The 227704-nt window shown below is 61.5% G+C and carries 209 protein-coding genes, 9 tRNA genes and 3 pseudogenes (1 of these 221 cut by a window edge); 144 read left to right on the top strand and 77 right to left on the bottom strand.

The features are described from left to right. The coding region (locus AYK65_RS06880; RefSeq protein WP_081158084.1) for an S-(hydroxymethyl)glutathione dehydrogenase/class III alcohol dehydrogenase at positions 1–1079 on the bottom strand (1079 nt) is incomplete at its 3' end. A 96-nt stretch (positions 1080–1175) separates the two neighbouring features. Continuing rightward, complete coding sequence (locus tag AYK65_RS06885; protein WP_026613838.1) at positions 1176–1571, bottom strand: helix-turn-helix domain-containing protein; 396 nt, start codon at positions 1569–1571, stop codon at positions 1176–1178. 305 nt (positions 1572–1876) lie between these two features. Between AYK65_RS06885 and AYK65_RS06890 the strand changes: the two genes are divergently transcribed. Continuing rightward, the gene (locus AYK65_RS06890) at positions 1877–2761 is read left to right on the top strand and encodes a DMT family transporter (RefSeq protein WP_046118535.1); all 885 of its coding nucleotides are present in this window, start codon (positions 1877–1879) and stop codon (positions 2759–2761) included. Positions 2762–2867: 106 nt separating this feature from the next. Here AYK65_RS06890 and lipB read toward each other — a convergent pair whose 3' ends face one another. Further along, a complete protein-coding gene (lipB, locus tag AYK65_RS06895; protein ID WP_046118267.1) occupies positions 2868–3647 on the bottom strand; it encodes a lipoyl(octanoyl) transferase LipB in 780 nt (259 codons plus the stop codon). A gap of 158 nt (positions 3648–3805) precedes the next feature. On the opposite strand from lipB, the gene AYK65_RS06900 reads away from it, so the two are divergent. The 4 genes from AYK65_RS06900 (at position 3806) to AYK65_RS06915 (ending at position 9307) form a co-directional block, all read left to right on the top strand. Then, positions 3806–3890, top strand: a tRNA-Leu gene (locus tag AYK65_RS06900). Positions 3891–4455: 565 nt separating this feature from the next. Continuing rightward, complete coding sequence (locus tag AYK65_RS06905; protein ID WP_026613836.1) at positions 4456–6405, top strand: PrkA family serine protein kinase; 1950 nt, start codon at positions 4456–4458, stop codon at positions 6403–6405. A 25-nt stretch (positions 6406–6430) separates the two neighbouring features. Then, entirely contained in the window at positions 6431–7747 is a 1317-nt protein-coding gene (locus AYK65_RS06910; protein WP_026613835.1) for a YeaH/YhbH family protein, read from the top strand. A gap of 12 nt (positions 7748–7759) precedes the next feature. Then, complete coding sequence (locus tag AYK65_RS06915; RefSeq protein ID WP_026613834.1) at positions 7760–9307, top strand: SpoVR family protein; 1548 nt, start codon at positions 7760–7762, stop codon at positions 9305–9307. A gap of 157 nt (positions 9308–9464) precedes the next feature. Here AYK65_RS06915 and AYK65_RS06920 read toward each other — a convergent pair whose 3' ends face one another. The 3 genes from AYK65_RS06920 to AYK65_RS06930 form a co-directional block, all read right to left on the bottom strand. Next, positions 9465–9827, bottom strand: coding sequence for a hypothetical protein (locus tag AYK65_RS06920; protein ID WP_081158085.1), 363 nt, complete (start codon positions 9825–9827; stop codon positions 9465–9467). Positions 9828–9917: 90 nt separating this feature from the next. Continuing rightward, the gene (locus AYK65_RS06925; protein ID WP_026613832.1) at positions 9918–10175 is read right to left on the bottom strand and encodes a hypothetical protein; all 258 of its coding nucleotides are present in this window, start codon (positions 10173–10175) and stop codon (positions 9918–9920) included. A gap of 268 nt (positions 10176–10443) precedes the next feature. Further along, on the bottom strand, positions 10444–10932 hold the full coding sequence (locus tag AYK65_RS06930) for a peptide deformylase (protein ID WP_081158086.1): 489 nt from the start codon (positions 10930–10932) through the stop codon (positions 10444–10446). A 276-nt stretch (positions 10933–11208) separates the two neighbouring features. On the opposite strand from AYK65_RS06930, the gene mgtE reads away from it, so the two are divergent. Both mgtE and AYK65_RS06940 read left to right on the top strand, forming a co-directional pair. Continuing rightward, positions 11209–12630 carry a magnesium transporter gene (gene mgtE / locus AYK65_RS06935; RefSeq protein ID WP_026613830.1) on the top strand — a complete coding sequence of 474 codons (1422 nt, stop codon included), beginning with the start codon at positions 11209–11211 and terminating at the stop codon, positions 12628–12630. A gap of 67 nt (positions 12631–12697) precedes the next feature. Further along, positions 12698–13084 (top strand): MerR family transcriptional regulator, encoded by a 387-nt coding sequence (locus AYK65_RS06940; protein WP_026613829.1) that lies wholly within the window; start codon positions 12698–12700, stop codon positions 13082–13084. Between the two features lie 178 nt (positions 13085–13262). Here the strand turns inward: AYK65_RS06940 and AYK65_RS06945 are convergent, their stop codons facing one another. The 3 genes from AYK65_RS06945 to AYK65_RS06955 form a co-directional block, all read right to left on the bottom strand. Further along, positions 13263–13712 carry a methyltransferase family protein gene (locus AYK65_RS06945; protein ID WP_244559957.1) on the bottom strand — a complete coding sequence of 150 codons (450 nt, stop codon included), beginning with the start codon at positions 13710–13712 and terminating at the stop codon, positions 13263–13265. Between the two features lie 28 nt (positions 13713–13740). Next, positions 13741–14757: a heparan-alpha-glucosaminide N-acetyltransferase gene (locus AYK65_RS06950; RefSeq protein ID WP_081158087.1), complete on the bottom strand. Its 1017-nt coding sequence runs from the start codon at positions 14755–14757 to the stop codon at positions 13741–13743. 66 nt (positions 14758–14823) lie between these two features. Further along, on the bottom strand, positions 14824–15510 hold the full coding sequence (locus tag AYK65_RS06955; protein ID WP_026613826.1) for a DUF599 domain-containing protein: 687 nt from the start codon (positions 15508–15510) through the stop codon (positions 14824–14826). A 568-nt stretch (positions 15511–16078) separates the two neighbouring features. Here AYK65_RS06955 and AYK65_RS06960 point away from each other — a divergent pair. Further along, positions 16079–17479 (top strand): L-serine ammonia-lyase, encoded by a 1401-nt coding sequence (locus tag AYK65_RS06960; RefSeq protein WP_026623381.1) that lies wholly within the window; start codon positions 16079–16081, stop codon positions 17477–17479. A 78-nt stretch (positions 17480–17557) separates the two neighbouring features. Further along, positions 17558–17995, top strand: a complete 438-nt coding sequence (locus tag AYK65_RS06965) for a DUF1489 family protein (protein WP_026613824.1) — start codon at positions 17558–17560, stop codon at positions 17993–17995. Positions 17996–18093: 98 nt separating this feature from the next. Here the strand turns inward: AYK65_RS06965 and AYK65_RS06970 are convergent, their stop codons facing one another. The 6 genes from AYK65_RS06970 to AYK65_RS06995 all read right to left on the bottom strand — a co-directional run bounded on the left by AYK65_RS06970 (position 18094) and on the right by AYK65_RS06995 (position 23693). Continuing rightward, positions 18094–18360, bottom strand: coding sequence for a hypothetical protein (locus tag AYK65_RS06970; RefSeq protein WP_026613823.1), 267 nt, complete (start codon positions 18358–18360; stop codon positions 18094–18096). A 77-nt stretch (positions 18361–18437) separates the two neighbouring features. After that, positions 18438–19943: an SPOR domain-containing protein gene (locus AYK65_RS06975; RefSeq protein ID WP_026613822.1), complete on the bottom strand. Its 1506-nt coding sequence runs from the start codon at positions 19941–19943 to the stop codon at positions 18438–18440. Between the two features lie 181 nt (positions 19944–20124). Then, positions 20125–20853: a hypothetical protein gene (locus AYK65_RS06980; protein WP_046118263.1), complete on the bottom strand. Its 729-nt coding sequence runs from the start codon at positions 20851–20853 to the stop codon at positions 20125–20127. A 300-nt stretch (positions 20854–21153) separates the two neighbouring features. After that, positions 21154–21762 carry a transglutaminase-like cysteine peptidase gene (locus tag AYK65_RS06985; protein ID WP_046118262.1) on the bottom strand — a complete coding sequence of 203 codons (609 nt, stop codon included), beginning with the start codon at positions 21760–21762 and terminating at the stop codon, positions 21154–21156. A 518-nt stretch (positions 21763–22280) separates the two neighbouring features. Next, entirely contained in the window at positions 22281–22889 is a 609-nt protein-coding gene (locus tag AYK65_RS06990; RefSeq protein ID WP_026613819.1) for a PilZ domain-containing protein, read from the bottom strand. Between the two features lie 195 nt (positions 22890–23084). Continuing rightward, positions 23085–23693, bottom strand: coding sequence for a PAS domain-containing protein (locus AYK65_RS06995; protein ID WP_081158166.1), 609 nt, complete (start codon positions 23691–23693; stop codon positions 23085–23087). Between the two features lie 445 nt (positions 23694–24138). Between AYK65_RS06995 and AYK65_RS07000 the strand changes: the two genes are divergently transcribed. After that, positions 24139–24870, top strand: a complete 732-nt coding sequence (locus tag AYK65_RS07000; protein ID WP_081158088.1) for a rhomboid family intramembrane serine protease — start codon at positions 24139–24141, stop codon at positions 24868–24870. Between the two features lie 108 nt (positions 24871–24978). On the opposite strand, the gene AYK65_RS07005 is transcribed toward AYK65_RS07000, so the two are convergent. From AYK65_RS07005 to AYK65_RS32885, 4 genes are all read right to left on the bottom strand, one after another. Next, positions 24979–27207, bottom strand: coding sequence for a xanthine dehydrogenase family protein molybdopterin-binding subunit (locus tag AYK65_RS07005; RefSeq protein WP_081158089.1), 2229 nt, complete (start codon positions 27205–27207; stop codon positions 24979–24981). Continuing rightward, positions 27204–28181 carry an FAD binding domain-containing protein gene (locus tag AYK65_RS07010; RefSeq protein ID WP_046118260.1) on the bottom strand — a complete coding sequence of 326 codons (978 nt, stop codon included), beginning with the start codon at positions 28179–28181 and terminating at the stop codon, positions 27204–27206. Before AYK65_RS07010 ends, AYK65_RS07005 begins: the two co-directional genes overlap by 4 nt. 3 nt (positions 28182–28184) lie before the next feature. Then, a complete protein-coding gene (locus tag AYK65_RS07015; protein ID WP_026613815.1) occupies positions 28185–28793 on the bottom strand; it encodes a (2Fe-2S)-binding protein in 609 nt (202 codons plus the stop codon). Positions 28794–28986: 193 nt separating this feature from the next. Continuing rightward, positions 28987–29556 (bottom strand): helix-turn-helix domain-containing protein, encoded by a 570-nt coding sequence (locus tag AYK65_RS32885; protein WP_244559955.1) that lies wholly within the window; start codon positions 29554–29556, stop codon positions 28987–28989. An 885-nt stretch (positions 29557–30441) separates the two neighbouring features. On the opposite strand from AYK65_RS32885, the gene AYK65_RS07025 reads away from it, so the two are divergent. Further along, complete coding sequence (locus tag AYK65_RS07025; protein WP_026613813.1) at positions 30442–30870, top strand: CBS domain-containing protein; 429 nt, start codon at positions 30442–30444, stop codon at positions 30868–30870. 162 nt (positions 30871–31032) lie between these two features. Here the strand turns inward: AYK65_RS07025 and AYK65_RS07030 are convergent, their stop codons facing one another. From AYK65_RS07030 to folE, 3 genes are all read right to left on the bottom strand, one after another. Then, complete coding sequence (locus tag AYK65_RS07030) at positions 31033–31998, bottom strand: patatin-like phospholipase family protein (protein ID WP_026613812.1); 966 nt, start codon at positions 31996–31998, stop codon at positions 31033–31035. Positions 31999–32412: 414 nt separating this feature from the next. Then, the gene (gene hisI / locus AYK65_RS07035; protein WP_081158090.1) at positions 32413–32865 is read right to left on the bottom strand and encodes a phosphoribosyl-AMP cyclohydrolase; all 453 of its coding nucleotides are present in this window, start codon (positions 32863–32865) and stop codon (positions 32413–32415) included. A 127-nt stretch (positions 32866–32992) separates the two neighbouring features. Beyond that, positions 32993–33610, bottom strand: a complete 618-nt coding sequence (gene folE / locus AYK65_RS07040; protein ID WP_026613810.1) for a GTP cyclohydrolase I FolE — start codon at positions 33608–33610, stop codon at positions 32993–32995. A 341-nt stretch (positions 33611–33951) separates the two neighbouring features. On the opposite strand from folE, the gene AYK65_RS07045 reads away from it, so the two are divergent. From AYK65_RS07045 to thrS, 5 genes and pseudogenes are all read left to right on the top strand, one after another. After that, positions 33952–34398, top strand: a complete 447-nt coding sequence (locus tag AYK65_RS07045; RefSeq protein WP_026613809.1) for an iron-sulfur cluster assembly scaffold protein — start codon at positions 33952–33954, stop codon at positions 34396–34398. 3 nt (positions 34399–34401) lie between these two features. Then, a complete protein-coding gene (gene yidD, locus AYK65_RS07050; RefSeq protein ID WP_026613808.1) occupies positions 34402–34788 on the top strand; it encodes a membrane protein insertion efficiency factor YidD in 387 nt (128 codons plus the stop codon). Between the two features lie 8 nt (positions 34789–34796). After that, complete coding sequence (locus tag AYK65_RS07055) at positions 34797–35204, top strand: DUF2267 domain-containing protein (RefSeq protein WP_034885125.1); 408 nt, start codon at positions 34797–34799, stop codon at positions 35202–35204. Positions 35205–35207: 3 nt separating this feature from the next. Further along, positions 35208–35746 (top strand): annotated as a pseudogene (locus tag AYK65_RS07060) (DUF1697 domain-containing protein). Positions 35747–35969: 223 nt separating this feature from the next. Further along, positions 35970–37949: a threonine--tRNA ligase gene (gene thrS, locus AYK65_RS07065; RefSeq protein WP_081158091.1), complete on the top strand. Its 1980-nt coding sequence runs from the start codon at positions 35970–35972 to the stop codon at positions 37947–37949. Positions 37950–38089: 140 nt separating this feature from the next. On the opposite strand, the gene AYK65_RS07070 is transcribed toward thrS, so the two are convergent. Then, on the bottom strand, positions 38090–39085 hold the full coding sequence (locus AYK65_RS07070; protein ID WP_026613804.1) for a hypothetical protein: 996 nt from the start codon (positions 39083–39085) through the stop codon (positions 38090–38092). Positions 39086–39185: 100 nt separating this feature from the next. Here AYK65_RS07070 and AYK65_RS07075 point away from each other — a divergent pair, with 100 nt between their 5' ends. Next, positions 39186–39770 (top strand): nitroreductase family protein, encoded by a 585-nt coding sequence (locus tag AYK65_RS07075; RefSeq protein ID WP_026613803.1) that lies wholly within the window; start codon positions 39186–39188, stop codon positions 39768–39770. Next, a complete protein-coding gene (locus AYK65_RS07080; RefSeq protein WP_046118257.1) occupies positions 39770–40372 on the top strand; it encodes a flavin reductase family protein in 603 nt (200 codons plus the stop codon). The genes AYK65_RS07075 and AYK65_RS07080 overlap by 1 nt, the downstream gene beginning before the upstream one ends. Here AYK65_RS07080 and AYK65_RS07085 read toward each other — a convergent pair. Further along, positions 40369–41085 (bottom strand): aldolase, encoded by a 717-nt coding sequence (locus AYK65_RS07085; RefSeq protein ID WP_081158092.1) that lies wholly within the window; start codon positions 41083–41085, stop codon positions 40369–40371. The genes AYK65_RS07080 and AYK65_RS07085 overlap by 4 nt on opposite strands. Positions 41086–41157: 72 nt before the next feature. On the opposite strand from AYK65_RS07085, the gene AYK65_RS07090 reads away from it, so the two are divergent. After that, positions 41158–42291 carry a DUF2336 domain-containing protein gene (locus tag AYK65_RS07090; RefSeq protein WP_081158093.1) on the top strand — a complete coding sequence of 378 codons (1134 nt, stop codon included), beginning with the start codon at positions 41158–41160 and terminating at the stop codon, positions 42289–42291. A 5-nt stretch (positions 42292–42296) separates the two neighbouring features. Here the strand turns inward: AYK65_RS07090 and AYK65_RS07095 are convergent, their stop codons facing one another. Next, entirely contained in the window at positions 42297–42731 is a 435-nt protein-coding gene (locus AYK65_RS07095) for a hypothetical protein (RefSeq protein WP_026613799.1), read from the bottom strand. 226 nt (positions 42732–42957) lie between these two features. On the opposite strand from AYK65_RS07095, the gene AYK65_RS07100 reads away from it, so the two are divergent. Continuing rightward, entirely contained in the window at positions 42958–43431 is a 474-nt protein-coding gene (locus tag AYK65_RS07100; RefSeq protein ID WP_046118255.1) for a GNAT family N-acetyltransferase, read from the top strand. Positions 43432–43623: 192 nt separating this feature from the next. Here AYK65_RS07100 and parE read toward each other — a convergent pair whose 3' ends face one another. Beyond that, entirely contained in the window at positions 43624–45687 is a 2064-nt protein-coding gene (parE, locus tag AYK65_RS07105) for a DNA topoisomerase IV subunit B (protein ID WP_081158094.1), read from the bottom strand. A 317-nt stretch (positions 45688–46004) separates the two neighbouring features. Between parE and AYK65_RS07110 the strand changes: the two genes are divergently transcribed. Together AYK65_RS07110 and AYK65_RS07115 are read left to right on the top strand one after the other, a co-directional pair. Continuing rightward, a complete protein-coding gene (locus AYK65_RS07110; RefSeq protein ID WP_081158095.1) occupies positions 46005–46925 on the top strand; it encodes an alpha/beta fold hydrolase in 921 nt (306 codons plus the stop codon). 13 nt (positions 46926–46938) lie between these two features. Next, positions 46939–48264 carry an FAD-binding oxidoreductase gene (locus AYK65_RS07115; protein WP_081158096.1) on the top strand — a complete coding sequence of 442 codons (1326 nt, stop codon included), beginning with the start codon at positions 46939–46941 and terminating at the stop codon, positions 48262–48264. A gap of 62 nt (positions 48265–48326) precedes the next feature. Here AYK65_RS07115 and AYK65_RS07120 read toward each other — a convergent pair whose 3' ends face one another. Beyond that, complete coding sequence (locus AYK65_RS07120) at positions 48327–48926, bottom strand: YceI family protein (protein WP_139793140.1); 600 nt, start codon at positions 48924–48926, stop codon at positions 48327–48329. Between the two features lie 2 nt (positions 48927–48928). Continuing rightward, positions 48929–49549, bottom strand: coding sequence for a cytochrome b (locus AYK65_RS07125; protein WP_026614324.1), 621 nt, complete (start codon positions 49547–49549; stop codon positions 48929–48931). 240 nt (positions 49550–49789) lie between these two features. Between AYK65_RS07125 and tpiA the strand changes: the two genes are divergently transcribed. The 19 genes from tpiA (at position 49790) to AYK65_RS07220 (ending at position 67199) form a co-directional block, all read left to right on the top strand. Then, on the top strand, positions 49790–50560 hold the full coding sequence (gene tpiA / locus AYK65_RS07130) for a triose-phosphate isomerase (RefSeq protein ID WP_081158097.1): 771 nt from the start codon (positions 49790–49792) through the stop codon (positions 50558–50560). A gap of 129 nt (positions 50561–50689) precedes the next feature. Next, a complete protein-coding gene (gene secG / locus AYK65_RS07135; RefSeq protein ID WP_081158098.1) occupies positions 50690–51169 on the top strand; it encodes a preprotein translocase subunit SecG in 480 nt (159 codons plus the stop codon). Positions 51170–51308: 139 nt separating this feature from the next. Next, positions 51309–52946, top strand: a complete 1638-nt coding sequence (locus AYK65_RS07140; protein WP_077068090.1) for a CTP synthase — start codon at positions 51309–51311, stop codon at positions 52944–52946. A gap of 155 nt (positions 52947–53101) precedes the next feature. Next, positions 53102–53992 carry a VOC family protein gene (locus AYK65_RS07145; protein WP_026614320.1) on the top strand — a complete coding sequence of 297 codons (891 nt, stop codon included), beginning with the start codon at positions 53102–53104 and terminating at the stop codon, positions 53990–53992. A gap of 2 nt (positions 53993–53994) precedes the next feature. Further along, positions 53995–54834: a 3-deoxy-8-phosphooctulonate synthase gene (gene kdsA / locus AYK65_RS07150; RefSeq protein ID WP_081158099.1), complete on the top strand. Its 840-nt coding sequence runs from the start codon at positions 53995–53997 to the stop codon at positions 54832–54834. A 140-nt stretch (positions 54835–54974) separates the two neighbouring features. Beyond that, positions 54975–56249: a phosphopyruvate hydratase gene (gene eno / locus AYK65_RS07155; RefSeq protein WP_026614318.1), complete on the top strand. Its 1275-nt coding sequence runs from the start codon at positions 54975–54977 to the stop codon at positions 56247–56249. A 284-nt stretch (positions 56250–56533) separates the two neighbouring features. Continuing rightward, positions 56534–56854, top strand: coding sequence for an FtsB family cell division protein (locus AYK65_RS07160; protein WP_026614317.1), 321 nt, complete (start codon positions 56534–56536; stop codon positions 56852–56854). Positions 56855–56991: 137 nt separating this feature from the next. Further along, positions 56992–58038, top strand: a complete 1047-nt coding sequence (pdhA, locus tag AYK65_RS07165) for a pyruvate dehydrogenase (acetyl-transferring) E1 component subunit alpha (RefSeq protein ID WP_026614316.1) — start codon at positions 56992–56994, stop codon at positions 58036–58038. A gap of 17 nt (positions 58039–58055) precedes the next feature. After that, positions 58056–59432 (top strand): pyruvate dehydrogenase complex E1 component subunit beta, encoded by a 1377-nt coding sequence (locus tag AYK65_RS07170; RefSeq protein WP_046118249.1) that lies wholly within the window; start codon positions 58056–58058, stop codon positions 59430–59432. A 13-nt stretch (positions 59433–59445) separates the two neighbouring features. Further along, positions 59446–59748: a hypothetical protein gene (locus AYK65_RS07175; protein ID WP_026614314.1), complete on the top strand. Its 303-nt coding sequence runs from the start codon at positions 59446–59448 to the stop codon at positions 59746–59748. After that, complete coding sequence (locus AYK65_RS07180) at positions 59748–61076, top strand: pyruvate dehydrogenase complex dihydrolipoamide acetyltransferase (RefSeq protein ID WP_026614313.1); 1329 nt, start codon at positions 59748–59750, stop codon at positions 61074–61076. Before AYK65_RS07175 ends, AYK65_RS07180 begins: the two co-directional genes overlap by 1 nt. Positions 61077–61090: 14 nt before the next feature. After that, positions 61091–61582, top strand: coding sequence for a hypothetical protein (locus AYK65_RS07185; protein ID WP_139793141.1), 492 nt, complete (start codon positions 61091–61093; stop codon positions 61580–61582). Continuing rightward, positions 61583–62224 carry an SGNH/GDSL hydrolase family protein gene (locus tag AYK65_RS07190; RefSeq protein ID WP_026614311.1) on the top strand — a complete coding sequence of 214 codons (642 nt, stop codon included), beginning with the start codon at positions 61583–61585 and terminating at the stop codon, positions 62222–62224. A 2-nt stretch (positions 62225–62226) separates the two neighbouring features. Further along, on the top strand, positions 62227–62808 hold the full coding sequence (locus tag AYK65_RS07195) for a GNAT family N-acetyltransferase (RefSeq protein WP_026614310.1): 582 nt from the start codon (positions 62227–62229) through the stop codon (positions 62806–62808). Between the two features lie 18 nt (positions 62809–62826). After that, positions 62827–64272, top strand: coding sequence for a dihydrolipoyl dehydrogenase (gene lpdA, locus AYK65_RS07200; protein ID WP_081158101.1), 1446 nt, complete (start codon positions 62827–62829; stop codon positions 64270–64272). Between the two features lie 75 nt (positions 64273–64347). Further along, complete coding sequence (locus AYK65_RS07205) at positions 64348–64599, top strand: GlsB/YeaQ/YmgE family stress response membrane protein (protein ID WP_026614308.1); 252 nt, start codon at positions 64348–64350, stop codon at positions 64597–64599. A 134-nt stretch (positions 64600–64733) separates the two neighbouring features. Then, positions 64734–65702 (top strand): lipoyl synthase, encoded by a 969-nt coding sequence (gene lipA, locus AYK65_RS07210; protein WP_026614307.1) that lies wholly within the window; start codon positions 64734–64736, stop codon positions 65700–65702. A gap of 102 nt (positions 65703–65804) precedes the next feature. Beyond that, entirely contained in the window at positions 65805–66599 is a 795-nt protein-coding gene (locus AYK65_RS07215) for a class I SAM-dependent methyltransferase (protein ID WP_026614306.1), read from the top strand. Between the two features lie 144 nt (positions 66600–66743). Then, positions 66744–67199 carry a type II toxin-antitoxin system RatA family toxin gene (locus AYK65_RS07220; RefSeq protein WP_026614305.1) on the top strand — a complete coding sequence of 152 codons (456 nt, stop codon included), beginning with the start codon at positions 66744–66746 and terminating at the stop codon, positions 67197–67199. Here the strand turns inward: AYK65_RS07220 and AYK65_RS07225 are convergent. Next, positions 67181–67684 carry a CinA family protein gene (locus AYK65_RS07225; protein WP_081158102.1) on the bottom strand — a complete coding sequence of 168 codons (504 nt, stop codon included), beginning with the start codon at positions 67682–67684 and terminating at the stop codon, positions 67181–67183. The genes AYK65_RS07220 and AYK65_RS07225 overlap by 19 nt on opposite strands. Continuing rightward, on the bottom strand, positions 67684–68898 hold the full coding sequence (locus tag AYK65_RS07230; protein WP_046118531.1) for a bifunctional 2-C-methyl-D-erythritol 4-phosphate cytidylyltransferase/2-C-methyl-D-erythritol 2,4-cyclodiphosphate synthase: 1215 nt from the start codon (positions 68896–68898) through the stop codon (positions 67684–67686). The genes AYK65_RS07225 and AYK65_RS07230 overlap by 1 nt, the downstream gene beginning before the upstream one ends. A gap of 226 nt (positions 68899–69124) precedes the next feature. Between AYK65_RS07230 and dusB the strand changes: the two genes are divergently transcribed. The 9 genes from dusB to hflX all read left to right on the top strand — a co-directional run bounded on the left by dusB (position 69125) and on the right by hflX (position 80658). Beyond that, on the top strand, positions 69125–70153 hold the full coding sequence (gene dusB / locus AYK65_RS07235) for a tRNA dihydrouridine synthase DusB (protein ID WP_081158103.1): 1029 nt from the start codon (positions 69125–69127) through the stop codon (positions 70151–70153). Further along, positions 70150–71298, top strand: coding sequence for a two-component system sensor histidine kinase NtrB (locus AYK65_RS07240; RefSeq protein WP_046118244.1), 1149 nt, complete (start codon positions 70150–70152; stop codon positions 71296–71298). The genes dusB and AYK65_RS07240 overlap by 4 nt, the downstream gene beginning before the upstream one ends. Then, the gene (gene ntrC / locus AYK65_RS07245) at positions 71295–72749 is read left to right on the top strand and encodes a nitrogen regulation protein NR(I) (RefSeq protein ID WP_026614300.1); all 1455 of its coding nucleotides are present in this window, start codon (positions 71295–71297) and stop codon (positions 72747–72749) included. Before AYK65_RS07240 ends, ntrC begins: the two co-directional genes overlap by 4 nt. A 198-nt stretch (positions 72750–72947) precedes the next feature. Then, complete coding sequence (gene ntrY / locus AYK65_RS07250) at positions 72948–75221, top strand: two-component system sensor histidine kinase NtrY (protein ID WP_046118242.1); 2274 nt, start codon at positions 72948–72950, stop codon at positions 75219–75221. Next, on the top strand, positions 75211–76575 hold the full coding sequence (gene ntrX / locus AYK65_RS07255; protein ID WP_026614298.1) for a two-component system response regulator NtrX: 1365 nt from the start codon (positions 75211–75213) through the stop codon (positions 76573–76575). Before ntrY ends, ntrX begins: the two co-directional genes overlap by 11 nt. A 79-nt stretch (positions 76576–76654) precedes the next feature. Beyond that, positions 76655–78031, top strand: coding sequence for a Trk system potassium transporter TrkA (gene trkA / locus AYK65_RS07260; protein ID WP_026614297.1), 1377 nt, complete (start codon positions 76655–76657; stop codon positions 78029–78031). 7 nt (positions 78032–78038) lie between these two features. Beyond that, on the top strand, positions 78039–78902 hold the full coding sequence (locus tag AYK65_RS07265; RefSeq protein ID WP_026614296.1) for a D-amino-acid transaminase: 864 nt from the start codon (positions 78039–78041) through the stop codon (positions 78900–78902). A gap of 109 nt (positions 78903–79011) precedes the next feature. Beyond that, entirely contained in the window at positions 79012–79254 is a 243-nt protein-coding gene (gene hfq / locus AYK65_RS07270; protein ID WP_003535434.1) for an RNA chaperone Hfq, read from the top strand. Positions 79255–79260: 6 nt separating this feature from the next. Then, positions 79261–80658: a GTPase HflX gene (gene hflX, locus AYK65_RS07275; protein ID WP_081158104.1), complete on the top strand. Its 1398-nt coding sequence runs from the start codon at positions 79261–79263 to the stop codon at positions 80656–80658. A gap of 21 nt (positions 80659–80679) precedes the next feature. Here hflX and mazG read toward each other — a convergent pair whose 3' ends face one another. Further along, positions 80680–81513 carry a nucleoside triphosphate pyrophosphohydrolase gene (mazG, locus tag AYK65_RS07280; protein WP_081158105.1) on the bottom strand — a complete coding sequence of 278 codons (834 nt, stop codon included), beginning with the start codon at positions 81511–81513 and terminating at the stop codon, positions 80680–80682. 3 nt (positions 81514–81516) lie between these two features. Continuing rightward, positions 81517–82104 (bottom strand): deaminase, encoded by a 588-nt coding sequence (locus AYK65_RS07285; protein ID WP_081158106.1) that lies wholly within the window; start codon positions 82102–82104, stop codon positions 81517–81519. A 224-nt stretch (positions 82105–82328) separates the two neighbouring features. On the opposite strand from AYK65_RS07285, the gene cysG reads away from it, so the two are divergent. The 5 genes from cysG (at position 82329) to AYK65_RS07310 (ending at position 87267) form a co-directional block, all read left to right on the top strand. Then, positions 82329–83774: a siroheme synthase CysG gene (gene cysG / locus AYK65_RS07290; RefSeq protein ID WP_081158107.1), complete on the top strand. Its 1446-nt coding sequence runs from the start codon at positions 82329–82331 to the stop codon at positions 83772–83774. Positions 83775–83784: 10 nt separating this feature from the next. Beyond that, positions 83785–84102, top strand: a complete 318-nt coding sequence (locus tag AYK65_RS07295) for a DUF2849 domain-containing protein (RefSeq protein WP_026614292.1) — start codon at positions 83785–83787, stop codon at positions 84100–84102. A 14-nt stretch (positions 84103–84116) separates the two neighbouring features. Beyond that, on the top strand, positions 84117–85790 hold the full coding sequence (locus tag AYK65_RS07300) for a nitrite/sulfite reductase (protein ID WP_081158108.1): 1674 nt from the start codon (positions 84117–84119) through the stop codon (positions 85788–85790). An 18-nt stretch (positions 85791–85808) separates the two neighbouring features. Continuing rightward, a complete protein-coding gene (locus AYK65_RS07305) occupies positions 85809–86309 on the top strand; it encodes a DUF934 domain-containing protein (protein WP_026614290.1) in 501 nt (166 codons plus the stop codon). 145 nt (positions 86310–86454) lie between these two features. Continuing rightward, positions 86455–87267 carry a ferredoxin--NADP reductase gene (locus tag AYK65_RS07310; RefSeq protein ID WP_026614289.1) on the top strand — a complete coding sequence of 271 codons (813 nt, stop codon included), beginning with the start codon at positions 86455–86457 and terminating at the stop codon, positions 87265–87267. 127 nt (positions 87268–87394) lie between these two features. Here AYK65_RS07310 and AYK65_RS07315 read toward each other — a convergent pair whose 3' ends face one another. From AYK65_RS07315 to AYK65_RS07335, 5 genes are all read right to left on the bottom strand, one after another. Then, positions 87395–88012, bottom strand: coding sequence for a GntR family transcriptional regulator (locus AYK65_RS07315; protein WP_026614288.1), 618 nt, complete (start codon positions 88010–88012; stop codon positions 87395–87397). Positions 88013–88197: 185 nt separating this feature from the next. Continuing rightward, complete coding sequence (locus tag AYK65_RS07320) at positions 88198–88974, bottom strand: amino acid ABC transporter ATP-binding protein (RefSeq protein ID WP_026614287.1); 777 nt, start codon at positions 88972–88974, stop codon at positions 88198–88200. Between the two features lie 16 nt (positions 88975–88990). Next, positions 88991–90145, bottom strand: a complete 1155-nt coding sequence (locus tag AYK65_RS07325) for an amino acid ABC transporter permease (protein ID WP_026614286.1) — start codon at positions 90143–90145, stop codon at positions 88991–88993. A 4-nt stretch (positions 90146–90149) separates the two neighbouring features. Further along, entirely contained in the window at positions 90150–91343 is a 1194-nt protein-coding gene (locus AYK65_RS07330) for an amino acid ABC transporter permease (RefSeq protein ID WP_026614285.1), read from the bottom strand. Positions 91344–91431: 88 nt separating this feature from the next. Beyond that, entirely contained in the window at positions 91432–92457 is a 1026-nt protein-coding gene (locus AYK65_RS07335; RefSeq protein WP_026614284.1) for an amino acid ABC transporter substrate-binding protein, read from the bottom strand. A gap of 334 nt (positions 92458–92791) precedes the next feature. Here AYK65_RS07335 and AYK65_RS07340 point away from each other — a divergent pair, with 334 nt between their 5' ends. Next, positions 92792–93979 carry a cystathionine beta-lyase gene (locus AYK65_RS07340; protein WP_026614283.1) on the top strand — a complete coding sequence of 396 codons (1188 nt, stop codon included), beginning with the start codon at positions 92792–92794 and terminating at the stop codon, positions 93977–93979. 50 nt (positions 93980–94029) lie between these two features. Here AYK65_RS07340 and AYK65_RS07345 read toward each other — a convergent pair whose 3' ends face one another. Further along, the gene (locus AYK65_RS07345) at positions 94030–95202 is read right to left on the bottom strand and encodes an FAD-dependent oxidoreductase (protein ID WP_081158109.1); all 1173 of its coding nucleotides are present in this window, start codon (positions 95200–95202) and stop codon (positions 94030–94032) included. A 27-nt stretch (positions 95203–95229) separates the two neighbouring features. Then, positions 95230–95475 (bottom strand): zinc-finger domain-containing protein, encoded by a 246-nt coding sequence (locus tag AYK65_RS07350; protein ID WP_081158110.1) that lies wholly within the window; start codon positions 95473–95475, stop codon positions 95230–95232. Between the two features lie 179 nt (positions 95476–95654). Here AYK65_RS07350 and AYK65_RS07355 point away from each other — a divergent pair, with 179 nt between their 5' ends. The 8 genes from AYK65_RS07355 (at position 95655) to AYK65_RS07395 (ending at position 102745) form a co-directional block, all read left to right on the top strand. Further along, a complete protein-coding gene (locus AYK65_RS07355; RefSeq protein ID WP_026614280.1) occupies positions 95655–96434 on the top strand; it encodes an alpha/beta fold hydrolase in 780 nt (259 codons plus the stop codon). Positions 96435–96649: 215 nt separating this feature from the next. Then, entirely contained in the window at positions 96650–97477 is an 828-nt protein-coding gene (cysE, locus tag AYK65_RS07360; RefSeq protein ID WP_026614279.1) for a serine O-acetyltransferase, read from the top strand. A 189-nt stretch (positions 97478–97666) separates the two neighbouring features. Beyond that, on the top strand, positions 97667–97870 hold the full coding sequence (locus AYK65_RS07365; protein ID WP_026614278.1) for a DUF3126 family protein: 204 nt from the start codon (positions 97667–97669) through the stop codon (positions 97868–97870). A gap of 210 nt (positions 97871–98080) precedes the next feature. After that, on the top strand, positions 98081–98434 hold the full coding sequence (locus AYK65_RS07370; protein WP_026614277.1) for a phasin family protein: 354 nt from the start codon (positions 98081–98083) through the stop codon (positions 98432–98434). Positions 98435–98707: 273 nt separating this feature from the next. Beyond that, positions 98708–99061, top strand: a complete 354-nt coding sequence (gene clpS, locus AYK65_RS07380; RefSeq protein WP_026614275.1) for an ATP-dependent Clp protease adapter ClpS — start codon at positions 98708–98710, stop codon at positions 99059–99061. Between the two features lie 9 nt (positions 99062–99070). After that, the gene (gene clpA / locus AYK65_RS07385) at positions 99071–101581 is read left to right on the top strand and encodes an ATP-dependent Clp protease ATP-binding subunit ClpA (protein ID WP_026614274.1); all 2511 of its coding nucleotides are present in this window, start codon (positions 99071–99073) and stop codon (positions 101579–101581) included. 85 nt (positions 101582–101666) lie between these two features. After that, entirely contained in the window at positions 101667–102404 is a 738-nt protein-coding gene (locus AYK65_RS07390; RefSeq protein WP_373414006.1) for an AzlC family ABC transporter permease, read from the top strand. Continuing rightward, positions 102374–102745: an AzlD domain-containing protein gene (locus AYK65_RS07395; RefSeq protein WP_081158111.1), complete on the top strand. Its 372-nt coding sequence runs from the start codon at positions 102374–102376 to the stop codon at positions 102743–102745. The genes AYK65_RS07390 and AYK65_RS07395 overlap by 31 nt, the downstream gene beginning before the upstream one ends. A 153-nt stretch (positions 102746–102898) precedes the next feature. On the opposite strand, the gene AYK65_RS07400 is transcribed toward AYK65_RS07395, so the two are convergent. The 4 genes from AYK65_RS07400 to AYK65_RS07415 all read right to left on the bottom strand — a co-directional run bounded on the left by AYK65_RS07400 (position 102899) and on the right by AYK65_RS07415 (position 105782). Then, positions 102899–103318, bottom strand: a complete 420-nt coding sequence (locus AYK65_RS07400) for an HIT family protein (protein WP_026614271.1) — start codon at positions 103316–103318, stop codon at positions 102899–102901. A gap of 75 nt (positions 103319–103393) precedes the next feature. Continuing rightward, the gene (locus AYK65_RS07405; protein WP_026614270.1) at positions 103394–104572 is read right to left on the bottom strand and encodes a GNAT family N-acetyltransferase; all 1179 of its coding nucleotides are present in this window, start codon (positions 104570–104572) and stop codon (positions 103394–103396) included. A gap of 4 nt (positions 104573–104576) precedes the next feature. Next, complete coding sequence (locus AYK65_RS07410) at positions 104577–105302, bottom strand: glycerophosphodiester phosphodiesterase (protein WP_026614269.1); 726 nt, start codon at positions 105300–105302, stop codon at positions 104577–104579. A 12-nt stretch (positions 105303–105314) separates the two neighbouring features. Next, positions 105315–105782 (bottom strand): RidA family protein, encoded by a 468-nt coding sequence (locus AYK65_RS07415; RefSeq protein WP_081158112.1) that lies wholly within the window; start codon positions 105780–105782, stop codon positions 105315–105317. Between the two features lie 142 nt (positions 105783–105924). Between AYK65_RS07415 and AYK65_RS07420 the strand changes: the two genes are divergently transcribed. From AYK65_RS07420 to lpxB, 14 genes are all read left to right on the top strand, one after another. Beyond that, positions 105925–106740, top strand: a complete 816-nt coding sequence (locus AYK65_RS07420) for a cell envelope integrity EipB family protein (protein WP_081158113.1) — start codon at positions 105925–105927, stop codon at positions 106738–106740. A gap of 228 nt (positions 106741–106968) precedes the next feature. Further along, positions 106969–107736 carry a 30S ribosomal protein S2 gene (rpsB, locus tag AYK65_RS07425; protein ID WP_026614266.1) on the top strand — a complete coding sequence of 256 codons (768 nt, stop codon included), beginning with the start codon at positions 106969–106971 and terminating at the stop codon, positions 107734–107736. A gap of 249 nt (positions 107737–107985) precedes the next feature. After that, positions 107986–108909, top strand: a complete 924-nt coding sequence (gene tsf, locus AYK65_RS07430) for a translation elongation factor Ts (RefSeq protein WP_081158114.1) — start codon at positions 107986–107988, stop codon at positions 108907–108909. 190 nt (positions 108910–109099) lie between these two features. Continuing rightward, positions 109100–109822: a UMP kinase gene (gene pyrH / locus AYK65_RS07435; protein WP_026614264.1), complete on the top strand. Its 723-nt coding sequence runs from the start codon at positions 109100–109102 to the stop codon at positions 109820–109822. Positions 109823–109876: 54 nt separating this feature from the next. Further along, on the top strand, positions 109877–110437 hold the full coding sequence (gene frr, locus AYK65_RS07440; RefSeq protein ID WP_026614263.1) for a ribosome recycling factor: 561 nt from the start codon (positions 109877–109879) through the stop codon (positions 110435–110437). 36 nt (positions 110438–110473) lie between these two features. Next, positions 110474–111217: an isoprenyl transferase gene (locus AYK65_RS07445; RefSeq protein WP_026614262.1), complete on the top strand. Its 744-nt coding sequence runs from the start codon at positions 110474–110476 to the stop codon at positions 111215–111217. Then, on the top strand, positions 111217–112050 hold the full coding sequence (locus AYK65_RS07450; RefSeq protein ID WP_026614261.1) for a phosphatidate cytidylyltransferase: 834 nt from the start codon (positions 111217–111219) through the stop codon (positions 112048–112050). Before AYK65_RS07445 ends, AYK65_RS07450 begins: the two co-directional genes overlap by 1 nt. A 233-nt stretch (positions 112051–112283) precedes the next feature. After that, positions 112284–113408 carry an RIP metalloprotease RseP gene (gene rseP / locus AYK65_RS07455; protein WP_046118530.1) on the top strand — a complete coding sequence of 375 codons (1125 nt, stop codon included), beginning with the start codon at positions 112284–112286 and terminating at the stop codon, positions 113406–113408. Positions 113409–113660: 252 nt separating this feature from the next. Continuing rightward, entirely contained in the window at positions 113661–115994 is a 2334-nt protein-coding gene (gene bamA / locus AYK65_RS07460; protein ID WP_046118236.1) for an outer membrane protein assembly factor BamA, read from the top strand. Between the two features lie 43 nt (positions 115995–116037). Next, a complete protein-coding gene (lpxD, locus tag AYK65_RS07465) occupies positions 116038–117102 on the top strand; it encodes a UDP-3-O-(3-hydroxymyristoyl)glucosamine N-acyltransferase (protein WP_026614258.1) in 1065 nt (354 codons plus the stop codon). Then, positions 117095–117559 carry a 3-hydroxyacyl-ACP dehydratase FabZ gene (fabZ, locus tag AYK65_RS07470; RefSeq protein ID WP_026614257.1) on the top strand — a complete coding sequence of 155 codons (465 nt, stop codon included), beginning with the start codon at positions 117095–117097 and terminating at the stop codon, positions 117557–117559. The genes lpxD and fabZ overlap by 8 nt, the downstream gene beginning before the upstream one ends. Further along, the gene (gene lpxA, locus AYK65_RS07475) at positions 117556–118374 is read left to right on the top strand and encodes an acyl-ACP--UDP-N-acetylglucosamine O-acyltransferase (protein WP_167549667.1); all 819 of its coding nucleotides are present in this window, start codon (positions 117556–117558) and stop codon (positions 118372–118374) included. The genes fabZ and lpxA overlap by 4 nt, the downstream gene beginning before the upstream one ends. A 5-nt stretch (positions 118375–118379) precedes the next feature. Continuing rightward, positions 118380–119261 (top strand): LpxI family protein, encoded by an 882-nt coding sequence (locus AYK65_RS07480; protein ID WP_026614255.1) that lies wholly within the window; start codon positions 118380–118382, stop codon positions 119259–119261. Further along, positions 119258–120439 carry a lipid-A-disaccharide synthase gene (gene lpxB / locus AYK65_RS07485; protein WP_046118234.1) on the top strand — a complete coding sequence of 394 codons (1182 nt, stop codon included), beginning with the start codon at positions 119258–119260 and terminating at the stop codon, positions 120437–120439. The genes AYK65_RS07480 and lpxB overlap by 4 nt, the downstream gene beginning before the upstream one ends. 24 nt (positions 120440–120463) lie before the next feature. On the opposite strand, the gene gltA is transcribed toward lpxB, so the two are convergent. Further along, the gene (gltA, locus tag AYK65_RS07490) at positions 120464–121753 is read right to left on the bottom strand and encodes a citrate synthase (RefSeq protein WP_026614253.1); all 1290 of its coding nucleotides are present in this window, start codon (positions 121751–121753) and stop codon (positions 120464–120466) included. Positions 121754–122065: 312 nt separating this feature from the next. Between gltA and AYK65_RS07495 the strand changes: the two genes are divergently transcribed. The 9 genes from AYK65_RS07495 to exoR all read left to right on the top strand — a co-directional run bounded on the left by AYK65_RS07495 (position 122066) and on the right by exoR (position 135800). Beyond that, a complete protein-coding gene (locus AYK65_RS07495) occupies positions 122066–124504 on the top strand; it encodes a ComEC/Rec2 family competence protein (RefSeq protein WP_081158115.1) in 2439 nt (812 codons plus the stop codon). A gap of 223 nt (positions 124505–124727) precedes the next feature. Continuing rightward, complete coding sequence (gene exbB / locus AYK65_RS07500) at positions 124728–125720, top strand: tonB-system energizer ExbB (RefSeq protein WP_026614251.1); 993 nt, start codon at positions 124728–124730, stop codon at positions 125718–125720. Positions 125721–125726: 6 nt separating this feature from the next. Further along, positions 125727–126152: a TonB system transport protein ExbD gene (gene exbD / locus AYK65_RS07505; protein ID WP_081158116.1), complete on the top strand. Its 426-nt coding sequence runs from the start codon at positions 125727–125729 to the stop codon at positions 126150–126152. Positions 126153–126390: 238 nt separating this feature from the next. Beyond that, positions 126391–127050, top strand: a complete 660-nt coding sequence (locus tag AYK65_RS07510; protein WP_026614249.1) for a protein-L-isoaspartate O-methyltransferase family protein — start codon at positions 126391–126393, stop codon at positions 127048–127050. Positions 127051–127331: 281 nt separating this feature from the next. Continuing rightward, entirely contained in the window at positions 127332–128696 is a 1365-nt protein-coding gene (tolC, locus tag AYK65_RS07515) for an outer membrane channel protein TolC (protein ID WP_026614248.1), read from the top strand. A 224-nt stretch (positions 128697–128920) separates the two neighbouring features. After that, positions 128921–129727: a PopZ family protein gene (locus tag AYK65_RS07520; protein WP_046118230.1), complete on the top strand. Its 807-nt coding sequence runs from the start codon at positions 128921–128923 to the stop codon at positions 129725–129727. 266 nt (positions 129728–129993) lie between these two features. Continuing rightward, entirely contained in the window at positions 129994–132834 is a 2841-nt protein-coding gene (locus tag AYK65_RS07525) for a valine--tRNA ligase (RefSeq protein WP_081158117.1), read from the top strand. A gap of 440 nt (positions 132835–133274) precedes the next feature. Beyond that, positions 133275–134543, top strand: a complete 1269-nt coding sequence (locus tag AYK65_RS07530) for an OmpP1/FadL family transporter (protein WP_046118228.1) — start codon at positions 133275–133277, stop codon at positions 134541–134543. Between the two features lie 450 nt (positions 134544–134993). Then, positions 134994–135800 (top strand): two-component system ChvIG regulator ExoR, encoded by an 807-nt coding sequence (gene exoR / locus AYK65_RS07535; protein WP_046118227.1) that lies wholly within the window; start codon positions 134994–134996, stop codon positions 135798–135800. Between the two features lie 43 nt (positions 135801–135843). Here the strand turns inward: exoR and xth are convergent, their stop codons facing one another. Continuing rightward, positions 135844–136635, bottom strand: a complete 792-nt coding sequence (gene xth / locus AYK65_RS07540) for an exodeoxyribonuclease III (RefSeq protein ID WP_026614243.1) — start codon at positions 136633–136635, stop codon at positions 135844–135846. A 207-nt stretch (positions 136636–136842) separates the two neighbouring features. Here xth and AYK65_RS07545 point away from each other — a divergent pair, with 207 nt between their 5' ends. Continuing rightward, a complete protein-coding gene (locus AYK65_RS07545) occupies positions 136843–138306 on the top strand; it encodes a phospholipase D-like domain-containing protein (protein WP_046118226.1) in 1464 nt (487 codons plus the stop codon). Positions 138307–138455: 149 nt separating this feature from the next. Here the strand turns inward: AYK65_RS07545 and erpA are convergent, their stop codons facing one another. Then, positions 138456–138785 carry an iron-sulfur cluster insertion protein ErpA gene (erpA, locus tag AYK65_RS07550; protein ID WP_026614241.1) on the bottom strand — a complete coding sequence of 110 codons (330 nt, stop codon included), beginning with the start codon at positions 138783–138785 and terminating at the stop codon, positions 138456–138458. Positions 138786–138999: 214 nt separating this feature from the next. Between erpA and AYK65_RS07555 the strand changes: the two genes are divergently transcribed. The 15 genes from AYK65_RS07555 to AYK65_RS07625 all read left to right on the top strand — a co-directional run bounded on the left by AYK65_RS07555 (position 139000) and on the right by AYK65_RS07625 (position 156302). Continuing rightward, on the top strand, positions 139000–140217 hold the full coding sequence (locus AYK65_RS07555) for a deoxyguanosinetriphosphate triphosphohydrolase (RefSeq protein ID WP_026614240.1): 1218 nt from the start codon (positions 139000–139002) through the stop codon (positions 140215–140217). Between the two features lie 96 nt (positions 140218–140313). Beyond that, on the top strand, positions 140314–142074 hold the full coding sequence (argS, locus tag AYK65_RS07560; protein WP_046118225.1) for an arginine--tRNA ligase: 1761 nt from the start codon (positions 140314–140316) through the stop codon (positions 142072–142074). 63 nt (positions 142075–142137) lie between these two features. After that, positions 142138–145035 carry an SPOR domain-containing protein gene (locus AYK65_RS07565; protein ID WP_081158118.1) on the top strand — a complete coding sequence of 966 codons (2898 nt, stop codon included), beginning with the start codon at positions 142138–142140 and terminating at the stop codon, positions 145033–145035. A 139-nt stretch (positions 145036–145174) separates the two neighbouring features. Then, a complete protein-coding gene (gene nagZ, locus AYK65_RS07570) occupies positions 145175–146191 on the top strand; it encodes a beta-N-acetylhexosaminidase (protein WP_081158119.1) in 1017 nt (338 codons plus the stop codon). Between the two features lie 65 nt (positions 146192–146256). Further along, positions 146257–147123, top strand: coding sequence for a segregation and condensation protein A (locus AYK65_RS07575; protein ID WP_026614236.1), 867 nt, complete (start codon positions 146257–146259; stop codon positions 147121–147123). After that, entirely contained in the window at positions 147116–147853 is a 738-nt protein-coding gene (gene scpB / locus AYK65_RS07580; RefSeq protein WP_026614235.1) for an SMC-Scp complex subunit ScpB, read from the top strand. Before AYK65_RS07575 ends, scpB begins: the two co-directional genes overlap by 8 nt. 74 nt (positions 147854–147927) lie before the next feature. Then, complete coding sequence (locus tag AYK65_RS07585) at positions 147928–149037, top strand: ABC transporter ATP-binding protein (protein WP_026614234.1); 1110 nt, start codon at positions 147928–147930, stop codon at positions 149035–149037. Between the two features lie 91 nt (positions 149038–149128). Next, positions 149129–149335, top strand: coding sequence for a twin-arginine translocase TatA/TatE family subunit (locus tag AYK65_RS07590; protein WP_026614233.1), 207 nt, complete (start codon positions 149129–149131; stop codon positions 149333–149335). A gap of 71 nt (positions 149336–149406) precedes the next feature. Continuing rightward, the gene (gene tatB, locus AYK65_RS07595) at positions 149407–150063 is read left to right on the top strand and encodes a Sec-independent protein translocase protein TatB (protein WP_046118223.1); all 657 of its coding nucleotides are present in this window, start codon (positions 149407–149409) and stop codon (positions 150061–150063) included. Continuing rightward, on the top strand, positions 150060–150902 hold the full coding sequence (gene tatC, locus AYK65_RS07600) for a twin-arginine translocase subunit TatC (RefSeq protein WP_026614231.1): 843 nt from the start codon (positions 150060–150062) through the stop codon (positions 150900–150902). The genes tatB and tatC overlap by 4 nt, the downstream gene beginning before the upstream one ends. Before the next feature lie 147 nt (positions 150903–151049). Then, entirely contained in the window at positions 151050–152333 is a 1284-nt protein-coding gene (serS, locus tag AYK65_RS07605; protein ID WP_081158120.1) for a serine--tRNA ligase, read from the top strand. A 25-nt stretch (positions 152334–152358) separates the two neighbouring features. Beyond that, positions 152359–153129, top strand: a complete 771-nt coding sequence (surE, locus tag AYK65_RS07610) for a 5'/3'-nucleotidase SurE (protein WP_026614229.1) — start codon at positions 152359–152361, stop codon at positions 153127–153129. Beyond that, positions 153126–153779, top strand: a complete 654-nt coding sequence (locus AYK65_RS07615; protein ID WP_046118221.1) for a protein-L-isoaspartate(D-aspartate) O-methyltransferase — start codon at positions 153126–153128, stop codon at positions 153777–153779. Before surE ends, AYK65_RS07615 begins: the two co-directional genes overlap by 4 nt. A 155-nt stretch (positions 153780–153934) precedes the next feature. Next, positions 153935–154585: a hypothetical protein gene (locus AYK65_RS07620; protein WP_046118220.1), complete on the top strand. Its 651-nt coding sequence runs from the start codon at positions 153935–153937 to the stop codon at positions 154583–154585. 163 nt (positions 154586–154748) lie between these two features. Further along, positions 154749–156302, top strand: a complete 1554-nt coding sequence (locus AYK65_RS07625; RefSeq protein WP_081158121.1) for a peptidoglycan DD-metalloendopeptidase family protein — start codon at positions 154749–154751, stop codon at positions 156300–156302. Positions 156303–156356: 54 nt separating this feature from the next. On the opposite strand, the gene AYK65_RS07630 is transcribed toward AYK65_RS07625, so the two are convergent. Next, a complete protein-coding gene (locus AYK65_RS07630) occupies positions 156357–157226 on the bottom strand; it encodes an ATP-binding protein (RefSeq protein WP_026614225.1) in 870 nt (289 codons plus the stop codon). Positions 157227–157558: 332 nt separating this feature from the next. Between AYK65_RS07630 and yajC the strand changes: the two genes are divergently transcribed. From yajC to AYK65_RS07655, 5 genes are all read left to right on the top strand, one after another. Further along, the gene (gene yajC, locus AYK65_RS07635) at positions 157559–157891 is read left to right on the top strand and encodes a preprotein translocase subunit YajC (protein WP_026614224.1); all 333 of its coding nucleotides are present in this window, start codon (positions 157559–157561) and stop codon (positions 157889–157891) included. Between the two features lie 52 nt (positions 157892–157943). Beyond that, positions 157944–160520, top strand: a complete 2577-nt coding sequence (gene secDF, locus AYK65_RS07640; protein ID WP_081158122.1) for a protein translocase subunit SecDF — start codon at positions 157944–157946, stop codon at positions 160518–160520. 2 nt (positions 160521–160522) lie between these two features. Next, a complete protein-coding gene (locus AYK65_RS07645; RefSeq protein WP_046118217.1) occupies positions 160523–160909 on the top strand; it encodes an Mth938-like domain-containing protein in 387 nt (128 codons plus the stop codon). 14 nt (positions 160910–160923) lie between these two features. Further along, the gene (locus tag AYK65_RS07650) at positions 160924–161766 is read left to right on the top strand and encodes a phytoene/squalene synthase family protein (RefSeq protein WP_081158167.1); all 843 of its coding nucleotides are present in this window, start codon (positions 160924–160926) and stop codon (positions 161764–161766) included. A 114-nt stretch (positions 161767–161880) separates the two neighbouring features. Continuing rightward, positions 161881–162348, top strand: a complete 468-nt coding sequence (locus AYK65_RS07655) for a hypothetical protein (protein ID WP_026614220.1) — start codon at positions 161881–161883, stop codon at positions 162346–162348. 41 nt (positions 162349–162389) lie between these two features. Here the strand turns inward: AYK65_RS07655 and trmFO are convergent, their stop codons facing one another. From trmFO to AYK65_RS07670, 3 genes are all read right to left on the bottom strand, one after another. After that, positions 162390–163805: a methylenetetrahydrofolate--tRNA-(uracil(54)-C(5))-methyltransferase (FADH(2)-oxidizing) TrmFO gene (trmFO, locus tag AYK65_RS07660; protein WP_046118527.1), complete on the bottom strand. Its 1416-nt coding sequence runs from the start codon at positions 163803–163805 to the stop codon at positions 162390–162392. Between the two features lie 98 nt (positions 163806–163903). Beyond that, the gene (locus AYK65_RS33815) at positions 163904–164047 is read right to left on the bottom strand and encodes a DUF1127 domain-containing protein (RefSeq protein WP_003529520.1); all 144 of its coding nucleotides are present in this window, start codon (positions 164045–164047) and stop codon (positions 163904–163906) included. Between the two features lie 443 nt (positions 164048–164490). Further along, complete coding sequence (locus AYK65_RS07670) at positions 164491–164634, bottom strand: DUF1127 domain-containing protein (protein ID WP_065285014.1); 144 nt, start codon at positions 164632–164634, stop codon at positions 164491–164493. Positions 164635–165400: 766 nt separating this feature from the next. Here AYK65_RS07670 and AYK65_RS07675 point away from each other — a divergent pair. Beyond that, positions 165401–165485 (top strand) — tRNA-Leu (locus AYK65_RS07675). Positions 165486–165659: 174 nt separating this feature from the next. Next, positions 165660–167135, top strand: a complete 1476-nt coding sequence (gene tig / locus AYK65_RS07680) for a trigger factor (RefSeq protein ID WP_046118216.1) — start codon at positions 165660–165662, stop codon at positions 167133–167135. Between the two features lie 74 nt (positions 167136–167209). On the opposite strand, the gene AYK65_RS07685 is transcribed toward tig, so the two are convergent. Both AYK65_RS07685 and sthA read right to left on the bottom strand, forming a co-directional pair. Continuing rightward, complete coding sequence (locus tag AYK65_RS07685; protein ID WP_081158168.1) at positions 167210–168013, bottom strand: endonuclease/exonuclease/phosphatase family protein; 804 nt, start codon at positions 168011–168013, stop codon at positions 167210–167212. A gap of 66 nt (positions 168014–168079) precedes the next feature. After that, positions 168080–169486, bottom strand: coding sequence for a Si-specific NAD(P)(+) transhydrogenase (gene sthA / locus AYK65_RS07690; protein ID WP_081158123.1), 1407 nt, complete (start codon positions 169484–169486; stop codon positions 168080–168082). Positions 169487–169690: 204 nt separating this feature from the next. Between sthA and AYK65_RS07695 the strand changes: the two genes are divergently transcribed. Next, a complete protein-coding gene (locus AYK65_RS07695) occupies positions 169691–170743 on the top strand; it encodes a magnesium and cobalt transport protein CorA (protein WP_081158124.1) in 1053 nt (350 codons plus the stop codon). Positions 170744–170758: 15 nt separating this feature from the next. Here the strand turns inward: AYK65_RS07695 and radC are convergent. The 4 genes and pseudogenes from radC to phaC all read right to left on the bottom strand — a co-directional run bounded on the left by radC (position 170759) and on the right by phaC (position 174994). Next, positions 170759–171549, bottom strand: a pseudogene (radC, locus tag AYK65_RS07700) (RadC family protein). After that, positions 171546–172385, bottom strand: coding sequence for a type I methionyl aminopeptidase (map, locus tag AYK65_RS07705; RefSeq protein ID WP_026614205.1), 840 nt, complete (start codon positions 172383–172385; stop codon positions 171546–171548). The pseudogene radC and the gene map overlap by 4 nt, the downstream one beginning before the upstream one ends. A 29-nt stretch (positions 172386–172414) precedes the next feature. Beyond that, positions 172415–173134, bottom strand: coding sequence for a DNA/RNA nuclease SfsA (gene sfsA / locus AYK65_RS07710; RefSeq protein WP_046118158.1), 720 nt, complete (start codon positions 173132–173134; stop codon positions 172415–172417). A 15-nt stretch (positions 173135–173149) separates the two neighbouring features. Next, the gene (gene phaC, locus AYK65_RS07715) at positions 173150–174994 is read right to left on the bottom strand and encodes a poly(3-hydroxyalkanoate) polymerase subunit PhaC (protein ID WP_081158125.1); all 1845 of its coding nucleotides are present in this window, start codon (positions 174992–174994) and stop codon (positions 173150–173152) included. Positions 174995–175104: 110 nt separating this feature from the next. Between phaC and AYK65_RS07720 the strand changes: the two genes are divergently transcribed. The 4 genes from AYK65_RS07720 (at position 175105) to recJ (ending at position 180082) form a co-directional block, all read left to right on the top strand. Continuing rightward, positions 175105–175410, top strand: coding sequence for a hypothetical protein (locus tag AYK65_RS07720; protein ID WP_026614202.1), 306 nt, complete (start codon positions 175105–175107; stop codon positions 175408–175410). Positions 175411–175535: 125 nt separating this feature from the next. Beyond that, positions 175536–176753 (top strand): LL-diaminopimelate aminotransferase, encoded by a 1218-nt coding sequence (locus AYK65_RS07725; protein WP_081158126.1) that lies wholly within the window; start codon positions 175536–175538, stop codon positions 176751–176753. Between the two features lie 71 nt (positions 176754–176824). Next, entirely contained in the window at positions 176825–178147 is a 1323-nt protein-coding gene (locus AYK65_RS07730; RefSeq protein ID WP_081158127.1) for a homoserine dehydrogenase, read from the top strand. A 132-nt stretch (positions 178148–178279) separates the two neighbouring features. Next, positions 178280–180082, top strand: coding sequence for a single-stranded-DNA-specific exonuclease RecJ (gene recJ, locus AYK65_RS07735; RefSeq protein ID WP_081158128.1), 1803 nt, complete (start codon positions 178280–178282; stop codon positions 180080–180082). A 76-nt stretch (positions 180083–180158) separates the two neighbouring features. On the opposite strand, the gene AYK65_RS07740 is transcribed toward recJ, so the two are convergent. Continuing rightward, positions 180159–180234, bottom strand: a tRNA-Glu gene (locus tag AYK65_RS07740). Between the two features lie 1893 nt (positions 180235–182127). Here AYK65_RS07740 and AYK65_RS07760 point away from each other — a divergent pair. After that, a complete protein-coding gene (locus tag AYK65_RS07760; RefSeq protein ID WP_139793145.1) occupies positions 182128–182496 on the top strand; it encodes a hypothetical protein in 369 nt (122 codons plus the stop codon). Between the two features lie 355 nt (positions 182497–182851). Here AYK65_RS07760 and AYK65_RS07765 read toward each other — a convergent pair. The 5 genes from AYK65_RS07765 to AYK65_RS07785 form a co-directional block, all read right to left on the bottom strand. Then, positions 182852–182926, bottom strand: a tRNA-Glu gene (locus AYK65_RS07765). 59 nt (positions 182927–182985) lie between these two features. Beyond that, a tRNA-Glu gene (locus AYK65_RS07770) sits at positions 182986–183061 on the bottom strand. Positions 183062–183234: 173 nt separating this feature from the next. Then, positions 183235–183310 (bottom strand) — tRNA-Glu (locus tag AYK65_RS07775). Positions 183311–183455: 145 nt separating this feature from the next. Then, positions 183456–184811: a YcbK family protein gene (locus AYK65_RS07780; protein ID WP_081158132.1), complete on the bottom strand. Its 1356-nt coding sequence runs from the start codon at positions 184809–184811 to the stop codon at positions 183456–183458. 402 nt (positions 184812–185213) lie between these two features. Further along, on the bottom strand, positions 185214–185654 hold the full coding sequence (locus AYK65_RS07785; protein ID WP_081158133.1) for a VOC family protein: 441 nt from the start codon (positions 185652–185654) through the stop codon (positions 185214–185216). 194 nt (positions 185655–185848) lie between these two features. Here AYK65_RS07785 and AYK65_RS07790 point away from each other — a divergent pair, with 194 nt between their 5' ends. From AYK65_RS07790 to AYK65_RS07810, 5 genes are all read left to right on the top strand, one after another. Beyond that, on the top strand, positions 185849–186427 hold the full coding sequence (locus tag AYK65_RS07790) for a cold-shock protein (RefSeq protein WP_081158134.1): 579 nt from the start codon (positions 185849–185851) through the stop codon (positions 186425–186427). Beyond that, a complete protein-coding gene (locus AYK65_RS07795; RefSeq protein ID WP_081158135.1) occupies positions 186427–186918 on the top strand; it encodes a DUF192 domain-containing protein in 492 nt (163 codons plus the stop codon). The genes AYK65_RS07790 and AYK65_RS07795 overlap by 1 nt, the downstream gene beginning before the upstream one ends. 78 nt (positions 186919–186996) lie before the next feature. Beyond that, a tRNA-Pro gene (locus tag AYK65_RS07800) sits at positions 186997–187073 on the top strand. A 321-nt stretch (positions 187074–187394) separates the two neighbouring features. Further along, on the top strand, positions 187395–187700 hold the full coding sequence (locus tag AYK65_RS07805) for an ETC complex I subunit (protein WP_026614193.1): 306 nt from the start codon (positions 187395–187397) through the stop codon (positions 187698–187700). A 36-nt stretch (positions 187701–187736) separates the two neighbouring features. Then, positions 187737–187813: transfer RNA gene (locus tag AYK65_RS07810), tRNA-Arg, on the top strand. Positions 187814–188560: 747 nt separating this feature from the next. Here AYK65_RS07810 and AYK65_RS07815 read toward each other — a convergent pair. Beyond that, a complete protein-coding gene (locus AYK65_RS07815; RefSeq protein WP_081158136.1) occupies positions 188561–188824 on the bottom strand; it encodes a hypothetical protein in 264 nt (87 codons plus the stop codon). Positions 188825–188977: 153 nt separating this feature from the next. Next, a complete protein-coding gene (locus tag AYK65_RS07820; protein ID WP_026614191.1) occupies positions 188978–189622 on the bottom strand; it encodes an outer membrane protein in 645 nt (214 codons plus the stop codon). A 269-nt stretch (positions 189623–189891) separates the two neighbouring features. On the opposite strand from AYK65_RS07820, the pseudogene AYK65_RS07825 reads away from it, so the two are divergent. Next, a pseudogene (locus tag AYK65_RS07825) lies at positions 189892–190881 on the top strand (GlxA family transcriptional regulator); the annotation flags it as partial. Positions 190882–190916: 35 nt separating this feature from the next. On the opposite strand, the gene AYK65_RS33605 reads toward AYK65_RS07825, so the two are convergent. Both AYK65_RS33605 and AYK65_RS07835 read right to left on the bottom strand, forming a co-directional pair. Continuing rightward, positions 190917–191231 (bottom strand): hypothetical protein, encoded by a 315-nt coding sequence (locus tag AYK65_RS33605; RefSeq protein ID WP_026614189.1) that lies wholly within the window; start codon positions 191229–191231, stop codon positions 190917–190919. A 229-nt stretch (positions 191232–191460) separates the two neighbouring features. Further along, the gene (locus tag AYK65_RS07835; RefSeq protein ID WP_026614188.1) at positions 191461–191868 is read right to left on the bottom strand and encodes a DUF1236 domain-containing protein; all 408 of its coding nucleotides are present in this window, start codon (positions 191866–191868) and stop codon (positions 191461–191463) included. A 316-nt stretch (positions 191869–192184) separates the two neighbouring features. Here AYK65_RS07835 and AYK65_RS07840 point away from each other — a divergent pair, with 316 nt between their 5' ends. From AYK65_RS07840 to AYK65_RS07855, 3 genes are all read left to right on the top strand, one after another. Next, entirely contained in the window at positions 192185–192685 is a 501-nt protein-coding gene (locus AYK65_RS07840) for a metallophosphoesterase family protein (protein WP_026614187.1), read from the top strand. 123 nt (positions 192686–192808) lie between these two features. Further along, positions 192809–193108: a hypothetical protein gene (locus AYK65_RS07845; protein ID WP_026614186.1), complete on the top strand. Its 300-nt coding sequence runs from the start codon at positions 192809–192811 to the stop codon at positions 193106–193108. 232 nt (positions 193109–193340) lie between these two features. Beyond that, positions 193341–194453: a protein-glutamine glutaminase family protein gene (locus tag AYK65_RS07855; RefSeq protein ID WP_081158138.1), complete on the top strand. Its 1113-nt coding sequence runs from the start codon at positions 193341–193343 to the stop codon at positions 194451–194453. Positions 194454–194498: 45 nt separating this feature from the next. On the opposite strand, the gene AYK65_RS07860 is transcribed toward AYK65_RS07855, so the two are convergent. Beyond that, a complete protein-coding gene (locus AYK65_RS07860; protein WP_244559956.1) occupies positions 194499–195572 on the bottom strand; it encodes a sterol desaturase family protein in 1074 nt (357 codons plus the stop codon). A gap of 68 nt (positions 195573–195640) precedes the next feature. Here AYK65_RS07860 and AYK65_RS07865 point away from each other — a divergent pair, with 68 nt between their 5' ends. After that, a complete protein-coding gene (locus AYK65_RS07865) occupies positions 195641–196033 on the top strand; it encodes a VOC family protein (protein ID WP_081158139.1) in 393 nt (130 codons plus the stop codon). A gap of 299 nt (positions 196034–196332) precedes the next feature. Next, on the top strand, positions 196333–196560 hold the full coding sequence (locus tag AYK65_RS07870) for a hypothetical protein (protein ID WP_081158140.1): 228 nt from the start codon (positions 196333–196335) through the stop codon (positions 196558–196560). Positions 196561–196743: 183 nt separating this feature from the next. Here the strand turns inward: AYK65_RS07870 and AYK65_RS07875 are convergent, their stop codons facing one another. The 3 genes from AYK65_RS07875 to AYK65_RS07885 all read right to left on the bottom strand — a co-directional run bounded on the left by AYK65_RS07875 (position 196744) and on the right by AYK65_RS07885 (position 197822). Further along, a complete protein-coding gene (locus AYK65_RS07875; protein WP_081158141.1) occupies positions 196744–197091 on the bottom strand; it encodes a YciI family protein in 348 nt (115 codons plus the stop codon). 25 nt (positions 197092–197116) lie between these two features. Beyond that, the gene (locus AYK65_RS33820; RefSeq protein WP_081158142.1) at positions 197117–197296 is read right to left on the bottom strand and encodes a YjiS-like domain-containing protein; all 180 of its coding nucleotides are present in this window, start codon (positions 197294–197296) and stop codon (positions 197117–197119) included. Between the two features lie 450 nt (positions 197297–197746). Continuing rightward, positions 197747–197822: transfer RNA gene (locus AYK65_RS07885), tRNA-Lys, on the bottom strand. A 261-nt stretch (positions 197823–198083) separates the two neighbouring features. Between AYK65_RS07885 and AYK65_RS07890 the strand changes: the two genes are divergently transcribed. Both AYK65_RS07890 and AYK65_RS07895 read left to right on the top strand, forming a co-directional pair. Further along, positions 198084–198827, top strand: a complete 744-nt coding sequence (locus AYK65_RS07890) for a cytochrome c biogenesis CcdA family protein (RefSeq protein ID WP_026614182.1) — start codon at positions 198084–198086, stop codon at positions 198825–198827. Between the two features lie 42 nt (positions 198828–198869). After that, complete coding sequence (locus tag AYK65_RS07895; RefSeq protein ID WP_081158143.1) at positions 198870–199832, top strand: AEC family transporter; 963 nt, start codon at positions 198870–198872, stop codon at positions 199830–199832. Here the strand turns inward: AYK65_RS07895 and AYK65_RS07900 are convergent. Continuing rightward, the gene (locus AYK65_RS07900; protein WP_081158144.1) at positions 199800–201011 is read right to left on the bottom strand and encodes a UbiH/UbiF family hydroxylase; all 1212 of its coding nucleotides are present in this window, start codon (positions 201009–201011) and stop codon (positions 199800–199802) included. The two genes, AYK65_RS07895 and AYK65_RS07900, sit on opposite strands and share 33 nt — an antisense overlap. A 274-nt stretch (positions 201012–201285) precedes the next feature. On the opposite strand from AYK65_RS07900, the gene pcsA reads away from it, so the two are divergent. From pcsA to AYK65_RS07940, 8 genes are all read left to right on the top strand, one after another. Beyond that, positions 201286–202011 carry a phosphatidylcholine synthase gene (gene pcsA / locus AYK65_RS07905; protein WP_081158145.1) on the top strand — a complete coding sequence of 242 codons (726 nt, stop codon included), beginning with the start codon at positions 201286–201288 and terminating at the stop codon, positions 202009–202011. A gap of 67 nt (positions 202012–202078) precedes the next feature. Further along, positions 202079–203056, top strand: a complete 978-nt coding sequence (locus tag AYK65_RS07910) for a quinone oxidoreductase family protein (protein WP_081158146.1) — start codon at positions 202079–202081, stop codon at positions 203054–203056. A gap of 47 nt (positions 203057–203103) precedes the next feature. Next, entirely contained in the window at positions 203104–204678 is a 1575-nt protein-coding gene (locus tag AYK65_RS07915) for an ABC transporter ATP-binding protein (protein WP_081158169.1), read from the top strand. Continuing rightward, complete coding sequence (locus AYK65_RS07920) at positions 204668–205762, top strand: ABC transporter permease (RefSeq protein ID WP_046120985.1); 1095 nt, start codon at positions 204668–204670, stop codon at positions 205760–205762. Before AYK65_RS07915 ends, AYK65_RS07920 begins: the two co-directional genes overlap by 11 nt. Further along, positions 205762–206682 carry an ABC transporter permease gene (locus tag AYK65_RS07925; RefSeq protein WP_026614175.1) on the top strand — a complete coding sequence of 307 codons (921 nt, stop codon included), beginning with the start codon at positions 205762–205764 and terminating at the stop codon, positions 206680–206682. Before AYK65_RS07920 ends, AYK65_RS07925 begins: the two co-directional genes overlap by 1 nt. A gap of 46 nt (positions 206683–206728) precedes the next feature. Beyond that, positions 206729–207799, top strand: coding sequence for a BMP family ABC transporter substrate-binding protein (locus AYK65_RS07930; protein ID WP_046120984.1), 1071 nt, complete (start codon positions 206729–206731; stop codon positions 207797–207799). A 368-nt stretch (positions 207800–208167) separates the two neighbouring features. Next, entirely contained in the window at positions 208168–208920 is a 753-nt protein-coding gene (locus tag AYK65_RS07935; RefSeq protein WP_026614174.1) for a FadR/GntR family transcriptional regulator, read from the top strand. A 140-nt stretch (positions 208921–209060) separates the two neighbouring features. Beyond that, entirely contained in the window at positions 209061–210353 is a 1293-nt protein-coding gene (locus tag AYK65_RS07940) for a hemolysin family protein (protein WP_081158147.1), read from the top strand. Between the two features lie 187 nt (positions 210354–210540). Here AYK65_RS07940 and AYK65_RS07945 read toward each other — a convergent pair whose 3' ends face one another. From AYK65_RS07945 to AYK65_RS07965, 5 genes are read right to left on the bottom strand one after another with little or no spacing between them, the layout of a single operon-like run. Further along, entirely contained in the window at positions 210541–211761 is a 1221-nt protein-coding gene (locus tag AYK65_RS07945; RefSeq protein WP_081158148.1) for a molybdopterin molybdotransferase MoeA, read from the bottom strand. Next, on the bottom strand, positions 211761–212255 hold the full coding sequence (gene moaC / locus AYK65_RS07950; protein WP_026614171.1) for a cyclic pyranopterin monophosphate synthase MoaC: 495 nt from the start codon (positions 212253–212255) through the stop codon (positions 211761–211763). The genes AYK65_RS07945 and moaC overlap by 1 nt, the downstream gene beginning before the upstream one ends. Then, positions 212255–213070, bottom strand: coding sequence for an indole-3-glycerol phosphate synthase TrpC (trpC, locus tag AYK65_RS07955; protein WP_081158149.1), 816 nt, complete (start codon positions 213068–213070; stop codon positions 212255–212257). The genes moaC and trpC overlap by 1 nt, the downstream gene beginning before the upstream one ends. Before the next feature lie 9 nt (positions 213071–213079). After that, positions 213080–214093: an anthranilate phosphoribosyltransferase gene (gene trpD, locus AYK65_RS07960; RefSeq protein WP_046120982.1), complete on the bottom strand. Its 1014-nt coding sequence runs from the start codon at positions 214091–214093 to the stop codon at positions 213080–213082. Positions 214094–214112: 19 nt separating this feature from the next. After that, on the bottom strand, positions 214113–216005 hold the full coding sequence (locus AYK65_RS07965; protein WP_081158150.1) for a peptidylprolyl isomerase: 1893 nt from the start codon (positions 216003–216005) through the stop codon (positions 214113–214115). Positions 216006–216372: 367 nt separating this feature from the next. Between AYK65_RS07965 and AYK65_RS07970 the strand changes: the two genes are divergently transcribed. The 5 genes from AYK65_RS07970 (at position 216373) to AYK65_RS07990 (ending at position 222832) form a co-directional block, all read left to right on the top strand. Then, positions 216373–218019: a Na/Pi cotransporter family protein gene (locus AYK65_RS07970; RefSeq protein ID WP_081158151.1), complete on the top strand. Its 1647-nt coding sequence runs from the start codon at positions 216373–216375 to the stop codon at positions 218017–218019. Between the two features lie 267 nt (positions 218020–218286). After that, positions 218287–219657 carry a bifunctional UDP-N-acetylglucosamine diphosphorylase/glucosamine-1-phosphate N-acetyltransferase GlmU gene (gene glmU, locus AYK65_RS07975; protein WP_026614166.1) on the top strand — a complete coding sequence of 457 codons (1371 nt, stop codon included), beginning with the start codon at positions 218287–218289 and terminating at the stop codon, positions 219655–219657. Between the two features lie 146 nt (positions 219658–219803). After that, entirely contained in the window at positions 219804–221630 is a 1827-nt protein-coding gene (glmS, locus tag AYK65_RS07980; protein WP_046120978.1) for a glutamine--fructose-6-phosphate transaminase (isomerizing), read from the top strand. Then, positions 221627–222124, top strand: a complete 498-nt coding sequence (locus AYK65_RS07985) for a GNAT family N-acetyltransferase (protein ID WP_081158152.1) — start codon at positions 221627–221629, stop codon at positions 222122–222124. The genes glmS and AYK65_RS07985 overlap by 4 nt, the downstream gene beginning before the upstream one ends. Positions 222125–222142: 18 nt before the next feature. After that, the gene (locus AYK65_RS07990; RefSeq protein WP_026614163.1) at positions 222143–222832 is read left to right on the top strand and encodes a DUF502 domain-containing protein; all 690 of its coding nucleotides are present in this window, start codon (positions 222143–222145) and stop codon (positions 222830–222832) included. A gap of 11 nt (positions 222833–222843) precedes the next feature. Here the strand turns inward: AYK65_RS07990 and recG are convergent, their stop codons facing one another. Then, complete coding sequence (gene recG / locus AYK65_RS07995) at positions 222844–224949, bottom strand: ATP-dependent DNA helicase RecG (RefSeq protein WP_081158153.1); 2106 nt, start codon at positions 224947–224949, stop codon at positions 222844–222846. A 118-nt stretch (positions 224950–225067) separates the two neighbouring features. Between recG and AYK65_RS08000 the strand changes: the two genes are divergently transcribed. Next, the gene (locus tag AYK65_RS08000; protein WP_026614161.1) at positions 225068–225373 is read left to right on the top strand and encodes an FAD assembly factor SdhE; all 306 of its coding nucleotides are present in this window, start codon (positions 225068–225070) and stop codon (positions 225371–225373) included. A gap of 2 nt (positions 225374–225375) precedes the next feature. Continuing rightward, positions 225376–227704, top strand: partial view of a transcription-repair coupling factor gene (mfd, locus tag AYK65_RS08005; protein WP_081158154.1) — the 5' portion only. Its footprint extends 1187 nt past the window's final position; only the first 2329 of its 3516 coding nucleotides appear in the window; the start codon lies at positions 225376–225378; its stop codon lies off the right edge, out of view.

The raw sequence follows: 227704 nt of genomic DNA on the forward strand, positions 1-227704 counted from the left end.
AAGCCTTTGTTGATCTCCTCGAGCGCCAAGGTGTGGGTGATCATCGGATCGATCGCGATCTTGCCCTGCATGTACCAGTCGACGATCTTCGGCACGTCGGTGCGGCCGCGGGCGCCGCCGAAGGCGGTGCCCATCCAGCTGCGGCCGGTGACGAGCTGGAACGGCCGCGTCGATATCTCCTGGCCGGCGCCGGCAACGCCGATGATCACCGACTTGCCCCAGCCGCGATGCGAGGCCTCGAGCGCCTGGCGCATCACCTTGACATTGCCGGTGCAGTCGAAGGTGTAGTCGGCGCCGCCGATCTGGTCGGCGCCGCGCTTGGTCAGGTTGACGAGATAGGGCACGATGTCGTCGCCGACCTCGGTCGGGTTGACGAAGTGGGTCATGCCGAACCTTTCGCCCCAGGGCTTCTTGTCGTTGTTGATGTCGACGCCGATGATCATGTCGGCGCCGGCGAGCCGTAGCCCCTGGATGACGTTCAAACCGATGCCGCCGAGACCGAAGACGATCGCCGTCGAGCCCATCTCGACTCGTGCGGTGTTGATGACGGCGCCGATGCCGGTGGTGACGCCGCAGCCGATGTAGCAGATCTTGTCGAAGGGGGCGTCGGGATTGACCTTGGCGACGGCGATCTCCGGCAGCACGGTGAAGTTGGCAAAGGTCGAGCAGCCCATATAGTGATGGATCTTGTCGCCGTTAATCGAGAAGCGCGAGGTGCCGTCCGGCATCAGCCCCTGGCCTTGGGTGGCGCGGATGGCGGTGCAGAGATTGGTCTTGCGGCTGAGGCACGAGGGGCAGGCGCGGCATTCCGGCGTATAGAGCGGAATGACGTGGTCGCCCTTCTTGACGCTGGTGACGCCGGGGCCGACATCGACGACGATGCCGGCGCCCTCATGGCCGAGGATTGCCGGAAACAGCCCCTCCGGATCGGCGCCCGACAGGGTGAAGTCGTCGGTGTGGCAGATGCCGGTCGCCTTGACCTCGACCAGCACCTCGCCGGCCTTCGGCCCCTCGAGCTGTACCGTCATGATTTCCAGCGGCTTGCCGGCCTGAACGGCCACGGCGGCGCGTACGTCCATTTCCCTTCTCCCTCGAAAATTGCAAGATGTTTGGCGGTGGCAATGGCAATCGTCAATACAACGGCACGCGGCGCCCGTAAGCAGGAAATGCGCAATCTAGCGAAAATTCCGGTCGAGCCGGTCGAGTTCCGCCTCGAGTGCGGCGATCGCTTCTCCGGTTTGCCGATGCAGCTTCTTGACGAGCGCGAGCTGCTCGTGAAGGTCATTGCTCGACGTAGCGGGATCGCCATCCGGGGAGCGGCCGATGCCGGCGATCAGCCAGGCCGGCGTCACGCCGAGGACGGCAGCGAGCATGAAGAGCCGGTTGGTGCGGGGCTCGGCGCGATCGCGCTCCCAGGCGGAAATGGTCTCGGTGCGAACGCCCAGCCTGTCCGCGAGCTCCTTCGTCGAAAGCTTTGCCGCGTCCCGCGCCCGCCAGATGCGGCCGCCCAGCGTATCGCCATCTCCTGTTTGGCGCAGGCGCGCGATCACGGTTTCGGTGGATAAGCGCATGGCTTTCTCCCTTTACCTGACATCTTCGCGGGCCCCGAGCGCTGCCGGAAAGCACCCGCCGCCGAGGCGCGAAGGTGAGCTGAGCTTATAGGTATTCCTGCGCGGGCGGAGCACTCCGAAGCGTCAAAAACACGGCCAAATGCGGCTCGGTGCCGTCCGATCCAAGAGCAACTTTGAGCGGTGGGCGGCGCTTGAAACCGCGATGAAACACGATAGGGTCGAACCTGAACGCTTTGCGAGGACATCGGAAAAATCTGCCCGTGAACGGATATACACAAACGGCCGCCGCGCCGCCCAATGCGGTTATGCAGGGCGTGGCCATCATGCTCTTCGCCATGCTCATCCTCCCGGGCATGGATGCCATTGCGAAATACATGGCGGTCTACGAAGGCATGTCGCCCGGCCAGGTGACCTTCTATCGCTTCTTCTTCCAACTCGTGTCGACCGTTCCGCTGCTGCTCACCGCTGGCGGCCTGCAGGCCGTCTACCCGAAGCGGCTTTGGCCCAATCTGCTTCGCGGCGTGCTGCTCGCCGGAGCTGCCCTGTTCTTCTTCATCTCCGTGAAATACATGCCGCTCGCCGACGTGTTCGCGATCTACTTCGTCGAGCCCTTCATCCTGACATGCATGTCGGCGCTCATTCTGCGCGAAAGGGTCGGCTGGCGCCGATGGACCGCGATCGCGATCGGTTTCGCCGGCGCCATGATCGTCATTCAGCCGAGCTTCGCCCTTTTCGGATGGACGTCGCTCCTGCCGGTCGCCTGCGCTTTTCTCTTCGCCTGCTATCTCTTTCTCAATCGAGCGGTCGGAAGCGCTGATTCGCCGCTCGCCATGCAGACGGTCGCCGGCGTCGGCGGTACGCTGTTCATGGCTGCAGTGATCGCCGCGGGCGACAGCATGGGAGCGGTAGATTTCGAGCCGGCGCTACCGCAGTCGACATTGGGCTGGACGCTTGTCATCGCACTCGGCGCGATCTCCGGCTATGGCCATTTGCTGGTCGTCAAGGCCTTCCGCCTGGCGCCGCTGTCGCTCTTGGCGCCGTTCCATTATTTCGAGATCGTGTCGGCGACGGTGCTCGGTTATCTGGTTTTCGAGGATTTCCCGTCGCCTTCCAAATGGCTCGGCATTGCCGTCATCGTCGGCTCCGGATTGTTCATCATCTGGCGCGAGCGGCAGTTGCAGAAACGGTAAGGTAAGTCCTGAGCGCCGCCGCGCAGGCTCAGACTTCATCCGCCCTACTGCATGTTTCCTTATATCCGAGCCGATTTGAGGAAAAAACATGCAGCAATTCAAAGTGCTACAGCGACCTTTGTGCGTCTGGAAAGACGCACGGCGCTGTAGTGGGGCCGAAGACCGATTCGAACGCCTGCCGTAGCCGGATATCGACGTCTGCCATCATCACCGGAAGGCCGAGGTCGACAAGGCTGGTGACGCCGTAGCCGCGGATGCCGCAGGGTACGATGCCGCCGAAATGATCGAGATCCGGATCGACGTTCAGCGCGAAGCCATGGAAGCTCACCCATTTGCGTAAGCGGATGCCGATGGCGGCGATCTTGTCTTCGGCCATCGAGCCATCCACAAGGGGCGGCTTTTCCGGGCGGCGTACCCAGACACCGACGCGGTCCTCGCGGCGCTCGCCCTTGACGTTCATCGAATCGAGCGTCGCAATTATCACGTCTTCGAGAGCGGCGACGAAGCCGCGAACGTCCTGCTGCCGGCGTTTCAGATCAAGCATGACGTAGACGACCCGCTGTCCCGGACCATGATAGGTGTATTCGCCGCCCCGACCGGTCGCGAAGACCGGGAAGCGGTCCGGGGTGACGAGGTCGGTGGCATTGGCGCTCGTGCCCGCGGTATAAAGGGGAGGGTGCTCGACCAACCAGACCAGCTCGTCCGCGGCGCCGGCGGCGATAGCCGCGGCTTCCCGCTCCATCGTTTCGACGGCCTGGGGATAGTCTACGAGGGAAGGAGCGATGCGCCAACGCACCGGGGGCGAACCCGGCGGGGCAAACATGTCGCGGCTGAGATCTTCACGCTGCATGGGAGCCTGCATTGTTGATTTTTCTGGCCTGTACATGGGGCTGACTGCGCCAAGAGTCCAGGGTTTCCAGCGCTTTGCGGAGGTGACACCGAAATAGTTTCATTTCACGTCAAATTTCTGTCGTGATGGCCTTGTGCACCCCAAATGCTTTTGCTACATGCAGCCCCGCCGACGCAATCGGCACCTACCACGATGCGGTCGTGGCGGAATTGGTAGACGCGCAGCGTTGAGGTCGCTGTGGGGCAACCCGTGGAAGTTCGAGTCTTCTCGACCGCACCATTCAGAGAACGAATAGCCCCGTAACCGGCTGGTTCTACGGGGTTTTTGTTTTTCCTCTTGCCATCGAGCTCTCTCTGAGCTGAAATACGAGCCAAGCCCTATCCCGCCGAGGGGCTGTCGCCGGACTCTGATGCCTGGGTCGCGGCCGCGTTTTCCGCATCGTCCCATTTCGGCTTCCCTTCCGAGGGTCGCGGGGGCGCGTATTCACGAACCCACCGACGTACACGATATTGTTGATGGCTAAATTCGCGGAATCGTAAAAAAAAAGTCGGCGAAACAGCGGGGATTAGTTATGATTCCCTTGTCATGACGGATTCGCGAGAAGCGTCGTCATGATGGGGTGACAGAGCGACGTGTCTTGCGGAGTGCGCCTGAAAAACGTCTTTGAGGCGCCCATCGATCGGTCCCGAATTGATGTGCGGATGTCGTCGTGAGCTGCTGCTTCGGCATCCGTTTCAGTGCCCGGTTATAAAGGAACTTTGAAGGCAGGAAACCGTTCACCTGAAGCAATCGCCGATTGGCAGCGATCCCGGTTCAACCAAGCGGCTTGCCGCGGGAGAGCACGATGCAAAGGAGTGAATCTGACGTCTTCGACCTATTCTCGGAGATCTATACGAGTGCAGCGCAAGAGGAGATAAGCCTACAGGAATATCTCCTTGCATGTCGCGATGACAAAAGCATGTACGCCACCGCTCAGGAACGAATGGTGGACGCCATCGGAGAACCGGTTCTCATCGATACCAGCGCGGACGAGCGTCTTGGCCGGATCTTCGCAAACCGAACCATTAAAATCTATCCTGCCTTTTCCGACTTCTTCGGTATGGAAGATACGATCGAGCGGATCGTCGGTTACTTCCGCTATGCTGCCCAGGGCCTCGAAGAACGCAAGCAGATTCTCTACCTGCTGGGCCCCGTAGGTGGCGGCAAGTCGTCGCTCGCCGAGCGACTGAAGAAATTGATGGAGCAGCGGCCGATCTATACGCTCATGGTCGACGGCAAGGTCAGCCCCATCTTCGAATCTCCCCTTGGCCTCTTCCATCCCGAGCGCATGGCCGATCTTCTCGAAGACAAATACGGCATCGCCCGGCGGAGGCTGACGGGCCTGATCTCGCCCTGGGCCGCAAAGCGGCTTGATGAGGTCGGCGGCGACATATCGAAATTCAGCGTCGTCAAGCTGATGCCGTCCCGTCTGCGCCAAATCGGCATTGCCAAGACCGAGCCGGGTGACGAGAACAACCAGGATGTCTCCTCGCTGGTCGGCAAGGTGGATATCCGCCAGCTCGAAAACTACAGCCAGGCCGATCCGGATGCCTATTCCTACAGCGGCGGCTTGAACCGCACGTCACAGGGTCTGCTCGAGTTCGTCGAGATGTTCAAGGCGCCGATCAAGGTCCTGCACCCGCTCCTGACGGCGACCCAGGAAGGCAGCTACAACGGAACGGAAAACTTTGGTGCTTTCCCCTACCAGGGCACCATTCTTGCACACTCCAACGAATCGGAATGGCTGCAGTTCAAGAACAACCGCAACAACGAGGCGTTTCTCGACCGCATTCTGGTGGTCAAGGTTCCCTATTGCCTGCGGGTGACGGAAGAGAAGCAGATTTACGAAAAGCTTCTGCGTGAAAGTGAACTGCTCAACAATCCTTGCGCCCCGGAGGTGCTGGAAATCCTGAGCCGCTTCACCGTCTCGACCCGTCTCGTTCCGCATGAGAACTCGTCGCTTTACACGAAGATGCGTGTCTATGACGGCGAGAACCTCAAGGACGTCGACCCGAAGGCACGCTCGGTCCAGGAATATCGTGATGCCGCAGGCGTCGACGAGGGCATGACCGGCGTCAGCACCCGCTTCGCCTTCAAGGTCCTGTCCGAGACGTTCAACTACGACACCAAGGAGGTTGCAGCCGACCCGGTACACCTCATGTATATTCTGGAGCAGGCCATCAAGCGCGAGCAGTTCCCGAAGGAGACCGAAGCGGGCTATCTCGACTTCATCAAATCGGAACTCGCCACCCGCTATGCGGAATTCATCGGTCATGAGATCCAGAAAGCCTATCTGGAATCCTACAGCGAATATGGCCAGAACCTATTCGACCGCTACATCGCCTATGCGGATGCCTGGCTCGAGGACCAGGATTTCAAGGATCCGGATACGGGTCAGATCCTCAACCGCAAGATTCTCGACAGCGAACTGTCGCAGATCGAGAAACCGGCCGGGATCGCCAATCCAAAGGATTTCCGCAACGAGGTCGTCAAGTTCACCTTGCGCGCCCGCGCCAAGAATCATGGGCGCAATCCGTCCTGGACGAGCTACGAAAAGCTTCGGGAAGTGATCGAGAAGCGCATGTTCGGCCAGGTCGAGGACCTGCTGCCGGTCATCAGTTTCGGCTCAAAGAAGGACAGCGCCACCGAGAAACAGCACGCCGAGTTCGTCCAGCGCATGAAGGAGCGTGGATACACCGAACGGCAGGTGCGCCGTCTCGTCGACTGGTACATGCGCGTGAACAAGGCGGGTTAACGGTCCGAAAGGCAGGGGGCAGCCAATGCCGAATTTCATCGACCGCCGCCTTAACCCGAAGGACAAGAGTCTCGGCAACAGGCAGCGCTTCCTGAAGCGGGCGCGGGAGGAGCTGAAGCGAGCCATTAAAGAGAGGGTAAAATCGGGCAAGATAACGGACGTCGATGCAGAGCAGAATGTCTCCATGCCCGCCCGCGGCGTCAACGAACCATCATTCCAGCCCGACAACAACACCGGTGAAAGGCGGCATGTGCTGCCGGGCAATCGCGAATTTGCGGCCGGCGACCGTATCCCCAAGAAAGCCTCGGGCGGCGGTGCTGCAAGCGCCGGCGCCGGAACCGGCCAGAGTGAGGACGACTTCCAGTTCGTTCTCTCTCGCGAGGAGGTGCTCGATCTTTTCTTCGAGGATCTTGAACTTCCAGACATGGTGAAGCTCAACTTGAAGGAGTCCGTCGCGTTCAAGCGGCGCCGTGCCGGCTTTTCCGCAAGCGGCTCGCCCACGAACATCAATGTCGGGCGCACCATGCGCAACAGCTACGGCCGCCGTATCGCATTGCATCGGCCGGCGCGTCGGGAAGTGGAAGCGCTCGCAGACGAGATCGCCAAGCTGGAGAAGGAGGCCAACGGTACCGCGAAGCACAGGAAGCGCATCGAAGAATTGCGCCAGACGTTGGAAAAGCTCGAACGCCGCCGCCGGCGCATTCCCTATGTCGATCCGGTGGACATTCGCTTCAATCGCTTCGAACCGCAGCCGCTACCGAATGCAAGCGCCGTAATGTTCTGCCTGATGGACGTTTCCGCTTCGATGGGCGAGCGGGAGAAGGACCTCGCCAAACGTTTCTTCGTATTGCTGCACCTTTTTCTCAAGCGGCGCTACGAGCGGATCGACATCGTCTTCATCCGGCACACGGACGAGGCGGGCGAGGTCGACGAGAATACCTTCTTCTACAGCAAGCAGAGCGGCGGCACGGTCGTTTCCACCGCGCTCGAGGAGATGCTTCGCGTCATCCAGGAGCGCTATCCGGCCCACGAATGGAACATCTACGCGGCTCAGGCCTCCGACGGGGAGAACATTTCCGGCGACTCCGAGCGCTGCGCCTCGCTCCTTCATGACGAGTTGATGCGGCTTTGCCAGTATTATGCCTATGTCGAGATCATCGACGAGCGCGAAACGGAGATCTTCGGCACGACCGATAACGGGACTTCGCTCTGGCGGGCCTATCGCACCGTCGATGGCGAATGGCCGAATTTCCAGATGACCCGGATCGCAAAGCCGGCGGACATCTATCCGGTTTTCCGAAAACTCTTCGGCAAGCAGCCGAGTGTGCAATTGCGCAAGTGAAAGGCGAACCGGATGACGAAGGGCGCGGCCTCCAACCTCTTGTTTCAGAGTTCCGATTGGAACTTCGAGACGCTGGCGCGCACCTACGACGCCATCGAGACGATCGCGCTCGACGAGCTCGGACTGGACGTATACCCCAACCAGCTCGAGATCATCTCCTCCGAACAAATGCTCGACGCCTATTCCTCGGTCGGCATGCCGCTGATGTACCAGCATTGGTCCTTCGGCAAGCGCTTCGTTTTCGAGGACCATCTCTACCGCAAGGGCCGGCGCGGTCTCGCCTATGAGCTGGTGATCAACTCCAATCCTTGCATCACCTATCTGATGGAGGAAAACACCATGGCCATGCAGGCCCTGGTCACCGCGCATGCGGCCTTCGGCCATAATCATTTCTTCAAGAACAACTACCTGTTCCAGCAGTGGACCGATGCCAGCGCGATCCTGAGCTATCTGGAGTTCGCCAAGAAATACATCATCAAGTGTGAGGAGCGCTACGGCACCTCGGCCGTCGAGGAGATCCTCGATTCCGCTCACGCGCTCATGGACCAGGGCGTCTTTCGATACAGGCGGCCTCCGCGGCTATCCTCCGAGAAGGAACGCGAGCGGATGCGCGAAAGGCTCGAATACGAGGAGCAAACCTACAGCGACCTGTGGAGGACGCTTCCCCCGACGACCGCAGGCGTCGATCCGAGTGAGGTCGAGCGCGACGTGTCGGAGCGAAAAAAGGCGTTGAACCTGCCCGAGGAGAACCTTCTCTATTTCCTGGAGAAGACGAGTCTGATCCTCGAGCCTTGGCAGCGGGAGATCCTGCGTATCGTCCGGGTGGTTGCCCAATATTTCTACCCGCAGCGGCAGACGAAGGTGATGAACGAGGGATGCGCCACCTTCGTCCACTACACCATCATGAACAGGCTCTTCGACCAGGGAAAGATCAACGAAGGCGCCATGCTGGAGATGCTCCAGAGCCACACCAACGTCGTCTTCCAGCCCGCCTTCGACGATCCCCGTTTCCCGGGCCTCAATCCTTACGCGCTGGGATTCGCCATGATGCAGGATATCGAGCGCATCTGCGTCGATCCGACGGCGGAGGATCGCGACTGGTTCCCCGAAATTGCCGGCAGCGGCAAATGGCGCGATACGCTGCTTGACGCCTGGGCGAACCATCGCGACGAGTCTTTCATCCTGCAGTATCTAAGTCCGGCGCTGATCCGCAAATTCCGGCTGTTCCTGCTGACGGACGAGGCGGACGAGAATTACTGCGAGGTCGCCTCGATCCACAACGAGCGCGGCTACGAGGCCATACGTGCAGCTCTTGCCCGCAGCTACGATATCGGCGCCAACCAGCCCGACATCCAGGTCATGGATGTCGACCTTTTGGGCGACCGTCACCTGCGGCTGCAGCACAACGTCAAGAACGGCGTATTCCTTGAGGAAAACAGCCGCGACGCCACCCTCCGCCATGTTCGCCATCTCTGGGGCTACGAGGTGAGCCTCGTCGGCATCGATATGGAAAGCGGCGACACGCTCTATGAATGCTCAACGGAAGAGCTTTCCGACTAGGCTGAATAACTGCGTGTCGCCCGACCATCTACGGCGCTTGGGGCAACCGCATGCGCAAAAACAAAAAAGCGCGTCGCATGAATTCGATTGAACGCGACGCGCTTTAGCTAGTTTAGCGCGTGGCCGGCCGCACGCTCTTGCGCATAACGCGGCGCGATCACTTCTCCTTACCGTTCGGCGAAACCTGTTGCGACGGTCCGCCGGTTCCGGTTTGCGCGGTCGGATCGCGGTCGACAGGCGCCTGTACAGGCGGCGTGGACTGCTCTTGATTAATGCTGCCCGTCTGCTCTGTCGAGGGTTGCACCTGTTCCGTCTCCGCCGTCGGGTCGATATCAGTGCTCTCGCCCCAGATTTCGACCGCGCCCCAAACAGCGAACGCTAGCAGGAGTCCGCCGAGCAGCACGGCTAGCACGCCCGTTCCGTGACGGCCTTGCTTTGCCTCCTCGGCAGAAAACTCTTCCCGTTCCGCGTCGTGTGTCGCAGATGCCGGATCGCCACGTTCATCGAGATATTTGGCCATTGCATCGTCTCCCGTGAAGTCTCATTGGAGAACGAGAACGGCATCGCAATGTTCCGGGATCGGGTGACTGGAGGCTCGATCGTTTCGCGATCAATTGCCCATGCTATCTACGAAGCTGCGGCGGATGAGCTTGTAGGTATGGTCGGGCTGAACCTCGTAGGTCTCGTAGACAATTCTGCCTTCATGCCGGAATCGATTTGGTATCTTCGTGCCCGGAGCGGCGATTGTTTTGCGCGAGGGGCCCGTCTCGCCGTAGGTGAGGCTGCCGGGAAGTGGTTCGAGATCGGGGGTGGCGGTGCATCCCGCCAGAGCGACGGCGCAGAGGAGAGTAAGGCCCAAATATTTCATCGTATGTCCTTCAATTGAGTCGCTCGAGATGCTTTTATCATGTTCGGCAAGGCGTCCGCCTCACGCTGACCTGCTCGCCATCGGGCGTGCTGGGCCCGGGGCGAGGCGAACCTATTCGATGGTGAACACTGACGCAACCATTGCGCGTCTCACCTGCAGCGTCGTAAGTTTTCTCAGACGCACCAAGGCCGCGGTAGCACTTTGAACCGCTGCATGTTTTCGTCGTAAAATCGGTTGCGATTAAGGAAGCATGCAGTGGCACCGGGCGTTACGACTTTTTGAAGCGTTTCTCGGCGCGTTCGCGCTTCAGCCTCGACAGCCGCCGTGTCCAGAAGATGCCGTCGAGCTGGTCGAGCTCGTGCTGCAGGCAGACCGCCATCAGCCCGTCGGCCTCTTCTTCTGCCGGCTCGCCCGAAAGCGTCTGGCAACGCACGCGCACGCTCGCCGGCCGCTCCACCTCTTCGGAGATGCCGGGCATCGATACGCTACCCTCGCTATGGCGTGCGGTTTCGCTCGACCGCCAGACGATTTCCGGATTGATGAAGGTGCGCGGCCCGGTCTTCTGGTCTAGCTCGATCACCGTTACCCGTCGCAGCACGCCAATATGCGGGGCAGTGATGCCGATCCCCGGAGCTGCCCGCATCGTATCGAGGAGATCCTCGGCGAGCTGGCGAAGATCCTCTTCGAAGCGACTGACTGTTTCTGCGGCAATGCCGAGCAACGGATCGGGAAACCGGATGATCGGTCGGATAGCCATACGACGTCCTCTGCGTGCGTAGTCGTTCACTGCCCCTGCGGGGTGCCGGCGAGCCATACTCGTTTCACTTTTTTCATATGCATTTGCAACAGCTTGGATAAAACCGCCGCCGACCTCATGTCGATGCCGCCTCGGCTGTGGACCTGGGCGGAGCTTTGCGCTAGCAGGGCACAGGACCGTTTCCGGCGCAGGTTCGGGCGGTCAAACCGGCATGTCAAAGCGCTTCCGATCCTGGAGTAACGGGGCGGGCGGCGGTGTTCTTTAAGGGGCGCGTCCATGAGCAATACCGGCGACGATGACCGCGGTTCCGATGAAATCGCCGTCTACGACGGTTCGGACATTTATGCCGACGACGGCTCCGTGCGTTCCGATTTCCTGATGCATGTCGGTGCCGCGATCGCGGATCGCGACACGATCTATCTGCGCCAGCACGTCGCCGGCCTTCATTCCTCAGAACTCGGCGACCTTCTCGAAGCGATCCAGCCGGAGCAGCGCCTGGCGCTGGTTTCCCTTCTCGGAAAGGAGTTCGATCTCGCGGCTCTGACCGAAGTCGACGAGGCCATTCGTCTTGATATCGTCGAGCATTTGCCGAATGAGCAGATCGCCGAGGCGATCGGCGAGATGGATTCCGACGACGCCGTCTACATTCTCGAGGACCTCGACCAGGAGGATCAGGAGGAGATCCTCGCCAAGCTGCCCTTTACCGAGCGCGTTCGCCTGCGCCGGTCGCTCGACTATCCGGAGAGCACGGCCGGACGGCGCATGCAGACCGAGTTTGTCGCCGTGCCGCCATTCTGGACTGTCGGCCAGACGATCGACTACATGCGCGAGGACGAGGATCTTCCCGACAGCTTCACCCAGATTTTCGTGATCGACCCAACCTTCAGGCTGCTCGGCGCGGTCGATCTCGATCGTGTGCTACGCACCAAACGTTCCGTCAAGATCGACGCAATCATGCGCGATACCAGCCACGCGATCCCGGCCGAGATGGACCAGGAAGAAGCCGCGCAGCTCTTCGAGCAATACGATCTCCTGTCCGCTGCCGTCGTCGACGAGAACGGCCGGCTGGTCGGCGTGCTGACGATCGACGACGTGGTCGACGTGATCCAGGAAGAGGCCGAGGAGGACCTTCTGCGCTTGAGCGGCGTCGGTGACGAGGAACTGTCGGACTCGGTTGCCGAGGCCTCGCGCTCTCGCGTGCCCTGGCTTTTCGTCAACTCGATGACGGCTTGCATCTCCGCCTCCGTCATTGGACTCTTCGACGCCACGATCCAGCAGATCGTCGCGCTTGCGATCCTGATGCCGATCGTCGCGGGCATGGGCGGCAATGCTGGCTCGCAGACCATGACGGTTACGGTGCGGGCGCTTGCCACCCGCGGCCTCGATATTCACAACGCGCCGAGGATCATCCGGCGCGAGGCGGGCGTCGGCCTTCTGAACGGCATGATCTTCGGCACGTTCATTGGTCTTGTCGCAGGTCTGTGGTTCCAGGACCCCAATATCGGCGGTATCATCGCCGCCGCCATGCTGATCAACATGATGGCGGCCGCTCTTGCCGGAATTCTGATTCCGCTGCTTTTGGAAAAATCGGGCGCCGACCCGGCCGTCTCCTCCGCCGTATTCGTTACGGCCGTGACCGACGTAACCGGATTCTTCAGCTTTCTCGGTATCGCGACGTGGTGGTTCCACGTCACCTGACGCGCCTGTTTGACTTTTACGTCAAAGTCAATAATAGTAGCGCCGCGTGAGTTGATGGAATGGCGGCGTGAATAAGTACTATAGCATTACGGAGCTGACCCGGGAATTCGGCATCTCGACCCGGACGCTGCGCTTTTACGAGGATGAGGGGCTCATCCATCCGGAGCGTCGCGGTCGCACGCGTCTGTTTCGACCGGCCGACCGGCGCCTGATCAAGGAAATCCTGCGCGGCCGGCGCATCGGCTTCACGATTGCCGAAATCCGCGAGATCATCCAGGTTTACAAGGATCCTCCCGGGGAGATCGGTCAATTGCAACTTCTGATGAAGCGCGTCGAGGAGAAGCGCGAGGACTTGCGGCAGAAGCGTAAGGACATCGAGGATACGCTCGCCGAGCTCGACCATGTCGAGGAGGCATGCCTCACGCGGCTGGCAGAGATTGGCGTCGGGACATAGCAAGCCCCGGTTCGCCTTGCATCCATTTGTTTCAAGAGGCGGCCGCGAGCCGCCTTTTTTTACTGTATGATCTCCTTAAATCGAAATCGATTTAAGGACAAATTATTGCAGCAATTCACAGTGCTACAGCGACCGTTACGCGTCTGATTGGACGCGCGGCACTGTAGTGTCGGCGTTTTTAGATCCACCGGGCGGTATGGCGGCAATAACGCTCGAACTCGAAACCGAAGCGTGACAACAGGTGCCGCTCTTCCTTGCGAATGGCAAACAGGGTCGTCAATGCAACGGCGCCGATCGCCGCTATAAAAAACCATGGGTTCACGGTCACCAGGCCGAGGCCGATCATCAGCAGCGTATAGCCGAGATAGATCGGGTTGCGGGTGAAGCGAAACGGCCCGCAGGTGACGAGACATGTGGCACACCGGTGCGGCAGGACCGCGGTGCGGCGGTCGAGCAGGCTCTTGACGGCCCATAGGTCCAGGGAAATCGCCAGAACGATGAGGGCGGCCCCGATCAGCCAGGGGAACCAGCCATGCCCCTTAGCGACAGGGATCGGAACAAGCCGGGCCAAAGCCAGCGCAATGAGAACCGCTGCGCCATAGATGAAAGGCGGCCACGGAAAATTCAGCGGCTTGGCACGCTAGGCATTCATGTCCCTAGTCCCCTGATTGCGCATCCATTGTGCACTGACTGGCGATTCGGGCAATGCGCCCATCCGTGTTCACGTCGATCTTGCCCGTATTCAAATCGTCGAACAGGTTCTGCTCCTTCAGCCTGTCGAGGGTACAACCGCAAAAGCGACCGCAGGAGATGCCAGAATTTGCGCTGTTGCAGGCTCGCTCGCAATTCATCCGATAGGCCTGCGCCGGGTCGGGGACGGGGGCGGGAGAAATAAGCGAGAAAAGATAAACGAGCCCGATGAGCAGCGGCTGGTGGGCGAGGTATATCACCAGACTGTGGCGTCCACCGAAGGCGAGCGGCGTCAGCCACAAGTTTCTCGTGCTGCCTCGGGTTTGGTCGGTCCCGAGCCTTGCCACGAAAAACGGATGAAACAGCTTTGCCACGCCCAGACCGGCAAGAAACGGTGCTAGCCAGGGCAGGAGCGGCACGTAGTCGTTCGAGCGCGGGACGGTTTCGGATAGCCCGACCCACCAGAGCGCCGGCGTGTCGAAGATCGGCGAGCGCAAATAGAAGGGAGCGGCGAAGGCGGCCGCGGCGGCAAGAAAGGAAACGGCGGCGGGGAGCCTGAGGAACAGGAGACCGACAAGACTTGCCGCGGCGATGGCGTGGAGAATGCCGAAAAAGATGAAGGAATCGGGGAAGGCGAACCACGTCGCGATGCTGATCAAGGCCGCGGCGCCGGCGATCTTGCCGAAACGGAGGGCGAATGCGCGGGGGCGGAATTTAGGAAGCTGGCCGAGCACCAGGCTGTAGCCGGCCAGGAACAGGAAGCTGCCCGCGATCAGGCGCGCAAACAGCCGCCAGCCGCCCGTTCCCGCGGTGCCGGCCGCAACATAGCCGAACAATTCGAGATCCCAGACAAAATGGTAGATCGCCATCGCGACGAGCGCCGAGCCACGCAACGCGTCGAGGAGGGCGATGCGGCCGGGTCGGGTGACGCCCGACTGCGGCATCTGCGTCTCGTAGGTGGTCGTGGTGCTGTGGTCGGACATGGGCATTGCCGTTCTGTTGTTGGGGCGAGGCCACACGAATGTGGTAGGTCCGATCGCCGCGATCCATCAGGCATTTTCGATCAATGCGGTTCGCGCTTCCGAATAAAATTGCCGGCGCGTCAGGACGAAGATGACGAAGGCCGTAAGGACGACGAAGATGTAGGGGCTGATAAACCAGCCGAGATAACCGATCGACAGGAACATCGCCCTCAAGCCCGCATTGAAATGCTTGGCCGCCAGCGTATTCATGCGGATCGCGCGTTCCGCCGCCCGTTCGGCCGCCTGCCGATCACGGTTCATATCCGCCATCATCGGTATGCCACCCATCAGGATCGAACAATAGTTGAAGAGTCTATAGGACCAGCCGAACTTAAAGAAGGAGTAGCCGAAGAGGCAGGTGAGCCCACCGACCTTCAATTCGAATCCCGTCCGCCCACTTCGGAATATCTGCGGCAGATCGTTGAAGATCATCTGCACCTGATCGGTCGCGCCGAGCAACGCGAAGCATCCGCCAAGCGCGAAAATGGTCGTCGAGGCGAAAAAGGCGGTACCCGCCTGAAGTCCGGCGATGATCTGCGTGTCGATCATCTTCAGATCGCGATTGAGCGAGTTGCGGATCCACCGCGCCCTGTGCTCGTTCATCAGCCGGTTCAAACTGACGCGCTTGAAATTGCGTCGTCCGTCCGAAGCCCAGGTGAAGCCCGCCCACAGCAGAACGAAGATGGCCAGCGCTATGTAGTCTTCGAAAGTCATGGCGCGTGTTTTGGCACGGCCGTATGAAAATGCAAAGGTCGCCACGGGGACGCGCGGGCGGATTTCGACACGATTTCGCCACATTTCAATATTGCGCGTTAACCCATTCTTCGCTATGCACTGCCCCCATGCCTCAATGCTTGCCGAGCTTCGGCTATTCGGAGACATCATGGACAATACAGTAGAGAAGTCGTGCTGGGGCGTGACCTTTCGCGCCGTGGCGGGTTTCGCAGGCTTTCTCGTTCTCGCCTATCTTTTCGGCGGCTTCTGAAAAAATAAACCGACTGTCAGCGGCGAACCGGTCATGCGACCGCTTCGCCGCTTTCTTGTTTTTGTCTGTGACCGAAGGGCCACGGAGGCATTTCGCGTGCCGTCCATGTCGCACCGACAGAATCCAATGTCGGTCGGTCGCCTGACGCATCGGCATAGGATCGCTTAGGGTTCCATCCTATATAAGAGGCGACCGGCACCCGTTTTTGAAAGAGGAACGGCGTGGTTCGGTTCATAATCGACATGGCGTTCAGCCGCAGGGGCGGCGGCGCTCTGTCAGGCTCTGGGCAGGCAATTTATGTTTCTTTCCGTCTTCGACGTCTTCAAGATCGGTATCGGTCCATCGAGCTCGCACACTATGGGGCCGATGTCGGCCGCCAACAGGTTTCTCGATCTCATCCTGTCGGACGACTGGCCGCGGCCGTCCCATGCGGCCGTTAGCGCCATCCAGGTAAGCCTGCACGGGTCGCTGGCGCATACGGGTATCGGCCACGGCACGGGCAGGGCGGTGATTCTCGGCCTGATGGGCGAACGCCCTGACCTCGTCGACCCGGACCGGATGGATGCGATCATCGAGGAGGTGGAGCGCACGGGCCGCGTCACGCCTCCCGGCCATCCGGCCTATGCATTCCAGCCAAAAACCGATCTCATCTTTGACAAGAAGGTGCCACTGCCGGGCCACGCCAACGGCATGTCCTTTTCGGCCTTCGATCGCGACGGTCGGCTGCTTCTCAAGCGGATCTACTATTCGATCGGCGGCGGTTTCGTCGTAACCGATACGGAACTGGAGGCGATGCGGGCTCAGAAGAACAAGCCTGCCGGCGTCAAGGTGCCCTATCCCTTTGCGACGGCGCAGCAGATGCTCGACATGGCCGCCCGCTCGGGGCTGACGATTGCCCAGATGAAGCGGGCTAACGAGGAATGCGCCATGTCGAGGGAGGAGCTCGACGCGGGGCTCGATCGCATCTGGGCGGCGATGAATGCCTGCATCGACCGCGGTCTCAGCCAGGACGGGATCATGCCGGGCGGCCTGAAGGTCCGCCGGCGCGCCCGCGCGATCCATGACAAGCTGCAGGAGGAATGGCGCTCCAACAAGACCAATCCGTTGCTCGCGAACGATTGGCTGAGCGTCTACGCCATGGCCGTCAATGAAGAGAACGCCGCCGGCGGCAGGGTGGTTACATCGCCGACCAACGGCGCGGCGGGAGTCGTGCCGGCGACCATCCGCTACTATTTGCATTTCCACGACGATGCCGATCAGGAAGGTATTCGCGATTACCTGCTGACCGCCGCCGCCGTCGGCGGTATCATCAAACACAACGCCTCGATCTCGGGAGCGGAGGTCGGCTGTCAGGGTGAGGTCGGTTCGGCTTCGGCGATGGCAGCCGCAGGTCTCGCCGCCGTGATGGGCGGTACGCCCGAACAGATCGAGAATGCCGCGGAGATTGCGCTCGAGCATCATCTCGGCATGACCTGCGATCCGGTCGCGGGTCTGGTCCAGGTGCCCTGCATCGAACGCAATGCCCTTGGCGCCGTGAAGGCGGTCACGGCGGCGTCGCTCGCGCTCAAAGGCGACGGCAAGCATTTCGTCCCGCTCGATGCCTGCATCGAGACGATGCGGCAGACGGGCGTGGACATGAACGAGAAGTACAAGGAAACATCCACCGGCGGGCTCGCCGTCAACGTCGTCGAGTGCTGACACATGTCGTCCGGCGCTGTGGACGAAGCCGCGCAACCCGCTTGACCGCGACCGGCGGACGGGTGTTGAAGGTTCGCCATGGCTTTGCATCTCATAAAGCTCTGCGTCGGTGCCGAATCCGTCGAGGACTTGCGCGAATGGGTGTCGCGCAAGTCCTTAGCGGCGATTGCGGCCGGACAGCAGCCCCATTCCTTCCATACGACGCGGATGGTTCCGAAGCGCGCGGAAGAGCTTCTGGCGAGTGGGTCGCTCTACTGGGTGATCAAGGGATATGTGCAGGCGCGCCAGCCGCTGATCGGCATCGAGACCTTCACCGATGGCGAGGGCATCGGCCGCTGCAATCTCATCCTTGGGCCGGAAGTGGTGGAGACCGAACTGCAGCCACGCAGGGCCTTCCAGGGATGGCGGTACTTGGAGGACAAGGAAGCGCCGCGCGATCTCGCGTCGCTTTCCGGCGATGGCGGGGAGATGCCCCTCGAATTGCGGCGTGAACTCGCCGAACTCGGTCTCCTGTAGTCGCAGCCATATCGTCCGTCAGAGCTGCTCAGCCGCGTTCCGCTCAATGCTTGCACATGGCTGGTATGGCGCGTACCGCCTGAAACACGGCTCCGTGATCAGTGCAGTCTCATTCTCAACGGACGGCGACCAGGTGCCGTGACATGCAGGTGGATTTCCGCCCGGGGCTGGGTCGAACGCCAAGCGCGTGCGCCATGTGTGAGAAGCATGCCCACGAGGTCCCGCGTCTTTGCTTTCGACCGGTTGAGGCCGATATCGGCGATACGCATCGCCGCCTCGTGCAACGGATGCAGTCGGATGCGGGAGGGCTTCGCTTGCTTTCCCGGCATTGCGGTGATGCCGGGAACGTTCTCGTTCACTGCCATGACAGACCTCGTTACGCTATACAAATCCGAGGAGGACGGCCGGAGAAACGCACCCGCCCGTCAAAATGTCGTGCCGCTCACTGCTGGCTCGCCCAGCAGGAGAAGCCTTTCTTTTTCAGGACCTTGCATGCGTTGACCGCCTTGTCCTGATCGCCGAAGCCGCCGAAGCGCGCGCGGTAGACCTGGGCGCCGCCATTGCTGAAGGCGACCGTAAACGGCTTCGCGTTTCGCAGTGCTTTGCCACCCTTTTCCTGGGCATTGCCAAGCAGCGTCATTGCCTGTGCCTCGTTATCCGTCGCGCCGATCTGGATGACCCAGCCCTGGGGCTGCACGTTCGCTTCGGAGCGGGCTTCTGCCTTGGCGGGCGCTGTCTCGGCCGTGGCGACGGAGTTGGTGATCTGCGTGTCGACCTCGGCGGTCGGCGCCGGCTGCCCCGCAAGCTTGGCGCTCTGTGCATCGAGCGTGTTCGGTGCGACCTTGGCGGAAAGCACGGGATTGTCGGACGCGGGCTTGGTCGCCGCATAGGCCATTGCGATGCCGCCGGCATTGCCGCTGTCGTAGCGCACGCTCGGGACAGGGCCGGTATTCGGCAGGTCCATTGCTGCCGATGCGACCGCAACCGGCGCCTCGGCAGGCTGCGCCTCGGCTTCCGCGACCGCCGGCACGGGCTCTGCGGGAGCCTGAGCGATCAGGTTGCCGCCACCCCGGCGCGAGGCGGCCGGCATATACTTGGCAACCAGCTTGCGCATCTGGGCATCGCGGGCGCCGCCCGACGTGCCGCCCATGACGACCGCAACGATGCTGCGACCGTCGAGTTGAGCGGAGGTCACCAGGTTGAATCCGGAAGCGCGGGTATAGCCGGTCTTGATGCCATCGACACCGCGGACATTGCCGAGAAGGCGATTGTGGTTGCCGATGCTCTGCTTGCCGAAACGGAAGCTGCGCGTGGAGAAGTAATCGTAATATTGCGGGAAATGCTGCCGCAGGGCGATACCGAGGCGAGCCTGGTCACGGGCCGTCGTCCGCTGTTCGGTATTAGGCAGACCATGGGCGTTGCGATAGGTCGTGCGCGTCATGCCGAGCGCCCGAGCCTTGTTGGTCATCATCCGGGCGAACCGTTGTTCCGAACCGCCGAGCAATTCGCCGAGCGCCGTAGCGGCGTCGTTGGCCGAACGCGTGACCAGCGCGAGGACCGCCTGCTCCACGGTGATCGATTTGCCCGCTCGTACGCCGAGTTTCGACGGCGGCTCGGACGACGCCTTCTTCGAGAAGGGCACCTGCGTGGTCTTGCTGATACGCCCCGCCTCCAGTGCCTCGAAGGTCAGATACAGCGTCATCATCTTGGTCAGCGAGGCCGGATAGCGCAACTCGTCCGCATCCTCGCCGTAAAGCACCTTGCCCGTCTTCGCATCGACGACGATGCCCGCATATCTGGGATTGGCAAGGGCGGGCGCCGAAAGGGCGAGCGCGACGATGGCGCTCGCAAGGACAACCCGTCCTACAACTTTTGAAAAGACGCCAAGTGGGCGCTTCACGAGATCAGAAAAAACGGATTGAGACACTACGCTGCTCTTCATTCTCATGTCGGGGGTGCCGTCCGGACGCATTCTCCGGGAACGACCGTTCCCGAGACATTATCGGGATAGCGTTACCAATCGGTTTATGATGAATGATTGGTTTCTGGGGCTGGTCGATTTGTTCGGAAAAGGCACCGGCCGGCGATCTCCGCCGGCCTATTGCCTGCATCACGACTCTTGGACAAAATCACGGCACCGAGCGCTCGCGAATGAATGTTTCTACGGAATCATCGATTTCGCGCCATTGCGGCAGCAACTTGCTCGAGAATCTATAGAGAACCGTGAGGTCCTTACCTATGTGGACGTCACGTTGGCAGTCGGCACTGGTCGAGCTCGCGGGGCTTTCGGGCAGGAGGCAGCGCAAGACATAGGGCGGGCGCCCGTCTCTCTCGGCCGTGAAAAAGACCTCGCCCGCATAGCTGGACTTCGGCTTGGCATCGTATCTGGTGAGCCCCGCGGGACCGGCTTGCGGCCTGTCTTCCAGGACGTGACGGTAGACGGGGACAAACCGCCCGGACATGTCGCGCGACATCGTGCTCTGGGTGATCTGCAGGAAGATCAGGTTTTCCGGGCGGTTTAGATCGTTGAATATGAGCCGTGTCTCGTCGCTGTAGCCCTCAAGTGCGGGCCAGGTCAGGTAAAGGTCGAGGCGCTCGACGATGTTCGTGGCGCGCTGGCTTTCGAAGCGAATGACGTTGGCGGGAAGACGCAGATGATCCTGGCCGATCAAGATGTCGTAGGTCTGGCGGCTCGCGGTATGCCCGGCAAGGGCGAGGTATTCGCCGAGCCGGCGCCCGGAAAAAGAGAGCAAGATCGTCAGCGCAACGAGCAGCAAGGCGAGCGCGGCGATCTTGTATAGGGCGCGGGGCGAGAGCAGCGGTATGAGGTCCGGTTCCGGGCTAGATGGCGTGGTCATGAGTGCGCCGTCCGCTGCGCTGGCTGATTTGATATGGCGCCCTTGTCCGCTTGGAAGCCCTGCTCTGTGAGCGGAGGTCCGGCGGAAATTGCTTTCCTCGACGCTCGTTGAAGATGGTTAAATTTCGATGAAGCGAGGTCGCTCGAAGACTGTGCGGATCGTCAAAAAGAAAGGCCGGTTCCAGGGACAAGGGAACCGGCCGGGGCTTGGGTCTGGGACGGGGACAGGGGACTGACCTAAGCCCGTTTAGGATCGCGTCGGCAATTGCGGCTTTTTGCCGAGCAGTTGGTGACCGGGTCGTTACTTGCTGCTGACGCTGCCGACGGCAACGGCGCGGCCGTCCTGCAGCTTTACCCAGCGGCCGGCATTCTCAGAGGACTGCCGCTTCAGGTAAGTATATTCGGTGTCGGACCACAGCAGCACTTTGCTGCGCATGTTGTCGAGGATGAAGTCGCCGCGATCGGTGCGCACAGTTAGCACCGCGTGGCCGTCGCCATTCGGCTGCAGGACGACGGTGATCAGAAGATCGGCGGGGGAAAAGCCGCTTTCGATCAGTTTGCGGCGTTTCAAGAGCACATAATCCTCGCAGTCGCCGACGGTATCGGGATAGGACCACTCTTCCTCGACGCCATGGATTTCTATGTCGGTCATAGGCGTGACGGCCTGGTTTACCTCGTAATTGACTTCGAGGATCTTCTGCCAGCCATCGCGGGTCAGCACAGCGGGGCCGTGGTCGGGGCCAACGAACCGGCATTCGGATTGATAGCTCTTACAGAACTCATAGTGCCCAATCGGCGGATTGGTCGCGCCGCCGACCGTCATGTTCGCCGGCGATGCGACGGCGGGACCGGTCAGGATGCCGGTGATGAGGGCCGCGGCGGCGATCGCCTTGATGATAATTCTGCGCATGTCTGTCTCCCCGTTATGGTTCGACAATGGCACAGAGATTTTTACTTGCGGCGAAGATGCGAGGTAAAAACAAGTACAAATTCGAATAGCATAAGAATAAACTTCGATTTGTATTTGAATAAAATTTGATTCAAATTTTAGCGAATTCCGTGAGGCATGAGCACGATGCTGGTTCGTTTGGTGAAGGGCAGTTCAGATAACTTATTGAAATGAGCGCGCAAAATTTTTCAGTTAGCATCGCATGCATATGGGTGCGGCGGCCGCGGCATTGCGGCGGCGAGGAAATTCGCAACTCTTAATGGAGTAAAACGGCGCCGACCAGAGCGGGATATACCGTAACGCTCAGTTTACCAGAAAGTATTTCTGTTTGGTATGGGCGGACTAGCCAGTCGGCTTTGCAGACCGAGACGATTGCGCGGCGAGGCGAAGCACCCTTCACTGTTCAGGAGGAATCCCGCCTTAAGGAACGATGAGCTATTTTCGCGACGCAGAAGAGACGCGGTAAGCCGGCCGTGCGCTCAGAGGAATTCAGTCAGCGCTTCGCGTGACTGGACGCTAGAGAACTCGATGGCGACGCCTTCCTGGAAATGGCGCACGATCCTGCCCTTCATGTTGCCGAGCCTGACGGGGGTGCCGATGGCCGGTCGTATGTCGACGTCGATGGCGGCTCCCGAGAGCGAGAGGTCGATGATCCGGCAAGAATATTTCTCGCCGGTGTCGATCGTCAGTTCCGTCAATATCTTGCGCGGCGCAAGCCGGTCATGACGCCGGTCCTCCGGCAGGCCGAGCTCGTGCTTGTTGGCGATCCATGTAAGCTGAGCCGCGAGTTTCTCGCGTTTGCGTTCAGTCGCGTTGAGCTGGATCACGAACGCATCGTCCGCAAGCCGTGACACCGTGCCTTCGAGGCGCCCCACGTGATCGATATAGGCGATGACGCGCTCCCCGGCGCGTGGCCGCGCGGCCGAGGCAAAGAGCACGTCTCCCGGCGACATATCGAGAACGGTGCACTCATATTCGTCGCGATTGGCAAGCATCAGCCGTCCCGAGAGATTGACGGAAACGCGTTGGAAGGCGCTTTCCTGGTGCGGTTTCGGGCCGCCGTTTTGCGCATGCTGAGACGAGAACATGATCACTCTGCGATTGACGTATCTTGGCACGCGAAAGCATAAGTCGCGCCGGTTAATAGAAGGTTGGCCGCACAACCGGGGCGAAGCGCGTCTTAAAGCGCGTCGCATTCAATCGAATTCATGCAACGCCGCCTTAGGTCCTTGCTTTGTGCATGGCGCTGTCCAATACCGCTGCACACTTTTGGACGACATGCACTAGTCTCGTCTGCCGCCTGTAAGGATGCGCAATCTAGGCGGCTTGCGGGCTGCGCCTTCGCGATCGGTGACGGCTGTCACACCCGAAAGGGCGGAGGACCCGTCGGCTGCGTGTTCGTCGCGGTCGAGTTTCCGGATGCCGCAGGCGACGAGATGGGTAAGCGGTATCATGTGCAGCCATATCGGTCGGCCGAGCGGAGCCAGTGCGCCGAGCAGGCGGTCGCCTTTTCCGTCCGGCGAGGCGAGGGGGGTGAGCAGCAGCTCCAATTCCAACCGCTCCCCGCTCTCCGTCGTGCCGAGGGCGGAGAGAAGCGCCGGCGCGCGTTGTGTCATCACGTCATCGGCGATCCGGTCGGCCTCGCCCGCTTCCTCGGCGACCCAAAGGGCCGAAAATGACCGTTCGCGCAATTCCTGTCCGAAAAGGGCGCAAACGTTGGTGCCCGCAAGGCGAAAGCGGATGGCGCCGTCCGCCTGCCGTTGCAGAATGAAGAGGTCCGGCAGGAGGAAACGGATGTCCGCCGGCTGGATCTCGTCGCGACGCGGAAGGTCGCGATTGCCGCGAATTGCATTCCAATATTGAAACAGCTCGCTGGTGGTCCTGCTGCGCATCGTATCCATTCGTCCTCTGGGTGCGGAACGCTTGTCTGTCCCGAATTGGGACGGACGAGCGCCCTTCGAGCGATCTCGAAGAGGGAGGAGCGATTTTCGTGCCAAGCGGAAATTAAGGTTAATAACTGGTTTCGATTGCGTTTGATGTCCGGCGCTGCCATTCGGTCGGTATCACTTCACGAAGGCTTGCCTTCAGCACATCGACTGGAGCGCCGGTAGATTGGCGCGACGCGGCCGTTCAGTTTTCGCTGGACGGCCTTTTTTTGTTTGCTTATCCCTTGGCGCGCTGCCGCGGGCGGTTCGCTGTCGGGTCGGCCTACAGCGGCGAACGTCAGGTGCGAAGGTCGCTGTGACACTTTCGAAGTGCCACATGACTCCTGAAATCGGTTCCGATTTGAGAGTCATGCAGAGCGCGACTGCAGCGACCGGTGAGACGAGGGCAGCCATGGAACGGAATGAGGCGGCAACATCAGAGCAAGCGGACGCCGAGGATGCGGTCGGCCGCACTCGGGAACCCGCGTTCAACCTACCGCCGGCACTGACCGCTATTCTCTTCTTCCTCGTTGCGATCCATGCGCTCAGAACCTATGCGCTGTCGGCCGAGGTTGACCAGGAACTGATCCTCAATTTCGCCTTCCTGCCGGCACGCTACACGATACCGTTCAGCGAACAGGGGCTCGCCTGGCTCTGGACGCCGGTCACCTATTCCTTTCTCCACGGCAGTTGGGAACATCTCATCTTCAACATCTTCTGGATGGTCGCGTTCGGCGCCCCGGTCGTGCGGCGGATCGGCGTAGCACGCTTGGCATTGTTCTGGTGCCTGTCAGCGGCGGCCGCCGTCGGGCTGCACGTCCTATTCCATTGGGGCGAGATGATCGTGGTGGTTGGCGCCTCCGGCGTCGTTTCCGGCTTCATGGGCGCTGCGGCGCGTTTCGTGTTTTCCCCGAGCGGCCGTATCAGCCGCCAATTCGCCCACCTCAATCGACGACTTTCGTTCAGCGAAACACTCGCCAACCGCTCCGTGCTCGTCTTCACCGCAGTCTGGTTCCTCACCAATTTCCTGGTGGCGTTCGGCGTGTTCTCCATTGGAGGGGCGGGAAGCATAGCCTGGGAGGCGCACATCGGCGGCTTCCTGTTCGGCTTCTTCCTGTTCGGGATTTTCGACCCGCGGCGGTGAAGCGGGATAGAGAATTGTTAAAGGCGCTTGGAAGCGCCCGGCAGTCATCCCGAGCCGAGCTCCCCCTCCGCGGGGCGACGGCGGCGACGAAGCCCTTGGCCGCTCGGCCTATGCAGTCAGGACATCCTCGATGTGGATCGGCAGCGCTCGCACACGCCTGCCCGTCGCATGGAATACCGCGTTTGCGATCGCCGGGGCGGTTCCCACCAGTGCAATCTCGCCCAGCCCCTTCACACCGAGCGGATTCACATGCGGATCGACTTCGTCGACGAAGAACGCCTCGAGCTTCGGAATATCGAGGTTCACCGGCATGAGGTAGTCAGCCATATGGGCGTTGACTGGCCTGCCGTCGCGCGGATCGAGGACGGTGCGCTCCATCAACGCCATGCCGATGCCTCCAATCATGCCGCCAGTGCATTGGCTTCTGGCAAGCAGCGGATTGACCACGCGCCCTATGCCGTAGGCTCCCACGATGCGACGCACCCGGATCGTTCCGACGTCGGGGTCGATGGCGACTTCGGCGAAAACCGCCCCGAAGGAATGCATCGAGTAGCGTTCCGCCACTTCCGAAGCGCGCTCCGCAGATCTCTCGGCCTCGACCGGCACGCCGGTCCTGGCGACGATGTCCTGATAGGACAAACCCGTCGCGGCCTCTCCGCGGCGGCGCAAACGGCCCTCGCTCCACTCAAGATCGTTCACCGACGCTCCAAAGACCGGCAGGTTAGCGTCGGCCACCGCTCGGCGGGCGGCTTGCGCCTGCGCCTCGACACAGGCAGCCCGAATTGCCGATCCCACCGACGCCATCGTCCAGGAACCGCCATGCGACGGTGTCTGCGGATAATCCGACCTGCCGAGCCTGAACCGGACCTGCTCCGGTGGCAATCCGAGGAATTCCGCCGCGACTTGAGTCATGGACGTATAGGTTCCCGGCCCCATGTCGCTTGCGGCCGCCTCGACCTCGGCTATGCCGTCTGCCAGGAGCCGTACTCTGGCGCTCGCAGGTGCATGGAATGCCGGATAGGTGGCGGTCGCTGCTCCCATCCCGATCAGAAGACGTCCGTCGCGCATTGAGCGTGGTTCGGGAGTTCTCCGCGCCCAGCCGAAGCGTTCGGAACCGAGCTCGTAACATTGCATCAGCGAGCGACTGGAGAACGGCTTGTTTTCGGCTTCGTCCATCTGTGGTTCGTTCCGGCGCCGCAGCTCGATCGGATCGATCCCGAGCTTGTAGGACAGCTCATCCATCGCGCTCTCGAGCGCAAATATGCCGCTTGCCTCACCCGGGCCACGCATGTGATTGGGCGTGCCGGTGTCGAGTTGCGTCAGGCGATACTGGGTGCGCACGTTGGGGCAAGAATATAGGTAGTCGGTGACGTTGGTCAGCGCCTCCATGAATTGCTCATAGCGGCTCGTCTCTCCCATGCCTTCGTGGATTATTCCGGTCAGTCTCCCTTCCGGCGTAGCGCCAAGCGCAACCCTCTGACGCGTGCGCGGCCGGTGGCCGGTGGTGAAGAACATCTGCTTGCGGGTGAGCACGAGTTTCACGGGTCGGCCGACATGGCGTGCTGCAAGCGCCGCCAGCGTGACATGCGGCCAAGTCCTGAGGCTTGTCCCGAAGGCGCCGCCGATAAACGGGCAGATGACCTCCACATTCTCGGCGGGCAGGCCAAATATCGCTGCGATCTCGGCTTGCTCGTTCACGAGATATTGGCTCTTGCTCCAGAGGGTCAGCCGGTCACCGTTCCAGGCCGCGACGGTTGCGTGCGGCTCCATCGGATTATGGTTTTCTCGGGCCATATCATAGGTCTCGTCGACCCTGACGGCCGCCCGCGCGACGGCGGTGTCGGCGTCGCCGCGTGATCGGTCGGCCAATGCTCTCGTGCGGTTGGCCGCCTCGGGAACAATTTTCTCCGCCCTCTGATCTGTCGGATCGACAAGCGGCTGCCGGCTCTCATAGGTGATGCGCAATGCAGCGGCAGCGCGCTCGGCATGGTCGAGGGTGTCGGCGACAACGAGGGCAACGGGCTGGCCGTAGAAGCGTACATTGTCGTCCTGCAGGACATGCAGACGCTCGCCCACTGCCGGGTCTATGCCGGCCTTATGCGGTAGATAGGGAAGCTTCTGCGCATTCCGGTGCGTCAGCACGGCGACAACACCGGGCGCCCGCTCGACCTCAGCGGCGGCGACGTCTGTCACTCGGCCAAGTCCGACGGTAGCGCTGACGATTACGGCGTAGAGCTGGCCCGGTTGGTTGAAATCGGCGGCGTAGCGAGCCGCCCCCGTGACTTTGGCGCGACCATCGACGCGGGTCATCGGCCTTCCGATCAAGCTCACGCTCATGCGACTTCTCCCGCCATTTCAAGCGCGCGGACGATTGTCCGCGGCAAGAGTTCGACCTTGAATTGATTGTGGTGCAGCGGCCGGGCTCCTTGCGTGGCGAGCTGCGCAGCTTCCTCGAATGCCTGCCGCTCTGGTCTTTTTCCCGCCAGCGCGGCCTCGCAATTGCGCAAGCGCCAAGGCCGTGTGCCGACCCCGCCTACCGCGAGGCGAGCCTGACGGATTACGCCGCCCTCGATCGAAAGGGCAACGGCAGCCGAAACCAGCGCGAATTCGTAGGAGGCGCGATCACGAACCTTCAGATAACGCGCACGGTGACTGTGAGGCCCGCCGGCTACGCGTATTTCCATGATGAGCTCGCCCGGTAGTAACGTGTGTTCGAGATGTGGCGTGTCGCCCGGCAGCCGGAAGAGTTCTTCGACCGGGAAGCTGCGCTCGCCCTTCGAGCCCCGGACCCGCATCGTTGCGTAGAGTGCCACCAGCGCGACCGCGACGTCGGAAGGGTGCGTTGCGACGCAGTGATCGCTCGTGCCAAGGATAGCGTGGCCGGCATTCAACCCTTCGATCGCGGCACAGCCGGAACCCGGTGTACGCTTGTTGCAGCCCGCATCGAGCATGCGGAAATAAGGACATCGCACCCGCTGCAGCAGGTTTCCGCCCATCGAGGCCATATTCCGCAATTGCGGCGACGCGCCCTCGATCAGGCTTTCCGCGATCAGTGGTTGCAGGCGCTGGACATTTGGGTCGGCGGCGACCTCCGCCATGCGCGCGAGCGCGCCGATGACCAGATCCTCTCCTTCCACACGGATGCCGCCCAAAGGAAGCTTGTTGATGTCGACGAGCCGTTCCGGTCCTTCGACCTCCTCGCGCATCAGGTCGACGAGCGTGGTGCCGCCGGCGATGTAGCGGGCGCCAGAAGCGGCCGCCGCGATTGCGTCTTCGGTGCTTTGGGGCTTCTCCAAAACGAAGGGGAACATGGCTCAGGTCCTCCCGGCCGCGTCTGCGACGGCTGCGACGATGCCTGGATAGGCGCCGCAGCGACAGATGTTGCCGCTCATCCAGAACTGGATCTCTTCCGGCGAGCCTGCGTGGCCTTCGGCAATGCAGCCCAGTCCGGACATGATCTGGCCGGGCGTGCAGAATCCGCACTGCAAGCCCTCGTGCTCAACGAACGCTTCCTGGAGAGGATGGAGCACGCCGTCCTTTTCCAGCCCCTCGATGGTTTCGATCTGAGCCCCGTCGTGCATGGATGCCAATGTCAAACAAGAGACGATACGTCTGCCATCGACAAGTACCGTGCATGCGCCACAGGCACCCTGGTTGCAGCCTTTCTTCGTGCCGGTGAGATTGAGCGTCTCGCGCAGGACGTCCAGGATCGATTGGCGCGGATCGACGCTCAGCGTCTGAGCGCGACCGTTCACGGTCATCGTCAATGTCACGGTGTTCGTGTCGAGGGCAGGGGCGCTCGTTGCGGTCGCAGACAGCGGCGGCAAGGCAGCCAGAGCCACTGCCCCGGCCGTTGCCTGAAGTGTCTCCCGGCGCGACATGATGGGACCTGGTGGATGCGATTCTGACGGGTTCTCGGTCATGAGGAACATCCTCTTTAGGCTCGCGGCGATCGCCCGAAGATTACGAGGTATGCCGCTGCGTGACTGTCGCGATCTTTCGGAATTGCTTGGATGTTGCGGGGAGCGATAGCGACGACGCAGGTCCGCCAGCAGTCGGCGAACTTGCGTCGCATCAAGGCGCTGCTAATGGGAATATGCTGAAAGAGAGTGAATTTCAGAGACGGCGGCGGAACTCGCTCGGTGTGAGGCCCACCACCTTGCGGAAGCTCGCGGAGAAAGCGGATTGCGCCTCGTATCCGACGATCAGCGCGATATCGACGATGCGCAGCGTTCGGTCTTTGAGGAGCGTCTTGGCATGCGCGATGCGCTGGCGCGTCAGCCATCCATAAGGCGTATGACCGGTAGCCATGCGGAAAGCCGTGCAGAAATGGAAGCGACTTAAATTGACGAGATCCGCGAGCTCCTGGAGCCTGATATCCTCTGCAACATTCTCACGTATGTAGGTGGTGACACGCTTGACCTGCCAGGCCGACAGGCCGCGCCGCGGTCCGGGCGAGATCGGAATAGAAGTTGCGGCATGAGCTCTGAGGAGTTGGAGGCACAAAAGATCGAGCAGTTGCTCTATATACAAATGCGACATCACGTCCCCGCTGCTGATCTCGTCATTAATCATGGTCATGATCGTGAACAGCTTTGGGTCGCTGAAATGCACGCGGTGGAGCAGCTCGGGCTCGCGGCCATTCCCCACCTGATCCGCACAGGCCAGAAGTCGGCCGTGGCCCAAGAAGACGTTCGAGACCTCGACGGAGCCGTCTGCCCGCCAAAAGCCCTCATGCCCTCTCGGCGCAAACGTTATCATTCCCGACCTTGCAGGAGCAGAAAGCGTCTGCTGGCCGATTGTCACCGATGCGTTGCCGGCAGCGACGTATGTCGCGGAGATGATATGGTCCTTCAGGGGCGGCAAATTGTATTCGAACGGTCGGTTCCGCCATCGGCCGACAAGTCGGGTGTCGCCAGCAAATGCCTCCGGAATCACGGGCGGCGACAGGCCCCGCTGCAAACGGCGAATATGAATCGTCGTGTCCGCAAGCGCATTTCGGCCCATTGGGGACTTCTCTCGTCGATATGCAGGAAACCCGTACCTGACGCTAGCACTTCTCGCAGCGTTAGAAAATGTTCTTCGCACAACCGGCGTGTTGTCTCGTCGACTGCCTTGCACTGACCTTCGCTCGCGAACGAGGCGTGCGTGCCACACTAACGCAGCCGGGAAAGGGCGCTTGCAGGCTACAGCGCCGTGCGTCTTATCAGACGCGCAAAGGTCCGCTGGCGATAATGCATTGTTTCAACCGCGGAATCATCGTGATGCTGGATTTCCCCGAAGAGCCTGACGCGTGCCGGGAGGAGGGTTGATTTCCCGAAGTCGCTGGAGCACCATTCACCACGGCCGCCGAACAAATGTTCGTGAAGCGGCCGCGGAAAAGGCCGGAGGCCGGTGAGGCTTTGTGCTGGAGGAGTGCAAGAGCCGTTTCGGTGCCGGAATGGGTATGGGTTCCTGCGGCCGTCTCGCAATGTCGTCGCGACCTTTCTGCGCCTTCAGGAAGTGCGGCAACTGATCACCGCTAGTACCTCTTCCCCCCGGCCCGGTGTTGTCGCAACGGGAGATGTGCGCATGTCAGTGAAAGCGATTCTCAACGAAAAAGGCCGCAACGTCGTCACCGTGACGCCGCAGGTGACGGTTCAACAGGCGGCGACTTTTCTGCATGACAATCATATTGGAGCCGTTGTTGTCGTCGACGCGGACGACCAGATCGTGGGCATTCTGACGGAGCGCGATGTCGTCGCTTCGATCGCCAAATACGGTGCCTCCTGTCTCGATAAGCCGGTCTCGACCGTCATGTGGCAGAATGTCTATTGCTGCCGTGAGGAGATGACCGTGAACACCTTGATGGAGATGATGAGCAAATTGCGTGCGCGTCACCTACCCGTTGAGAGCGAAGGCCGTTTGGCCGGGATCGTGTCGATCGGGGACGTGGTCAAGTACCATATCCGCGCCATCGAGAACGAGACCGAGCAGATCAAGGCCTACATCGCCGGATAGCCGCCTTTTACGTGATTCAGCCTTTACGCGTCCGATCGGACGCGGGACCTTGGGGCGGCATCTGGCCGCCCTTGATGCCATAAACGCAAGACGGCAGCCAAGGATTCTCACCCTGATTAGGAGCCTCGACTGCGCGTCCGTGCGTTGCCGACCCGCAGCCCTTCAGCGAACCAGTACCTCCTGCATGCGCTTGATTTCGGCGAGCTTGGCCTTCGCTTCCTGATAGCCGCGCTCGATCGCCTCGCCGGCGCGATGAAATTCAGAAAGCCCGATGTCGTTGAGTTTCGGATGGAGGGAGAGGTCCGGCGGATCGCCGGCAAGCCGCGCGCGCGAGATGCGGTCCTGGATGATGTTGAAGGCCTGGACCATGACGCTGGTCATGCCGAGCCGGGCCGAAAAGCGGTTGGCGTCCTTCAGCGGCGCATCCGGCGTCTCCATGCCGGCGCTGTGCTTGACGACGGCCGAGCGGCCGTAGAGGTCATAGTTCAGGTTGACGGCAACGACGAGTTGCTGCTCATGGGCGCGGCAGACCGAAACGGGGACGGGGTTGACGAGCGCGCCGTCGATGAGCGTCCGGCCGTTGGCATTGATCGGTTCGAAAATGCCCGGAAGCGCATAAGACGCGCGAATGGCGGTGATGAGCGAGCCCTTCTCGATCCAGACCTCGTGGCCGCTGTGAACTTCGGTGGCGACGGCAATGAAGGGGCGGCCAAGGTCCTCGATGCTGATGTTCTGCAGATGCTCCTGCATGCGCTTGGTGAGTCTGAGGCCGCCGAAGAGACCGCCACCGCCGATGGCGAAGTCGAGCAGCCCCGCAATTCGGCGTACAGTCAGGGAGCGGGCGAAGGCTTCCAATTCCTCCAGTTTGCCCGCGAGATAGCAGCCGCCGACGAGCGCGCCAATCGATGTGCCGGCAATCATGCCGATCTCGACCCCGTCCTCGTCGAGGGCTTTTAGAACGCCGATATGCGCCCAGCCGCGCGCCGCGCCGCCGCCAAGCGCGAGCGCAATCTTCGGTGTCTGGGGTTGAGGGGCCGGTGGCTCTGGAGGCGTGGTCGTAATCGACGACCCTTGCGGGCCGGAAAGATCGGTAATCTGGCTGTTGCGCGTAAACGTCCAATTCAACATCCGGCACCTCCAACACCGCCGAATAGACCACCCAAGCGCGCGCGTTTGCAGGGAACCCTGCCAAGCGGGCTATTGCATGAATGCCTGGACCGGAATCGATCAAGGACGAGCTCATGCATCATTCAAAGTGCTACAGCGGCCTGGCACGTCGGATCTGAAGCGCCTCGCTGCAGGTGCCGGCCTTGTCCAAATTCATCGCTGAAAGACTGGCACCACGATTGATATATAGCATCGAACCAACCACCGAGTGCGGCCGGCCCGATAAACATTGGATACAGCCTGCAACACATCTCGGCTCCCCGCGGTTACCGCGGGAACTACTTACTTGAACAATGATTAGGCGCCCGTTTGGTTTCCAAAAGGTGAATATAACATGCGGCCGAGCCAGGAAAATGCAGGTGCTTGGGTCTGGGCCTAATTTTTTGCGTATATCTCTGCCGGGTCGAAATGCCTGTGATCGTCGGTGATGGTCACGGTCGCCTTGCCGTTGTCGAGGCCGACCGTCCGGTAGAAGCAGGAGCGGCGACCGGTGTGGCATGTGGCGTCGTGGCCGGCGACCGACACCTTGAGCCAGACGGCATCCTGATCGCAATCGGTCCGAATTTCCTTGACAGTCTGCAAATTGCCGGAGCTCTCGCCTTTCTTCCACAGGCGGCCGCGCGAGCGGCTGTAGTAGTGGGCAACGCCGGTCTCGATCGTAAGCGCGAGAGCGTCGGCGTTCATATGCGCGACCATCAGAAGCTCACCATCGCCTGCGTCTGTGACAATGGCGCTGATCAGCCCCTTCTCGTCGAAACGGGGCGTGAAGGCCGAACCGGTCTCCAGTTCGGCCTTATCTTCCGGGGGAGAATCGAAAGTGAGCGTCATTGCGTAGGCTCCACTACAGCGCGCCTCGCGTCTTTGCAGACGCATGAAGGATCGCTGCAGTACTTTGAATCGTTGCAGGTTTGTCCTTGAATCGGCTTCTGATCAAGGAACATGCGCGTCGCGGAGCTTACTTGAAGCCCCTGAGCAGGGTCATGAAGCGGGCCTGTTCGGCCGGCTCGGTCTTGAACGCACCGGTAAAGGTGGTCGTCAGCGTCGTCGAGCCTTGCTTCTTGATGCCGCGCATCGCCATGCAGAGGTGCTCGGCCTCGATCATCACCGCCACGCCTCGGGGGGCGAGGGTTTCGTCGATGGCTCTGGCGATCTGTGCCGTCATCGCCTCCTGCGTCTGCAGGCGCCGGGCGTAGATGTCGACGACGCGGGCGATCTTCGAAAGACCGAGCACGCGGCCGTTCGGCAGATAGGCGACATGGGCCTTGCCGATGATCGGCACCATATGATGCTCGCAATGCGAGTAGAACGGGATGTCCTTCTCGAGCACGATGTCGTCGTAGCCGGAGACTTCTTCGAAGGTGCGGCCGAGCACATCTTCAGCGACGAGGTCGTAGCCGCCGAAGATCTCCCGATAGGATTTGGCGACGCGCGCCGGCGTGTCCTTCAGACCTTCCCGGGTCGGATCTTCGCCTGCCCAGCGCAGCAGGACACGAACGGCTTCCTCGGCTTCTTTCTGTGTCGGACGACCGCTCGTGTCGTCAAGCACAGGGAAATTCTTTACTATGGCGTCCATATGGCCTCTTTTAAGCAATACGGGATTGCTGACGTTTTATCTTTTCGGACAACTCGCCATTGGCCATTCGCCTAACCCTGCAGGCTTGGGTTCCGTTGGCGGGCTCCGGGGCTTTCGGGTCTCGGCTTATCAGTGCACTCGACCGTCCGGCACGGTTTCCCAAACAACAGGCGACACTTGTCCCCCTTGCGGAACTGTCACCCCAACACGACATAGCATATAGTATGGTGCCACATGGATAAAAGGGCCCGAATGCGCCACGTCGTGCTTTTTTCCCGCCTGCCGGAGAAAATCATGCGCCGATTGCGCAAACCAGCGAAAAATCAGCCGGATCGCGTTAAATGATGGATGACATTTACAACAACAGGATTCTCGAGTTTGCCGGCAACATTCCACGCATCGGGATGTTGGTGGACGCTCATGCCGAAGCCGCCGCGCACTCCAAACTTTGCGGCTCGAAAGTAAGAATCTGGCTGAAGATGGAGGGCGACGTTGTGACCGATTTCGCCCATGACGTGAAGGCCTGCGCGCTGGGGCAGGCATCCTCCTCCATCATGGCGCGTCAGGTCGTTGGCGCCCATGCGGATGAGATCCGCCAAGCCCGCGAAGACATGCTGGCCATGCTCAAGGCCGATGGGGAGGGACCTTCGGGCCGTTTCGAGGACATGCGTTTCTTGAGGCCCGTCAAGGACTACAAGGCGCGCCATGCCTCCACGATGCTGACCTTCGATGCGGTTGTCGACGCTATCGGCCAGATCGAGGCCAAGCGCCTTGCAGCCGCCGTTTGAGCCATGTGCCCGCATCAGCAGCACGATCATGCGGTCAAGTCCGGCGAACTCCGCCTTTCCGGCAGCGGCCGGAACTGGTCCGGGCCGTTCCGCCGCACGCCTGGCCGGCTCATCGGCACGGCCCTGATTCGGGCCTACCAATTGACCCTGTCGAGCTTCATCGGCAATTCCTGCCGGCATTTGCCCACCTGTTCGGAATATGGCTATGAGGCGATTGCCCGGCACGGCTTCTGGGCCGGTGGATGGTTGACGCTTTTCCGGGTCGTGCGCTGCGGCCCGGGCGGCACGCATGGGTTCGATCCGGTGCCGGAGACGCTCGCGTCTCGCCAACGCTGGTACACGCCATGGCGCTATTGGCAGCCACGCCGCAACGAGGAGCGGGGGCTGTGACGATTCCGATGGAATACCGGCAGGCCTCGGCCGATTTCGATCGCTTCATCCTCGATGCGCGAGATATCGCCGGCCTCCAGACGACCAACCAGGCCTATACGATGGTGCAGGCGGTGCTCTATACCTTCCGTCGCCGCCTCGAGATTTCCGATGCGCTGCTTTTCGCCAACGTGCTGCCGCCGGTCCTTCGAGCGATCTTCGTCGCCGACTGGGACCTCGAGGAGCCGACAGTGCCCTTCTCCGGCCGTCTCACCATGACCCGCGAGGTGCAGGCCTTCCGGGGCGATCACAACGCATCCCCCGATACGGCAATCGCGGATGTCGCGACCGCCTTGCGGCGGAATGTCGACGAGACAATGCTCAATCGCGTGCTTGCGCGGCTGCCGGCAGGCGCCGTCGATTTCTGGCGGGCTTAGGGAATGAAGACCTACGTCGCTTTGCTCCACAGCATCGTCCTCGGCGAGGGTCGCCGCGTCGTTATGACCGAGTTGAGGGAAATGGCCGAACGGCTCGGCTACAGGATGCCACGAACGCTCGTCGCCACGGGCAATCTCGTTTCGAGGCGTCAGAGAAGCCGCTCGCGGAGGTCGAGACCGAGCTCGAAAAGGTGTTTGCCGCGACCTTCGGCCGTCACGTCGACATCATCGCGCGCACTGCCGAAGGCTGGTTGAAGCTTGCCGACGGCAATCCCTTCCTCGCCGAAGGCGAAAAAGATCCGGCAAGCGTGCACGTGCGGGTGATGCGCTTGCCGCTTGTGCCGGACGCGCGGGAAAAGCTCCACCGCTATTGTTCAAGAGGCGAACGGGTGTCCATCGTCGATGGCGATCTCTGGGTCGACTTTGGCGGTAAGGCGAGCGACTCGAAGCTAGGTGGCGCGCTGACGACCCAAAGGCTGGGTGTCGGGACGTTGCGCAACTGGAACACAGTGAAGGGTCTGCGTGCAATGGTTGTCGGTTGAGCCGGCCCCATGCCTTTACTCCACCACCAAAAACCTTTATCAGGCGCGCGTTACTCGCATGTTTCCTTAAATCGCATCCGATTTAAGGATAAAAAAATGCAGCACTTCAAAATGTTACAGCGACCTTTGCGCGTCTGATAAGACGCGCGGCGCTGTAATTCACCGGCCCGTCCGGCAAACCATACCACCCGCATTCGTTGGCGGGACTGGATAGGAGATCATGATGTCGCATTCCGTTTCCCTCACATTTCCTGATGGCTCCATTCGCGAATTCGCCGCGGGCACGACCGGTCGCGATGTCGCAGAATCGATTTCGAAGTCGCTCGCGAAGAAGGCTGTAGCGATTGCGCTCGATGGCGAGCTGCGGGACCTTTCCGATCCCGTGAAGGACGGCAGGATCGAGATCGTCACGCGTGAAGACAGCCGTGCGCTGGAACTCATCCGCCACGACGCCGCGCATGTCATGGCGGAAGCGGTCCAGGAACTGTGGCCGGGAACGCAGGTGACCATCGGCCCGGTGATCGAGAACGGCTTCTACTACGACTTCGCCAAGAACGAACCCTTCACGCCCGACGACCTGCCGGTCATCGAGAAGAAGATGCGGGAGATCATCGCGCACAACAAGCCCTTCACCAAGGAGGTCTGGTCGCGCGACAAGGCGAAGGAGGTCTTCGCCGCCAAGGGCGAGAACTACAAGGTCGAGCTCGTCGATGCGATTCCCGAAAACCAGGATGTGAAGATCTACTATCAGGGTGACTGGTTCGATCTCTGCCGCGGGCCGCACATGGCCTCCACGGGCCAGATCGGCACGGCCTTCAAGCTGATGAAGGTGGCGGGCGCCTACTGGCGCGGCGACAGCAACAATCCGATGCTGACGCGCATTTACGGTACCGCCTGGCACAGCCAGGAGGAACTGGATCAATATCTGCACGTGCTCGCGGAAGCGGAGAAGCGCGACCATCGCCGTCTCGGCCGCGAGATGGACCTCTTCCATTTCCAGGAGGAGGGGCCGGGCGTGGTCTTCTGGCACGGCAAGGGCTGGCGCATCTTCCAGAGCCTCGTTGCCTACATGCGCCGCAGGCTCGAAGGCGACTACCAGGAAGTGAATGCGCCTCAGGTGCTCGACAAGTCGCTGTGGGAAACTTCCGGTCACTGGGGCTGGTACCGCGACAACATGTTCAAGGTCACCGTTGCCGGCGACGATACGGATGACGATCGCATCTTCGCGCTGAAGCCGATGAACTGCCCGGGGCATATCCAGATCTTCAAGCATGGCTTGAAGTCCTACCGCGAACTGCCCGTGCGCCTTGCCGAATTCGGTGCGGTGCATCGTTACGAGCCGTCGGGTGCGCTGCACGGCCTGATGCGCGTGCGTGGCTTCACGCAGGACGATGCGCATATCTTCTGCACCGATGAGCAGATGGCAGCCGAATGCCTCAAGATCAACGACCTGATCCTTTCGGTCTATGAGGATTTTGGCTTCAAGGAAATCGTCGTCAAGCTTTCTACGCGGCCGGAAAAGCGCGTCGGCTCGGACGCGCTCTGGGATCGTGCCGAGGCGGTGATGATGGATGTTCTGAAGACCATCGAGGCGCAATCCGAAGGGCGCATCAAGACCGGGATCCTGCCGGGCGAAGGCGCCTTCTACGGTCCGAAGTTCGAATACACGCTGAAAGACGCCATCGGCCGCGAATGGCAGTGCGGAACGACGCAGGTCGACTTCAACCTGCCGGAACGCTTCGGCGCCTTCTACATCGACAGCGAGTCCGAGAAGCGCCAGCCGGTGATGATCCATCGCGCCATCTGCGGCTCGATGGAGCGCTTCCTCGGCATCCTGCTCGAGAACTTCGCCGGCCATATGCCGCTCTGGATCTCGCCGCTGCAGGTGGTGGTCGCGACCATCACGTCGGAGGCGGACGATTACGGCCGCGAGGTTGCGGAGCGTCTGCGTGAGGCGGGACTTACCGTCGAAACCGATTTCCGCAACGAGAAGATCAACTACAAGGTCCGCGAACATTCGGTGACGAAGGTACCGGTGATCGTTGTGTGCGGCAGGCGTGAGGCGGAAGAGCGTTCGGTCAACATCCGCCGCCTCGGCTCTCAGGCGCAGACCGCGATGTCGCTCGAGGAGGCCGTTGCTTCGCTCTCGGCCGAAGCCCTGGCGCCAGACCTCAAGCGCAAGGCGGAGCGAAGCGCCCGCTGACGCGGCGGAAGTCGTGATGAATCGAAATGGGCCGGCGGAACTCGCCGGCCCATTCATTTTATCAGCAGTCTGCAGCAACGGCGCGGGTCTTGACGCGACGTCAAGCTCATTCCGCAAGGAGAGGTGGTTGGTTCGCCGGTTCAGTCCTGCGCGTCTGCGGCGCCGCCGGCTTCGCCGTTGCCGCCCAGAAGCACTTCCACATCAGTGTTGACACCAGCTTTCACGGCGAAGTCTCGCTGGTAGATCTTGTCCTTGTTGCGTGCGACAGCCGTATAGCTGCCTTCGGCGAGAACCAGCGTCGGGAAGGCGCCGACGCTCTCGCTGACAACGTCGCCGGAGGACGTCAGGATGGACCAGGCGGTGTCGGCGATCGCCTCGCCGCCCGCTTCCGAGACGAGCTTCAGGGTCAGCTTTGCCGCCCGATGCTGGATAGTAGCGTCGGTCAGCTTGCCGGCTTCCACCTGGATGTCGGCGCGGATGACGGCATTGACCGAGCCGTAATTGGAAACGACGTGATAGGTGCCGGCATTGAGCCGGATGACCGTGTTCGGCTTCACGTCGGCGACGACCAGAGCCCGTTCTCCGTCTTCCTTCACGTCCGAGGAGAAGATCGAAAAGCTGAGCTCATTCGGCGGAATGCGCACGTCGCTGCCGGAAACGGCGTTCAGCATCACCCCGCCGGCATCGAGCACGAGCACCTGCTTGTCGAGCATGCCGTCTTCGGGGACGCGGATCTTGCGGGTGGCGCCGGCACGGCCGAAGGCGACGTTGACGAAATATTCGCCGGGCACGAGATTGAAAGCCGTCGAGCCGCCCTCGGAGGTGGCAAGCAATGGCAGCTTTCCGTCGCTGCCGGGAATGGGGCTGAAGACTCGCCAGGTAAGGCCCGATTGAACGGGGTTGCCTTTTTCCGTCAGCAGCGCTTCGAGCTTCACATCCTTCAGCTCGCCGCTCTGGGTCGGATCGGTGATGAGCGGATTGAAGCTCGTAAGCTTCGGCATCTTGCGCGTGCCGGAGATCGAGGGAAAGCTCTTGAACGCGTCGGTCGGGTCCTCGGCAAGCGCCCGTTCAAAAGCCGCTCCGGCGAGTGAGATCGCCAAGAAGGTTCTGAGAAAAATACGAGGGCGGATGCGCATGAGGACAGTTGACTTCTTGACTGGGTGACTCCACTTGAGACGCCGGTATGGCATTTTCGTGGCTGTCGGTCCGGCGGCAAATTAGTGGAATTCGCTGAATATGAAAACCGAAATAAAACTCCTTGACTATCTCGCCTCGCGCAGGTCCATCCCGGCCTTCCAGATGGGGCCGCCGGGACCGAGCAAGGCCGAGGTCGAGGAGATGCTGAAGCTCGCTTCGCGCGTGCCGGACCACGGTAAATTGGCGCCCTGGCGTTTCATCGTCTATCGTGGCGAGGAGAGGGCACGGATCAGCGCCGAATTGAAGAAAATGGCGCTTGCCGCCAAGCCGGATATGTCGGAAGAACTGATCAAGGTGGAGGAGACGCGGCTGACGCGCGCGCCGGTCGTCGTCGCTGTGGTAAGCAAGGCGGCGCCGCATTTCAAGATTCCCGAATGGGAACAACTGATGTCGGCAGGTGCCGTCTGCCTCAACCTGGTGATGGCTGCGAATGCGCTCGGCTACGCTTCGAACTGGCTTACCGAATGGTATGCCTACAATGAAAAGGCTTATCCATTGCTCGGCGTCGCACCGGGCGAGAGGGTCGCCGGCTTCATTCACATCGGCACCGCGATGGTGCCGCCAACAGAGCGTCCTCGGCCGGAATTGGCGGAGATCGTCACCTGGGTCGGGGAAGATCACTGATGTTCTATGACACGGCTGCCAATCGGCACGGCTTGCCGCACGATCCCTTCAAGGCAATCGTGTCGCCGAGGCCGATCGGCTGGATCGGCACGCGGGCGGCCGACGGCGCGCTTAACCTTGCGCCTTATTCCTTCTTCAATGCCATTAGTGACCGGCCGAAGCTCGTGATGTTCTCATCGAGTGGTTACAAGGATTCCGTTCGCAACATCGAGGCAACCGGCGAGTTCACAGCGAGCTTCGCGAGCCGCAATCTGAGCGAAGCCGTCAACCTCACCTCGATTACAGCGCCGCACGGTGAGAGCGAGTTCGAGATCGCCGGCCTGACACCAGTCGAGGGACGCCTCGTCAACGCGCCGTTCGTCGGCGAGGCTTTCGCGGCGCTTGAATGCCGGATGACGGATATATTCCGGCCCAAGGGCCTCGATGGCGTGGTGGCCGACAGCTATGTCGTGATCGGCGCGGTTGTCGGGATCCATATCCGCGACGAGGCCATTCGCGACGGCCGGTTCGACGTGGCGACCGTCAGGCCGCTCGCCCGTCTCGGCTACATGGATTATTGCGATGGCGGCGATGTTTTCGAGATGATGCGGCCGAGCCGCTAGACCTCGGTCAGCACGCCTGCCGCCGCGAGAAGGTCGATCTGCTGCCACGAGCGGAGGGCCACGGCGGAAAAGCCGTTCTCCAGGCTGTTTATCCAAAGGCGTCGCAGGGCCCATTCATCGACTGCATCGGCCGGCATCATTTCGTAAGCCGCGATCCCGGCCTCGCACGCCCTGAGAACGGCCGCGGCGCGACCGGCCCGGACGACGGCAGGCACGTCGCCCGCCTCCGTGACGCGCCTGCAACCGCACGCTTCCGCGAGAGCGGCAGCATCGAATATCAATGCGGAAAGGCGGGAGGAAACACCCGCCAGCGAATGAGGGGAGAGCACGCTCTCCGGAACGGTGGCATATTCCGCAAGTAGTGCCGTTCGGCCTTGAGCAATTCCGGCGGCCGCCTCGGTCACCTTCAGCATGACGTCGATTCTCTGGATATCGGCGGGTCCGCGGCATCCGGCCAAAACGACCCCGTCGGCGCCACTGGCAAGGAGGACACCAAGATCATGCTCGTTGACGTTTTCAGCCGACGGGATGCGGGTGAGGAAGAGGCAGCCTGTGCTAGCCTTGGCGGCTGTGCTCACCTGACGTGGAGGCTGGTTTCCGGCCGCATCGAAAACGACGCCTTGAACTGCGCTCAGGCTCGCCGGAGCGGGCAGCGGCTCATTCCTCGGCTGGTACAGCAGCGGCTTGATGGTTTGCTGGAGGTTAACGGACATGGTGAACCAATCTTAAACCTTTGACCGCTAATATTCGGACATCGGGGCTTTTGGGTGTCTAGTGGGGCATAGGTGATCATACAAGCATTTCTTCGCTGGGTCGAAACGGCGAGAACCAGCGATCGTGCGCGCGCGGCAAACGCCCTCGGTCGGGCCTACGCCCAGGCCGAGATCAATGGCATCGATCGGCGCGCCGCCGAAATGGCGATGACCTTTCTGCTCGACGATCCGTCGCCCAAGGTGCGTCACTCGCTGGTCGACGCTTTGGCCAATTGCCCGACAGCGCCCCGCGCGATCATCAAGGCGCTGGCGGAGGATCAGCCGGAGATCGCCTATGTCGCGATTTCCCGATCGACGGTGCTGGCCGACGAGGACCTCGTCGACATAGCGGCGCGAGGCACTGCCGAGACGCGGGCGCTCATCGCGGCGCGCAGCACCGTCTCACGTTCCGTTGCGGCTGCCATTGCGGAAATCGGCGACGAGGAGGAAGTCCTCATCCTGCTGGAAAACCCAGGCGCCAGGCTGACACAGCGATCGCTGAGACGGCTCGCCGGCCGGCTCGGGCACGTCGCCGCCGTGCGGGACCAATTGCTCTCGCGCGGCGATCTGCCGAGCGATGCACGACAGGCTCTCGCCGAGAAGGTCGGGGCGGCACTTGCCGCTTGCGGCTTGGTGCAGGCGTCGATCGGTCATGGGCGGGTACAGCGTGTGGCGAGAGAAGCCTGCGACGCGGCGGCTCTTGCGCTCGCAGCCGCGGCGCCGCAGGAAGAACTGCCGGAGATGATCGGCCATTTGCGCGAGGCCGGCCGCCTGACGCCATTCTTATTGCTAAGCGCCCTCTGCAGCGGCAGAACGGAATTCTTCTCCGCTGCGATCGTCGATCTCTCCGGGGTACCGGAAAGGCGCGTCCGTTCGATCCTCTCGGGTGGGCGCATCCACTCGATCCGCGCTCTGCTCGAGAGTGCCGGGCTTGGTCGCGAGGTGAGCAAGGCTTTCGCCGAGGCGGTGCTGCTCTGCCAGGGCGGAGCAGGGGCGGGGGCCGATGGTGCGCCGGTCTCCATCGCCGCTGAGCTTTCGTATCGTATCCGCCGCAAGCCCTCGGACGTTTCTCACGCCATCGCCGAACTCGTGGAGCGGCTGGCCTTTGACGAGCAGCGGCAGATCGCGCGCGATTACGCGCTGCTGGCCTCTCGGCAAGCGGCCTGATCGCCTCAGTTGCTGAACCGGCGAGCCACCCAGGAGTAACCGTCTTCCACATAGTGAACCGGCGCCGTGACGATCGTTTTCAATCTCTCCCGGTCGGGTAGCGCTCCGCTGAGCAGCGCGAAAGCGCGTTTCGGCAAGGTCGGCTTTGCCTCTTGCTCCACCGGCACCGTTGTCCCTTGCTGTGCCGGCGCGTTTTCTGGCAATGTCGCGTTGGCATCCGGCACCGGCTCGGTCGATGCCACCGCGGCCGGCCCCGAGGTCTCGCATACGGCGACGACGACCGGGTAATTCCTGTTGGAAAACCTTGGCAGCTCCTTCTGCGATTCGGTATCGCATTGGGCGATCGACGGCCAATTGCCGTTCACGGTCGAGATGTAATGGCACTGACTGACATTGTCATCGCAACCGAGAATGGTCATTACGATCAGGGCGGTTTTCATCGTGTCTCTTGTCCGTTTGGAAGACTTCGGTTCGCATCTTATGACCGTTCGATTCTTCCGGAAGTAGGGCAAAGTTGCCGCGCCTCGAAACAAATTGTTTCCGCCTGTCACCCGGATTGATTGCAGCCCATCTGCGTCGTTTGGCGTATTTGTTTCGCTCTTCTCGGAAGTTAGTCTCCCGGTGACGCTTTCCCATCCGCATGGATTCGCATTGAGGCTTATAACAATGACCGTAGTTACCATCGCCGAGGAACATCCGCGCCAGCCGGCCATCATCCGCCTGCTCGAACTCTCGGATGCTTATGCCGCATCGCTCTATCCCGCCGAAAGCAACCACCTTGTCGATATTTCGACACTCGAACGGCCGACCGTATCCTTCTTCGTCGCCCGGCGGGACGGCGACATCGTCGGCTGCTGCGCGCTGGTCGAAGCAGGCGACGGCACCGCAGAGATCAAGCGGATGTTCGTCGATCCAGAGGCAAGGGGATTGCAGATCGGTAAGCGGCTGCTCACGGCGCTCGAAGCCAAGGCGGACAAGCTTGGACTCAGCGCGATCCGCCTCGAAACGGGCATCTACCAACCGGAAGCGATCGGCCTTTATAAGACATTCGGTTATGTGGAGAGAACGCCGTTCGGTAGCTACCAGGCGGATCCGCTGAGCCTTTTCATGGAGAAAAAGGTCGGGCAGGTGGCTGAGTGATCATTGAAGGTTTCGCCCCTCAACCGGCTGCCGCCACGTTCTCCGGGTTCTGACGGGGAGAAGGGACGATGCCGCGCCCTCCCAGTCCCCTCGCCCGCGAGCGGGGAGAGGCTAGGGTGAGGGGCATCTATGCATCGGGCGTGTGAGGGGCAGTCGCCAGTCTCGCGCGAGATTGGACAGCGATCCTCCGCCTTAAATATCCAGATTTTCCGCAAAGGCGGCGCGTTCCTGGATGAAGCGGAAGCGGGCGTCGGCCTTCGTTCCCATCAGGCTGTCGACGGCCTCGCGCGTGCCTTCGAAATCGACGTCGTCGATCTCGACCTTGAGCAGCGTCCGGTTCGCCGGATCCATCGTCGTTTCCTTGAGCTGGGCCGGCAGCATCTCGCCGAGACCCTTGAACCGGCCGATTTCGACCTTGCCGCGACCGTTGAACTCGGTGCGCATCAGTTCCTCGCGATGCGCGTCGTCGCGGGCATAGAGCGTCTTGGAACCCTGGCTGAGGCGGTAGAGCGGCGGCACGGCGAGGTAGAGATGGCCGCCGCGGATGAGTTCCGGCATTTCCTGATAGAAGAAGGTGATCAGCAGCGAGGCGATATGCGCGCCATCGACATCGGCGTCGGTCATGATGATGACGCGCTCGTAGCGCAAATCCTCCTCGCGGTACTTCGACCGCGTGCCGCAGCCGAGCGCCTGGACGAGATCAGTAATCTGCTGGTTCTGACCGAGCTTTTCGCGTCCGGCGCTGGCGACGTTCAGGATCTTGCCGCGCAAGGGCAGGATCGCCTGGTTGGCACGATTGCGCGCTTGTTTGGCCGATCCGCCGGCCGAGTCCCCTTCGACGATGAAGAGTTCCGCGCCTTCCGCCGTGCTCTGTGCGCAGTCGGCAAGCTTGCCTGGCAGGCGCAGCTTGCGCACCGCGGTCTTGCGATTGACTTCCTTCTCCTTGCGCCGGCGCACGCGCTCCTCGGCGCGTTCTATCACCCAGTCGAGAAGCTTCGCCGCTTCCCCCGGATTGTCGGCGAGGTAATGGTCGAAGGGATCGCGAAGCGCGTTCTCGACAATGCGCTGCGCCTCGACGGTTGCGAGCTTGTCTTTCGTCTGGCCGACGAATTCCGGCTCGCGGATGAAGACCGAGAGCATGCCTGCCGCCGAGATCATGACGTCGTCGGTGGTGATGATCGCGGCGCGCTTGTTCTGCGTGAGTTCCGCGTAGTTCTTTAGGCCCTTTGTCAGCGCGATGCGGAAACCCGCCTCGTGCGTTCCGCCTTCCGGGGTCGGAATGGTGTTGCAGTAGGAATGGATCTGCTGGTCGCCGCCATACCAGGTGACCGCCCATTCGAGCGACCCGTGGCCGCCGGCCTTTTCGGATTTGCCGGCAAAGATCTCGCGGGTGACCGTGAATTCCTTGCCGAGCGTTGCGGCAAGATAGTCTTTGAGGCCGCCCGGAAAATGGAAGACGGCCCTGTCCGGGATTTCCGAGCCTTCCGGCAACAGCGACGGATCGCAGGACCAGCGGATCTCGACGCCCCCGAAAAGATAGGCCTTGGACCGGGCCATGCGGAAAAGGCGCGCCGGCTCGAAATGCGCATGCGGGCCGAAGATCTGCGGGTCGGGATGGAAGCGGACCTTCGTGCCACGGCGATTATGGACGTCGCCGAGGTCCTCGAGCCCGCCCTGCGGAATGCCGCGGGAGAAGCGCTGGCGATAGAGCCGGCGATTGCGCGCGACTTCGACCTCTAGCGAATCCGAAAGTGCATTCACCACGGAAACGCCGACACCGTGCAGACCGCCCGAAGTCTCGTAAGCCTTGCCATCGAACTTGCCGCCGGCGTGCAGCACCGTCATGACCACTTCGAGCGTCGACTTGTTCGGGAACTTCGGGTGGTTCTCGACGGGAATGCCGCGGCCATTATCGGTGACCGTCAGGAAACCGTCGGCGTCTAAGTTCACCTCGATGAAATTGGCGTGTCCGGCGACCGCTTCGTCCATCGAGTTGTCGATCACCTCGGCGAAAAGATGATGCAGCGCCTTCTCGTCCGTACCGCCGATGTACATGCCGGGACGGCGGCGGACGGGCTCGAGCCCCTCCAGCACCTCGATCGCCGAGGCGTCATAATCGCTGCCGTCGCTGCTCGTCGGCGCAGCACGCGGCGCTTCGCCGGCGGCAGGCGGCGTCGTCGGCTTGCGCGGCGCGGCGGCATCGGCCGGCTTCGGCTGCGGAGGCATTGCGGAGAAAAGGTCGCTGCTGTCGTCCATGAAGCCTTCGGATCGTTCCTGTCGTCTCTACGGCGCCATGCGTCTTATCCGACGCACAAAGGTCGCTGTAGCAGTTTGAATTGCTGTATGTCTTTGTCCTCAAATCGGCTCCGATTTAAGGACAAAGGCATGCGGTAGTCGGCAAGGCCATAGCAAGGCCGCGGCGCCGCCGCCATCTCTTGCCGTGCGAATCGCCGGAATTCTGCCAGAGTCTCGCCTAAAGCGCGAACAAAAGGCGAATTTCAGGCGTCTCGGAAGACGAAGTGCGGCTCAAGCCGGCCGAATGTGGGCTTCACTGTTGCTTAGCGCAGGCGACGATGGCAAGCCATGGGCAGAACGAGGGAGCCGATCGGGTGTCTATGTCCACAATTGTTTTCTCTGTCCAGCGCTTGATCGGGGCGCTTCTTTTCGTTGGTCTTGCCACCTCCGCCGGCGCCGAGCCCTTGCGGCCCTACAAGGATGCGCTCTTTGGCTACGGCCGGGTGCTTCAGGAGGCGGACGGCGGCGATTTCCGCATCATCGACTACCAGGAGCTGCGTGATATCAACGCACGCGACCAGATCCCGGAGCGGCGCGTCAAACGGGCCTATGTGTCGCTGGGCGTCAAGAACGGGCAGGTCAATGAGACGCTCGACCTTGGCGGTCGCACGCTCGACGTTACCCGCGTCGGCCCGGACCGCGGTGCCGCTTTCACTGTTATTTTCATCCATGGGCGCGGGGGCGATCGTCGCCTCGGCGCCAACGATTTCTCCTTTGGCGGCAATTTCAATCGCCTCAAGAACCTCGCGCTTGCGAATGGCGGCACCTATTACGCGCCGAGCGTGCGGTCCTTCGATGCAGCGGGGGTGACGGATGTTGCGGAGCTGATCCGCTTCGCTGCAAAGGGCTCCGGCGGTCGGCCGGTGATTCTTTCCTGCGCATCCATGGGCAGTTTCATCTGCTGGGGCGTCGCCCGCGACAAGGCGGCGGTGGCGGCGCTCGGCGGCATGATGGTGATGGCCGGTGTGGCCGATCCGGACTTTCGAAGGAGCGCTGCTTACGGCGCGCAGTTGCCGCTGTTCTTCAGTCACGGCAGCCAGGACAATGTCTATCCAGCCGAGACCCAGATCACGTTTTATCGGGCCCTCAAAGCGAAGAATTATCCAGCACGCTTCGTCCTCTTTGAGACGGGTTCGCATGGCACGCCGGTGCGCATGACCGATTGGCGGGAGGCGCTGAACTGGTTTCTCGATCGATGACTGCGTGAGCGCGATGAGCATGGATGAATTCGAAAACGAGGGGCAGCCCCGGGGCTCGCCCAGGCGGATCATCTCGCCGGATGACTACGAGGACCGCATCGGCTCGATCGAGCCGATGGCGTTTCTCCCCGTCGGTAGTGGCCTCAGCTACGGCGATGGTCGCCGAAACGATTCCGGGACGCTCATCGAATGCGGGAGACACAACCGTATCCTGGCCTTCGACCCGGGGACCGGCATCCTGACCTGCGAAGCTGGCGTCACACTCGGTGACATTCTTGCTCGGGCCGTCCCACATCGATTCTTTCTGCCGGTCACGCCTGCAACGGCCCTCGTGACGGTGGGCGGTGCCGTCGCCAACGATGTTCACGGCGGCAATCACTATGGCCGGGGCTCCTTCGGCAACCACGTCCGGCGCCTGACGTTGCTGCGCTCGGCGGGCGAGCGAATGGTCTGTTCTCCTGAGGAGAATGCCGAGCTTTTCGCGGCCACGATCGGCGGCATGGGTCTGACCGGGCTCATCCTGGACGTCGAGCTTCGGCTGATGAAGGTACCGTCGCCGCATGTCCAGCGGCATACGATCCGCTTCGAGAATCTCGACCAGTATTTCACGCTCGTCGACCGCGCCGGCGAAGAGCATGAATATGTCGCCGCCTGGGTGGATCAGCTTGCGACCGGACGGCGGACGGGGAGGGGCGTGCTCTGGGCGGCCGACCACGCGGACGGGGCCTGCGAGTTTCCGGACATTCCGAAACGGCTGAAGCTTTCCGTGCCCTTCTCTCCGCCCGTCAATCTCCTCAACAGCGTGACGTTGAGGGCGTGGAACGAATACCGCTTTCGCAAGCAGAGCCCCGGCGAAACCGTTTCGACCGTGAAGTGGACGACCTACTTCCATCCGCTCGATGGCATCAACGGATGGAACCGGCTCTACGGTCGGAGGGGTCTCTGCCAGCATCAGAGCGTCTATCCCGCCGCGAACGCGCCGGAGACGACGGCTCGTCTGCTCGAGACCGCGCGTCGCATGGGCCATGCTTCCGTTCAGACGAGGTTGCAGCGTTTTGGGGACGTTGCCGCGAGCGGACGTCTCTCGTTCCCTCGGCCGGGCTTCAGCTTGACGTTGGACTTTGCCGACCACGGCGAGACCACGATCAAGCTGTTGGACGCTCTCGACTGTATTGTCGTCGAGGCCGGTGGCGCAATCAGTCCGTGCGGGGATTTTCGCATGAGCCCCGAAGCCTTCGACGCATCATTCCCGTCCTGGAGACGGCTCGAGGCGCTGCGCGATCCGGCCATGGCTTCGAACTTCTGGCGGCGCACGGCGCTGGCCTTACGAGCGGGATAAGGAAAGGTCGTACGGCCGGCTGCATGCCGCTTCGACATCGCGGGAGCTGACATCGCGGTGATTCAGCGCCTCAGCCCTCTGATGTTCATGTCGAACTCGACGACGTTGGAATAGATGGGCGTTCCGACGTCGATGCCATAGGGCGATCGGCGGATGCTGCCGCGAATGGTGAAGGAAATCGAACGCCTGTTCCAGTCGGTGAGCGTGACCGCAAAGCGCTCCTTGCGGGCCTTGCCGCGGGCGGTCAGCGTCCCCTCGACTGTCGCAGTGTCCGGCCCGGTCTGCGTGACGCTGGTGGAACGGAAGGTCACCGTCTTATAGTTGGCCGTGTCGAAAACGGCGCTGGAGCGAAGGAAATTCTCGATGCGCCGCTCGCTTGACCTGACGCTCTCCGGGTAAAGCGTGAACTCGACGGAAGATCGCCCGATATTGTCGCGGTCTAGCCGGAACCCGCCGGAAAATTTTGCGAAATTCCCGGCGATGCCCCCGCCGCCTCCGACCTGCGCGATGCTGAAATGGATGACAGAGGAGCTGGCGATACGGTAATTGCCGGCCGCGTCCGCAAGCGCCGGCGCCCTCGCGCCCGTCGCAGGTGCTGCCGAGAAGGCGAGAAGCGCGAATGAAACAATCGCTCTTATGGTCTGCCCGCGTGGGATCATCATGATCATTTCCTCTCGACGGCGGTGTCGTCGTTCTCGTGAGCGTCGAGCGTCCGGGAGCGCCGTAAGCCGAAACTGGGCCGAAGCATGCGGACGAGCACTTCGTCGCGTCTTATCGAGTGGTGGTAGAGTGCTGCCGCCGCGTGGAGCACGACTAGGCCGAGAGTGAGATAGGCAAGCAAGGCGTGGGCAAAGGTCCAGAACGCCTCCGATGTCTCTGATTGGGCAAGCGGCAGATGCGGAATGACGATCGCATTGAAATAGAAGCTCGGGATGTTCAGTGTCGAGGCGGAGACGACCGCCCAGCCGGCGAGCGGCACGACGAGCGCGAGGAGGATGAGTACCGAGTGCGCCATACGGGCCGCTATGTGCTCCAGTGGACCGAGGCCAGCAACAGGCGCCGGACTGCGCTCGATGAACCACCAGGCCGTGCGAAGGATAGCGAGCCCCAGCGCTGTGAACCCGAAGGATTTGTGCCATTGGTAGAGGGAAAATTGCAGAGCCGGGTCGATTTCGGTCCGGCGCATGATGAAGCCGAGCAGGGTGAGCCCGAGGATGAGAACGGCAATCGTCCAGTGCAGGACGATGGTCGCCGATCCAAATCCGCTATCGCTGTTGCGGAGCATGGCGTCTTCCGATGATGGAGGCAGTCATTCCCTTCGCGAGTGCGCGCTCGCCAGTATGAGACGCCCGAAGCGCTGCTTTTATTCGCCGCATACCGGTTCAAGTTCGACCGGCCTTGCCGACGGTTCTCGGCGATGCCCGCGGCGCCAAGCGGAACGAATAAAGCGCTCGGGTGCTTTTTTTTGCCTTGGCGATTTGCTAGGCCGCTTGCCCGAGAGGAAGATCTGATCCGGAGGAATTTCATGACGCCCGATATCCGCCCGCTCGTTGCAGGCAACTGGAAGATGAATGGAACGCGCGCATGGCTGGACCAGATCAAGGCCATGGCGGAGGGCGTCAAGGGTGAGCTTTCCGCCAAGGTGGACACGCTGATCTGCCCGCCGGCAACGCTGCTTTATGTTGCGACAGCGCTTTGCGACGACAGCCCGCTGATGATCGGTGCTCAGGACTGCCACCAGAAGGAGGCGGGCGCCCATACCGGCGACATTTCGGCCCAGATGATCGCCGATTGTTTCGGCACCCATGTCATCGTCGGCCACTCCGAGCGCCGCACCGACCACGGCGAGAGCGACGCACTGGTACATGCCAAAGCCGAAGCGGCCCACGCCGCTGACCTCGTCGCAATCGTCTGCATCGGCGAGACGGAAGCGGAGCGCAAGGGCGGCGAGACGCTCGATGTCCTGAAACGCCAGCTCGCCGGAAGCCTGCCGGACGGAGCTACGGCCGAGAACACCGTGATCGCCTACGAGCCGGTTTGGGCGATCGGCACGGGGCTTACGCCGACGGCCGCCGACGTCGAGGAGGCGCACGCCTTCATGCGCCGCGAACTCGTGCACCGTTTTGGTGCGGAAGGCGGCAAGATGCGCATTCTCTACGGCGGCTCCGTCAAGCCCTCCAACGCCAAGGAACTGATGGGCGTCGCCAATGTGGACGGCGCGCTGATCGGGGGTGCGAGCTTGAAAGCCGACGATTTCCTCGCCATTTACAGGGCCTACGAGGAATTGGCAGCCTGATCGTCGGGGCGACCCGGCAGGGGCTTGGATTAGCTGGCGGCTTGGTATAAAGAGGCGCCAAATTGGCGCAGCCGTTCGCGGCCGCGATCGTTCGATTCGCATGCCCGAAGAGGGCAGGACTGGAAGCTGATGCAGACCGTACTACTCGTCATCTATCTCATGGTGGTCGTCGCCTTGATCGGCGTCGTTCTCATTCAGCGTTCCGAAGGCGGTGGTCTCGGTATCGGCGGCGGTTCGGGCTTCATGTCCGCGCGCGGCACGGCCAATGCGCTGACCCGCACGACGGCTGTTCTGGCCTTCCTCTTCTTCGGGCTCGCGCTCGCGATGGGCATTCTGTCGCGCTACGAGCCGCAGGCCACCGATATCCTCGAGCGGATTCCGGGCACGGGCTCGAGCGGCGGCGTGCTTGATTCGCTCGGCGGCGGCCAGCCCGCTCCGGCCGGCGGAAACACGCAGGCTCCGGCTCCGGGCAACGGCGCCGACAATGCGGCTCCGGCAGGTGGCGCAACCGCTCCCGCCCAAGCGCCGACGGGTGCGGCGCCCGCGCCCGCAGCGCCGGCGAACGGCGCCAACGGCAATACGGGATCGCAAGTTCCGAGCGGCCAGTAAGGCCGCCATTCGAAAGAACCCGCCGGCGGATGGTTTCATCCGCCGGTTTTGTTTTGTGTGAAATCTGCCCTCCCGAAAGACGGAAAAATTCTGAAAGACGAATTTTTCGGTGGCGGAATCATTTGTGAAAAGGTATCCGGTGACTCCCATGGCGCGATATGTATTCATCACTGGCGGCGTGGTTTCCTCCCTCGGAAAAGGCATTGCTGCGGCCGCTCTTGGAGCGTTGCTGCAGGCGCGTGGCTACCGGGTGAGGCTGCGCAAGCTTGACCCCTATCTGAACGTAGACCCGGGCACCATGAGCCCGACCCAGCACGGCGAAGTGTTCGTCACCGACGACGGCGCCGAAACCGACCTCGATCTCGGCCACTACGAGCGCTTCACCGGCCGCTCGGCGACGAAGACCGACAACATCACCACGGGCCGGATCTACAAGAACATCATCGACAAGGAACGGCGTGGCGACTATCTCGGCGCGACGGTGCAGGTGATCCCGCACGTCACCAATGAGATCAAAAACTTCGTTACCGAGGGCAACGACGATTACGATTTCGTCATCTGTGAGATCGGCGGCACCGTCGGCGACATCGAGGCGATGCCTTTCATGGAGGCGATCCGCCAACTCGGCAACGACTTGCCGCGCGGCACCGCCGTCTACGTCCACCTGACGCTGATGCCCTATATTCCGGCCGCGGGCGAATTGAAGACCAAGCCCACCCAGCATTCGGTCAAGGAACTGCAGGCGCTCGGCATCCATCCCGATATCCTGCTTGTCCGCGCCGACCGCGAAATCCCGGAAGCCGAGCGCCGCAAGCTGTCGCTCTTCTGCAACGTCCGCCAATCCGCGGTCATTCAGGCGCTCGACGTGGCCTCGATCTATGACGTGCCTATCGCCTATCACAAGGAAGGTCTCGACAACGAAGTGCTTGCCGCCTTCGGCATCGAGCCGGCGCCGAAGCCTCGGATGCAAGCCTGGGAAGACGTCGCCCATCGCATCCGCACGCCGGAAGGCGAGGTGACGATTGCGATCGTCGGCAAATATACCGGCCTCAAGGACGCCTATAAGTCGCTGATCGAGGCACTCTACCATGGCGGTATCGCCAACCGGGTGAAGGTCAAGCTCGAATGGATCGAGTCGGAGATCTTCGAAAAGGAAGATCCGGCACCGTATCTCGAAAAGGTCCACGGCATTCTCGTGCCCGGCGGCTTCGGCGAGCGTGGTTCTCAAGGGAAGATCAACGCGGCGCGCTTTGCCCGCGAACGCAAAGTGCCCTATTTCGGCATCTGTTTCGGCATGCAGATGGCGGTCGTCGAGGCAGCCCGCAATCTCGCCGGCATCGAGAAGGCGTCGTCGACCGAATTCGGTCCGACCAAGGAACCGGTCGTCGGCCTGATGACCGAGTGGCTCAAGGGCAACGAGCTGGAGAAGCGCTCGGCCTCGGGCGACCTCGGCGGCACCATGCGCCTCGGCGCCTACCGCGCTGCCCTCAAGCCGAGCACCAAGATCGCCGAGATCTATGGTTCGACGGACATTTCCGAGCGCCACCGTCACCGCTATGAGGTCAACGTCGACTACAAGGATCGGCTGGAATCCTGCGGCCTGGTCTTCTCCGGCATGTCGCCGGATGGCCTCCTGCCGGAGACAATCGAGTACCCCGACCATCCCTGGTTCATCGGCGTTCAATATCACCCGGAACTGAAGTCGCGTCCGCTCGATCCGCACCCGCTCTTTGCGAGCTTCATCGAAGCGGCGCTGGTACAGTCGCGGCTGGTGTAGGCGGCGCTGGTCGAGATGACGCGATAATTTCTGCGGCCGGTCCCGAAGGGCCGGCCGTCGCCGTTTTTGTGATCGAGCCCTGCCGGCCGCCGCCGCGCTTGCAATCGGCGGGCAAAAGTTGCAAACAGCGGCAATCGGTTATCAGGGAACCTGCCATGAAGCTGTCCAAGCGAACCGCCCGCCCGCTCGATCATGTCGTGCTACCGGTGGCCGATCTCGTGCGGGCGAGGCGGCGCTTGACCGATCTCGGCTTCACGGTAGCCGAGGAAGCGCGCCATCCCTTCGGAACCGCAAACGCCTGCGTCTTCTTTGCGGACAACACCTATCTGGAACCGCTTGCCGTCGCCTCGCGCGAGGAGTGCGAGGCTGCGGCTCTTGCCGGTAACGTCTTCGTCGCGCGCGATCAGGCGTTCCGCTTCCGCCAAGGGCACGAAGGCCTGTCAGCGATCGTGCTCGGAACGCCGGACGCCACTGAAGATCACATCCGCTTCCGGTCGCGTGGTATCTCCGGCGGCGACATGCTGGAGTTTTCTCGGCCGATGCGGCTGCCGGACGGGCGCGAAGGTCTCGGCTCCTTCAGGCTCGCTTTTGCCGCGGATCTGCGCTCGCCGGATTTCTTCCTCTTCAGTTGCCAGCGCATCCGCGCCCTGCCGGTCGAAAGCACGCCGCTTCATCAACATGAAAACGGCGTATTGGGTATCTCCGAGGTCGTGCTTTCGGAGCAGAACCCGACCGATTTCCAATATCTGCTGCAAGAGGGCGTCGACGAGCGCGAGGTCTCGGCCCATTCCTTCGGCATGGATATTCAAGCCGGCAGCGCGAAGCTTACCGTCCTCAATCCGGCGGGCATGGAGGCTTTCTTCGGCCGCTCGGTAAGCGGCGCCGAACGTGGCTTGCGCGGTCGCGCGGTGGTCTTCCGTGTTGCCGATCTCGAAGCGACACGTGCGCTATTTGCGCAGAACGATATCGAATTTGCAGAAATGGGCGGACGCCTCATTGTCCCGGAAGCGCCGGGGCAGGGGGTGATTTTCGCGTTTGGAGTGTGACTATGGAAGCCAATGCAAGGGTTGTCGTCGGCGAAGGTGCCGGCCAGGTGGTCTTCTCGCAGAAGGAACGGCTGACATTGATCGCCGGCCCCTGTCAGATGGAAAGCCGCGAGCACGCCTTCATGATGGCTGGCAAGCTTGTGGAGCTCTGCAAGTCGCTCGGCCTCGGCCTCGTCTACAAGTCCTCCTTCGATAAGGCGAACCGCACGTCACTCTCCGGCAAGCGCGGCATCGGCCTTGAAAAAGCAATGGAAATCTTTGCCGATCTCAAGAAGGAATTCGGATTTCCGGTCTTGACGGACATCCATACGGAAGAGCAATGCGCGGTCGTCGCCGAGACCGTCGACATCCTGCAGATCCCGGCCTTTCTGTCGCGCCAGACGGACCTGCTTGTCGCCGCCGCGAAGACGGGACGCGCGATCAACGTCAAGAAGGGCCAGTTCCTCGCCCCCTGGGACATGAAGAACGTGCTCGCCAAGTTCACCATGAGCGGCAATCCGAACGTGCTTCTATGCGAGCGGGGCGCGTCCTTCGGCTACAATACGCTGGTTTCCGATATGCGCTCTCTGCCGATCATGGCTGCGCTCGGCGCGCCGGTAGTCTTTGACGCCACTCATTCGGTGCAGCAGCCGGGCGGGCAGGGCGGCTCGTCAGGCGGTCAGCGCCAATTCGTAGAGACCCTTGCGAGGGCGGCCGTTGCCGTCGGCGTCGCAGGCGTTTTCATCGAGACCCACGAAGACCCGGACAATGCTCCTTCCGATGGCCCGAACATGGTGCCGCTCAAGGACATGCCGCGGCTTCTCGAGAAGCTGCTCGCCTTCGATGCGATCGCCAAAGCGTGAGCGGCGCCGCGCTGTTTTCGTGAAATTTTCATGAAGCACGATGGCGCCGGCCGTTTGCATCCGCCGCGCCATTGTAATTTCGAGGCCATGAATTAAGACAGGCCCCACCATCATCACCGTCCACAAGCAGGGAAGAGATCATGACTGCTATCATCGACATCATCGGCCGAGAAATTCTCGACAGCCGCGGCAACCCGACCGTCGAGGTCGACGTCCATCTCGAAGACGGCAGTTTCGGTCGGGCTGCCGTTCCGTCGGGTGCCTCCACCGGTGCGCATGAAGCGGTCGAACTGCGCGATGGCGGCACCCGCTATCTCGGCAAGGGTGTCGAGCGCGCGGTCGATGCCGTCAACGGCGAGATTTTCGAAGCGATCGGCGGTTTGGACGCAGAAAACCAGATCCAGATCGACAAGACGATGATCGAGCTCGACGGCACGCCGAACAAGTCTCGCCTCGGCGCCAACGCCATTCTCGGTGTTTCGCTCGCCGTCGCCAAGGCCGCCGCCGAAGCCTCCGGCCTGCCGCTCTACCGCTATGTCGGTGGCCCGAACGCGCATCTTCTGCCGGTTCCGATGATGAACATCATCAATGGCGGGGCGCATGCCGACAACCCGATCGACTTCCAGGAATTCATGATCATGCCGGTCGGCGCCGAGACGCTGAAGGACGCCGTGCGCATGGGTTCGGAAGTCTTCCACACGCTGAAGAAGCAGCTTGCCGCCGAGGGGCATAACACCAATGTCGGCGACGAAGGCGGTTTTGCACCGGGTCTCGCTTCCGCCCCGGCGGCGCTAGACTACATCATGAAGTCGATCGAGAAGGCGGGTTACAAGCCGGGCGAAGACATGTATGTCGCGCTCGATTGCGCCTCGACGGAATTCTTCAAGGACGGCAAATACGTGCTTGAAGGCGAGGGCCGTACCCTGGAGCCGGGCGCAATGGCCGAGTACCTCGCCGAGCTCGCGGGCAAGTACCCGATCATCTCGATCGAGGACGGCATGGCCGAGGACGACTGGGATGGCTGGAAGGCGCTGACCGACCTCATCGGCAACAAGTGCCAACTCGTCGGCGACGACCTGTTCGTTACCAACTCCGCACGGCTCCGCGACGGCATCAAGATGGGTGTCGCGAACTCGATCCTCGTCAAGGTCAACCAGATCGGTTCGCTCTCCGAGACGCTCGATGCCGTCGAGACGGCGCACAAGGCGCGCTACACCGCCGTCATGTCGCACCGTTCCGGCGAGACAGAGGATTCGACGATCGCCGACCTTGCGGTAGCCACCAACTGCGGACAGATCAAGACCGGTTCGCTCGCCCGTTCCGACCGGCTCGCGAAATACAACCAGCTTATCCGCATAGAGGAGCAGCTCGGCCTGCAGGCACAATACGCCGGCCGCTCGATCCTGCGCGGCTGATTGATGGGCGGGTAGCTAGGGTTTCGCCCTCATCCGCCTGCCGTCGCAAATCGAGGATTCAAGCCCGTCTGCCTCGCCGGCAGGCGGGTTTCGCTTTTTCAGGCCCTTCATGGTCAACGGTCGGTTAATCAATCGCCGTTAGTCTCGGTTTTCGTACTGCGTATGGAGCGGGAAGCGCGAAAGTATGTGCGGTTTTATTCGCGCATCCCGCTCCACTTCTAAAATCGATCACTCATGATCCCGGGCGAGTTTGCCTGAGTTCATCGTGATCCAGGGCATGAGCGATGTGGACACGGCATCACAAGAAGCGGAGATTGGGGCGATTGGTGGTACCGCTACTGGCGGTCGCCTTCCTTTCCTATTTCGGCTATCATTCCATTCATGGCGGCTACGGTCTGAGGGCAACCGAGGAATTCGACCGCCAGATCGCCGAGCGGCAGGCACGGCTGGACGAGCTCACTCAGAAGCGAAAAATCCTTGAAAAGGAAGTGGAGCTGATGAGCGATGGCTCGCTGGAAAGAGACATGCTGGATGAAAAAGCTCGCCTCGCGCTCAACATGTCGCGTAGCGACGAGATCGTTATTTTTCACCATTCCAGGAATTAACCGAAATTTTGTTAATTGAAGTAAATTCTGGAAAATCAAAGGGTTGCGCCGAATAATAGCCATGCAAATATGGCATTGCTGCAGCGCTCTTCTTTCCCTATGGTAGCCGACCAAAGGCTAACCGTAGGGAGGAACGAATGGCTCCGCGAAAAACCGCGTCCGTCTCCAGCCGCAAGACTGCTGCCAAGCCGGCCAAAAAGGACTTCACCGGCGGCACGATCGCCGAATTCTCCAAGGAAGACGATCTGAAAGCCTATCGCGAAATGCTGTTGATCCGGCGTTTCGAGGAGAAGGCCGGCCAGCTCTATGGCATGGGCTTCATCGGCGGCTTCTGTCACCTCTATATCGGCCAGGAAGCGGTCGTCGTCGGCATGCAGATGGCGCTGAAGGAAGGCGATCAGGTCATTACCGGCTATCGCGATCACGGCCACATGCTCGCCTGCGGCATGAGTGCGCGCGGCGTCATGGCGGAGCTCACCGGTCGCCGCGGCGGCCTTTCCAAAGGGAAGGGCGGTTCGATGCACATGTTCTCCAAGGAAAAGCATTTCTATGGCGGCCACGGCATCGTCGGGGCGCAGGTATCGCTCGGAACCGGTCTTGCTTTCGCCAACAAATATCGCGGCAACGACAATGTCAGCCTCGCCTATTTCGGCGACGGCGCCGCCAACCAGGGCCAGGTTTACGAGAGCTTCAATATGGCCGCCCTCTGGAAGCTTCCGGCGATCTACATCGTCGAGAACAACCGCTATGCGATGGGAACCTCCGTGTCGCGCGCCTCGGCTCAGACCGACTTCTCGCAGCGCGGCGCTTCCTTCGGTATTCCCGGCTATCAGGTCGACGGCATGGACGTGCGTGCCGTCAAGGCGGCTGCCGACGAGGCCGTCGAGCACTGCCGCTCCGGTAAGGGCCCGATCATCCTCGAAATGCTGACCTACCGCTATCGCGGCCATTCCATGTCCGACCCGGCGAAGTATCGGTCGAAGGATGAGGTGCAGAAGATGCGTTCGGAGCACGATCCGATCGAGCAGGTTAAGGCCCGTGTCATGGAGAAAGGCTGGGCCAGCGAGGACGAGCTGAAGCAGATCGACAAGGATGTTCGCGACATCGTCGCGGACAGTGCCGATTTCGCCCAGTCTGATCCGGAGCCGGATGCATCCGAGCTCTACACCGACATCCTGCTTTGATCCGGGGAGGGACAAATATGCCAGTAGAAATTCTCATGCCTGCCCTTTCCCCGACGATGGAGGAAGGCACGCTTTCCAAGTGGCTGAAGAACGAGGGCGACAGGGTGTCCTCCGGCGACGTCATTGCCGAGATCGAGACCGACAAGGCGACGATGGAAGTGGAAGCCGTCGACGAAGGCACGATCGGCAAGTTGCTGATTGCCGCCGGCACGGAAGGCGTCAAGGTCAACACGCCGATTGCCGTGCTGCTGCAGGACGGTGAAGGCGCAGGTGACATTGCAGCCAAGGCCGAGGCGCCGAAAATGGAGGCGCCGAAGCCTGCCGCTACTGAAGCGCCTGCCGCTGCAGCTCCCGTTGCGGCCCAGCCGAAGGCGGAAATCCCCGCCGATCCGGCGATCCCTGCCGGCACCGAGATGGTGACCATGACCGTGCGCGAAGCGCTTCGTGACGCGATGGCGGAAGAAATGCGCGCCAATGACGATGTCTTCGTCATGGGTGAGGAGGTCGCCGAATATCAGGGCGCCTACAAGGTGACCCAGGGTCTGCTGCAGGAATTCGGCCCGCGCCGCGTGGTCGACACTCCGATCACCGAGCATGGCTTTGCCGGTGTCGGCGTCGGTGCGGCGATGACCGGTCTGCGTCCGATCGTCGAGTTCATGACCTTCAACTTCGCCATGCAGGCGATCGACCAGATCATCAACTCCGCCGCCAAGACGCTCTACATGTCCGGCGGACAGATGGGCGCGCCGATCGTCTTCCGCGGCCCGAGCGGTGCGGCAGCCCGCGTCGCCGCGCAGCACTCGCAGTGCTATGCCGCCTGGTACAGCCACATCCCGGGCCTGAAGGTCGTCATGCCTTATACGGCGGCGGATGCGAAGGGCCTGCTCAAGGCCGCCATCCGCGATCCGAACCCGGTGATCTTCCTCGAAAACGAAATCCTCTACGGCCAGTCCTTCGAAGTGCCGAAGCTCGATGATTTCGTGTTGCCGATCGGCAAAGCCCGCATCCACCGTGTCGGCAAGGACGCCACGATCGTCTCCTTCGGCATCGGCATGACCTATGCGGTCAAGGCCGCGGCCGAGCTCGAGGCGCAGGGCATCGACGTCGAACTGATCGACCTGCGCACGATCCGCCCGATGGATATCCCGACTGTCATCGAATCGGTGAAGAAGACCGGTCGCCTCGTTACCGTCGAGGAAGGCTACCCGCAGTCCTCCGTCGGCACCGAGATCGCCACCCGCGTCATGCAGCAGGCCTTCGATTATCTCGATGCGCCGATCCTGACGATCGCCGGCAAGGATGTGCCGATGCCCTATGCGGCTAACCTCGAAAAGCTCGCTCTGCCGAACGTTGCCGAAGTCGTCGAGGCGGTGAAAACCGTCTGCTATAAATAAGCAGGGGGTAGCGATGGCAACGATGACGGAGACCAGGCGTGTTGCCTGGTCGATCTACTGGAAATCGACTTTGCTTTGCCTTCTGGCTGGCACAGTCTCAGGTGCGGTTTTCGGTTTCATTGTGGGATTTGTTGGTGCGTTAGTCGGTGTCCGTTCGGAGATACTTGCGCCGATTTACACGTGGGGCGGCGCGATAGTTGGCCTGATTGCAGGTTTCGTGGCATTCAACTTTGTAGTGGCATGGACAATTGGAAAATCGATCGGTGGGCGGCAGCTTGAACTAGCCGTTGCCACTTCGTTTCGGGAGGGACAATAATGCCAATCAACATCACCATGCCGGCCCTGTCTCCGACGATGGAAGAAGGCAATCTGGCCAAGTGGCTCGTCAAGGAGGGCGACAAGGTCAAGTCTGGCGACGTCATCGCGGAGATCGAGACCGACAAGGCGACGATGGAAGTCGAAGCCGTCGATGAGGGTACGGTCGCCAAGATCGTCGTTCCGGCCGGGACCGAGGGCGTCAAGGTCAATGCGCTGATCGCAGTTCTCGCCGCCGAAGGCGAGGATGTCTCCGTAGCCGCAAAGGGTAACGGCGCCGCGGCGGCACCTGCGGCGAAGGCACCGGAACAGGCTCCGGCAGCGGCCGCTGCCCCGGCACCCGCCGCAGCACCGGCGCCGCAAGCTGCCGCACCGGCACCGGTTGCCACCGATGGCAAGCGTATCTTCTCTTCGCCGCTCGCGCGCCGTCTTGCCAAGGAGGCGGGTATCGATCTGTCGGCGATCGCTGGTTCAGGCCCCTATGGCCGCGTCGTCAAGAAGGACGTCGAGGCTGCCGTTGCCGGCGGCACGGCCAAGCCGACCGCAGCCCCCCCTGCTGCCGCAGCTCCGGCCCCGGCACTCGCCAAGGGCATGTCGGAAGACGCCGTCCTCAAGCTGTTCGAGCCGGGCTCCTACGAGCTCGTGCCGCATGACGGCATGCGCAAGACCATCGCAAAGCGCCTGCAGGAATCGAAGCAGACGATCCCGCATTTCTACGTCTCGCTCGATTGCGAGCTCGACGCGCTGCTGGCGCTGCGCGCCCAGCTCAATGCCGCCGCCCCCGAGAAGGACGGCAAGCCGGTCTACAAGCTCTCGGTCAACGACATGGTGATCAAGGCGCTGGCGCTGGCGCTGCGCGACGTTCCGGACGCGAACGTCTCCTGGACCGACTCGAACATGGTCAAGCACAAGCACGCCGACGTCGGCGTTGCCGTCTCCATTCCTGGAGGACTGATCACCCCGATCGTCCGCCAGGCGGAACTAAAGAGCCTGTCCGCCATCTCCAACGAGATGAAGGATCTCGGCAAGCGCGCGAAGGAGCGCAAGCTGAAGCCGGAAGAATACCAGGGTGGCACCACCGCCGTATCCAACATGGGCATGATGGGCGTCAAGAACTTCGCCGCCGTCGTCAACCCGCCGCATGCGACGATCCTCGCGGTCGGTGCCGGCGAGGAGCGCGTCGTCGTCAAGAACAAGGAGATGGTCATCGCCAACATGATGACCGTCACGCTCTCCACCGACCATCGCTGCGTCGATGGCGCGCTCGGCGCCGAACTGCTCGCCGCCTTCAAGCGCTACATCGAGAACCCGATGGGCATGCTCGTCTGACCTTGGGGGCCTGAATGGGCGAGGTGCGCAAATCGGCATCGCTGATTTCCCGTCTTTTGCGGGCTTTCGGAGTGTCGGCGGGCGCATCTCTCTTGTCTGGGTTTGCGGGCATCTTGGCGTTCGGGGCGTTTGCCTGGCTGCTGACGAGGTTCTTTGAGGCCGATGAACTGCCGTTCGACGGACCGGATTTCGCGTTGGTAGGCCTTAACGTCCTCCCGGTGGCAGTGATCGCGGGCCTGTTGGCGTTCGTCGCGCAGATGCGACCCGCACCGGCAGCGGCGCTGAAGCAAGGCATGCTGCTCTTGCTGGCGCTTATGCTTACTGCTGGGATGGCATGTGTTGTGGCGGCGATCTATTCGAACGACGGCATCGGAGTTATTGATCTCCTCTACCTCTTGGGTGCAGTGATCCCCTGCGCGCTTGCCGTGATCACCCAATGGGCCCTCGTCGACTGGGCGTCAAGGCGCACCGGTTCAGATTTCCTCACCAGTCTAGGCGAAACGTGAATGAAAACAGTCCTTTGCTACGGTGACAGTCTGACCTGGGGCTACGACGCGAGCAGCGCGGGTCGGCACGCGTTGGAGGATCGCTGGCCGAGCGTGCTGCAGAAGGCGCTCGGCGCCGGCGTAAATATCATTGCCGAGGGGTTGAACGGTCGCACAACGGCCTATGACGACCATCTGGCGGACTGCGACCGAAACGGCGCGCGCGTCCTGCCGACCGTGCTTCATAGCCACGCCCCGCTCGACCTCGTCATTCTCATGCTCGGCTCGAACGACATGAAGCCGGCGATTCATGGCACGGCCTTCGGCGCCGTCAAGGGCATCTCGCGGCTCGTCAGTCTGGTGCGCAAGCACGACTGGCCGACCGAGGCAGGGGAAGGGCCGGACATCCTGATCGTCTCACCGCCGCCGCTTTGCGAGAGCGCCAACAGCGCCTTTGCAGCCATGTACGCGGGCGGCGTCGAGCAGGCGGCGATGCTGGCATCTCTCTATCGGGACCTCGCCGATGAGCTCGACTGCGGCTTTTTCGATGCTGGTTCGGTCGCACGAACGACGCCGCTCGATGGCGTTCATCTCGACGCGGACAACACCCGGGCGATCGGCCGTGGATTGGAGCCGGTCGTCAGGATGATGCTCGGGCTCTGACGATGACGGCTGGCGCGACCCTCAGGCCCGCGAAACGGAGCGATGCGGCAGAGCTTGCGATCCTCATCGATATCGCCTCGCATGGCTTTGCCTCCTGGCTCTGGTACGGCGGCGTGCTCAGCAAATCTGCCGAAACCGCCTTCGAGCACGGCCGCAACCGGCTGCGGCAGGATTCGGGCCTCGGCACCTGGCGCGATGCGGTCGTGGCCGTTGTCGAGGATGAGATCGTCGGCGTCTCGGTCTCCTACGCGATCGACGCCTCCATTCGGGAAATCGAGCCGAAGCATCCGGTGCTCGGCCCTCTGCTTGCACTCCAGAGCCAAGTGGTTGGTCACTGGTTCATCGATAGCCTCGGTGTCTACCGGCATCACCGCGGCAAGGGGATCGGCCGCGCGTTGCTCGAGAATGAATTTGCCCGCGCTGGAGAGGCGCCGGTGAGCCTCATCACCGAAAGCCACAATGACGTGGCGCAGGCGCTCTACAAGAGGAACGGCTTCGAGGAGGTGGCGCGTGCCGCGGCCGTGCCGCTCTTCGAAGACAGCAGGAAACACGATTGGGTGCTTTTCACCCGCAAGGTCGCTTGAAACAGAGGTAGGAAACACATGGCTGAGAATTACGACGTCATCGTTATCGGTTCGGGCCCGGGCGGCTATGTGACCGCCATCCGCTCGGCGCAACTGGGCCTGAAGACGGCGATCGTCGAGCGCGAGCACCTCGGCGGCATCTGCCTCAACTGGGGGTGCATTCCGACCAAGGCGCTCTTGCGCTCGGCCGAAATTCTCGACCACGCCAACCACGCCAAGAATTATGGCCTGACGCTCGAAGGCAAGATGACCGCCAACGTCAAGGACGTCGTCGCCCGTTCGCGCGCCGTGTCGGCGCGGCTGAACGGCGGCGTCGCCTTCCTCATGAAGAAGAACAAGGTCGACGTGATCTGGGGCGAGGCTAAGCTGACGAAGCCTGGCGAGATCGTCGTCGGCGCGCCGTCGAAGCCCGCCGTGCAGCCGCAGAACCCGGTTCCTAAGGGTGTGAAGGGCGAGGGTACCTATACCGCCAAGCACATCATCATCGCGACCGGCGCGCGGCCGCGGGCGCTGCCCGGCATCGAGTCGGACGGCAAGCTGATCTGGACCTATTTCGAGGCGATGAAACCCGAGGAAATGCCGAAGACCATGCTTGTCATGGGCTCCGGTGCGATCGGCATCGAATTCGCGAGTTTCTACCGCTCGATGGGCGTGGACGTGACCGTCGTCGAACTGCTGCCGCAGATCATGCCGGTTGAGGACGCGGAGATCTCCGCCTTTGCCCGCAAGCAGCTCGAAAAGCGCGGCATGAAGATCTTCACGGATGCGAAGGTGACGAAGGTCGAAAGGGGCGCCAACGACGTGACTGCCCATGTCGAGACGAAGGACGGCAAGGTCACGCAGATCAAGGCGGATCGCCTGATTTCCGCAATCGGCGTCCAGGGCAATATCGAGAATCTCGGCCTCGAGGCGCTGCGCGTCGAGACCAGCCGCGGCTGCATCGTCACCGACGGCTACGGCAGGACCAATGTCGCCGGCATCTATGCGATTGGCGACGTCGCCGGCCCGCCGATGCTCGCGCACAAGGCCGAGCATGAGGGAGTGATCTGCGTCGAGAAGATCGCCGGCGTTCCCGGCGTGCACGCGCTCGACAAGGGCAAGATTCCGGGCTGCACCTATTGCGACCCGCAGGTCGCCTCCGTCGGTCTCACCGAGGCGAAGGCCAAGGAACTCGGCCGCGAGATCCGCGTCGGGCGCTACAGCTTCGGCGCCAATGGCAAGGCCATCGCGCTCGGCGAGGACCAGGGCCTGATCAAGACGATTTTCGACAAGAAGACCGGCGAACTCCTCGGCGCGCACATGGTCGGCGCCGAAGTGACCGAACTCATCCAGGGCTTCGTCGTCGCCATGAACCTCGAGACGACCGAGGAAGAGTTGATGCACACGGTCTTCCCGCATCCGACACTTTCGGAAATGATGAAGGAAAGCGTGCTCGACGCCTACGGCAAGGTGCTGAACGCGTGATGACGCGCCGCCGTCCGGAACTTTCGATCGCATCACGCATTGATTGCACGGCATTTTCAATGCGCGGAGGTCGTTATGAGTCTGAACGGAGTGGGCATTTTGGCCGCCATCATCATCGGCGGTCTTGCCGGTTGGCTGGCGGAGCAATTCATGCACAGCCAGATGGGGCTGTTTGCGAATATCATCCTCGGCATCATCGGTGCGGTCGTGCTGAATTTCATCCTGGCCGCCTTCGGCTTGGCCTATACCGGATGGGTGGCCTATCTCATCATCGGCTTTATCGGCGCCTGTCTGCTGATCGCGGCGGGGCGGGCCGTCAGAGGTTAGGGATCCACTCGCCATTCACTTGCGGTCGGGCTGCCATGCAAATGGTGGCCTGACTTTTCATGTCCGGCTCGTTATATAGATCGAAAGCGGGCGCAGCGGCTTAAGCCGAGGCCCGATACGATGAAGGAAGTCACATGGTAACGGTTTTCGATGCGGTCTCGGATCGGGCTCAGCGCGTTCGCCACCCGGAAAAGGCGCACAGACCCGACACCGAAGTCCTGCGCAAGCCGGACTGGATTCGCGTGAAGGCGCCGACCTCGAAGGGCTACATGGAGACCCGCTCCATCGTGAAGGGCAACAACCTCGTCACCGTCTGCGAGGAAGCCGGCTGCCCGAATATCGGCGAATGCTGGGACAAGAAGCACGCCACCTTCATGATCATGGGTGAGATCTGCACGCGCGCCTGCGCCTTCTGCAATGTCTCGACCGGCAAGCCCAACGCCCTCGACCTCGAAGAGCCCGCCAATGTCGCCAAGGCCGTCAAGCAGATGGGCTTGAGCCACGTGGTCATCACCTCGGTCGACCGCGACGATCTCGATGATGGTGGTGCCGAGCATTTCGAAAAGGTGATCTTCGCGATCCGCGAGGCGTCCCCCGCGACGACGATCGAGATCCTGACGCCCGACTTCCTGAGGAAGCCCGGCGCGCTTGAGCGTGTCGTCGCCGCCAAGCCCGACGTTTTCAACCACAATCTCGAAACGGTGCCCTCCAACTATCTGACCGTGCGCCCCGGCGCACGCTATTTCCATTCGATCCGGCTGCTGCAGCGGGTCAAGGAACTCGACCCCTCGATGTTCACCAAGTCCGGCATCATGGTCGGCCTCGGCGAGGAGCGGAACGAAGTGCTGCAACTGATGGACGACCTGCGCACCGCCGACGTCGATTTCTTGACGATCGGGCAGTACCTGCAGCCGACCCGCAAGCATCACAAGGTCGAGAAATTCGTGACGCCGGAGGAGTTCAAGTCCTACGAGACGGTCGCCTACACCAAGGGCTTCCTGATGGTCTCATCGAGCCCGCTCACCCGCTCGTCGCACCATGCCGGCGACGATTTCGCTCGGCTGAAGGCGGCGCGCGAGAAGAAGTTGGCTGCAGCGGAATAAGCCGGCATCTGCCGCTTTTAATTGAGGCTACTCGTCTTGCTGAAGCGGGCGTGAGATTGTAAATCGCAACCTCTGGACGTGGGTCTATCGAGGGAGGTTTCGATGCAATCCGCCGAGGTAGGTGCTTGCTGGGAGGCGAATGCCGAGAACTGGACGAAGTTCTCGCGTGCGGGCTACGACGTTTATCGCGATGCGCTGAATACGCCCGCTTTCCTAGATATGCTTCCGTCCATCGCTGGGTTGCGTGGCCTCGATCTGGGCTGCGGCGAAGGGACCAACACCCGCCGGCTTGCGGAATGCAAGGCGCGGATGACCGCGATAGATATCGCGCCGAGCTTCATCCGCCTCGCTCAGGAACAAGAGGCAGAAGATCCTCGGGGCATCCGGTACATGCTTGGCGATGGTCGAGACCTGCCTTTCGCCGACGGTGAGTTCGATTTCGTTACCGCTTTCATGTCTCTGATGGACATGCCCGACCAGCGTCGTGTCCTGCAGCAGGTCTTCCGGGTTCTCCGCGGGGGCGGCTTTTTCCAGTTCTCCATCCTCCACCCCTGTTTTGTGCCTCCGCGTCGCAAGACCATTCGTGACGAGAAGGGAGACTGTCGCGCCGTCGAACTGGCGGATTATTTCGACGAGACCGACGGACGGATCGAGACGTGGCTGTTTTCGACGATTCCGTCGGAAGAACGGGAGGGTGTTGCCCCCTTTCGTGTCCCGCGCTTTCACCGGACGCTCAGTACCTGGATGACGATGATCGTCGCGTCGGGTTTCTCGCTAGAGGAGTTCCGCGAGCCGATGGCGTCCGAGGAGGCTGCACGGTTGTACCCGGCCGTCGCGGACACGCGCGTTGTTCCGATATTCCTTCACATCCGCCTCAGGAAACCCCTATCCCGATGAAACATGCAGTGTCGGCCACTTTTCAGAAGGCGCGCTGGGTGCCCGGAAGCTCGCGCCGAAGTCCAGGTGTGTTTCCGGGAGGATTACGGTGCGCAAATTCACCTCCTCCTTGATCTTCCCACGCCGCGGCCTTAACTCCAAATCATGCCGCACTTCGAAACCAACCACGTCGTCAAGCATTCGGCCGAGCAGATGTTCGACCTCGTCGCCGATGTCGAGCGCTATCCGGAGTTCCTGCCGCTTTGCGAGGCCTTGAGCGTGCGCTCGCGCAAGGAGAGGGAAGGGAAGGTCCTGCTGATGGCGGACATGACGGTGGGATATAAGGCAGTCCGCGAAACCTTCACCACACAGGTGCTGCTGAAGAGGGCGGAGTTGTTGATCGACGTCAACTATATCGAAGGGCCGTTCAAATACCTCGATAACGTCTGGCGTTTCGAGCCCTTGAACGAAACCGAATCGATCGTCCATTTCTGCATCGAATACGAGTTCAAGAGCCGCATTCTCGGGGCTTTGATGGGCTCGATGTTCGACCGCGCCTTCCGGATGTTCTCGGAGGCTTTCGAAAAGCGGGCCGACGTGATCTACGGCGCCGGCGCCTGAGCGATCTCTCCGACGAGGCCGAGCGCGGTTCTAACCGCAGCCAGCCGCACCGCATCTCGGCCGATATCCCCGAAGCGCATCTCGCGATGAACAAGCGCACCGTCGCGTCCGGCCGCGGCGAAATGGACGAGGCCCGCCGGCTTGTCCGCTGAGCCGCCGCTCGGGCCGGCAATACCCGTGACGGCCACGGCGAAATCGGAGTCCGAATGCGAAACGGCACCGAGGGCCATTTCCATGGCCGTCTCGCGCGACACCGCGCCGTGTGCGGCAAGCGTTGCGAGCTTGACCCCGAGCATCTGGACCTTCGCGTCGTTCGAATAGGTGACGAAACCGCGATCGACGACGGAAGACGAACCGGCGATCTCGGTCAACACCCCGGCGATCAGGCCGCCGGTACAGGACTCGGCCGTCGCGAGTTTGAGCCCGCGCGCGGTGAAGTCCTTGATGATTGCCCGCGCTTTCTGCTCGATATCGGCAGGCCACATCACGTTTCGCTCCGTGGTGCGTAGACGACCGTCGCGGTGGCAATTGCCGCGATGCCTTCCCTGCGGCCGACGAAACCGAGCTTCTCATTAGTCGTCGCCTTGATCGAGCAGCGGTCGAGGGAGATATCGAGCATTGCCGCAAGGTTCTCGCGCATCTGCTGGCGATGCGGCCCGACTTTCGGCGCCTCGGCGATCAGCGATACGTCCGCATTGGTGATAGTGCCGCCGCGCTCGCGCACGATCCGCGCCGCGTGCTCCAGGAAGATGCGGGAGGGTGCGCCCTTCCATTGCGGGTCGGAGGGTGGGAAATGATCGCCTATATCGCCCTCGCCGCAGGTCGCAAGGAGCGCATCGGTCAAGGCATGCAGGGCGACATCCGCGTCGGAATGGCCGGAGAGCTTGCGGTCGTGCGGGATGAAGACGCCGCAGAGTGTGACGCCGTCGCCCTCGACGAGCTGGTGCACGTCATAGCCGTTGCCGGTGCGCACATCCGGAATTGCGTGGCGTGTCAGCTTCTCGTCCGCCATCGAAATGTCCCTTCGCAATGTCAGTTTGATGTTGTCGGCCGATCCCTCCACCAGAAGAACCGGGATGCCGGCCCATTCGGCGATCGAGGCGTCGTCGGTGAAGTCGGCTCGGCCGCCTGCGGCCGCTCGGCGGTGGGCGGAAAGAATCGTCTCCAACCGGAAGCATTGCGGCGTCTGCGCGGCATAGAGATCGGCCCGCGGGACCGTCTCCTCTACGATGCCTCCGGCTCTAGCGCGTTTCAGCGTGTCGGCGACGGCGACCGCCGGAAGCACCGCCTCGGCCCCGTGCTGCAGCGCTGCGTGGCAGCGGTCGAGGAGGGCGTGATCGAAAAACGGACGCACGGCGTCGTGGATCAACACATATTCGGCGCCCGTGGCGGCGAGTGCTTCCAGGCCGGCAAGCACCGAAACCTGGCGCGTCGGACCGCCGTGAACCACGGTCAGATCGAGCTGGCGAGACATCCGCTTGCGTGCCGATGCGAACAGGTCTTCATCGTCCGGGTGAATGACAACGACGACCGGACCCGTGCCGGTCCATGTCGCGAAAATGTCAAGCGTATGAGCGATAACCGGACGATCGCCGATCCTGCGATATTGCTTCGGCCCCTCGGCCGACTGGCCGGCGCGCTCGCCGCGCCCGGCCGCCACGATGACGATGCCGCAGGAGAACTGGTCTTCGAATTGCATCTTCTGTATGTGTCCCGCCGTTCGCCGATCTTCGCCGTGGTGTACCGCGAAGGTCCCGTCATTGCCAGCCATCTGTGCATATCGCCGGAAACTGTGAAGCGGTATGACCGATATGCACGGAGAGGAAAAATTGAAGCGCGTTCGTGCACTTCAAGGAATTTTGTCGACCGCGTCAAAACCGCTTGGCAAGTTCGAGAACAGTGGCTAAAAATAGTGCAAGAATATTATGTGCCCGAAAGATATGCATTTGCCGCCATCGGCCCTCTCATCGTCGCTCAAGATCGGGAAAGCTCAAATCCGCAATCGGATAGCGCTTGCGCCGATGTCCGGGGTGACGGATTTGCCCTTTCGCATGCTTGCGTGGCGCTTCGGCGCGGGCTTTGTCGTGACCGAGATGGTGGCGAGTCGTGAACTGGTCTGCAATGCGGCTGAATCCTGGGCGCGGCTCAGGAATTCCGGTATCGATCCGCACATCGTCCAGCTTGCCGGGCGCGAGGCGCACTGGATGGCGGAGGCGGCGCGAATCGTCGAAGCCAATGGCGCGGACATCATCGATATCAATATGGGCTGCCCCGCCAAGAAGGTTACCGGCGGTTATTCCGGCTCGGCGCTGATGCGTGACCCGGATCATGCCCTTTCCCTCATCGAGGCGACGGTGAAGGCGGCCACCGTGCCGGTAACGCTGAAGATGCGGCTCGGCTGGGACGAAAATTCGATCAATGCGCCGCTGATTGCACGGAGGGCGGAGGAGGCTGGCGTGCAGGCCATCACCATCCACGGCCGCACGCGCATGCAGTTCTACAACGGAAAGGCGAATTGGGATGCGATCCGGGCGGTCCGCGAGGCGATCTCCGTTCCGCTGATTGCCAATGGCGATGTCGATACGCTCGCCGACGCCATGGAAATCCTGCGCCGGTCCGGCGCAGACGCGGTCATGGTCGGGCGGTCGTGCCAAGGACGGCCCTGGCATCCGGGCGTTCTTGCGGGCGTTGCCGCTCATCCCGATGTGACCGACATCGCCCGGATATTCGCCGAACATTACGAGATGATGCTCGAATTCTATGGCGTGGAGATCGGTCTTCGCCACGCCCGCAAGCACGTCGCCTGGTATCTGGACCGCTTCGCGGCCGATCTTCAGGTCGCGGAGAAGGCGGCGATCCTGACATCGACGGATGCGCGTCTCGTCAGTGATCGCGTGGCGGCCGCGATCGTGCGGTCTGCCGGGGAGATCGTCACGGAGGAGATTGCGGCATGAGCGAAATGGCAACGGCGCCGGCAGGAGGTGCCAACGACCTTTCGATGGCGGTCCTCAACGCGATCCAGAACCCGGTCATTCTCGTCGACGAAAACGGCTTCGTGGCCTTCGCGAACTGGGAGGCGGAGTCCTTCTTCGGTGCAAGCGCCAATCACCTTGCCCGGCACGATATCAGCGCCTTCATCCCCTTCGGCAGTCCGCTCCTGACCTTGATCGAGCAGGTGCGCGAGCGGCGGGCGCCGGTCAATGAATACCGGGTCGACCTGAGCTCGCCGCGCCTCGGCGCCGACAAGCTCGTCGACCTCTACGTGGCCCCTGTCCTGTCGCAGCCAGGGTCGGTGGTGATCGTCTTCCAGGAACGGTCAATGGCCGACAAGATCGACCGGCAACTGACGCACCGTGCCGCCGCGCGGTCGGTCACGGGTCTTGCCTCGATGCTGGCACACGAGATCAAGAACCCGCTCTCCGGCATCCGTGGCGCGGCACAGCTCCTCGAAACCTCGGTCAATGACGAGGACCGCGCCCTTACAAGGCTCATTTGCGACGAGACGGACCGTATCGTTTCGCTCGTCGACCGCATGGAGGTCTTTTCCGACGAGCGGCCCGTCGACCGCGTGCCGCTCAATATCCATTCGGTGCTCGACCACGTGAAGGCGATCGCCAAGGCCGGCTTCGCCCGCAGTATCAAGATTTCCGAGAACTACGACCCGTCGCTGCCGCCGGTCTTCGCCAATCGCGACCAGCTCGTTCAGGTCTTCCTCAACCTGGTCAAGAATGCCGCCGAGGCGATCGGCGACAGGGCAGATGGCGAGATCATGCTGACGACCGCCTATCGGCCGGGCATCCGGCTTTCGGTCGCGGGGACGCGCGAAAAGATTTCGCTCCCTCTGGAGTTCTGCGTGCACGATAACGGCCCGGGTGTTCCGGCCGATCTGCTGCCGCATCTTTTCGACCCCTTTATCACCACCAAGACGAACGGGTCGGGCCTCGGCCTGGCGCTCGTGGCCAAGATCATTGGTGGCCATGGCGGCATCGTCGAATGCGACAGTCAGCATAATCGCACCACTTTCCGCGTTCTGATGCCGGCCTCCAAAGGATTGGCGGCGGACGACGAAACTCCGATGACAAAAGGAACCAATGGATGACGGGCGCAACGATCCTCGTAGCGGATGACGACGCTGCCATTCGCACCGTGCTCAACCAGGCCCTGAGCCGTGCCGGATACGACGTGCGGATCACCTCCAATGCGGCGACCCTCTGGCGCTGGATTGCCGCCGGCGATGGCGACCTGGTCGTCACCGACGTGGTGATGCCGGACGAGAATGCCTTCGATCTCCTGCCGCGGATCAAGAAGGCGCGACCGGACCTGCCGGTCCTGGTGATGAGCGCCCAGAACACCTTCATGACGGCGATCAAGGCATCGGAGAAGGGCGCCTACGATTATCTGCCGAAGCCTTTCGACCTGACCGAGCTGATCGGCATTATCGGCCGGGCGCTTGCCGAGCCGAAGCGCCGCCCTTCCAAGCTCGACGACGACTCGCAGGACGGCATGCCGCTCGTCGGCCGCTCCGCCGCCATGCAGGAAATCTACCGGGTGCTGGCGCGCCTGATGCAGACCGACCTGACGCTGATGATCACCGGCGAATCCGGGACCGGCAAGGAACTGGTCGCGCGTGCGCTGCACGACTATGGCAAACGGAGAAACGGCCCCTTCGTCGCGATCAACATGGCGGCGATCCCGCGCGACCTCATCGAATCGGAACTGTTCGGCCACGAGAAGGGGGCGTTCACCGGCGCGCAGACCCGCTCCACCGGCCGTTTCGAACAGGCCGAAGGCGGAACGCTCTTCCTCGATGAAATCGGCGACATGCCGATGGACGCTCAGACCCGGCTTCTGCGCGTACTGCAGCAGGGCGAGTATACGACGGTCGGAGGCCGCACACCGATCCGCTCCGACGTGCGCATCGTCGCAGCGACGAATAAGGATCTGAAACAGTCGATCAATCAGGGGCTTTTCCGCGAGGACCTCTATTATCGGCTGAACGTCGTTCCGCTGCGCCTGCCGCCGCTCAGAGACCGCGCCGAGGATATCCCGGATCTCGTCCGCCATTTCGTTCAGCAGGCCGAAAAGGAGGGGCTCGATGCCAAGCGCTTCGATCAGGAGGCGCTGGAACTGATGAAAGCGCATCCCTGGCCGGGCAATGTGCGCGAGCTCGAGAACCTCGTCCGCCGGCTGACCGCACTTTATCCACAGGATGTCATCACTCGCGAGATCATCGAGAACGAGCTGCGCTCGGAGGTGCCCGACAGCCCGATCGAGAAGGCCGCAACCCGTAACGGTTCGATGTCGATCTCGCAGGCGGTCGAGGAAAACATGCGCCAATATTTCGCAAGCTTTGGCGACGCCTTACCGCCTTCCGGCCTTTATGACCGCGTGCTTGCGGAGATGGAATATCCGTTGATTCTCGCGGCGCTGACGGCCACGAGGGGCAACCAGATCAAGGCAGCCGATCTGCTCGGTCTCAACCGGAACACCTTGCGCAAGAAGATCCGCGAGCTTGGGGTCTCGGTTTATCGCAGCTCGCGTAGCGCTTGACTAAGATGCAACACCGTTGCATTTTCGCCACAATGCGTTGCTTGAACCTCCGGTAGGCGTCGATTCGACAGGCGCTTCGGTTGAGCCGTTGCGTGCGGGGGCCATCCTGGGACGGCGCCGCCGCGTTCAGTTCTTAGGTCGGGAAGCGCAGGCTTGTGCCGGTGTCATCCGTGCGCCGGTTTGGGGGAAGCATTTTTCATGGTGGATGGAATGGCCTTGCCATTGGGCACGGAGGACGGTGTCACTGCTGCCCAGGATCGGCGAGCTTCCTTCGCTTTGCCGGGGCTGATGCTGGCGACCGGCGCGCTGATCTGTGCCACCCTGTCGCTTCTCGTTCTTCTTGGTCTGACCCCCATTCGGCCCGAGCGCAACATCGTCATCGCCTGCGCCGGCATCAACGGTATCTTCGTCGTTGGCCTGATCTATCTCATCGCCCGCGAGATCCTGCGGCTCTTGAGGGCGCGCAGCAAAGGGAGGGCGGCGGCGCGGCTGCATGTGCGCATCGTCGCGCTGTTCTCGATCGTCGCGATCACGCCCGCCATCCTGGTCGCGATTTTCGCCAGCATCACCCTCGACGTCGGCCTCGACCGTTGGTTCTCGCTGCGCACGCAGGCGATCGTCAGCTCTTCGCTCAACGTCGCACAGGCCTATGTGTTGGAGAATGCCAGCTATCTCCAGGGCCAGACGGTTTCGATGGCCAATGACCTCGAGCGTAACCGCCAGCTCTACAGCCTCGACCGCACCGGATTCATCGAATTGATGACGCGACAGGCGCGCGGCCGCGGCATGCTCGGCGCCTTTCTTGTGCGCGCTGACGGGAGCGCCATACTTCAGGCCAATATCTCGACCGACCGGCCGCTGCCCGCCATTCCGCAGGACGCGCTGAAAAGCACCGTCGCCGGCCAGCCGACGCTTATTCCTCCTGGCGTCACCAATCTCGTAGGCGCCGTCGTTCCGCTGGAAAACATTCCCGGCACCTATCTCTACACCGTCCGCAACGTCGATCCGGAAGTCATGCGCTCTATGCGGCTGATGGAGGAGAACACCGCCGAGTACAAGGCGCTCGAGGCGGGGCGTACATCCCTGCAGATCGCCTTCGGCGTCCTCTACATCGGCTTCGCTCTGATCGTGCTCCTGGCAGCGATCTGGACCGCCATCGCCGTCGCCGACCGCATCGTTCGGCCGATCCGGCAGTTGATCGGCGCGGCCGACAGTGTCGCCTCCGGCAATCTCGATGTCGTCGTACCCGTCCGCGCCGTCGATGGCGATGTCGGTAACCTGTCGCGTACCTTCAACAAGATGGTCAGCGAGATCCGCACCCAACAGGAGCAGATCCTGGTGGCGAAGGACGAGGTCGATCAGCGGCGCCGGTTCATAGAGGCGGTGCTTTCCGGCGTCACCGCAGCGGTCATCGGCGTCGGCAGGGACCGTCGCATCACCATTTTCAATCCCTCATCCGAAGAGGTCCTCCGTAGGGACGCCGCCGGGCTCATTGGAGCGAGCCTCAGCGAGATTGCGCCGGAGATCGAAGCGGTGCTCGTCGAGGCCGAAAGCCGCTACCGCAACGATTATCGTAAGCAGATCAACATCATGCGTGGCGGAACTGAGCGGACACTGAATGTCCAGGTAACTCGGGAGGAGGGCGACGAATCGCACGGCTCCTACGTCATCACTATCGACGACATCACGGATCTGGTGATCGCGCAGCGCTCCACGGCCTGGGCGGACGTTGCCCGCCGCATCGCGCACGAGATCAAGAACCCGTTGACGCCGATCCAGCTTTCGGCCGAGAGGCTGAGGCGCCGGTACGGCAAGCAGATCGACCAGGAGGACAGGGCGGTTTTCGACCAGTGCACGGACACAATCGTACGCCAGGTGGAGGACATCGGCCGCATGGTGGACGAGTTCTCGGCTTTTGCGCGCATGCCGAAGCCGACGAAGGAAAAGTCCGACCTGCGGGCGATCCTGAAAGACGCCGTCTTCCTGCGCGAGATGGGCAACAACCACATCACGTTCGTGCGCGATTTCGGCGACGAACCGCTCGACGGGCAGTTCGACAGCCGCATGCTCGGCCAAGCCTTCGGCAACATCGTCAAGAATGCGGTGGAGGCGATCGAGGCGGTGCCGGCGAGTGCCGCGCGGGCAACGCCGAAAATCGTCATTCGCTCCCGTCGCGACGGCGCCACCGGGCGCTATGTCGTCGATGTCATCGACAACGGCAAGGGGCTGCCGACCGAGAACCGGCACCGGATTCTGGAGCCGTACATGACGATGCGCGAGAAAGGGACGGGGCTCGGCCTCGCAATCGTCAAGAAGATCATCGAGGACCATGGCGGGCAACTGGAACTGCACGACGCACCGGCGGATTTCGACGACGGCGTGGGGGCGATGATCCGGGTGATTCTGCCGCCTGCCGGAGAAACCGGAGGCGAAAATACTGTGAAAGATAAGGGCAATACCAATGGCGGCTGATATTCTGGTTGTGGATGATGAGGAAGATATCCGTGAGATCGTCTCCGGTATCCTGTCGGACGAAGGCCATGAGACGCGGACCGCTTACGACAGCGACAGCGCGCTTGCGGCGATCAACGACCGCGTGCCGCGGCTCATTTTCCTCGACATCTGGATGCAGGGCAGCAAGCTCGACGGGCTGGCGCTTCTCGACGAGATCAAGAGCCGCCATCCCGATTTGCCGGTGGTGATGATTTCCGGCCATGGCAACATCGAGACGGCCGTTTCCGCCATCAAGCGCGGCGCTTATGACTTCATCGAGAAGCCGTTCAAGGCGGATCGGCTCATTCTCATCGCCGAGCGCGCGCTCGAAAATTCGAAGCTCAAGCGCGAAGTCTCCGAACTGAAAAGAAAGTCTGGCGACCCGGTGGAGCTCATCGGGACCTCCGTTGCGGTCTCGCAACTGCGCCAGATGATCGAGAAGGTGGCGCCGACCAATAGCCGCATCATGATCCAGGGGCCGTCAGGCTCCGGCAAGGAACTCGTCGCGCGGATGATCCATCGCAAGTCCGCGCGGGCGAACGGTCCTTTCGTCGCGCTGAACGCCGCTGCGATCACGCCGGATAGAATGGAGATCGCCCTTTTCGGCACCGAGGGCACAGCCGGCCAGCCGCGCCGAACAGGCGCGCTCGAGGAGGCGCATGGCGGCATCCTCTATCTCGACGAGGTCGGCGAGATGCCGCGCGAGACGCAGAACAAGATCCTGCGCGTTCTCGTCGATCAGCAGTTCGAGCGCGTGGGCGGTTCGAAGCGCGTCAGGGTGGATGTTCGTATCATCTCCTCGACCGCGTACAACCTCGAGAACATGATCGCGGAAGGACTTTTTCGCGAAGACCTCTACCATCGGTTAGCGGTAATCCCGGTTCGCGTGCCGGCCCTTGCCGAGAGACGGGAGGACATCCCCTTCCTCGTCGACATGTTCATGCGCCAGGTGAGCGAACAGGCGGGCATTCGCCCGCGCAGGATCGGCGAGGACGCGCTCGCCGTGCTGCAGGCGCATGACTGGCCAGGCAACATCCGGCAGTTGCGCAACAACATAGAGCGCCTGATGATTCTCGCACGAAGCGACGGGCCGGATACGCCGATCAGCGCCGACATGCTGCCCAATGAGGTGGGAGATACCTTGCCGAAGATTTCCGCCCAGGGCGATCAGCACATCATGACCCTGCCGCTGCGTGAGGCGCGTGAAATGTTCGAGCGCGATTATTTGATCGCGCAGATCAACCGGTTCGGCGGAAATATCTCGCGCACCGCTGAATTTGTCGGCATGGAGCGCTCCGCCCTTCACCGCAAACTGAAATCGCTGGGTGTATGATTCGAAGTCGTCACCGAGTGGATTTCCCGCCGCGTGCCGAGCGATTCGAAGGGCCTGTCCGAGGACTTAAGGAACAGCGATGAAAGTGATCATATGCGGGGCGGGGCAGGTGGGTTACGGCATTGCCGAACGTCTGTCGCGGGAGAACAACGACGTCTCGGTGATCGACACCTCCGCCGCGCTGATCGCCCACATAACCGAGACGCTCGACGTGCGAGGCTATGTCGGCCACGGCGCACATCCGGAAGTGCTGGCGAAGGCCGGCGCCGATCAGGCCGACATGATTATCGCCGTGACGCTGTTCGACGAAGTCAACATCGTCGCCTGCGAAGTGGCGCACGCGATCTTCAACGTGCCGACGAAGGTGGCCCGTATCCGGGCACAGGCTTATCTGGCGCCGGAATATTCCGACCTCTTCTCACGCGAGAACGTGCCGATCGATGTTACGATTTCGCCGGAAATCGAGGTGGGGCGGCTCGTGCTGCGCCGGATCTCCTTTCCGGGCGCGACCGATGTCGTGCGTTTCGCCGACGACCGCATCGCCATGCTGGCGATCGAGTGCATGGAGGATTGCCCTGTCGTCGACACGCCCCTCCAGCAACTGAGCGAACTCTTCCCCGATCTGCTCGCAACCGTCACCGGCATCTTCCGAGATGGCAAATTGATCATCCCGCATTCGTCCGACGAGCTGAAAACCGGCGATCTCGCCTATGTCGTCTGTGACCGCGACCAGGCGCGCCGAACGCTTGCGCTCTTCGGCCACGAGGAGCAGGAAGCGCGCAGGATCGTCATACTGGGCGCCGGCAATATCGGTTATTTCGTCGCCCGGACGATCGAGGAGCAGCAGCCCCGCATGCGGGTGAAGCTCATCGAGAACGACCGCGATCGCGCCGTCCTCGTCGCCGACAAGCTCAACAGCGCGGTCGTCCTGCATGGCTCGGCCATGGACCAGCGTATCCTGATGCAGGCGGACGTCCAGGATGCCGATCTCGTCGTCGCGCTGACGAACAACGATCAGATCAATATTCTCGGCAGCATGATGGCCAGGCGCCTCGGGGCGAAGTCGACGCTCGTGCTGATCAACGAACCCGCCTATCAGGATTTCGCCGGCACCGCGGGGGTCGACGCCTATATCAACCCGCGGGCCGTGACCATTTCGCGTGTGCTGCAGCATGTGCGCAAGGGCCGAATCCGATCGGTCTACGCCGTCCAAAACGGTGTGGCGGAGGTGATCGAGGCGGAAGCGCTTGAAACCTCTCCGCTGGTCGGCAAGGCGCTGCGCGAGCTTGAATTGCCGGAGGGCATTCGCATCGGTGCGCTCTATCGCGACAAGGCCTACATCCGCCCCGACGGCGATACGCGGATAAAGGCGAAGGATCGCGTGGTCCTGCTTGCCGCCGCCGAGGCCGTCCGCGACGTCGAACAGCTTTTCCGAGTGAGCATCCAATATTTCTGAGGCCCCCATGCCGAGAGTAGCCTATGTCAACGGGGCCTATGTACCCCACGCCGAAGCCGCCATTCACGTGGAGGACCGCGGCTACCAGTTTGCCGACGGCGTCTATGAAGTCTGCGAGGTGCGGCATGGCTTTATCGTCGATCTTCGCCGCCACCTCGATCGCCTCGACCGTTCCCTGAACGAGCTCGGCATCGGCTGGCCGATGAGCCGGGCGGCGCTGACCCATGTCATTCGCGAGGTGCTCCGCCGGAACCGGGTCAGGAACGGTCTCTTCTATCTCCAGGTCACCCGTGGGGTCGCCCGTCGGGATCACGTCTTCCCGTCAAAGGACACGCCGCCGTCGATCGTCGTCACGGCGAAGCGGACGGACGCCGCGGCGATCGCCCGGAAGAATACCGAGGGCATCTCGGCGATAACGGTGCCGGAAAACCGCTGGGATCGCGTCGACATCAAAACCGTCGGTCTCCTCCCGAACGTTTTAGCGCGCCAGAAGGCGAAGGAACTCGGCGCGCAGGAAGCGATCTTCGTCGATGCGGACGGCACGGTCAAAGAAGGGGCGGCGACGAATGTGTGGATCGTGGACAGGGACGGGATCTTGCGCACGCGCCCGGCGGAGCATGGCATTCTGCGCGGCGTGACGCGGACGACGCTCATGGATGTGGCAAAGCCGCTCGGCGTTAAGATCGAGGAAAAGGCTTTTTCTGTGGAGGAAATGCTTGCGGCCCGGGAGGTTTTCGTGACCGCCGCCACCAGCATCTGTTTCCCGGTTGTCTCCATAGACGGGAAGACCATCGGCAACGGCCATCCGGGAAGCATAGCGCAGAATATTCGCGAAGCCTTTTTCGACATTGCGGAAAAGACATTGATTTGATACCAAACTTGGAGAGGTGTCGGGGACGGTACTGTGACGCCTCGAAATCGCAGAATTTGACAAAAGGCCCCGGCGAAAAACGGCCGGCAAATAAGAAAGAAGCGGCGCGATGGCGGAACGTTCTCAAAACTTGCAGGATCTCTTTCTCAATACGGTCCGCAAGCAAAAGATTTCTTTGACCATTTTCCTCATCAACGGCGTCAAACTGACGGGTGTCGTAACATCGTTTGACAATTTCTGTGTCCTGTTGCGCCGCGACGGCCATTCCCAGCTCGTCTACAAGCACGCCATCTCGACGATCATGCCGGGCCAACCGCTGCAGATGTTCGAGAATGAGGAAGCAGCATCCTGACGGGACGTGAGGAACATTACAAAGCGTGATTCAAAATCGTCGTCGATCATCCCGGAGCTGGAACGGCTCCGCGACGACACGCGTGCTATCGTCGTCGTCCCGGTCCTTAAGAAGACGGGAAAACCATCCGCGGATGTCCTGACGCAGCCGATTGCGCGTTCCGACGAGAGCCGGCTGGAAGAGGCGACGGGTCTGGCGCTTGCCATCGAGCTCGACGTGGTGCACGGCACGATCGTGCCCGTCGCCCAGCCGAAACCCGGCACGTTGCTCGGCAGCGGCAAGATCGAGGAGATCGGCCATATCCTGAACGAGAAGGACGCAGGCCTGGTGATCGTCGATCACCCCCTGACACCGGTCCAGCAGCGCAATCTCGAAAAAGAATGGAACGCCAAGGTTATCGACCGTACGGGCCTCATTCTCGAAATCTTCGGCAGGCGCGCCTCCACCAAGGAAGGTACGCTTCAAGTCGATCTCGCTCACCTCAATTACCAGAAGGGCCGTCTGGTCAGAAGCTGGACCCACCTCGAACGCCAGCGCGGTGGGGCGGGCTTCATGGGCGGTCCGGGTGAAACGCAGATCGAAGCTGACCGCCGCCTGCTGCAGGAGAAGATCGTGCGGCTGGAGCGCGAGCTGGAGCAGGTGCGCCGCACCCGGCAGCTTCACCGTTCGAAGCGCAAGAAGGTGCCGCACCCCATCGTAGCTCTGGTCGGCTATACGAACGCCGGTAAGTCGACGCTTTTCAACCGGATGACCGGAGCGGGCGTGCTCGCCGAGGACATGCTTTTCGCAACGCTCGACCCGACGCTCCGGCGTCTGAAGCTGCCGCACGGGCGCATGGTCATCCTCTCGGACACCGTAGGTTTCATCTCCGATCTTCCGACGCATCTGGTCGCGGCCTTCCGCGCCACGCTCGAGGAAGTCCTCGAAGCCGACCTGATCCTGCATGTCCGCGACCTCTCCGATCCCGACAATCAGGCGCAGGCGAGTGACGTGTTGCGCATCCTTGCCGATCTCGGCATCGACGAGAAGGAGGGGGCCGAGCGCATCGTCGAGGTCTGGAACAAGATCGACAAGCTCGAGCCGGAGGTGCGTGAGGCGCTGGTGAAGAAGGCTGCGATTGCCGAGAACACCGTAGCGGTCTCCGCCATCACCGGCGACGGCGTCGACGAGCTTCTTGCTGAAATCGGCCGGCGCCTTTCAGGCGTCATGACGGAATGCACGGTCGTCCTCGGTCTTGATCAACTGCAGTTGCTGCCTTGGGTCTACGAGCATGCGATCGTGGATGGGCGCGAAGACCTCGAGGACGGACGGGTCGGCCTCGACCTGCGGCTGACCGAAGCGGAGGCCGCCGAGCTTGAGAGGCGATTGGGCAACGGACCGAAACCGATCGAAGAGGATTGGTGAAATTGACGTAACGGCATGCCGCTACGTCAATTGTCTCTCGATCGCCTTCGCCGCCTGCCAGAGTTCTTCCATGCGCTCCAGCGAAGCGGCATCGAGCGTCTCGCCGCCCGCTTCCAGCTCCTGTTCGATGTGGCCGAAGCGGCGCCGGAATTTGGTGTTGGTACCGCGCAGCGCCATTTCCGGGTCGGTGCCGATGTGACGGCCGATATTGACCATTGCGAAGATAAGGTCGCCGAGTTCGTCCGCGACCTTTCGCTGGTCCCCATCCTTGAGCGCTTGCCGCAACTCGCCGATCTCTTCCTCGATCTTATCGAGGATCGGCTCCGGTTCCGACCAGTCGAAACCGACCTTTGCCGCACGTTCCTGAAGCTTCAGGGCTTCCACAAGCGCCGGGAAACTCCGCTGAACGGAGCCGAGATGGCCGGCTTCCGTTTCTTGCGGCTGACCGCGCTTCAGGCGCCGCCGCCGTCGGTCCGCCTTTTCCGCCTGCTTGATCTGTTCCCATTGCAGCTTCACGGCCTCCGGCGTCTCCGCGTCGGAGCGGGCGAAGACATGCGGATGGCGGCGGATCATCTTGCGGGTGATGGCTTCGACGACGTCGCCGAAGGAAAATTCGCCCGCCTCCTCCGCCATGCGGGCATGGAACACGACCTGCAACAGCAGATCGCCGAGCTCGTCGCAGAGATCGTCCATGTCGTGGCGCTCGATCGCGTCGGCAACCTCATAGGCCTCTTCGATCGTGTAGGGCTTTATCGTTTCGAAGGTCTGGACGATGTCCCAGGGGCAGCCCGTCTCCGGTGCGCGGAGGGCGGCCATGATATCGAGCAGGCGTTGAATGTCGCGTGAGGGTTCCATGGTTCAGTTCAACGGTATCGCGTTGTTGTCCTTGCCCGCCTGGTAGCTGTCGGACAGGTGATTGTAGCGCTCGCGAATGCGGGCATCCTGGGTTGCGAGCCGTCTCTTCGTCTCTGGATCGGCATCTCCGAGGAGCGCTGCGATCGATGCGGATGCCCAGAAGGCATTCTCCCGGGCATAGCCGCCGGGCTCAAGGCGGAAGACTTCCTTGAGGATCTTGAGATCGTGCGGGATCGAGAAACTGTCGCGCGAATCCTCGTGACTGAAGAGGTAGTAAAAATTGTCGAACCCGGCCCAGGTGATGGCCGAGAGACACATGGAGCAGGGTTCATGCGTCGACAGGAAGATCAGTTCGCGCGTGTCGGGCTTGTCGGCGAGCTCGTAGAAGCGCTTGAGCGTGTGGACCTCGCCGTGCCACAGCGGGTTTGCCGTCTCGTTGTTGGTTTCGGCGAGCACCAGCGAAAGATCGGATTTGCGCAGGATAGCGGCGCCGAAGACCTTGTTGCCGGCGGCCACGCCCCTCTCGGTGAGCGGCAATATAGCGTTCTCGATGACCGTGAGCAGGCGCTCGGCCAGTTCACACTGTTTCATGTCTGGAGCCTCCGGCTGTCCGCCGGCATTTAACGGAGATCGCGCGAATGGCGCAATGGCCGGACGGCCTATCGGCCTCGGACTTCGGAGATATTTGCTCAAAAAGATTGGCTGTCGAGCAAAACAATACGTGACTCTAAAAGCAATGAAATTTCTGTTTCTTCAATTGTCGCCGCCTATAGGGGATATTCGCCGCAGCCTGTAGAAGGAGCCGCCCCCTTAATATGTCGCAGCAATTGTCTGTTTTCCCGGCATTCTTTCGCGTCGCGCAGAAAAGCGTGGCGGTGTTCGGCAATGGGGACGAGGCCTTCGCCAAGGTACGGCTGCTTTTGAACACCGAGGCGCACATCGTCGCCTATGCCGATCACCCGGAACCGGCCTTCGGGGCTTTCCTGAAAACCAATGGCATCGCGACGGTTCGCGAGCCTTTTGCCGCCCACCAGGTGGAAGGTGCGGTACTTGTCTTCGCTGCGACCGGCGATGCGGCGGCTGACCGGACGATCGTCGCGGCGGCACGCGAGCGGAAGATTCCCGCGAACGCCGTCGATCAGCCGGACTATTGCGATTTCCTGACGCCGGCGCTCGTCAACCGCGCGCCGGTCGCCGTCGCGATCGGCACGGAAGGGGCAGGGCCGGTTCTGGCCCAGATGATCCGTGCGCAGATCGACCAGTTGCTTTCGCCGTCGCTTGGGCTCGTCGCGTCGCTCGCGGCGAGTTATCGCGAAGCAGTCGATCGTCTCGTGCCGCGCGGCGCCGCGCGCCGTGTTTTCTGGCGGCACTTCTTCTCGGGTCCTGTCGCCGATAATGTCGCCCTCGGCGACTTCGCGTCCGCCCGCCGCGAGGCCTCGCGGCTTCTCAATGAGGCCGAGCGCGTTTCCGGGCATGTCTGGTTGGTCGGTGCCGGTCCTGGCGCCGAAGATTTACTGACGCTGAGGGCGCAGCGGGTGATGATGGAAGCCGACGTGATCGTCTATGACGCGCTCGTGCCCCAGGCGATCGTCGATATGGGCCGGCGCGACGCAGAGCGTCTGTCGGTCGGCAAGCGCAAGGGCTGCCATACCAAGTCGCAGGACGAGATCAACCAGTTGCTGGTAAAGCTTGCCGGCGAAGGCAAGCGCGTCGTTCGGCTGAAATCGGGCGATCCTTTGGTTTTCGGCCGCGCCGGCGAGGAGATGGCGGCCTTGCGCGAGGCGGGTATCAGTTACGAGATCGTGCCCGGCATCACCTCCGCCTTTGCCGCGGCTGCCGATTTCGAGTTGCCGCTGACGCTTCGCGGCGTCGCGTCTTCGCTGGTTTTCACGACGGGGCATGACCTTGCTGGCGACGTGCTTCCCGACTGGGCGCGGCTTGCCGTTTCCGGCGCGACGATCGCGGTCTATATGGGGCGCACCGTGGCTGCTTCGGTCGCTGGCCGCCTCATGCAGGCGGGCCTGCCTCCGGAGACGACAGTCGCCGTAGTCGAGAACGCCAGCCGCGCGGAGCGCCGCCTGCTGCACGGAACGCTCAAGGATCTGCCGGACCTCGAGACCCGTACGGAACTCGACGGGCCCGTCATGGTGATCATCGGCGATGCGGTTGCCGGCGCCAACTTCGGCCGGTCGGAGCCGCTTGCGGCCGGCCGCCGGCAAGCCAGCGACGCCGCGAAGCGCACGGAACAGATTGGGAATTGAGGACAACGCAATGGTGGACAAGGTTTTGACGGCGAATCGTCTGGCGGATGGCATATCCGTCTGGCTCGACGCCTCGGGTAACTGGGTGGAGTCGCTGCAGGATGCTTTCGTCGCGCGCCATGCGGAGGCCGTTGCTGCACTGGAGGCAACCGGAAAGCGCTCGTTCGATGAGAATAAAGTGGTAGACGTCAACGTTATCGACGTCGAGGAAGTCGACGGCACGCTTCGCCCCTTGCGCATGCGCGAACGCATCCGCGCCGAGGGGCCGTCTATCCCGTATGCTCCCGGATATCATGGGCTTGCCGGCCCGAAGAATGTCGCTGCCTAAGGACCTGAGACCCGATGTACCGTTACGACGAATTCGACCACGCCTTCGTTTCCGCACGCGTCGAGCAGTTCCGCGACCAGGTCCAGCGGCGGCTCTCCGGCGAACTCGCGGAAGACGCCTTCAAGCCGTTGCGCCTAATGAACGGCGTCTATCTGCAGCTTCATGCCTATATGCTTCGCGTCGCCATTCCGTATGGCACACTTTCGAGCCGCCAGATGCGCATGCTGGCGCACATCGCCCGCAAATACGACCGCGGCTACGGACATTTCACCACACGCCAGAACATCCAATACAACTGGCCGCGCCTTTCCGACACGCCGGATATCCTCAGCGACTTGGCAAGCGTGGAAATGCATGCGCTGCAGACCTCGGGCAATTGCATTCGCAACGTGACCGCGGATCACTTCGCCGGTGCCGCTGCCGATGAAGTCGCCGATCCGCGTCCCTATGCGGAAATCCTCAGGCAATGGTCGAGCGTGCATCCGGAATTTTCGTTCCTGCCGCGCAAGTTCAAGATTGCCGTGACCGGCGCCGAGCGCGACCGCGCCGCGATCCAGGTGCACGATATCGGTCTGCACCTGAAGAAGGACGAGAACGGCAAGCTCGCCTTTGCCGTCTATGTCGGCGGCGGGCAGGGGCGTACCCCGATGATCGCCAAGAAGATCCGCGACTTCCTGCCGGAAGAGGATCTGCTGTCCTACACGACGGCGATCATGCGCGTTTACAACCTCTATGGCCGCCGCGACAACAAATACAAGGCACGCATCAAGATCCTCGTGCACGAGACCGGTGCCGAAGAGCTGGCGCGCCAGGTCGAAGCCGAATTCGCCAATTTGAAGGACACGGAGCTGAAGCTGCCGGATGCCGACATCCAGGCGATCGCCGCCTATTTCGCGCCTGCGGCGCTCCCGAACCGTCCGGAAGGCTGGGGAAATCTCGCCCGATGGAAGAAGGCCGATCCGGAATTTGCCCGCTGGGTGCATCAGAACGTTCAGCCGCACAAGCATCCCGACTACGGCATGGTGACGATCTCGCTGAAGCCGATCGGTGGCATTCCAGGCGACGCTAGCCACGAGCAGATGGATGCGGTCGCCGATATCGCCGACGAATACGCCTTCGACGAAATCCGCGTCAGTCATGAGCAGAACTTGATCCTGCCGCATGTGGCGCTTGCCGATCTGGAGCCCGTCTACCGTGCGCTTGTCGCGGCCGGTCTTGCGACTGCCAATGCCGGGTTGATCACCGATATCATCGCCTGTCCCGGGCTCGACTACTGCGCGCTCGCCAATGCGCGCTCGATTCCGGTTGCACAGGAGATTTCGAGCCGTTTCGGTTCGCCCGAACGGCAGGCCGAGATCGGCGAGCTGAAAATAAAGATCTCCGGCTGCATCAATGCTTGCGGGCATCACCACGTCGGCCATATCGGCCTTCTGGGCGTCGAGAAGAAGGGTGAAGAGCTTTATCAGATCACGCTCGGTGGTTCCGGCGACGAGAACACATCGATCGGCGAGATTATCGGCCGCGGCTTCGAGCCGGAGAAGGTAACGGACGCGGTGGAAACGATCGTCAACACCTATCTCGGCCTGCGCCGGGAAAAGTCGGAAACCTTCCTCGAAGCCTACCGTCGGGTAGGGCCGCAGCCTTTCAAGGATGCGCTCTATGGCGGCGGTGCCCAGGCAGCCGCATGAAGCAGGGATAAGAAGCAGATGACGAAAATCTGGAAAGAAACCGGCTTCGTGAACGATGATCCCTGGATCGTTGAGACCGAGGAGACCAAGGCCGGATCAAACGAAAAGGCGATATTGGGTCTCGGTCCGTTCCTGGAAGCGGTCGCCGCAGGCGATGCCCCCGGTCTGGGCGTGCTGATCGCACCGGCCGACGACGTGACGCGTCTCGCGCCTTATCTCGATCGCCTCGCGCTGGTGGCCGTCGCGTTTCCGGCCTTCAACGACGGCCGGGCCTTCAGTCACGCTTCGCTGCTGCGCACGCGGCTCGGCTTCAAGGGCGAGATTCGCGCCGTCGGTGACGTGCTGATCGATCAGATTCCGCTGATGCTGCGTTGCGGGATCGACAGCTTCGCCGTGACGAACGCCACCGCGATCAGGCGGCTCTCGGAAGGGCGGCTGCCGGGCATAGCCAACCATTACCAGCCGACGGCGAAGCCATCTGCCGATACGAATTCCTATAGCTGGCGCCGCGTCTCGTGAAAGACGCGCGCCCGCGACAGTGTGAAGCAAGCCGAAATCCTCGAAAGCGACTATATTTGGAAGGGAATTCCTTTCAATTCGCCAGAGCTTGGAATATCCGCTCGTACTTGATAAAAAGCCTCACCATTACAGGACTGAAGCCACGATGAATGCGCCGGCAAAAAAGGAAGATTTCGCGGTACAGGCACCGGCAGGTGTCTTCGTCGAAACGGTCACGAGCGTCGAACATTACACGGATCGGCTCTTCCGCTTCCGCATGACGCGCCCGCAGGAGTTTCGTTTCCGCTCCGGCGAGTTTGCGATGATCGGCCTGATGGTTGGCGACAAGCCCATCTATCGCGCCTATTCGGTCGCGAGCCCGGCTTGGGATGAGGAGCTGGAGTTCTTCTCGATCAAGGTTCCGGACGGCCCGCTCACTTCGCATCTGCAGGCGATCAAGCCGGGTGATCAGGTACTGATGCGCAAGAAGCCGACGGGCACGCTCGTGCTCGACGCGCTCGTACCGGGCCGCAGGCTCTACATGTTCTCTACTGGCACCGGCATTGCTCCCTTCGCGAGCCTCATCCGCGATCCAGAAACCTATGAGAAGTTTGAGGAGGTCATCCTCGCCCATACCTGCCGCGACGTGGCGGAACTGAAGTACGGCTTCGACCTCGTCGAGGAGATCCGCAATCACGAGTTTTTGAACGAGATCGTCGGCGGTAAGCTCCGGCACTATGCAACGGTGACGCGCGAGGAATACCCCTTCAAGGGCCGGATCACCGACCTGATGACGAACGGCAAGTTCTTCGCCGATCTCGGCCTGCCGCCGCTCGATCCGGCGATCGACCGCGGCATGATCTGCGGCTCGACGGCGATGCTGAAGGACACCAAAGAAATCCTCGAAGCCGCCGGTCTGACGGAAGGCGCCAACAACAAGCCGGCCGAATTCGTCATCGAACGGGCATTCGTCGGCTGAGAGGCAGCTAGCCGGTCTGGAATTATGAAGATCGTTGAAGAGGCATGCTCGCTTACGGGTGTGTCTCTTTTTCATAGGGGGAACTGCTGACGGCTATCGGTCTGCTCAGCGGGCGATGCAAGCTTCTTCAAGACTCCGCCAGGTAGTCCATCAACTGCGACATTGCCGCCGCGGCGGCGAAGCCATCCGCCGCTTCGATGGAGCGGATCACTTTGACATGTCGCTCGACCGACGCCTCCATCTTTTCCGGTGAGGCGGACGCGTACCAGATGCGGCGCGCGTGTGTCTGCAGCGGCGCCAGCGCGGCCGTCAGGAAACGGTTAGGGCAGGTCTCTTCCATCATCTCGTCGAACATCTTGTCGGCGACGAGGAAGCCCTCAAGATCGCCCTTGTCCGCGCATTCCATCATTTGCCGGGCGCAGGCACTCATGGCCTCCCGCGCCTCGGCATTCGCGTGCTCTGCCACGAGGGCGGCCGCGAGCGGCTCCAGTTGCCGCCGCGTCTGCATCACGTCGATCCTATCACCGGGACGGATTGTGGTGATCTGCAGGCCCACGCGCGCGCGGATTTCGATCAGTCCCTGCCAGGCAAGCTTCTGGATCGCCTCGCGGACAGGCGTTCGGCCGAAAGTGGCGAGCTCAAGCAGCCGGCGCTCTGTAACGAGCGTTCCGGGTTTCAGTTTCAAGGTGACGATAAGCCGCTCGAGCGCGAGGTAGGCGAGATGAGCTTGGGACCTGTTGTGCATAAGGATTGTGCCGGATGCTGATATATCAGAAAGTGGCACAGTTTCAGAGTGCGGGCAAGCAACCCTGATGCCGGCGATCGGAGCCGGAGATGTCGGGCGACGACGCTTGCCGCAGCCGACAGAGGCATAAAGGAAGAGGCCCGCCCCTTTGGAGGCGGGCCGTTTTCATCCTGCGACGATACGCATCAGTGCAGGATCTGGCTCAGGAACAGCTTCGTGCGCTCATGCTGCGGATTGTCGAAGAATTCGGCCGGCGAATTCTGTTCGACGATCTGGCCCTGGTCCATGAAGATCACCCGGTTGGCGACCTGGCGCGCGAAGCCCATTTCGTGGGTGACGCACAGCATCGTCATGCCTTCTTCGGCCAGGCCGACCATTGTGTCGAGCACTTCCTTGATCATTTCCGGGTCGAGCGCGGAAGTCGGCTCGTCGAAAAGCATGATCTTCGGATTCATGCAGAGCGAACGGGCAATCGCCACGCGCTGCTGCTGGCCGCCTGAAAGCTGACCTGGATATTTGTGGGCCTGCTCGGGAATCTTGACGCGCTTCAGGAAATGCATCGCGATTTCCTCGGCCTGCTTCTTCGGCATCTTGCGCACCCAGATCGGGGCAAGCGTGCAGTTTTCCAGGATCGTCAGATGCGGGAAGAGGTTGAAGTGCTGGAAGACCATGCCGACTTCGCGGCGCACTTCATCGATCTTCTTCAGGTCGTTGGTGAGTTCGATGCCATCAACGACGATCTTGCCCTTCTGGTGCTCCTCGAGCCGATTGATGCAGCGGATCATCGTCGACTTGCCGGAGCCCGACGGACCGGCAATGACGATGCGCTCGCCGCGCATCACCCTGAGATTGATGTCTCGCAGCACGTGGAAATCACCATACCATTTGTTCATGTTGGTGATGTCGATCGCTACATCCGTCGTCGAGACGGTCATCTTTGAAGCAGTGGCAGTGTTTGCCATGTATGTTTTTCCCCTTTTATCGTTGGCTCTTGTCGAGCAGGCGTTCCATGAAGCCTGAATAGCGCGACATGCCGAAGCAGAAAAGCCAGAATATAAAGCCTGCGAAAATGAGACCGGTGACCGGCGTGACGGCGGTAGCCCAGTTCGCGTCGGCGAAGTTCAAGCGAACGATGCCGAGCAGATCGAACATCCCGATGATCGAGACGAGCGACGTGTCCTTGAACAGGCCGATGAAGGTGTTGACGATGCCCGGGATCACCAGCTTCAGCGCTTGCGGCAGGATGATGAGATTCATCTTCTGCCAATAGCTGAGGCCCAGCGAATCGGCGCCTTCATACTGGCCCTTCGGGATCGCCTGCAGGCCACCGCGTACCACTTCCGCCATGTAGGCCGACGCGAAGAGCGACACGCCGATGAGCGCGCGGAGGAACTTATCGAAGGTGACCCCCTGCGGCAGAAACAGAGGCAACATAACGCTTGCCATGAACAGAACCGTGATCAGCGGAACGCCGCGCACCACTTCGATGAAGACCGTGCAGAGCATCTTGATAACCGGCATGTTCGACCGCCGTCCGAGCGCCAGCAGGATGCCAAGCGGCAGCGAGACCGCGATGCCGACGAACGACAGGGCGAGGGTGACCATGAGGCCGCCCCAGAGCGCCGTCTCGACATAGGTGAGGCCGAACCAGCCGCCGGGGAGAAGGATTATCGCGATGATCGGCAGGACGGCCAGCAGCAGAACCGCATTCAACCCCTTATAGGGCACCTTGGGGATCAGCATCGGCACCAGGAACAGGACGAAAAGGATGCCGACGAGGGCGGGGCGCCACCGCTCCTCGGGTGGATAGCGGCCGAAGATGAACTGGTCGAACTTTGCGTTGACGAAAGCCCAGCAGGCGCCGCTCCAGCCGTCCGGCTGCGAACCGCCCTGCGCGATCGTGGCGCAGACGCCGCGCCCGCCACCCGTCCAGGCAGCGTCGATGAACAGCCACTGGATCACTGGCGGAACCAGCCAGGCCAGCACGAGCAGGCTGATGATGGTCAGCACCGTGTCCTGTGGTGTGGCGAAGAGATTCTTCCGCAGCCAGAAGGCGATGCCGCTTTCCAGCGCCGGAGCAGGTGAGGCTTCGATCATCGAAGCACGAACGAAATTTGCCTGATGCGTGCTCATGACCTCACCTCTCCACCAGCGCCATGCGAGCGTTGTACCAGTTCATGAACAGCGACGTCGCGAGGCTCAAGCTCAGATAGACGATGAGCCAGATGCTGACGACTTCGATCGACTGTCCGGTCTGGTTGAGGATCGTGCCGCCGACGGCGACGAGATCCGCATAGCCGACGGCGACGGCCAGCGACGAGTTCTTGGTGAGGTTGAGGTACTGGCTGGTCAATGGCGGGATGATGATGCGCATTGCCTGCGGCACGACAACCAGACGAGTCGTGAGCCTTGGGCGTATGCCGAGTGCATGAGCTGCTTCCGTCTGTCCCTTCGAGATCCCCCTGATGCCGGCCCGGACAATCTCTGCGATGAAGGCCGCAGTGTAGAAGGAAAGAGCGAGGAAGAGCGACATGAATTCCGGTCCGACGACCGACCCGCCCGTCAGGTTGAACTTGCCTGCGATCGGAACGTCGAAAGTCAGTGGAGCGCCGGTCGCGAGGAAGGTAATCAGCGGCAAACCGATGAGCAAGCCAAGCACGGCCCACAATACGGGAGGCCGCTGGCCGGTCGCCTCCTGCCGTTGCCGGGCGTAGCGGGCGAAGGCGAAGCACGCGATGACGCCGATGATGATGGCGAACAGTGTGTATTGCGCCCCCTCTCCGAAGAGCGGCCTTGGGAAGGCGACGCCGCGATTGCTTACATAAATATCGAGGGGGAGGGCGAGCGCGTCGCGCGCCTGCGGCAGGATCGCCAGAACGCCGCTGTACCAGAAGAAGATGACCAGCAGCGGCGGAATGTTGCGGAACACCTCGACATAGGCGAGCGACAGCTTGGCAATAATCCAGTTGTGCGACAGACGTCCGATGCCGACGATGAAGCCGATGATAGTTGCCGTGATGATACCGGTGATCGCCACCAACAGTGTGTTGACGAAACCGACAACCAGAGCGCGGCCGTATGAAGAATCGCTGGTGAAGGCGATCAGCGACTGTCCAAGGTCGAAACCCGCACGGCTGTTCAGGAAGCCGTATCCGGACGCGATATTCGCGCGCCTCAGATTCTCGACCGTGTTATCGACGATCCAGTAAATGAGGACCGCCAGAATGATGATGGTGATTGCCTGGTAGAATATTCCGCGTACCTGAGGATCATTGATGATCGATCCAGAGGATTTCCTCTTCTCAGGCGCGTCTGTAACGCCAATGGCCATATAATGCCTCTTTCCCCAATCCGCCCTTTTCGGGCGTTTTTATTGTAAGCGGAGGAGCGGTGGCCGCTCCTCCGTCTTGCCAGACCGATCAGCGGACCGGCGGTGCGTACTGGATGCCGCCCTTGTTCCAGAGCGCATTCAGGCCGCGTTCGATCTTCAGCGGGCTGCCTGCGCCGATGTTGCGGTCGAAGACTTCGCCGTAGTTGCCGACGGCCTTGATGACGTTGACAGCCCATTCGTTGGTGAGACCGAGGTCCGTGCCGATCTTGCTGTCTGCTTCGACGCCGAGGAAGCGCTGGACGTCGGGGTTGGGCGACTTCTTCATCTCCTCGACATTTGCCTGCGTGATGCCGAATTCCTCGGCTTGGATCAGCGCGAAGTGAACCCAGCTCACGATATCGAACCACTGGTCATCGCCCTGGCGGACGGCCGGGCCGAGCGGCTCCTTCGAGATGATTTCCGGCAGGATCATGTGATCGTCCGGGTTGGAGAGCGTGAGGCGCAGCGAATAGAGGCCGGACTGGTCGGTCGTGTAAACGTCGCAACGGCCGGCATCATAGGCCGCGTTCACTTCCTCGAGCTTCTCGAAGACGACCGGGTTATATTGCAGGTTGTTGGTTTTGAAATAGTCGGCGAGGTTCAGTTCGGTCGTGGTACCGGTCTGGACGCAGACGGCAGCGCCCGACAGTTCGAGAGCCGACTTCACGTTGAGGCCCTTGCGCACCATGAAGCCCTGGCCGTCATAGTAGTTGACCGGGCGGAAGTTGAAGCCGAGCGCGGTGTCGCGGTTGATCGTCCAGGTGGTATTGCGGGCGAGAACGTCGACCTCACCGGACTGCAGCGCCGGGAAACGCTCCTTCGCGGAAGTCGGCGTGTACTTGACCTTGCTTCCATCGCCAAAAACGGCTGCCGCGATCGCCTTGCAATAGTCGACGTCGAAACCGCTCCAATTGCCCGACGCGTCGGGCGCGGCGAAACCGGTGAGACCGGTATTCACACCGCACTGGACGAAGCCCTTGGCCTTTACGTCGTCAAGGGTTGCGGCGGAGGCCGCATTTGCGCCAATCCCCATGACAGCAGCGCCAACAAGGGCTGTCAGAATTCTTCTTGCCATTTTTTTGAACCTTTTCGGTTGTCCTATGTTCCCGTCTGCACGGCAGCGCTCTTAGGCGCGTGCAGCCTCAGCCACCCTCCTGGCGTGAGTGCGGCCTATCTCATGCTCAAAATCTATGAGGGTCAAGAGATGTCGCCGATTTTCTCATTTTGCGTGTGAAAAACCTGAAGCTCGCCAGAAGTTTAGGCAGTTTTTGCGGGAAAAACGTCCCATCCGAACAAAAAACGGCCAGTTGGCGTCTAAACCGTCCCATCCGCGAATCTCGGATTTTCCTTGACCTGCCCGGTGACGCGTTCGATGAGTTGGCGTCGAGATTTCAACAGCGGATGTTTCAATGGCAGACAAGACGAGCGCGGACGCAGAGCGGGGCATCAACACCCGCCTGGCGCACAGCGGCAACAATCCCTCCGACTTTCATGGCTTCATCAATCCGCCGGTGGTTCACGCCTCCACCGTGCTTTTCCCGAACGCGAGGACGATGGAGACCCGGGCGCAGAAATACACCTATGGCACGCGCGGCACGCCCACGACCGACGCGCTCTGTGAGGCGATCAATGAGCTTGAGGGCTCGGCCGGCACGATTCTGGTTCCCTCCGGTCTTGCCGCCGTCACCGTGCCTTTCCTCGCTTTTCTGTCCTCGGGTGATCATGCCCTTATCGTTGATTCGGTCTACTTCCCGACCCGCCATTTCTGCGACACGATGCTCACCCGGCTCGGTATCACGATTGAATATTACGATCCGATGATCGGGGCCGGCATCGAAGGCCTGATCAGGCCGAACACCAAGCTGGTGCACACGGAAGCACCGGGGTCCAATACGTTCGAGATGCAGGACATCCGGGCGGTCGCCGCCGCGGCGCACCGTCACGGCTGCATCGTGACCATGGACAACACCTGGGCGACACCTGTCTATTTCCGGCCGCTCGAGCACGGCGTCGACATTTCCATCCATGCCGCAACCAAGTATCCCTCCGGACACTCGGACGTGCTGCTCGGAACCGTGTCGGCCAACGCCGCGCATTGGCCCGCGCTGAGTGAAGCGATGGTGACGCTCGGCGTCTGCGTCTCGCCTGACGACAGCTACCAGATTCTGCGCGGTCTGCGCACGATGGGTATTCGCCTCGAACGCCATCAGGAGAGCGCGCTGGAAATCGCGCGCTGGCTTGAAGGCCGCGAGGAAGTGGCGCGCGTGCTGCATCCGGCGCTGCCGAGCTTTCCGGGGCACGAGCTCTGGAAGCGCGACTTTGGCGGCGCGAGCGGGATTTTCTCTTTCGTGCTGAAGGCCGACGCCGAGAAGAGCAAGGCTAAGGCCCATGCCTTCCTCGACGCGCTCTCGCTTTTTGGTCTCGGCTATTCGTGGGGCGGCTTCGAAAGCCTTGCGGTTCACGCCAACCTGTCCGACCGCAAGATCGCCAAAGCTCCGTCCGAGGGGCCGGTCATCCGGCTGCAGATCGGGCTCGAGGATGTTCCGGACCTCCGCCGTGACATCGAGGCGGGCCTCGCGGCCGCAAACGCGGTCTGATCCCACGAGCAAGGCTGAGAGAGGGGAGCGAGGCAAGCCTCCTCCGTCCTCTACCGATCCTGCGCACCATATCCGTAAAGCCAGTCAAGGTCGGCTGCGAGCGATTCGGGTCCCTTCAGTGCGAGAACGAGATTGCGGGCAATCCGCACCGGGCCGCCGGCGTGATAGGCGAAGCGGTTGAATGCAGCGCGCTTGCGCACCCGGTCGATCCGCGCCCTGCGAGCGGCTTCATATCGGGCGAAGGCCGAGGGAACATCCGGACTCCCGGCGAGGCAGCGCGCGAGCTCGCGGGCGTCCTCGATCGCCATCGCCGCGCCCTGGGCTGCAAACGGCGTCATCGCATGGGCGGCATCGCCGATCAGAATAGTGTCGCGGCCGTTGTGCCACGCGCCGTCGTCGACGGTGCACAGCGGCCAAAAGGTCGCCGAGGCGGCACCCTTGAGCATCGAGCGCAGGTCGGGGTGCCAGTCCTCGAAGGCGGCCGAAAGTTCGCTTTGCCGGTCTTCGGCACCCCGCCCCGCCCAAGCCTCCGCGGCCGGCTCGCCGGCGACGATCGCGATCAGGTTGAAAGCGTCGGCCTCTCGGATCGGATAGGCGACCAGATGGGCTTTCGGTCCGAGGAAAGCCATGACGCGATTACTCGACAGGCACTTGGCCGCGTACGTCAGAGGCAGCATCAACCGCCAGGCAATGTTGCCGGAGAACCGGACGGGGGCGGCACCGGGGACGGAGGCGCGCACCTGCGACCAGATGCCGTCCGCGCCGATGATGGCGGCGGGGCGTCGCCCGCTCGCTTCGGTGACCGCTGCTCGCGGGTTCCGCTCGACGCGGTATCCGAGATGAAGACGGCAGAGCGGTTCGGACTTCACCGCGTGCAGCAGAATCCTTTGCAAGCCGGCGCGATGGAGCACGCCGTAGGGGGCCGCCCATCGTTTGCGGGCGCTGGTGCCTGCGGGCACGCTTGCGAGCGGCCGCAGCGAGCGGCCGTCGACGAGCGAGATCGCCTCCGGCTCGCTCCAGATGCTCTCAAGAGCCGGGAGCAGGCCGAGGTCGATGAGGATACGCGATGCGTTCGGCGACAGCTGCAGTCCGGCGCCGACTTCGGTCAGCGTGCCGGCTTGCTCGAGAATATCGGTTTGCCAGCCCTGTCTTGCGAGACAAAGCGCCGTCGTCAGGCCGGCGATGCCAGCACCGACGATAGCAACGGGCTCAGCGTTTCCCATCGACGTTGCGCCGTTGCCTGAGAAGGATCAGGCCGCCTTGTTTGCGAAGAGGCATCCCGTTGGGTTCGTCTCTGTCGCCTTGAGCGACGGATTGTAACGATAGAGCGTCGAGCAATAGGAACAGACTTTCTCGTTGTCGTCGCCCATGTCGATGAAGATATGAGGATGGTCGAACGGCGCGGATGCGCCCGTGCACATGAATTCCTTAACGCCGATCTCGATGACCCGGTGCCCGCCGTCGTTCTGGAAATGAGGGATGCTGTGGCCGGCCATGTCGTACTCCGATGAATGCAAGTCTCGTGATGTCGATTTGTCGGCACCATAGTGAGCTTTGCCGCAAATGTGTAGCAGCAAACATGCCGCGCCTGTGGTTTTTGGACCGGCGGGGGTTTCCGACCGAGGCTTTACCACCTAGTTTGCGGCGCAAACAGGATGAAGTACCAGGAAACGAGATGGACCTGAATCCTCCGCCATTTTCCCGTTTTGTGCATGACGGACTGGAAATCGCCTTTTTCGACGGGGGTGATCCCTCGGGAGACCCGATCCTCCTGATCCACGGCTTTGCATCGAGCGCCAACGTCAATTGGGTGTTTCCCGGCTGGCTGAAGACGCTCGGTGACGCCGGTTATCGGGTGATCGCTCTCGACAATCGCGGCCATGGGATGAGCAGCAAGCCTTACGATCCCTCGCTCTACCACCCGCAGCAGATGGCCGGCGATGCGGCGGCGCTGCTGGTTCATCTCGGCATCGCCGACGCGCATGTCATGGGCTATTCGATGGGTGCACGCATTTCCGCTTTCCTGGCCCTGCGACATCCGGACCGCGTCCGCTCGCTCGTGTTCGGCGGCTTGGGAATAGGCATGGTCACCGGGGTGGGGGAGTGGGATCCGATCGCCGATGCGCTGGTCGCGCCGTCGCTTGACGACGTGACCCACGCGCGCGGCCGAATGTTCCGCGCCTTTGCCGATCAGACGAAGAGCGACCGGCAGGCACTCGCCGCATGCATCTCGACCTCGAGGGATCTGCTTTCCCCCGAGGAGATCCGGCGCATCGACGTGCCGGTTCTGATCGGTGTCGGAACCAAGGATGACATTGCCGGTTCGGCGCAGGAACTTGCCGCCCTGATGCCGCATGCAAGGGCGCTGGACATTCCCGGACGGGACCATATGCTCGCCGTCGGCGACCGCGTGTTCAAGAAGGCGGTCCTGGAATTTCTGGCTGAGGTGGGGTGAGCCACCGCATTCTCCCTTCAACCGGAGCCGATTCAAAATCGGGTGCTGTAGCGCTCGGTTCGATGCGAGCGCTACAGGCCCGCTGCCACTCACGGCTGAAATGCGGCGAGGCCATTTATGTCGGCGGGGAATTGGCCTATATATGGCCGAAACGACGCCGCCGCCGGCGAGCAAAGACTGACCAAGCCGAGGGATCGGCCAGGAAGGAGAGCGACATGGTCGCAAAGACCGAACTTCGCCATACCGACGCGCTCAAGGCGATCGATCCGATCTGGGACAGCCTGCGCGAAGAGGCCCGTATGGCAGCCGAGCGCGACCCAATGCTGGCCGCCTTCCTCTATTCGACGGTCGTCAATCAGCATTCGCTCGAGGAAAGCGTCATCTACCGCATCTGCGAGCGGCTGGACCATCCCGATCTTCAGGCAAGCCTTTTGCACCAGACCTTTGCAGAAATGCTCGAGGACTGGCCTGAATGGGGCGCGATCCTGCGCGTCGATATCCAGGCGGTCTATGATCGCGACCCCGCCTGCACGCGTTTCATCGAGCCGGTGCTTTACTTCAAGGGGTTCCACGCCATCCAGACGCACCGTCTCGCCCATTGGCTGTGGAACCGCGGGCGGAAGGATTTCGCGCTTTATCTCCAGAGCCGCTCATCGAGCGTCTTCCAGACGGATATCAACCCGGCGGCCCGCATCGGACGGGGGATCTTCCTCGACCATGCGACGGGTCTCGTCGTCGGCGAGACCGCGGTCATCGGCGACAATGTCTCGATCCTGCACGGTGTGACGCTCGGCGGCACCGGCAAGGAGGGGAGCGACCGTCATCCGAAGATCGGCAATGGCGTGCTGATCGGTGCCGGCGCGAAGATCCTCGGCAATATTCATATCGGCCATTGCTCACGCGTGGCTGCCGGTTCGGTCGTCCTGAAGCCCGTTCCGCCGAAGACGACGGTGGCTGGTGTCCCGGCGAAAGTCGTCGGCGAAGCGGGTTGCTCCGAGCCTTCGCGTCAAATGGATCAGATCCTCGCCAGTTTCGATATCTGACGCTGAGGCCGCCCGGCGCCGCATGATTTCCTCGGTCGGGGATCGCTTGGAGGAAAAATTTATGCAGCAATTCAAAACGTTGCGGCCGCCTTTGTGCGTCTACACAAGCGTTCGGCGCTGCGACGGGTTTACACCTGGCAACGGCCCGTGCAACAAGCGCGGCAAATCAACGGCTACGGAGAAAAAGATTTGAATCCCGAAGAAATCCGCAAGCTTGAGGCCTATTTCAAGCGCACCTTCAATCAGTCGATGGTCGTCAAGGCTCGTCCGAAGAAGGACGAATCCGCCGAAGTCTATCTCGGCGACGAATTTCTCGGCGTCCTCTTCCGCGACGAGGAGGATGGTGAGCTCTCCTACAACTTCTCGATGGCGATCCTCGACGTGGATCTGTGAGTTTTGCGACCTCGCCTTGCGAAGCCCGGCACTGAGCGATCACGCCGGGCTTTTGTTATTAAAATCATACTTTTTCAGAAATTCTTCAAAAGTCTCCTGATCTTCATCAAGTCGTTGCAAGAATTGTGTTTTATTGCAATGCACACTGAACTTGACTTTTTGTGCAGCGCACCTAGACTATCTTCTGCCTAGCCCCACAAGGAGACACCGATGTTTAACTTCGACGATGCGAATAAGAAGAGCAAAGAAGCCTTGGACGTGGCCGTGAAGAGCTATTCCGCCCTGACCAAGGGCTTTCAAGCCATTGCGACCGAAACGGCGGACTATTCGAAGAAGACCTTTGAGGACGGCATTGCCCATTTCGAAAAGCTTGCCGGCGCCAAGAGCCTCGAGGCCGCATTCGAGCTTCAGACCAACTATCTGAAGTCGAGCTATGAAGGTTTCGTCGCCGAAGCAACGAAGATCGGTGAAATGTACGCAGACCTCGCGAAGGACGCCTACAAGCCCTACGAGGCCCCGGTTGCCAAGGCTACCGCAGCAGTCAAGACGGCCGCTGCCGCCTGACGATTTCGACCATTACCGTCGTCAGAAGGCCGGTCGCGGTTGCCGCGGCTGGCCTTCTTGCTTTCGCATGCGTGCTTTCCAGAAGCTCGTGAGAGCGACGCGCGAAGGTTGCCGCGGCCGGCGAAGAAATTTGATCAATCTTGTGTTTCGTCGTGCGAATATGATTGCAGTGCGTTGGTTCGGTCTTAAAATCCCAGAACGAACCATTAGATAAGGGCAAGCACGTCGCGGCCGAATTCGCATGCTCCGCGGCTGTCAAGGGAATGAACAAGAATGATCGCCATGCCGGTCCGGATGCAGCAGGGAAGCGAAGGAGACGGAGGCGGCCCCAGTCGTGGCACGTCCGTCATTACGCGCACCAAGCCGAAGACCAAGAAGCCGAGTTTGTATCGCGTCCTGCTTTTGAATGACGATTACACGCCGATGGAGTTCGTCGTTCATATCCTGGAGCGCTTCTTTCAGAAGAACCGGGAAGAGGCGACCCGCATAATGCTCCATGTCCACAACCACGGCGTTGGAGAATGCGGCGTCTTCACCTACGAAGTCGCCGAAACCAAAGTGACGCAGGTGATGGATTTCGCCAGGCAGCATCAACATCCGTTGCAATGCGTCATGGAAAAGAAATGAGGAACTAACGTGCCAACATTTTCGCCCAGCCTCGAAAAGGCGCTGCATCAGGCACTGACTTATGCCAACGAGCGCCATCATGAATATGCGACGCTCGAGCACCTGCTGCTGGCATTGATCGACGATGCCGATGCGGCGGCTGTGATGGGCGCGTGCAATGTTAATCTCGACACGCTTCGCAAGACCGTAACCGACTACGTCGACAACGAATTGTCGAACCTGGTGACGGGCTATGACGAGGATTCGAAGCCGACGGCCGGCTTTCAACGGGTAATCCAACGCGCCGTCATCCACGTGCAATCCTCGGGCCGCGAGGAGGTGACGGGCGCCAACGTGCTCGTCGCGATCTTCGCCGAGCGCGAAAGCCATGCCGCCTATTTCCTGCAGGAGCAGGAGATGACGCGTTACGACGCGGTCAATTTCATCTCCCACGGGATCGGCAAGCGGCCGGGCACTTCCGAGTCGCGGCCGGTGCGCGGAGCGGAGGATCAGGACTCCGAGCAGAAGCCATCGCGCGAGAGCGAGGAGGCAGGTCCGAAGAAGCAGCAGGATGCGCTCACCGCCTACTGCGTCAATCTCAACGAGAAGGCGAAATCCGGAAAGATCGACCCGTTGATCGGTCGCCATGCCGAAGTCAACCGGACGATACAGGTGCTTTGCCGCAGGTCCAAGAACAACCCGCTCTATGTCGGTGATCCGGGTGTGGGCAAGACGGCGATTGCCGAGGGTCTCGCCAAGCGCATCGTCGAGAAGAAGGTGCCGGAGGCGCTTCAGGACGCTACGATTTTCGCACTGGATATGGGAACGCTGCTCGCCGGAACGCGCTACCGTGGCGACTTCGAGGAACGCCTGAAGCAGGTTGTCAAGGAGCTCGAGGAATATCCCGGAGCCGTTCTCTTTATCGACGAGATCCATACCGTCATCGGTGCCGGCGCCACCTCGGGCGGCGCCATGGACGCGTCCAACCTGCTGAAGCCGGCGCTCTCTTCGGGTGCGATCCGCTGCATCGGTTCGACGACCTACAAGGAGTATCGCCAGTTCTTCGAGAAGGACCGCGCGCTTGTCCGTCGCTTCCAGAAGATCGACGTCAACGAGCCGACGATCGCCGATACGATCGAAATCATGAAGGGATTGAAGCCCTACTTCGAGGACTACCACCAGCTCAAATATTCCAGCGAGGCCATCAGGGCGGCGGTCGAGCTTTCGGCGCGCTATATCAACGATCGGAAGCTGCCGGACAAGGCGATCGACGTCATCGACGAATCCGGTGCAGCGCAAATGCTTTTGCCGGTGAACAAACGCCGCAAGCTGATCACCGAGAAGGAGATTGAGGCGACGATCGCGACGATGGCGCGCATCCCGCCGAAGACGGTCTCGAAGGACGACGAGGCGGTGCTTGCCAATCTCGAAAAGGAGCTTCGCTCGGTCGTCTACGGTCAGGATCTGGCGATCGAGGCACTGGCCTCGTCGATCAAGCTGGCGCGTGCGGGCCTGAGAGAGCCCAACAAGCCGATCGGCTGCTACGTCTTCACCGGCCCGACCGGTGTCGGCAAGACGGAGGTGGCCAAGCAGTTGGCGACGTCGCTTGGCGTCGAGCTGCTGCGCTTCGACATGTCGGAATACATGGAACGCCATACCGTGTCTCGTCTGATCGGCGCGCCCCCCGGCTACGTCGGCTTCGACCAGGGCGGTCTCCTGACCGACGGTGTCGACCAGCATCCGCACTGCGTGCTCTTGCTGGATGAGATCGAGAAGGCCCATCCGGACCTCTTCAACATCCTGCTGCAGGTCATGGATCACGGTTCGCTGACCGACCATAACGGCAAGAAGATCGACTTCCGCAACGTAATTCTGATCATGACGACCAATGCCGGCGCATCGGACATGGCCCGGCCGGCGATTGGCTTCGGTTCCTCCAAGCGAAGCGGAGAGGATGTCGAGGCGCTGAACCGTCTGTTCACGCCGGAGTTCCGCAACCGTCTGGATGCGGTCATTCCGTTCGCTTCGCTGCCGACGCCGGTCATTCATAAGGTCGTGCAGAAATTCGTCATGCAGCTCGAGACGCAACTCGCCGAGCGCAACGTCACCTTCGACCTTGCACCGGATGCCGTCGCCTGGCTCGCAGAGAAGGGATACGATGAAAAAATGGGTGCGCGCCCGCTTGCGCGCGTCATCCAGGAAAACATCAAGAAGCCGCTCGCGGATGAAATCCTCTTCGGCAAGCTCAAGAAGGGCGGCGTCGTCAAGGTGACGATCGGAACGAAGGAGGACGGCAGCGAGGGGCTGATCCTGGACGCCGTGCCGGAGACGGCGCCGATTAAGCCCAAGGCCGAGGTATCGCGCCCCGCGGGCAAAGGCGCCAAGGCCAAGAAGGCGGACGAGAAGGAAACGGTCTCGGCTGAGGCTGCTCCGAAGGCGAAGCCGAAGAAGTCGGCGAAGGCCTCTACCGGCGGTGGCGACGGCTCGGACTCGACTCCTCTCAGGGGCCGGACAGTTCCAAAAGTACCGCGCAAGAAATAGCGCAATCGCGATTGACCCTGACAGTGCCGGGCGGCCCCGCCCGGCACTGTGTTGTTGAGCGGAAGGCGCGGTTCCCATGACGTCCATGGAGCGTGTGAAAGACGACCGATCATCCCTTGCCTGGTTTCTGACCGGCGCGCGCGGGATTTTCAGCCTTCCGGCCATCATCCTGATGCTTTCTTTCGTCGGGTTCTGCTCGCTGACCGTGCAGGCGGGAATTCCGCCGGAGCAGGTCGTGTTCATGACCGGCATCGTCTGGGCCTTGCCGGCAAAGGTCATACTGGTGAGCTCGATTCTCAGCGGTGCCAGTCTTGCCACGGCCTTCCTCGCCGTTACGCTATCGTCGGTCCGTTTGATGCCGATGGTTGCGGCCCTCGTCCCCGAATTGCGGGGGTCGAGAACACCGACATGGCTGCTTCTCGTGCTCTCGCACTTCGTGGCGATCACCGCCTGGGTCTTTGCGATGGAGCGGGTGCAGGAGGTACCGCGCGATCGTCGCGCAACATTCTTCGCCGGTTTCAGCATCACGCTGGTTACCGCAAACATGCTGCTGGTCGGCATCGTCTATCACGTTGTCGCCGAATTCCCGCCGATCATTGCTGGCTGCCTCTTCTTCCTGACGCCCGTCTACTTCCTTGCCTCGATCTGGCACTCGGCGCGCCATCCGGTAGTCTATGCGGCGCTTGGCGTCGGCCTTCTCGCGGGGCCGCTGTTTTACTGGATCGCGCCGGAATTCGACATTCTCCTCGCCGGCGTCGGCGGCGGAACGCTCGCCTGGCTTGGCGAGCGCATTTGGCGTTCGCGACAGGAGAAAAGCGCGTGACCTGGCTGGACGGATGGTGGGCCTATGCCTTCATCGCGATTGCCGGCTGGCTCGCGACCGACATCTGGCGATGGCTCGGCGTCCTCGCCGGCAAGCGGCTCCGCGAGGATTCGGAAGCCTTGAACTGGGTGAGGGCGGTCGCCACCGCGCTCGTCGCGGCCGTCATCGCGAAGCTGATCCTCTATCCGACAGGGGTTCTGGCGCAGTCGCCCCTCTGGCTCCGCCTTGGTGCGTTAATCGTGGGGGCGATCGCTTTCTTTCTCGCCCGCCAGAAACCCACGGTCGGAATTGCGACATCGATAGCTGTATTGGGCGCAGGCCTCTGGTGGCTGGGATTTTGACGGACCATCGGCTCAGCGTGGCCCCTCAGGGGCAAAAGGGTATCGACGGGGGCTTTCCCGATTTCCCGCAGGACTAAAGCGCGACGCGCTTTAGTCCTCGTTTTTGTGCATGTCGCTGTTCCAAAACCGCCGCACACCTTTGGGCGACATGCATTAAAGCGCCCGCCGAATTTTCTCCGCGTTTGCAGCCAGGACCTCGTTGTCCTCCATCCGGCCGGAATGCGGCCTCAGCGGAACACCTTCCCGGCGGGGGATGACGTGGAAATGCAGGTGGAAGACCGATTGGCCGGCCGGCGGCTCGTTGAACTGCATGATGGTTACGCCGTGGGCATCGAAGGCAGCCTTCGCGGCGATCGCGATCTTCTGGACCGTGGCGATCAGGGCAGGCAAGGTTGCGGGATCGGCGTCGAAAATGTTGCGTGACGGCGCCTTCGGCAGCACGAGCACGTGCCCCTCCGCCTGCGGCATCACATCCATGAACGCGACCGTCGCCTCGTCCTCGTAGACGCGGTGCGAAGGAATTTCGCCGCGCAATATTTTGGCGAAGATATTGTTGGTGTCGTATGCGCTCATGTCGTTTCCTCTTCTTGCACGCTGATGGGAACACCGCGGCTTTTCAAGTCGTCCTGTGCCGCGATGATTTAGATCCTAGTGCTCCGCTTTGCGGAAAGGCCCGTGCTCTGCAAGGAACTCGCCGGTTTCTTCCACATCCCGGCGCTCCCTTTCGAGATAGTCGGCGACGGCGCGTGCAAGCCCGGCATGGGTGATGAAATGTACCGAGTGGGTCATCACCGGCATATAGCCGCGCGCAAGCTTGTGCTCGCCCTGAGCGCCCGCCTCGACACGCTTCAGGCCCTTGGCGATCGCGAAGTCGATGGCCTGATGATAGCAGACTTCGAAATGCAGGAAGGGATGATCCTCGATGCACCCCCAGTGCCGCCCGTAAAGCGCGTCGCCGCCGATGAAGTTGATCGCGCCCGCGATGTAGCGTCCGTGGCGCTTGGCCATGACCAGCAATATGTCGTCGGCCATTCTCTCGCCGATCAGGGAATAGAACGCGCGCGTCAGATAGGGGCGGCCCCATTTGCGGCCGCCGGTGTCCATATAGAAGGCGAAGAACTGGTCCCAGATCGATTCGGTAAGGTCGCTGCCGGTCAGCCAATCGATGCTTATGCCATGTTCGACGGCCGCCCGCCGTTCCCGTTTCAACGCCTTGCGCTTTCGCGACGCGAGCGTGGCGAGAAAGTCGTCATACGATCCGTAGCCGGCATTGGTGAAATGGAACTGCTGATCGGTCCGGTGCAGAAATCCCGCCCGTTCGAACGTCGCCATTTCGTCCGGGGGCACGAAGGTGACGTGGGCCGAGGAGAGACCGTGACGACGCGTCAACTCCTTGAGGCCCGCCACAAGGGCGTCACGAACCAGGCGTGGATCGTCCTCTTCGGCTGCCAGGAGCCGCGGTCCGGTGACCGGCGTGAACGGGACCGAGCATTGCAGCTTCGGATAGTAGCGGCCGCCGGCACGCTCGAAAGCATCCGCCCATCCATGATCGAAGACATATTCGCCCTGGCTGTGGCTTTTGACGTAGCAGACGAGCGCCCCGCGCAATGAGCCGTCCGCATCCTCCATCAGCAGATGCTGCCCGAGCCAACCCGTCTCCGCCGTCGCCGAACCCGATTCCTCGAGCGCCGACAGGTAGGCGTGCGACACGAAGGGATTGTAGGGCGTGCCGGCATGCCCCCGTGACGCGCCGGCAAGCCTGCTCCAGCGCGCTGGCGAGATCGCGGTGAACGAGTGTTCGATGCGGATGTTGATCGCGTCTGTCATGCGCTTAGGAAATCATGGTCTCCCGCGGATCGAAACCCTCGAAGGTCATTTGATCCGCATTGGCGAATGTATGCTCCTGTGCCGCCTTATCGCGCACCGTCCAGGTGATGATGGTGCGGCCGAGGGCGCGTTCCTTGCTGATAAAGCTGTTCGGCAGATGGCCGTAGAAATAGGAGATGAAATCGAGACCGAGCTGCATTGCTTCCTCGTGCACGAAGAAAGTCTCCGGTTTGGCGCCGTCGGCCGTCAGGCCGAGCGGATACGGCACGTCGAGCGCCTTGAGGTCCTTGAGCAGCCAGTGATCGAAGCTCATCAGCGCGACGCGTCCCTCGTAGTCTTCGAGCACATCGAGAACCGCCGCGGCGAAACCCTCGTCATCGCCTTTCCGGCCCTTGAGTTCCAGGACGATCGGAACACGGCCATTTACGAGGCGAAGCATTTGAGCGAGCGTCGGCACCTTGTCCTTGGTGCCGCCGATCGACAGCAGCCCGAGTTCGGCGGCCGTCTTCTCCCGCACATCTCCTTTAATCCCGCAGAGACGCTCGAGGTCGTGGTCGTGGAAGATGACCGGCACGCTATCGGCCGTGAATTGCAGGTCGCATTCGATTGCGAAGCCGGCTTCGGCCGCGCGCTGGAAGGCGGATAGCGTGTTCTCCCAAACCTCACGGTTCATGTCGTGATAGCCCCGATGAGCTATCGGCTGGGCTTTGAGCCAGGAAATGTCCTTCATGAGAGTCCCTGATCAGGCGATTTCGACGATGGCGTCGATCTCGACGGCCGCGTTGAAGGGTAGGGAGGCCATGCCTACAGCGGCCCGCGCGTGCTTGCCGGCCTCACCGAGCACATTGGCGAAAAGATTTGAGGCGCCGTTGATGACAAGGTGTTGTTCGGTGAAATCGGGAGTCGAGCCGACAAAGCCGTTGATCTTGACGAGGCGCCGGATGCGGCCGAGATCGCCGCCCAAAGCTGCCTTGGCCTGCGCCAGGATGTTGATCGCGCAGAGCTCCGCGGCCCGTTGCGCGGCGGCGACGTCGACGTCCTTGCCGACATGCCCCGTCACGGCGACCTTGCCGCCTTCCATCGGCAATTGTCCGGAAATATAGAGCGTCGAGCCGGTGACGACGTAGGGCACGTAATTCGCGACGGGTGCGACCGCCTGTGGAAGGACGATGCCGAGCTCGGTAAGACGCTTTTCGATCTCTGCGGACATGAAAGGCTCCCTTGTTGTCTTTTGTGGTAAAATCCTGCATGCAGAGGCAGGATCACGACAGGCGCCAGCCGGAACGGATCTGCCTCGCTTCTGCCGAAAGCTTGTTTATCGCATTGCCGGCGAGTCCAACAGGAGGAAACGGATGTTTCGTAAAGGCTTCGGTCGTGCCAGTCTGGGGGCTCTCTGTTTCGCTGTCATGACTGCCGGGGCGAATGCGAGCGCGCTCGCTCCCCATCGTGCAGTCTACGACCTGGAATTGAAGGACGCCTCCGAACGTTCCGGAATTTCCGGCATGTATGGTCGCATGGTCTACGAGTTCAACGGCTCTCCCTGCGAAGGCTATACCGTGAGCTTCCGCTTCGTCACTCAGGTCGATACCGGGGAGGAGGTTCGCCTGACCGATCAGCAGACCACCACCTATGAGGACATGAAGAACGGCAGCTTCCGCTTCCTGACCCGGTCCTTCACCGATGAAAAGCTGGACAAGGAGGTGCGCGGAAGCGCGCATGAGGAAAAGACCGGCGTCAAGGTCGAGCTCACCGCACCCGACAAGCGCGAGGTTGCTCTGGCCGCGAGCCGCTTTCCGACCGAGCACATGTTGGAGGTGATCGAGCGGGCGAAGAGGGGCGAGTCGTTCTTCGAGTCCCGCATTTTCGACGGCTCCGATACGGGCGACAAGACGCTGATCACGTCGACCTTCGTCGGCAAGCCGCGTCAGCCCTCCGCGGACGAGGCCGACGCCGGCAAGGCGGGCAGGCTCGCGGGCGAAAAATATTGGCCGGTGACGATATCCTACTTCAACGACAACGCCAGCGGCGACGCGCAGCCCATCTATCGCATGTCCTTCAAACTCTACGAGAACGGCGTCACGCGGGACTTGACGATGGACTACGGCGACTTCGTGCTGAGCGGGAAGCTCGCAGACCTCGAAGTCTTCAATGCCGAAGAGTGCAAGTAGCGTATCGCCCGAAACTGTCTGTGCTTTCGGGATAACGAGAGCTGTGAGCCGTTTCAGGCAAAAAATGCCCACCAGTCTTGATTTATCGGGCGGTTGCCGTTAATGGGCTGCCCATTCCACACGTAAGGCATGGGATGTTCCGGGAGAAATCCGGACTGTTCCGCCGGTGGGCGCATCGCGGTGCGCTCGACGCCTTGCGGAGGTTCAACCGGAAAAGGAGACAAAGGCATGGCATTGCCTGATTTCACCATGCGCCAGCTTCTCGAAGCCGGCGTCCACTTCGGCCACCAGACGCATCGCTGGAACCCGAAGATGAAGCCGTACATCTTCGGCGACCGTAACAACGTTCACATCATCGACCTCGCTCAGACCGTGCCGATGCTGTCGCGCGCCCTCCAGGTCGTCAGCGACACCGTTGCCAGCGGCGGCCGCGTGCTCTTCGTCGGCACCAAGCGCCAGGCTTCGGAAATCATTGCCGACGCGGCGAAGCGCTCTGCCCAGTACTACGTCAACGCCCGCTGGCTCGGCGGCATGATGACCAACTGGAAGACGATTTCCAACTCGATCCAGCGTCTGCGCAAGCTTGACGATATCCTCGCTTCGGAAGCTTCTGGCTTCACGAAGAAGGAACGCCTGAACCTCGAGCGCGAGCGCGAAAAGCTGAACCGTGCGCTTGGTGGCATTCGCGACATGGGCGGCACGCCGGACCTGATGTTCATCATCGACACCAACAAGGAATCGATCGCGATCGAAGAAGCCAAGCGCCTTGGCATTCCGGTCGTTGCCGTCATCGACTCCAACTGCGATCCGGATCTCATCGACTACCCGATTCCCGGCAACGACGACGCTTCGCGCGCCATCGCTCTTTACTGCGATCTCGTCGCTCGCGCCGCTATTGACGGCATTGCCCGTCAGCAGGGCGCCGCTGGCCGCGATCTCGGCGCATCCGAAGAGGTTCCGGTCGAGCCGGCCCTCGAGGAATCGTCCGAGGCCTGATCGGGCCGCACGGCAGACGGAGCGCTGCCGTACGCATGAAATGTCGGGACGAGGCCGTTTGTGATGGAGAATCTGAACGGCCTTGTTCTTTATCAGCCGGAAATGGCGCGGCCGGCCGCGGGCAGGCCCGCAAACATCGCTATGATCGCTTCATAATGATGTCACAGAGAAAGGCCATTTCCTGCCAAACCTTCTGGCACTGCGCCACTCGCGGTCGGCGCGCCAGCCAAACTGACAAGAGGCACGAAGATGACTGTTACTGCCGCAATGGTGAAGGATCTGCGCGAAAAGACCGGCGCAGGCATGATGGATTGCAAGAAGGCGCTTGCTGAAACCAATGGCGACATGGAGGCCGCGATCGACTGGCTGCGCGCCAAGGGTATCGCAAAGGCGGACAAGAAGTCCGGCCGTACGGCTGCCGAGGGCCTCATCGGCATCGCCAGCGCCGGCACCAAGGCTGTCGTCGTCGAAATCAACTCCGAAACCGATTTCGTTGCCCGCAACGAAGCGTTCCAGGACATCGTCCGCGGCGTTGCCAATGTCGCGCTGGGCACCGACGGCACGGTCGACGGTGTTGCCAAGGCGACCTATCCGGCAACCGGCAAGTCCGTCGAAGATTCGATCAAGGACGCCATTGCCACGATCGGCGAGAACATGACGCTGCGCCGCGCCGCACTGCTTCAGGTCGAAGACGGCGTTGTCGCCACCTATGTCCATAACGCTGCCGGCGAAGGCATCGGCAAGCTTGGCGTGCTCGTCGCGCTGAAGTCCACGGGCGACAAGGAAGCGCTGAACACGATCGGCCGTCAGGTCGCCATGCACATCGCCGCCACCAATCCGCTGGCGATCCGTGCCGAGGAAGTCGACGCCGCCGTCGCCGAGCGCGAGCGCAACGTCTTCATCGAACAGTCGCGCGCTTCGGGCAAGCCGGACAACATCATTGAAAAGATGGTCGAAGGCCGCATGCGCAAGTTCTTCGAAGAAGTCGCGCTGCTCTCGCAGGCCTTCGTCATGAACCCGGACATCACTGTCGGCCAGGCCGTCAAGGACGCCGAGAAGCTCGCCGGCGCACCGATCGAAGTCACTGGCATGGCTCGCCTCCTGCTCGGCGAAGGCATCGAGAAGGAAGAGACCGACTTCGCGGCAGAAGTGGCTGCAGCGGCAAAGGGTTGATTTCTTCACCCCGATTGGGAAAACCTGGGGGCATCGCGTGACAACGCGGTGCCCTTCGTGTATCCGGCATTCGTCGATGCGTCGGACCCGCCGGACCTGCCGGAGCGGTTGATACCACGCAGCCGGATTTACCCGTTAGCCGCCATGTGCCGAATTGCGCACATGCGCGCCGATCTGCTCAGGAGTGATGATGTCGGCCAAGCCAATCTACAAGCGCGTTCTTCTGAAGGCCTCCGGCGAAGCGTTGATGGGAAGCCAGGGCTTCGGCATCGATGTCGCGGTCGCCGACCGGATCGCCTCGGATATTGCGGAAGCGCGGGCCATGGGCGTCGAGGTCGGTGTCGTCGTCGGCGGCGGCAACATTTTTCGAGGCGTTGCGGTCGCCTCGAAGGGAGGCGACCGGGTCACCGGCGACCACATGGGAATGCTGGCAACGGTCATCAATGCACTTGCGCTGGCGACGTCGCTTCGAAAACTCGATATCGACACGGTGGTTCTCTCGGCGATCGCCATGCCGGAGATCTGCGAGAGTTTTTCGCAGCGCGCGACGCTCTATCACCTCTCGCTCGGCCGCGTTGTGATCTTTGCGGGGGGCACCGGCAATCCCTTTTTCACGACGGACTCCGCAGCTGCGCTTCGCGCCGCCGAGATCGGGGCCGAGGCAATCTTCAAGGGAACGCAGGTCGACGGGATCTATTCCGCCGATCCAAAAAAGGATCCGTCGGCCGTGAGGTTCGATCGCCTGACGCACAGCGAAGTGCTCGAGAAGGGCTTGGCCGTGATGGACGTTGCCGCGGTGGCGCTTGCGCGGGAAAATGCTATTCCGATCGTCGTCTTCTCGATCCATGAGAAGGGCGGCTTCGCGGAGATATTGACGGGTGGCGGCCGTGCCACCATCGTGGCTGATAATTGACAAGCTGCTGACGGCCCGCAAGCGCCGTCGAAATAAGAACGGGAGTCTTGAACCATGAGTGAAGGTGTGGATCTGAAGGAACTGAAGCGCCGCATGGATGGAGCGGTCGCTGCATTCAAGCACGACATCGCATCGCTTCGGACCGGCCGCGCGTCGGCGAACGTTCTCGATCCGGTGACCGTCGAAGCCTACGGTTCGCGCATGCCGCTGAACCAGGTTGCCAACGTCACGGTTCCGGAACCGCGGATGCTTTCGGTGTCGGTGTGGGACAAGTCCATGGTCGGCGCCGTGGACCGGGCGATCCGGGAGGCCAATCTCGGCCTTAATCCGATCGTCGATGGACAGAACCTGCGCATTCCGCTGCCGGAGCTGAACGAGGAGCGCCGCAAGTCACTGGCCAAGGTCGCGCACGACTATGCCGAAAAGAGCAAGGTCGCGGTCCGCCATGTCCGCCGTGACGGCATGGACGACCTGAAAAAAGCCGAAAAGGACGGCGAGATCGGCCAGGACGAGAGCCGCGCTCAGTCCGAGCGCGTACAAAAGATGACCGACGAGGTGATTTCCGAAATCGACCGCTTGCTCGCGGAGAAGGAAAAGGAAATCATGCAGGTCTGACCAACGCGTAGTTGAGTCTCATTTTTCGGGCGGCCCATGCAAGAATTCATTCCGACAAACGTACCGAGGCATGTCGCCATCATCATGGACGGCAACGGTCGCTGGGCGAATGCGCGTGGACTGCCCCGCACGATGGGACATCGGAAAGGCGTCGAGGCGGTGCGCGGCGCGGTCAGAACGGCCGCCGAGCTCGGCATTCGCTATCTCACGCTTTTCGCCTTTTCGTCGGAGAACTGGAGCAGGCCGCAGGACGAGGTCAGCGACCTCATGGGTTTGCTCAAGGCGTTCATACGAAGGGATCTCGTGGATCTGCATCGCGAGAATGTTCGGATCCGCGTCATAGGTGACCGAACCAACCTTAACGGCGACATTCTCCCTCTGCTGATCGAAGCCGAGGAGATGACGAGCGCGAATACGGGGATCACCCTGGTGATCGCGTTCAACTATGGTGCGCGGGATGAGCTGGCGAGGGCGATGCGCCGCTTGGCGGAGGAAGTGGCCGCCGGCCAACTTCGTCCAGGCGAGATCAACGTGGAGCGTATCGCGGCGACTCTCGATACGGCGGGTATTCCCGATCCCGACCTCATTCTCAGGACAAGCGGCGAGGAGCGCCTCTCCAATTTTCTGCTCTGGCAAGGAGCGTACTCCGAGTTGCTGTTCATTCCCGAGCTCTGGCCGGATTTCACACGCGAGACATTTCTCGCGGCAATCGAAAAATACTCCTCCCGCGAGCGCCGCTTTGGCGGCCTGCCGCAACCGACACTGGCGGTCGGCTCCTGATGCAAACTGAACTCAAACTTCGCGTCGCGTCCGGAGTGGTCCTGGCGGCGATCGCTCTCGGTGCGACCTGGGCAGGCGGTTTTTCCTTCAAGCTCCTGTCCGTCGCAATAGGTTTACTCGTGTATTACGAGTGGTCGACGATCACGAGGCTCCCCGAGCGGGATTTCCAGGGCAACGCCCTCGGATGGCTGTCGCAGGCCGTGATCGCCGGGCTCGTGCTCTTGGACTATATGCACGTCAGCCTGCCGGCGCTTGCCGTCTGCGCGGCCGCTGCGGCGCTATGGGTGCTGATCAGGGCAAGAAGTTGGTGGCTACCGGGCGGCATCGTCTATGCCGGGCTGACCGGCATATCCCTCGCGGCAATCCGCGGTGCGGACTATCTCGGCCTGATTGCGATGCTGTTCGTCTTCGCCGTCGTATGGGCGACGGATATCTTCGCCTATTTCACCGGCAGAGCGATTGGCGGCCCTAAGCTGGCGCCGGCGATCTCACCGGGCAAGACCTGGTCGGGAGCGATCGGAGGAACGATCTGCGGCGTTCTTGCCGGAGTAGCCGTCTTTATGGTCCACTTTTCCATCGAGGATCTGCGCATCCCCGTCATCGCGCTGGTGTTGTCGATCGCGAGCCAGGTGGGGGATCTATTTGAATCCTTCGTCAAGCGCCGTTTCGGCGTGAAGGATTCGAGTCACCTGATTCCCGGGCACGGCGGGGTCATGGACCGGGTCGATGGATTGATATTCGCTTGCATTGCGGCCCTGGCACTGGTGTTGGGCCAGACCCTGCTTTCAGGCGGGCGGGAAGTTGCCTTCGGTTCGGTTCTGTTGGGCCTCTAGGCGACGGTGACTTACGTCGAATCGATCAAGCCATCGTGATCGATTTCCGATAAGCTGGAGCAAATACGGGCGGAAAGCGCGTGCACCTTTTCATCCCGCTTTAAGGCCACCGCATAGTTCCTTATATCAGGGCCGAAATAAGGATAGATTATGCGGCAATTCAAAGTGTAGCGGCTGCCTCGGCGCCTTGCGAGGAACGGGCGGGCGTAGCGGCGGACGCGTTAGGAATGACCATGAGCCTTCTGCTTGACAATCTCCAGTACACCATCCCCACCTTTCTGTTCCTGTTGACCTTGCTGGTCTTCGTTCATGAGATGGGGCACTATCTTGTCGGCCGCTGGTCCGGCATCCGTATCCTTGCCTTTTCCGTCGGTTTCGGACCGGAGCTCTTTGGCTGGACCGATCGCTATGGTACCCGCTGGAAATTCTGCGTAATCCCGCTTGGCGGCTATGTGAAGTTCTTCGGCGACGAGGACGCGGCGAGCACGCCTGACTATCGGCGGCTGGAGACGATCGCGCCGGAGGAACGCGCCCGAACGTTCCTCGGCGCCAGGTTGTGGAAGCGGGCCGCGACCGTGGCCGCCGGCCCGATCGCGAATTTCCTTCTCGCGATCGCTATCTTTGCCGTCCTCTTTTCCATCTATGGTCGCGCGGTCGCCGATCCTGTCGTCGCTTTCGTGGCGCCCGACAGCGCGGCGGAGAAGGCCGGCATACTGCCGGGCGACCGGCTGTTGTCAATCGACGGAAGGCCGATCGCGACCTTCGATGACGTGCGCCGCTATGTGAGCGTTCGCCCCGAACTGCCGATTACGGTTCGGATCGAGCGCGACGGTGCCGCGTTCGATCTGCCGATGGTGCCGCAGCGCACCCAGACCGTCGATCCCTTGGGCAACAAGGTGGAAGAGGGCAAGATCGGCATCGGCACAAATCAGGAAGCCGGCAATTTCCGAATCGAGACCTACGGACCGCTCGAGGCGGTCGGGCAAGGCGCCCTGCAGAGCTGGCGTATCGTCACGGGCACTTTCGATTATCTTTCCAACCTGGTCGTCGGGCGGATGAACGCCGACCAGGTGGGTGGGCCGATCCGCATCGCGCAGATGTCCGGTCAGATGGCAAAGCTTGGCATTGCGGAAGTGCTGAACTTCGCTGCCGTCCTTTCGGTTTCCATAGGATTGCTTAACCTAATGCCCGTTCCGGTGCTTGATGGCGGCCATCTCATGTTCTATGCGGTCGAGGCGCTGCGCGGTAAGCCGGTCGGCCCCGCCGCGCAGGATCTCGCATTCCGCATCGGCTTTGCGATGGTGCTCATGCTCACGGCGTTCGCGGCGTGGAACGACATCAATTGGCTCTTTGGATGATGTCGGCTGCCTTCGAACTGGATGTGATGATCTTCATGGAATTTGTGAGGGATTGAATTCCGCCGGCTTGCTCCGCAACGATTTGTTTACGTTAATGCGAGGCCGTAGTGGCTGTTAAGCCACGGTTCGAATTGAAGTAAACAGAAATTAACGAGCTGGCTTGCTTGTATGGGAAAAGCGGGTAAAACGGCAACCGTGACCGGAGTCGGTACGAAATTGCCGCGGGACGTTGGGAAAAGGTAAGATTTAAACATGAAAGCTGGTTCAAGGTTTTTGAACGCGGTGTCGGCGTTTGCGCTCTCAGCGAGCATGGTTGCCACGGGTACCGGTGTTGGGCTGGTTGCCGGCACGTCGGTCGCACAAGCCGCGGTCATCAATCGGGTTGAAGTGCGTGGTGCAACGCGCGTAAGCGCGGAAACCGTTCGTGCCAACATCACGATCGTCCCCGGCAAGAGCTTCAGCAATGCGGATATCGACGCTTCGGTGAAGCGTCTTTATGGCACCGGCTATTTCTCCGACGTCAGCATCACCGTTTCCGGCGGCACGCTCGTTGTCTCCGTCAGTGAAAACCAGCTCGTGAATCAGGTTGTCTTCAACGGCAACCGCAAGATCAAGGACGACAAGCTTCAGGGCATCGTACGCACGCAGCCGCTCGGTCCCTACAGCGAAGCCACCGTCGAGAACGACATTCAGGCCATCAGGGACGCCTACGCTGCTATCGGCCGCAGCGATGTGACGGTGACGACGCAGGTCGTGCCGATTGCCGAGGGTCGCGTCAATGTCGCCTTCGTCGTCAACGAGGGCGAGCGCACGAAGATTTCCGAGATCAACTTCGTCGGCAACGAAGCCTACAGCGACGGTCGTCTGCAGTCGGTGATCGCGACGAAGGAATCGGGTCTTTTCTCGTTCCTTACGCGCAAGGACGTCTATAATCCGGACAAGCTGCGGGCAGACGAAGATTTGCTGCGGCAGTTCTATTACAACCGCGGCTACGCCGATTTCCAGGTGATTTCGTCTGAGGCGACGCTCAACGAAGCGACCAACGAATACACCGTGACGATCACCGTCGAGGAAGGTCCGCGTTACGACTTCGGTCCGATCAACGTCGAATCGACGGTCGAGGGCATCAACGCCGAAGAGCTGAAGAGTCTGGTCCAGAGCCGCGAGGGTTCTGTCTACAAGGCCAAGGACATTCAGGACACGATGAGCGAGATTTCGAAGCGTGTCGCGTCGGAGGGCTATCCCTTTGCGCGCGTTACGCCGCGCGGCAACCGCGATCTCACCAATCATACGATCGCCGTCGACTATCTCGTCGATCAGGGTGAGCGCGCCTATGTCGAGCGCATCGAGATTCGGGGTAACACCCGTACGCGCGACTATGTCATCCGCCGCGAATTCGACGTCGGCGAGGGCGATGCCTTCAATCAGGAGATGATCGCTCGCGCCAAGCGCCGGCTGGAGGCCTTGGGCTACTTCTCGTCCGTCAACATCACGACGGCTCCGGGCAGCGCGGCTGACCGCGTCATCATCATTGTCGATGTGCAGGATCAGTCGACGGGTTCGTTCGGTATCGGTGCCGGCTACTCCGCGGGCAGCGGCGGCGGCTTCCTCGTCGAAGCTTCGATCGAGGAAAAGAACTTCCTGGGTCGTGGCCAGTATATTCGCCTTGCCGCCGGCAGGGGCGAAGACAGTCAGACCTACAACGTTTCGTTCACCGAGCCGTACTTCCTCGGCTATCGCCTGGCTGCGGGCTTCGATCTGTTCAAGAATGAAACCGATTTCGACGACGACAACTATAGCTATAACGACCAGGGCTTCAGCCTGCGCGTGACGGCGCCGATCACGGAGAATCTGTCGACCACGCTGCGTTACAATTATACGGAGCTGGAGTATTTCGGCGACAAGGACGAGCTCTCGTCGCCCTATGATCGTGTAATCGACGATAGCCCCTGGACGCGGTCGTCCGTGTCGCACTCCATCACGTACAACACGCTCGACGACGCCCAACTACCGCACGAGGGTATCCTCGCTTCGTTCACGCAGGAGTTCGCGGGCCTTGGCGGTACGTCGGATTTCTACAAGATCACCGGTAAGGCCAAGTGGTACTACACGTTGAACGACGAGGCGGACATCATTGCGTCGCTCGCCGGTAGCGCTGGTCACGTGTTCAAGACGTCCGGTTCGATGGAAGTCTTCGATCAATTCCAGCTCGGCAGCAACGACATCCGCGGCTTCGAGCGCAACGGCATTGGCCCGCGTGTCAACAACGGTGATGCCTTGGGCGGCACCACCTATTTCACCGCGTCTGCGGAGGCGTCATTCCCGTTGCCCGGGATTCCGCGTGACAGCGGCTTCCGCGGCGCGTTGTTTGTGGACGCAGGTACGCTCTATGGCAACGACGTGAAGTTGACCGGAGCCGGTGAATCCGTCCGTGGCGAAGACGCGTCGCTGCGTGCCTCCGTCGGCGTCAGCCTGATCTGGGCTTCGCCCTTTGGTCCGCTGCGTGTCGATTACGCCGTGCCGGTCGCAAAGGAAGACTTCGACGAGGTCCAGAACTTCAAGTTCGGTATCAACTCGTCGTTCTGACAAGAGCAGTCCAGAACTGCCAGAAGATCGTTCTGGAGTGTCCATGGAACAGAATTGGTTTTTTCCGCCCCATGTTGGGATTCGCCTGGGCGACCTGGCGAATCAGATTGGGGCGGAGTTGATGGACGCCACCGCCGCCGACCGTGCCATTCGCGCGGTCGCGCCGGTTTATCGCGCAAAACCGGGCGACATCTGCTACATGCTGTCGCGCAAGACCCGCGACGAGCTGGAGAGCTGTCACGCCTCCGCGATTATCTGCGACAAGGCGATTGCCTCGATCATCCCCGATACCATCCCTGTGCTCCTGACTTCGAAGCCGCATACGGCATTCGCGGTCGCCGGCGCGTTGCTGCATGAGAATGCGCTGCGTCCGTCATACAACACGAGCGAGCACGGTGTCGCGCCAGGAGCTTTCGTCGATCCGACGGCGCGGCTGGAAGCGGGCGTCGAGCTCGAGCCGATGGCGGTCATTGGCGCCGGCGCCGAGATCGGCAGCGGGACGCGGATTGCAGCCGGGGCGGTGATCGGACCGGGCGTACGGATAGGCCGCGATTGTACGATTTCCGCCGGCGCGAGCATCCTTTGCGCGCTGATCGGCAACAACGTCATCATTCATCCCGGCGCACGGATCGGCCAGGACGGATTCGGTTATGCACCGAGTCCGAAAGGTGGAATGATCAAGATCGTTCAGGTCGGACGCGTGATCATTCAGGACCACGTCGAGATCGGCGCCAACACCACCATCGATCGCGGTACCATGGACGACACGGTGATCGGCGAAGGCACGAAGATCGATAATCTCGTGCAGATTGGCCACAACGTCCGCATCGGCCGTTATTGCGGTATCGTCAGTCAGGTGGGCATCGCCGGCAGCGCGCGCATCGGTGATGGCGTGATGATTGGCGGCGGCACCGGGGTCAATGGTCATATCAGCATCGGAGATGGAGTGCAGATTGCGGCCATGAGCGGCGTCGCGAGTGATGTCCCGGCAGGCGAGCGCTACGGCGGAATTCCGGCGCGGCCGATGCGGGACTTTCTGCGCGACGTGGCTGAGATGGCGTTGCGGGCAAGCGAGAGGCAGAAGAAAAAGGGTGGCAAGGATGAATGAGGCTGCAACTGTTCTCGGGACGGCGGATATACAGGAGATCCTGAAGCTTCTTCCCCATCGCTACCCGTTCCTTCTTGTCGACCGCATCATCGAGATCGACGATGACAATTCGGCGATCGGGATCAAGAACGTGACGGCGAACGAGCCGCACTTTACCGGGCACTTCCCGGAAAAGCCGATCATGCCGGGCGTTCTGCTGATCGAAGGCATGGCGCAGACGGCAGGGGCAATCTGCGCCCGCAAGACCGGGATCGGCAGCAATCTCGTCTATTTCATGACGATCGACAATGCCCGTTTCCGCAAGCCGGTGGTGCCGGGCGATCAGGTCGAGTTCCATGTCACCAAGCACAAGCAGCGGGGCAATATCTGGAAATTTCACTGTGACGCAAAAGTTGACGGGCAACTCGTCGCGGAAGCTGATATCGGCGCGATGATAGTCAGCAAGGAAGACGCCTGAGAATGATAGCATCAAGTGCAAAGATCCACCCGTCGTCGGTCATCGAGGACGGCGCAGTGATCGGCGAGAACGTAACGATCGGCCCGTTTTGCCATATCGGGCCGAAAGTCGTTCTCGGAGATGACGTTGAGCTCTTGAGCCACGTCGTCGTCATCGGCCGTACGACCGTCGGCAAGCGTACGAAAATCTTCCCGGGTGCCGTCATCGGCGGCGATTCGCAGAGCGCTCACCACAGCGCCTTGAACACGACGCTGACGATCGGCGAGAACTGCACGATCCGCGAAGGCGTGACCATGAATACGGGCACGGTGGAACACGGCGGAACGACCATCGTCGGCAACAACAACCTGTTCCTCGCCTATTCGCACGTTGCGCATGATTGCCGCCTCGGAAACAACATCATCCTGTCCAACAACGTGATGCTCGCAGGCCATGTCACGGTTGAGGACCGCGCCATTCTCGGCGGAGGTTCGGCGGTTCATCAGTTCACCCGCGTCGGCCGTCAGTCGTTCATCGGCGGACTTTCGGCAGTGAGCTACGATGTCATTCCCTATGGCATGCTCAACGGCAATCCAGGCGTCCTGAGCGGCCTCAACGTCGTTGGCATGACGCGCGCGGGCATCGATCGCCAGACGATTCACAAGGTCCGGCGGTGCTACAAGCAGATCTTCGAAGGGCCTGAGTCGGTTCGCGCAAATGCGGCCGCAGTTCGCAATGAATATCTTGATTGCCCGCCGGCACTCGAGATCCTCGATTTCATTGCCGCAGATAGCGAGCGCGCGCTCTCCTCGCCGAACCGCGGCGGCAAGGGTTGACAGTGGTGGCCGCTCGCGACCTGCCGCAGTCGAAAGGCAGGTTGGCAATCATTGCCGGCGCTGGCGCGCTTCCCCACCACGTCGCCGAGGCGGCCCGCCGGCAGGGAGAAGACCCGTTCATCGTTGCACTGTCGCGCGAGGCCGATGCCGACTGGACCGGTTTTGACCATTCGATTCTCGGGATCGGCGACTTCGCTGCGATCAGCGGAACCTTTCAGGCGAAGGGCGTCGACCGCGTTGTACTCTCCGGTGCGGTCCGGCGACGGCCGGAATGGCGCGATATCCGTCCGACATTGAAGACGCTGGCCAAGGTGCCGAGTATCTTGCGCACCTTGATGTCCGGGGGAGACGACGCGGTGCTGCGCATGGTGATCGAGCTGATCGAAGCGAGCGGTGCCCGCGTCATCGGCGCGCAGGAGGTCGTGCCCAATCTTCTTGCCGACACCGGTCCCATTGGTGCGCATGCCCCGACAGCGGAGGACAGGCGCGACATCGAGGCCGCAATTGCCGCTGCCAATGCGCTGGGAGCGCTCGATGTCGGTCAGGGTGCCGTTGCAGTGGGCGGCCGGGTGGTTGCGCTGGAGGGCGCCGAAGGCACCGACGCCATGCTGGCGAGAGTCGCGGCACTGAAGGTTGACGGCCGGATTTCGGCCCGCCGCCGCGGCGTTCTAGTCAAGCTCTGCAAACCGCAGCAGGACGAGCGCGCGGATCTGCCGTCAATCGGGCCTTCGACGGTTGCGGGCGCCGCCGCGGCCGGTCTTGCCGGTATCGCCGTCGAAGCGGGGCGTGCACTCGTTCTCGAGCGATCGCGCGTCGCGGAGGCTGCGGACAAAGAGGGTCTCTTTATTCTCGGCGTCGAGCGCGACGGACGCGGGGGACAGGGATGACTGATCGAGGCTACAGGCTGGCGGTCATTGCCGGCGAAGTTTCCGGGGATTTGCTCGGCGCAGATCTCGTGCGTGCGCTCCGCGCCCGTGTTGATGGGGTCGAGCTTGTCGGTGTCGGCGGCGAAGCGCTCGAGGCCGAAGGCCTTCGATCCCTGTTCGACTACTCCGAACTGTCGATCATGGGCTTCTCCCAGGTTCTTGCGAACTTGCCGAAGCTTCTACTGCGCATCCGGCAGACCTCTCAGGCGATCATTGCCGCGCGCCCCGATGCTTTGGTGATCATCGATAGCCCCGATTTCACCCATCGCGTTGCGCGGCGTGTGCGCGCCGCGTTACCGGAATTGCCGGTGATCAACTATGTCTGCCCCAGCGTCTGGGCGTGGAAGGCCGAACGGGCACCGCGGATGCGGGCCTATGTCGATCACGTACTGGCGGTGCTGCCCTTCGAGCCGGAAGTCATGCGCCGCCTCGGCGGCCCGCCGACGAGCTATGTCGGGCACCGGCTCGCATCGGACAAGAACGTGTTGGCCGTTCGGAAGCGGCAACGCGAAAGGCAGCAGGCGCAGAAGCAGCGTGAGGGCAAAACCTGCCTGCTGCTGCCGGGATCGCGCGGGAGCGAAGTGACCCGTTTGCTGCCGATCTTTCGCGGGACCGTCGAGGAACTCGCCGAACGGCACAAGGACATTCGCTTCCTCCTGCCGACGGTTCCGCGCCAGGAAAGCCGCGTGAGGGCGCTGACAGCGTCCTGGAAGGTGCAGCCCGAAATATCCATCGCCGCCGACAAGAAGTGGGAGGCCTTTGGGGAGGCCGACGCTGCACTCGCCGCTTCGGGTACCGTCATTCTGGAACTGGCGCTTGCCGGTGTTCCGGTCGTTTCGACCTACTATGCCGATTGGCTCGTCAGTCTGCTGCATGCGCGGATCCGGATATGGACCGCAGCACTTCCCAACCTCATTGCCGATTTTCCGGTCGTGCCCGAATATTTCAACAAGATGATCAGACCGGCGGTACTGACGCGGTGGTTCGAGCGCCTTTCGAGCGACACGGCGCAACGGCGGGCGATGCTCGACGGTTTCGCCATCGTACAGCAGCGCATGGCGACCGACCGTCCGCCCGGCGAGAAAGCGGCGGAAATCGTCCTTGAATATCTTCAAAGAAGAAAGCCCGGCCATTCCTGACCGGGCTTTTTTGGGAAAGCTGCCTCAGCGCTTGGAGAGCGGTACGTAGTCGCGCAGCGGTGCGCCGACATAAAGTTGGCGCGGACGGCCGATGCGCTGCTCCGGATCCTCGATCATTTCGTTCCACTGGGCGATCCAGCCGACAGTGCGTGCGAGCGCAAAGAGTACGGTAAACATGGTGGTGGGGAAGCCCAGCGCCTTCAGCGTGATGCCGGAATAGAAGTCGATGTTCGGATAGAGCTTCTTCTCGATGAAGTACTCGTCCGTCAGCGCAATGCGTTCGAGTTCCATGGCGACTTCCAGCAGCGGGTCGTCCTTGTGGCCGAGTTCGGCGAGGACCTCGTGCGTCGTCTTCTGCATGATCTTCGCGCGCGGGTCGTAGTTCTTGTATACCCGATGCCCGAAGCCCATGAGACGGAACGGGTCGTTCTTGTCTTTTGCCTTCGCGATGTATTCCGGAATGCGATCGACCGTGCCGATTTCGGCGAGCATGTTGAGAGCCGCTTCATTGGCGCCGCCGTGGGCCGGGCCCCAGAGGCACGCGATGCCGGCGGCGATGCAGGCGAAGGGATTCGCACCCGAGGAGCCGGCAAGGCGGACGGTCGACGTCGATGCATTCTGCTCGTGGTCGGCGTGCAGGATGAAGATGCGGTCCATGGCGCGTGCCAGAACCGGGTTCACGACATATTCCTCACAGGGCACCGCGAAGCACATGCGCAGGAAGTTCGAGGCGTAGTCGAGATCGTTCTTCGGATAAACGAAGGGCTGGCCGATATGGTATTTGTAGGCCATCGCGGCGATCGTCGGCATCTTGGCGATCATGCGCAGCGATGCAACCATGCGCTGATGCGGATCGGTGATGTCGGTCGAATCGTGATAGAAGGCGGAGAGAGCCCCGACGCAACCGCACATGACGGCCATCGGATGGGCGTCGCGACGGAAGCCGGTGAAGAACCGCGACATCTGCTCGTGGATCATCGTGTGATGCGTGACGCGGTAATCGAAGTCGGCCTTCTGAGCCTTTGTCGGCAGTTCGCCGTAAAGCAGCAGATAGCAGACCTCGAGGAAGTCACCGTGCTCGGCGAGCTGTTCGATCGGATAGCCACGATGGAGGAGCACACCCTCGTCGCCATCGATATAGGTGATCTTGGATTCGCACGATGCCGTCGACGTGAAGCCCGGATCGTAGGTGAACATCTTCGTCTGCTTGTAGAGCGAACCGATATCCACGACGTCCGGACCGATCGATCCCGATCGCACTGGCAGGTCCGCCGATTTGCCGCCGATTGCTACTGTCGCGCTTTTTTCTGACATGGGACCCTCCATATTGTGCCATCGTGGCAGGTGGTGTGCCGCGAATTTGAGCGTTGCGAATTTGCTATATGATTTATTTTCGACTGCCAAGCAGTACGAAAGGCAAATTGGTGCGACGCGAAAATAAGCATATGGCGATGCAACAATCGCATGTTACGGCAAGATGTCCAGCAAGATCAATGATCGTTAAGCTGATAATGCGGTACCATTCTATTTAGTTGTGCCGCTTTTTTAGGCAGCTAGTCTTTCGGTTGCAATGGCGTTCCTTTGGTTGCAGATTGCTCCGGTTGGCCAGCGGGGGCGAAGCGACGAATGGGGCAGGGCCAGGCACAGGCGGTAGCGGGCGACGAGGAGCGCCGCGCATGGCGCTTGCTCGACGCCGACGCTCCGGTTCCAACCGCCGATTTGGCTGTACAACGCGCCGATCTCCAAAGCCCGCCGGTGCGATATTGTCTGATCATCCGCCGTCGGATCGCTCGGGCGGCGACGTCGATTTCACGCAGCATGCGCGCCGCGGCGGCGGAGGAGCAGGAATTCGGCCACGGTTTCGTGCTGATACCGGTCCTGCTTGCACTCGGCGCTCTGGCTTGGTTTGAGCTGCCGGGGACCGTCAGAATTGCCGAACTTGCAGCGCTGCTTTGCGTTTTCGGCATATCTGCACTTCTCTGCCGGGGAGATTTCCGCCGCTGGCGTCCCTTCGCTCTTGCACCCGCGCTCTTTACGGCTGGCATGCTGCTTGCCGCAGCCGAAACGGCGCGGCTCGATACCGTCATTCTCGACGGCCCTGTGACGACCAATGTTCGTGGGACAGTGATCTCGCGGGAACCAGACGACAAGGGGCGCTGGCGATATCTTGTCGAGATTCAGGAAACGTCCGGACCGCGGCTGCGCAGACCTCCGGCGCGGGCGACGCTGCTTGCGCGCAGCCGCCACGAGCCCTCTCAGGTGGGGGCGGCGCTGGAAGGCAAGGCCCGCCTCTCGCCGCCGTCCGGGCCGGCGCTGCCGGGGCTCAATGATTTCGCCTTCGACGCCTATTTCAAAGGAGTCGGGGCCGTCGGCTTCTTCTATGGCGCCCCGCGAGTTCCGGCGGAAAGCATGGTTGCCGAACGGCAGCAATCCTCTCTGCCCGCGCGCATAAGCGCCTTTCTCACGATGATGCGCGAGGCGGCCGGCAACCGCATCCGGGCGGTGATCGGCGGCGACACCGGAGCGATCGCGGCGGCGCTCGTGACCGGTGAGGAGCGCGCTATCAGCCGCGAGACCGTGGAGGCGCTTCGCGCCGCCGGTCTGTCGCACGTCCTTGCGATCTCGGGACTCAACATGGTGCTGGCAGCGGGCACGTTTCTGATCGGCGCGCGGACGCTCTTGAGCTTCATCCCCGGCGTGGCGGAGAGATTTCCGATCAAGAAGATCGCGGCCGCCGGCGCGCTGCTCATGGTTTTTCTCTACATCCTGATTTCCGGTGGCGCGGTTTCAGCGCTCAGGTCCTGGATCATGATCTCGATCATGCTCGTCGCTGTCTTCTTTGACCGCGTCTCGATCAATCTGCGCAATGTCGCGCTTGCTGCGCTCATCATCATAACCTGGAAGCCTTCCGCCGTTGCCGGACCGGGATTTCAGATGTCCTTTGCGGCCACCCTGGCACTTGTTGCGGGCTATACCCGCTGGCGCGACCACAGGGCAAAGGACCGCGAGGCCAACACGAAGCGGGGAGGTTGGGGAGCGGCGTCGAGTCTCGCCACGGGCATTGTGGCGACCTCTGTCATCGGCGGATTGGCAACGGCCGTCTATGCGGCCGCCCATTTCCACAGGCTGCCCGCTTACGGACTGGCGGCCAATATCGCCGCGGCACCGCTGATCAGCGTTCTTGTGATGCCATTCGCGCTTTTCGCGATGCTGCTGATGCCCTTTGGGCTTGAGCACTATCCCCTGATGGTGATGGGGCAGGCCCTCGACTGGATGCTTTCAGTAGCGCGATACGTGGCGTCTCTTGACGGCGAATGGATGACGGGCCGCATCGGCAACGTCAGTTTCTTTCTTGTCGCCTTCGGAGGCGTTCTGCTTTGTGTGTTCAGAACGCGGTTGGCGCTCGCGGGGGCGGGGCTGATCCTCCTGGGCGGATCGGCGATCGCTCCGGAGCGGAATGTGGAGCGCCCGTCGATCGCGATATCGGAAGACGGACAACTGGTGGGCCTGATTGCCGGAGACACGATCGCGACCAATCGGAGCCGGCCACCAGAATTCGTGTTCTCGCAATGGCAGCGGGCGCTAGCCGCCCGGGACCACGCGGCGCCGCTCGAAGTTCCGGCGATCGGCCCCGAAAGGACTGGAGCGCCAAAGCTCGTCCGACAGCCCGACGAAGTAGAGATTGTCGCTCTCCTTGGCGCGGCAAAGACCGGCGTCTTTACCTGCCGAAAGAGCCAAGTCTGCGTCGGGCAAAGCCGCGAAGGCTGGACCGTGGCGGTCGTCGAAGCACCGGAACTCGTTCCCTTCCTCTGCAAAGGCGCCGATCTCGTTGTTGTGGCTACACGGCGCCCTCTCGCAGCCTGCCCCTCGAGTGCGGCGCTGATTATAACGGGTCAGACCTTGCGACGGACCGGTGCGATCGAAATCTATGCCGACCAAAAGCAGCCGGGAGAGCCACGCATGCGCGTCGAAACGTCGTTCGCCTCGACAGAAAGACCCTGGCAGCGTCATCGCCGCTACGATTGGCGCAGCGGCGACTTTCTGCCCCCGGAGCCGAACCTCTGATAGGCGCTGTCAGCACCCCGCATTATTCTTGATTAATATACTCCACAAAACTTGTCATTCCGCCCTCATTTGTCGTAAAGAACATCCGGAAGGCGGTGCCCGAGGGCACGATAAACACGGGATGCGAGAGCGATTCTTCGCCTCCACCCAAGCCTCGAGATCAAGAGAATCCGCTGCGCGGCCCGGAACCATCGGGCGAAGGCATGAAAGAATGAGGAACGAGATGGCGAAACGGATCGAGCCGAAGTCGAACCTGTTGCTGGCGGCGACGCTGGCTGTTTTTCTCGGCGGTCCGGCCGCGACCGGCTTTGCGCAAACGGCACAACAGCCCGCAGCCGCAGTCGCCGAGCAGCCGGCCACGCCGATCGGAACGGCGAACGCTCCCGGTCCCGATCAGTCCAATGCAGCGCCTGCGGCGCCTGCCCAGCCAGAGGCTACCGAGTTGACGGCTGCGGGGGGCGGGCCGATCCTTCCGCACGACCTTTCGCCGGTCGGCATGTTTCTCGCGGCCGACATCGTCGTCAAAGGGGTAATGGTGGCGCTGGCGCTGGCCTCTGTCGTCACCTGGGCGATTTTCTTCGTGAAGACGCTGGAGCTCGCTCACGCCAAATCGCGGCTCAAGCGCGCGGTCGAGATCCTGACTGGAGCAAACGGTCTGGCCGACTTGGAGCAGAAACTTGAACGCCGGGCCGGCGTAGCCGCCGACATGGTCGCCGCGGCAATCGACGAAATGGCGCGCTCGGAGGCTGTCCTGGACCATGCGCCGGCAGCCGGCGTCAAGGAACGCGTCTCTTCGCTCTTGGGCCGCATCGAGGTTCGTGCCGGAAAGCGCATGAGCGCAGGTACAGGAATTCTTGCATCGATCGGTTCCGTCGGCCCGTTCGTGGGCCTCTTCGGTACGGTTTGGGGGATCATGAATTCCTTCATCGGTATCAGCAAGGCTCAGACGACCAACCTCGCGATCGTCGCGCCGGGTATCGCCGAGGCACTGCTGGCAACGGCAATCGGTCTGGTCGCAGCGATCCCGGCCGTGGTGATCTACAACTATTTCGCCCGTTCGGTGGGGGGCTACAAGCTGGTGCTGGCCGATGCCGCGGCGGCTGTTGAAAGGCTGGTGAGCCGTGAACTCGATCACCGCCAGGTCCGCCGGATGCAGCCACGCCGGGAGGGCAGCTTCGCCCACGGCAACGATGCTTCGATAGCCAGGATCGGGTGAGCTGCCATGGCGGGAAGAATTTCGGAAGGCAGCGGCGATCTCGACGAAAACAGCGAGATCAACGTCACGCCCTTCATCGACGTCATGCTCGTGCTGCTCATTATCTTCATGGTGGCCGCGCCGCTCGCAACGGTCGATATGAAGGTCGATTTGCCGCAATCGGTCGCAAGACCTACGCCACGGGACGACAAGCCAGTCTTCGTGACGCTGAGCGCCGATCTCTCTCTCGCGGTCGGCAATGAGGAGACGGCCCGCGAGACCTTCGTTTCGGAACTCAAGCGGATCACGAACGGCAACACGGAGACCCGCGTGCTCCTGCGCGCCGATAAGCTCGTCGACTACGGCGAGCTGATGACAGTAATGAACCTCATAAAGAATGCCGGCTATGGCAAGATCGCGCTGGTCGGCCTCGAAGCCGCACCCGGCCGGTGACGCTGCAGCTCGGCGGCGGCCCCTCGGCTGCATGGGGTGATCTTCGCAAAACTTTTCGCTTCCGACCGCCAGCCCATCCAGCTGGCGGATTCCTTTTTGCGCGTGCAAATACCGCAGTCGCTTGAAACCGACCGTGCGGCGAATTATGAGCTTTAAGCAACAGGCTCTCAGCAGCCTTACGCAAGATCGCGCGGATATCCCATGCAGCGGCGCCGCGCCCATCCCACGAGGCAGTGTCATGAACTTCGAAGCGGCGCGTATTAAGATGGTGGACAATCAGATCCGGACGACGGATGTGACTTCCCACTCGGTCCTGTCTGCTTTCCTGTCCGTCCCGCGGGAGGAGTTCGTGCCCGCCAAGATGCGGGAGCTGGCCTATATCGATGCGGATATCGAGCTCGCCGGCGGTCCTCAGCGGCGTTACCTGATGGAGCCCTCACCATTGGCGAAACTCCTGCAGCTTGCCGAGATTTCGAAGTCGGATGTCGTCCTCGAGATCGGTTGCGGCACCGGCTACGCGTCGGCGTTGCTGTCGCTGCTCGCCGGCTCCGTCGTGGCGCTCGAGAGCGACGGGACGCTGGCCACCAGTGCTACTGAAACGTTGACTCGCCTGGGCTACGACAATGTTGCAGTGGTGGCCGGCGATCTCGAGAAGGGATATGCGGCGGAAGCTCCCTACGACGTGATTTTCATTAACGGCGCCGTCGAGATCATACCTGTGGCTCTGTTCGAGCAGCTTCGCGATGGCGGACGTCTCGTCGCCGTTGAAGGGTTTGGTAACGCATCACGTGCGAAACTCTATGTGCGCGAATCGGGTAGGACGTCGGAGCGAGCGGACTTCAATACCGCCGTGAAGCCGCTCCCCGGATTCCGCCGCGAGCAGTCTTTTGTGTTTTGAGGTGCCTCTTATTGAGGCAGCTCAGTATATGAGCGTTGAAGCGAAAACTGCAATGTTGCCAATCGGCAACGTGTTACCTGTTTCTTTTTGAAATGCCCGTGTAGAGCCGCAGTGCGCAGTTGTCGTAAGACCGAATCCGGGGTTCAAAAGAGCATGACGTGGTGATTTGCCCGCCAACGGGTGGCGCGGGGCCTCACTGCAGTGTTTACATGGGGGTCGCCCATCGGGCCGACTTGCTGAAAATACGGGGCCGCAAGGCTGCCCGGCTGATTGGAGGGAAGATGGTGTCGATTGTCCGCAAAGCAGCCTTGTGGGCGGCTGTCTCGGCCAGCGTGTTACTCGCGCCGCATGCCGTGCTGGCGGAGACGATCTTCGGGGCAATGGCAAAGGCCTATGCAAATAACCCGGATCTTAACGCCGCACGCGCCGGGTTGCGCGCGACGGACGAAGGGGTTCCGATCGCGAAGGCCGGATATCGGCCGCAGATTTCCGCTTCGGCGACAGGTACACTTTCACGTGTCGACGCCGAGCGGACGGGGACCCGCGATCTTCATAGTGGACAGATCGGCATTTCCATCACGCAGACAATCTTCGACGGATTTCAGACGCTGAACAACGTCAGGGCGGCTGAGTCGAATGTGTTTTCAAGCCGCGAAACGTTGAAGGCCAATGAGATACAAATTCTCTTATCTGCCGCGCAGTCCTATGCGAATATCGCCCGTGATCAGCAGATCGTCTCCATCCGCCGTCAGAACCTGGCCTTCCTCCGCGAGCAGTTGAACGCCGCACAGGCACGCCTCGACGTCGGCGAAGGCACGCGCACCGACGTGAGCCAGGCTGAAGCAGAACTCGCCAACGCCCAGTCGCTGCTCGTCGCGGCGGTTGCGCAATTGAAGCAGAGCGAAGCGGTCTATGTGCAGATCGTCGGCGCCGCACCCACGGCCATCAGGCAGCCGGGACCGGCGTCGAAGGGCATGCCGAGATCTCTCGATCAGGCGGTGGCAACAGGCCTAAGGGAGAATCCTCAGATTCTCGCGGCGCAATATGCCGTCGATTCTGCTGGGTTCCAGGTGAAATCGGCGGAGGGGACGCTGTTGCCCGGTGTCGTGCTCCAGGGAGCCGTCACGCGCAACACGGGCAATGTCAGTACCGACAACACTACGGCGAGCATCACCGCCCGGCTTGAAGTGCCGATCTATCAGGGTGGTGCGGAATACGGCCAGGTCCGCCAGGCGAAAGAAGTTCTGGGGCAGCAGCGCATCCTGGTCGATTCGGCACGCGCGTCGGTGCAGCAGACCGTTGTTACCGCGCATGCCCAACTTGAGTCCGCTCTCGCTCGAATCACCGCCAGCAGGTCGCAGATCGCTGCCGCCAACCTCGCCCTCGAAGGCGTCATTGAAGAGCGCAAGGTCGGCCAACGTACGACCCTCGACGTGCTCGACGCGCAGCAGGACGTTCTCGATGCGCAAGAGTCGTTGGCTGGAGCGCAGCGCGATTCCGTCGTGGCAAGCTATGCCTTGCTTGCGGCGATGGGCAGGTTGACCGTAAAGACCCAGGGCCTGCAGGTGGCAGAATACCGCTCGGAAGAGCATTACGAAGCCGTCAAGGACAAGTGGATCGGCTTGCGCACCGTCGACGGGCGTTGAACTTAAGAACAATTTTGCGAGTATGAAAACCGCGTATCCGCAGGATGCGCGGTGTTCATTTGTTGGCTCACGAGGGCATCTGCCCCGAAAAACAAATCTGTGCAAGAATTTCCGGAGCTGATTCGCGACGTATGTTTCGTCGGCGAACTCACTTAAGGTTTGTTCGAAATCGGCACATGGGAGGCTTGGTACCCCGTGCTTGTCCGCAGCAAACGAGGATTGAAATGGCACAGCTCAACGTCGCGCGTGAACCTTCGATGGATGAAATCCTGGCATCCATTCGCAAGATCATCGAGAACAACGAGCCTGGCCCGGCTGGATCGTCCCTCCACCAAACCTTCGAGGACGCAGCCGAAGATGAGATCGAACTGACGATCGATTCGGAAATCGAAGCTGCGGCTTTTGGCCCTTCGGAAGAGCCCCTGCCGGCGGCAAGTTCGACGTCCGCCGCGCCAGGCGGCGCGACGACGGGCGGTTCACGCATGGATGCCCCGGCCTCGCCGCCGTCACCGCTTTCGCTCGCCGATGTTGCGGCGAGGGTGAGGGCGGCTTCTGAGCGTCACGCGGTCAATCACTTTTCGAGGGAGCAGCCGGAAACGGAGCAGGCGGATTCGTCCCCCACTGGCCCGGCAGTCACCTCCCGAATTGCGGCCGTTTCCGCTACGACAAGCGCGGCGACGACCGTGGCAGCTGAGAGTCCGATGAGCGGCGTCCCGCTGCGCAATGTCGCGCCGGCGCCGATCACCGCCGAGCCGCCGACCGCCTCGCATTCAGCGCCCGCGGAAGAGCCGCCGGAAGTCGATGACCTGGCTAGCGCGATTGTCTCCCCGGCCGTTAGCCGGCAAGTGGCGCGCGCCTTCGACGATCTGGCCCATGCGGTCGAGAACGGACCGAAGCGTTCCTTCGATGAGATTGCCGAGGCGATGCTGCGCCCGATGTTGCAGGAATGGTTGGACGACAACCTGCCGACGCTGGTTGAAAGGCTGGTGCGCGAGGAAATCGAACGCGTCGCACGCGGACCTCGGCGCTAACGCCGCCCGCAGCTATGCCGCCTTCGGCTCGAGTCGGCGACTCGAGCACGGTCCGGGTTAGGTCTGCGCTCCATTGACATGACCCGGCGATCGGTGCCCTGATGTCGGCCGTGGCGATCGTGAATTAACTGATCCCATTTCGTCCGGCGCTGCTAAGATGAGGCCGGCTTCGTAACCGCCGCGGCTTTTTTCCCGTTTGTGTTGACTTGCGCAGGGCCTTCCGGTTTACAAACGCTGACATCAATCTCCAAAAAATCGGCCAAAGAATGCTTGATAAGACCTACGATTCCGCATCCGTCGACCCGCGCATCGCCAAGAAGTGGGACGAAGAAAACGCGTTTCGTGCAGGCGCGGGCGCCAAACCCGGCGCAGAGACCTTCTGCATTGTGATCCCGCCGCCGAATGTTACCGGCTCGCTGCACATGGGCCATGCGCTCAACAACACGTTGCAGGACGTACTGGTGCGGTTCGAGCGCATGCGCGGCAAGGATGTGCTCTGGCAGCCGGGCATGGACCATGCCGGCATCGCCACGCAGATGGTCGTCGAACGGAAGCTGATGGAAGTCCAGCAGCATCGTCGGCAGATGGGCCGTGAATCCTTCATCGAAAAGGTCTGGGAATGGAAGGCCGAGTCCGGGGGCCAGATTTTCAACCAGTTGAAACGGCTCGGCGCCTCCTGCGACTGGTCGCGCGAGCGCTTCACGATGGATGAGGGCCTTTCCGAGGCCGTCATCGAGGTGTTTGTCAGCCTCTACAAGGAAGGCCTGATCTATCGCGACAAGCGCCTGGTCAACTGGGATCCGAAGCTGCAGACGGCGATTTCGGATATCGAGGTCGAGCAGGTCGAAGTCAACGGCCATCTTTGGCACCTGCGGTATCCGCTCGAAGAGGGTGTCACATATGAGCATCCCATTGCCTTCGACGAGGACGGCAATGCCACCGAGTGGGAGACTCGCGATTATTTGGTCGTAGCCACGACGCGTCCGGAAACGATGCTCGGCGATACCGGCGTCGCGGTACACCCGGATGATGCACGCTACAAAGGGATCGTCGGCAAGCATGTCATCCTGCCGATCGTCGGCCGCCGTATTCCGATCGTCGCGGATGAATATCCCGACCCGACGACCGGCACCGGTGCTGTGAAGATGACCCCCGCCCATGACTTCAACGACTTCGAGGTCGGCAAACGCCGGGGGCTTCGTCAGGTAAACGTCCTGACGGTGGATGGCCGGATCACGATCAAGAACAACGACGATTTCCTTGAAGGACTCGATCATCCCGCAGCGCTGCACGGCGCCTGGGATCAGTTGGAGGGCAAGGACCGGTTTGAAGCGCGCCGGCTGATCGTCGAGATACTTGAAGCCGCGGGTCTCGTCGACCACATCGAGCCGCACAAACATGTGGTTCCGCATGGCGACCGCGGCGGCGTGCCGATCGAGCCGCGCCTGACGGAGCAATGGTACGTCGACGCCAAGACGCTGGCGAAGCCTGCGATTGCATCCGTCCGGGAAGGCCGGACCACATTCGTCCCGAAGAGCTGGGAAAAGACCTACTTCGAATGGATGGAGAACATCCAACCCTGGTGCATCTCGCGCCAGCTCTGGTGGGGCCATCAGATCCCCGCCTGGTACGGACCCGATGGCCAGATCTTCGTCGAAAGAACCGAGGAGGAGGCGCTGCATGCGGCCATCCAGCACTATCTCGCGCATGAAGGGCCGATGAAGGCCTACGTCGAAGACTTGCTCGAAAACTTCAAGCCGGGCGAGATCCTGACGCGCGAAGAGGATGTTCTCGACACCTGGTTCTCCTCGGCGCTCTGGCCGTTCTCCACGCTTGGCTGGCCGAAGGAGACGCCGGAACTCGAAAAGTATTATCAGACCGATGTTCTGGTTACGGGCTTCGACATCATCTTCTTCTGGGTCGCCCGCATGATGATGATGGGCCTTCATTTCATGAAGGACGCGGATGGTACGCCGGTTGAGCCGTTCCACACGGTCTATGTCCACGCGCTCGTTCGCGACAAGAACGGGCAGAAGATGTCGAAGTCCAAGGGCAACGTCATCGATCCGCTGGAGCTGATGGACGAATATGGGGCCGACGCATTGCGCTTCACGCTCGCGATCATGGCGGCCCAAGGGCGTGACGTTAAGCTCGACCCGGCCCGCATCGCCGGCTACCGCAATTTCGGCACGAAGCTCTGGAACGCCACGCGCTTCGCCGAGATGAACGGTGCTACGAGCAGCGAGGGCTTCATTCCCGAAGCCGCATCGCTGACGATCAACCGCTGGATCCTGACGGAGCTGTCGCGCACCATTCGCGACGTGACCGAGGCGATCGAGAGCTATCGCTTCAATGAAGCGGCTGGAAGCCTCTATCGATTCATATGGAACCAGTTCTGTGACTGGTATCTCGAGCTGTTGAAGCCGGTCTTCAACGGAGAGGACGAGGCGGCCAAACGTGAATCGCAGGCCTGTGTCGCTTATGTGCTGGACGATATCTATAAGCTGCTCCACCCGTTCATGCCGTTCATGACCGAGGAACTTTGGGAAAAGACGGGCGGTCCGGGCCGAGAGCGCGAGCTGCTCCTCTGCCACACGGAATGGCCGGCCGCCTTCTACGCGGACGACGCGGCCGCGGACGAGATCAACTGGTTGATCGATCTCGTCTCGGGTATCCGCTCGGTTCGTGCGGAGATGAACGTCCCGCCGGCGGCAATGGCGCCGCTGGTGATCGTCGGAGCGAAAGGCCTGACGAGCGAGCGGCTCGACCGGCACGTCTCGGCGATCAAGCGCCTGGCGAGGGTGGAGAGCGTCGAGCACGCGGCGGCAGCGCCGCGCGGCAGCGCCCAGATCGTCGTCGGCGAGGCGACGGCCTGCCTTCCGCTCGGCAACCTGATCGATCTTGCGGCGGAGAAGTCGCGCCTCGAAAAGGCGATTGCGAAGGTGGAGGTCGAGCGCGAGCGAATCCTTGGCAAGCTCGCCAACGAAAAGTTCGTCGCGAATGCGAAGCCCGAACTGGTCGAGGCCGAGCGCGAGCGGCTCGTCGAACTCGATCTGCAGAGGGACTCGCTTGGGACCGCTCTCAGCCGCGTATCGGAAGCAAGCTGAACGACTGCAACCACTCGAAGAGGTGCAATCCGCGGTAGAGATGCCGCGGATTTTTCTATTGTTCTTACAGTTTTTGAGTCGACGCTCCTTGCAGTGACCGGCGCGACAATACACGCATGGGTTTTGCCGGGAGGTTTTTCAACGGCGCAGGCAGCGGTTCGGTGGCAAAAAGGGATGTTGTTGTTCTGACGTCACACTTTGTTGAAGTTACAGAATATTTTTCTTCATGATGGCGGAATTCTACTGCACAATAGGAATATCTTTCCAAGTCTTGTCGAATTGTGGCTATATCTTGGATTTCTTACGTAAATTTGGTGACCGCTTTCGTCCAGTTAGGCCTCCGTCTGGCCGTTTGCCATTTCACGCAATCGTGAGGATACTTACCTCAAGCGCGACACGGGGTGGAATCGTCGCATCCTGAAATGCAGGGGAGGAGCTTAATGGCTCATGGTGGACTGAAAAAGGGCGTTCTGGTTGCGGTTGCCGGAATGCTCGTGGCGTCGGCTGCGCAAGCGGGAGGACTTGAGCGCAGCGGCTATAATATCGATCTTCTATTCGATCCGTCAGACTATGCGGCCGAGGCGACGGCGACCTACGTCAATCCGCAGCGTGAGCTGAAGAATGTTCGGGACACGGATCCCACCACGGCCTTGGCACCTGTGGGGTCTCCTGCTTTCGGCCCCGGTGGCGGCGACTTGACCGGTCGTCCAGATCGTGTCGATGACACAGAGGGTTATTGGGCACCCCGCGTTGGCGTGAAGGCTGCTTTGGGTGACAGTGTTGACTGTATGGCGGACTACTCGCAGCCTTGGGGTGCCCACACCAATCCCGGCCAGAACTGGGCGGGTGCCAATAACAACATCGAAACGAAGGTCGAGAGCGACAACTACGCCGCAACCTGCTCCTACAAATGGCAGATGGGGCCCGGTTTTGCTCGCATCATCGGCGGCGCTTTCTATCAGGAAGTAGGCGGCTTCAAGGAGCGGCTCGTGCAGGACTTCACAGGCACTGGGATTCCTTTGTCTGGTGTCGGCCGGCTCGATCTGGAAGGCGATGGGTGGGGCTGGAGAGCGGGCGTCGCTTACGAAATCCCGGAATACGCAATGCGGGCGAGCCTCGTGTACAACAGTGCCGTGGATCTCGATAATCTCGCCGGCACCATTGATATTAGAAATGTCCGTGGTCCTGCACCCGTCAACTTTTATGGCGTGTCCGGCTTCGCATCCATGCCCGACTCACTCGAGTTGAAGTTTCAGTCGGGGATCGCCCCGGGTTGGCTGGCTTTCGGTTCGGTTAAATGGACGGACTGGAGCCAGCTTCAGGTGCTGGAATTTTGCCCCGCCGGCGGCGGAACTCTTGCGCAGCCCTGCACAACGCTCGATCTCCTTTATCGCGACGGCTGGACAATTACCGGCGGTGTAGGCCACAAGTTCAACGAACAGTGGAGCGGCGCGGTCAGCCTTACCTGGGACCGAGGCACGAGTCACGGATACGGAACACAAACGGACACGTGGCTGCTTGGCACCGGCGTTTCCTACACGCCGACGCAGAACGTCGAAATTCGCCTCGCTGGCAGCACCGGCATCATGACGAGCGGCAGTTCGGGACCGGTCAATTTCAATGGTCAAGTGATTGGCGGTGACGTTTCCTACGACTTCGACAATGACTTCGTCGGGGCGATCTCGACATCGCTAAAAGTCAGATTCTGATCAGCGCAATCGACTGCTCAAGGCCCGGTCTTTGCCGGGCCTTTCTTTTGCGGTCGAGGTCAGGCGGCTGCGTTTATAAGCGGTTGTGAATGTGACGATTCAGCAACACATTTCTTGCTATGGTTTGCTAGTATCCGGGCGGGTTCGATTATGTCCATTTCCCGCCACAAAATGAGAGCAGCGATTATAGCGACAAAATGTCGTCGAGTTCCGTGCCCGCGTTTGAGGTGAAGCGAGTTTGTGTGCCGTCATGACATCCCTAAGCAATTGGCAGAGCGCGCGCAGCCGGGGCGAGCCGGTCGCGCGAAAGCTGACCCGCGCGCCGCGAGACATTCGCGGCGGGGATGAACGGCCGGCGTCGTTCCGCGGGACGCCGCGTACCGCACGGGTTGATGTTTGCAGCGATGTTGGATCCGGCATGGCCGGCCGGGACGAAAGAAACTGATTATTATGCGCGCGGGTGAGTTCAAGTCGCTGAGAGTTGCGGTTCTGGGTATGTCGCTAGCCGTGGGCGCAACCGCTGCCGGGCCGGCTCGAGCCTTCGATCCAGGGGCTGGCGTCACCAAAGAGTCCGGGCCCTTCGCCCTCTTCAAGTTCGGCTTTTCCGCGTACAAGAACGGCAGGAAGGATGAGGCGGTCGAGGCGTACCGCTATGCCGCCGAAAAGGGGCATACAGGCTCCCGCTGGGCGCTGGCCAACATGTACGCCTATGGCGATGGCGTCGCGGAGAACGACCTCGAAGCCTTCAAGATCTATAGCGAAATTGCTCAACAGGGTGTCGAGCCGGGTTCGGAAGACACGGGATATTTCGTCAACGCGCTCATCTCGCTTGCGGGCTATTATCGGCGCGGCATTCCCGACAGTCCCGTGCAGGTGAATCTGCCGCAGGCGCGGCAATTGTATTTCCAGGCGGCGTCGACGTTCGGCGTCGCGGAGGCACAATTCCAACTCGCGCGTATGCTGCTTTCCGGCGAAGGCGGCGCCGTTAATGTCCAGCAGGCCAAGAAATGGCTGAACCGCGCACGCAAGAACGGTCACGCGGGCGCCATGGGCGTCTTCGGTAACGTCCTCTTTCAGGAGGGGCAGACTGTTCGCGGCCTGGCTTACATGACGGCAGCGCTCGACCAGTGTTCGCCAAAGGACAGGCCTTGGCTGCAAGCAATGCAGGAGCAGGCCTTCTCGCTCGCCACCGAAGACGACCGCCGGGTCGCGATTGCGATGTCGCAAAACATGCATCTTCAGGCAGACGATGATTGATCCGCCCGGCCCGCCGATCCGGTAGGCTCGTGCCGTTCTCTGCCTATGCCGGCTCGAACTTGAATGCGGCCGTTACCGGCACGTGGTCGGAGGGCTTCTCCCAGGACCGGACGTGTTTCTCGATCGCGATCGAGACGAGCTTATCGGCGGCCTCCGGCGACAGCATCAGGTGGTCGATGCGGATCCCGAAATTCTTCTGCCAGCAGCCAGCCTGATAGTCCCAAAACGAATAGAGCGGTACCTCGTCCGAGGCGGCGCGAACGGCATCCGTGAAGCCGAGGTTGCGCAGGCGCCGGAAGGCGGCGCGCGTTTCGGGCAGGAATAGCGCATCATTCTGCCAGACTTTGACGTCCCAGCAGTCGTGCGCTTCCGGAATGACGTTGTAGTCGCCGGCCAGGATGAGCGGCTCCTCGAGCAGCAGCCTTTGTTCGGCAAAAGCAGTGAGGCGCTGCATCCAGCCAAGCTTGTAGGTGTATTTCTCCGTCGCCACCGGGTTGCCGTTCGGCAGGTAAAGACAGCAGACGCGGATCGCTCCCCCGTTCACGGAGAACACACCTTCGATGAAGCGGGACTGCTCGTCGGAGTCATCCCCCGGCAATCCGCGATTGACCTCGTCGGGCCTGATCTTGGAGAGCAGGGCGACGCCGTTGAAGCCTTTCTGACCGTGGGTTTCCACGTGGTAGCCAAGCGCCTCGATTTCGAAGCGCGGAAACGCCTCATCGACGGACTTGATCTCCTGCAGACAGGCGATATCCGGATTGGATTCCCTGAGCCAGGCGACGAGACTGTCGACCCGCGCCTTGACGCCGTTGATGTTCCAGGTGGCGATCTTCATTGGGCAGCCTTGCCTCTCATGACGGTTGAGTCTCTGCAATCGGTTCGTTCTAGCGGCTAGAAATTCTTTTGACAAATCCGCGACCTGGCACTCGCGGCGGTGACCATGCCGTGGGCTTGCCGGCCCGTTTTCCGCTACTTTTCCGCGGCCGATGGACTTCGCGGCAGCCGAATTGATTCCGCTCGCGGTCCGTCTATAGTCCCGCGCATGATCGCGTTCATCGAGAGTTACTGGCCGCATTTTCTGGCTCTGCTGTCGTTCGCCTTGGGCGTTCCGGCAATCATCCATGCAGCGATGACGAAAGACGATGTGCGTGCGGCCGCCGGCTGGGTCGGGGTCGTCCTCCTCTCGCCGGTCATCGGCGCGCTCATCTACGCGGTAGCGGGCATCAACCGGATGCGCCGCTCGTCCATCGGCCTGCAGCGCTCGCTGCTGCGATCGACCGAGCGCGACCCGTTCGGGCGTTTCGATATCACGCATGACCAGGTGATTGCCCGTTTCGGACAGCGATTCGCGGCGATGAAGATGCTCGGGGATCGGGTTGCGCGCTTTACGATGTCGACGGGAAATCAGATCGTCATGCTCGAAGGCGGCGACGACGTCTACGCGGCGATGCTCGACGAGATCTTCGCCGCGCGCCGCAGCATCCTTATCGAAAGCTATATCTTCGACCGTGATCCAATCGGCCTGCGATTTGCGGATGCGCTGATCGCCGCCGTCAAACGCGGCGTCAGCGTGCGCGTTCTCATCGACGCTGTCGGGGCGCGCTACTCGGTACCGAGCATTGTCGGCTATCTGAAGGAAGGGGGGGTGCCGACTGCCGTCTTCAACGGCAACATTATCATGGGCCTGAGATTGCCCTATGCCAATCTCAGGACCCACCGCAAGATCATGGTGGTCGATGGTGCGGTGGCCTTCGCCGGCGGGATGAACATTCGGGCCGGTTTTTCTGCCGAACTCGCGGGTACTGCAGCTTCCTTTGACACCCATTTCCGTGTGACCGGACCTGTCGTCGCGGACATCTTCCAGGTCGCGGCGGAGGACTGGCAGTTTTCGAGCGATGAGGTGCTGACGGGTGACGCCTGGCGGCTCGCCGACCTCCCGGAGAAGCCGGAGGTGCCGTCGGTGTTGATGCGCGCCGTTCCGTCGGGCCCCGACAATACCAACGAGACGAACCACAAGATGCTGATGGGGGCCTTCTCGGTCGCGCGAAAGCATATCCGACTGATGTCGCCCTATTTCCTACCCGACAAGGAATTGGTCAGCGCGTTGGTGACGGCGGCGAGGAAGGGAGTCGAGGTGGATATCATCGTCCCTGCCGTCAACAACCTGACGCTCGTCGATCGCGCGATGACAGCGCAGTTCGATCAGGTGCTGAAAGGCCACTGCCGGGTCTGGCGGGCAAAGGGCGCCTTCAACCATTCGAAGCTGATGGTTGTCGATGATCGCTGGGCCTATGTCGGTTCGACCAATCTCGATCCGCGTTCTCTGCGCCTCAATTTCGAGTTCGATCTCGAAATACTCGACAATGGATTCGCGCGCACAATCAGCGACAAAATCTGGGCCATTCGCGCAACCGCCGAAGAGGTGACGCTCGCCGGCCTTCGAGCGGAACCCCTCGCAAACCGGCTGGCAAATCGCCTGCTCTGGCTTGGTTCGCCTTATCTTTAGGAAAAGAATAACGCCGCGGCGGACTACAGCGGCGTGCGTCTTTTCAGACGCACAAAGGACGCTGCAGCAGTTTGAATTGCTGCATGTTTTTGTCCTCATATCGGCTACGATTTAAGGAAAACATTCAGTAGGCGGCGCGGCGATACTCGTCAGATCGAAAAACTTGTGCCGCAGCCACAGCTTGCGACCGCATTCGGATTCTTGATCTGAAAGGACTGGCCGAGCAGGTTGTCCACGAAGTCGATTTCCGAGCCGCCCATGTAGACGAGCGAAAGACTGTCGATCAGGACTTTGGCATTGCCCTTTTCCAGAACGAGGTCGTCCTCGTTTTCCTGGTCAACCAGATCGAACTTATAGGAGAAGCCGGAGCAACCGCCGCCCTCGACGGAAACGCGCATGGCGCTCTTGTCTTTTTCCGCCTGGAGAATCGCGGCAATGCGTTTGGCCGCCGCATCCGAGAGGGTCACTGTTTCCTGCATCGTCTTTGCCTCCTGCCGGGGTCAAGAACCGGAGAGATTCGTTTTCGTCTTGGCGTTACAATCGCACGGAGTGAGAGGCGAGCGTCGGTATTTCCGCCAATTCATTGTTCTTTCGCAATGATCTAGGCGGCATGCCGTCGCCGCTTTCCTGTAGCGCATACTATAGGTATGAAGGCTTGAATGCCCCGTCAATGGGGCGACCTTCAGGTGTGACATGACATTCGACAGAAAGGCCCTCGGCTTCGGTTACGGCGAACATGCCGCTTTTGCTTCGGACCCGTGGGCTTCGCGCGGCAGGCTCTATCCCGAGGCATCGAGCCCGACCCGATCCGATTTTCAGCGCGACCGCGACCGCATCGTCCACACGACCGCGTTCCGCCGGTTGAAGCACAAGACCCAGGTGTTCATCGCCGCCGACGGAGACCACTACCGGACGCGGCTCACGCATACGATCGAGGTTGCCCAGATTGCTCGTGCTCTGGCGCGGGCGCTGAAGCTTGACGAGGATCTTGCGGAGGGCGTCGCGCTCGTGCACGATTTCGGCCACACGCCCTTCGGGCACACCGGCGAGGATGCGCTGCACGAGGTGCTGAAGCCCTATGGCGGCTTCGATCACAATGCCCAGTCGCTGAGGATCGTCACCAAGCTGGAGCGGCGTTATGCTGAATTCGACGGGCTGAACCTGACATGGGAAAGCCTCGAGGGCCTCGTGAAACACAATGGCCCGCTGGTGGCCGCGGACGGGCAGGGCACGCGCGGTCCGGTTCCGCAGCCGATCCTCGACTACTGTGCTATCCACGACCTCGAGCTCGCAAGTTTTGCCAGTCTGGAGGCTCAGGTTGCCGCAATAGCTGACGATATCGCTTATAATACCCATGATATCGACGACGGATTACGGGCGGGCTACCTCACCTTCGATATGCTGGAAGAGGTCCCGTTTCTCGCCAGGCTGATGCGCGAGGTCCGCGATCGCTATCCGGGCTTGGAAAGGAGTCGCTTTACGCATGAGATCATGCGGCGGCAGATCACTGCGATGGTCGAGGACGTGATCGGCGTAGCGCAGGCGCGTCTTCGTGAAATCCGCCCTCGGAGCGTTGGCGACGTTCGGGGCGCCGGCAAGATCATCGCAACCTTCTCCGAGGCGATGAGCGAGACGGACCGGCAAATCAAGAACCTGCTGATGACGCGTATCTATCGACATCCGGAGGTTATGCGCGTGCGGCAGGCAGCGGCATCGATCGTGACGGATCTCTATCTGGCTTTCATGGCCGATCCGTTGCTCATGAAAGAGCATTACTGGATCGATCAGATCGCCGGCATGGCCGAGCCGGCCCGCGCACGCCATGTCGGAGATTATCTTGCCGGGATGACGGACACTTTCGCGATAAGCGTGCACAGGCGCTTGTTTGACCATACGCCTGATTTGCGCTAGTGACGCCCCGCGCGGAGGCTAGAGGTTCACGATGAACCCGGCCTCCTTTTGAATTTGCGCCATTCTCCAGTGTGGCTGGGAAAGCGGACGGATCAGATGAATCTTTTCACAGACTTCGAATCAAGAATTAAGAACATTCTGGAATCGGTTGATATCGTTCGTGAAAAGCGATCTGATCTCGATTTTGGGCGGATCAATGTCGAGCCGCCCCGCGATGCGAGCCACGGCGATGTGGCGACCAACGCGGCAATGGTTCTGGCGAAGCCGCTGGGCATGAACCCGCGCGCGTTTGCCGACCTGATCGTCGAGAAGCTGCGGCAGGAGCCTGAGGTGGCTGAGGTTTCCGTCGCCGGGCCGGGGTTCATCAATGTCCGCCTCTCGGTGGGCTACTGGCAGAAGCTTCTGTCGGCAATAGCGCGGGCAGGGACCGATTTCGGCCGCAGCACCGTGGGCGCCGGGCGGAAAGTGAACGTCGAATATGTCTCGGCCAATCCGACGGGGCCGATGCATGTCGGCCATTGCCGCGGCGCAGTCGTCGGCGACGCGCTCGCCAACCTCCTGGCCTTTGCGGGCTACGACGTGACGAAGGAATACTACATCAATGATGCCGGTTCGCAGATCGACGTGCTCGCCCGGTCGGCGTTCCTGCGCTACCGCCAGGCGCTCGGCGAGGAGATCGGTGAGATTCCGGCCGGGCTCTATCCCGGCGACTATCTCGTGCCTGTCGGCGAGGCGCTCGCCGACGAATTCGGCACGAGCCTCAGGATCATGCCGGACGAGAAGTGGATGCCGCTCGTCAAGGAGCGTGTGATCGACGCGATGATGGCGATGATCCGTGAAGATCTGGCGGCGCTCAACGTCAACCATGATGTCTTCTTTTCCGAGCGGACGCTGCACGACAACGGCGCGGCGCCAATCCGCACCGCGATTAACGACCTGACCTTCAAGGGTCATGTCTATAAGGGCACGCTGCCGCCCCCGAAGGGGCAGCTGCCGGAGGATTGGGAAGACCGCGAGCAGACGCTCTTTCGCTCGACCGAAGTGGGCGACGACATCGATCGCCCGCTGATCAAGTCCGATGGGAGCTATACTTACTTTGCTGCCGACGTTGCTTACTTCAAGGACAAGTTCGACCGTGGTTTCCACGAAATGATCTATGTCCTCGGCGCCGACCACGGCGGTTACGTCAAGCGCCTGGAGGCGCTGGCACGCGCGATCTCCGGCGGCACAGCGAAGCTGACTGCCTTGCTTTGCCAGCTTGTGAAGCTCTACCGTAATGGCGAGCCCGTGAAGATGTCCAAGCGCTCGGGTGATTTCGTGACCTTGCGCGATGTGGTCGACGAAGTCGGTCGCGATCCCGTGCGGTTCATGATGCTTTACCGCAAGAACTCGGAGCCGCTGGACTTCGACTTTGCCAAGGTGACGGAGCAATCGAAGGATAATCCGGTCTTCTACGTACAATATGCCCATGCGCGTTGCCGGTCCGTGTTCCGCCAGGCGGCGGAGGCGTTTCCCGATGTTGATTTGTCCTCGGTCGATTTTGCCGGCGCAGTGATGGGTACGATTGTGGACCCTGCGGAAATACAGCTCGTCGCCAAACTGGCAGAATATCCGCGCGTGGTCGAGGCGGCAGCACTCTCGCAGGAGCCTCATCGAATCGCTTTTTACCTGTATGATCTTGCAGCGGTCTTCCACGGACTCTGGAACAAAGGTAAAGAAAATCCGGAATTACGGTTTGTTAACGATAAGAACAGAGAATTAAGCATTGCCAGACTCGGGCTGGTGCATGCTGTCGCCTCGGTATTGAAGTCAGGCCTGTCGATAACAGGCACCTCGGCACCGGAAGAGATGCGGTAGGTAGTGTCACCATTTCCCCACAATGCACTGGCAATTCAACGCAGGCAGTTGTGAGTGGAGAGTATGGCAGACAAACAATTCGCACGAAGCGGTCCGGCAGAATTCGATACATTGGCCGATGATGATCCGTTGAGCGAACTTGCCCGCATTGTCGGTTACGATGCTCGGCCAGCCGTTCAGCAATTGCAGGAGCTGCAGCGCCACCAGGAGACCATGCGGCGTGAGCCGGCCTTCGATCTCGAGGAGGAACTGCTCCGCGCGTTCGATAGCTACGATTCTCCCCGCGCAGCGCCGGTCCGGCCGGATAGCGGCCTCATCGAGCATCCGTCTGCCGGTATTGCCGAGGAGCCGTCCTCCGAGCGGCCCGTCGAAGCTGCTCCCGCTGTCGAGGACGTTGCCTCAGCCGAACATCGTTCCGCCCCGATCGAGCAAGCGCCTGTCGAGGTGGTTTCGCCTGTGTCGGTTCCCGATCCTTTCGCCGTCGAGGAACAGACCATCGTCGACGAGTCGCAGGCGGTCGAAGCGGCCGACGACCTGGAGCGCGAGCTCGAATTGTCGCTTGGCTATAATTTGCCGCTCGATGCCGCCGAGGGCGAGGTTGCGCAGCCAGCTCCTGAGCCTAAGGTAGACGAGCTTCCCGCTTTCTATGACTGGCAGGAACCGCTATCGTCTAAGCTAGCGGCTGCCGGTAAGCTTGGAGAACAGGCGGCGGAGCCCGTCTACTTCGACATGGCCGCGGATCATGTCTCATCGGTCGACGTGAAACGGTCGGAAGGCGTTGCCGCCACTGAGTCCGCTGCGCCGTCGCAGCCTGCTGCGGCTGCCGTTGGAGACGACGGCCTCCTGGCTGATGTCGAGCGCTTCCCCGTTTCCTTGGCGACCGGCATGATGACCGCCGCGGCTGAACCTGTGGTTCAGGAGCGGGCCGCGCCTGCCGTGAAGAAGAATAACTATCCCTTTACGCCGATGTTCAGTCGCGCGACGCCGGTTGCTTCGCCAACCGGGGTTTCGCCGCAGCGAGCCTTTGCCTCCCCCATGACGGAGCCGGCTGCCGCAAAGGCGGCTGCTGCCCCGGCCGTTCTGCCGGACGTGCCCGAAGTGGTGCCCGCAGCCCCTCAATTCGTAGCGAAGCGAGAGCCGGAAGCCGAGGTCGAGCCGAGCTTCGATATAGAAAACTTCGAACTGGAACTGGCTGACATCGCGCTCGACATTGATTTGGCGGAGGAGGATGCGGAGGAGGCGGCGCCGAGCGTCGCCGAGCAGCCGATCGCATCGCACCCTGCACTTGTTGAGTCGCCCGCGCAGCCGTTCCTGCAGGCGTTGGGCGTGCCGAAAGAGCCGGAATTACGCGCCGATCAGCCCCGGTCATCGGCCCCGGAGGTCGTCGAGGAGCAGCCGACCGAAAGCCCGCTGCCTTTCGATCCGGCCATGATCGGCGAAACGGAAAGCGGCGTGGCGCCGATTGCCGATCTCGATGTTCCGCAATTGCCGGTCCTGGAAGCCGAAGAAAAATCTGTTCCTTACCCGGCCGATTACGATCTCGATATCGACGCTGAAATGGCGCAGCTGTTCGCCACGCCCGCGCCTGCCGCCAAGAGCGGCGCGCACGCCGGCGATGCTGATCTGGCCGCAGCGCCGGCCTCACCGGCCAAGGCCGCGCCCGCTCTCGCTTCGATCGATGATTTCGACGAGTTCGAGAAGGCAATGGAGGAGGACTTCCAGCGCTCGATGGCGGAGCGCCGCGGCACCGTACAGGAGGTCGAACGCATGGCGGCAGCGCCGCGGGCCGATGCCGACGACTATGCCGAGCAGGGCTATGGCCGCCGCTCTCAGCGCACGATGCTCCTGGCCGCGAGCGTTGCCGGCATCATCATTCTTGGTGGAGCCGGCGTTTACGCCTGGATGGGCGGGAGCAACGCAGTGCTTTCCGGCGACGGCCCGAAGATCATCCTTGCGGACAAGGACCCGGTGAAGGTCGTGCCGGAGGAGAAGGGCGGCAAGACCGTGCCCAATCAGGACAAGGCCGTTTACGACCGCGTTGCTGGCGATAAGAACATTGCCCCCTCCCAGGAGGCCCTGGTGTCCTCGACGGAGGAACCGATGGACGTGGTGCAGAGAACGTTGACTCCGGAGACCTTGCCGCTCGAAGGCAGCAACGAAGCCGACGGCTTGGCTGGCGTACCTGCCGCGGATGAGGACGAAGTCGCGCGGCTGCTGCCGGACGGCGATGGCGTCAATGGCGAAGACGCCGAAGCGGCGAAGGGACCTGCCGTCACGCCACGCAAGGTCCGTACTATGATCGTGAAGCCGGACGGCACGCTGGTCCAGCGCGAAGAGCCGGCAGCACAGCCGGAAAGCGTCGCCGTCGCCAGTGCGGAGCCGATCCCGGCACGTGCCTCCGGCGAAGCGGTCGCATCCGGCTCGCAGGGCAAGGCAGCCGCTGCCGACGCCAGTGCCGAATTGCGCGCTGCCGGGCAGCCGGCCGCAGACACGAACGAAGTCGCTCTCTCCGCGACGGAAGACGCGGTGGGCGAGCTTGCCCCCGTTCGCAGCGTCAAGACGACCGCTGTCGGCAACGAGGCGGCGCCACGGCCGCAGACGCGCCCGGCGGGTGAGGCGGGAGCGGGCGCTGTTCAGCGTCCCGCGGAAAGCCAACCTGCAACGCAAACAGCGAGCGCCGAGCAGGTAGCCCCCCTGGCAACGGCTTCGGTTCCGGCCGGAAGCTATGTAATCCAGATCGCGTCGCTCCCCTCGGAGGCCGAAGCGCAGAAGAGCTATAACAATCTCTCGGCGAAGTTCGCGAGCGTCATCGGCGGCCGTGGTGTCGATATTCGCAAGGCGGAGATCGCCGGTAAGGGCACCTATTATCGGGTTCGCATACCGGCTGGTTCGCGTGAAGAGGCGAATGCGCTTTGCTCAAAGTACAAGAGCGCAGGCGGAAGCTGCCTCGTAACCAAGTAGGTTCCGAAAGGTTTCGATCTACGGTCAGGGCGCGGCAGAGATGCCGCGCCTCTTTCATTGCAGATACTTGCCTGTGCATGAGCCGCAAACCGGCGCTTTGTGGCTTCGCGGCGCAGGCCGTGGACACTATGCTTCTCGCATGAGCGAATCAAAAGCATTCATTTCAGGCTGCAAGGGGCTTACGCTGACGGCGGAGGAGCGCAGCTTCTTTGCCGGCGAGCGCCCCTGGGGCTTCATCCTCTTCGCACGCAACATCGGCGAGGAAGAGCAGATCCGTGATCTGGTCGAGAGCCTGCGGGAAAGCATCGGCAACCCGAAGGCGCCGGTGCTGATCGATCAGGAAGGCGGGCGCGTCCAGCGCATCCGCCCGCCGCTCGTGCAGCAATATCCGAGCGGCGCGTCCATCGGCGAGATCTATCGGCGGGACAGCGAAATGGGCCTGCGCGCCGCATGGCTGATGGGCCGTCTTCACGCCTTCGACTTGATGCGTTTCGGCATCACCGTCGATTGTCTGCCGGTTCTGGATGTGCCCGTGCCCGGAAGTCACGATGTAATCGGCAACCGGGCCTATGGCCACGATCCGGCGGCGGTCGCTGCCATCGGCCGCGCGATGAGCGAGGGATTGAAGGCAGGCGGTATGCTGCCGGTCATGAAGCACATGCCCGGCCACGGCCGTACCTTCGTCGACTCGCATCACAGCCTGCCTGTCGTCAGCGCCGATCGGAACGAGTTGGAGAGCAGCGACTTCCTGCCCTTTATTGCCATGAGGGATGAAGTGATGGCCATGTCGGCGCACATGGTTTTCACCGCGATCGACCCGGACAATCCGGCGACGACCTCCGCCAAAGTGGTGCGCGAGATCATTCGCGGTCATATCCGCTTCGACGGCCTTTTGATGTCCGATGACGTGTCGATGAATGCTCTCGCCGGCGACATGGCGACACGCGCGAAGGGTATTATCGCTGCGGGCCTTGATCTCGTCTTGCATTGTCACGGCATAATGCAGGAAATGAAGGCCGTCGCCGACGTCGTGCCGGTGCTTTCCGGCGAGCGGCTGCGCCGGGCGAGGGCGGCCGAAGCCGCGTTCCAGAAACCCGATAGTTCAAACGAAGCCGTATTGCGAACGGAGTTCAATGCGATGTTCGCCCTGGCATAAAGCGGCCGCGTGCCGCTATAAGCCGACAGGGTTTGAGGCGGCGGCGCCGCGCTGAAAGGATAGTGGTGACGAGTTCGGGCGAGAGGCAGGGAGAAGCTGTGACGAAGGCGCCGCTGGAGCCTTTGTGGCAGGACGAGTCCGCCGATCGTGGATTGCACGAGGAAGAACTCGTCGTTGACATTGCAGGCTTTGAAGGACCCCTCGATCTGCTTCTGCATCTCGCCCGCAGCCAGCGCGTCGATCTTTCCCGCATCTCGGTCCTGGCGCTTGCGGAGCAATATATCGCCTTCATCGAACGGGCGCGGTCCATTCGCATCGAGCTTGCCGCCGATTACCTCGTCATGGCGGCGTGGCTCGCCTACCTTAAATCACGCCTGCTGATCCCGCAGCAGACCAAGGATGAGGGGCCGTCGGGCGAGGAGATGGCCTCAGCGCTCGCATTCCGATTGAAGCGGCTGGAGGCAATGCGCGATGCTGCGACGAGGTTGGTCAACAGGAACCGCCTCGGCCGCGACATCTTCGCGCGCGGAGCGCCCGAGCACATCGTCGCAGAGAAGAGATCCGGTTATGACGCCTCGCTTTACGACCTGCTGACGGCCTATGCCACGCTCAGGCAGCGTCAGGCGATAACGCAGGTGACGATCGAAAAGCGCCACGTCTGGTCGCTCGCCGACGCGCGGCTGATCCTGGCGAGGATGGTCGGAAGCCTCGATGATTGGACTGCACTCGACCATTTTCTGGTCCGGTACATGACGAGCCCGAAGGAGCGCGCGACGGCGATTGCGAGTTCCTTTGCCGCGTCGCTCGAAATGGTGCGAGAGGGAAGATTGGAAATCCGTCAGGAGGGCGCCTTCGCGCCTATCTACCTCAAGCGTGGGCCAAGACCGTTCGATGCGGCAACCCTGGCGGAGATGGAGGCAGCGCGTGGCTGAAGCGCAGAGATACTTGCCCGGGTTGCCGGAAGAGGAAGACGAGATCGACGACGTCGCGTTCGATCCCCGGCTCGAACTGGAGGCGGAGCGGATCGCCGAAGCGCTCGTCTTTGCGTCGGCTCAACCCGTTTCCGAAGCCTATATCGCCAGTCGTCTCCCACACGGTGTCGACGTCGGACGGATCATGTCGCGGCTGAAGGGTCTCTATGCGAGCCGCGGCGTCAACCTGGTCCAGGTCGCGGATCACTGGGCCTTCCGGACGTCCGCCGATCTCTCCTTCGTCGTCCAGACGGACGAGCAGGAGGTAAAGAAACTCTCTCGCGCGGCGCTCGAAGTGCTGGCGATCATCGCGTATCATCAACCGGTGACGCGCGCCGAGATCGAGGACATACGCGGCGTGCAGACCTCGAAAGGCACCCTTGACGTGCTGATGGAGGCGGGCTGGGTCCGATTCCGAGGGCGGAGGCGGACGCCGGGGCGGCCAGTGACGTTCGGAACGACCAGGGACTTCCTCGACCATTTCGGCCTCGAGGAAATCCGCGATCTTCCGGGTATCGAGGAATTGAAGGGTGCCGGCCTCCTGTCCGGTCGTGTACCCTCGAGCCTGCATATCCCGGTTCCCGTCGGCGAGGACGAGCTTTCCGACAACGAGGACCCCATTACCCAGATGGACCTTGAGGAGCTGGGCCTCTTGACACCGAAGGCTGAAGAAGACGATTACAAATCCTGAGTAGGGTTATCGGCTTTAAAGCGCGCCGATGTGGGCGAGGCTGCCGAACGTCTTCGGGTCAAGGAATGCAGGGTATGGTTTCAGACTCGCTCAACGGCACCGTCACGACGACGAGAAGGCCGGGCGTGTCCTTCGCGGCAAGCCTGGCATTCGAGAACATTAGCCACCGCTATCATTCCAAGGAGACGATCAAGGGCGTCACGCTAAAGGCGGAGGCGGGTGAAGTACTCTGTCTGCTTGGCCCATCCGGCTCCGGCAAGACAACCTTGTTGCGGATCGCCGCCGGCATAGAGCTGCAGACTGGGGGACGGCTGCTCCTGAACGGGCGGGAGATTTCGGGACCGTCCGTCTTTCTCCCGCCGGAGAAGCGCGGCGTCGGCCTCATGTTTCAGGACTTCGCGCTCTTCCCGCACATGACAATCCGGGACAATGTCTCCTTCGGCTTAACGGATCTGCCGAAGAAGGAAGCGTCGATCCAGGCGGATGCGGCGCTGGAGCGCGTCGGGCTCCTGCATTACGCCGACCGCTATCCTCACGTGCTGTCGGGCGGCGAGCAGCAGCGAGTGGCGCTTGCCCGTGCGCTCGCCCCACGGCCCGCAGTGCTTTTGATGGACGAGCCCTTCTCTGGCCTCGATTCCCGCCTGAAGGATTCGATCCGCGCCGACACGCTGGCCATCCTGCGGGAGACGCGGGCGACCGCCATCGTCGTGACCCATGACGCCGAGGAGGCGATGCGGATGGCGGATCGGATCGCGCTTCTGAAAGACGGCCGTCTTGTTCAGGTCGGTACGGCGGACGAACTCTATCGTAAGCCATGCGACCTCTTTGCTGCCGGCTTCTTTTCGGAGATAAACGTCTTCGACGTCCGTGTACGCGGCGGCCGCGTCGAAACACCCTTGGGCGTGGTTCCGGCCGGGCGCTACGCCGAGGGGCAGGCCCTCAGCGTGGCGGTCCGGCTTTCAGGCGTTCAGCTCGAGGAGGAGGGCGGTGATATTCCCGCCCGCATCGTCTCCCGCCGCTTTCTCGGCGTCGTCGAGCTTCTGGAACTCGCCGTGCCGCAATCCGAGCGCACGGTAAGGGCTCGCATCCGCGCCGATCTGTTGCCGCAAGGATTGCGTGACGTCACGCTTTCCGTTAACGAGCGCGACATATTGGTGTTTGAAAAAGACGCCTCGACAGCTTAAGTACCGTCATAATGAGGTCGTGCTTCCGGGCGCGCCTGAAAAATGACAACGTGATGGCTTTAAATCGATAAAGCCTCGAGGGAGTAAGTGAATGGGTTCCTTTAGCATCTGGCACTGGCTGATCGTCCTGGTGGTCGTGCTGCTTTTGTTTGGCCGCGGCAAGATCCCGGAACTGATGGGCGACGTTGCCAAGGGCATCAAGAACTTCAAGAAGGGCATGACCGACGACGATGCCGCGGCCGCCGACAAGGCGATCGACGGCAAGACCGTCGAACACAAGTCCGACGAAGTCCGCTAACGATCGGAAGTTGGCGGATCGGGTGCGGGGTGGGCGCCCGGTGAGTACTGCGGGTTTGTAGGGCGCGTCGGATGCTTGATATCGGCTGGACCGAGCTTGTTGTTATCGCAATCGTCTTGATTGTCGTCGTTGGGCCGAAGGACCTTCCGCCGATGTTGCGGGCTTTTGGGCGGATGACGTCTAAGATGCGCGGCATGGCTGCGGATTTCCGGCGGCAGTTCGACGAAGCATTGCGTGAAGCCGACCTCGACGAGGTGCGCAAGACGATCAGCGACGCGCAAAGCCTTAATCCGACGACTGCGCTACGCGATGCGATGAACCCGCTGCGACAGCTCGGAAACGAAATCAAGTCCGATCTGCAAAAGGCGACAACGCCTGAAAAGCCGCCGGAGCCGGTAGCGCCCGAGCCGATCGTCGAACCGGCGAAGGCCGAGGCTCCCGTCGAAACGGCGGCGAAGCCGGTGGATACGGTCGCAGCCGCGGCGATAAGCTCGGCATCGAGGCAGATGGACCGCGCCGCCGATGCATCGAAGGCGGGCGAGACGAAGGCCCCCGCGAAACCTAGGGCGGCAGCGTCAAAGAAGCCAGCGGCTGCAGCCTCAGGCACGAAGAAGGCGGCGGTCGGCGCGGCGCCAAAAAAAACGGCAGCGGCGAAGGCCGTGAGCGTAGGGCCAGCCGAGGGCAAGCCGAAGACGCGGGCTGCCTCACGCAAGAAGGGTGACGCATGAGCGGCGATATCGAAGACCGGCCGCAGCCGCTTATCGAGCACCTGATCGAGCTGCGCACGCGGCTGATGTGGGCGGTGGGGGCATTCTTCGTGGCCTTCCTAGTCTGCTTCTATTTTGCCAAGCAGTTGTTCAACTTCCTGGTCCTGCCGTTCAAGTGGGCGGTGAGCTGGGCGGGGCTCAGCCACCGCAATGTCGAGCTTATCTACACCGCGCCGCAGGAGTTCTTCTTCACGCAGATCAAGGTCGCCATGTTCGGCGCGCTGGTGATCGCATTTCCCGTGATCGCCTCTCAGATCTACAAGTTCGTCGCGCCCGGACTCTACAAGAACGAGCGTGCGGCCTTCCTGCCGTTTCTGATTGCCTCGCCTATTCTGTTTCTGCTCGGCGGTGCGCTCGTCTATTTCTTCTTCACACCCATGGTCATGTGGTTTTTCCTCGCCATGGAGCAGGGCGGCGGCGAGGGACAGGTAGCGATCCAGCTCCTGCCGAAGGTCTCGGAATATCTGAGCCTGATCATGTCGCTCGTCTTCGCCTTCGGCCTCGTCTTCCAATTGCCGGTGGTCACCACGCTCCTGGCGCGGGTCGGCTTCGTTACCTCTGAGGGGCTCGCAGAGAAGCGCAAATATGCGATCGTCATCGCCTTCGTTGTCGCCGCAGTCCTGACGCCGCCCGATCCCGTTTCCCAGATCGGCCTTGCGCTGCCAGCCATCCTTCTCTACGAAATTTCAATCTATACGGCGCGACTCGTCGAAAAGCGACAGGCCGCCGAGGCCCTCGCACGCGAAGCCGCCTCCGCACAGGAAGGCTCCTCCGAGACAGTGGGCCCGGCCAAGGGCTGATCTTCCGACGTTTTCGCCCGAGACCTGCAGCTTAGCGAGTCTGTTCCGACGCGCTAAGCTCGTTGTAGCACTTTGAATCGCTGCACGATTTTTCCTCGATCGCTTCCGATCGGAGGGATCATGCAGTCACCAACGCGTGGAACGACTATGCTCGACATCAAATGGATCCGTGAAAATGCAGACGCGCTCGATGACGCCCTGGCTAGACGGGGTGCGGAGCCATTGTCGGCGTCGCTGATCGCGCTTGATGAACGCCGCCGTACAATTCTCCAGTCGCTGCAGGACATGCAGTCGCGCCGTAACGCTGCGTCCAAAGAAATTGGCGCCGCGATGGCCCAGAAGAACAGCGAGCTGGCCGAGAAGCTCAAGGCCGAGGTCGCCGAACTCAAGAATATGATGCCGGCTGTCGAGGACGAAACCCGACGGGTCGAAGCGGAGCTCTCGGACGCTCTGTCGCGCATTCCCAACATCCCGCTTGCGGACGTTCCGGTCGGCCCGGACGAAACCGCCAATGTCGTAACCCGGGTCGTCGGTCAAAAGCCCACCTGGAATCACAAGCCTCTCGAGCATTTCGAAATCGGTGAGGGGTTGGGCCTGATGGACTTCGAAGGGGCGGCGCGGATTGCCGGGTCGCGCTTCACGATCCTGAAGGGGCAGCTTGCGCGCCTCGAACGGGCGCTCGGTCAGTTCATGCTTGACCTGCACACGCAGGAGCACGGGTATGTCGAAGTCCAGCCGCCGCTCCTCGTTCGCGATGATGCGATGTATGGCACTGGCCAACTGCCGAAATTTGCCGAAGACCTCTTCCGTACCACGGACGAACGGTGGCTGATCCCGACGGCCGAAGTCCCGCTGACGAATCTGGTGCGCGAGCAGATCCTCGATGGCGAGACCTTGCCGCTGCGCTTCACGGCGCTGACGCCGTGCTTCCGGTCGGAGGCGGGCTCTGCTGGCCGCGACACCCGCGGCATGCTGCGCCAGCACCAGTTCAACAAGGTGGAACTGGTCTCCATTACCGATGCCGAGAGCTCCATCGAAGAGCATGAGCGGATGACGGCCTGCGCCGAGGAAGTACTGAAGCGCCTGGGCCTGCACTACCGCGTCATGACGCTCTGCACCGGCGACATGGGCTTCGGTGCTCGCAAGACCTATGATCTCGAGGTCTGGCTGCCGGGGCAGGATACCTACCGGGAGATTTCGTCTTGCTCCGTCTGCGGCGACTTCCAGGCGCGGCGCATGAACGCGCGCTACCGCGCGAAGGAAGAGAAGGGCACGAAGTTCGTCCACACGCTGAACGGTTCCGGCGTCGCCGTAGGCCGGGCACTGATCGCGGTGATCGAGAACTATCTGAACGACGATGGTTCGGTCACGGTGCCCGACGTCCTTGTCCCCTATATGGGCGGCCAGCGGCGGATCGAGAAAGCCGCCTAAGCGCGGGGAATCGGAAGAGGACGGAATGCGCATCCTGCTCACGAATGACGATGGCATTCATGCCGAGGGTCTCTCCGTTCTGGAACGGATCGCGCGAACGATCTCGGATGACGTCTGGGTGGTCGCGCCGGAGGTGGACCAGAGCGGTCTTGCCCATTCTCTGACGCTTTCCGAACCGCTGCGGCTGCGCCAGATCTCGGAAAGGCGTTTTGCGCTCAGGGGAACGCCGACCGACTGTGTGATCATGGCAGCCAAGAAGCTTCTCGACCCCAAGCCCGATCTCGTCCTTTCCGGCGTCAATATCGGCGCTAACCTCGCAGACGACGTGACCTATTCCGGCACAGTGGCCGGTGCCATCGAAGGTACCCTTCAGGGCATCCGGTCGATGGCGCTCAGTCAGGCCTTTCAGCATGCCGTCGGCAGGGATATCTCGTGGGACGTGGTCGAAAGCCATGCGCCGGCGCTCATCCGCACATTGATGAATGTCGAGCTGCCGGACGGAACCCTTATCAATCTCAATTTCCCCAATTGCGCGGTGGAAGCTGTGGCGGGGGTGGAAGTCACGTCACAAGGCAAGCTCGAGTTCGGTCTCACCATTGACGAGCGCACCGATGGCCGCGGATTCCCCTATTTCTGGCTGCGCTTCGGCGAACGTTCCGGCGATTTTCGTTCCGGTACAGACATTCGCGCAGTGCGCGAGAACAGGATTTCGGTAACGCCGCTTAAACTAGATATGACGGACTATACCGTTCAGGATCGCATAGCACGCGCGTTGCTGGAGGGGACTGTCGCTTGAACGCACGCATATCCCAGCAGGAGGGGTTTGCAGCGATGGCGCTGCGCCTTCGCTCCGCAGGCGTCGTCAATCATGAGCTGTTGAAGGCGGTGGAGCAAACGCCGAGAGCTTATTTTGCGCCGCCGCAATACCAGGACGACGTCTATTCCAAGCGACTGATACCGCTCGATTGCGGTTCGTTCATGGAAGGCTGTGACTTCGCAGTTCGGCTGCTGCACTGCCTCAACATCAAGCCGGGCCAGCGCATACTCGAAGTCGGAACCGGCAGCGGCTTCACCGCGGCCGTGATGGGACGCATCGCCGAGCGGGTCCTGACGATCGAGCGTTATCAGACGCTGGTGGCCGCGGCGCAGAAGAACCTCGAGAAAGCCGGCATTCGCAACGTCGTCGTCAGGCAGGCCGACGGCAGCGCCGGCGTGCCGGGCGAGGGGACCTTCGACCGGATTCTCATCACGGCCGCCTTCAACAGTCTGCCGCGGATGTTCTCCGATCATCTCGTCTCCGGCGGCACCCTCTTGGTGCCCATCATGATGAGCGAAACGCAATGCCGTATCGTTCGCGTCAACCGCACGGGCAGTCGCTTCGATCGCGAAGATCTCTTCGACGCGCCGTACCTTCCGATCGTCCCGCAACTGGCATCCTTCCTTTAAGGACGCGCGGCTTCCTTGTTGCGCCATTAACGCATTCTTAACCGACTCCAGTTCCGCGCAAGCTTGCTGCCCTAAGCCAAGAAGGCGCGACGCTTCGCGGTGCGGGCAACTTGGCCCGCGTCGCCCGGTTGTCGTGCAGATGACGGAGACGGCATATGCAGATCGCGAACAGGTTGACTGCGGCGACCGCCGGCGACGGCTTGGGCAATCTCGCCGGGCGTTCCGCCGAGCAGGTCGAAGCGGGAAACAAAGGCGAAAGCGGCGCGCAGGTGTTGCCTGCGACCTTCGTCGACCCGACGCCGCGCATCTCGCTCTCTGTCGATGCGCTGCTTTATCTGAGCCGCACGAAGAAGTCACCCGAGCGGATGCCGCCTCTCACCAAGGATGAATGGAACAACCGGCTTTCGCCGCAGCTTGCGGCGCGCGAATATCAGGCCTTCGGCAAGTTCGCCGAAGCCGGTGACTACAAGGCTTACTACGGGGCCTTCATCGATTACTATGACAATCTCCGTCCGGAGGACCAGAATAGTCTGCGCTACTTTGGCACCCGCGAAGCCGCGGTCGCCGGTTTGCGATCGCTTGAATACGACGTCGAAAGCGGCTTGGACGTCGATACGAACTTCGAAAGGCTCGTAAGCGTCGTCCTCGACGAGGACAAGAAGGCCTCTTCCACCGTCTCGGCGACGCCGCCACTGGCGGACAAGCCCGTTTTCGCTTGGGATGTATCCAGCATCAGCTATGAGGACGAGGCGCGCGAGCCGAACTCACTTTCGCAAATTGAGCGACTTTATTCCGAGCTCCTTTAAGACCGTCCTCTTTCGGCCCCACTGCGGTGTGTATCCTTAAGCGTCCGCTGTCGCGCGGCTATGGTTAGCATTTGGTCAAAAATGGTGTCGCCCTTAACCGGGCGGTAACTCTGATGCGCTTTAATCACTCTACAGCGAGTTGCGTTCGGAGTGGTATAGCGTCATGCGTGAATTTGTATCTCCCCATGCAGGCAAGTCCGTGATCCGTCTCTGCGCGGCGGTCTTGCTAGCGGGTGTTGCGACCGGTTGCAGTTCTGACGTCAGCCGCTTCGGCGGGCTCTTTTCGCGGTCGGACGATATGACGACCGGTTCCATCCCGAGAGATGTAAACCCTGTTCCGAAGGGCGATGTTGCGAGTGGCGGTCTGCCGACGCCTTCGTATGGAAGCAATGCGGAGCTCGGGCAGGCTTATCCAGCCGGCGGTCAAGGTGGTGCCTACGACCCGATCAACACGGCGACGACGCCGGTATCGAGCGCTCGTGTCGCATCCACTCCGATGAGCGTTCAACGATCGAGCCTCTCCGACCCGTCTGCCGTGGCGGCCCGGCAGCCGCAGATGCCGGCTTCCCGGCAGACGCAGACGGCTGCTCTCTCGAAGGCCGAGCCGTTGTCCGGGGGTGTCAAGGAGACGGCGAGCAAGGGCGGCTGGACCACTTCGAACGCGCCAACCATCATGGTTCGCCAGGGCGATACAGTCGCTGTCCTCGCCAGACGGTTCGGCATACCCGAAAAAGAGATACTCAAAGCGAACGGCTTGAAGTCTGCAGAACAGGTCGAGCCCGGGCAGCGTCTCGTCATTCCGACATTCGGTGGGGCAAGCAGCGCCGCAAAAGCGGCAGCATCGAACTCGATTGCCGACCTCGATGGCGGCAAGAAGCGGCCGTCGCCGCTCCCGACCGATCAGCGCGAGGTGGCGATTCTTCCCGGACAGTCGCAATCACGCGAGAAGAGCGAAGGCCGCAGCGACGTCACTGCGGGCAAACTCAATACGGCCGGCGAAGGTGGAAGCGACAAGGGTCTCTATACGGTCAAGGCGGGCGATTCCTTGAACAGGATCGCACGGGAGAATGGCGTCTCGGTCGCGGCGCTGAAGCAGGCCAACGGCCTGTCGACCGAGGCCATCCGCGTCGGACAAAAGCTCAAAATGCCGGGCGCCGCGGCGGCTGCTCCTGCCACCGATGCGGTTGTTACAGCGTCGGTGCCGGGCAAGAAGGCCGAGACCAAAGTGGCCTCCATCGAGCCGAGCAAGCCGGCGGAATACAAGCCTCCGGTGGCAAAGGAGAGCGTTTCCGAGGTCGCGATCAAGTCCGATGTGGATGAGGAATCGCCGAAGTCGACCGGCATCAGCAAATATCGCTGGCCGGTGCGCGGCGCGGTCGTTGCTGGCTACGGCGCCAATGTCAACGGCAACCGCAACGACGGCATCAACATTTCCGTGCCGGAAGGAACGCCGATCAAGGCGGCCGAAAACGGCGTTGTCATCTATTCGGGCAGCAGTCTGAAAGAACTGGGCAATGCCGTTCTGGTTCGCCATGATGACGGTACGGTCACGGTCTACGGCAATGCTTCGGAGCTCAAGGTACAGCGCGGCCAGAAGGTGCAGCGCGGCCAGACGCTCGCATCCTCCGGGATGACAGGCAGGGCGAGCCAGCCGCAGGTTCATTTCGAGGTGCGCAAGAACGCAACGCCGGTGAACCCAGCTACTTACCTCGAATAAGCTCTGTAGCCGGCATCTTCTCGGTGACGCCGGGATAAGCCGCGGGCCGCCTGACTATGCGTCAAGTTGCCTGCGAAGGCGGCCGGCAAGGTCCTGAATGAACTGCCAAGCGACGCGGCCGGATCTTGATCCCCGCGTCGTTGCCCATTCCAGCGCTTCGGAATGAAGCGCTTCGAGGTCGACCGGTAATTTGTAGTAGCGTGCATATCCGTCGACCATGGCGAGATAGTCCTCCTGGCTGCACTTGTAAAAGCCGAGCCAGAGACCAAAGCGGTCAGACAGCGAAACCTTCTCCTCGACGGCCTCAGACGGATTGATGGCGGTCGATTGCTCGTTTTCCATCATGTTACGTGGCAGCAGGTGCCGGCGGTTGGACGTGGCATAGAGCAGGACGTTCGCAGGACGCCCCTCGACGCCGCCGTCGAGGACGGCCTTCAGCGATTTGTAGGACGTATCGTCATGGTCGAAGGAGAGGTCGTCGCAAAAGACGATCACGGGCATTGGCGCCGCCTTCAGGATTTCCATGAGGACCGGCAGCGTTCCGATGTCTTCGCGGTGCACCTCGACAAGTTTGAGCGCGCTGCCGGTATCGCGTGCGACCTTCGCATGGACGGCTTTCACCAGCGACGACTTGCCCATGCCGCGCGCACCCCAGAGCAGTACGTTGTTTGCCGGATAGCCTTCGGCGAAGCGCAGCGTGTTGTCGAAGAGGATATCGCGAACGTGATCGACACCGGTGATGAGCGCGAGATCGATGCGGTTCGGTTTCGAGACGGGCTGCAGGTGCCGCGTCGCCGGCGCCCAGACGAAGCATTCCGCCTGATTCCAGTCGTTGACCGCGTCCGCAGGACCGGCGATCCGCTCGATCGCCGCCGAAAGCCTTTGCATTTCGTTGATCAGGATATCGACCTTGCTTTCGCGCATCTGCGTGTCTCCGGTGCTTTGTATCTGCAGCCTAGAACGGCGCCCGCGACGGCGGACCGTTGGCTGCCGTAAATCCTTGAATTGCCGCATCGTTCCCTTTCGGGCAAACCCCGATTGAGGTGGTGCTGCGGCAGCTTTTTTCCGGTAGCACGGCGGTTTGCGCTGGAAAAGCCCGGGTGCAAGCGCACGGGGGGTTCTCCTGTTGCGGAATTTGTGCCAGAGGCAGGAGAAACGAAGAAGGCCCCGACGATTGTGTTGCGGGACGGCTTCTCTATATTCCGGCAGATTTGTCGCGGGAATCGACCGCGCAATTTGAACTCAAGGAGTGAACGATGTTCGTTACCGAAGCTTTTGCGCAGACGGCAACCCCCGCTGCTGGCGGCGCCGATATTTTGATGTCTATCCTGCCGTTCCTTCTGATCTTCGTCGTCATGTATTTCCTGATCATTCGCCCGCAGCGCGCGCAGATGAAACGTCGCGAAGAACTATTGAAGAACATCCGCCGCGGCGATCAGGTGGTCACGGGCGGTGGTATCGTCGGCAAGGTGACCAAGGTCGTCGACGATGCGGAGCTTGAAGTCGAGATCGCCGACGGAATCAAGGTTCGCGTCGTCCGCAGCGGCATTTCCGAAGTCCGCGTGAAGGGCGAACCGGTCAAGGAATAATCTCGAGCCCGAGCCGCGACCGGCCGAGCCGGCGAATGGAGCATTTCGACGCATGCCCAAGTTCTCGCCGCTGAAAAACACTCTCATCTGGCTGGTCGTGCTGGCGGGCTTTGCCTTCGCCCTGCCGAATCTCGTTTCAAGGGAGCAACTTGCCGGCTGGCCGAGATGGCTGCCGCATCGGCAGGTGCCGCTCGGGCTTGATCTCGAGGGCGGCTCCCACATTGTGCTGAAGGTCAGCCGTGAGGATATCGTAGCCGAGCGCCTGCAATCGACGATCGATGCGATCGCGAACGCGTTGAGGCAAGCCGATATCGGCTATACGGGGCTGTCCGGCAGCGGTCAGAGCCTGCAATTCCGGCTTCGGGACGCGACGAAAGCGCCTGCCGCGCGTGCAACGCTGCGCGCGTTGACTGCCCCGGTTCAACGGGATGACCTTTTCGAGGATCCCATCCAGGAACTGGTCTACGAGGAAAGCGCGACCAGCGACGTCATTCGACTGCGCCTGACCGATGAGGGCATCGCCCTCAGGGTTTCCGCTGCCGTCACCCAGTCGATCGAGGTCGTGCGGCGGCGCGTCGGCGAAGTCATTGCGGTCGAGCCCGTCATCGAGCGCCGCGGCAGTGATCGCTTGAGCGTACAGGTGCCGGGGCTTGAGGAGCCGCAGAGACTCAAGGATCTCCTCGGCCAGCGAGGTGATGTAGCCCTAAAGTGGCTGGATCCGTCGATACCGGCACAGCAGGCCGTCGACACAAAGCCACCGGCGGGATCCGAGGTCCTCTACTCGCTCGATGATCCTCCGGTACCCTATTTGGTTGAGAGGCGTGCCTTTGCCTCGGCACGAGATTTTGTCGAGGCGCAGCCGAGCTTCGATCCCGCAACGAGCGAACCCATCGTCAATGTCAAGATGGCCGGCGACGCATCCGCTCGCCTCGCGCCGCTCTTGCAAACGGAGTCGAGAAGGCAGTTCGCCATCGTGCTCGACGGACAGGTCGTCTCGACGCCAGCCCTCGCGGACGCGATCTCCGGCGATACCATTCGGATTTCCGGAAATCTGTCGGAGGAAGGGGCGAACGATCTTGCCGCTCTGGTGCGTGCCGGTCCGCTTCCTGTTTCCCTGACCGTCATCGAGGAGCGTACCGTCGGGCCCGAGGTCGGATCCGATGCTGTTGCGAGCGGCCTGACGGCGGGGCTGATCGCGGCTCTGGCGGTAGCCGCCTGCATGATTGCCTTCTACGGTTTCTTCGGCCTCGTCGCGGTAATTGCCGTCATCGTGAACGTGGTGCTGATCATCGCAGTGCTCTCCATTCTCGGACAGACGCTGACTCTGCCGGGAATAGCGGGCATCATTCTCACGATCGGTGTCGCCGTCGATTCGAACGTTCTCATCTACGAACGCCTCAGGGAGGAAGCGCGCAGCAGCGACCTGCCGTTGCGGCGGGCGCTCGACAACGGCTTTTCGCGCGTCTTGAGAAGCATTATCGACGCAAACCTCACGATGTTGATCGCCGGAGTCATTCTCCTCTATATCGGCTCCGGCGCCACTCGCGGTTTTGCGGTGACGCTCGCCATCGGCAGTGTGACGACCATCCTGACGGCGCACAGCCTGACACGGCGGCTGATACGCGGATGGTACCGCAGACGGCGGCCACGTCGGCTGCCGCGCGGAATTCGGACGGGCTTCTTCAGTCAGGCGGATTTCCGCTTCATGGCCATCCGCAATCCGGTCTTCATCATTATGGCAGCACTATCGCTTGCCGCATTCGTCCTCTTGACCAGCCTAGGCCTCAACATGGGAGCCGATTTCCGGGGCGGTTCCATTATCGAGCTCCGGGCCAGGACCGGCGTCGCCGACAGCGCCGACATCCGAGCGCGTCTCGACGAATTGAATCTCGGCGACGTTCAGATCGAGGAACTCGGTTCGGGGCGGGACGTTGTCATACGCATCCCGTCGCAAGAGGCTGGAGACAATGCGGAGCAGACCGCCGTTGGTTTGGTTCGCGCCGAACTCGAGGATCAATACGTCTTCCGGCGCGTCGAGGTGGTCGGCCCCGGAGTGTCCGGGGAACTGATCCGCGCGGGAACGCTCACGCTGGCTGCGGCAATGCTGGCTGTCCTGCTTTACGTGTGGCTTCGTTTCGACTGGCGGCTTGCGGTCGGTTCCGTTGTCGCGACGCTGCATGATGTGCTGCTGACCCTCGGGTTTATCGTCGTCACCGGCACAGAGTTCAACCTCGCCAGCGTCGCCGCGCTGCTGACGATCGTCTGTTACTCGCTGAACGATACCATGGTCATTTACGATCGAATTCGAGAGAACCTGTCGCGCTATCCAAGGATGCCGCTTTCGGTCCTGATCGACACGTCGATCAACCAGACCCTTTCGCGTACGGTTCTGACGGCCTTGACCACGCTGCTTGCGCTTGTCGCGCTGTACTTCTTCGGCGGCAGCGTTCTCGTCCAGTCCTTCAGCGCAACGCTCATTTTCGGCGTGCTTGTCGGGACGGTGTCGTCGATCTATATCGCGGGGCCGGTACTCATTCTCTTCAATCGCCGAAACGATCGTCTCGATGGCAAAGAGGATCCGGGCGGCCGGGAGGCCGCGCCGGACAGAGAAGCTAAAGGCGCCGTCTGATCATGGCAAAGGGAATCGAAATGCGCGAGGCGCACTTTCCGGGACGCGCGCCGATCGACGCTTACGGCAATGGCGGCTTCCGCTTCGCGGATATGTCGCATCGCGGCTCGGTGCTGATGCTGCCTTCCGGCGTCTATGCATGGGATGTTTCCGAAGGCGATCCGCTCGCGGTTGAAAAATTCCAGCGTGTTCTGGCCGAGGCGCGTGAAATCGAGGTGCTGCTCGTCGGCACCGGTCGCGAAATCCGGCCCTTGCCCAAGGAGTTGAAGGCAGCGCTACAGGCCGTCGGCATTTCTTCCGATCCGATGAACACCGGGGCTGCCGTGCGGACTTACAATGTCATGTTGGCGGAATCGCGCGCTGTCGCTGCCGCACTGGTCGCGGTGTGACAGGGGAATTCACCGTGCAACAGCCTGACCTCCAGATCCTCGCAACTCTGCGGGAGACCGATCGTGATCGCTATCTGGCGTGCCTGCTTTCACCGCCGGAAAAGCGGCATTCGCTCGCGGCACTTTACGCGTTCTACGCGGAAATTGCCCGTGTGCGCGACGTGATACACGAGCCGCTGCCAGGGGAAATCCGGCTGCAATGGTGGCGCGACATTCTTGCGAACGAGCAGTCGGACGGCGCGGGTCATCCGCTGGCAGGGGCTCTTCTGCGTTGCATTCGCGAACACCGCCTGCCTGTCGCCGTGCTGCAGAATATGATCGATGCGCGCATTTTCGATCTCTACGACGATCCGATGCAGGACCGCTCGGCCTTGGAGGGGTATGCCGGTGAAACAGCTTCGGCGCTGATCCAACTTTCCTCGCTGATCCTCGATCCGGAGAAGGCGCCGAACTCGGCAGAGGCAGCCGGGCATGCCGGCGTCGCCCAGACGATCGCCGGCCTTTTGCTGCTTCTGCCGATTCATTCGCGGCGCGGCCAGGTCTACTTTCCCGCGGAGCTTTTGAGTGCGACCGGCCTCGACAGGGAAACCTGGCTCGCCGGCCGCGATGCGGACGCGATCGGAAGAGCAATTCGCGCGTTTTGCGGTCTCGGTCGCGACCACCTCGCCGAAGCGCGCAAGGGCGCGAAGTCGATCTCGGCGCGGAATTTCTCCGCTTTCATCCCGGTCGCGCTGGCCGAGCCGGTGTTCGATCGGGCGGAGGCCGCCGGAGCTCAAATCCTCCGCCATCCGATGCAGCCGCCGCAATGGCAGCGGCAATGGCGGATGTGGCGGGCGAGCCGGCGTCGGCAATTTTAGCTGAAGAAAATATGAGACTCCGTGCTCGTAACCACCGGTAGTCAACGCTGGCGCAAGTCTCGCTGGATATAGCTCTCGTCTACCGGATTCCTGCCGCTCTGAGGGACCCATGTGATGCTTTGGTTGTTGCTCTTGGCCGTGATCGTCGCCGTCGGGGCGTTCTACATGCGCATGAACGCGCGCGCCGAGCGCGACGCCGAGAATCCGGATGCCGGCTCGGCCATCGTCGAATTCGGCCGCGCCTTCCCGGACGAAGCGATCCGGGCTCTGCATTCGACTACCGACAGGAAAGCGATCTTTCTGCGCCTGCACGATGGCAAGGCCGGCTTCATCCAGTCGCACGGCACCCATTATGTCTGCCACGTCATTCACCCCGGCAAGGTCCGGGTCAATACATCCGAGAGTGGGCGAGGGCTGATCGTTCACTTCCCGGACTTCGCCTATCTGGACAACGCCTTCGAATTTCAGACTGCCGCCGAGGCAGCCGAGGTCTCCCTGTGGCTGCTCGGCAGCTTCGGCCCCAGGTCGGAGCTCGAGGACGTGCCGTCCGAGGCCGCGCAGACGGCGCAGACGATCGATTGAATCAATTGCGGGGCCTTGCGGCCCGGCAATTCTCGTCCAAGTCAGGCCGGCTTTCCGAGCCAGCCTGCGCAGTCGCTGAGAGCGCGCGACGCCATCGCCTGCTTCTTCGCGAGCGCTTTCTCCTTGCCGCGGAAGCGCTTGGCGCCGTCCGGTTTCGTGAGCGCGCCGGGCTCCAGAGGCGGGAATAGGCCAAAGTTGATGTTCATCGGTTGGAACGATCGTTTGCCCGGTTCGTCTTCTGAAACGATATGCCCGCCGGTGATGTGATTGAGCAGCGCACCGAATGCCGTCGTCACAGGTGGCAGGGAAGGGGCTTCACCCTTGCGTTCCGCTGCGGCGAAACGGCCGGCGAGCAGGCCGATGCTGGCACTCTCGACATAGCCTTCGCAGCCGGTGATCTGCCCGGCGAAACGCAGGCCGGGTCTGGATTTGAGCGTGAGCGACTTGTCGAGCAGGGTCGGCGAATTGATATAGGTGTTGCGGTGCAGGCCGCCGAGTCTTGCAAACTCGGCGTTCTCGAGGCCGGGGATCATCCGGAAGACTTCCCCTTGCGCGCCGTATTTCAGCTTCGTCTGGAAGCCGACCATGTTGTAGAGCGTGCCAAGCGCGTTGTCCTGACGGAGCTGCACCACCGCATAGGGCTTGACTGAAGGATTGTGCGCATTGGTGAGTCCCATCGGCTTCATCGGTCCGTGACGCAGCGTCTCGCGACCGCGTTCTGCCATTACTTCGATCGGCAGGCAGCCATCGAAATAGGGCGTCCCTTCCCACTCCTTGAAGCCCGTCTTGTCACCGGCTATCAGCGCATCCACGAAGGCGTTGTACTGCTCTTCCGTCAGCGGGCAGTTGATGTAGTCCTTGCCCGTGCCGCCGGGGCCGACCTTATCGTAGCGCGACTGATACCAGCAGACGTTCATATCGATGGTGTCGGCATAGACGATCGGTGCGATCGCGTCGAAGAAGGCGAGCGCATCGGCACCGGTCTCCTGGCGGATAGCCTCGGCAAGATCGGGTGCTGTGAGCGGGCCCGTCGCGATAATGGCGAGATCCCACTCCTTCGGCGGCAGGCCGCGCAGTTCCTCGCGTACGACCGTGATAAGCGGGTGGTTTTCGATCGCGGCGCTGACGGCCTGCGAAAAGCCGTCGCGATCGACCGCAAGCGCGCCGCCGGCAGGTACCTGGTGGCGATCGGCTGATTGCATGATGAGTGAGCCTGCGAGGCGCATTTCCGCGTGGAGCACGCCGACGGCATTGCTGGTCGCATCGTCCGAGCGGAAGGAGTTGGAGCAGACGAGCTCGGCGAGGCCATCGGTCTTGTGCGCATCCGTGCCGCGCACACCGCGCATCTCATGCAGAATGACCGGTATGCCCGCCTCGGCGATCTGCCAGGCGGCTTCCGATCCCGCAAGGCCGCCGCCGATGACATGGATGGGCGAATAGGACGAAGATGTATTCATGTTCATGCGCGGCTTCCTATCACAGCCGCAACGCGCTTCCAAGAAACGAAAACGGCGCCCGAAGGCGCCGTCTTGGAGGTCCGTGTTGTTCGTTCCGATTAGCGGAAGGAACGGGCCGCGATGTTGCGGATATCGTAGCGGGTGATGCCGATATCGTTGAGAGCGTGGTTGGACAGGCTGCCGAGCTCGGCAACGGTACGGCGGTAGTTGATCCAGCTTTTTGCGATGCGAATCGGGTTCATGGTCTTTTCCTCAAGATCGGTTTGTCGCGACAGTGATTGTCTGCGTCGTTGAGGTTCTTATACGCTTGTCTAATTGGAAGATGGAGTGCAAAGAAAATGCAGCTGCTATGCATTTGTGCACTGCATCGCCAATTTCGTGAGCATCAAGGCGCTGTCGCCCGAAAAAGCATCATGCATTAGGAGTTGATTAAATGCGAGGTTCGGCGCCTAACCCCATTGCTTAGCTACGTTTTCAGTGCCCGGCGTAGAGCGTTTCAGAAGAAGCCGTATGGGAATGTTGCAGCGCACTGAATCGCGTTCCGGGACGACACCTCATCCGCCTTTCGCTTATGCGAAAGGACGCGTCCTGATAGGCCTCAAATAGGGATGAAAAAAGAAAAACGCCCGCCGGCAGAACCGGAAGGCGTTTTTGAAAAGGCTGTTAGCCTGCGAAGCTTTGATGCTTACTTGATCGCCTGACGGGCAACGTAGGGAATGTCGCCGCGGCCGATGCCGAGATCGTTCAGCTCACGGTCGGTCATGCGGCCGAGTTCGTTGCAGGTCTGACGATACTTGCGCCAGTTGTTGAAAGAACGTGCGAGGTTCATGATCCTATTCCTTTCCTAGGGTCGTTTGCCAGCGCTCTATCTCTCTTGCTGGCCGCCATCTTGTGGTTTGAAATATAATCGATTTGAACCGGATAAACAGAGACATTGCTGCATCGCACCCATGCATACGCTGCATCGCTTTTTCTGCTGTTAACTGGATTCTAACGCTTCTTCATTGTGCGAGCGCTCGCTGAAGACGATGAGCTGCCCGGAAGGTGAAAGCGCAGCAGGGGCGGAGGGCACAAAACACAACACCCGCCGGGGAGGAGGACCGGCGGGCGTTGCTTGTTCTGATTGGCAATCGGGAGGAGGAGCGTTGCCAATCCGCATCGGGGAGCGCTGGGAGGAGGAGTGCGCCGCCCCCGATCGATGACTGGAAGATAATGTGTGCGACCGGACTTGGGTAGAGTACAGGCCGAATGGCAATCATGCGCCAAGCGCATGGCTCCGCGACCCGATGGCCGAAAGTGCCACAATATTGTTCATCAGGATCGCGTCGCGTGTTGCGGTGCGGAAATTTGGACAAAGAGACGCCCGCCGCCCGCATCGAGCGCTAGATGGTTGTCCGACCCCATCATGCGGGACCAAAGGAGTGGCGGCATTGTCGTGTGCGACGTCGTTGCATTTTCCCTTTGATCCCGTGGAAACGAGTGATATAGAGACGCCGCGCTCGGGAAGCCCTGTGCCTTCGCACGTCCAGAACATCCGCGGCATTCCGCTGATTTGGTCTTGCAGGAATGCGATCGGGCAGTGCGATCGTCTGAACGCGGGTATGGTGAAATTGGTAGACACGCCAGATTTAGGTTCTGGTGCCGCAAGGCGTGGGAGTTCAAGTCTCTCTACCCGCACCAGGACGATATCGCGGCCACGCGTCGATATTCGACGTTGAGGGGGGCAGGCGAGGTGCCATTTTGCTTGCAAAGCGGTTGGAATTGCGTAAAGCCACTCCCGGCAAATGGATCGGCTCACGTGCTCGCCAAGCCTTTTCGGGAAGAGCACAGTCAACGTGAAATGAAGGTTTGAACATGCAGGTTATCGAAACGCTCGCTCAAGGGCTGAAGCGCGAACTCAAGGTCGTCATTCCGGCCGATGAAATGGAAGCTCGGATGAATGAGCGTCTGGCCGAGGTGAAGGATCGCGTTCGCATCAATGGCTTCCGTCCGGGCAAGGTCCCGGTTGCGCACCTGAAAAAGGTTTATGGCAAGTCGATCATGGCCGATCTCGTAAACGAGATCGTTCGTGAAAAGCCGACCGAAATCCTGACGAGCCGCGGCGAGAAGTCGGCTACCCAGCCGGAAGTCGCGATGACCGAGGACGAGGCCGAAGCCAACAAGATCCTGGCGGCCGAAGCCGATTTCGAATTCACGGTTGCTTACGAGATCATCCCGGCCATCGAACTCAAGGACGTGAGCGGCATCAAGGTCACGCGCGAAGTCGTCGACATCAGCGATGAAGAGGTCAACGAACAGATCCTGCGCATCGCCGAAAGCGCCCGCACCTATGAATCGAAGAAGGGCAAGGCCGAAAATGGCGACCGCGTCACGATCGACTATCTCGGCAAGGTCGACGGCGTAGCCTTCGACGGCGGCAAGGACGAAGATGCGGAGCTGGTGCTTGGCTCCAATCGCTTCATCCCGGGCTTCGAGGAGCAGCTCGTCGGCGCCAAGGCTGGCGACGAAAAGACCATCACGGTCACGTTCCCCGCAGATTATCCGGCAGCCAACCTGGCCGGCAAGGAAGCGACCTTCGACATCACCGTGAAGGATGTCGCTGCCGCCGCTCCGCTCGAGATCAATGACGAACTGGCAACGAAGCTCGGCCTCGAATCCGTCGACAAGCTGAAGGAAATCGTCCGCGGCCAGATTGAAAGCCAATATGGCTCGGTTACCCGTCAGAAGGTCAAGCGTCAGCTCCTCGACCAGCTCGACGAACTCTACCAGTTCGAGACGCCGGAGCGCCTGGTCAATGCCGAGTTCGAGAATATCTGGCGTCAGGTCAACACCGACCTCGATCAGGCCGGCAAGACCTTCGCTGATGAAGACACGACTGAAGAGGACGCGCGCGCCGAATATCGCAAGCTCGCAGAGCGCCGGGTCCGCCTCGGCCTCGTTCTCTCCGAAATCGGCGAGAAGGCCGGCGTCCAGGTGAGCGATGACGAGATGCAGCGCTCGCTGTTCGAACAGCTCCGCCAGTTCCCGGGCCAGGAGAAGCAGATCCTCGACTACTTCCGGAACACCCCCGGCGCCGCTGCCTCGCTGCGCGCACCGCTCTTCGAAGAAAAGGTCGTCGACCACCTGCTGACCGAAGTCTCCGTGACCGACAAGAAGGTCTCGAAGGACGCGCTGATGGCCGAGGACGAAGCAGACGACAAGCCGGCCAAGAAGGCACCGGCGAAGAAGAAGACTGCAGCCAAGGCGGAAACCGCCGAAGGCGAAGAAGCCGCTCCGACGAAGAAGAAGGCTCCGACCAAGAAGAAGGCAGCGGACGAGAGCGCCGAGTAACCGGATTTGCTGTTTGGAACTTGTGAGGCCCTGCCGCGCGGCAGGGCCTTTTTTGTTTTCGGCGCCGGCGCTTGTTACCGAAGGTCGAGCAACAGGGGGCGATGGTCCGAAATCTCGGGCTGCTTCACGACGTCGAAGCGAATGACATCGACATCTTCGGTCACCAGCATGTAGTCGGCGAAGCGACCATCTTTGGAATAGTGCGAGGTGCGTGTGTCAGAATGTCCGTGCGAAACGACGAGATCGGACAAGCCAAGCCGACCAAGCGATCGAAAGGTGGCGCTATCGGGTAGGACATTGAAGTCGCCGCAAACAATCAAGCGCTCGTTGCCCGGCCAGCCCTCTTCGATAAGGCTGACCAGCGCTTCCGCCTGGGCGTGGCGTGCCGGGCTGTCTGCCTTGCCATTCAGCTCCCGGAGACCATGCATGTGGGCGATGGTAACTGCTGTTCCGGCCTTCTGATCGAAGAGCCGGATGCAGTGGGCGTTGCGAGGGCGCGGATGGGCACCCCAGCCGCGATGCGAAAATGCGCCGTGCACGAAGCCTAGCGCTTGACCGATGACGGGAAACGAACGGCGCACGAATGTCGCCAACCCGAACTGGGAAAGGACCACACGTTCGCCGTCGAAGAGCTCACCGCATGCGGTCGGGCAGAAAAAGCCGTCATAGTCCGGAAGCAAAGTGCAGATTTCGTCGAAGAGATGGGCGCGCTGCGGCAGTTCGACGTCGCCGTCGCGGTAGAGCAGCCAATCTGCCGAGCTCCCGGAAGAGCGCACGACTTCCTGCAGGCACAGCACATCCGCGTCGACATATGCGAGATATTCCATGAGCGGTGCATGGAGCCTGCCGCCCCAGGTATTGAGAGAAACGATCCGCATCATCTCACCTGTTCAGCTCGTTGCCCGGCTGAGGCTATCTCTGCGCCATGTTGTTGCTCGCAAGCGTCAGCCCGTCGCCTTGATCTCTCCCATGCGGTTCCAGGCGTCGAGGCCGGCAATCTTGTAGGCTTCGGCGAGCGTCGGATAGTTGAAGGTGTTTTCGACGAAATATTCGACCGTGCCTTTGAGATTGAGCACCGCCTGGCCGATATGGACGAGCTCGGTCGCGCCTTCGCCGATGATATGCACGCCGAGCAAGCGCCGCGTCTTCAGCGAAAAGATCATTTTCAAAAGACCCGCGTCCAGTCCCATGATGTGCCCGCGCGAGGTCTCGCGGAACCGGGCAATGCCGCATTCGTAAGGGATCCCGCGCTCCTTGACCTCCTCTTCGGAGAGCCCACAGGTCGAGATTTCCGGTACGGCATAGATTCCGTAGGGGAAATACTTCTGCGGCTCCTTGGCGATCGCGCCGACCGCCACGCGTGCTGCGACGCGCCCCTGTTCCATGGAGGTTGAGGCGAGGCTAGGGAAGCCGACGACGTCGCCGGCAGCGTAGATGTTCGGGACCGTGGTCTGGAATGTCTCGGGGTTGACCTTGAGCCGCCCGCGGTTGTCGGCCTCGAGGCCGGCAGCGGGGAGATTGAGCGCATCCGTCGCGCCCATGCGGCCGGCGGCGAACAGCACCATTTCCGTGGTGATCCTGCGGCCGTTGTCGAGCGTAAGCAGAACCTTACCGTCATCGAGCCGCTCCACCTTCTCCGCCTTCTGGCCGAGGTTGAGCTTCATGTTGCGGTCGCGCAACTGATAGGTGAAATCCTCGACGATCTCCTTGTCGATAAAATCCAGCATGGTCGACTTCGGGTCGATGACCGTGACCTGGGTGTCGAGCGCGCTGAAGATCGTGGCGTATTCGATTCCGACGACCCCGGCGCCGATCACCACTAGCGAGCGCGGCAGCTCTTTGATATCGAGCAATTCGTCGCTGTCGACGACCGTCTTGCCGTCGAAGGGGATGTAATCGGGGCGAAAGGGCTTCGTTCCGACGGCAAGCAGGATGCTGGCGCCGGAGACGAGCATGCTCTCGTCGTCGTCCTTGGTGATCTCGAGCGTGGTTGGGCCGACGAAGCTTGCCCGGCCGCGGATATGTTGCACGCGGTTTCGGGCAAACTGGTGCTCCAGTACCTCGACTTCGTGGTTGAGGGTGATGATGAGACGCTGGCGCAGATCGTCGGCGCTGATCTCCTGCTTCACCCGGTAGGAGCGACCGTAGAAGCCGCGCTCGCGCCAGCCGGAAAGATTGAGCGCCGTCTCACGCAGCGTCTTGGAGGGGATGGTCCCGGTGTGCACCGAGACGCCGCCGACGCGCTTTCCCTGCTCGATCACGAGCACCTTGTTGCCGAGTTTCGCGGCCTGGATGGCGCCCCGGCGCCCGGCGGGACCGCTGCCGACGACAATGAGATCGTACTGGTTCATGAACGCTTCCCCTGAGGCCTCGTGAGAATCGTTGTGCAATGCGGCAAATGTCGCGCAGCCGTATCTATACCGTCAACCGCACCGTTTCATGAAGTGCAATGCCGCAATGATCTGTCCTGGATGCGTCTGAAAGGAAATGCGGCTATGCTGATCACCGGAGGAACCGCTGTTTGCTCGGCGGCGAACGGTTGAGGATAGCGAGGCATGGCGCTGGAGCGGACGGACGGCGACACATCAGGTGCGCAGCGCCTGCCAGAGGCCGAAAGCAAAGCGGTGCCGGGCGGCCGCCCCGGCGTCGTGGCGGCGGCCGTCTATCAGGATGGGCGCCGCCTGCGCGACATCGAGGTCGAAGAGGCGGGAGAGTGGCGCAACCGTGAAAACGTCGTCATCTGGATCGGCCTGCATGAGCCCGACCCCGCGCTTTTGCGGGAAGTGCAAAGGGAATTCGACCTGCATGATCTGGCGATCGAGGATGCCGGCAAGGCGCACCAGCGTCCGAAGCTCGAAATCTACGGCGACGCGATCTTCGTCGTAGCCCGCACGGCCCATATGGTCGGGGACGAGATCGCCTTCGGTGAGACCCACCTCTTCGTCGGTCGTGGCTACATCATCTCCGTGCGCCACGGCGCGTCCACCTCCTATATGGCGGTGAGACAGCGATGCGAGTCGTCGCCTGCCGCGCTTGCACATGGCGAGAACTACATCCTCTATTCCATCCTCGACTTCATCGTCGACAATTATATGCCGGTGGTTGAGGCGATTCACGGGGAAGTTGAGGAGCTGGAAGACCGACTGTTGCGCTCGCGGTTAGACAAGACGGACATCGAGCGGCTCTATAAGCTGCGTCGCAATCTGCTGCGCCTGCGCACCGCGGTCGTGCCGCTGGTCGATGTTTGCCGGAGGCATGAGCATCTCGAATTGCCGGGCATGGACGCCGCAATGCAGCCGCTGTTCCGCGACGTCACCGATCACGTCCGCCGGGTTCAGGAGGATATCGACGCGCTTCGCGAAGTGCTTGCCTTCACCTTCGAGGCGAGCCTGATGATCGGCCAGTCCGAGCAGACGGAAATCTCGCGCAAGCTCGCGTCCTGGGCGGCGATTCTCGCCGTCCCGACTGCGATCGCCGGCATTTATGGCATGAATTTCAACGAGATGCCCGAACTCAGATTTCGCTACGGCTATTTCGTCGTTCTGGCTGTGATCTTCGTGTTGTGCGCCACGCTCTATCGGCTCTTCCGGCGGGCGAGGTGGCTTTGAACGGTACGCACCGATCTAGAACAGCCGCAACCCCTTCATGCTGACATGTCCATCCTTGCCGATGATGACATGGTCGTGGACCGTGATGCCGAGCGGTTTCGCGGCCTCGGCGATCAGCTTGGTCTCTTGATATCCGCGCGCGACGGGGTCGGATCGCCGGAGGGATGGTTGTGCACCAAAATCAAGGCGGTGGCGGATAATTCCAGCGCCCGCTTGACGACCTCGCGCGGATAAACCGGGGTGTGGTCGATCGTGCCCTGCTGCTGCACTTCGTCGGCAATCAGCGAGTTGCGCTTGTCGAGGAACAGGATGCGGAACTGCTCCTTCGTCTCATGCGCCATCGCGGCGTGGCAATAGTCGATGACGGCGCTCCAGGACGACAGCACCTGCTTGTTGCGCAGGTCGCTCTTCAGCATACGTTGGGTCGCTGTTGCGATCAGCTTGAGATCGAGGGCGACAGATTCCCCCACGCCCTTCACTTCCTGCAGCAAATTGAGCGGCGCCCCGAAGACGCCGGCAAGGGTCCCGAAACGGCTGAGCAGAGCCTTGGCGATCGGCTTGGTGTCGCGCCGGGGGATCAGGCGGAAGAGGATGAGTTCGAGGATCTCGTAATCCGCCAGCGCCTGATCGCCCTGTTCGCGATAACGCGCCCTCAACCGGTCGCGATGGCCGTGGTAATGCGCCTCGGCCGAACGGTCGGGTGATGCTGACGCTTTGGCGCTGCGCGTCTTCTGTTGCGCAAAGAACTGCCGCTCGTCGGCGGATTGCTCAAGATCGGCTTCGATGGAGATCGGCGTCTTCGTCACGCGTTGCCCAAGGCGCGAATGCCGGGCTTGAACAGACCGGCCGGTGAAAGCGTGAAAATTTCGCAGCCGTCCGCGGTCACGCCGACCGTATGCTCATACTGTGCCGAGAGCGAGCGGTCCCTCGTCACGGCCGTCCATCCGTCGGAAAGAACCTTCACATGCGGCCGGCCGAGATTGATCATCGGCTCGATCGTGAAGATCATGCCCTCTTTAAGTTCCGGCCCCTCATTGGCATTGCCGTAGTGCAGGATGTTGGGCGCGTCGTGGAAGAGCCGCCCGACTCCGTGACCGCAGAAATCGCGCACGACCGAGCAGCGCTCCGATTCCGCATAGGCCTGGATCGCCTCGCCGATCGCGCCGGTGCGGGCGCCGGGTCGCACGGCGGCGATGCCGCGCATCAGACATTCATGCGTGACTTCGAGCAGGCGCTCGGCAGCACGCTTGATTTCACCGACCGGATACATCCGGCTCGAATCGCCATGCCAGCCGTCGACCACATAGGTTACGTCGATGTTGACGATGTCGCCTTCGCGCAAGGGCTTGTCATTGGGGATGCCGTGGCAGACGACGTGATTGATCGACGTGCAGGAAGACTTCGTATAGCCGCGATAGTTCAAGGTTGCCGGCAGCGCGTCATGATCCATACCGAACTCGAAGACGAAGCGGTCGATCTCTTCCGTCGTGACGCCCGGGCGTACACGTGTCACCAGCTCGTCCAGGCAACGCGCCGTCACCCGGCAGGCCTTGCGCATGCCTTCAAATCCATCCGGGCCGTAGAGACGGATGACGCCGGTGTTCTTGTAAGGGGCAGCGCCGGCCTCGATGTAGGTTACCATTGCAACTCTTTCGTCGTTTCCGGCAGTTTTCATAGAACAGCGAGGACCGGTTCGTCCACTATCATCGGCCCCGCTGGCACGATTTGGGCGGGTGAGACGGCGCATCTGACGGCATAGGCCTCGACCCCGCGCGCAATCGCCCGTTCGAATGCACGAGCATAAGCCGGATCGAGTTCGCGGCATATGCGGAACAAGGCGCAATCGTTCCTTTGAACGAGATAGAGCATGATCGCCCGGTGACCCGCCTCCACCATGTCCCCCAGTTCTTCGAGGTGTTTCGCCCCGCGCTCTGTGGGGCTGTCCGGGAACTCCGCAAGCCCTCCAACGCGGCTGAAATGGACGTTCTTGACCTCGACATAGGCAAGGCCCTTCAGCGGATCGGCAAGGAGGATATCGACCCTGGAGTTTCGCCCGTATCTCTGCTCGCGCCTAAGTGTTGAATAGCTGTCGAGATCGCTGACCTGTCCGGCGGCGATCGCTTCTTCGGCGATCCGGTTCGGCAGCCCGGTATTGATGCCCACAAGCGTGCCGTCCGCTTCGACGATCTCCAGCATGTGGCGATATTTGCGCGTCGGACTGTCATGCTCCGAGAGCCAGATCGGCGATCCGGGCGCAGTCAGCCCGCGCATAGAGCCGGTATTCGGGCACGAGCCGGTAATCGGCGTGCCGTCGGCAAGGATAGCGTCGAAGAGGAAGCGCTTATAACGCTGAACGAGCGTGGCAGGGACGAGCGGACGGGAGAAATTCACTTCGCTTCCGTTGGTTCAAGCGCGCACGCGAACGAAAGAGCCGGGGGCATCCTCGAGCGAGTTGAGGGGACCGCCGGCTTTGCGGGCCGGCACGCGGCGCTTGTCGAGCCGTTCGACCCAGCTATGCCAATGGGGCCACCACGATCCCGGCGTTTCCTTGGCTTTTTCAATCCAGGCGTCCAGGTCGCCTTTGGCCGGCCCTCCCGTCCAAAACTGATATTTGCTCTTGGCCGGTGGATTGACGACTCCGGCGATATGGCCCGAGCCGGACAGGACGAACGTCACCTTGCCGCCGAAGCGACTGCTGCCGAGGAAAACGGATTTCGCCGGCGCGATGTGATCCTCCTTGGTCGCCAGATTGTAGATGGGGATCTTGACGTCGCCGAGCGAGATCTTTTTGCCGGCAAGCACCATCTCGCCCGTCGAAAGCTTGTTCTCGAGGTAACAGTTGCGAAGATAGAAGGAGTGGTTTGCCGCGGGCATGCGGGTGCAATCGGAATTCCAGTACAAAAGGTCGAAGGGAAGGGGATCCTGACCCTTGAGGTAGTTGTTGACGAAATAGGGCCAGATGAGTTCCGAAGCCCTGAGCATATTGAAGGCGGTCGCCATCTTCGAGCCTTCGAGATAGCCCGTGGAGCTCATATTGGCCTCGACGTGGCGGATCTGATCTTCATCTACGAAGACCTTGAGATCGCCGGCATAAGTAAAGTCCACCTGCGTCGTAAAGAGCGTCGCGGAGCGGATGCGATCGTCGCCTTCGGCGGCATGGAGTGCGAGCGTTGCCGCAAGCAGCGTACCGCCGACGCAGTAGCCGATGGCGTTCACCTCACGCTCGCCGGTTGCCCGCTCGACGGTGTCGAGCGCGAAGCCGATGCCTTCGCGCGCATAGGCTTCCCAGTCCTTGTTGGCGTGCCGCTCGTCCGGGTTCACCCAGGAGATGACGAATACGGTGTGGCCCTGGTCGACCGCCCACTTGATGAAGGATTTCTCCGGGTTGAGATCGAGGACGTAGAACTTGTTGATCCAGGGCGGGCAAATGAGCAGCGGCCGCTTCAGCACGGTCTCGGTGCTCGCTTCGTATTGGATGACCTGACAGACGTCGCTTTGCGCTATCACCTTGCCCGGAGTAATCGCAATGTTTTCGCCGATCGCGAACTTGCTCGTATCCGTCTGTCTCAGCCGGAGGTCGCCGCGTCCGGCGGCGATGTCTTCGGCGAGCATCTGCATGCCTTTGACGAGATTGGCGCCGCTCGACGCCACGGTTTCCCGGTAGAGCTGCGGGTTGGTGGTGATGAAATTGGTCGGCGAGAGCGCGCTCGCTATCTGGCGCACATAGAATACCGCTTTGTGGCGGGTGTGCTCGTCAAGCCCCTCAGCGCCCTCGACCATGCGCTCCGCCCAATCGGACGTCACGAAGTAGGCCTGGCGGATGAAATCGAAGAAAGGATTCTTCACCCAGTCTTCGTCCGCGAAGCGCTTGTCGTTACGCTTGAGAATCTCCGGTTCCTCGACAATGTCGCCGGCCATACGGTGGACCGTTCGCGACCAGATGTCGAAGAAGCTACCCATGAGGTTTGTCTGCGCCTCGAGTGTCCGCCTCGGATCGGACAGCCAGTATTCGGAGACCTTTGAAAGCGTCTTCACCATGTCGGAGACGGGCTGGGCGAACGTGTGGGCTTTCTCGCCCGTCTCGCGCGGCGCTAGCCATGCGGACGCCGCCTTTCCCATTTGTTCGACCGCGCGAGCCATGTTGATGGCCAGGTTTTCGGGATCCTTGACGATGTAAGGCTCTACCGATTTCGGGTCAAAGCCGGCAAAACCGCCTTTGCCGGTGGTGTCCTCGGCCTTTTCCGCTGTCACCCGGTGTCCTCCACAGCATCTTGTTTGTTTTGCGTTTTTACATTCTGCCCGAAAATGATTACAAGGGCTAGCGCATCGTCGCGCCAGAGAAACAGGGGGTCATCGCCAGCATGCTTGCCGTTGGAAAACAGCGTTCGCTTACCCGCATTTCCGGATTGATTTTCGCGATCGCGCTTGCCGGATGCAACTCGACGGCCGAGCTCGCCACCTATCCTTCCGTATATGGGCAGAGGCCTGCTGCCATGCAGCAGATGACCGACGAGGAGGCGGTAAACATGCAGGAGCGGCTGACGGCGCTTGCCGGCCAACGCCGGTCCGGCGCCATCTCCGAAGCGGAATATCAGCGGCGACTGAAGGAACTGCAGTTACTGGCCGAGCGGCACGGCCCTGATGCGCTGAAAGAGATCGAGAATTAGCGCTTGCCTTTCGCGTGATTTGGCCGCAAAGCGTTCAATGGCCGCTATGACGACCGTTCACCCCAGCGCATGCTCCGCGAATGCCGAACTGGCCCGCAAAAGCGTGCGCCAAACGAGGTCTGGAGATGGAAGAGTTTCATAAAGTTCGGCGTTTGCCGCCCTATGTTTTCGAACAGGTCAACCGTTTGAAAGCAAGCGCGCGAGCCGCCGGCGCCGACATCATCGACCTCGGCATGGGCAATCCGGATCTTCCCACTCCGCAGTCGATCGTCGACAAGCTCTGCGAGGTCGTACAGGACCCGCGCACGCATCGTTATTCCTCGTCGAAGGGCATTCCGGGGCTGCGCCGCGCCCAGGCGGCCTATTACGCGCGCCGCTTCGGCGTCAAGCTCAATCCGGAGACGCAGGTCGTCGCCACGCTCGGCTCGAAGGAAGGCTTCGCCAACATGGCGCAGGCGATCACCGCGCCGGGCGATGTCGTCCTCTGCCCGAACCCCACCTATCCGATCCACGCCTTCGGCTTCCTGATGGCCGGCGGCGTCATACGCTCCATCTCGGTCGAGCCGGATGAGAGCTTCTTTCCGCCGCTCGAGCGGGCGGTTCGGCATTCGATCCCGAAGCCGCTGGCGCTTATCCTCAACTATCCGTCCAATCCGACGGCGCAGGTCGCGACGCTCGACTTCTATAAGGACGTCGTCGCCTTCGCGAAGAAGCACGATATCATCGTGCTCTCGGATCTCGCTTATTCGGAGATCTACTTCAACGACGTCCCGCCGCCCTCGGTTCTGGAGGTGCCAGGCGCGATCGACGTGACGGTCGAATTCACGTCGATGTCGAAGACCTTCTCCATGCCCGGCTGGCGCATGGGCTTTGCCGTCGGCAATGAACGGCTGATCGCGGCCTTGGCGCGTGTGAAGTCCTATCTCGATTACGGCGCCTTCACACCGATCCAGGTCGCTGCGACACAAGCGCTTAATGGCGACGGCAGCGACATCGCCGAAGTGCGAAACATTTACAGACGCCGCCGCGACGTGATGGTCGAGAGCTTCGGCAAGGCCGGCTTCGAGGTGCCTCCGCCCCCGGCAACGATGTTCGCCTGGGCGAAGATCCCGGAGAAGTTCCGTCATTTGGGTTCGCTCGAATTCTCGAAGCTGCTCGTCGAAAAGGCGGATGTCGCGGTGGCGCCCGGCATCGGCTTCGGTGAGCAGGGCGACGACTATGTGCGTCTGGCCCTCGTCGAGAACGAACATCGAATCCGCCAGGCGGCGCGCAACATCAAGCGCTTCCTGTCGACGGCGGAGGAGACGATGCACAACGTCGTCTCGCTCAACGCACACCGGTAGGGAACAGGTATTTCCGCACCAGTTGCCCCGCCGCATAAGGCGGGGCGCCTTCTACATGTTAGGAACTTGCTATGGCAGATGCCCTCAAAATCGGCATTGCGGGCTTGGGGACGGTCGGTGCCTCGCTCGTGCGGATTCTCCAGGATCGTCAAGAGATGCTGGCAACCACATGCGGAAGGGCGATCGAGATCACGGCCGTGAACGCGCGGGATCGGTCGAAGAACCGCGGCGTGGACCTTGCGAAGATCGCCTGGTTCGACGATGCGGTCTCGCTGGCATCGGAAGCTGATATCGATGTCTTCATCGAGCTGATGGGCGGTGCCGGGGATCCGGCCTATTCGTCGGTGAAGGCGGCGCTGCAGCGGGGCATCCATGTGGTAACGGCGAACAAGGCGCTGCTGGCGGCCCACGGTGTCGAGCTTGCGGGAATTGCCGAGGAGCACGGCGCGCTCTTGAATTACGAAGCCGCGGTCGCCGGCGGCATTCCGGTCATCAAGGCGCTTCGCGAGTCGATGACTGGCAATACGATCTCGCGCGTCTACGGGATCATGAACGGCACCTGCAACTACATCCTGACGAAGATGGAGAAGGAGGGGCTCTCCTTCGAGGCCTGTCTCAAGGAAGCACAGCGTCTCGGCTATGCCGAGGCCGACCCGGCCTTCGACATCGAAGGCAACGACACCGCCCACAAGCTCTCGATATTGACGAGCCTTGCCTTCGGTACCGCCATCGCCGCCGATGACATCTATCTCGAAGGCATCACCAACATCTCGATCGAGGACATCCAGGCGGCCGCCGACCTCGGTTATCGCATCAAGCTGCTCGGCGTTGCCCAGCGTACGGAAAGCGGTATCGAGCAGCGTGTGCATCCAACCATGGTGCCCTACGACACCGTCATCGCCCAGGTGGACGGTGTGACGAATGCGGTCGCGATCGAATCCGATATTCTCGGAGAGCTCCTGATGGTAGGTCCGGGCGCCGGCGGCGATGCTACTGCATCGGCGGTGCTCGGCGATATCGCCGACATCGCGAAGAGCCGTCCGGGCGCCCAGCACGTGCCTGCATTTGGACGCCCGGCAAAGGCGCTGTTGCCCTATAAGCGCGCCCGGATGCAGAGCCACGAGGGCGGATACTTCATCCGGCTGAAAGTCGTCGACAGGACCGGTGTATTCGCAAATGTCGCGAAGCACATGGCGGAGAACGACATCTCGCTCGAATCGATCATGCAACATTCCAAGCATTACGCGGATCCTGCAGAACCGAAGACGATCATCCTAGTCACGCATGCGACGTTCGAGGCTTCCGTGCGCAAGGCGATCGTCGCGATCAAGGGCGAGGGCTATCTCGTCGGCGAGCCGCAGGTGATCCGCATCGAGCGGCCGAAGGACTGGTAAGCGGGCTCTTTTGCATTAAAACTGTTGAGAAACCTCTCCGGCGCGCATCTTGTGGGCCGGAGCGTTCGGCCTGCCGGTTTTGCCGAACCGAAATCTTCGTTAAGAACGGGGGAATTTCGGCGGGCAGGCAGCATGGACCAATTGGCGGATCCGATCCAGCGGGCATTTCTCGGCGTCGAGCGCTCGGTCGGCGGCCAGCGCTGGGTCTCGCGGCTGGATCAGGCAGGCCAGAACCGCGCGCTCGCGATCAGTCAGGTCCATGGCTATTCGGAACTCATCGCCCGCGTGCTCGCCGGCCGTGGCGTGGGGCTGGATGACGCGGCCTCTTTTCTCGACCCGACGCTTCGCTCGCTCATGCCCGATCCCGACACGCTGACGGATTGCCGAAAGGCGGCGGAGCGGCTGGCAGATGCGATCCGTCGCGGTGAAAAAGTCGTGATATTCGGCGATTACGACGTGGATGGCGCGGCTTCCTCGGCGCTGATGGCGCGCTTCCTGCGCCATTTCGGCATTGAGGCCGATATCTATATTCCCGATCGCATCTTCGAAGGCTATGGTCCGAACCCGCAAGCGATAGAGCAATTGATCGGCAACGGCGCCAGGCTGATCGTCACCGTCGACTGCGGCACGACAAGCCACGATTCGCTTGCGGTTGCGGCCGAACGCGGCGTCGACGTCGTAGTCATCGACCACCACCAGGTCGGCTCGAGCCTGCCGCCGTGCCGCGCGCTGGTCAATCCGAATCGCGAGGACGATCTGTCGGGGCAGGGGCACCTCTGCGCGGCGGGCGTCGTCTATCTGGTGCTCGTCAACACATTACGAGTACTGCGCCAGCGAGGAGACGGGCGAGCCACGTCGTTCGATCTGCTCGCGCAGCTCGACCTCGTCGCACTTGCGACCGTCTGCGATGTGGTGCCGCTCAAAGGCTTGAACCGTGCCTATGTCGTCAAGGGGCTGATCGCGGCGCGACACATGGGTAATCCGGGTCTCGCCGCTCTCTTGCGCAAGGCCGCCATCGGCGGGCCCGTGACCCCCTATCATCTTGGATTCCTGATCGGCCCGCGCATCAATGCTGGCGGGCGCATCGGCGACGCTGCGCTCGGCAGCAGGCTGTTGACACTCGACGATCCTGCCGCCGCGGAAGTCATCGCCAGCCAGCTCGACGAGCTCAACCGCGAACGCCAGGCGATGGAGGCGGCGATGCTTGCCGAGGCGGAAGCGGAAGTGCTGGCGGAATACGGCACGGGCGAGAACGCATCGGTGATCGTGACCGCGCGGGAGAATTGGCATCCGGGCATCGTCGGCCTCATCGCAGCCCGCATTAAGGAAAAATTCCGCCGGCCGGCATTCGCGATTGCCTTCGATCCGAACGGCCGCGGGACGGGATCCGGTCGGTCGATCAACGGCTTCGACATGGGCCGGCTCGTTCGTGCAGCCGTCGAGAACGGTCTTCTCATAAAGGGCGGCGGGCACGCGATGGCCGCCGGACTGACGGTCGAGCGCGCCAAGCTCGGCAGGCTCCGGCAATTCTTCGAAGAGCGCGCCGACGGCACCGTGCGTGATCTGGTTGCCGTTCAAAGCCTCAAGGTGGATGGCGCGCTCTCCGCCGCCGGCGCGACGCTCGAGCTTGTCGATCTGCTGGAACAGGCGGGACCCTATGGCTCGGGCCATCCGCAGCCGGTCTTCGCCTTTCCGCAACACCGGCTGCGAGACAGCCGGCTCGTCGGCGCCAATCATGTGAAGGTGACACTAGAGGGTCAGGACGGTAGCCGCATCGACGGCATCGCCTTCCGAGCGATCGAAACGCCGCTCGGCGATTTCCTGCTCGGCAGCCGCGGCTCGACGGTCCACATTGCGGGTTGCCTGTCGGCGGACCTCTGGCAGGGAACGCGCCGCGTTCAACTGCGCGTCACGGACGCCGCGAGAGCGAACTGAGTCGGGCGCGCGCAAAGTTGCGACGCCTAATCAGCAGCTTGCTAAGCGTATTTGAATAATTGATGAAGCAGGAAGATGGCACGCCCAACGGGACTCGAACCCGTGTTTCCGCCGTGAAAGGGCGGCGTCCTAGACCGCTAGACGATGGGCGCCCAAGACGAGGTGGCTTATAGAGAGCGCTTTGGATTCCCGCAAGTGAGCAACAGCCGCAAAGTCGATTTTTTCTTCGGAAAACGTCGTGAAACGAAGCCACATGCCCTGCGGCACAGTTTTACCGCGTGCGTTACGAAGAGGATGGTACGCCCAACGGGTGTACCACCCTCTTTGTTTTTGCTACTCGGATGAAACAGGCCGAATGACGTTCACAGCCTTTGAAGAAAATCTTCCCCTCGCGGCGATCGCCGCCTGATTCTCTCGCCCAATGAAAAGGCGCTATCCCGTAGACTGGAAGTCCACCCGGGTTCACCCGGTGCTGATCGCACTCGATAAGGAATTAAATGGCAGACGCCTGCATCCGACGCTGATTCGTGCATTCGAGAGCCGATCGGACATCATCGCTGATCACGTCTCGTCCATTCGCCATATTCCTGGCGAAGCGCATGGCAGCCGGAAAGGCCTCAAATCACGATTGAAGGGCGCGTTTCAGCGGGACATGGAACTTCTTTTCAGGCGAGTTGGAAGACCTAGTAAATTCAATAGCACCAGCCTGAATTTGCGCCGCGGCCTTTCAATTGCCTGCAGGCCCGGGAATCGAATCCGGTCTTTCGCGGTTCTGAGCCATGTGTCTTACCAGTTGCCCTGCCTGCGTTGCGACTTGGTTGGGTTTGGACGCTCTCCCCCCGGCGGCCGCCCAGTTTTACTCGCATTCGCGTCGCCAAAATGCGGGATGGATAAAGCAGGCCTCGCATTTCTGGCGCTTATAGTTGTGCTCATCGCTATCGTGATGAGCATCCTCGTAGTCGATCGAACCCCAGTAGACGTACCTCCGAATAGGCCTGGATTTGTTCCTACGAACCAAGTCGAACTGTGGAATGCGAAGCGTCCCCACTGCATAGCGGCCATCGGGGGTGGTCGGGCGGGAACAACGAGGCCTCTGGGTGGGTTGCTAGAGCATGGTAGCTAACCCAAACCACATTATGATTCTCGTTTTGATAGCCATGGTCGTCTCAGTCATCAGCATACTTGCCTTCAAGTACGCTGATAATTCGTTGGGAAATACACCTATCGCGGCAACTGCCGAACAACTTTCCGAAGACTAGGATATCGCAGGATCTTGGGCGCATTTCTCCTATGCGCCGAGTGTGAACCTTCGGAGCGTCCGGCGAGTGTTGAGACGACGCGCCCTAGCAAACCCGCACCAGTCGCAAGTGGTTGACAAGTTCATACCTCTCGCCTCCCTGCTTTTCTTCGGTGAGCGAGTCGCCGGCCCACGAGGGGGGCATTAGATGCGAGTGATCGCGAGCTTTCCGCAACGCTTCAAAGCAAACGGCGACCTCCGGGTGCTCAGCATTTTCGAGTTCGACAGTAGGAATCACCGATCATCCAGCCAGGAAATTGGCAAGACACGCCTAGGCGGGGAGTGGTGAATTCTCCCCTAACGCCCGGTCCGTCGCAAGCGGCGGAGAGAACGCGTAGATCAGAGCATCGCAGCCGAGCCCGCATGATTGCCATTTCGTCGGCCGCACCCATCTCGGGCAGCTCCGGCCGATCAGGCCGATGAAGTCTCGGATGCGCATATCCGGGCCATGCTTCTCTATCAGCCGCGCGACGTCATAGCGTCCCTTCCTGCGTCATTCGCTGCAGATCAGGACTATGTGGGGCAGGGTGAAGTCAGCAAGCGTTTTCGGTTTCTCAGGCTTGGCTGATCCTCGTCGTTGAGGTGCAAAGATTGCCCCATCTCGTGGAAGCGCCCGCAGCGTGACCGGCGTGTTCCTGATGTTCTCGTCGTCCGAACGTCAATGCAGCTGATTTGCGCATTTTGCTTACGAGATTAAATGCGGTGCAACTAATCGGTGTAAGCATTCTCTCCGGTGTTGGAGAGGGTGATGAACTGGCCTGGAGCACGATTCAAACACATATTTTTTTCCACAGGGCCCATGGCCCGACTGGAGTACTGCATTGGTAAACTCGTGCTGGCGTTTGTCGCGAGCCTCACGCTGTATGCCTCAAAGTACGATCCAAGCTACACGCTCGTGATCGGTTGCCTTCTTGCGACTGGCATCTATGCGGCGTTTTGCAGCCTTCGCAGGCTCAAGGACATAGGTGTCACTAACATCAATGCCGGCTTTATGTTTCTTCTCGGAGGATATGTCGCGAGCAACGGTCTCGCGAACGTAAAGCCGGTCTTCGGCCTTGTTGCTGGACTGCTTGTGCTGGTATTTCTTCTGCTTGCTCCCAGCGCGAACGACAACTAATACGTCCCCAGGCTTTGAGTCTCCCGAACATCATCTCAAGGCGACCTCGCTCACTGCAAACTAAAACGGATCAATTGGATAACTGAGCAATCGCAGCTTGACTGTAGTGAGGCAAGCAAAGTCGGAGAGATGCCGTGAAATGGCTTGAGCCTCGGGAGCCAGTCCGGAATTTTATGGACATACTTGCTGGCTTGGGAATTGGAACTTGCACTTGAAACCGGGCCCGGACATCCCCTTTACCAAACCAGGGCGAAGCTGATCGCCCGTAGGTTTGACTGCGACGACGCTCTCTATCAGCTCGAGGACGGACGGGTATTGGGACAATCCCTATAAGTATTTTGATTTCTTTGAAGCATGGTACGCCCAACGGGACTCGAACCCGTGTTACCGCCGTGAGAGGGCGGCGTCCTGACCGCTAGACGATGGGCGCTTACAGACGAGTAATGACCAGCACCATACTATGAAAAAGAATGGATGCGAAAGAGGGAATGGCACGCCCAACGGGACTCGAACCCGTGTTTCCGCCGTGAAAGGGCGGCGTCCTAGACCGCTAGACGATGGGCGCCCAAGACAAGGCGGCTTATAGAGAGAGCTTGGGGTCCACGCAAGTGACCGGAAGCAATTATTTTGACTTTTCTACGGATCTAAGAAGACTGCCTCTGGTGCGCCCGCCCCAAGCAAGCATAGCGGCCACACCACCAGGCGCAGCAAAGTATCCATAAGTATAGGAGAGGAAAATGGCACGCCCAACGGGACTCGAACCCGTGTTTCCGCCGTGAAAGGGCGGCGTCCTAGACCGCTAGACGATGGGCGCCCAAGACAGGGCGGCTTATAGATAGGGCTTTGGGTTCCCGCAAGGGGCAAATTGATTTTTTCTCAGAAAAACAACTACAGCTCGACCATGTCGAGCGCCGCTAGCCGACGCTGCCTAGCTGCCGCGCCGTAAACGACCGCCGCGATCAGCCCTTGCGGCGGCGGCAGCGCCAGTTCCAGTCCCGTTGCGGGCCGATGTCGATATGCACCGATTCGGTGTGACAATAGGTGCCGACGCCGCCGCGGCCCGGAATGCTGCGCAGGAAATCGGCAAGCTCCCATTTGCTGACGCCCTGCACCTGGATATCGGCCGCTTCGCAGCGCGTATGGAGAGACTGGCGCTTGCGGCTGACCTTGATGGCGCGCAGCCCCGACGTGACCATGACCTTGCGGCCGTAGTGACTTTCCACCGTCTTCAACATGTCGAGCAGCGCCGGCTTGAAGCAGCCCGTCTCCACCTTCTCCGTCTGCAGGATCAGCCCGTTCGGAGCAAGGCGGGCGAGCCCGGAGAGATTCGCCACCTCGACCGGTGCGTCGCCCTCGTCGGCCGCGTGGTCCTCGTGCTCCATGTTGAAGAGTGGGTTCATCTTGACCCCGGGCAGTGACGTGTAGGCGAGGGAGGCGACCTGCGGCTCGCGCGCATTGCTGATGGTGATCGTCTTCTTGTCGGCTACTTGCACCTCGCGTTCCGTGCCGCCGCGCGGCTTTTCCTTGCGCTTCGCGGCGAAGAGGCTTGCAAGCGTCCAGCCCTTTTTGGTCTCCGGCGCTTGTTTCTCCGGCTCGCCCGGTTCGGCCGCTTGCGCAGTGCCCGCCGGGGGCGGTGGCACTTGCGCGACGGAGGCGACCTCCACGGTCTGCAAGGGTGATGAGGCGGCGCCGGACAACGCCGCCTGAGCGCTTAGAGGTAGCGGAACCGCCGAGGGGACCTCGTTATAGGCCATGGTCTCCGGGACGGTTGAGGTGGGCGCCGCCGTCTGCACTGCGGCTGGAGCTTCGTTGCCGGCACCTTCCTGCGGCTGAAGGGCCGGCTGCTCGTCTGCGGCCTGTCCGCCGTTGAAAAGGCTGTTGCTTGTGGCATTCACCGTCGGCCGGGCATTTCCGCCCGGCGTCGCCCCTGAAGTCTGGCTTGGGTCGGCAGCATTTGCCGCGGCGCGCGCGGGCGGCGATTGGCCGTAGATGCTTGAAGACGTGGCGTTGAGGGCGGTGCTCTGCATCGTCAGCCCCTGCTGCAGGGCTGCGGCGTCCTGCCCGGATCCCGCCGTAGGCCCCGCTGTCTGTTCGCTCGCCGAATCGGTCGCCGCGACTTGCTCGCCCGGCGCCTCACCTTCGGTTTCAGACGCCGCCGTTTGCGCTTCTGCGGTTATCTGCTGCGATTGGGAAGAATTCAGAGCTTCGCCGTCGGCGACGGCCGACACGCAACCAGCCAATGCAAAAAGTGCTACAGACAATGCTGCCGCACGTCCGACGGACAGGAACCCGTAACCCGATTCCAGAAGTTGCAACGCCTTATCCCCGCTCTCCGTGCACGCCCGAGGCTTTGCCAGGGCATGCCTTAAGTCCTCAGTCCCGAGACATGTTCACGGAACAGCAATAACTTTTTCTCGCGGTGAGCAGATGGCTCGCCACGGGAAGGTCAGGCAAAGTAAAGGGCTTCTCCCCGCAAGTGACGACGAAGCAGAGCCCCGTTTCAACATCTGGCGCGGCAAGGTAACGAACGCCACGTGATTTGTAAACCTGCACTAACCTATTTCAGCTTCGCAAAATAAATGCAAAGGCCCGGCACTTGGCCGGGCCTTAAGATCGTTACTGTGATTCTGATCCTGCCGCGCCGGCTTTTGGTGCCTGCGCCGCACGGCAAGGCCGACGGCACTGTTTGACCGTAGCCGTCTGCAATTGCGCGAAGCTTACCAGGCGCCGGTGTTGGCCATTGAGGCCCACGGTTCGCGGACGGACAGGTGCTCGCCTTTCTGCAGGATCTCGATGGAGATGCCGTCGGGCGAGCGAACGAAGGCCATATGGCCGTCGCGCGGCGGACGATTGATGGTGACGCCGCTGTCCATCAGGTGCTGGCAGAAGGCGTAGATATCATCGACCTCATAGGCGAGGTGGCCGAAATTGCGGCCGCCGGTATATTCCTCCGGGTCCCAATTATAGGTGAGTTCGAGGCAGGGAGATGATTCGCTCTTCGCGCGGGCGAGATCGCCCGGGGCGGCGAGAAACACGAGCGTGAAGCGGCCCTTTTCGTTTTCGTATCGACGGATCTCCTCGAGACCGAAAAGCTTGCAATAGAAGTGAAGAGCCTGGTCCAGGTCTTTGACGCGAACCATCGTATGCAGATAACGCATTTGGATTGTCCCTGTTTTGCAGAAGATGGCGTATACTTAAGCCACAGCAAGCTAGAGGCAAGGCTGCGTCCCCATAAACGACCCCGGCCAAAATATGTCGAGGGACTTGCGCATGCGCGGCGGGACGATGTTATTCTGGTCCATAAGAATCAGTTAACCGTATCGAGAGTTGCGCGTAACGAGGGGCTGGGAGAATGGCGGACAGAACATCTTCGAAAGACGTCATCCAAAATGGCGACTTTGGCAACGACGCCCTGGATCTCACCGAAATTACGGGCGTCATCAAGTGGTTCGACGTAGCCAAGGGCTTCGGCTTCATCGTTCCGGACAACGGTATGCAGGACGTGCTCCTGCATGTGACCTGCCTCAGGCGCGATGGCTATCAGACGGTGCTGGAAGGTGCGCGCGTCGTCGCGCTTGTGCAAAAGCGGGACCGTGGCTACCAGGCTTTCCGCATCCTCTCGATGGACCAGTCGACCGCTGTCCATCCATCTCAGCTTCCGCCGGTGAGGACGCATGTCCAGGTCACGCCAACGAGCGGATTGGAAAGGGTGCTGGTGAAGTGGTTCAACCGCACCAAGGGCTTCGGCTTCCTGACGCGGGGCGAGGGCACCGAGGATATTTTCGTCCACATGGAAACGCTGCGCCGCTTTGGCTTGACGGAGCTACGCCCCGGTCAGGTCGTGCTCTGCCGATTCGGCGACGGAGAGAAGGGATTGATGGCTGCGGAAATACATCCGGACGGCCCGACACCCACAACCCGGTCGCACTGATGTTCGGGATCTTCGGAACTGTTGCAAGAAGCGCCGTGGCGGCGCTTTTTTTGTTCTTCGTCCTCGCAATTTCGGTCGCGGCCGAGGTTTCCTTCGCGAAAGACAAGCTCAGGCTGATCACCGCGAATGGGCGGACGCATGATCTCACCGTCGAACTCGCGATCGAGCCGGATCAGCGCGAGCAGGGCCTGATGTATCGCCGACAGATGGCGGTCGACCACGGCATGCTGTTCGATTTCGGCGAGACCCGACGGGTGATAATGTGGATGAAGAACACCTATCTGCCGCTGGATATGCTCTTCATCGCCGAAGACGGCACGGTTCGCACCATCCACGAGAACGCCGTCCCCTTCTCAGAGGCGATCATCGATTCGAGGGAGCCGGTGGCCTTCGTGCTGGAGCTCAATGCCGGCACGGTGAAACGTCTCGGCATTCAACCCGGCGACCGGGTGAGGGGCAGCGGCATACCGGCTGCCGATGGGCCGCAATGAGCGCCGCGCCGGCCGATACTTGCCGAAATTTGATGTTGCAGGTGAGGGACGAAGCGTGTATTTCCGCCCTCGTTGGCACGGAGTGTAGCGCAGTCTGGTAGCGCATCTGGTTTGGGACCAGAGGGTCGGGAGTTCGAATCTCTCCACTCCGACCACTTAACCCCTCGAAAATGATCTACATTTTTACGTTCCCCGCGGACGTGCAGTCGTGTCGTGTGGGAGCACTGAAAGTGCATTGTGGCTGCAGCAAGCCGCGGGCGGATGCATAGCCTGGTCCACGAAGGCAGGGGCTTGAAAAAGCGGTATTTTCCTGTCGGAAGTCATTCCGTTTTAATTCATTCTGCGCTAAGGGAAGACGGATGACGGGGCGGGAAACTGCCCCGCGGCCGCATGATTCCTTGGGTCTGCGTTGACCGGGGGAGATTTGCGCACGAATTCAAGGCGCTGAGGTGGATAAACGGGAGCCGTTCGAAACAATGTCCGCGAAGATCTATCGTCCCGCAAAGACAGCCATGCAGTCCGGCAAGGCCAAGACGCATCTGTGGGTGCTGGAGTTCGATCCGGAAAAGCCGCGCACGATTGACCCGCTCATGGGATACACGAGCTCCGGCGACACGCGGCAGCAGTTGCGGCTGACCTTCGAAAGTGCAGAGCAGGCGATCGCCTATGCCGAGCGCAACGGAATCGAATACCGCGTGATCGCCCCAAAGGACCCGACGCGCAAGAATGTGTCCTATTCGGACAATTTCCGTTACAACCGGATGCAGCCTTGGACCCATTGAGGTCCATGGCCGCCCGGTAAAGGGCAACTGCCCGACGGCCCCTTAGCTCAGCTGGATAGAGCACCTGCCTTCTAAGCAGGTTGTCGCAGGTTCGAGTCCTGCAGGGGTCGCCATCAGCTCTCCAAGTGGTTAATCTTGAACGTTAATTTCGTCCTGGCGCTCATCAAGTGCGGAGTGAGGGGTTAGGATGTTCACGAAGGCGTTAGCATCACTAGAATCCCTGACAGAGAAGAATCCAGACGGGTGCATACGATCCAAATCAGGGGCTCGTCTGGGGAGCTAGGCTGGTCTTTTGTCAGGGGCATCCGCCCCTCGATCGATCGCCAGGATGCTCATCACGATAGCGACGAGGACGAGAATAAGCGCCAGAAAGGCGATTCCTGCTTTATCCATCCCTCATCATGGTGAGGCGAATGTGAGCAAATCGAGGCGTCGGCGAACGCGCCTCACAAGAAGGGGGAACGCTTGTTCCTCATCCAATTGGGTTAGCCGGAGCTGGTTGGGCACGTTTCATCCTCAGGACGTTCCGCACCCGTTCGCAGATACTTCAAATTTCCCGAATATAGCCTAGCCCAATCTGGGTATGTCCGGGATCGCCCGCGACAGTAACGCTTTTTGACAAATTGCTCTTACCGACGCGAATGGTTCTCGCCGCCACAGCCGGATTCTGTTTCGGCAGCCTGCCCCCGCTCAGGCGCTCCAGGTCCGCTACGGCCTTCTGCAATTGCACGCCAAAAGCGGTCGTCCGATTAGGTCGCAGCCATCGGTAGGGAAAGAGTAGACAAGCACGCCAAATTCCGAAGCTCTTTCCTTGCTAACGCAGTTCGAAACCAACACGCAGGCGCGGCAGGCGCCATTCCTTACTCCTTCTTCGCCGGGTTTCGCCGCTCGATCAGCTGCTGAAAAATGTCGGCCTGCCTCTCGGCCGCCGAGCGAATGGCCGCGAGGTGATCGAGCATCGAACCGAAAGCGACGAGGATGAGGCCACCGGCGATTGCGGGGAAGGCCCATGGGAGGATTGCAACAAGGGTGTTCATGTCGATCGAAGGGGTCAGTGTCATTGCCAGCAGAACGAGTGTGCCGATGACGATGACGCCGCCTAGAAACTCCAGAAATTTGCCCATCCTTCCTCCCAGATATACCGTCACCGCGTTTTGAATGCGGGTCTCTCTTTGTGCCTGCGCCTGTCCTTTCAGGGTGTTTGGGCGCGGAGGCTGTGTCTACCTCCAAAAAAACCCCGGGCGCTGCCGGGGCTGTGATCGCGACGACCGTGGCAATCAGAACTTGACGCCGACCCCGACGGTGAACTGGTGCTGGTCGAGATCGACATTGACGCCGCCGACGTCCTTGTCGCTGAAATCATTGTAGCGGTATTCGGCGCGGCCGAAGACATTGTCGGAGAAGCCGTAATCGACGCCGCCACCGATGGTCCAGCCGTTGAAGGTCTCCTTTTCCTTCGGTGCGCCGGCGACGTCGACGAAGCCGCGCGTCACGGCCCAGCCGCCGGTCCCATAGAGCAGCGCTCTATCGGTCAGCGTATAGCCGACGCGTCCGCGGACCGATCCGGAGACGTCCGTACCGACTTCGGTATTCGCGCCGAACACCGTGAAGCTGTTGTCGTTCCAGTTGTAGCTGACATCGCCCTCGATGCCGACGACCCAATCGCCCATCTGGTAATTGTAGCCGGCGAAGGCACCGAGTAGGCCTCCATTGAAGTCCTCGGAGGCGCTATCGCCAGGAACGCTGAGGTCGCTGTTCAGCCAAGCGCCGCCGCCCTGAAGGCCGACATAGCCACCCGTCCAGACGAAGCTCGGCATCGTCTCAACAACGGGTGCGGGCTCCGGTGCTTGCGTCAAGTCCGCCGCATGGGCGGCCGCCCCGACCATCACGCCGAAGATTGCAACAAGCACGTTTCTGATCATCACAGATGCCTCCTGTTGTGCCTCGGAGAGTAGCAACATATCGGTGGCGAGTCTGCGAAAAACAACGCCCGCCGAATCACGCACTTTTACAAAAACGAAAAAAGGGCCAGCGGTTTGGCTCCCGCCGGCCCATTCCGAATAAGCGGAAAGGGGAACATCTCCTAAGCGGGGCTGTAGACGCCGCGCCGCGAAGATCGATTGCCCATTGATAATGCCTGAACGGTTGCCGGCGGATTGACAAGTTGCGCAGAAAATTTGACGTTATGCGCATGAAGACACCTGTGAAAGGACGATCTTCGATTGAGGTGGTGGTGGTCGTTCTGCCGGAATCGTCGATCATGTCTCTCGCCTCCGTCCTGGATCCAATGCGTGCCGCAAATCGGGTGGCGGGCCGCGAGGTCTTCCGCTGGCGGCTGCTGTCGGGCGATGGCCAAGCCGTCATGCTGACCTGTGGCGTTCCGATCGCTGTTAACGGCCGCTTTTCTTTGCCGCTCGGCGGCGACCTCCTTCTCGTCATCGGCGGCTTCAACCTGCAGAGGCATGCGGGCAAACGTTTTCTTGCCACACTGCAGGAATGCGCCCGTCACTTCGACGTCGTCGCGGGAATTGAATCGGGCTGCTGGTTGCTCGGGCGCTCGGGTCTGCTCAATGGGCGCAAGGCCACTGCCCATTGGGAAGAGCTCGAGGACTTCGCCCGAGCCTTTCCGGAGCTGGAGGTCATTGGCGACCGGTTCGTCACCGACGGCAAATATTGGACCTCAGGCGGCGCGTCACCCACCTTCGACATGATGCTGCATTTGATCACCGAGAGACTAGGCCCGGCACTCGCCCTCGATGTCGCCAGCATCTTCGTCTACGACCAGATGTACAGCCCCACGGATATCCAGCCTTTCGTGTCGCTCGGACGCATAGAGGCGCGCGATCCGGAGCTTGCCGCAGCCATAAGGCTCATGGAACGCACGCTGGAGCGGCCGATGACAGTCGCGGCGGTGGCGCGCCGGCTGTCGATCTCGCAGCGGAAACTCGAGACGCTCTTTGCAAAGGGGCTTTCCACCAGTCCCGGCGCCTATTATTTGCGCCTGAGATTGCAGGTCGCCCATCGACTCGTTCGCGATTCCGGTATTCCGATACGCGATATTGCATTGCGCTGCGGCTTCGACAGCCTTTCTGCATTCTCGCGAGCCTACCGGCGCGAATATCAAGCAAGTCCGTTGAAGATGCGAAGCGCCAACCGTGCAGGCGTCGCGACGGAGAAAGGGCGGCGAACGGTTATCGTGAGGCGCCTTTTAATCGCTCACTTTTGCGCATGCGGTCCGCCGGAACCGGCGATGGCGCAGGCCTCCTCGAATTCCTTGACGGTTTCGGCGCTATTGTCTTCCGGGAGAACCGCATCGGCCACTTCGGCCACGTCGGCAGAAGCTGCGGCGTCGCCCTCGTAGACATAGGACTGGATGTAATAGGCCAGTTCCCCCTTCCAGACGTTCCGTCCGTCGATCTGGCGGCAGGCGACAGCCGTTTCGAAATCGGCCTGCAGATCTTCGACGGACGCGGAAGTGGACACGGTGTTCGAAGGTGCCACGAGCGAGGCGATCAACAAAGCGGCGAACATGGCGGTGATCCTCCGGAATCGAACCGAAAAGGGAAACGGCCGGGAAGTTTCCTGGTTCCCGTTCGATAGAGAACGAATCTGATTCGGACGGAAGAGGGATTGTCGGCGTACCGAGTTTTTACCGCCGGCCGATGTGTATGGGCCACACTCCTTAGCCTTGCTGCGGCGGACCTCGGTTATCCGGAGCGAGAGAATAGGGGCTCCCTCCAAAGGGGAGCCCGCGAGGAGCCTACTGCACGACCTGTACGACCGTGTAGGTCTTCGGATCGACGATCACGCGCTGGTGATTAACCACGGCGTATGCATAGGCCGGATTCTCCGGAATCGGCGTCAAGACGATCTCGCGCGGCAACGGTCGGCCGACTGCGATTGGCTGCTGAATGGCCACGGTGTCCGTCGGAACCGGCTGCTGCCGCACATATGTTATCACCTGCTGCGGCGGGGGCGCGATGACGGCACCGGCCACCAAGCCAACGGCGCCACCTACGGCCGCTCCAACGGGCCCACCAATAATTGCGCCAGTAACAGCTCCGCCTGCGGCGCCAGTGACTGCAGCTCTGTTGGTGTCGTTCGCAATAGCGGGCGCGGCAAACATGCCGGTCGCGATCGCGGAAATAAGAAGAATCTTGGCATTCATTTGTCCTACTCCCTTTCTGTACAGGGAAACAACGACGCCTTGCCTCTATTTGTTCCTTGGAGTTACTGTTCGATTCGAGTGAATGTTGGGTAATAAAGACCTACGACCTGAAATAATCTGTGAACCGGTTCGGTGGCCGCCATGTCGTCATTGCTGTGCCGCCAGCGCCCTTAGGGCACCTGGTGAACTTCCTAAGCCGTCTCGATATGTTCAACGCTTGGCTCGATCCCTTCGATTATCTTCCGAGTCTCCCGCAATTGCGGCGGGCGTCATAACCTCTCTCTGGAGAGGCTCAGGACCAGCAGCGATCAGCAAGATGATTTATTTTACAAGCGACACGCATTTTGGCGACCCGCGGGTGCTTCGCATCGATCGCCGGCCTTTCTCCAATATGGCCGAACACGATGCCGCCCTGATCTCCAACTGGAACGAAACGGTGTCGCCGGAAGACGACGTTTGGCATCTGGGCGATTTCGCCTCAAAGAGAATAGGTTCCGCGGAGGATCTGCTCTCGCGGCTAAACGGCAGGAAGCATCTGATCGTCGGTAACAACGACCCGGTCGATACGGTCAACGCGAGCGGCTGGCAAAGCACCCAGCATTACGCGGAACTGACGGTCGACGGGCAATTGCTCATCCTCTGTCATTATCCGTTCCGCACCTGGAACCAGATGGGCAAGAAGTCGATCAATCTGCACGGCCACTCCCATGGCAGATTGAAGCCGCTGCCGCGGCAGTTCGACGTCGGCGTCGATGCCAGAGGCCTCCGGCCCGTCGCATTGGCTGATCTTCTTCCGAAGATGCGTTTGAGGTCATAGCTTCTGCTATGCCGATCAAGGCACGCAGGATGATAGAGAACGCGGCCGCGATGGGGCGCGCACCCGTTCATCGGCAGTTCAGATTCAATGGCTTAGTTTGGTAGGCGTGAGGAGGATTCCACGATGAATAAGCTCTTCTTCGCCCTTCCAGCCGTAGTGTTGGCTGCGTCTTTCGCCTTACCGCTAAACGCGGCGCCGATCTTTGTGCCTAAGCCGGAGCATGCGCAGGCTGGCTCTGTCGAAGAGGTCAGGCACTGGCGCCATCGCCATTGGCGCGCGGATCGCCACTGGAACAGACGCTACGCTTGGCATTCCTGCCGTCATTACGGTCGCTGCTATCCTCGCCATTACGGGTACTACGGCTACCGTGACTATTACCGCTATCATCGGCGGCCGGGGGTCACCATCTATTTTAACTTCTGAGCCGGTTGGCGTGAACTTCACCGGGTGGCGCCGCCTGATCCGGCGCTGGCGGTGAAATCCTTGCGTGTGTTGACGTAAGGACAGGCACGCATCACTCTGATATTCTGGCGCATCTACAGCGCCGCGCGTCCTATCAGACGCGCAAAGGTCGCTGTAGCTCTTTGAATTGCTGCATGTCTTTGTCCTTAAATCGAAGTCGATTTAAGGAGACATGCGGTGCGGGAGGTGCGCCATGCCAAATCCCAACGCGATAGTTTCCACCCGCATTGATTTCGATCTGCCGCTTGACCGGCCCGCTGAAGAGCTGCTGCGCGCGGGGCTTTGGGTCGAACTCGAAGGGGGGCGCCGCGCCCGGCTTGACCCGAGCGATCCCCGATCGAGCGGGTTCGTGCAGGTGCTTGACGGGCTCTCCAGGCTCAAGGCTCCGGTCTATCTGGAGATCGATCCTAGCAACGCGGCGATCACACGGCTGCTGATCCCGCACGTGACGCGCCCGATGAGCATGCGTCCGAGCGACCAGGGCTATGAGATCATGCTCGAGAGGTCGCACGCACGCCATGTCCTGAGACGCGACAATCCCGATTTCGCGACACTCGAGCCGTTGCTGCGAACCGCGCTCGACACGGGGCAGTTGCTCATCATCACTGAGGATGATGCGCACAATATCATCGATGTTCGCGGCTACACGCCCGGTCCCGACGACGCGCCGCGGCCGCCATGGCCCAAACCCGATCTGCAGCCTTTCGAATTGCCGTGGTGGAAGCGCCTGCTCGACTGGATCTGGCGCTGGCCGATCTGGCCCTGGTGGTCGTTTCGGTGCGTTTCGAAAGCGACTGCCCAGCAGACTTTCGATGCGATGAGCGCGACAACTTGCCCGCCGCTCACCGTCCCGGTGCCCTGCATCCCTTTTCTCTATCCTGATGACGGCTGCTGGGCCCGCGCGCACGAGATGTGCCGGCTGATGATCAACATGGGCCGCAAGCCGCGCAAGGTGTGGATACAGGGTAACTTGCACGTTGCCACCAAGAACCATCCCAACTGCTTCGTGAATTGGGGCTGGCATGTCGCACCGACGCTGTGCGTGCGCCGGGGCTGGTTTTGGACGCAGCAGATGTTGATCGATCCGTCGCTCTTTTCCACGCCCGTGCCGCAGGCGACGTGGAAGGGTGTTCAGGGCGACCCCAACGCCACGCTGACCCCGAGCGACGCCTCGATCTTCCATCTCTGGAGCAATGAGACCGACCCCACCTATGTCAAAACCAACCAGGTGCTCGCTCTCTACCGTCTCCAGCTCCAGAGCCGCGCGATCCAGCACGGCCCGCCGCCCTACGCGCATTGCCCTTAGCGGAGCCATGACTCAGAAGGTGCGGATATCGTCTTATCGATGCCGCTAAGAGTTGCAGCGGTCAAAGGCCTGGTGCTGACTGTCTCCGCCATTTTTCTCACGCTGCGACGTGTTGATGACCTTGTTGCGGACAAGAACGTCGCGTTGAAGCATGGCTTGTCGCTCTTCGGAGGCGCAACCTTCTTTCTCTGGGCAATGCTCGGCGCCCTGAAGCGGACCGCCGTCAATGGTCTGACTGAATTTGAGCGGCGTTCCCTCCTCTTCGAACTTCTTCACGCGCTGGTCGTAGTTTGGCGAAATCGTGCCCAGCACGCGATCCCAGAACGAGAAGTAGTTGCCGTAGTTGTACCGAAATCCCGAATGATGCTGATCGTGGAAAGTCGTGCACAGCAAGGGGGACGGATAACGCGCCGTCGATGAGGCGAAATACTCGAACCCACAGTGTCCGAACATGCCGTTGAAATGTTCGAACAGCCTTTGTCCAATGAGAATCGCCGGCGGAAACGGCACAACGAAAACGATTGCGGCTGAGAACCCCTGTAGTAGAAAATTGTCGAGAACATCCTCCGAATAGGTGCTCCAGATCGTTGGTGCGACACTCTTATGATGAAGTGCGTGCAGCGGGTAGAGCCACTTCGTGTGCAGCAGCCGGTGCATGAAATAGAACCAGGTATCATAGAGGAACATGCACAGGACAAAGAGCGGTACCGCCGCCCACCAGTTGAAGGCCCAGGGCGCCGGCGCCCAACCCTTTTGCTGGGCGTAGAGGCCGATCGTCAGAGGCAGGCAAGCGCTGAACATCGAAGCCAGGCTCTGGCGGATTTCCGCATTGCGACGTTTGTTGGAACCGCGCCCCTTCTGAATCTTTCGCTCAGGATTGCGGTCGTTGACCCAGGTGAGACCATAACCAAGGGCGAAATAGGTAACGACTGTCGTTGCATAGAATCCGAACAGAAACAGAAGATAGAACAGTTCGTCCGACATCGGCACCTGCAACCCCTGAGCTAAAACGCGCGGCCGAAACATGCCATGCCGTTTTCGCAATTCAAAGTGGAAATGCGCACATCGGCAAGACGACCCGTGAGCGCCGGCGTTCAGGCGTGGCTTGCGGGCGAGCATACGCCCAAGCCTTCGCGCCCTGATCGACCGCCCTTTTGTGATTCTGTTCAACTTCCTTGAGGTGAAAAATGCTGCATCATCTCGAAATCTATGTTTCAAACCTCGATGCTTCGCATGCGTTCTGGGCAAACATCCTCGCCAAGATCGGTTACGAAGAAACAGGCCGTTGGGGCGACGGATTTACGCTCAGCGACGGTGAGGATGCGTACTTAACCTTTGTGCAGGTTTCCGAGGCGTATAAATCACACCTATATCATCGATGCGGCGTCGGTCTTAATCATCTCGCCTTCAAAGTCAAAAGCAGGGATGCCGTCGATACGTTAAGACAATATTGCATTGAGAATAATATTCGCAATCTATACGACGAAAGATATCCGTTTGCGAACGGCGGCAAGGACTATTACGCTTTATTCGTTGAAGATCCGGATCGAATAAAGGTTGAATTCGTCGTAGCCGATTGAAGATAGCGGGTTCGAAACTCCGTTCTGCAAGGCTGGTCATAGGGATGCTATGTTTGCTCGTTGTTTCTCCCTAGCTGCTCCGATTTGTACGCAGGGAAGACTGGGCACCACGAAGAAAATCGGTGGGACACTGACCGTATATTCATCAGCGGAAACTAGAGCCGTCCCAACGTAAGAGATGCTTCGCGCCGCCGTGGCCGTACCAGCGGATGGAAGGTACTTTGGAACCGTCCACGCTTGCCATCGTGCCGAGCATTTCCTTTGCGAGTTCGAGCAGCGCGCCCCGCCGGACATAGACATTGAAGGCACAGACCTTGCGCGCCGCAAAAGCTGCTTCGCCCGCCGCCCGCGCAGCTTATGCCTTCGTGGCTGATGATCAGATCGTCCTTCCCATCGCCCGTGAGGTCTTGTTCGATAACCGCGGCGGGATCGATCTGTCCGCCCGCGCCGCTGCAGGCTTCGGCAATCTGCTCGGCAACGAGGTATTCCGTGGCTTTGGACCGCGCAACAGCAGGGGCGCAGAGTAAGGCGAAGATAACAGCCAGAATTGCGGCGCGTTGCATGGTGATCTCCCTCGGTCGCGACGATGACAATTAACCTTGGGGCAATTCCGCGGAGGCGGCAATAAATCACTCGCCCCGCCGAAGGGGTGAAACTTGCCAAGCCAGGAAGCCTGGGGCCGGCGCCCGCCTTACGCGGACACTTCAAATCTAAAAGCCGGCGGTCTCGCGCACCTCAATTGCCCCCATCCGAGCGAGCGAGTCCTGCTCCGCGATCTCCATTGCCTCCGCAAGGTTCTTTGCTTCGATGAGCAGGAAGCCACCCAGATGCTCCTTGGTCTCTGCGAAGGGCCCATCGGTCCAAGTCGCCTTGCCGGCGCGAACGCGCAATGTCTTTGCGGTCTTTGGATCGGCAAGAGCGTTGGAGGCGAGATAGTGGCCTGATCGTTTGAGTTCTTCATTGGAAGCCAGGGACTCTCGGTCGATCTCGGCCCATTCCTCCTTGCTGGCGGCATCAGCAAGGCTTTGATCGATGTAGAAGAGACAGAGGTAGCGCATCAGGTTCTCCATGGTGCTGTCGATGTTAGTCGCAGTTGGAGACCGCGATTCGACAAAAAATCCTGGCAGTTCTGCTTATAGTGCCTCTTAGTCGCTTTGCTTGCTCGCCATTCTCCAGGCCGATGTCACGGAGCAGGCGAGAGCCAAACCGCGAGAGTTCGCTCAAGCTTCGGCGGTACCTTCGCTGATGTTCAGCAGCATCCACACGGCTTGCAAGGTGCGCACGAGAATGAGGTGCGGCGACTGTAGTTCGACTTGTTTGGAATGCTCGATGGCAGCCATACTTGTCTCTCCTTTGACCGGCTCACGGCGCTCCGTCTTAATCGAACGGGATCGGCCGAAATCGACACGCCGGTTTCAGGAGCTTGAAGATACTTTCCCACAATAGCATTGCGTCCGCGACGCAGTGGTGCCCTCAACGGCCGGGATCGTGCGCGAATTGGTGTGGCCTGGCGGATGGGAGCGGCTGAAGTACGGGTTGGGGACCTCGGCGGCACGGAGCTTAATTTTCGACGACGCGGACATGGGGAAAGATGCCATGATCTGGGCAGAGCGAATACCCAGTATGCGACGCAAAGAAACGCGCAAAATTTCGATGCGCGAACGAAACCGTTTCGATTCCGTTTCCGTATCTTACTGAATCTCTTTATATTTTTGGTGAGCGCGCAGGGATTCGAACCCTGGACCTACTGATTAAAAGTCAGTTGCTCTACCGACTGAGCTACGCGCTCCCATGCCGCAGCTTGCGAGCCCGGCGGAAGTGGCCGGACATATGCACGCGCGCTTCGCCTCGGTCAACCCAAAAATTACGACGAAACCCATGATGATTATAGGTTCGGTCGGGGCGCGGCGCTCTATTCTCTTCCGCGGGCGCTGCCGAGGCCGATTTCGCTGCCTGTGCGATGCGGCAAAATGCTCGCCAAAAGGTGATTGGTTTCAATGTATACATGTGGGTAAGAAGGCGGCAAGCCGAGTGCCGGAGTTCTAAGACCTTGTCGATCGCCGATATTTCCATCTGGACCGCCATTGTCGCGGGCGCTCTGTCGTTTCTGTCGCCCTGCGTCTTGCCTCTCGTCCCGCCTTATCTCTGCTATATGGCCGGCGTTTCCGTCGATCAGTTTCGTGGTGGGGATGCAGCGGCAGTCGCCAGCACGCGCAGGGCCGTCCTGCCGTCGGCGCTGTTCTTCACGCTCGGCTTTGCGACCGTGTTCGTTGCTCTAGGGGCGGGGGCTTCGTCGATCGGCCTCTTGATGAGGCAGCACATCGATCTTCTGTCGCGCGTCGGCGGCATCATCATCATCGTCATGGGGCTGCATTTCCTCGGCGTTTTCCGCATCGGCCTGCTTGCGCGTGAGGCGCGCTTTCATGGCGGCAAGCCGGCAACGCTGTCGGGTGCCTATATCATGGGGCTCGCCTTCGCCTTCGGCTGGACCCCCTGTATCGGCCCCGTGCTCGGCACCATCCTCGGTGTCGCCGCCGCGCGCGATACGGTCGCCGACGGCGCTTTGCTGCTCGCGATCTATTCGCTCGGCCTGGCCGTTCCGTTCTGGATCGCGGCCGGTTTTTCCGGCGCCTTCATGCGCTTCCTTTCGCGCTTCCGCCATCACCTCGGCCTCATCGAGAAGCTGATGGGCGGCTTGCTCGTCACCGCGGGTCTTGCCTTCCTTTTCGGCTTCATCAGCTCGGTTGCAATCTGGTTCCAGCAGACCTTCCCCGTCCTGTCGCAAATCGGCTAAGCACGCTTACTGCATGTAGGTCGCCGGGACAGGGGGAGCGTGATGGCGGAAATCGCAGGGTTGGTGCTGCCGTTCTTCGGTCTGATCTTTCTCGGCTATATGACCGCGCGTATCGTCGACCATCCTGGCGAAGCAATGGGGTGGATGAACACATTCATCGTCTACCTCGCGCTGCCGGCACTCTTCTTCAAGCTGGTCTCGCGCACGCCGGTCGACGAACTCACACGCGCGGATTTCATCCTCACCAGCGTCGGCACCACCTATCTCGTCTTTGCGCTGATCTTCGCGGTCGGCCTCTTCCTGCGCCGCAGCACGATTGCCGAGGCGACGATCCAGGGCTTCGCCGGCGCCTACGGCAATATCGGCTATATGGGACCGGGTCTCGCGCTGCTTGCATTCGGCGAGAAAGCCGCTGTTCCCGTAGCGCTGATCTTCTGCTTCGAAAATGCGGCGCATTTTACGGTTGCGCCCGCTATGATGGCGATCGGCGGTGGCGGCAAGCGGAAGCTTTCGGCCCTTTTGCTCGGCATTGCCCGCCGTATCGCGCTTCACCCCTTCATCCTGTCGACATTTGCGGGTGTCGCCGCGGCCTTCCTGGCGCTTGAGCCGCCGGCACCGGTGCAGCGCCTGATCGACTACCTGGCGCAGGCGGCTGCTCCCTGCGCGCTCTTTGCCATGGGTGTCACACTGGCGCTGAGGCCGCTCAAGCGAATACCAGCCGAGATCGGCTATATCGTTCCGGCGAAGCTCATCCTGCATCCGGTGCTGATGTATCTGGCGCTGAGCCTCGGCGGCACTTACGATCTGATCTGGATGCAGACGGCCGTGCTGCTTGCCGCACTGCCGACGGCAACGAATGTCTTCGTCATCGGCCACCAATACGGGGTCTGGCAGGAACGCGCATCCGCAACGATTCTGATCACGACGCTGCTTTCCGTGGCAACGGTCACGGGTCTTCTCTACCTCGTGCGGTCAGGCGCGCTTCCGGCTGATCTGTTCCCGTAGGCTCTCCTTGATCGACTGCAGAGCACTGCCCGGATGAATGCCTTCGCGCATCAGCAGGCCGCGCAGGGGACCTGCGGAAGAAAGGAGTTGCAGCCCGACGGCCCGCAAGGCCTGGACGGGCAGGAAACTGGAGAGCAGCGACCGATTGAGCAGGTCCACACTCGCCGTGCGGCTGACAATATCGATGCGCCGTCGGCCGTCGAATCGGTCGCCTGTGTCCGCCGGCAGGCGCCTGCCGGCGGGCGGACCGACGAGTTCGACGACGGTCATGACGTCGCGAAGACTGAGGTTGAGCCCCTGGGCACCGATCGGCGGGAAGGCGTGCGCGGCCTCGCCGACCAGCATCACGCGGCCCTTGCCGAAGCGGCGGGCCGTATGGCCCGAGAGCGGAAAGGATTGCGGAATGCCTTCGGCGACCACCTTGCCGAGAATCGATTGCATTCGGTCCTCGATGGTGCGCGACAAGACCTCGGGCGCGAGCCTGAGCGTCTCTTCCGCATCGCGCGGCTTCTGCACCCAGACGAGACTGGAACGGTTGCCGGGAAGGGGAACCTGCGTGAATGGTCCGCTCTCCGTATGAAATTCCGTCGACACCTCCTGGTGCGGCAGCTCATGGGCGAAGTTCAAGACGACCGCCGTCTGCGGATAGTACCAGGTGAAGGTCTCTATCTCCGCCGCTTCCCTGACGGCCGAGCGCCGACCGTCGGCGCCGACGACCAGATCTGCGCTGATTACTCGCCCATCACCAAGGCCGACACGCGCTTCGAGCTCGCCGAAATCGAAGGTCGTCGCCGCCACCGGAATCCGGTCGAGCGTCGGCAGGCTCGCCTCGTGTTTTTCCAGAATTTCAAGGAAGGGCGCGTTCGGAATGTTATAGCCGAAGGCTTCGAGACCGACTTCCGGGGCGCGAAAGTTGACGGGCGGGGCCCGCAAGAGGCGCTTGGTTCCGTCAATGATGTGAATGGCGACGAGCGGCGCCGTCAGTGGCGCGACCTCGTCCCACAGGCCGAGTTTCTTGAGATAGTCGATCGACTGGTCCATAAGCGCGGTGGTGCGGCCGTCGGCGATGGCCGGTCTCGGCCCCACGAGAGCGACGCGATGGCCCTCCCGGGCCAATGCGATCGCCGCCAGCGAGCCCGCAAGTCCCGCACCGATGATGACGATGTCGTAATGATCCATGGCCGACAGGACCTCCCGGCGGCGGCCCGCCTTTTCTCTTGATCTCTTGTTGTTGTTCTACCCGCTTAGCCTATTGAAATAAATGGGCTCAAATCAGCGCGGAGGCGGTTGCCGCATGTCCACAGAACAATACCGCCCAATGGGCCAAATGGTCGGATTTTGCTGGCGATGCTCCGCAAACGGTGCATATTACCGCCAAAGTGGCGCCGATTGCTTGCAGCAGCGGTGACCGGTGGCACAGGGACCGGACAAAGGGGACGGGCGGCGCTCGCACATGAAGTTCTTCAACTACAGACGCGTTCCTTACGCCGAAATCCGCGCCTTTTCCGTGCATATCCTCACTGCATCCGGCTCGTTCCTGGCGTTCCTCGGCGTCGTCGCGGCGGCCGAGCACCGTTTCATCGATATGTTCTGGTGGCTCGGCTTGGCGCTGCTCGTCGATGGCATCGATGGTCCGATTGCGCGCAAGGTGCAGGTCAAAGAGGTGTTGCCAAACTGGTCGGGCGACACGCTCGACAACGTCATCGACTACGTCACCTATGTGCTCCTGCCGGCCTTCGCGCTCTACCAAAGCGGCATGATCGGCGAACCCTGGTCATTCGTCGCAGCCGGAGCGATCGTCGTCTCGAGCGCTATCTACTATGCCGATATGGGCATGAAGACGGACGAGTATTTCTTCTCCGGATTTCCGGTCGTCTGGAATATGATCGTCTTCACCCTTTTTGTCATCCAGGCGAGCGAAGTGACGGCGTCGATTGTCGTTGTCCTGTCGGTGGTGCTGACGTTCCTGCCGATCAATTTCCTGCATCCGGTGCGCGTGAAAAGGCTGAGGCCGCTCAATCTCGGCGTCTTCCTCGCCTGGTCCGTACTTGGCATGTACGCCTTGCTCTTGCATTTCGAGACGCCGCCCTGGGTGGTCGTTGGCGTCGTTGCGACCGGTCTCTATCTCTACGTCATCGGTTTCATCCTGCAGCTTTTTCCCAATCTTGGACGCGTCTAGAGCGGGATGACAAAGGCCGCGCGGCTTTCCGGCCGCGTCCCGTTCCAATGGTTAGAGGAGTTTGGTCATGGCACAGGCGATCGTCGTTCGCGAACTCGGCGGCCCGGAAGTTCTGAAGATGGAAGGTGTGACCTTGGCGCCGCCCGGACCGGGTGAGGTCCAGATCCGGCAGGTGGCGATCGGCCTCAATTTCATCGACGTCTACTTCCGCACCGGCCTCTACAAATCGGCAACCGGTCTGCCCTTTGTTCCGGGCAAGGAAGGGGCGGGCGTCGTGACGGCGGTCGGCGATGGCGTCAGCCTCTTTTCGGTCGGCGACCGGGTGGCCTATGCCTCCGCCGACGGCGCCTATGCCAGCGAGCGAAATGTGGACGCGTCCCAGCTTGTGAAAGTGCCGGATGGGATCAGTCTGGAGACGGCCGCCGCGATGATGCTCAAAGGCATGACCGCACAATATCTCTTGAACCAGACGTTCAAAGTCGGTCCGGAGACGACCTTGCTCTTCCACGCGGCTGCCGGCGGCGTCGGCCTCATCGCCGGGCAATGGGCAAAGGTGCTTGGCGCCACGGTGATCGGCACGGCCGGATCGCAGGAGAAGATCGATCTGGCGCTCGCCCATGGCTACGACCATGTCATAAACTACCGCACCGACAACTTCGTCACGCGCGTCAAGGAACTGACGGGAGGGCGCGGCGTAGACGTTGTTTACGACTCGGTCGGCCGCGACACCTATCCGGGCTCGCTCGACTGCCTCAAACCGCGCGGTCTCTGGGTCAGTTTCGGCAACTCGTCGGGAGCGGTCGAGGCATTCAGTATCGGTATCCTGGCTCAGAAGGGGGCGCTTTATGCGACCCGCCCGACGCTCTTCACCTATATCGCGACCCGACCGGCATTGGAGGCGTGCGCAAATTCCCTGTTTGATGTTGTGCAAAGCAACAAAGTGCGTATCAATATCAATCAGACTTATCCGCTCGCCGAAGCCGGCCGGGCGCATACAGATCTCGAAACAAGAAAAACGAGTGGAACGACATTGCTGATTCCCTGACTGAAGCATTGAAGGCCGGCGGAATCAAAGAGGGGAAAGAGGGCAGCGTGCCTGTTAAGGGACAAACTGCGAGCGGTCCGCTGCTGGCCGTGAGCAACCTGACGAAATTGTTCGGCTCGTTTACAGCCTGCAATGCGATCAATCTGCAGATAGAGCCCGGAGAGATCCACGCGCTGCTTGGCGAAAACGGAGCTGGAAAGTCCACTCTGGTGAAGATGCTGTTTGGCGTGCTTGCGCCGACGGCCGGCGAGATCGCCTGGAACGGCGAGATCGTCCGCATCACCAGTCCGAGTGACGCGCGCAAGCTCGGCATCGGCATGGTTTTCCAGCATTTTTCTCTATTCGAGGCGCTGACCGTTGCCGAGAATATCGCGCTCTCCATGGACCGGAACGTCTCGCTCGCCCGTGTTGCCGAAGAGGCTTCGCATCTGTCGCGCGTCTATGGCTTGCCGCTGGATCCGAAAGCGCATGTCGCCGACCTTTCGGTCGGCGAACGGCAGCGGATCGAGATCGTACGAGCGCTTCTGCAGAACCCACAGCTCATTATCCTTGACGAACCAACTTCGGTGCTGACGCCGCAGGAGGCGGATCGTCTATTCGAAACGCTGTTCAAGTTGAAGTCGGAGGGAAGGTCCGTCCTTTACATCAGCCATCGTCTGGAGGAGGTGCAGCGCCTTTGCGACCGTGCAACGGTGCTCAGGCACGGCAGGGTCACGGGGGCCTGCGATCCGCGCGCGGAGACGCCCGCTTCACTTGCGCGCATGATGGTCGGCAGCGAGGTGGCCGTCGTCACGCCGGAAGGAACGAACACCAGGGGCGATGTGCAACTGGAGGCGCGCCACCTCTCCGTGCCGGCGCGGACGCCCTTCGCGGTCTCCTTGAAGAATATCTGCCTCAAGGTCAGGGCAGGCGAGGTCCTGGCGATCGCGGGTGTCGCCGGCAACGGTCAGAGCGAACTCTTCGACGCGCTTTCCGGAGAATATCCGGTGGCTGACGACAAAGCCATACAGATCCGCCGGAACCCGGTCGGGAGCCGGAACATTAACGCTCGCCGGCTGATGGGAGCGGGATTCGTGCCAGAGGAGCGTCATGGCCATGCAGCGGTCTCGACGCTGTCGTTGTCCGATAATCTCGTGCTCGCGCGCAACCAGTCGGACCGGCGCGCCTTTCTCGGTGGCGGTTTTCTCAAAATCATCCGGCAAGGCGCGGTCAAGGCCGCGACGAAGCGGGTTGCCGAAGCGATGGACGTCCGCAAGAGCGGTGAGGATCCGCCGGCCGGTTCGCTTTCCGGCGGCAACCTGCAGAAGTTCATTGTCGGTCGGGAGCTCGATCGTCAACCGGCCGTGCTTGTCGTCAACCAGCCGACCTGGGGCGTCGATGCCGGGGCGGCAAGCCGCATCCGCCAGGCGTTGGTCGATCTTGCCAAGGCGGGCTCGGCGGTGCTGGTGATCAGCCAGGACCTCGATGAGATATTCGAAGTGGCGACGGAGATCGCGGTGATCAGCGAGGGGCGTCTTTCCGACCCCTATCCGGCGCGCGAACTCTCACGCGAGAAGATCGGCCTCTTGATGGGCGGGATGTACGGCAAGACGGAAGGCGCGGGAGCTGCCCATGCGCATTGAACTCGAAAAGCGCCCCAAAGTCTCGACGCTGTTCTCCGTGCTTTCTCCGTTCATCGCCTTTGCACTGACCATCGTCTTCGGCGGCATCATGTTCGCGTTGCTCGGCAAGAACCCCGTCACGGCGCTCTACAGCTTCTTCGTCGAACCCTTGAGCGAAGTGTGGTCGCTCCATGAATTGGCGATCAAGGCCGCGCCGCTGATTTTGATCGGCGTCGGTCTATCCGTTTGCTTCCGGTCCAATAACTGGAACATCGGTGCGGAAGGGCAATTCATCATGGGAGCGATCGCCGGCTCGATCCTGCCGGTCGTCTTCTATGATTGGCAGTCGCCGGTGGTGCTGCCGCTGATGATGCTTTTCGGTATGATCGGCGGCGCGCTCTTCGCCGCGGTGCCGGCCTTCCTGAAGGCGCATATGAACACCAACGAGATCCTGACGAGCCTGATGCTTGTCTATGTGGCCCAGCTCTTTCTCGACTGGCTCGTGCGCGGTCCGTGGCGCAATCCGCAGGGCATGAACTTTCCAGAAACCCGCACCTTCGGCGCCGACGCAATACTCCCGGAGATGATCGCCTCCGGACGCACCCATTGGGGCTTCGCCTTCGCGATCGTCGCGGCGGTCCTCGTCTGGTTCATGATGCGCTACACCTTGAGGGGCTTTGAGATCACCGTGCTTGGCCAATCCGCACGGGCAGGGCGCTTTGCCGGCTTTTCGTCGCGCAAGATGATCTGGTTCTCGATGCTGTTCTCGGGCGCGCTCGCCGGGCTTGCCGGGATCGCGGAAGTGAGCGGCGCCATCCAGCAATTGCGGCCGGTGATCTCGCCCGGCTACGGCTTCACCGCGATTATCGTCGCTTTCCTTGGCCGCCTCAATCCGCTTGGCATCGTTGCTGCCGGACTCGTGCTGGCGCTCACCTATCTTGGCGGCGAGGCCGCACAGCTTTCGATCGGCGTGTCGGAGAGGGTCACGCGCGTTTTCCAGGGGCTGCTGCTCTTCTTCGTGCTGTCGTGCGACACGCTCATTCACTACCGCATACGGCTGGTGTGGGAGCGGTTCGCGGCGACCAAAACGGAAGAGGCGCACTGATGGGCATCGTCGAAGCAATTCTTCTGAGCGTCATCACGGCGGCAACGCCGCTCGTCCTCGCCGCCGCCGGCGAGCTCGTCGCCGAGCGGTCGGGCGTGCTCAATCTCGGCGTCGAAGGCATGATGATCATGGGCGCGGTCTCAGCCTTCGCGGCCACGCAAATCACCGGTTCGCCCTATATCGGCGTGCTCGCCGGCATTGGCGCAGGGGTGCTGTTCGCGCTGCTGTTCGGTTTCCTTACGCTCACGCTGGTCGCCAATCAGGTGGCGACCGGATTGGCGCTGACGCTGCTCGGCCTCGGCGTGTCGGGGATGCTTGGCGAGGGCTTTCTCGGCATGCAGGGCATCAAGCTGCAGCCGATTACGATCCCGCTCCTGTCGCAAGTCCCGTTCCTCGGGCCGCTCCTGTTCCGGCAGGACGCGATCTTCTATCTGTCGATCGCGGTCGTCGCGGGCATCCACTGGTTCCTGTTCAGGAGCCGTGCGGGACTGAAGCTGCGCGCCGTCGGCGACAGTCACGCATCGGCGCACGCGCTCGGCGTCGACGTCGTTCGCACCCGCTACCTTGCCGTTCTGTTCGGTGGTGCCTGTGCCGGCCTCGCCGGAGCGCAGCTCTCGCTCGTCTATACGCCGCAGTGGGTCGAGAACATGTCGGCCGGACGTGGCTGGATCGCGCTCGCGCTCGTGGTTTTCGCCTCCTGGCGCCCCTGGCGCGTGGTCGCCGGCGGATACCTCTTCGGTGCGGTCTCGATCAGCCAGCTTCACGCGCAAGCCTTCGGGATCGGCATTCCCTCGCAATTCCTTTCTTCGCTTCCCTATCTCGCGACAATCATCGTACTCATTCTCATATCGCATAACCGGCGCATGACGTTGATCAATACGCCGGCATCGCTCGGCAAGCCGTTTGTGCCGGATCGGTGAAAAACAACAACCAGACGGACATTTCTCAAACCGACAGAGGTCAAAAATGAAAAAACTACTCGTCGCCCTCGCAACCACAGCGGCCGTGCTCGGCGTCGTGTCGGCCGCAAGCGCTCAGGAAAAAGCCAAGGTCTGCTTCGTCTATGTCGGCTCGAAGACCGACGGCGGCTGGACCCAAGCCCACGACATCGGCCGCCAGCAAGTCGAAAAGGAACTCGGAGACAAGGTCGAGACGCAGTTTCTCGAAAACGTGCCGGAAGGCCCGGACGCGGAACGTGCGATCGAACGCCTGGCCCGTTCCGGCTGCGGTCTGATTTTCACGACGTCCTTCGGCTTCATGGACGCGACGATCAAGATCGCGCAGAAATTCCCTGACGTAAAATTCGAGCACGCGACCGGCTACAAGACGGCTCCGAACGTCGCGACCTATAACAGCCGCTTCTACGAAGGCCGCTACATCCAGGGGCAGATCGCGGCCAAGATGTCTCAGAAGGGCCTAGCCGGCTACATCGCGTCCTTCCCGATTCCGGAAGTCGTCATGGGCATCAACTCCTTCGTGATCGGCGCCCGATCGGTCAATCCGGATTTCAAGATCAAGGTCGTGTGGGCCAACACCTGGTTCGATCCCGGCAAGGAAGCCGATGCCGCCAAGGCGCTGATCGACCAGGGCGTCGACATCCTGACCCAGCACACCGACACGACCGCGCCGATGCAGGTTGCCGCCGAACGCGGCATCAAGGCCTTCGGCCAGGCCTCCGACATGATCGCCGCTGGCCCGCAGACGCAGTTGACCGCGATCGTCGACACCTGGGGCGCCTATTATGTGAAGCGCACCCAGGCGTTCCTCGACGGGAAATGGGAATCGACGTCGAGCTGGGACGGCCTGAAGGACGGCATTCTGACCATGGCTCCCTACACCAACATGCCAGACGACGTAAAAGCGATGGCCGAGGCAACTGAGGCCAAGATCAAGTCCGGCGAACTGAAGCCGTTCACCGGGCCGCTGAACAAGCAGGACGGCAGCCCGTGGCTCAAGGAAGGCGAGACGGCCGATGACGGCACGCTGCTCGGCATGAACTTCTACGTTGAGGGTGTCGACGACAAGCTGCCGCAATAACCGGTGCGCGTATGATAACGGCCGCGTCGAAGAGACGCGCGATAGCAGACCCCGTGCCTTGGCGCGGGGTTTTTGTTTCTTTGCGAAGCATCTGCTCGGACGTGCAGATGTCGCCGTACGCTCCGGCGCTCTCCTTGCATTGTTTCTGAGTCGACGCCGCTTTAACGCAAATGCTCGCTCAACGAGTGATTGAACGCGTGCTTGCCGTCGCTGATCCGCTGCGACGCTTCGTGAGACTTTCAGGAATCGCTTATTCGATCTAGTGTTGATTGACTCTGACGCGGGTGCAATGAGGACGATGTTTGGCGTTGCAGCCACTGCGCCATATCCGCCGCGACCGACGGGGGCACATTCTTGGGGGAGACGGGGTGAAAAGCCTGTTTGAGACGGTAATATCCGGCACGCCGAAGCGGACAAGCCACGCGCAGGTGGTGGATCAACTCGGAAAGGCGATTGTCTCGGGAGAGTTCCCGGTCGGCAGCATCCTGCCCGGCGACCCTGAACTGGCGCTGCGTTTTCGCGTATCGCGCACCGTCCTGCGCGAAGCGATGAAAACGCTTGCCGCCAAAGGCATGATCGTGCCGCGCGCGCGCATCGGTACCCGCGTCACACCCAGGAAGGAATGGAACCTCTTCGATAGCGACATTCTGACCTGGCACTTCGCCTGCGGAGTCGATGAGGATTTCCTCCATCATCTGAGTGAAGTGCGGCTTGCTTTCGAGACGCACGCCGCGGCGCTGGCGGCGAGGAATGCGTCAGAGGCGGAAATAGCCACCATGATGCGGCTCGCTGTCGCCATGGGCGATGCGAAGCACACGGCCGAGAGCCTTGCCGTGGCCGACCTGAAATTCCATCTCGCCGTTCTGGATGCATCCGGAAATCCCTTCTTGCGCACGGTCGGTAGTCTGATCGAAGCAGCCCTCGTCGGCGTTTTCAGATTAAGCTCGCCGACGGACGACAAGGGCGGCATAGACGAGGTCGCTCGAAACCATATTCGCATCGTTGAGGAAATCGGCAGGAGGAGCGAGACCGGCGCGCGGCAGGCGATGGAACACGTTATCAAATACGGGCGCGAACGCATCCACCGGGCCTTGTCTGGCAACGAGGGCGGAAAGATGTGACCTGCGGCGCCCCTCCAGCCGTCGATCCGGGGAGGGCGTGAATTGCAGGGGGTGATCTTGCCCGGCCTTTCTGCGTAGCCTATCTGGGGAAGGTCTCTCCTGAAAAAGGGTGACTTCCCGCCAACGGTGAACCGGAGATCATGTCCGAGCTTCTTGTCATATTTCTTCTGCTTCTGATCAACGCTTTCTTCGCGCTATCGGAAATGGCAATTGTCTCGGCAAGCAAGCCGTTGCTGCGGCAGATGGTGAAGCAGGGAAACCAGCGCGCAGATGTCGCGCTGAAGCTCGCTGAAGATCCCGGCAAGTTCCTCTCGACGGTCCAGGTCGGCATTACCCTCGTCGGTATTCTGGCGGGCGCCTACGGTGGCGCAACGATCGCCGCGAAGATAGCGCCAATGCTGAACGAGGTGGCCTGGATCAACCCCTACGGCAACACGGTTGCAGTGGCGCTCGTCGTTACCCTCATCACCTTCCTGTCGGTCGTCGTCGGCGAACTCATCCCGAAACAGCTCGCGCTTCGGAATTCGGAGGCGCTGGCGATGTTCGTCGCTGGGCCGATGACGTTGCTTTCGCGTATCGCGGCGCCGGTCGTCTATCTTTTCGAGATGGCTGCCGCCGTTGCTATGCGGCTCTTCGGCATGAAGCCCGATGACGCGGATCATGTTACGGAGGAAGAAGTCAAGGCAATCATGGCCGAAGGGGTCGAGAGCGGTGCGATCGAGAAGAGCGAGCACGAAATGCTGCGTCGCATCATCCGCCTCGGCGATCGCAACGTCAAATCGATCATGACCCACCGGACCGAGGTGAGCTTCATCGATGTCAACGACAGCCAGGACGCAATCGGACGCAAGATTCGGCAGTTCGGCCATTCCCGATATCCTGTCATCGACGGCCCGACCGGTGAAGTGCTGGGTGCCGTTCTGGTGAAGGAGATACTGAACGCGCCCGCGGGCGGGGCATTCAACGTGCGCAACTATGTCCGGGAAATCCTGACCCTGCCGGAGACGGCCTCATGCCTCAAAGCCCTCGAGGCTTTCAAGTCGTCAAGCATCGATATGGCGATGATCGTCGACGAATACGGCAGCACAGAAGGAATCGTCACCACGGCTGATATTCTGGAAGCGATCGTCGGCGTCATTCCTTCGAACTACGACGATGTCGAGCACGCTCTCATTCGTGCGCGCGACGACGGCAGCTATCTGGTCGACGGACGAACGCCGATCGATGAAATCCACCTCCAGATCGGCATCGAAGGCATCGATTCTGATGGCGATTTCGAAACGATAGCTGGATTTCTCGTACAGCAGTTGCGTAAGACGCCGGAGGAGGGCGATGCCGCCGAGGCTCACGGCTACCGCTTCGAGGTGATCGATATGGACGGGCGGCGGATCGACAAGATCCTTGTCAGCCGAAGTAGCGAGAACATGTCCTGAAGCAGGCGCGAGCTCACCAAAAAGCAAAAGGCCGGGCGCTACCCGACCTTTCCTCCTCAAACCGCATAGAGCCTGCTAGTCCATCCGTAGTCAGGCGCCGCGGTCGAGTTATTTTCCTTATTATATGGCGCGCATGACCGCGGTATGACAGACGGGTCGCGATGGGAAACTGCCGCGCGTCGCGCGGTTAAGCGGGATCTCTGAGTTTGAGGACAGTGCAAGTCTCGCCGCTCAAAGCCTCAGGTGCATGCGGCGGTCGCACGATCAGCCCCTCCGATTGCGCGAAGATGCTGACCATCGACGAATCCTGACGCGAGAATGGATGAGCCAGCAGCGATCCGTCCGGCTCGGCGGTAAGGCGGGCGCGTACATAGTCCTGGCGGCGGTCGTTGGCGGGCAAGGGCGCGGCGAGCCGCGCCGTCGTCAGCCGCGAGCGTGGCGGCAGGTGGGCGAGCTTGCGGGTCAACGGCTCGAGGAAAAGCAGCGCGCAGACGAGGCTCGAAACGGGATTGCCGGGCAGGCCGAGCACCGACATGCCTGTAAGCTCTCCCACCATCAGCGGCTTTCCCGGCCGCATCGCGATGCGCCAGAAGTCGAGCGTCATGCCGCAGCTAATGAGCGTCGACTGGACGAGATCATGGTCGCCGACCGAGGCGCCGCCGAGGGTGACGAGCACATCGGCCTTGGCAAATTTGGCTTCGGCAACGGCGGCGGCGATAGCGGCACGGTCATCCGGAACGATGCCGAGATCCAGGATTTCGGCGCCATTCTCGCGCGCGATCGCAGCCACACCGAAGCTGTTCGATGCGATGATCTGGTCAGGCCCGGGGGAACTGCCCGCGGGCAGTAATTCGTCGCCGGTGGCGATGATCGCTATTTTGGGTCGTGCAAAGACCGGCAGGCTTTCGTGGTTCATCCCCGCCGCAAGCGTCAGGCGGCCGGCATCGAGCACTTGGCCGGCGGCGAGCGCGACGTCACCTTCCGCGAAATCCTGCCCCTTCAAGCGGATGTGACGGCCTTTCGCCGGCGCAAACAGCGTACGGATGCGATCGTCCGGCAACTTTTCGGTGTCTTCCTGGATGATGACCGTGTCCGCCCCGACCGGCAACGGCGCTCCGGTAAAGATGCGCACGGTCTCGCCGCGCCCGACCTCACCCCGAAACCCGCGTCCTGCAGCGGACTGCCCGACGACTGTCAGTTCGGCGCCGATCTCGGCGATATCCTCGTAGCGGACGGCATAGCCATCCATGGCGGAATTATCGAAGGCTGGATGCGTGACCCGTGCCGCCACATTCTCCGCAAGCACGCGGCCGAGGCAGTCATGCAACGGGAGACGTTCCGTCCGCTGCGGGGAGCGGGCTTTGGTAATGACCCGGAGAAGGGCCTCTTCGACCGAGAGCAGCGACATCAACGCTTATCTTCCTGGCGCTGATAGTCACCCGAGCGCCCGCCCGATTTGCTCACCAGCCGAATGCCGCCGATCTCCATCTCGCGGTCGGCCGCCTTGGCCATGTCGTAGATCGTCAGGCAGGCTACGCTGACGGCGGTCAGTGCCTCCATCTCGACGCCCGTCCGACCGGTCAGCTTCGCCATGGCCTCGACGCGCAGGCCGGGAAGTGCCTCGTCCGGCACGATCTCCACCGACACCTTGCTCAGCATCAACGGATGGCAGAGCGGAATGAGATTCGACGTCTGTTTCGCGGCCATGATGCCTGCCAGCCGGGCCGTGCCGATGACGTCGCCCTTCTTGGCATTGCCCTCGAGAATGAGCGCCAGCGTTTCGGGCAGCATTCTGACGAAGCCCTCCGCGGCGGCGATCCGCACCGTCTCCGCCTTGTCGCCGACATCGACCATGTTGGCTTCGCCGGCACTGTCGAGATGGGTGAGGGTGGGGGCGCTCATCACTCTGCCGCCAGCACGCTTCCTGCGCCGGTCAAAAGGGCGCGCGTCGCTGCCTCCACGTCGTCCTTCCTCATCAAGCTTTCGCCGACGAGAAACGTGGTGATGCCGCTCTTTTCGAGCCGCCGGCAGTCCTCGTGAGTGAAGATGCCGCTTTCGCCGACGAGCAGCCGGTCGGGCGGAACCATCGCCGCGAGCTGTTCGGAGACCGCAAGATCGACCTCGAATGTCCTGAGATTGCGATTGTTGATCCCGATGAGCCGAGATGTCAGTCGCAGCGCCCGCTCCATTTCGCTGGTATCATGCACTTCGATTAGGACGTCCATGCCGAGCGAGAAGGCAGTGTCTTCCAGCCGGCGTGCATCGTGGTCGCTAAGCGACGCCATGATCAGCAGGATGCAGTCGGCACCCCACGCGCGTGCCTCGAACACTTGATAGGTGTCGAACATGAAATCCTTGCGCAGCGCCGGTAGCGGACAGGCGGCGCGGGCCGCCGTCAGGAATTCCGGGGCCCCCTGGAAGCTCGGCGTGTCGGTGAGCACGGAAAGGCAGGCAGCACCACCTGCAGCATAAGCTCTCGCGAGCGCCGGCGGATCGAAGTCCGGTCGGATCAATCCCTTAGACGGGCTTGCCTTCTTGATCTCGGCGATGAGCCCGAAATCGCCTTTTTCGCGCCGCGCGGCAAGTGCGACACGGAAGCCGCGCGGCGGAGCCTGGTCGGCAATCCGCGCCTTCAGCTCGTCGAGCGGCGCGCGCGATTTCGCGGCGGCGATCTCGTCGCGCTTATAGGCTTCGATCCTGCTCAGGATATCCGTCATATCCTCTCCTCAAGGCGCGTTGGAAACGGTGATCAGCCGCTGCAAAGCGGTCTTGGCGGCGCCGCTTGAAAGCGATTGCCGGGCGAGCGCCATGCCTTCGGCGAGATCCTTGGCGCGCCCCGCTATCATCAACGAAGCGGCAGCATTCGCAAGGGAAATGTCCCGATAAGCGTTCTCGGCACCATCGAGCACCGCCTGCAATGCGGCGGCATTATGTGCCCCGTCGCCGCCTTTCAAGGCATCAAGCGTGACCCGGTCGAGGCCAAAATCGGCCGGGGTCAATTCGAAGCTTGTGATCTTTCCGTCCTTGAGTGCTGCAATCTTGGTCACGCCGGTGGTCGTGATTTCATCGAGTCCTTCGCCATGGACGACCCAGACGTTTTCGGAGCCGAGATCGCGCAGGACTTCCGCAAGCGGATCGACCCATTGCGGCGCGAATACGCCGACGAGCTGCCGCTTCACTCCGGCTGGATTGGCGAGCGGTCCGAGCAGATTGAAGATCGTCCTCGTTCCAAGCTCGACGCGCGTCGGGCCGACATGGCGCATGGCCGCGTGATGCTGCTGGGCGAACATGAAGCCGACGCCCGCCTCGCGAATGCAGCGCGAGATCGCCTCCGGTCCAATCTCGAGATTGACCCCGAGGCATGACAATGCGTCGGCCGTTCCGGATTTCGAGCTCAGAGCCCGGTTGCCGTGTTTCGCGACCGGCACGCCGGCGCCCGCGACGATCAGCGAGGCCAGCGTCGAGATATTGTAGGTGCCGGCGCCATCACCGCCGGTTCCGACGATGTCGATCGCATCCTCAGGGGCCTTGACCGGAAGCATTCGCGCGCGCATCGCGCCGACCGCTCCAACGATTTCGTCTACCGTCTCGCCGCGCACCCGAAGCGCCATGAGGAAGCCGCCGATCTGCGATGGTGTCGCTGCCCCCGACATGATGATCTCGAAGGCGGCTCGCGCGTCTTCCCGGCTCAGTGCCTCGCGTGTGGCGACTTTAGCGACGAACGGCTTCAAATCACTCATGGTTTGCTTTCCTTGCACGTCATCGCGTTGCCAGTGCCTGCTCTGCAAGCGTCTGGTTGACCGATACACCGTAGGCCGCCTGCAGCGTGGAGACCATCTGATCGAGGATGTCGTCGCCGCTCGCGCGCGCAACGGCTTCGATCTGCCGGCTGTCGTCGTCGAGGGCATTTGCCGGTGCGCTGTCGTCGAGGGCCGTCACCTGCATGAGGATCTGGCCTTCGCCGCCGATGCCCGGCGCATTGGCGACGTGGCCATTCGGACCGCCGAAGGCAGCCGCGACAGCGGCTGGGCTGAGCGCCGCGTCTTCCGTCGAGCGGGACAAACCGACCTTCGTCTCGACCGCGAGCCCGAGTTCGGTGGCGATATCGGCAAGCTTGGCACCTTTCTCGATACGCTCCTTGAGCTCCTTCGCCTTCGCGGCCAGCGCCGCACGTTGCTGCTCGGCGGTCCAATCGGCCGCCACTTCGTCGCGAACCTCGTCAAGCGTGCGGTCGCGGGCGGGGATCACTTCGTCGAGATCGAACCAGGCGGAACCGTCGCGCCCGATGTTGACGGAGAGCGTATCGACGCCGACCTCGGCCTTGAAAACCTCCTGCAACAGCGTGCGAGGCTCCGGAAGCCCCTTCACCTCGTCGCCGTTTTGATCCTTGCCGGTGGCATCGATCGCATCGACGGTCACAAGCTTCAGCTTCAGTTGGTCGGCGATCTGCCTCACGGTCGTGCCGGCGGCGCGTTCGTCCTCGATCTTGTCATGAAGGCCGACAAGCTGATCGCGCGCGACGGAAAGGGCGATCTCCTTGCGCAGCTCTTCCTTGACCTCGTCAAAGCTGCGGACGCTCTCCGGCCGAATATTGGTTATGCGCAGGATTACCGGCCCGAAGGCGCCATCGACGACGGGAGTCGTACCGCCATCCGCCGTTACAGCGAAGGCCGCCTCGGCGATCTTGGCGTCCGGCATTTGTTCCTTGGTGAAATCGCCAAGCAGGACGTCGGCCGGGGTTTTGCCCTCAGCCTTGACAAGATCGTCGAACGAGGTGCCGGCAGAAAGCTTGGCCGCCGCGGCATCGGCCGCCTCGCGCGAGGGGAAAGCGAGTTGCTCGACCGTGCGCGATGCGGGCTTGCGGTAGCTTTCCTTGCGCTTCTCATAGTCTGCCCGAAGCTCTTCCTCGGTCACGGTCTCGGTCGCGGCCAGATCTTCCGGCTCGAGCTTGATGTAGCTGAACTTCCGATATTCCGGCGCGCGATAGTTGGCCTTGCGGCTTTCGAACCACGGAGCGAGCACATCATCCGCGGGCGCCTTGACGGCATCGATATTCGCGTTCGAGAGCAGCAGATAGTCGATGGTGCGCGTCTCGTGGCGATATTTTCCGACCGCATCGAGTAGAACCTTTGGAGGCGTATAACCGTCCGCGAGCGCGTCGACGATCTGCGAACGCACAGCCACCTGGCTGCGATTGTTGATGTAGTCCTGTTCGGTCAATCCGGCATTGCGCAGCACGCTGGAGAAGGTCAGCCGGTCGAATTGGCCATTGGCGCCGTGGAAGGCAGGGTCCTCGCCGATAAGCCTGGCGAGCCTGTCTTCCGAGAGGCCGAGGTTCATATCTTCGGCGAGCTGATCCAATGCTGCGCCCGCTACGAGCTGAGCGAAAACCTGGCTCTCCACGCCGAAGGCACGGGCCTGCTGCCTTGTGAGCGGCATTCCAAGCTGTCTTGAGAGCAGGCTCACCTGACGCTCGTAGGCCAGGCGGAAGTCGGTCGGCGACACCTTGACATCGCCGACGGTCACCACCGCATTGGGCGTGTTCGTCACCATCAATGTCTGACCGCCCCACACCATGAATGAGATGATGAGAATGGCCATCAGGCCTTTGACGACCCGTGTGCGGGCGGCGTTTCTCAGGGATTCGAGCATAGGGGCAGAAACCTCGTTGCGATGCGGTGGCGTGACGCCAAATGAATTCGTTCCTTAGAACAAACCAAGCAGGAAATGAAGGGCGGTTCGTTGCAAATTGCGACGCCGGAAACGGCCGGGATCGGGACTGCCGCCGCCCGCGTGAATCGAAGCCCAGCCAGCGCTGCCGAGGCTCGCCTCGATGCCGATTGACGACGACGGACGCGAACAGGCAAACCGATGTCGGATTCCTTAGCCGGCAACTGAAAATGATCTGCAACATTGTTGGCTTCGAACGCGTTTCGGTGTGGCAAATCATCGGAAACCGTGTCTTCGATAATCGTCCTCGAAACGTTGCAAACCAGCGGCCATTGCGGAATTTGACGTCATGCAATCTACAATCGTAATGGTCAATCTCTTCGGTGCCGTCGCGCTGCTGCTGTTCGGCCTTTCGCTCGTGAAGGACGGGGTGACGCGCGCCTTCGGAGCAAGGCTGCGCGCAGGGCTCGCGAAAGGAACGAGCAACTCGCTGCGGGCTTTCCTGACCGGTCTCCTTGCCACGTTGGCACTGCAGAGCTCCACGGCCACCACGCTGATGACAGCGTCCTTCGCCGAAAAGGGTCTTATTCGGTCGCGAATGGCGCAGATCGCACTGCTTGGTGCCAATATCGGCACCGCCATAACGGCCTGGATCGTCGCGCTCGGCATCGGCTGGATGGCACCTTTGCTCATTTTCACCGGCGTGGCGATGCAGAGGGTGAGCCGGTCGAGTGCACGCCAAGGTGGCGGATTCGCCATCGTCGGTATCGGATTGATGCTGCTGTCGCTCGAACTGCTCGGCATGGCGACGGAGCCGATGCGCGAATCCCGAGCGCTGGCGGCGTTTCTCGGAATGCTCGACAATGCCTGGCCGGTTGCGCTGATCATTTCGGCTGGGCTGGCATTCGCCTCCTCGTCGAGCCTCGCCATCGTCATGCTTGTGCTATCGTTGTCGTCGGCAGGGGTTCTGACGCCTGGCTTGACCATTGCACTCGTGCTGGGCGCCAATCTCGGACATGCGATCCCGCCTGTGGTCGCCACGCTCGCCTCGGCGCCCGCCGCCCGCCGCGTGGCCATCGGCAATCTCGTCGTGCGCACCGTCGGCTGTCTCGTTGCTCTTCCGCTTGTCGGCCTCAATGCCGATCTGTTGCAGACGCTGCCGCTACACAGGCAGAACCTCCCGGTCGACGTCCATCTGCTCTTCAATCTGGTCGTCGCGCTCATCGCCTGGCCTTTCGCGGGGGCGCTTACCAACGCGATTCGTCGATTCATCCCGGATCAGGAGACGGGAGAGACCGGGCCGCGCTACCTGGATGAAGCTGTGCTCGACACGCCGGTGATGGCGCTTTCCGGCGCGACACGCGAGGTTCTCAGGGTGGGAGATCTAATCGAGGCGATGCTTATCCGAGCTTCGAACGCGTTCAACAACAACGACCTGAGCGAACTCCGCGATATCGCGCCGCTCGAAAAGCAGGTCGACGTTCTGCAGCAGGAAGTGAAAATATTCCTGTCGCGCCTCGGGCGCCATTCGCTGAATGAAGAGGACGGGCGCCGCTCGATGCTCATCATCGAGTATGCCGTCAATCTCGAGCACATAGGTGACATTATTGAGAAGGGACTCTGCGACCAGATTGGGAAGAAGGTGACGAACGGCCTGAAATTTTCCGACGAGGGCCATCAGGAACTAAAAAGCCTGTTCGACCTGACGATCGATAACCTGCGCATCGCTCAGACGATCTTCGTCTCGCGCAATTCCGATCTCGCCCGCCACCTGATCGAGGTCACGGTGGATGTCCGCCACATGGAGAAGCGCTCGGCGGAGCGGCACCTGGAGCGCCTGCGGGACGGCCTTATCGAGAGCCTGCAGACGAGTTCGCTGCACCTCGACATGTTGCGCGATCTGAAGCGCATCAACGCGCATATCGCTTCCGTTGCCTATCCCATTGTGGAAGAGAGCGGCCTATTGACGGAAAGCCGGCTGCGTCCGCGCGGCTGATCCCCGCCACTGCATGTCTCCTTAGATCGAGCTCGATTTAAGGAGACAGACATGCAGCAATTCAAAGTGCTACAGCCGACTTCGCGCGTCTGATCAGACGCGCGGCGCTGTAGAGGCCTCATCCGGCTTAAACCCGATTAACGCGACGTGATTGTGCGAATTATGTTTCTCGCAATATGTTGCTGGTAGGAAGCCCGACCGGTGAGACGGGCTTATGCCGATATGCGCTCCGGGAGACCGGAGAGAATACCAAGGAGATCTAAAAGTATGGAACGGACTTGCCTGGCGATTATCCTGGCGGCTGGAGAAAGTACGCGCATGAAATCGGCCATGTCAAAGGTGCTGCATCCCGTGGCGGGAAGGCCGATGATCTCCCATGTCGTCGAGGCCCTGGCGAGCGCATCGATCTCGGATGTGGCCTTGGTCGTCGGCCGCGACGCCGAAGCCGTGTCGGCGGCGGCGAGTACCGGGTCGGTCACCGTAACCTCGTTCCTCCAGAAGGAGCGCCTCGGCACCGGACATGCGGTCCTTGCCGCGCGTGAGGCAATCGCAAGGGGTTACGACGATGTTCTCGTTGTTTTCGGCGACACGCCGCTGATCACCGCTGCCCCCCTGAAGGAGGCGCGCGATGGCTTGGCCGCAGGAAACGACGTGGTCGTCATCGGCTTCCAGACCCCAGATCCGACCGGCTACGGGCGTCTGATCGTCGAGGACGGGACGCTCGTCGCGATCCGCGAGCACAAAGATGCCACCGAAGAAGAGCGCCGCATCACTTATTGCAATGGCGGACTGATGGCGATCGATGGCCGCCGGGCGCTCGATCTCCTCGACCGCATCGGCAATGCCAATGCCAAGGGCGAGTATTACCTCACCGACCTCGTCGAAATCGTTCGCTCCCTCGGCGGCCGCGCAATCGCCGTCGAGGCTCCGGAGGAGGAACTGACCGGCTGCAACACGCGTGCCGAGCTCGCCTATATCGAGCGTCTCTGGCAGCAGCGCCGCCGCCACGAAATGATGCTGGCCGGCGTCTCGATGATCGCGCCTGAGACAGTCTTTCTCTCATGGGACACCGAACTTGCGCAGGACGTGCTGGTGGAGCCGCACGTCGTCTTCGGTCCCGGCGTCCGCGTAGAAAGCGGCGCGATCATTCACGCTTTCTCGCATGTTGAGGGCGCACATGTCGGTGCGGGCGCGACCGTAGGCCCCTTCGCACGCCTTCGGCCGGGCGCCGATCTCGGCCCGAAATCGAAGGTCGGCAATTTCTGTGAGGTCAAGAAGGCGGAGATCGGCGCCGGTGCCAAGGTCAATCACCTGACCTATATCGGCGATGCCTTCGTCGGTGCCGGATCGAACATCGGCGCCGGAACGATCACTTGCAACTATGACGGTGTGAACAAGCACCTGACGCGCATCGGTGCGAACGCCTTTGTCGGTTCCAATTCGTCGCTGGTTGCGCCGGTCACGATCGGTGATGGCGCGCTGGTCGCGTCGGGGAGCGTGATCACGGACGACGTGCCGGCGGACGCGGTCGCTTTCGGCCGCGCCCGTCAGGAAATCAAGCCGGGCCGTGCGCCCGTCTTGCGCGAGCGCTACGAGGCGGAAAAGACGGCCAAGAAGAAGGTCAAGGCCGCTGATTAGTCGCGTTAAACATTGAAACTGAAAGTGAAATCGAGACGGATTGCTTCACGCGGCAATTTCGCTACCAAGGCTTGAGAAGGCGATCGGATCGTCGCATCCAGGCTGATGCGGCGTCACCGGCGCAAGACAAAAATGCGGAGAGGGTTATGTGCGGAATTGTGGGCATCGTGGGGACAGAGCCGGTGTCGGAGCGGTTGGTCGATGCGTTGAAGCGTCTGGAATACCGGGGCTATGATTCGGCCGGCGTTGCGACGATCACCGAGGGCGCCTTGCATCGCCGGCGCGCCGAAGGCAAGCTCGTCAATCTCGAAGCGAGGCTGAAGGAAGAGCCGCTGAGCGGCACCATCGGCATCGCCCACACGCGCTGGGCAACCCACGGCGCTCCGACGGAGCGCAATGCCCACCCGCATTTCACCGACGGTGTCGCGGTCGTCCACAACGGCATCATCGAGAATTTCGCGGAAATCAAGGACGAGTTGACGGCGGTCGGCGCCGAGTTTCTGACCGACACGGATACGGAGGTCGTCGCGCATCTCCTGGCAAGATATCGCCGCGAGGGCATGGGGAGGCGCGAAGCCATGCATGCGATGCTGAAGCGGGTCAGGGGCGCCTATGCGCTTGCGGTCCTCTTCGAGGATGACCCGTCGACCATCATGGCGGCGCGCAACGGACCGCCTCTGGCGATCGGCCACGGTAACGGCGAGATGTTCCTGGGCTCCGACGCGATCGCGCTGGCACCCTTCACCAACGAAATCACCTATCTGGTCGATGGCGACTGGGCCGTCATCGGCAAGACCGGCGTGCACATCTTCGACAGCGAGGGCAACGTCGTCACGCGCCCGCGGCAGGTCTCGATGGCTGCCGCCTATCTGGTTGATAAGGGCAATCATCGTCACTTCATGGAGAAGGAGATCTACGAGCAGCCGGAGGTGATCTCCCACGCACTCGGCCATTACATCAACTTCATCGACAACCGGGTCGTGCCGGTTTCCGACGGCATCGATTTTGCCAAGGTTCCGAGCCTCGCCATCTCCGCCTGTGGCACGGCCTATCTGGCCGGTCTGATTGGCAAATACTGGTTCGAGCGTTATGCGCGCCTGCCGGTCGAAATCGACGTCGCCTCAGAGTTCCGCTATCGGGAAATCCCGCTCTCGCCGCAGTCGGCCGCCCTTTTCATATCGCAATCGGGCGAGACGGCCGATACGCTCGCATCGCTCCGGTATTGCAAGGAGCACGGCCTGAAGATCGGCGCCGTCGTCAACGTCCGCGAATCGACCATTGCCAGGGAGTCCGACGCCGTCTTTCCGATCCTTGCCGGCCCCGAGATCGGCGTCGCCTCTACCAAGGCATTCACTTGCCAGCTTGCTGTCCTTGCTGCGCTCGCCATCGGCGCGGGCAAGGCGCGGGGCACGGTCAGCGACGAGGAGGAGCAGGCGCTCGTCAGGAGTCTCGCCGAGATGCCGCGGATCATGGGCCAAGTGCTGAACAGCGTCCAGCCGAAGATCGAGATCCTGTCGCGGGAACTCTCCAAATGCCGCGACGTGCTTTACCTCGGCCGTGGCACCAGCTTTCCGCTGGCGATGGAGGGCGCGCTGAAGCTCAAGGAGATTTCCTATATCCATGCGGAAGGCTATGCGGCCGGTGAGTTGAAGCATGGGCCGATCGCGCTCATCGATGAAAACATGCCGGTCATCGTCATCGCGCCGCACGACCGCTTCTTCGACAAGACCGTCTCCAACATGCAGGAGGTGGCCGCCAGGGGCGGGCGGATCATTCTCATCACCGACGAGAGGGGTGCCGCGGTGTCGAAGCTCGACACGATGCACACCATCGTGCTGCCGGACGTCGACGAGATCATCGCGCCGATGATCTTCTCGTTGCCGGTCCAGCTTCTCGCTTACCATACGGCCGTCTTCATGGGGACTGATGTGGACCAGCCGCGCAATCTCGCCAAATCGGTGACCGTCGAATGATCATTCGACCGGAGACCGACGGTGATCGTGAGACGATCCGGCAGGTCACGGAGGCGGCCTTCGCCGATCAGTCCTACAGCGATCAGACCGAGGCGGGGATCATCGAGCGGCTGCGCGCCGAGGGCGCATTGACGCTGTCGCTCGTCGCGGAGGAAGATCGTGAGGTGATCGGCCACATCGCTTTTTCGCCGGTGACGATAACGCCTCCGACCACTGGCTGGTACGGACTCGGTCCCCTGTCCGTCCGGCCTGATCGGCAAGGGTGTGGCACGGGAAGCGCGCTCGTCCGTCGAGGGCTTGAAATGCTGCGGAATTCCGGCGCCGCCGGTTGCGTCCTGGCGGGAGATCCGGCCTTCTATGGAAGGTTCGGGTTCCGCAATGAGCCTGCTCTTGTTTTTCCAGGTTGTGCGCCGCAATATTTCATGGCTCTACCCTTGTCAGGAACGCTGGTTTCCGGCACGGTCAGCTATCATCCCGCCTTCGGAGCGGTTTGACGGATCGATGGCAACAGCATGACGGACGGTTCCAAAAGCGGCATCATCGCGGCGCGATTGCGCAATTACTTTCTTACTGGCCTCATCATCTGCGCTCCCCTGGCGATCACGGTCTGGCTGGTTCGTTCCTTCATTGAGTGGGCGGACGGCTGGGTGAAGCCGTATTTGCCGAGCTTCTACAATCCGGACACCTATCTGCCTGTCGCCATTCCGGGTTTCGGGCTCCTGATCGCCGTGGTGGTGATCACTCTGGTCGGCTTCCTGACCGCAAACCTTGTGGGGCGCTCGATTATTAATTTCGGCGAGTCGCTGGTCCACAAGACGCCGTTGGTCCGTTCGATCTACAGATCGTTGAAGCAGATCTTCCAGACGGTGCTGCAGGACCAGTCGTCCTCCTTCAAGAAAGCCGGCCTGATCGAATATCCGAGCCCCGGGTTGTGGTCCCTGGTGTTTATCGCCACCGATGTGAAGGGCGAGATTGCGGCGAAATTCGATGAGCGCGGCATGGATATGGTGACCGTGTTTCTTCCGCCGACGCCGATCCCGACCGCGGGATTCCTGCTCTTCGTGCCTCGCGAGAAAATCATACCGCTGCAGATGAGCGCCGAGGACGCGGCGAAACTCTTGATCTCAGGCGGTCTCGTGGCTCCGGATTACCAACCGCTTGCAAACGCGCCGCGGCCGATCACGCAGCAAAAGACCGCCTGACGTCCGGCATTCTAGCCGGCGCGCAGAAAGCGGATCGCCTCGTCCCGGCGGTAGAGATAGAGAAGCGTCCTCAAGGCCTGGCCGCGCTCTGACGTCAGTTCCGGATCACGATCGATGGCATAGGCGGCGTCCTTGCGCGCCATCTCGAGAAGATCGCTATGCGCTTCGAGGCTCGCGATGAGGAAGCCCGGCGTACCGGACTGGCGTGTGCCGAGGAGTTCGCCTTCACCGCGCAGCTTCAGATCCTCCTCGGCGATCAGAAAGCCGTCCTCGGTCTCGCGCAGGATCGACAGGCGTGCGCGGCCGGCTTCGCTGAGCGGGCTTTTGTAGAGTAATATGCAGGTCGATGCCTCGTCGCCACGCCCGACGCGGCCGCGTAGCTGGTGCAACTGCGCAAGGCCGAAGCGCTCCGCATGTTCGATCACCATGATCGTCGCGTCAGGTACGTCGACGCCGACTTCCACGACCGTCGTCGCCACGAGCAGGCGGATCTCGCCGTTCTTGAAGGCGAGCATGACGGCGTCCTTCTCCGGTCCCGCCATGCGGCCGTGCACGAGGCCGACATCATTGCCGAAACGGCGGACGAGGCTTTGATAGCGCTCGTCGGCGGACGTGGCGTCGGTCTCCTCGGATTCCTCGACCAGGGGGCAGATCCAATAGGCCTTCTTGCCCTGCCCAAGTGCTGCATCAAGCCTGTCGATCACCTCGTCGGTACGCTCGGTTGGTATCGTGACGGTCTGGATCGGCTTGCGCCCTGCCGGCTTCTCCGTGAGCTTCGATACGTCCATGTCCCCGAAGGCCGCGAGCACCAGGGTGCGGGGAATCGGCGTTGCCGTCATGACGAGCATATGCGGGGAGATGCCTTTGGCCGTCAGCCGCAGCCTCTGGTGAACGCCAAAGCGGTGCTGTTCGTCGACGACGGCGAGCACGAGCTGTCGATAGTTCACCGCATCCTGAAAAAGCGCATGTGTGCCGATGATCATCTGCGTATCGCCGGAAGCGATGCGTTCGAGGATTGCGTCACGCTCCTTGCCCTTGGTTCTGCCGGTCAGGACGTCGATCGTGATGCCTGCGGGGGCCGTCATCTTCGAAAGCGTGGCATGGTGCTGCCGGGCCAGAATTTCCGTCGGTGCCATCAGCACCGCCTGGCCACCGGATTCGACCGCCGCAAGCATCGCCATCAACGCCACGGCCGTCTTGCCGGAGCCGACGTCACCCTGCAGGAGGCGCAGCATGCGCTCGGATCCGGACATATCGGCAAGGATGTCCCTGACCGCCGCCGACTGGCTCGTCGTCAACGAGAAAGGAAGGGCGGCGATCACCGGGCCGCTCAGCCGGCCAGTCGGATGCACGGGCGTGCCGGCCAGTTTGCGCAAGCGCTGGCGAACAAGGGCGAGCGAGAGCTGGCCCGCGAGAAACTCGTCGTACGCAAGCCGCCTGCGGGCCGGCGCCTGCGGGGCGACATCGGTCTCGTCACGCGGTTCGTGCAGACGGTGAAAACTTTCTTTCGCGCTCTGAAAGCCTTGTTGGTGCAGAAGCGACTCGTCGAGCCATTCCGGCAGATCCGGTACCCGGGCAACGGCCGCCTCGATCGACTTGTGAAGAAGCTTGGACGAGAGCCCGGCCGTCAGCCCGTAAACGGGTTCGACGAGAGGCAGGCTCCCGGCTTCGGCGGCCCGGACCATGTAATCCGGATGGACCATGGAGGCGCGCCCGTTGAACCAGTCCACTTTGCCGCTGACGATGACTGTTTCATCGATCGGCAAAGCTTTTTCCAGCCAGTTCCCCTTGACGTGAAAGAAGGTGAGCGCCAGTTCGCCGGTGTCGTCGTGAAGAAAGACTCGATAGGGCACGTTCGGCCTGCCGCGTGGCGACGGTTGGTGGCGGTCCACGCGCCCGGTGATGGTGACGATCGCTCCTTGTGGCGCGTAGGCGATGCCCGGTTGACGGCGACGGTCGATCAGCGAATGCGGAGCATGGAACAGGAGATCGATGACCCGGCAATCTTCAATCGATTCGCGCCCGAGCAGGCGGGCGTAAAGCTCGCCGGTCTTCGGTCCGATGCCGGGCAAAGTGTCGAGAGGTGAAAACAGCGGATCGAGCAGGGCAGGGCGCATGATAGTGAAATTGCGACGATAAATCCGGCTTTGGCAAGGCTGACAACCCGCTTTTCAGCGTTTATAGAACCCCCGTCATCACGATCCGCCGCACCGGTGGACGGCAGGAAGGAACCCCATGACCGGCATTTCACGTACGAGCGCCGATCTTGATCCGCGTCGGCGCAGGATCCTCTTCCGCGCCTGGCACCGCGGTATTCGCGAGATGGACCTGGTCCTCGGGCAGTTTGCCGAGGCGGAGATCGCGAGCTTGTCCGGCGCGGAGCTCGACGAGCTTGAAACGATCATGCGCGAAGAAGACAACGACCTCGTCCGCTGGATCACCGGAGAAAAGCCGCTGCCGGAGCGTTATGCGACGGAACTTTTCGCCCGCATCGCCGCTTACCGCCCGGATTTCGATCCGGTTCGCCAAGACGCCAGATAAACATGATGATGCTACCCGGCCTCGACCCGAAGAAGGTCCTCGCGGCGACGCGGGAGTTGACGATCGGTCCGGTGCCTTCCGGCGCCGAGGCGTTGGTTCTCGCCGAACTGGCGCGAGCGGGGGCGCCCGTTGCCTATATGCTCTCCGACGGCCAGCGCATTGCCGACCTCGAGCAGGTGCTGGGTTTCGTAGCGCCGGACATTCCCGTCCTCACTTTGCCCGGTTGGGACTGCCTGCCTTACGACCGCGTCTCGCCGAGTGCCGATACCTCGGCGCGCAGGCTTGCGGCCTTGGGCGCACTCATTGCACATCGTGCGAAGCCGCACCCGGCGATCATGCTCGTCACGGTCAATGCCGCGCTACAAAAGATTTCGCCGCGGGACGTGATCGAGAGCCTCGCCTTTTCCGCGCGCCCCGGCAACCAGATCCGGATGGACGATCTCGCCGCGCGGCTGGAGCGAAACGGCTTCGAGCGCGTACCGACGGTGCGCGAGGTCGGCGAATTTGCGGTCCGAGGCGGGATCCTCGACGTCTATGTGCCGGGTAGCAGCGAGCCGTTGCGGCTCGATTTCTTCGGCGATACGCTCGAGACGATCCGTTCCTTCGATCCCGCCAGTCAGCGTACGATCGGGCAGGTCCGCTCTCTCGATCTCAATCCGATGAGCGAGGTTTCGCTGACGCCGGAAACGATCAGCCACTTCCGCAAGCAATATCTTTCACTCTTCGGCGCAGCCACGCGCGACGACGCGCTTTACCAGGCGGTCTCGGAAGGGCGCCGCTATGCCGGCATGGAGCATTGGCTGCCGCTCTTCTATGATCGCCTCGAAACGGTCTTTGACTATCTCGATGGGTTTCGCATCGTGACGGATCACCTCGCGCGTGAAGCAGCCGCGGAACGCTCGAAGCTCATCCTCGACTATTACGACGCACGCCTTGCCTCCGCATCGCCGGGCAAGTCGCAGCTTGCGCAGGGCACGCCCTACAAGCCGGTGCCGCCGGAGATGCTTTATCTGAGCGCGAAGGGCTTCGGCGTGGCGCTCGCCGAGCGCGACGCCATCCGCCTCTCGCCGTTCTCCGAACATGAAGGAGAGGCCCGTCAGGTCGTGACCATAGAGGCGCGTCAGGGCCTGCGATGGGCAAAGGGGGCAGGTGAGGCCGACGACGACGGCGCGCGCGTCAATGTCTTCGACCAGGCGGTGAGGCACATTGCCGAGAAGCGCGCGAAAGGCGCAAAGGTTCTCGTTTCCGGCTGGACGGAAGGATCGCTCGACCGTCTCCTGCAGGTGCTCGCCGAGCATGGCCTTGCCAATATCCGCCCGGTCAAAGCCCTCTCCGATCTGCGCTCGCTGAAGCCGGGTGAGGCGGCGTCAGCGGTCCTCAGCCTCGAAGCGGGATTCGAGGCAGGCGATCTCGTCATCATCGGCGAGCAGGACATTCTCGGCGATCGCCTAGTGCGCCGCTCGAAGCGCCGCAAGCGCGGGGCCGACTTCATTGCTGAGGTGACGGGTCTCGACGAGGGCAGCTACGTGGTCCACGCCGAACACGGCATCGGCCGCTTCGTCGGGCTGCGCACGATCGAGGCCGCCGGCGCGCCGCATGATTGCCTCGAGCTTGTCTATGCCGACGACGCTAAGCTCTTCCTGCCGGTAGAAAACATCGAGCTTCTGTCGCGCTATGGTTCGGAAGGGACGGATGCGATCCTCGACAAGCTCGGCGGTGTCGCCTGGCAGGCGCGCAAGGCGAGGCTCAAGAAGCGGCTGCTCGACATGGCGGGCGGCCTCATCCGCATCGCCGCCGAAAGGCATACCCGACACGCGCCGGTCCTGAACGCCCAGGACGGGGCCTATGACGAATTCGCCGCCCGCTTCCCTTACGACGAGACCGAGGATCAGTTGAACTCGATCGAGGCGGTTCGGGATGATCTCGGCAGCGGCCGGCCCATGGATCGTCTCGTGTGCGGCGATGTCGGCTTCGGCAAGACGGAGGTGGCGCTGCGTGCCGCCTTCATCGCGGCGATGAATGGGGTGCAGGTCGCCGTCGTCGTGCCCACGACTTTGCTTGCGCGGCAGCATTTCAAAACCTTTGCCGAACGATTCCGCGGTCTGCCGATACGCATCCAGCAGGCGTCCCGTCTCGTCGGCTCCAAGGAGCTGGCGCTGACGAAGAAGGAGGTTACTGAGGGCAAGACGGACATCGTCGTCGGCACGCATGCACTTCTCGGTTCGTCGATCAAGTTTGCGAACCTCGGCCTGCTCATCATCGATGAGGAGCAGCATTTCGGCGTCAAGCACAAGGAACGGCTCAAGGAGCTGAAGACCGATGTGCACGTGC

Source organism: Ensifer aridi (genome assembly GCF_002078505.1).
Lineage (GTDB): Bacteria > Pseudomonadota > Alphaproteobacteria > Rhizobiales > Rhizobiaceae > Sinorhizobium > Sinorhizobium aridi.

What these genes read in the sequence shown, in the direction of transcription:
- AYK65_RS06885 (WP_026613838.1), bottom strand. Translation starts at nt 1,571, where the DNA reads ATGCGCTTATCCACCGAAACCGTGATCGCGCGCCTGCGCCAAACAGGA.
- AYK65_RS06890 (WP_046118535.1), top strand. Translation starts at nt 1,877, where the DNA reads ATGCAGGGCGTGGCCATCATGCTCTTCGCCATGCTCATCCTCCCGGGC.
- lipB (WP_046118267.1), bottom strand. Translation starts at nt 3,647, where the DNA reads ATGTACAGGCCAGAAAAATCAACAATGCAGGCTCCCATGCAGCGTGAA.
- AYK65_RS06905 (WP_026613836.1), top strand. Translation starts at nt 4,456, where the DNA reads ATGCAAAGGAGTGAATCTGACGTCTTCGACCTATTCTCGGAGATCTAT.
- AYK65_RS06910 (WP_026613835.1), top strand. Translation starts at nt 6,431, where the DNA reads ATGCCGAATTTCATCGACCGCCGCCTTAACCCGAAGGACAAGAGTCTC.
- AYK65_RS06915 (WP_026613834.1), top strand. Translation starts at nt 7,760, where the DNA reads ATGACGAAGGGCGCGGCCTCCAACCTCTTGTTTCAGAGTTCCGATTGG.
- AYK65_RS06920 (WP_081158085.1), bottom strand. Translation starts at nt 9,827, where the DNA reads ATGGCCAAATATCTCGATGAACGTGGCGATCCGGCATCTGCGACACAC.
- AYK65_RS06925 (WP_026613832.1), bottom strand. Translation starts at nt 10,175, where the DNA reads ATGAAATATTTGGGCCTTACTCTCCTCTGCGCCGTCGCTCTGGCGGGA.
- AYK65_RS06930 (WP_081158086.1), bottom strand. Translation starts at nt 10,932, where the DNA reads ATGGCTATCCGACCGATCATCCGGTTTCCCGATCCGTTGCTCGGCATT.
- mgtE (WP_026613830.1), top strand. Translation starts at nt 11,209, where the DNA reads ATGAGCAATACCGGCGACGATGACCGCGGTTCCGATGAAATCGCCGTC.
- AYK65_RS06950 (WP_081158087.1), bottom strand. Translation starts at nt 14,757, where the DNA reads ATGTCCGACCACAGCACCACGACCACCTACGAGACGCAGATGCCGCAG.
- AYK65_RS06955 (WP_026613826.1), bottom strand. Translation starts at nt 15,510, where the DNA reads ATGACTTTCGAAGACTACATAGCGCTGGCCATCTTCGTTCTGCTGTGG.
- AYK65_RS06960 (WP_026623381.1), top strand. Translation starts at nt 16,079, where the DNA reads ATGTTTCTTTCCGTCTTCGACGTCTTCAAGATCGGTATCGGTCCATCG.
- AYK65_RS06965 (WP_026613824.1), top strand. Translation starts at nt 17,558, where the DNA reads ATGGCTTTGCATCTCATAAAGCTCTGCGTCGGTGCCGAATCCGTCGAG.
- AYK65_RS06970 (WP_026613823.1), bottom strand. Translation starts at nt 18,360, where the DNA reads ATGGCAGTGAACGAGAACGTTCCCGGCATCACCGCAATGCCGGGAAAG.
- AYK65_RS06975 (WP_026613822.1), bottom strand. Translation starts at nt 19,943, where the DNA reads ATGAGAATGAAGAGCAGCGTAGTGTCTCAATCCGTTTTTTCTGATCTC.
- AYK65_RS06980 (WP_046118263.1), bottom strand. Translation starts at nt 20,853, where the DNA reads ATGACCACGCCATCTAGCCCGGAACCGGACCTCATACCGCTGCTCTCG.
- AYK65_RS06985 (WP_046118262.1), bottom strand. Translation starts at nt 21,762, where the DNA reads ATGCGCAGAATTATCATCAAGGCGATCGCCGCCGCGGCCCTCATCACC.
- AYK65_RS06990 (WP_026613819.1), bottom strand. Translation starts at nt 22,889, where the DNA reads ATGTTCTCGTCTCAGCATGCGCAAAACGGCGGCCCGAAACCGCACCAG.
- AYK65_RS06995 (WP_081158166.1), bottom strand. Translation starts at nt 23,693, where the DNA reads ATGCGCAGCAGGACCACCAGCGAGCTGTTTCAATATTGGAATGCAATT.
- AYK65_RS07000 (WP_081158088.1), top strand. Translation starts at nt 24,139, where the DNA reads ATGGAACGGAATGAGGCGGCAACATCAGAGCAAGCGGACGCCGAGGAT.
- AYK65_RS07005 (WP_081158089.1), bottom strand. Translation starts at nt 27,207, where the DNA reads ATGAGCGTGAGCTTGATCGGAAGGCCGATGACCCGCGTCGATGGTCGC.
- AYK65_RS07010 (WP_046118260.1), bottom strand. Translation starts at nt 28,181, where the DNA reads ATGTTCCCCTTCGTTTTGGAGAAGCCCCAAAGCACCGAAGACGCAATC.
- AYK65_RS07015 (WP_026613815.1), bottom strand. Translation starts at nt 28,793, where the DNA reads ATGACCGAGAACCCGTCAGAATCGCATCCACCAGGTCCCATCATGTCG.
- AYK65_RS07025 (WP_026613813.1), top strand. Translation starts at nt 30,442, where the DNA reads ATGTCAGTGAAAGCGATTCTCAACGAAAAAGGCCGCAACGTCGTCACC.
- AYK65_RS07030 (WP_026613812.1), bottom strand. Translation starts at nt 31,998, where the DNA reads ATGTTGAATTGGACGTTTACGCGCAACAGCCAGATTACCGATCTTTCC.
- hisI (WP_081158090.1), bottom strand. Translation starts at nt 32,865, where the DNA reads ATGACGCTCACTTTCGATTCTCCCCCGGAAGATAAGGCCGAACTGGAG.
- folE (WP_026613810.1), bottom strand. Translation starts at nt 33,610, where the DNA reads ATGGACGCCATAGTAAAGAATTTCCCTGTGCTTGACGACACGAGCGGT.
- AYK65_RS07045 (WP_026613809.1), top strand. Translation starts at nt 33,952, where the DNA reads ATGATGGATGACATTTACAACAACAGGATTCTCGAGTTTGCCGGCAAC.
- yidD (WP_026613808.1), top strand. Translation starts at nt 34,402, where the DNA reads ATGTGCCCGCATCAGCAGCACGATCATGCGGTCAAGTCCGGCGAACTC.
- AYK65_RS07055 (WP_034885125.1), top strand. Translation starts at nt 34,797, where the DNA reads ATGGAATACCGGCAGGCCTCGGCCGATTTCGATCGCTTCATCCTCGAT.
- thrS (WP_081158091.1), top strand. Translation starts at nt 35,970, where the DNA reads ATGTCGCATTCCGTTTCCCTCACATTTCCTGATGGCTCCATTCGCGAA.
- AYK65_RS07070 (WP_026613804.1), bottom strand. Translation starts at nt 39,085, where the DNA reads ATGCGCATCCGCCCTCGTATTTTTCTCAGAACCTTCTTGGCGATCTCA.
- AYK65_RS07075 (WP_026613803.1), top strand. Translation starts at nt 39,186, where the DNA reads ATGAAAACCGAAATAAAACTCCTTGACTATCTCGCCTCGCGCAGGTCC.
- AYK65_RS07080 (WP_046118257.1), top strand. Translation starts at nt 39,770, where the DNA reads ATGTTCTATGACACGGCTGCCAATCGGCACGGCTTGCCGCACGATCCC.
- AYK65_RS07085 (WP_081158092.1), bottom strand. Translation starts at nt 41,085, where the DNA reads ATGTCCGTTAACCTCCAGCAAACCATCAAGCCGCTGCTGTACCAGCCG.
- AYK65_RS07095 (WP_026613799.1), bottom strand. Translation starts at nt 42,731, where the DNA reads ATGAAAACCGCCCTGATCGTAATGACCATTCTCGGTTGCGATGACAAT.
- AYK65_RS07100 (WP_046118255.1), top strand. Translation starts at nt 42,958, where the DNA reads ATGACCGTAGTTACCATCGCCGAGGAACATCCGCGCCAGCCGGCCATC.
- parE (WP_081158094.1), bottom strand. Translation starts at nt 45,687, where the DNA reads ATGGACGACAGCAGCGACCTTTTCTCCGCAATGCCTCCGCAGCCGAAG.
- AYK65_RS07110 (WP_081158095.1), top strand. Translation starts at nt 46,005, where the DNA reads ATGGCAAGCCATGGGCAGAACGAGGGAGCCGATCGGGTGTCTATGTCC.
- AYK65_RS07115 (WP_081158096.1), top strand. Translation starts at nt 46,939, where the DNA reads ATGAGCATGGATGAATTCGAAAACGAGGGGCAGCCCCGGGGCTCGCCC.
- AYK65_RS07120 (WP_139793140.1), bottom strand. Translation starts at nt 48,926, where the DNA reads ATGATGATCCCACGCGGGCAGACCATAAGAGCGATTGTTTCATTCGCG.
- AYK65_RS07125 (WP_026614324.1), bottom strand. Translation starts at nt 49,549, where the DNA reads ATGCTCCGCAACAGCGATAGCGGATTTGGATCGGCGACCATCGTCCTG.
- tpiA (WP_081158097.1), top strand. Translation starts at nt 49,790, where the DNA reads ATGACGCCCGATATCCGCCCGCTCGTTGCAGGCAACTGGAAGATGAAT.
- secG (WP_081158098.1), top strand. Translation starts at nt 50,690, where the DNA reads ATGCAGACCGTACTACTCGTCATCTATCTCATGGTGGTCGTCGCCTTG.
- AYK65_RS07145 (WP_026614320.1), top strand. Translation starts at nt 53,102, where the DNA reads ATGAAGCTGTCCAAGCGAACCGCCCGCCCGCTCGATCATGTCGTGCTA.
- kdsA (WP_081158099.1), top strand. Translation starts at nt 53,995, where the DNA reads ATGGAAGCCAATGCAAGGGTTGTCGTCGGCGAAGGTGCCGGCCAGGTG.
- eno (WP_026614318.1), top strand. Translation starts at nt 54,975, where the DNA reads ATGACTGCTATCATCGACATCATCGGCCGAGAAATTCTCGACAGCCGC.
- AYK65_RS07160 (WP_026614317.1), top strand. Translation starts at nt 56,534, where the DNA reads ATGTGGACACGGCATCACAAGAAGCGGAGATTGGGGCGATTGGTGGTA.
- pdhA (WP_026614316.1), top strand. Translation starts at nt 56,992, where the DNA reads ATGGCTCCGCGAAAAACCGCGTCCGTCTCCAGCCGCAAGACTGCTGCC.
- AYK65_RS07170 (WP_046118249.1), top strand. Translation starts at nt 58,056, where the DNA reads ATGCCAGTAGAAATTCTCATGCCTGCCCTTTCCCCGACGATGGAGGAA.
- AYK65_RS07175 (WP_026614314.1), top strand. Translation starts at nt 59,446, where the DNA reads ATGGCAACGATGACGGAGACCAGGCGTGTTGCCTGGTCGATCTACTGG.
- AYK65_RS07180 (WP_026614313.1), top strand. Translation starts at nt 59,748, where the DNA reads ATGCCAATCAACATCACCATGCCGGCCCTGTCTCCGACGATGGAAGAA.
- AYK65_RS07185 (WP_139793141.1), top strand. Translation starts at nt 61,091, where the DNA reads ATGGGCGAGGTGCGCAAATCGGCATCGCTGATTTCCCGTCTTTTGCGG.
- AYK65_RS07190 (WP_026614311.1), top strand. Translation starts at nt 61,583, where the DNA reads ATGAAAACAGTCCTTTGCTACGGTGACAGTCTGACCTGGGGCTACGAC.
- AYK65_RS07195 (WP_026614310.1), top strand. Translation starts at nt 62,227, where the DNA reads ATGACGGCTGGCGCGACCCTCAGGCCCGCGAAACGGAGCGATGCGGCA.
- lpdA (WP_081158101.1), top strand. Translation starts at nt 62,827, where the DNA reads ATGGCTGAGAATTACGACGTCATCGTTATCGGTTCGGGCCCGGGCGGC.
- AYK65_RS07205 (WP_026614308.1), top strand. Translation starts at nt 64,348, where the DNA reads ATGAGTCTGAACGGAGTGGGCATTTTGGCCGCCATCATCATCGGCGGT.
- lipA (WP_026614307.1), top strand. Translation starts at nt 64,734, where the DNA reads ATGGTAACGGTTTTCGATGCGGTCTCGGATCGGGCTCAGCGCGTTCGC.
- AYK65_RS07215 (WP_026614306.1), top strand. Translation starts at nt 65,805, where the DNA reads ATGCAATCCGCCGAGGTAGGTGCTTGCTGGGAGGCGAATGCCGAGAAC.
- AYK65_RS07220 (WP_026614305.1), top strand. Translation starts at nt 66,744, where the DNA reads ATGCCGCACTTCGAAACCAACCACGTCGTCAAGCATTCGGCCGAGCAG.
- AYK65_RS07225 (WP_081158102.1), bottom strand. Translation starts at nt 67,684, where the DNA reads ATGTGGCCTGCCGATATCGAGCAGAAAGCGCGGGCAATCATCAAGGAC.
- AYK65_RS07230 (WP_046118531.1), bottom strand. Translation starts at nt 68,898, where the DNA reads ATGCAATTCGAAGACCAGTTCTCCTGCGGCATCGTCATCGTGGCGGCC.
- dusB (WP_081158103.1), top strand. Translation starts at nt 69,125, where the DNA reads ATGTGCCCGAAAGATATGCATTTGCCGCCATCGGCCCTCTCATCGTCG.
- AYK65_RS07240 (WP_046118244.1), top strand. Translation starts at nt 70,150, where the DNA reads ATGAGCGAAATGGCAACGGCGCCGGCAGGAGGTGCCAACGACCTTTCG.
- ntrC (WP_026614300.1), top strand. Translation starts at nt 71,295, where the DNA reads ATGACGGGCGCAACGATCCTCGTAGCGGATGACGACGCTGCCATTCGC.
- ntrY (WP_046118242.1), top strand. Translation starts at nt 72,948, where the DNA reads ATGGTGGATGGAATGGCCTTGCCATTGGGCACGGAGGACGGTGTCACT.
- ntrX (WP_026614298.1), top strand. Translation starts at nt 75,211, where the DNA reads ATGGCGGCTGATATTCTGGTTGTGGATGATGAGGAAGATATCCGTGAG.
- trkA (WP_026614297.1), top strand. Translation starts at nt 76,655, where the DNA reads ATGAAAGTGATCATATGCGGGGCGGGGCAGGTGGGTTACGGCATTGCC.
- AYK65_RS07265 (WP_026614296.1), top strand. Translation starts at nt 78,039, where the DNA reads ATGCCGAGAGTAGCCTATGTCAACGGGGCCTATGTACCCCACGCCGAA.
- hfq (WP_003535434.1), top strand. Translation starts at nt 79,012, where the DNA reads ATGGCGGAACGTTCTCAAAACTTGCAGGATCTCTTTCTCAATACGGTC.
- mazG (WP_081158105.1), bottom strand. Translation starts at nt 81,513, where the DNA reads ATGGAACCCTCACGCGACATTCAACGCCTGCTCGATATCATGGCCGCC.
- AYK65_RS07285 (WP_081158106.1), bottom strand. Translation starts at nt 82,104, where the DNA reads ATGAAACAGTGTGAACTGGCCGAGCGCCTGCTCACGGTCATCGAGAAC.
- cysG (WP_081158107.1), top strand. Translation starts at nt 82,329, where the DNA reads ATGTCGCAGCAATTGTCTGTTTTCCCGGCATTCTTTCGCGTCGCGCAG.
- AYK65_RS07295 (WP_026614292.1), top strand. Translation starts at nt 83,785, where the DNA reads ATGGTGGACAAGGTTTTGACGGCGAATCGTCTGGCGGATGGCATATCC.
- AYK65_RS07300 (WP_081158108.1), top strand. Translation starts at nt 84,117, where the DNA reads ATGTACCGTTACGACGAATTCGACCACGCCTTCGTTTCCGCACGCGTC.
- AYK65_RS07305 (WP_026614290.1), top strand. Translation starts at nt 85,809, where the DNA reads ATGACGAAAATCTGGAAAGAAACCGGCTTCGTGAACGATGATCCCTGG.
- AYK65_RS07310 (WP_026614289.1), top strand. Translation starts at nt 86,455, where the DNA reads ATGAATGCGCCGGCAAAAAAGGAAGATTTCGCGGTACAGGCACCGGCA.
- AYK65_RS07315 (WP_026614288.1), bottom strand. Translation starts at nt 88,012, where the DNA reads ATGCACAACAGGTCCCAAGCTCATCTCGCCTACCTCGCGCTCGAGCGG.
- AYK65_RS07320 (WP_026614287.1), bottom strand. Translation starts at nt 88,974, where the DNA reads ATGGCAAACACTGCCACTGCTTCAAAGATGACCGTCTCGACGACGGAT.
- AYK65_RS07325 (WP_026614286.1), bottom strand. Translation starts at nt 90,145, where the DNA reads ATGAGCACGCATCAGGCAAATTTCGTTCGTGCTTCGATGATCGAAGCC.
- AYK65_RS07330 (WP_026614285.1), bottom strand. Translation starts at nt 91,343, where the DNA reads ATGGCCATTGGCGTTACAGACGCGCCTGAGAAGAGGAAATCCTCTGGA.
- AYK65_RS07335 (WP_026614284.1), bottom strand. Translation starts at nt 92,457, where the DNA reads ATGGCAAGAAGAATTCTGACAGCCCTTGTTGGCGCTGCTGTCATGGGG.
- AYK65_RS07340 (WP_026614283.1), top strand. Translation starts at nt 92,792, where the DNA reads ATGGCAGACAAGACGAGCGCGGACGCAGAGCGGGGCATCAACACCCGC.
- AYK65_RS07345 (WP_081158109.1), bottom strand. Translation starts at nt 95,202, where the DNA reads ATGGGAAACGCTGAGCCCGTTGCTATCGTCGGTGCTGGCATCGCCGGC.
- AYK65_RS07350 (WP_081158110.1), bottom strand. Translation starts at nt 95,475, where the DNA reads ATGGCCGGCCACAGCATCCCTCATTTCCAGAACGACGGCGGGCACCGG.
- AYK65_RS07355 (WP_026614280.1), top strand. Translation starts at nt 95,655, where the DNA reads ATGGACCTGAATCCTCCGCCATTTTCCCGTTTTGTGCATGACGGACTG.
- cysE (WP_026614279.1), top strand. Translation starts at nt 96,650, where the DNA reads ATGGTCGCAAAGACCGAACTTCGCCATACCGACGCGCTCAAGGCGATC.
- AYK65_RS07370 (WP_026614277.1), top strand. Translation starts at nt 98,081, where the DNA reads ATGTTTAACTTCGACGATGCGAATAAGAAGAGCAAAGAAGCCTTGGAC.
- clpS (WP_026614275.1), top strand. Translation starts at nt 98,708, where the DNA reads ATGATCGCCATGCCGGTCCGGATGCAGCAGGGAAGCGAAGGAGACGGA.
- AYK65_RS07390 (WP_373414006.1), top strand. Translation starts at nt 101,667, where the DNA reads ATGGAGCGTGTGAAAGACGACCGATCATCCCTTGCCTGGTTTCTGACC.
- AYK65_RS07400 (WP_026614271.1), bottom strand. Translation starts at nt 103,318, where the DNA reads ATGAGCGCATACGACACCAACAATATCTTCGCCAAAATATTGCGCGGC.
- AYK65_RS07405 (WP_026614270.1), bottom strand. Translation starts at nt 104,572, where the DNA reads ATGACAGACGCGATCAACATCCGCATCGAACACTCGTTCACCGCGATC.
- AYK65_RS07410 (WP_026614269.1), bottom strand. Translation starts at nt 105,302, where the DNA reads ATGAAGGACATTTCCTGGCTCAAAGCCCAGCCGATAGCTCATCGGGGC.
- AYK65_RS07415 (WP_081158112.1), bottom strand. Translation starts at nt 105,782, where the DNA reads ATGTCCGCAGAGATCGAAAAGCGTCTTACCGAGCTCGGCATCGTCCTT.
- AYK65_RS07420 (WP_081158113.1), top strand. Translation starts at nt 105,925, where the DNA reads ATGTTTCGTAAAGGCTTCGGTCGTGCCAGTCTGGGGGCTCTCTGTTTC.
- rpsB (WP_026614266.1), top strand. Translation starts at nt 106,969, where the DNA reads ATGGCATTGCCTGATTTCACCATGCGCCAGCTTCTCGAAGCCGGCGTC.
- tsf (WP_081158114.1), top strand. Translation starts at nt 107,986, where the DNA reads ATGACTGTTACTGCCGCAATGGTGAAGGATCTGCGCGAAAAGACCGGC.
- pyrH (WP_026614264.1), top strand. Translation starts at nt 109,100, where the DNA reads ATGTCGGCCAAGCCAATCTACAAGCGCGTTCTTCTGAAGGCCTCCGGC.
- frr (WP_026614263.1), top strand. Translation starts at nt 109,877, where the DNA reads ATGAGTGAAGGTGTGGATCTGAAGGAACTGAAGCGCCGCATGGATGGA.
- AYK65_RS07445 (WP_026614262.1), top strand. Translation starts at nt 110,474, where the DNA reads ATGCAAGAATTCATTCCGACAAACGTACCGAGGCATGTCGCCATCATC.
- AYK65_RS07450 (WP_026614261.1), top strand. Translation starts at nt 111,217, where the DNA reads ATGCAAACTGAACTCAAACTTCGCGTCGCGTCCGGAGTGGTCCTGGCG.
- rseP (WP_046118530.1), top strand. Translation starts at nt 112,284, where the DNA reads ATGAGCCTTCTGCTTGACAATCTCCAGTACACCATCCCCACCTTTCTG.
- bamA (WP_046118236.1), top strand. Translation starts at nt 113,661, where the DNA reads ATGAAAGCTGGTTCAAGGTTTTTGAACGCGGTGTCGGCGTTTGCGCTC.
- lpxD (WP_026614258.1), top strand. Translation starts at nt 116,038, where the DNA reads ATGGAACAGAATTGGTTTTTTCCGCCCCATGTTGGGATTCGCCTGGGC.
- fabZ (WP_026614257.1), top strand. Translation starts at nt 117,095, where the DNA reads ATGAATGAGGCTGCAACTGTTCTCGGGACGGCGGATATACAGGAGATC.
- lpxB (WP_046118234.1), top strand. Translation starts at nt 119,258, where the DNA reads ATGACTGATCGAGGCTACAGGCTGGCGGTCATTGCCGGCGAAGTTTCC.
- gltA (WP_026614253.1), bottom strand. Translation starts at nt 121,753, where the DNA reads ATGTCAGAAAAAAGCGCGACAGTAGCAATCGGCGGCAAATCGGCGGAC.
- AYK65_RS07495 (WP_081158115.1), top strand. Translation starts at nt 122,066, where the DNA reads ATGGGGCAGGGCCAGGCACAGGCGGTAGCGGGCGACGAGGAGCGCCGC.
- exbB (WP_026614251.1), top strand. Translation starts at nt 124,728, where the DNA reads ATGGCGAAACGGATCGAGCCGAAGTCGAACCTGTTGCTGGCGGCGACG.
- exbD (WP_081158116.1), top strand. Translation starts at nt 125,727, where the DNA reads ATGGCGGGAAGAATTTCGGAAGGCAGCGGCGATCTCGACGAAAACAGC.
- AYK65_RS07510 (WP_026614249.1), top strand. Translation starts at nt 126,391, where the DNA reads ATGAACTTCGAAGCGGCGCGTATTAAGATGGTGGACAATCAGATCCGG.
- tolC (WP_026614248.1), top strand. Translation starts at nt 127,332, where the DNA reads ATGGTGTCGATTGTCCGCAAAGCAGCCTTGTGGGCGGCTGTCTCGGCC.
- AYK65_RS07520 (WP_046118230.1), top strand. Translation starts at nt 128,921, where the DNA reads ATGGCACAGCTCAACGTCGCGCGTGAACCTTCGATGGATGAAATCCTG.
- AYK65_RS07525 (WP_081158117.1), top strand. Translation starts at nt 129,994, where the DNA reads ATGCTTGATAAGACCTACGATTCCGCATCCGTCGACCCGCGCATCGCC.
- AYK65_RS07530 (WP_046118228.1), top strand. Translation starts at nt 133,275, where the DNA reads ATGGCTCATGGTGGACTGAAAAAGGGCGTTCTGGTTGCGGTTGCCGGA.
- exoR (WP_046118227.1), top strand. Translation starts at nt 134,994, where the DNA reads ATGCGCGCGGGTGAGTTCAAGTCGCTGAGAGTTGCGGTTCTGGGTATG.
- xth (WP_026614243.1), bottom strand. Translation starts at nt 136,635, where the DNA reads ATGAAGATCGCCACCTGGAACATCAACGGCGTCAAGGCGCGGGTCGAC.
- AYK65_RS07545 (WP_046118226.1), top strand. Translation starts at nt 136,843, where the DNA reads ATGATCGCGTTCATCGAGAGTTACTGGCCGCATTTTCTGGCTCTGCTG.
- erpA (WP_026614241.1), bottom strand. Translation starts at nt 138,785, where the DNA reads ATGCAGGAAACAGTGACCCTCTCGGATGCGGCGGCCAAACGCATTGCC.
- AYK65_RS07555 (WP_026614240.1), top strand. Translation starts at nt 139,000, where the DNA reads ATGACATTCGACAGAAAGGCCCTCGGCTTCGGTTACGGCGAACATGCC.
- argS (WP_046118225.1), top strand. Translation starts at nt 140,314, where the DNA reads ATGAATCTTTTCACAGACTTCGAATCAAGAATTAAGAACATTCTGGAA.
- AYK65_RS07565 (WP_081158118.1), top strand. Translation starts at nt 142,138, where the DNA reads ATGGCAGACAAACAATTCGCACGAAGCGGTCCGGCAGAATTCGATACA.
- nagZ (WP_081158119.1), top strand. Translation starts at nt 145,175, where the DNA reads ATGAGCGAATCAAAAGCATTCATTTCAGGCTGCAAGGGGCTTACGCTG.
- AYK65_RS07585 (WP_026614234.1), top strand. Translation starts at nt 147,928, where the DNA reads ATGGTTTCAGACTCGCTCAACGGCACCGTCACGACGACGAGAAGGCCG.
- AYK65_RS07590 (WP_026614233.1), top strand. Translation starts at nt 149,129, where the DNA reads ATGGGTTCCTTTAGCATCTGGCACTGGCTGATCGTCCTGGTGGTCGTG.
- tatB (WP_046118223.1), top strand. Translation starts at nt 149,407, where the DNA reads ATGCTTGATATCGGCTGGACCGAGCTTGTTGTTATCGCAATCGTCTTG.
- tatC (WP_026614231.1), top strand. Translation starts at nt 150,060, where the DNA reads ATGAGCGGCGATATCGAAGACCGGCCGCAGCCGCTTATCGAGCACCTG.
- serS (WP_081158120.1), top strand. Translation starts at nt 151,050, where the DNA reads ATGCTCGACATCAAATGGATCCGTGAAAATGCAGACGCGCTCGATGAC.
- surE (WP_026614229.1), top strand. Translation starts at nt 152,359, where the DNA reads ATGCGCATCCTGCTCACGAATGACGATGGCATTCATGCCGAGGGTCTC.
- AYK65_RS07620 (WP_046118220.1), top strand. Translation starts at nt 153,935, where the DNA reads ATGCAGATCGCGAACAGGTTGACTGCGGCGACCGCCGGCGACGGCTTG.
- AYK65_RS07625 (WP_081158121.1), top strand. Translation starts at nt 154,749, where the DNA reads ATGCGTGAATTTGTATCTCCCCATGCAGGCAAGTCCGTGATCCGTCTC.
- AYK65_RS07630 (WP_026614225.1), bottom strand. Translation starts at nt 157,226, where the DNA reads ATGCGCGAAAGCAAGGTCGATATCCTGATCAACGAAATGCAAAGGCTT.
- yajC (WP_026614224.1), top strand. Translation starts at nt 157,559, where the DNA reads ATGTTCGTTACCGAAGCTTTTGCGCAGACGGCAACCCCCGCTGCTGGC.
- secDF (WP_081158122.1), top strand. Translation starts at nt 157,944, where the DNA reads ATGCCCAAGTTCTCGCCGCTGAAAAACACTCTCATCTGGCTGGTCGTG.
- AYK65_RS07645 (WP_046118217.1), top strand. Translation starts at nt 160,523, where the DNA reads ATGGCAAAGGGAATCGAAATGCGCGAGGCGCACTTTCCGGGACGCGCG.
- AYK65_RS07655 (WP_026614220.1), top strand. Translation starts at nt 161,881, where the DNA reads ATGCTTTGGTTGTTGCTCTTGGCCGTGATCGTCGCCGTCGGGGCGTTC.
- trmFO (WP_046118527.1), bottom strand. Translation starts at nt 163,805, where the DNA reads ATGAATACATCTTCGTCCTATTCGCCCATCCATGTCATCGGCGGCGGC.
- AYK65_RS33815 (WP_003529520.1), bottom strand. Translation starts at nt 164,047, where the DNA reads ATGAACCCGATTCGCATCGCAAAAAGCTGGATCAACTACCGCCGTACC.
- AYK65_RS07670 (WP_065285014.1), bottom strand. Translation starts at nt 164,634, where the DNA reads ATGAACCTCGCACGTTCTTTCAACAACTGGCGCAAGTATCGTCAGACC.
- tig (WP_046118216.1), top strand. Translation starts at nt 165,660, where the DNA reads ATGCAGGTTATCGAAACGCTCGCTCAAGGGCTGAAGCGCGAACTCAAG.
- AYK65_RS07685 (WP_081158168.1), bottom strand. Translation starts at nt 168,013, where the DNA reads ATGCGGATCGTTTCTCTCAATACCTGGGGCGGCAGGCTCCATGCACCG.
- sthA (WP_081158123.1), bottom strand. Translation starts at nt 169,486, where the DNA reads ATGAACCAGTACGATCTCATTGTCGTCGGCAGCGGTCCCGCCGGGCGC.
- AYK65_RS07695 (WP_081158124.1), top strand. Translation starts at nt 169,691, where the DNA reads ATGGCGCTGGAGCGGACGGACGGCGACACATCAGGTGCGCAGCGCCTG.
- map (WP_026614205.1), bottom strand. Translation starts at nt 172,385, where the DNA reads ATGGTAACCTACATCGAGGCCGGCGCTGCCCCTTACAAGAACACCGGC.
- AYK65_RS07720 (WP_026614202.1), top strand. Translation starts at nt 175,105, where the DNA reads ATGCTTGCCGTTGGAAAACAGCGTTCGCTTACCCGCATTTCCGGATTG.
- AYK65_RS07725 (WP_081158126.1), top strand. Translation starts at nt 175,536, where the DNA reads ATGGAAGAGTTTCATAAAGTTCGGCGTTTGCCGCCCTATGTTTTCGAA.
- AYK65_RS07730 (WP_081158127.1), top strand. Translation starts at nt 176,825, where the DNA reads ATGGCAGATGCCCTCAAAATCGGCATTGCGGGCTTGGGGACGGTCGGT.
- recJ (WP_081158128.1), top strand. Translation starts at nt 178,280, where the DNA reads ATGGACCAATTGGCGGATCCGATCCAGCGGGCATTTCTCGGCGTCGAG.
- AYK65_RS07760 (WP_139793145.1), top strand. Translation starts at nt 182,128, where the DNA reads ATGAACTGGCCTGGAGCACGATTCAAACACATATTTTTTTCCACAGGG.
- AYK65_RS07785 (WP_081158133.1), bottom strand. Translation starts at nt 185,654, where the DNA reads ATGCGTTATCTGCATACGATGGTTCGCGTCAAAGACCTGGACCAGGCT.
- AYK65_RS07790 (WP_081158134.1), top strand. Translation starts at nt 185,849, where the DNA reads ATGGCGGACAGAACATCTTCGAAAGACGTCATCCAAAATGGCGACTTT.
- AYK65_RS07795 (WP_081158135.1), top strand. Translation starts at nt 186,427, where the DNA reads ATGTTCGGGATCTTCGGAACTGTTGCAAGAAGCGCCGTGGCGGCGCTT.
- AYK65_RS07805 (WP_026614193.1), top strand. Translation starts at nt 187,395, where the DNA reads ATGTCCGCGAAGATCTATCGTCCCGCAAAGACAGCCATGCAGTCCGGC.
- AYK65_RS07815 (WP_081158136.1), bottom strand. Translation starts at nt 188,824, where the DNA reads ATGGGCAAATTTCTGGAGTTTCTAGGCGGCGTCATCGTCATCGGCACA.
- AYK65_RS07820 (WP_026614191.1), bottom strand. Translation starts at nt 189,622, where the DNA reads ATGATCAGAAACGTGCTTGTTGCAATCTTCGGCGTGATGGTCGGGGCG.
- AYK65_RS33605 (WP_026614189.1), bottom strand. Translation starts at nt 191,231, where the DNA reads ATGTTCGCCGCTTTGTTGATCGCCTCGCTCGTGGCACCTTCGAACACC.
- AYK65_RS07835 (WP_026614188.1), bottom strand. Translation starts at nt 191,868, where the DNA reads ATGAATGCCAAGATTCTTCTTATTTCCGCGATCGCGACCGGCATGTTT.
- AYK65_RS07840 (WP_026614187.1), top strand. Translation starts at nt 192,185, where the DNA reads ATGATTTATTTTACAAGCGACACGCATTTTGGCGACCCGCGGGTGCTT.
- AYK65_RS07845 (WP_026614186.1), top strand. Translation starts at nt 192,809, where the DNA reads ATGAATAAGCTCTTCTTCGCCCTTCCAGCCGTAGTGTTGGCTGCGTCT.
- AYK65_RS07855 (WP_081158138.1), top strand. Translation starts at nt 193,341, where the DNA reads ATGCCAAATCCCAACGCGATAGTTTCCACCCGCATTGATTTCGATCTG.
- AYK65_RS07860 (WP_244559956.1), bottom strand. Translation starts at nt 195,572, where the DNA reads ATGCTCGCCCGCAAGCCACGCCTGAACGCCGGCGCTCACGGGTCGTCT.
- AYK65_RS07865 (WP_081158139.1), top strand. Translation starts at nt 195,641, where the DNA reads ATGCTGCATCATCTCGAAATCTATGTTTCAAACCTCGATGCTTCGCAT.
- AYK65_RS07875 (WP_081158141.1), bottom strand. Translation starts at nt 197,091, where the DNA reads ATGCGCTACCTCTGTCTCTTCTACATCGATCAAAGCCTTGCTGATGCC.
- AYK65_RS07895 (WP_081158143.1), top strand. Translation starts at nt 198,870, where the DNA reads ATGGCGGAAATCGCAGGGTTGGTGCTGCCGTTCTTCGGTCTGATCTTT.
- AYK65_RS07900 (WP_081158144.1), bottom strand. Translation starts at nt 201,011, where the DNA reads ATGGATCATTACGACATCGTCATCATCGGTGCGGGACTTGCGGGCTCG.
- pcsA (WP_081158145.1), top strand. Translation starts at nt 201,286, where the DNA reads ATGAAGTTCTTCAACTACAGACGCGTTCCTTACGCCGAAATCCGCGCC.
- AYK65_RS07910 (WP_081158146.1), top strand. Translation starts at nt 202,079, where the DNA reads ATGGCACAGGCGATCGTCGTTCGCGAACTCGGCGGCCCGGAAGTTCTG.
- AYK65_RS07920 (WP_046120985.1), top strand. Translation starts at nt 204,668, where the DNA reads ATGCGCATTGAACTCGAAAAGCGCCCCAAAGTCTCGACGCTGTTCTCC.
- AYK65_RS07925 (WP_026614175.1), top strand. Translation starts at nt 205,762, where the DNA reads ATGGGCATCGTCGAAGCAATTCTTCTGAGCGTCATCACGGCGGCAACG.
- AYK65_RS07930 (WP_046120984.1), top strand. Translation starts at nt 206,729, where the DNA reads ATGAAAAAACTACTCGTCGCCCTCGCAACCACAGCGGCCGTGCTCGGC.
- AYK65_RS07940 (WP_081158147.1), top strand. Translation starts at nt 209,061, where the DNA reads ATGTCCGAGCTTCTTGTCATATTTCTTCTGCTTCTGATCAACGCTTTC.
- AYK65_RS07945 (WP_081158148.1), bottom strand. Translation starts at nt 211,761, where the DNA reads ATGTCGCTGCTCTCGGTCGAAGAGGCCCTTCTCCGGGTCATTACCAAA.
- moaC (WP_026614171.1), bottom strand. Translation starts at nt 212,255, where the DNA reads ATGAGCGCCCCCACCCTCACCCATCTCGACAGTGCCGGCGAAGCCAAC.
- trpC (WP_081158149.1), bottom strand. Translation starts at nt 213,070, where the DNA reads ATGACGGATATCCTGAGCAGGATCGAAGCCTATAAGCGCGACGAGATC.
- trpD (WP_046120982.1), bottom strand. Translation starts at nt 214,093, where the DNA reads ATGAGTGATTTGAAGCCGTTCGTCGCTAAAGTCGCCACACGCGAGGCA.
- AYK65_RS07965 (WP_081158150.1), bottom strand. Translation starts at nt 216,005, where the DNA reads ATGCTCGAATCCCTGAGAAACGCCGCCCGCACACGGGTCGTCAAAGGC.
- AYK65_RS07970 (WP_081158151.1), top strand. Translation starts at nt 216,373, where the DNA reads ATGCAATCTACAATCGTAATGGTCAATCTCTTCGGTGCCGTCGCGCTG.
- glmU (WP_026614166.1), top strand. Translation starts at nt 218,287, where the DNA reads ATGGAACGGACTTGCCTGGCGATTATCCTGGCGGCTGGAGAAAGTACG.
- glmS (WP_046120978.1), top strand. Translation starts at nt 219,804, where the DNA reads ATGTGCGGAATTGTGGGCATCGTGGGGACAGAGCCGGTGTCGGAGCGG.
- AYK65_RS07985 (WP_081158152.1), top strand. Translation starts at nt 221,627, where the DNA reads ATGATCATTCGACCGGAGACCGACGGTGATCGTGAGACGATCCGGCAG.
- AYK65_RS07990 (WP_026614163.1), top strand. Translation starts at nt 222,143, where the DNA reads ATGACGGACGGTTCCAAAAGCGGCATCATCGCGGCGCGATTGCGCAAT.
- recG (WP_081158153.1), bottom strand. Translation starts at nt 224,949, where the DNA reads ATGCGCCCTGCCCTGCTCGATCCGCTGTTTTCACCTCTCGACACTTTG.
- AYK65_RS08000 (WP_026614161.1), top strand. Translation starts at nt 225,068, where the DNA reads ATGACCGGCATTTCACGTACGAGCGCCGATCTTGATCCGCGTCGGCGC.